The organism is Streptomyces sp. S465 (assembly GCF_026898115.1).
GTDB lineage: Bacteria > Actinomycetota > Actinomycetes > Streptomycetales > Streptomycetaceae > Streptomyces > Streptomyces luomodiensis.
Map to the genome: position 1 here is coordinate 4,822,747 of NZ_CP114036.1, position 230,686 is coordinate 5,053,432.

A 230,686-nucleotide genomic window follows, 5' to 3' on the forward strand; every position below is an offset into this window, starting at 1 on the left:
ATGCCACCAGGGCCGCCCGGCCCTTCCGTGGTCGGCGTCGTGGACGGATCGTCCGGCTGGTCGTCCCCGCCGCCGTTCTCGCCGCCGCCGTTGTCGTGGCAGTTGAAGTCCAGCGGGTCGCAGCTCGGGGTTTCCGTGGGCGTCTCCGTCGGAGTCTCCGTGGGCGTCTCCGTCGGAGTCTCCGTGGGCGTCTCCGTCGGAGTCTCCGTGGGCGACTTCGACGGCGGAGGCGGGGTGGGGCTCGCGTCCTCGCCGTAGATCTTCTCGCCGATCGGAGTGGCCGCGGGGAAGTCCTTGACCGGCTCGCCCTTCAGGGCGCCGCGCATGTAGTCGGCCCAGATCTCCGCCGGGAACGACGCACCGTGGATCGTCAGCTTGCCGCCCACGCCACGCATGGACAGGAACTTCTGGTTCTTGGCCTGGTCGTCGACCCGCCACATGCCGATCGCGGTGGACAGCTGCGGGGTGTAGCCGGAGAACCAGGCCGACTTGTTCTCGTCGGTGGTTCCGGTCTTGCCCGCGGCCGGACGGCCGATCTGCGCCGAGGATCCGGTGCCGTGCTCGACCACGTTCTTCAGAACGTCGGTGACGTTGTTCGCCACGTTCGAGTCGAACGCCCGGGTGAGCTTGGCGTCCTGCTCGTGGTCGTAGACAGTGCCGTCCTTGTCCTCGACCCGCTCGACCGAGTACGGCTCGGCCTGCTGGCCGCTGGCCGCAAAGGTCGCGTACGCCCCGGCGAGCCGGATGGCGCTGGGTGCGGAGGTGCCGAGCGAGAACGTCGGGGTGATCGAGGCCAGCTGCTCCTTGCTGAGGCCCGCGGCCAGGGCCGCGTCCCGCACCTTGTCGGTGCCGACGTCCATGCCCAGCTGGATGTACGGGGTGTTCACCGAGAACTGCATCGCGGTGCGCAGGCTGATCCGGCCCTTGTCCTCGTCACCGTCGTTCCGCTGGTGCCACTCACGGCCGTCCTTGTCGTGCCAGACGGTGCCGTCGTAGTCCCGCAGCGTCACCTTGTTGTCGCCGTTGTAGACACTGCTCGGCGAGACCAGGGTGCGCTCGGAGTCGGGTTGGTCCCGTGGGCCCTCCGGATCCCGGACGCCGTCGGTCATCGCGGCGGCCAGCACGAAGGGCTTGAAGGTCGAGCCCACCTGGACACCGGTGTAGTCCGCGTTGTTGCGATAGTGCTCCAGCGCGTCCTTACCGCCGTAGATGGCCACGATCTTGCCCGTCTTGGGCTCCACGGAGGCGCCGCCGAACTGGACGTATTTGTCGACCTCGCGCTCCTTCGGCTTGATGTTCTCCTTGGTGACCTTCTCGACCGCCCGGGTCAGCTCATTGATCTTGTTCCGGTCGAAGGTGGTGTGAATCTGATAGCCACCCTTGTCCAGCTGGTTCTTGCTGATGCCGGTATTGGCGACGATGTAGTTGTCGGCGAGGTCGGTCAGATAGCCGATCTGCCCCTGCTTGTTCGTGGCCACCTTCGGGTCCCGCGGCATCGGGAAACCCTTGCCGACCCACTTCTGGGCCTCGGTCTCGGACATCCGGTGCACGTCGACCTCGCGCTTGAGGATCCACGACCAGCGGGCCTTGGCGCGCTTGGTGTTGGCCTCCTTGGTGGCCGCGGCGCCGTAGCCGCCGTTGGGGTCGTAGAGGTTCGGGCCGTTGAGCGTCGAGGCCAGGAAGGCGCTCTGGCTCGGCGTCAGGTCCTCGCAGTCCCGGTCGTAGTAGGCGCGCGCCGCCGCCTGGCAGCCGTAGGCCCCGCGTCCGTAGTACGCGGTGTTGAGATACCCCGCGAGGATCTCGTCCTTGTCCATGTCCAGTCCGACCTTGACGGAAATGAACAGTTCCTTGACCTTGCGGGTGATGGTCTGCGACTGGTCCAGGTAGGTGTTCTTCACATACTGCTGGGTGATGGTCGAGCCACTCTGGGTCGCACCGCCCTTGGCCATGTTGAAGACCGCGCGGGCGATACCCATCGGGTCGACGCCGCTGTCGTCGTAGAAGCTGGCGTTCTCCGCGGAGATCACCGCGTTCTGCATGGACTTGGGAATCTTGCTGAGGGGGACGATCTGGCGGTTGAGGTCACCACCGCCGGAGACCACCATCTGCTTGCCGTCCGCCCAGTAGTAGACGTTCTTCTGGGTCTGGGACGCGGCCTGGGCGGTCGGTACCTGCACCAGCCACAGCCCTATGCCGACGGCGCCGAGAAGCACCGCGAAGAAGAAGAGGAAGGTGCCCGTCACCAGCTTCCAGGACGGGACCCAGCGCCGGAAACCCGACTTGCCCGCACGCGGGTAGTCGATGAAGCGCTTCTTGGCGGGACGCCCGTCGCCCCCCGCGCCGCGGCCGCGGCCACCGGCCGCCCGCCGACCGCCACCGCGGCCACCGCGGCCCGCGCCGCCCGCGCCCGGATCCGCTGCGCGTCTACGGCCGCCGCCACGTTGGGCGGCCCGCCGGGCCGCCGCCCGGCCGCCGTAAGGACGCTCCTCACCATGCGGGGTGGCGGCTGATCCGGCCGCGGCGTTGTGCGTCGGTGCTGCGCGACGGCCGGACGACTGCTGTCCGGCTCGCCGGGCCGCGGCTCGTCCGCCACCCTGGGGCTGCGGCGGCTTGCGACGGTGCTCGCTCATGGAACGACTTCTCCTCGGGCAGGCGCTATCGCCTGAAAGCGGCAGGTGGCTTCCGGTCCCCCCCATGTGCGATCCGGTCGCACCAGGCAACCGGACGCACTGCATCCCAGACGAGGACGCTTCGTGGCGTCACTTGGTTCCCATAGGTCTGCATGGCGAACAGAGTACGCACGGTCAAAACCAGCCCACCCGCCACCTTCGCTGCATAACCGTCAGATCGATTGCCACGAATTGGTGATGTGACGGCGTTCACCGTGGTCCCCCTTGTCCCGCCAAGAGCGCGGTTCTATCGTCTGGATGTATCGAGTCGATACATCAGCTCGGCATAGCGGATCCACAGGAGAGGGGAGGCAGGGGATGAGCAGACGCTCCGGCGTCCTGGAGTTCGCCATCCTCGGCCTGCTGCGTGAGTCTCCGATGCACGGATACGAGCTGCGGAAGCGGCTCAACACCTCACTCGGGGTGTTCCGTGCCTTCAGCTACGGCAGCCTCTATCCCTGCCTCAAGACGCTGGTCGCCAACGGCTGGTTGATCGAGGAGTCCGGCACCGCCGCACAGGACGCGCCCGCGGCGCCCCTCTCCGGCCGCCGGGCGAAGATCGTCTACAGGCTGACGGCGGCGGGGAAGGAGCGGTTCGAAGAGCTGCTCTCCCACACCGGGCCGGACGCCTGGGAGGACGAACACTTCGGCGTCCGTTTCGCCTTCTTCGGCCAGACGTCACGGGACGTGCGGATGCGGGTGCTCGAAGGACGGCGCAGCCGCCTGGAGGAGCGCCTGGACAAGATGCGCGCCGCCATGGCCCGCACCCGCGAGCGGCTGGACGACTACACCCTCGAGCTACAGCGACACGGTATGGAGTCGGTGGAGCGCGAGGTGCGCTGGCTGAACGAGCTGATCGAGAGCGAGCGGGCCGGGCGCGACCAGCGTGACGGCACCGCCGGGCAGGACGGGACGACCGATCGGGACGCGGACCGGTCTCCACAGCAGAACCAGTCAGGAGATGCGGGCGGCCCGCCCCGGTACCGGGGTGGTTCCCGGCCGGATCCGTCCGATGACACCGCCAAGTGAGGCCCGGCGTCCGCGGGGCCTCGTCCAGTACACACAGGGAGCAACCGGAATGGGTTCGGTTCGTGTAGCCATCGTCGGCGTGGGCAACTGCGCCGCCTCGCTGGTGCAGGGCGTCGAGTACTACAAGGACGCCGACCCGGACACCCGCGTGCCGGGTCTGATGCACGTGCAGTTCGGCGACTACCACGTGAACGACGTGGAGTTCGTGGCCGCCTTCGACGTGGACGCGAAGAAGGTGGGCCTGGACCTCGCGGACGCCATCGGCGCCAGCGAGAACAACACCATCAAGATCTGCGACGTGCCGACGACCGGTGTCACGGTCCAGCGCGGCCACACGCTCGACGGACTCGGCAAGTACTACCGCCAGACCATCGACGAGTCCGAAGAGGCCCCGGTCGACGTCGTCCAGGTGCTCAAGGACAAGCAGGTCGACGTTCTGGTCTGCTACCTCCCGGTCGGCTCCGAGGACGCCGCCAAGTACTACGCCCAGTGCGCCATCGACGCGAAGGTCGCCTTCGTCAACGCGCTCCCGGTCTTCATCGCCGGCACCAAGGAGTGGGCGGACAAGTTCACCGAGGCCGGGGTGCCGATCGTCGGCGACGACATCAAGTCGCAGGTCGGCGCGACCATCACGCACCGCGTGCTGGCCAAGCTGTTCGAGGACCGGGGCGTCATCCTGGACCGCACCATGCAGCTGAACGTCGGCGGCAACATGGACTTCAAGAACATGCTCGAGCGGGAGCGTCTGGAGTCCAAGAAGATCTCCAAGACCCAGGCCGTCACCTCCCAGATCCCCGACCGTGAGCTGGGCGCCGACAACGTCCACATCGGCCCGTCGGACTTCGTGGCCTGGCTGGACGACCGCAAGTGGGCGTATGTCCGCCTCGAGGGCCGCGCCTTCGGCGACGTCCCGCTGAACCTGGAGTACAAGCTCGAGGTGTGGGACTCCCCGAACTCCGCGGGTGTCATCATCGACGCGCTGCGCGCCGCGAAGATCGCCAAGGACCGCGGCATCGGGGGCCCGATCCTCTCCGCCTCCTCGTACTTCATGAAGTCGCCGCCGGTGCAGTACTTCGACAACGAGGCGCGGGAGAACGTGGAGAAGTTCATCAAGGGCGAGGTCGAGCGCTGACGCGCCAGTGCTGATTCCCGCCGCATGATCACGGGCCTCCGGGTAATCCCCCCGGAGGCCCGTGTGGTGTGTGAGGCTGACGTCATGCCTGTTGTGCGTGATCTCCGCGTACTGCTGCAACTCCATGACTTCCGCCGCCTTCTGGCCGTTCGCCTGCTGTCCCAGTCGGCCGACGGCGTCTATCAGGTCGCGCTCGCCACGTATGTGGTCTTCTCCCCGGAGAAGGAGACCTCCGCCACGGCCATCGCCTCCGCCATGGCCGTCCTGCTGCTTCCCTACTCCCTTCTCGGCCCCTTCGCCGGTGTGCTGCTGGACCGCTGGCGCCGACGGCAGGTGCTGCTCTACGGCAATCTGCTCCGCTCGGGGCTGGCTGCCGGAACCGCGGTGCTGATCCTCGGCCAGGTGCCGGAGTGGCTCTTCTACGCCTCGGCCCTGTCGGTGACGGCCGTCAACCGCTTTGTGCTGGCCGGCCTCTCGGCGGCCCTGCCGCGGGTCGTGGACAGCCAGGAGCGTCTGGTCATGGCCAACTCCCTCTCGCCCACCGCGGGAACGCTCGCCGCCACGGCCGGGGGCAGCCTCGCCTTCATCGTCCGGCTGTCGGGCCCAGGAGGCACCTCCTCGGACGCGCTGGTCGTCCTGCTGGGCGCCGCGCTCTATCTCATCGCCGGGCTCACGGCCCTACTCATGACACCGGGCCTGCTGGGGCCTGATCCCGCGGCCCTCCAGCCCCGTCTCTCCGCGGCCCTGATGAGCACCGCACGGGGCCTGGTCGCAGGCGTGCGCCATCTGCTGGAACGCCGGGATCCCACCGTGGCGCTGACCGCGATGACGCTGATGCGCTTCTGCTACGGCGCGCTCACGGTGACCGTGCTGATGCTCTGCCGATACGCATGGGCCGATACCGAGTCCGAAGGACTCGCACTTCTGGGACTGGCCCTTGGCATCTCGGGCGCGGGCTTCTTCGCGGCGGCGGTTGTCACGCCCTGGGCGGTCAGCCGGCTCAGGGACCGTACGTCATCCCGGCCGGACGGCCGACTCTCCTGGGTGATGGTGTGCGCGGGGAGTGCGGCCCTGCTGGAACCGGGTCTCGGACTGCCCTTCGAGCCCGCTCCCATGCTGATCGCCGCGTTCATCCTCGGGCTGGTCACCCAGGGCGCCAAAATCGCCACCGACACCGTGGTGCAGTCCGCCATCACCGATGACTTCCGCGGCCGGGTCTTCTCCCTCTACGACGTGCTGTTCAACATCGCCTTTGTGGGGGCCGCGGCGGTCGCCGCCGTGATACTGCCGCCGGACGGCGCCTCGGCCACGCTGCTGATCTGTGTGGCACTGCTTTACGCGGCCACCGCGCTCCTCGTGAGGTTTCACGTGAAACATGACCGGGAGAGCGCCCAGCGGGTCAATGTTTCACGTGAAACCTGAGGGATCTCAGCCCTCCGGCTGAGCCGCCCACCACTCCTGGAGCGCGGCGATCGCGGCGTCCCGCTCCATCGGGCCGTGCTCCAGCCGCAGCTCCAGCAGATGCTTGTACGCCTTGCCGACCTGCGGGCCCGGGGGGACGCCGAGGATCTTCATGATCTCGTTCCCGTCCAGATCCGGGCGGATGGCGTCCAGTTCCTCCTGCTCCTGTAGTCGGGCGATGCGCTCCTCGAGGCCGTCGTACGCACGAGAGAGCGCCATCGCCTTCCGCTTGTTGCGGGTAGTGCAGTCCGAGCGGGTGAGCTTGTGCAGCCGGTCCAGCAGCGGCCCGGCGTCACGGACATAGCGGCGGACGGCGGAGTCGGTCCATTCCCCCGTGCCATAGCCGTGAAAGCGCAGATGCAGCTCGACAAGGCGCGAAACGTCCTTGATCAGCTCATTGGAGTACTTGAGCTTCGTCATCCGGTACTTGGTCATCTTGGCCCCCACCACCTCGTGGTGGTGGAAGGAGACCCGGCCGTCCTTCTCGAAACGGCGCGTCTTGGGCTTACCGATGTCATGCAGCAGCGCGGCCAGCCGCAGCACCAGATCGGGCCCCTCGGCCTCCAGATCGATGGCCTGGTCCAGCACGGTCAGCGAATGTTCGTACACATCCTTGTGGCGGTGGTGCTCATCACGCTCCAGGCGCAGCGCCGGAAGCTCCGGCAGTACGCGGTCGGCGAGCCCGGTCTCGACGAGCAGCCGCAGCCCCTTGCGGGGGTGGTCGGCCAGGATGAGCTTGTTGAGCTCATCACGCACCCGCTCGGCCGAGACGATGTCGATCCGGTCGGCCATCGACGTCATCGCGGCGACCACCTCGGGGGCCACCTCGAAGTCCAGCTGCGCGGCGAAGCGCGCGGCGCGCATCATCCGCAGCGGATCGTCGGAGAAGGACTCCTCGGGCGTCCCCGGGGTGCGCAGCACCCGTGCTGCGAGATCCTCCAGACCGTTGTGCGGGTCGATGAACTCCTTCTGCGGCAGCGCCACCGCCATGGCGTTGACCGTGAAGTCCCGACGGACCAGGTCCTCCTCGATCGAGTCGCCGTACGACACCTCCGGCTTCCGAGATGTCCGGTCATAGGCCTCTGACCGATAAGTCGTGATTTCAATCTGGAAACTCTGGTCCGACCCGCTTCCAGGGGACATGCCCTTACGGCAGCCGACCGTGCCGAAGGCGATGCCGACCTCCCAGACCGCGTCCGCCCAGGGCCGGACGATCTTCAGTACCTCGTCCGGCCGGGCGTCCGTCGTGAAATCCAGATCGTTACCGAGCCGGCCGAGCAGCGCGTCCCGTACCGAGCCGCCGACCAGGGCCAGGCGGAAACCCGCCTGCTGGAAACGGCGAGCGAGATCGTCGGCAACGGGAGAGACCCGCAGGAGTTCGCCCACGGCGCGGCGCTGCACCTGGCTGAGCTCGTGGGGCGACTGCGGGGTTCGGCTGTCTTTGTTGGCGTTCGGCACAACAAAACAGAGTACGTGGCCGCGCGCACCAGAGACTCCACACCAAGAGGACCACCACTGCGTAACGATCTTGTGGAGCCGTCCACAGCACTTCGCCACAGCGGGCATCGTTACCATTTCGTGGACGCACATTGCGACGACCACTGACGATCTACTGACGACGAGGACGGGCGAGCGCGTGGCCGATGCGGCAGACCTCCGGGGGACAACTTCCGCTCGTGCCCGACGATGGTTGCGGCACACGGCGGCGCTGCTCGCCGCGGCGCCGGTGCTCGCGGGCCTGGTGCAGATTCCGGCGGCCTCCGCGGCCCACGCCGAGAGCAAGGCAAGCGGCTCCCGGTCGGTGGACGTCTCCATCACCTCGCTGACCCCCACCGCGCCGAAGAAGAGCGACACCCTCACGGTCAGCGGCACCGTCACCAACGACACCAAGTCCACGGTCTCCGACGCCCGCGTCGGTCTCCGCGTCGGCCCGACCATGAACGGCCGCAGCGCGATCGACACCGCCGCCCGGCGTACCGGCTACTCGGAGGGCCTCGACGGCACCGAGATCGGCGGCAAATACGCCAAGAAGATCGGAAAGCTGCCGGCCGGCGCCAGCCGTGACTTCTCTCTCTCCATACCGGTCGGGCAGCTGCACCTGGGGGAGAACGGCGTCTACCAGCTCGGCGTCTCGCTCACCGGTGACACCTCCAGCCAGCCCTGGCCGCAGGTGCTGGGCATCGAGCGGACCTTCCTGCCCTGGCAGTCGGGTGCGCCCGCGAAGAAGTCCCAGCTCACCTATCTGTGGCCGCTGATCTCCGCCACCCATGTGACCGCCCGCACGGACAACGACGAAGACCGCACCCCGATCTTCCGGGACGACCGCCTGGCCTCGGAGCTGGCTCCCGGCGGCCGGCTCCAGCAGATGGTCGCCCTGGGGAAGAACCTCCCCATCACCTGGGTGATCGACCCCGACCTGCTCGCCACGGTCGACGCGATGACGAAGAAGTACGAGGTCCAGGACGCCTCGGGCAACGGGACCAAGGCGGGTCACGGGCAGGCGGTCGCCAAGCAGTGGCTCGGCGCCCTGCAGAAGGCCGTGGAGGGCAAGCAGGTGGTCGCGCTCCCGTTCGCCGACCCGGACCTCGCCGCGCTCGCGCACCGCGGTAAGAACGTCACCGGCTCCCTCGGGCACCTCCAGGACGCCACCGAGCTCGCCTCGACGACCGTGGAGACCGTCCTCGGGGTGAAGCCGCGCACCGACTTCGCCTGGCCGGTGGACGGCGCGATCGACTCCTCGGTCGTGGATGTCGCCACCTCCGCGGGCGCGCACAACGTGATCGCCCGCAGCGACAGCCTGAGCGAGACCGGCGGGCTCTCCTACACCCCCACCGCGGCCCGCCAGATCGGCGGCGGCAACACGGCGGTGGTCGCCGACGCCCGGCTGTCGACCGCTTTCACCGGCGACATGTCCAAGGCGGAGAACTCCACTCTCGCCATCCAGAGGTTCCTGGCCCAGAGCCAGATGATCAACCTGCAGGCGCCGGACAAGCAGCGCAGCATCGTGGTCGCCCCCCAGCGGATGCCCACCACCAGCCAGGCGCAGGCGATGGCGGCGGCCCTGGAGGGCCTCACCGGGCAGTGGACGCAGCCGCTGAGCCTGGGACAGGCCGCGAAGGCGAAGCCCGACCCGAACGCCACCCAGAGGGTGCCCAGCTCCCGGTCGTACTCCCGGTCGCTGCGCGCGCGGGAGCTACCGGCCGAGGCGTTCCAGCAGATCCAGGAGACCCAGAGGACCCTGGACAATTTCGAGCCGATCCTCACCGCCAAGTACCGGGTGGTCACTCCCTTCGGGAACGCGATCAGGCGCGAGATGTCGACCTCGTGGCGCAGCGAGGCACAGAACGCGGCCGGCTTCCGCCATGACGTGCAGACGTATCTGTCCGGGCTCACCAAGAAGGTGCGCCTGGTCCCGAAGACGGACATGACCCTGTCCGGGCGGAGCGCGACCGTCCCGGTGACCGTCCAGAACAACCTGGTGCAGGGTGTCGAGCTGCGGCTCGTCCTCAAGTCCCACCAGGGCAACCGGCTGGCGGTCAGCGACCCTCAGCTGGTCAATGTCGAGGGCGGGCACAGCCAGTCCGTGAAGTTCGGGACCACGGCGAACGCGAACGGCCCGGTGTGGGTCTCGGCCCAGCTCTACACTCCGGACGGACAGCCGTACGGCGACGAGATGCCGTTCGAGGTGAATGTCACCGAAATCACGTCGACCGTGATCCTCGTGATCGCGGGCGGTGTGCTGCTGCTGGTCCTCGCCGGTGTCCGGATCTACGTCCAGCGCAAGCGCGCGGCCGCCAAGAGTGGTGAGGACAGCGGAGACGGGGAAGACGCCGAAAATATGCACGGGCAGGATGAGGGCGACAGTGAGGCCCCGGAGACGGACCGGCGCGCCCCCGCGCACGCCCTCGTGCCCGAGCAGCCGAGTGACCCGGCGTCGGACACCGGATCGCAAAGCGCTGGCCCATCCGGCTCGGGTGAGAAAGTGGACCATTGAGCAATGCCGGGGCCGGTCGGCCGCAGCGGACAATGAGGTGGGGTAGCGATGAACGCGCCGTATGACGGTGATGGCCGAGTGCCACCGCCGCCGCAGCCTTCGCCTCACGGCCCTCACGACCCTTACGGACAGGAACCGCACCAGCGTGATCCGTATCTGGGCGACGCACATCAGGTGCCCTCGGCCGATCCGCGCCAGTCGTACGGCCAGCAGTACTACCCGCAGGACCCGTACCTGGACGATTCGTACGCGACGGGCAGCTTCACGGCCTACCCGTATCCGACGCAGGATGCCTACGCCCATGATCCGCTGACGGATCCGCTGTACGACCGGCGCTCCCCTCACGCACCGCAGCACGGCGGCTACCAGCAGGAGTACTACCAGCAGCCCCCCACGCCGCAGGGCCCCGATCCCCGCGTATGGCCCTCCGAGGCCGGTCCCGGCCACCAGGGCGCGGCACAGCAGCCGTACACCGACGGACAGGCGTACACCGCCGGTCAGCCGGACCACGGCTATCAGGGGGCCGCCGACGGCTACGGCGCGGAAGAGCAGCCGCAGCGGGACGCGTTCGCGCATCTCTACCGCGATCAGCAGCCCTATGAGCCCCGGTCCGCCCAGGGCTATCCGCAGGGCTCACAGGACTACCCGCACGGGCAGACGCCCGCCCAGGGGCAGGCACCGGTCCCCGGACCGTCGAGGTCCGAGTCCGCCCAGGCCACGGCCGCCGCTCCCACGGTGGCCGCTCCGGTGGTGACCGCCCCCGCGGCCGAGCCCCGGCAGAAGAAGCCGTCGGGGGGCCGGGCGGGCGGTCTGCTCCAGTCCAGCGCGCTGATGGCCGCGGGCACCCTGGTCTCCCGTCTGACCGGTTTCGTCCGGCAGATGGTGATCGTCGCGGGTCTGGGCGCCGCCAGCCTCGGCCAGGCGTACCAGGTCGCCTATCAGCTGCCTGCGATGATCTACTTCCTCACCGTCGGCGGCGGTCTGAACTCGGTCTTCGTCCCGCAGCTCGTGCGCGCGATGAAGGAGGACGACGACGGCGGAGTCGCCTACGCCAACCGTCTGCTCACGCTGACGATGGTCGCGCTGGGCAGCCTCGTCGCGGTGTCGCTGTTCGCGGCCCCGGCACTGATCCGGATGCTCTCCGCGGACATCGCCAGCGATCCCCCGGCCAACGAGGTGGCGGTCACCTTCGCCCGCTACTGCCTGCCCACCATCTTCTTCATGGGCGTGCACGTCGTGGTCGGCCAGATCCTCAACGCCCGGGGCAAGTTCGGCGCGATGATGTGGACCCCGGTCCTCAACAACATCGTCGTCATCGCCACCTTCGGCCTCTTCATCTGGGTGTTCGGCACCTCCAGCAACTCCAACATGGGCGTCACGACCATCACGCCGGAAGGCATCCGGCTGCTGGGCATCGGCACGCTCCTCGGCCTCACCGTCCAGGCCCTGGCGATGTTCCCCTACCTCCGGGCAGCCGGTTTCCGCTTCCGGCCGCGCTTCGACTGGCGTGGCCACGGCCTCGGCAAGGCCGCCAAGCTGGCCAAGTGGACGGTGCTGTTCGTGCTCGCCAACCAGGCCGGCAACATCGTGGTGACCCAGCTCGCCACCGCGGCCGGTACGGAGGCCGACAACGGGGGCCACCCGGGAGCGAGCTACGTCGGCTACACGAGCGCCCAGCTCATCTGGAACATGCCCCAGGCCATCATCACCGTCTCGGTGATGGCCGCTCTGCTGCCCAGGCTCTCCCGGGCGGCCCACGACGGCGACCCCGGAGCGGTCCGCGACGACATCTCGCAGGGCCTGCGCACCTCCGCCGTCGCCATCGTCCCCCTCGCCTTCGGCTTCATCGCGCTCGGCATCCCCCTGTGCACCCTGCTCTTCGGGACCTCGGGCACCGCGACGGCCCAAGCCATGGGCTACATCCTCATGGCGTTCGGCCTCGGCCTCATCCCGTTCTCCGTGCAGTACGTCGTCCTGCGTGGTTTCTACGCCTACGAGGACACCCGCACCCCCTTCTACAACACGGTGATCGTCGCCGCCGTCAACGCCGCGGGCTCCGCCCTCGCCTATGCCGTGCTCCCCGCCCGCTGGGCCGTCGCCGGTATGGCCGCCGCCTACGGCCTGGCCTACGCCACCGGCGTGGGCGTGGCCTGGAAGCGGCTGCGCAAGCGGCTGGGCGGCGATCTGGACGGCCCCCGCGTCGTCCGCACCTACACCCGCCTCGCGGGCGCCAGCATCCCGGCCGCCCTGCTGAGCGGTGGCGCGGCCTACGCCATCATGCAGACCATCGGAATGGGCGTCGCCGGCTCGCTGGCGGCTCTGCTGGGCGGCGGCCTCGTTCTTGTCGCGGTCTTCTACATTGCTGCGAAACGGATGCGCGTTGAGGAGCTGACAGCCATGGTCGGTATGGTGCGCGGACGACTCGGACGCTGATCATTGAGCACAACCATCGTCCGCCACCGTGTGTCGTGCATAGCGGCGGACTGTGGGCACAATTGTCTTGGCTCGGAGCAGGTGCAACGGATGGGGAGGCAGGAACGACGGTGGCGGAACGGAGCACAGCTGCCGTCGACGTGGCCGACAGCGGTGGAGAGGAGCCGCTGACCGCCGAGGCGGGCAAGGCCACGGCCGACGGGGCGGGGACGAAGAAGAAGGCCGGCAAGGGGACAGAGGCCGCGGTCACCGACGATGCGGGTGCCGCGGCCGAAGCGAGCCCTCTGGAGCTGCACAGCGGTCACAAGCTGGCCAGACGCTACCGTCTGGAGGAGTGCGTCACCCGTCTGGACGGATTCAGCAGTTGGCGTGCCGTGGACGAGAAACTGCGGCGCGCCGTCGGAGTGCATGTGCTGCCCGCCGACCATCCGCGCACCAGGCCGGTGCTCGCCGCCGCCCGTTCGGCGGCCCTGCTGGGCGACCCCCGCTTCGTCCAGGTCCTCGACGCCGTCGAGGAGAACGATCTTGTCTACGTCGTCCATGAGTGGCTTCCCGACGCCACCGAACTCACCGCCGTGCTGGCCGCCGGGCCACTCGAGCCGCACGACGCGTACCAACTGGTCAGCCAGGTCTCCCAGGCCATGGCCGCCGCCCACCGTGAGGGCTTGGCCCATCTGCGACTCAACCCCGGCTCCGTACTGCGCACCGAATCCGGCCAGTACCGCATCCGCGGACTCGCCGTCATGGCCGCCTTGCGCGGGATCACCGCCGACCACCCCCAACGCACCGACACCGAGGCGATCGGCGCGCTGCTGTACGCGGCGCTCACCCAGCGCTGGCCCTACGAGACGGACGCCTACGGCCTCTCCGGGCTGCCCAAGGGTGTGGGCCTGATCGCCCCCGACCAGGTCCGCGCGGGAGTGCACCGCGGGCTGTCCGAGCTCGCGATGCGCGCGCTGGTCAACGACGGGGCCACCGCCTCCCGTCAGGACCAACCCTGCACCACCCCCGAGGAGCTGGCCAAGGCCGTCGCGGCCATGCCGCGCATCCGGCCCCCCGAGCCCGCCTTCACCCCCTCACCGGCGTATCAGCGCACGACGTACCAACAAGGCGTGTACGGTCAGACCCCGCCCCGGGGCGGCACCTCGCCCGCGGCCGCTCCCGTACCGCCTCCGCCGCCGCTGCAGAGCCGCACGGGCAAGGCCCTCAAATGGACCGTCTCGGCCCTTCTGATCGCCGCCCTGGGTCTCGGCAGCTGGCAGCTCGCGGACACCCTGCTGAAGGACGAGAACAACACCAGCCCGAGCAAGTCCACCGGTGAGAAGGACGACGGCAACGCCGGAAAGGTTGTCAGCAAACCGCTGAAGATTGAGGGCTCCGCCGAGTTCGCCCCCGATGGCTCGTTCCAGAACAGCGACCAGGCCCAGCTCACCCACGACAACGACCCGTCGACGTACTGGCGCACCAAGAGCTACGACGACGGCCCGGAGTTCGCCCCCAGCATCAAGAAGGGCGTCGGGATCGTCTATGACCTCGGCTCCGAGCAGGAGGTCAGCGGTGCCTCCGTGGGACTCCACTACGGGGGTTCCTACACACAGATCTCGCTGTACGCTACGGATTCCCTGAATCCGTCCGCGTCCGCGTCCGATCCGGTCGGCTCGTTCAAGAAGATCACCTCGCGCAAGACCACGAGCAAGACCGCCGAGCTGAAGGTCAAGAACTCGGTGAAGACCCGCTACGTCCTCGTCTGGATGACCGCCCTCCCGTCCTCTCCACCCGAGCAGTACTACACACACCCCTACAAGCAAGCCATCACCGAAGTGAAGTTCACCGGCTGAGCCGGCTGATCGGGGAGGGGGCTCGAACGGTGGACGACGCCACCATCGGCGAGGCGAGCGACAGCGAGCTCCTTGCCCGGCACGTCGACGGCGATCCGGACGCCTTCAGCGAAATAGTGCGGCGCCACCGCGACCGACTCTGGGCGGTGGCGCTGCGCACCCTCGGCGACCGGGAGGAAGCCGCCGACGCGGTCCAGGACGCACTCGTCTCCGCCTACCGCGCCGCGCACACCTTCCGGGGCCAGTCCGCGGTGACGACCTGGCTGCACCGCATCACGGTCAACGCCTGTCTGGACCGGGCCCGCAAGGCCGCCTCCCGTCGTACCTCTCCTGTCGACGACACCGAGCGGCTTGAGCACCTGCTGGAACCCCATGAATCCGCCGCCGCTCCCGCCGAGCGCGGCGATCTCCACCGCGAACTGCTGCGGGCGCTGCGCACCCTCCCGCCCGAGCAGCGGGCCGCCCTGGTCCTGGTCGACATGCAGGGCTATCCCGTCGCGGAGGCGGCGAAGGTACTGGACGTTCCCACCGGCACCGTGAAGAGCCGCTGTGCCCGGGGCCGCGCACGGCTGCTGCCGTTGCTCTCACATCTCCATCCCAGCGGGAGGGGTAGCTCACCTCCGGGCGGGGGAAGGAACCGGACGCAGGGGACGTCCGTCCCACCGGCGGCAGGACCGAACGACACAGATGCCGTGAAGGGCGGAGGTGGGCGAGCGTGACATCCTCGACGGACACGGACGAGCACCCTGAAGTCGCGGAGATCTCCGCACTCACCGAGGGTCTGCTCTCTCCGTCCCGCGCCGTCGATGTGCGCACTCACCTCGCCGGCTGTGTGCTGTGCGCGGATGTGTGGACATCCCTGGACGAGATCCGCTCCATGCTCGGGACCCTGCCCGGCCCGGTGCGGATGCCCGCCGATGTCGCGGGCCGTATCGACGCGGCGCTGGCCGCCGAAGCACTTCTCGACGCGACCGCCCCCGAGGGCGTCTCCGATGTTTCACGTGAAACCCCGGACCCGACCTCGGCGCCCACCCCTGTTTCACGTGAAACGGCCGACGGCGTCTCGGGCACTCCCGGCTCCGACTCCGTGGAACTCGCAGCCAAGCCGTCCACCGTGGCGGACCGGCCCGCTGGGCGCCCGCGTGGCGCCACCGGACCGGGACGAGGATCCACCGGGCCCAGCACTCGTCCCGGCCGCGCCCGCCGCTGGCGCAAGGCCGTCCTCGGTGGTGCCTGTGCCGCGGCGGTGATCGGCCTCGGATCCCTCTTCCTCCAGGACGGCTCCTCCGGCGATCACGACGACACCGGTCCCCAGGCTCACGCCAGCCAGAGCTCCGGGAAGTCCACCCTCTCCTCGGGCACGCTCAAGGACCGTGTGCACGAACTGCTCGCCGAGCGAAAGTCCACCACATCGGACGGTGTCACCGGGCAGGAGAACACGCCCGATGTGCCGCTGCGCGCCGACGACGACCCGCATGTGCCGTCCTGTGTACAGAGCGGCACCGGCCGCAAGGATCCGGCTCTCGCGGCACAGCAGGACACCTACGACGGCCAGACCGCCTATATCGTCGTCCTGCCCCATCCGTCCGACAGCTCGCTCGTCGACGCCTTCGTGATCGACGCATCCTGTGTCTCGGTATCCCCGTCTTCCCCCGGGAAGCTTCTGGTGAGCCGGACCTACCCGCGAGGCTGAGGCACACCGCACACCAGGCCCTGCCTGACAGCGCTCGGGAATGCCGGACCCGTAGGATCCGTTGGGTGGGGTGGCAGCGGAATTCCGGGGAAACCCGAACCCGCGCGTCCAGTCATCAGCAGTCCGGCAGTCGGCAAAGACAAGGAAGACATCCGTGAGCGACGTCCGCAACGTGATCATCATCGGTTCCGGGCCCGCGGGCTATACGGCCGCGCTCTACACCGCCCGCGCTTCCTTGAAGCCGCTGGTCTTCGAAGGCTCCGTAACCGCCGGTGGTGCCCTGATGAACACCACCGAGGTGGAGAACTTCCCTGGCTTCCGGGACGGGATCATGGGTCCCGATCTGATGGACGGCATGCGGGCCCAGGCCGAGCGCTTCGGCGCCGAGCTGGTCCCGGACGATGTGGTCGCGGTCGACCTCAGCGAGCAGATCAAGACCGTCACCGACTCCGCCGGCACCGTCCACCGCGCCAAGACCGTCATCGTGGCCACCGGCTCTCAGCACCGCAAGCTGGGGCTGGCGCGCGAGGACGAGCTCTCCGGCCGCGGTGTCTCCTGGTGCGCCACCTGTGACGGGTTCTTCTTCAAGGACCAGGACATCGCCGTCATCGGCGGCGGCGACACGGCCCTGGAAGAGGCGACCTTCCTGTCGCGGTTCGCCAAGTCGGTCACGGTGGTCCACCGCCGGGACACCCTGCGCGCCAGCAAGGCGATGCAGGATCGGGCCTTCGCCGACCCGAAGATCTCGTTCGTCTGGGACAGCGTGGTCGAGGAGATCCACGGCGACGGCAAGCTCTCCGGTCTCACCATTCGCGATGTGAAGAAGGACGAGACCTCCGAGCTGCCGGTGACCGGACTGTTCATCGCGATCGGCCACGACCCGCGCACCGAGCTGTTCAAGGGCCAGCTGAACCTGGACGACGAGGGCTACCTCAAGGTCGATGCGCCCTCCACGCGGACGAACCTGCCCGGTGTCTTCGCCGCGGGCGATGTCGTGGACCACACCTACCGTCAGGCGATCACCGCGGCCGGCACCGGTTGCTCGGCGGCGCTGGACGCCGAGCGCTACCTCGCCTCGCTGGGCCAGGGCGACGCCACCGTCTGACTCCGCTATCCACCCCTGCACCAACCCACTAAGGAGATTGCCATGGCCGGTGCCACGGTCACCGTGACGGACGCCGACTTCGAGGAGAAGGTCCTCAAGAGCGACAAGCCGGTACTCGTCGACTTCTGGGCCGCGTGGTGCGGTCCGTGCCGCCAGATCGCCCCCTCGCTGGAGGCCATCGCGGCCGAGCACGCCGACAAGATCGTCATCGCCAAGCTCAACATCGACGAGAACCCGGCGACCGCCGCCAAGTACGGCGTGATGTCCATCCCGACGCTCAATGTGTACCAGGGCGGCGAGGTCGCCAAGACCATCGTCGGTGCCAAGCCCAAGGCCGCCATCGAGCGCGACCTGGCCGACTTCATCGGCTGAGCGCACCACGCCTCACCCTCGTACACGAAGGGGCTGCCCTCACGGGCAGCCCCTTCGTGTTTCACGTGGAACGCGCTACAGCGGCCGCAGCGCCGGCTCCTTCTGGACCGCGCCGAGCAGCCGGTCCAGCGCCAGCTCGACATCCTCCTTCCAGGAGATCGTCGTCCTCAGCTCAAGCCTCAGCCGGGGGTAGCGCGGATGCGGCCGTACGGTCTTGAAGCCCACGGCCAGCAGATGGTCGGCGGGCAGCACACACGCCGGTTCCTTCCAGGTGGCGTCCCCGAACGCCTCGATGGCCTTGACGCCCCGGCGGATCAGATCCTTGGCGACGGTCTGCACCATCACCCGGCCCAGTCCCTGCCCCTGATATCCGGGCATCAGCCAGGCCGTCATCAGCTGCACGGCATCCGCCGCGACCGGACTGGTCGGGAAGGCCGTGGAGCGCGGCACATACGCCGGAGGCGCATACAGCACAAAGCCCACCGGGACCTCATCGACATAGACCACCCGGCCACACGATCCCCACTCCAGCAGGACGGCCGAGATCCAGGCTTCCTTCTCCAGCTCGGGCCGACCCGCCCTTACCGCTGCCTCACCGCTGACCGGATCGAGCTCCCAGAAGACACAGGCGCGACAGCGCTTGGGGATGTCCGGGAGGTTGTCCAACGTGAGCGGTACGAGCCGACGCCCCATGAAGCCAGTCCTTCACTTTCGTGGCCAGCCGCGGCACGGGCGGCTGACAGCGCACTACGCTCCCTGAGCAGACTCCCGACGAAACCGCCGACAGCTCCCAGGCCCAATCCTGTGGCCAACAGTCCGGTGCGGCTCACCGATCGCATGGCCCTGCCCTCCACATGCGGCGCCTCCACATGGATCCGCCCTACCTGATCGCATCGTATCCGTGCCGAGATTGCACCGATACCGCCCTTGGGCAAACAGCGGGTCGTGTTCCGACCATGTCGGAACACGACCCGCCCCGCACTGCTTCCGTACGGCCTTGGCCGTACGGACAGCGCCTCACTCGTCCTCGTCCGCCGCTTCGCCCTCAGGGGAGAGAGGCTGCTCCAGCACCGCCCCCTCACCAGGAGCCAGCGTGCCGAGGATCCGCTCGAGATCCTCTATCGAGGCGAACTCGACGACGATCTTTCCTTTCTTTTGACCGAGGTCGACCTTCACTCGTGTCTCGAACCGATCGGACAGACGCGACGCGAGATCCGTGAGCGCGGGGGATACCCTCGCCCCCGCCCTCGGCCCCTTGGTCTTCGTCGTCCCGCCCGACCGCGACCCCATCAGGGTGACGATCTCCTCCACCGCACGCACCGAGAGCCCCTCGGCGACGATGCGATGGGCCAGCCGGTCCTGCTCCTCCGCGTCCTCCACGGAGAGCAGCGCCCGAGCGTGGCCCGCGGAGAGAACCCCCGCCGCGACCCTGCGCTGAACGGAAGGGGAGAGCTTCAGCAACCGCAGCGTATTGGAGACCTGCGGACGTGAACGCCCGATGCGGTCGGCCAGTTCGTCATGCGTGCAGTTGAAGTCCTTCAGCAACTGGTCGTACGCCGCCGCCTCTTCCAGTGGATTCAGCTGAGCGCGGTGGAGGTTCTCCAGCAGGGCGTCGAGCAGAAGCTTCTCGTCATCGGTGGCCCGGACGATCGCGGGGATCTTCTCCAGTCCCGCCTCACGGCAGGCCCGCCAGCGACGCTCGCCCATGATGAGCTCATAGCGCTCCGGCGCCAACTGCCGCACGACGATGGGCTGGAGGAGACCGACCTCCTGGATCGAGGTGACCAGTTCGGCAAGCGCGTCCTCGTCGAAGACCTCACGGGGCTGACGAGGATTGGGGGTGATGAAGTCCAGCGGCAGCTCGGCGAAGTGCGCCCCGGCCACCTCCTCGGGAACCACCGCCGATCCGGCCTCGGGCTCCTTCTCCCTCGCCGCGGGCTCGGTTTCCTGTGGAACGGTGTGCGTGGACAGTGCGGCCACCTTGGCCGCCGCCACACCGCGCTCCTGGGTGAGCACCGGGACCGCGGTCGGTGAGGTGGTGGCCCCGGTCGCCGTGACCGTTCCCGCCCCCGCCGCGGGGCCGGCGTTGTCCGTCCCCTTCGGCGCGGGAGGAATCAGGGCACCGAGCCCACGGCCCAGTCCTCTGCGTCGCTCACTCACTGAATCCCCTCCTGCATGCTGTGCTGATCGTGCTGGCTGAGCTCGGGCAAGGCATGAGCGTGCTGGGCGTTGTAGTGCACGCTGAAGCCTCTGAGGGCGATCTCACGGGCCGCCTCGAGATAGGACAGCGCCCCGCTCGACCCCGGGTCATAGGTGAGGACGGTCTGCCCATAGCTGGGGGCCTCGGAGATGCGCACCGATCTGGGAATGCTCGTCCGGAGCACCTCACTGCCGAAGTGGCTGCGCACCTCGTCCGCCACCTGGGAGGCCAGCCGGGTGCGGCCGTCGTACATGGTGAGGAGGATCGTCGAGACATGGAGCTTGGGGTTGAGATGACCCCGCACCAGATCCACGTTCCGCAGCAGCTGCCCCAGTCCCTCCAGCGCGTAGTACTCACACTGGATCGGGATCAGTACTTCCGCACCGGCCACCAACGCATTGACCGTGAGCAACCCGAGCGAGGGCGGACAGTCGATCAGGATGTAGTCCAGCGGCTGCTCATATGCCTGGATGGCCCGCTGTAGCCGGCTTTCCCTCGCCACCAGGGAGACCAGCTCGATCTCGGCACCGGCGAGATCGATCGTGGCAGGAGCGCAGAAGAGTCCCTCCACGTCCGGGACCGGCTGCACCACATCGGACAGCGGCTTGCTGTCGACCAGCACGTCGTAGATCGATGGAACCTCGGCGTGGTGGTCGATCCCCAGCGCCGTCGACGCATTGCCCTGTGGGTCGAGGTCGATCACCAGCACTCGACCACCGTGCAGGGCGAGCGAGGCGGCCAGATTGACCGTGGTCGTGGTCTTCCCCACCCCGCCCTTCTGGTTGGCAACCACGATCACCCGGGTGTGCTCCGGCCTGGGCAACCCCTCCCCGGCACGGTCCAGGGCATCCACCGCCAGTTGAGCGGCACGACCCATAGGGGCGTCGTCCATCGGGGGCGGCGTTTCACGTGAAACATCCTCCCCCGCCGATTCGGTACGGGGGCCGGGGACCGGATCGGTCATCGGCCCCGCGATGTTGGCGTCGGACCGCAAGGATTCACTCTCCTCGACATCAGGCTCGCGATGAACAGAGCCTGCCATGCTTTGGGGGTTGTGAACCAGCGAGGCCCGTTCTCCTGTGGATGAATCCACGTTCATACGGGGTCGGCGGCCGCGGGGCAGAGCCGCCGCACGACCACGACTGATGATTCCATGCAGCAGGGAGCGACGTTTCACGTGAAACACGATGCACGGGAGGCCTCGTTGATTCGTCGCGACACTCCGGTATGCGTAGTTTTGCCAGCTTGTATGGAGCAACGCCCTGACTCAGGGCCGACGACGCGGTCCCCGACGGGCCGCCTTGGCCCGCTTCGCGGCGAAGCGCACACCTCCGGGACTCTCTCCGACCTCGACCCGCACCACCGTGGACGGCGGGTCCACCACGTCCTCGCCGACATGCAGCACCGAGGTCCCCACCACACCGAGCTTGCTCAGCGCGGCGCGGGCCTGCTTCAGCTCCTCCTCGGCGGTGTCACCCTTCAGCAGCAGCATCTCGCCGTACGGGCGGAGCAGCGGCACCCCCCAGCCGGCCAGCCGGTCCAGCGGAGCCACCGCCCGAGCCGTCACCACATGCATCGGAGGCAGCTTGCCGAGGACCTCCTCGGCACGGCCACGCACCACCGTCACATGGTCGAGCCCCAGCAGCTCCACCACTTCCCGCAGAAAGTTCGTCCGGCGCAGCAGCGGCTCCAGGAGCGTGATCTGGAGATCCGGGCGGGTCAGGGCCAGCGGGATACCGGGGAGCCCGGCCCCCGACCCCACATCGCAGACGGTGACCTTCTCGGGCACCACTTCGGAGAGCACGGCGCAGTTCAGCAGATGCCGCTCCCACAGCCGTGGCACCTCACGCGGACCGATCAGCCCGCGCGTCACTCCCACATCGGCCAGCAGCTCGCCGTAGCGGACGGCCTCCGGGAAGCGGTCACCGAACACATCCCTTGCCTCCGGGGGCGCCGGGGGGAGCTCCGCTGCTTCCGTCACGGGGACCGTCCTTCCGTACCGAACACTGTGCTGAACGATGATGTAAGGCTGACAAGATTCGGCCCCGTCTGCGCGCAGACGGGGCCGTGTGGATCACGATGCGGAACCGCTTCAGACCGGAAGCACGACCACGCAGCGCTGGGGCTCCTCGCCCTCGGACTCGCTGCGCAGCCCGGCGGCGGCCACAGCGTCGTGCACCACCTTCCGCTCGAAAGGCGTCATCGCCTTGAGCTTCACCGGCTCACCGGTGCCCTTCGCCTCCTCGGCGGCCTTGGTGCCCAGCTCGGTCAGCTCGGCACGCTTGCGAGCCCGGTATCCGGCGATGTCGAGCATCAGCCGGCTGCGGTCGCCGGTCTCCCGGTGAACCGCGAGCCGGGTCAGCTCCTGAAGAGCCTCCAGCACCTCGCCATCGCGGCCGACCAGCTTCTGCAGATCGCGGCTGGTCGAATCGCTGATGATCGACACCGCTGCGCGGTCGGCCTCGACGTCCATGTCGATGTCGCCGTCGAGGTCCGCGATGTCCAGCAGCCCCTCGAGGTAGTCGGCCGCGATCTCCCCCTCCTGCTCAAGGCGGGTCAGGGTGTCGACGCCCTCGGCGGCCGGGGTGGTGCCTTCCGTCACGGATGGACTCCTTCGTTACTTCTTGGACGGGTGCTTGGGGCGCTGCTGGCCCTTGCGCTGGCCGGATTTGGAGCCGCGGGAGGAGCCGGAGGCCGAGCCGCCGGCCGGCTTGCCGCCCTGCGCGCCCTTCTTCTGCCCCGCGCCCTGCCGCGGCTGCTCCCCGGCGGGCTTGTCCCCAGCGGGCTTCGTCGGGGAAGCGGACTTCGTCGTGGAGACCGAGGCGCCCGACTGCGAGTTGGCCCTGCTGTGACCGGTCGTGGCGCGCTGCGCCTTTGTCTGGCGCTTGGGCTGCTGACGGTTGGCACGCGCCACCTCGGCCGCCTGCTTCGCGGCGACCTCGGCCGGCTCCTCCTTCAGCTTGCCCTTGGCACGCAGCCGCTCCTGGCGGGCCTGGTAGGCGACACTGCCCGGAGTCGGGTTACGGCGAATGACGAACATCTGCTGACCCATGGTCCAGACGTTGGTGGTCAGCCAGTAGACGAGGACACCGACGGGGAAGTTGATACCGAAGACGGCGAACATGATCGGGAAGACGTACATCAGCATCTTCTGCTGCTGCATGAACGGCGTCTTCACCGTGAGGTCGACGTTCTTGGTCATCAGCTGGCGCTGGGTGAAGAACTGCGACGCCGACATCAGGACGATCATGGTGATCGTCACGATCCGCACGTCGGTCAGCGAGGCGCCGAGCGACTGGACCTTGTCGGCCGACGACATGAACTTCACCGACAGCGGAGCACCGAAGATGTGCGCGTTACGAGCGCTGTCCAGCAGCGACTGGTCGATGACACCGACCGTCTTGTTGTTCGCGATGTGGTTGAGGACCTGGTACAGCGAGATGAAGAACGGAGACTGCGCCAGGATCGGGAGACAGCTCGAGAGCGGGTTGGTCCCCGTCTCCTTGTAGAGCTTCATCATCTCTTCGGACTGGCGCTGCTTGTCGCTCTTGTAGCGCTCCTGGATCGCCTTCATCTTCGGCTGGAGCGCCTGCATGTTCCGCGTCGACTTGATCTGCTTCACAAAGAGCGGGATCAGGCAGATACGGATCAGCACCACCAGGGAAACGATGGACAGACCCCACGCCCAGCCACTGTCCCGATCGAAGATGAGGCTGTAGAACGAGTGGAACTGGACGATGATCCAGGAAACTACGTCATAAAGAGGACCGAGGATCGTGTCCACGAATCAGGCTCCTTGGGCGTTGGGCTGGGTCTCGGGCTGTGCGGCAGGCTCCACAGTCGGATGCCCGCCGAGGCGGTTCCGCAGCCGCTGGTGCCACACCGGACGCTTCCGGGGCGGAACGTGGTCGACGCCGCCGAGCGACCATGGGTTGCAGCGCAGGATGCGCCAGGCCGTCAGCGCCGTTCCTTTCACCGCGCCGTGCCGGTCGATGGCCGTGTAGCCATAGTGTGAGCACGACGGGTAGTACTTGCAGACCGGCCCCAGCATCGGGCTGATGGTCCACTGGTACAGCTTGATCAACCACAGCAGCGGGTACTTCATCGCGGCACCCCTCCCAGTAGCCGCTGCACTGCCGCATCGAGATCGCGGGCCAGCTGGTCGTGACCCGCCTCACCCGCACCGGGCAGCGCCCGTACGACCACAAGGCTACCTGCGGAAAAACGGTCGATGCGGTCCCGCATCAGATGCCGCAGTCTCCGCTTCACCAGATTACGGACGACGGCGCCGCCGACCGCCTTGCTCACGACGAAACCCGCACGCGCCGGGGGAGCACTCTCCCCTGGTGCGTGCGGGTCCGTATCACCGCTGGTGAGGCCGGTGCGAAGGTGCACGACAAGGAGCGGGCGACCGGCCCTGCGTCCTCGGCGTACCGCGGCCGCGAAGTCCTCGCGCCGCCTCAGCCGATGCTCGGTAGGCAGCACGTCATGGACCTTGGGTCAGGCTGCTCAGGCCGACAGGCGGGCGCGACCCTTGCTGCGGCGGGACGCGAGGATCGCGCGGCCGGCACGGGTGCGCATACGCAGCCGGAAGCCGTGGGTCTTCGCGCGGCGACGGTTGTTCGGCTGGAAGGTGCGCTTGCTCACTCGGGGGCTCCAGAAATGAATCGGATGGTGGCGGTCTATCGCTTGGCTGTCACCGTGCGCCCACGAGTAGCTCGCAATACGCCCGAGTGCACCGCTTCACGACCACGGATCATCGGTCCGCGATCCTTGCCCATCGGAGGCAGGCGGCAGCAGCCATCGACAACTCGACCTGTTTACGGTACGCGCGGTTACGCCATCCGGTCAAACCGGTGGCAGACACGCTGACGGTGCGCTTCCCCCTTAATCCTAGGGGCAGGGGAACGCCCGGCGGCATCACATGGCACAGTTGTGCACACCCTGTGGACAACGACTTGAACCGTGTACCCCGGCCTGACTACCGTGGCTGGGCTCCGATTCCTTCACGCCCGTCCCGAGAACCACGCATTCGTGGGCCCTGTCGGCGTCCCCACCCAGCGAGTGAGAGAGCGTGCCCCGTGGCTGACGTACCCGCCGATCTTGCCGCAGTGTGGCCACGTGTGCTCGATCGGCTTCTGGGAGAGGGCTCGGGACAGGGCGGACAAGGCGTCGAGGCCAAGGACGAGCACTGGATCAAGCGGTGCCAGCCCCTCGCGCTGGTCGCCGACACCGCGCTGCTCGCCGTCCCCAATGAATTCGCCAAGGGTGTGCTGGAGGGCCGGCTGGCCCCCGTCGTCAGCGAGACGCTGAGCCGGGAGTGCGGCCGCCCGATCCGCATCGCGATCACCGTCGACGAATCCGCCGGCGAACCGGTCGTCCCCCAGCAGCCCCAGCGCGAGCAACGCGAGTCCTACGAGAGCTACGAGGGCCGGGACGGCTACGGCCGCCAGGCGCCGGACGATCTGCCGTCGGCCCGCCCCGCGTACCCCGGCTATCAGCAGCCGCGCCCCGAACCCGGCGCCTGGCCTCGGCCCCGCGACGACTACGGCTGGCAGCAGCCCCGGCTCGGCGGCTTCCCCGAGAGCGATCCTTACGCCTCCCAGCACGCCTCGCCCGGCTATGACCAGCAGTCGTACGACCAGCAGTCGCCGTACGACCAGCAGCCGCGCGGCGACTACCGCGGTCCGGGCGCCGAGCGCCCCGGACCGGTCCCGGAGCGTCCGCCGTACGAGCAGCAGCGCCACGACCTGCCCGATCCGCTCGAGCGCGCCCGCGGCGGACCGCCCGTCCTGCCCTCGCAGACCGGCGCCCCCGGTCCGCTCGCCGCTCAGCCCGCGCCCGCGTCCGGCCCCGGTGAGCCGACCGCGCGGCTGAACCCCAAGTACCTCTTCGACACCTTCGTCATCGGCGCGTCCAACCGCTTCGCGCACGCCGCGGCGGTCGCGGTCGCCGAGGCTCCGGCCAAGGCGTACAACCCGCTGTTCATCTACGGCGAGTCCGGGCTCGGCAAGACCCACTTGCTGCACGCCATCGGGCACTACGCGCGCAGCCTCTATCCCGGCACCCGGGTGCGCTATGTGAGCTCCGAGGAGTTCACCAACGAGTTCATCAACTCCATCCGCGACGGCAAGGCGGACGCGTTCCGCAAGCGCTACCGCGACATGGACATCCTGCTGGTCGACGACATCCAGTTCCTGGCGAGCAAGGAGTCGACGCAGGAGGAGTTCTTCCACACCTTCAATACGCTCCACAACGCCAACAAGCAGATCGTGCTCTCCTCCGACCGGCCGCCCAAGCAGCTGGTCACCCTGGAGGACCGGCTCCGCAACCGCTTCGAGTGGGGCCTGATCACCGATGTGCAGCCGCCGGAGCTGGAGACGCGTATCGCGATCCTCCGTAAGAAGGCGGTGCAGGAGCAACTGAACGCGCCACCGGAGGTACTGGAGTTCATCGCTTCGCGGATCTCCCGCAACATCCGCGAGCTGGAGGGCGCGCTCATCCGCGTCACCGCCTTCGCGAGCCTGAACCGGCAGCCGGTGGACCTCGGCCTCACCGAGATCGTGCTGAAGGATCTGATCCCCGGCGGCGAGGACGCGGCCCCGGAGATCACCGCCACCGCGATCATGGCCGCGACCGCCGACTACTTCGGGCATACGGTCGACGATCTGTGCGGTGCCTCCCGCAGCAGGGTCCTGGTCACCGCGCGGCAGATCGCGATGTACCTCTGCCGGGAGCTGACCGATCTGTCGCTGCCCAAGATCGGCGCGCAGTTCGGCGGCCGCGACCATACGACGGTCATGCACGCCGACCGCAAGATCAGGGCGCTGATGGCCGAGCGGCGCTCCATCTACAACCAGGTGACCGAGCTGACCAACCGCATCAAGAACGGCTGAGAAGGGCCCGCACGGCCACCGCGAACCGCTGAAGGGCGCTCCGGGACGGACAACTCCCGGGGCGCCCTTCGTCGTTCACCGTTCCGAGCTGTTCGATTCTCTGCCCGGCCGGCCCGGTTCTCCACAGGTACACAGCCCATCCACCGTCCACACCCTGGGGATGTGCGGGTTGTCCCGATCCCATCCACAGCCTGTGTGGAAAGAGAGGCAACACCCGAGGTCAGGCGGGTGTGGAATTGTGACTACCGGGAGTCCACAGACTGTGGACGACCGCGATGCCCGCACCCCGCGCGTCAGCTTGTCCACCGGCAACCCACAGCCGGGAGCCGGTTGCCCACAGCTTCTCCACACCGCTGTCCACTGTTCGGCAACGAAACGGCAACGGCCACCGGGACGAGTGAAAGGCATCACACCAAGGAGGCCGGTTGGGCTGTGGGGAAGGTGGGTAAAACTGGGGACGACGCTGGGGAGAACCGGGCGATGTCTGTGCATCGCGTGTGCAGAACTCTTCGGCGTCCACAGAACGCCCTGGTTGTCCACCGCCTCCACCCACAGGCCCGGTGGACAAAAAACCGCCGCTGACCAGGGACGAGTCAGTTTTCCACGGTTTCCACAAGCCCTACTACTACGACCACAGAGAGATAGCGGGGAATTCGCTTCGAAGTGGGGCCTGTGCACAACCTCGGGCCGAGCCGCCCGACACCTCGCGCACCGACTTGACCCCGAGCCGCACCGACTGTCGGCGGCGTACGTCAGACTGGTCTCCGGCTACTCAGCCGACGACGAAGGCCAGCAGGGCGAGCCAGCAACAGCAGGAGGCGGCTTACGGTGAAGATCCGGGTGGAGCGCGATGTACTCGCGGAGGCGGTGGCCTGGACGGCCCGCAGCCTCCCGGCCCGACCGCCGGTGCCCGTCCTCGCGGGCATCCTGATGAAGGCGGAGGAGGGCGCGCTCAGCCTCTCCGGCTTCGATTACGAGGTCTCGGCCCGGGTGTCCGTGGAGGCCGACATCGAGGACGACGGCACGGTCCTCGTGTCCGGCCGGCTCCTCGCCGACATCTGCCGCGCCCTTCCCAACCGTCCTGTGGAGATCTCCAGCGACGGGGTGCGGGTGACCGTGGTCTGCGGCTCCTCGCGATTCACACTCCACACCCTGCCTGTGGAGGAGTACCCGGCGCTGCCGCAGATGCCGACCGCGACCGGCACCGTCCCCGGTGAGGTCTTCGCCGCCGCGGCCGCGCAGGTCGCCATCGCCGCCGGTCGTGACGACACCCTGCCGGTGCTCACGGGTGTGCGGATCGAGATCGAGGGCGACACCGTCACGCTGGCCTCCACGGACCGCTACCGCTTCGCGGTCCGCGAGTTCCTGTGGAAGCCCGAGGCCCCCGACGTCTCCGCCGTCGCGCTGGTGCCCGCCAAGACGCTTCTCGACACGGCCAAGTCGCTGACCAGCGGTGACACCGTCGCCCTGGCGCTCTCCGGCTCGGGTGCGGGCGAGGGCCTGATCGGCTTCGAGGGCGCCGGGCGCCGTACGACCACCCGGCTGCTCGAGGGCGACCTGCCCAAGTACCGCACGCTCTTCCCCACCGAGTTCAACTCGGTCGCGGTGATCGAGACCGCCCCGTTCGTCGAGGCCGTCAAGCGTGTGGCGCTGGTCGCCGAGCGCAACACCCCGGTGCGGCTCACCTTCGAGCAGGGCGTGCTGATCCTGGAGGCCGGGTCCAGCGACGACGCACAGGCTGTGGAGCGGCTGGACGCCCAGCTCGAGGGCGACGACATCTCCATCGCCTTCAACCCGACGTTCCTGCTGGACGGGCTCAGCGCGATCGACTCACCGGTCGCCCAGCTGTCCTTCACCACCTCGACCAAGCCCGCGCTGCTCAGCGGCAAGCCGGCCGTGGACGCCGAGGCGGACGAGGCGTACAAGTACCTGATCATGCCGGTCCGGCTGAGCGGCTGAGATACGAGCGAATGAGCAGGTGTAGCCCACATCTGTGCGGCTACCCGCGGGCGTAGGCTCGGACTCACCGCGAAACGCAACGGACTACGGCACAAAGGATCACTGATGGAGCTCGGTCTCATCGGCCTCGGCAAGATGGGCGGCAACATGCGCGAGCGCATTCGCCGCGCAGGCCACACCGTCATCGGATACGACCGCAACCCGGACGTCGCCGATGTCCACAGCATCGATGAGCTCGTCAGCAAGCTGAAGGGCCCACGGGTGGTGTGGGTCATGGTCCCGGCGGGCGTGCCCACCCAGATCACCATCGACGAGCTGGCCGAGCTGCTGTCGCCCGGCGACATCGTCGTGGACGGCGGAAACTCCCGCTGGACCGACGACGAGAAGCACGCCGAGCAGCTCAACGCCAAGGGCATCGGCTTCATCGACTGCGGTGTCTCCGGCGGCGTCTGGGGTCTGGAGAACGGCTACGCCCTGATGTACGGCGGTGCCGCCGAGCATGTGGCCAAGGTCCAGCCGATCTTCGACGCGCTCAAGCCCGAGGGCGAGGGCGGCGCCGTCCACGCCGGCAAGGTCGGTGCGGGCCACTTCGCCAAGATGGTCCACAACGGCATCGAGTACGCGATGATGCAGGCGTACGCCGAGGGCTGGGAGCTGCTGGAGAAGGTGGACTCGGTCACCGACGTCCGCGAGATCTTCCGCTCCTGGCAGGAAGGCACGGTCATCCGCTCCTGGCTGCTGGACCTGGCCGTCCGCGCGCTGGACGACGACGAGCACCTGACGAAGCTGCGTGGCTACGCGGAGGACTCCGGTGAGGGCCGGTGGACCGTGGAGGCGGCGATCGACCACGCCGTGCCGCTGCCCGCGATCACCGCGTCGCTCTTCGCCCGGTTCGCCTCACGTCAGGAGGACTCGCCGCAGATGAAGATGATCGCCGCGCTGCGCAATCAGTTCGGCGGTCACGCGGTCGAGAGCAGCGAGAAGTAACCACCCCCACGGGTGGAGCAAGCAGGTACTGCCGGGGGAGGTCGGCGCAGCCCACTATGCACGTCACGCATCTGTCGCTCGCCGACTTCCGCTCGTACACCCGGGCCGAGGTCGGACTGGGTCCGGGCGTCACGGCCTTCGTCGGGCCAAACGGCCAGGGGAAGACCAATCTCGTCGAGGCGGTCGGCTATCTCGCCACGCTCGGCAGCCACCGGGTCTCCTCCGACGCCCCGCTGGTGCGCATGGGGGCGGAGCGGGCCGTGGTCCGGGCCGCGGTCGTCCAGGGGGACCGGCAGCAGCTGGTCGAGCTCGAGCTCAACCCGGGCAAGGCCAATCGCGCCCGTATCAATCGGTCCTCGCAGGTCAGACCGCGTGATGTGCTGGGGATCGTGCGTACGGTGCTGTTCGCGCCCGAGGATCTGGCCCTGGTCAAGGGCGATCCGGGCGAGCGCCGTCGTTTCCTCGACGAGCTGATCACCGCGCGGGCGCCCCGGATGGCGGGGGTCCGCTCCGATTACGACCGGGTGCTGAAGCAGCGCAACACCCTGTTGAAGACCGCCGCCCTGGCCCGGCGCCACGGGGGGCGCAGCGGGAGCGGCGACGCGGCCCTGTCCACGCTCGATGTCTGGGACCAGCATCTGGCTCGCGCCGGTGCCGAGCTGCTGGCCCAGCGGCTCGATCTGATCTCCGTGCTCCAGCCGCTCGCCGACAAGGCGTACGAGCAGCTGGCCCCGGGCGGTGGTCCCGTGCTGCTGGAGTACCGGGGGTCGGCCGGTGAGGGGATGGCCGACGCGGGCAGCCGCGAGGAGCTGTACGAACTGCTGCTGGCCGCCCTGGCCCAGGCCCGTAAGCAGGAGATCGAGCGCGGGGTCACGTTGGTGGGCCCGCACCGCGACGATCTGGTCCTCAAGCTCGGCCGGCTCCCGGCGAAGGGTTACGCCAGCCATGGCGAGTCCTGGTCGTACGCCCTCGCCCTGCGGCTGGCCTCCTACGATCTGCTGCGCACCGAGGCGGGTGAGCCGGTGCTGGTGCTCGACGACGTCTTCGCGGAGCTGGACGAGCGGCGCCGGGAGCGGCTGGCCGAGCTGGTGGCCCCCGGGGAGCAGGTGCTGGTGACCGCGGCGGTGGAGGATGACGTTCCGCATGTACTGACGGGCACGCGCTACGCGGTGTCCGAGGGCGAGGTGCGGCGGGTATGACGGACCGGATGGACCAGCCCGCGCGGCCCTCGCCGGTGCCCGAGCCCTCGGGGGTCGATCTGGCGCGGGTCGCGCTGCGTGCCGCCAAGGAGCAGGCGCGGGCCCGGGGAGCCGCGGCCCAGCAGAAGAAGCAGGCGCGCAGAGGGGGCTTGCGCTCCGGCGCGCGCGCCGATGGCCGTGATCCGCTTCCGCTCGGTGCGGCGATCAACCGGCTGATCACCGAGCGTGGCTGGGAGACCCCGGCCGCGGTCGGCGGGGTGATGGGCCGCTGGCCCCAGATGGTGGGGCCCGAGGTGGCGCAGCACTGCGAGCCCCAGCGGTACGACGAGGACGCCCGGGTGCTGACGGTGCGCTGTGACTCCACGGCATGGGCGACCCAGCTGCGGCTGCTCGCCCCGCAGCTCGTCGCCCGGCTGAACGCGGATCTGGGCCAGGGCACCGTCAGGTTGATCAAGGTCTTGGGCCCCGGCGGGCCGGCCCGCCGCTACGGCCCGCTGCGCTCCCCGGGCTCCACAGGGCCGGGGGACACCTACGGCTGAGCGGGTCCTGTGTGCCGTCCGTGGACCATGGGTCACGGGGTGGTCGCTGAGACGCCGGTCACGGTAGCCGGTGGTTGACAGCTCGAAGCGCTGAGTGGCGGTGTGAGCCTCTTGGAGCCCGTCCCCGCATATGGGGAGTCGGTGGCGGCCGGTTCAGGGCGGCACATGCGGACTCAGGCGCCAGCAAGCCCCCATTCTTGTCGGCGCTACCGGTAGACTGGGGCCGTACACCGTCGCCGCTGGCGCACCGAGCGCTTGCGGACACATGTTGAACGACGCAGCCGCTCCCGCCTGCCCGGAGATGGCTTGTGCTGTGCCAGAAAGGGCGCTTCGTGGCCGATTCCGGCAACCCCATCGAAAACATTCCGTCCACCACCTCCGACGGCGAGGCTCTGGCTCCGCCGTCGTACGACGCCAGTGCGATCACCGTCCTGGAGGGGCTGGACGCGGTCCGCAAGCGACCCGGTATGTACATCGGTTCCACCGGTGAGCGCGGCCTGCACCACCTCGTCTACGAGGTCGTCGACAACTCCGTCGACGAGGCCCTGGCCGGTCACGCGGACACCATCGAGGTGACGATCCTGCCCGACGGCGGCGTCCGCGTCGTCGACAACGGCCGTGGCATCCCGGTGGACCTGCACCCCGTGGAGAAGAAGCCCGCCGTCGAGGTCGTGCTGACCGTGCTGCACGCGGGCGGCAAGTTCGGCGGCGGCGGCTACGCCGTCTCCGGTGGTCTGCACGGCGTCGGTGTCTCGGTCGTCAACGCGCTCTCGTCGAAGGTGGCGGTCGAGGTCAAGCGGGACGGCTTCCGCTGGACCCAGGACTACAAGCTGGGCACCCCCACCGCGCCGCTGGCCAAGAACGAGGCGATCACCGAGACCGGCACCACGGTCACCTTCTGGGCCGACCCGGACATCTTCGAGACCACCGAGTACTCCTTCGAGACGCTGGCCCGGCGGTTCCAGGAGATGGCGTTCCTCAACAAGGGACTGACCATCTCGCTGACCGACGAGCGCGAGGCCCACGTGGACGAGGAGGGCAAGCCGCTCTCCGTGAAGTACCACTACGAGGGCGGCATCGTCGACTTCGTCACCTACCTCAACTCCCGCAAGGGCGAGCTGGTCCACCCCACGGTGATCGGCTTCGAGGCCGAGGACAAGGAGCGGATGCTCTCCCTCGAGGTCGCGATGCAGTGGAACGCCCAGTACACCGAGGGTGTCTACAGCTTCGCGAACACCATCCACACCCATGAGGGCGGTACTCACGAGGAGGGCTTCCGCGCCGCGCTGACGTATCTGATCAACAAGTACGCGCGCGACAAGAAGCTGCTCCGGGAGCGCGACGACAACCTCACCGGTGAGGACATCCGCGAGGGCCTGACCGCGATCATCTCGGTGAAGCTCGGCGAGCCGCAGTTCGAGGGCCAGACCAAGACCAAGCTGGGCAACACGGAGGCCAAAACCTTCGTCCAGAAGATCGTCAACGAGCATCTCGCCGACTGGCTGGACCGCAACCCCAATGAGGCGGCGGACATCGTCCGCAAGGGGATCCAGGCGGCGACGGCCCGGGTCGCGGCCCGTAAGGCGCGCGATCTGACCCGCCGCAAGGGGCTGCTGGAGACGGCGTCGCTGCCGGGCAAGCTGAGCGACTGCCAGTCCAATGACCCGTCGAAGTGCGAGATCTTCATCGTCGAGGGTGACTCCGCCGGCGGCTCGGCCAAGTCCGGCCGTAACCCGCAGTACCAGGCGATCCTCCCGATCCGCGGCAAGATCCTCAACGTCGAGAAGGCCCGCGTCGACAAGATCCTCCAGAACAACGAGGTCCAGGCGCTGATCTCCGCCTTCGGTACCGGTGTGCACGAGGACTTCGACATCGCCAAACTCCGCTATCACAAGATCATTCTGATGGCGGACGCCGATGTCGACGGCCAGCACATCAATACCCTGCTGCTGACCTTCCTCTTCCGCTTCATGCGCCCGCTGGTCGAGGCGGGGCACGTCTTCCTGTCCCGTCCGCCGCTCTACAAGATCAAGTGGGGCCGGGACGACTTCGAGTACGCGTACTCGGACCGGGAGCGGGACGCGCTGATCCAGGCCGGCCGGGAACAGGGCAAGCGCATCAAGGACGACTCGGTCCAGCGCTTCAAGGGTCTGGGCGAGATGAACGCCGAAGAGCTCCGGGTGACCACCATGGACCCCGACCACCGCGTCCTGGGCCAGGTCACCCTGGACGACGCGGCGCAGGCCGACGACCTGTTCTCGGTCCTGATGGGCGAGGACGTCGAGGCACGGCGCTCGTTCATCCAGCGCAACGCCAAGGATGTCCGCTTCCTCGACATCTGAGTCGGCCCCCAGCCGCAGATCACGACAAGGACTTTGACCAGCAATGGCCGACGAGAACACCCCGAACACACCCGATGAACTGACCCCCGACGAGCTCGCCGAAGGCGCCGCCCTGCGCGTGGAGGCGGTCGGCCTCGAGACGGAGATGCAGCGCTCGTACCTCGATTACGCGATGAGCGTGATCGTGAGCCGTGCGCTGCCCGACGTCCGGGACGGCCTCAAGCCGGTGCACCGGCGGGTGCTGTACGCGATGTACGACGGCGGGTACCGCCCCGAGAAGGGCTTCTACAAGTGCGCCCGCGTCGTCGGCGACGTCATGGGCACCTACCACCCGCACGGCGACTCGTCGATCTACGACGCGCTGGTGCGGCTGGCCCAGCCGTGGTCCATGCGGATGCCGCTGGTCGACTCCAACGGCAACTTCGGCTCCCCGGGCAACGACCCCGCGGCGGCCATGCGGTACACCGAGTGCAAGATGGCCCCGCTGGCCATGGAGATGCTCCGGGACATCGACGAGGAGACCGTCGATTTCCAGGACAACTACGACGGCCGTAACCAGGAGCCGACGGTTCTGCCGTCGCGCATCCCGAACCTGCTGGTCAACGGCTCGGCGGGGATCGCGGTCGGTATGGCCACCAACATCCCGCCGCACAACCTGCGCGAGGTCGCCGAGGGCGCCCAGTGGTTCCTGGCCAACCCGCAGGCGACCCAGGAGGAGCTGCTCGACGCCCTGATCGACCGGATCAAGGGCCCCGACTTCCCGACCGGTGCGCTGGTCGTCGGCCGTAAGGGCATCGAGGAGGCGTACCGCACCGGGCGCGGCTCGATCACGATGCGCGCGGTGGTGGAGGTCGAGGAGATCCAGGGCCGGCAGTGCCTGGTGGTCACCGAGCTGCCGTACCAGGTGAACCCGGACAACCTCGCGCAGAAGATCGCCGACCTGGTGAAGGACGGCAAGATCGGCGGCATCGCGGACGTCCGCGACGAGACCTCCTCGCGCACCGGACAGCGCCTGGTCATCGTGCTCAAGCGGGACTCGGTCGCCAAGGTCGTCCTCAACAACCTCTACAAGCACACCGATCTGCAGACCAACTTCGGCGCCAACATGCTGGCGCTGGTCGACGGTGTGCCGCGCACCCTCTCGCTGGACGCGTTCATCCGCAACTGGGTCACGCACCAGATCGAGGTCATCGTCCGCCGGACCCGCTTCCGGCTGCGCAAGGCCGAGGAGCGGGCGCACATCCTGCGCGGTCTGCTCAAGGCACTGGACGCGATCGACGAGGTCATCGCGCTGATCCGGCGCAGCGACACGGTGGAGACCGCGCGCGAGGGCCTGATGGGCCTGCTGGAGATCGACGAGATCCAGGCGAACGCGATCCTCGAGATGCAGCTGCGGCGGCTGGCCGCCCTGGAGCGTCAGAAGATCGTCCAGGAGCACGACGAGCTGCAGGCCAAGATCGACGAGTACAACGCGATCCTGGCCTCGCCCGAGCGGCAGCGGCAGATCATCAGCGAGGAGCTGACCGCGATCGTCGAGAAGTACGGCGACGACCGGCGCACCAAGCTGGTCCCCTTCGACGGCGACATGTCCATCGAGGACCTGATCGCCGAGGAGGACATCGTCGTCACGATCACGCGTGGCGGCTATCTGAAGCGCACCAAGACCGAGGACTACCGCTCGCAGAAGCGCGGCGGCAAGGGCGTGCGCGGGACGAAGCTGAAGCAGGACGACATCGTCGAGCACTTCTTCGTCTCCACCACCCACCACTGGCTGCTGTTCTTCACCAACAAGGGCCGGGTCTACCGGGCGAAGGCGTACGAGCTGCCGGACGCGGGCCGGGAGGCGCGCGGCCAGCATGTCGCGAACCTGCTGGCGTTCCAGCCGGATGAGCGGATCGCGCGGATCCTGGCGATCCGGGACTACGAGGCGGTGCCGTATCTGGTGCTGGCCACCAAGTCCGGCCTGGTGAAGAAGACTCCGCTGAAGGACTACGACTCGCCCCGCTCGGGCGGTGTGATCGCGATCAACCTCCGGGAGATGGAGGACGGGCGCGAGGACGAACTCATCGGTGCCGAGCTGGTGTCCGCCGCCGACGATCTGCTGCTGATCAGCAAGAAGGCGCAGTCGATCCGGTTCACGGCGACGGACGAGTCGCTGCGGCCAATGGGGCGCGCGACCTCCGGTGTGAAGGGCATGAGCTTCCGCGAGGGCGACGAGCTCCTGTCGATGAACGTGGTCCGGCCCGGTACGTTCGTCTTCACCGCCACCGACGGCGGGTACGCGAAGCGGACCAATGTCGACGAGTACCGCGTGCAGGGACGCGGCGGCCTCGGAATCAAGGCCGCGAAGATCGTCGAAGACCGTGGTTCCCTGGTCGGGGCGCTGGTGGTCGAGGAGACCGATGAGATCCTCGCCATCACGCTCAGCGGTGGCGTGATTCGTACACGGGTCAATGAGGTCAGGGAGACGGGCCGTGACACCATGGGCGTCCAACTGATCAACCTGGGCAAGCGCGATGCCGTCGTCGGCATCGCCCGGAACGCCGAGGCCGGTCGTGAGGCTGAGGAGGTCGAGGAGGAATCCGAGACCGGAAGCGTGCCAGCCGAGGGGGCCGCGTCCGAGGCGGCCGAGGGCACACCGCCCCCGGCCGACGAGACCGAGGAGTAAGTCGTGAGTGGAGCCACGGGTGCCGCGGGCGGCGGTGCGGACGCCGGAGGGCGTCCCGGATCGGGAGCCCCGACTTCGGCGGGCGGTACCACCGCCGGGGAAGGCGCCCGTGGCCCGGCCGGGGAGTCCGCCGCGGTGACGGAGACCCGGAAGCTCCGGCCGCAGCGCGATCCGCAGCCCAAGCCCCAGTACTCCAGCCCGCTTCCCAGCGAGCGTCCCGCTCCCTCCCAGCCGGCGCAGCCGTACCACCCGCCGCAGGCCTACGCCCCACCGCCGGGCGGCGGGGCCGGGCGCGGCGGCTCCTCGGTGCCGGGGCAGTCGGCCCAGGGCGCCCAGACGGGGCAGCAGCAGGCCGCCACGGCCGTCCGCCGCCCCCGTACGCCCGCGGGGGCCCGTCCGGCGCCGCGCACCCGTAAGGCGCGGCTGCGGGTCGCCAAGGTCGATCCGTGGTCGGTCATGAAGGTCAGCTTCCTGCTCGCGATCGCGCTGGGGATCTGCACCCTGATCGCGGTGGCGGTGCTGTGGATGGTCATGGACGCCATGGGCGTCTTCAGCGCGGTGGGCGACACCATCAGCGATGCGACGGAGTCGCAGAACGGCTCCGGATTCGACCTCCAGTCCTTCCTGTCGCTGCCGCGTGTCCTGGGATTCACCGGGATCATCGCCGTGATCAATGTGGTGCTGGCGACCGCGTTGGCCACGCTCGGGGCCTTCATCTACAACCTGTCGGCGGGCTTCGTGGGCGGGGTAGAGCTGACCCTGGCCGAGGACGAGTAGCGGCCCGCCGTTACCGATTTTGGGACAGGGCAGGTGGTGCGCTAATCTTTCGGTGCAGCGCGGGGCTATAGCTCAGACGGTTAGAGCGCTTCCCTGATAAGGAAGAGGCCACAGGTTCAAGTCCTGTTAGCCCCACCGACGCGATCAGCCTGGACGGAGATCCTCTCCGGCCAGGCTGATGTCGTATGGGGGCCGGGAGTTGGCCCCCGGTTCCTGCCCGGTTTCTCGTCCGGTCAATGCCGGTCATAGGTCACCGATCGGTATCGGTCGGTGTGTATCATCGGGCGCCAGAGGTCCCCTACGTCAAGAAAGAGACGAGGTAGCGCGGTGAAGAAGCTTCTCCTGGTCGCACTGGCCGCCATCGGCGGGCTCCTCGTGTACCGCCAGATCCAGGCGGATCGCGCCGAGCAGGATCTGTGGACGGAGGCGACCGACTCCGTGCCCGCAGGTACGGGTGTGTGAGCCCCCACGACAGTCCCGGTACGGGGCCCCGACCGCTGGAGCGGTCGGGGCCCCGTCGGCTTTACTGGCGCCGTGGCGGGGGAAGAGACGGGGGCGTCGGGGGCGTCGGGGGCGGGCTGACCGGGGGCCTACGTGTTTCACTCTCGCAAACGGATGGCTTGCACAGGCAAAGTTGAACGGGCCGACCGGCCGGTACGACGAGGAGTGACGCGCGATGAAGGACCGCCGCACGGTCAGGGCCGGCCTCGCCGCGGTGGCGGCGCTGTGCGTGGTGGCCGCGGCACAGGGGACGTCCCTCGCTGAGGGCGCCGCCGGGGCCCAGGCGTACGAGACCCGCGGCACCCGGATACGCGGCGCCGACGGGGGCACGGACGCCCCGTCCCTGGCGGCCGGCCGCACCTACGTCGACAGCCTCGGGCCGGGCGAGAAGCGCTACTACGGTGTGACGCTCGACACGCAGTCCACCGCCTATGTCTCGGCGGTCGCGGCGCCCCGGCCGGGGGCGGGCGTGACCTCGTACCGGGACGGCGTGAAGGTGACGCTGGAGAGCCCCGACGGAGCCGTCTGCGGCACCGCCGCCCCGAAGATCGAGACAAGTGGCGTCGCCTATCCCCTGGCCGACTACGCCTCCCGCCAGATCGACTCCGGCCCGGCCTCCTGCCACCAGGCGGGGCGCTTTGTGGCGACGGTGGAGCGTCAGGCCGGCTCACAGGACCAGGAGCGCTGGCCCGTGGAGCTGCGGCTGATGGTGGAGCCGCCGGTGAAGGACGGGGCCACCGGGGCCACCGGGGCCACTCCGGAGGCTCCGGAGGGGAGTTCGGGCACGTCCTCGCCCGAGCCGCCGGACGGCACCGCCTGGCCGAAACGCGGCGGTCGCGGCTTCACCGACGCGCCGACCCTGGGGACGGGGGTGTGGAGGGACGAGATCGCGCCAGGGGAGACGCACTACTACCGGGTGCCCGTCGACTGGGGGCAGCGCCTCTCCGCCGTCGCCGAACTGTCCGCCGACGGCCAGGATCAGAGCACCCGTCTCCTCGACCGCGCGCTGGCGATGCACGCCTACAACCCGGCGCGCGGGCTGGCCGAGCGGGGCACTCCGGCCGCGCAGGACGGCGAACCGCCCCGCACCGAGGTGGTCACCGAGCCGGTGGCCTACGAAAACCGGTATGCGAACACCGGCTCCGCGGTGCGCGCGATGAGCTTCAGCGGTGGGTACTTCTTGGCGGTCACCCTCAATCCGCCGCAGGTGGCCCCGCATCTGAACAGCTCGGTGCAGGTCGTCCTGCGGGTGCGGATCGCGGGCGCCGCGCACGGCGGTCCCACCTATGACAAGGACCCTGTCGAGGCGGGGTTCGGCCTCACGGCGGCCGACCGGCGTGTGGCGAAACAGCATCAGGTCGTCGCGGAGGACGATCAGATGGGGGTGCCTGCCGACGATTCGGACAAGGCTCTGCTGCGGATGGTGGGATACGCGGGGATCGGCACCGGGACGGCCCTGGTGCTCGGGCTCGGCGCGTGGAAGCTGACCGCCCGGCGCCGGGCCTCGGCGCGGGGGTACGGGCCGCCGCCGGCCTGGTAGTCGGGTCTGGGGACGGAGCTCCTGGGGGCTTCCGGGGCATTCCGACGGCTCCGGGGCGTTCCAGGGCGTTCCGACGGCTTGCGGGGACGGTGGTTGGCCGACGTCAGTCGGCGGTCAGCCCGCGGCCACCAGCGCCCAGGCGCCGACGGCGAAGCACAGCGCCGCGACGATCAAGATCGCCACCGCGGTCTTCCGGGACGGTCCGGGGCGCCGCCGGGTCGCGGGGGGAACCTGCGACCGCTGGGCGGTGTATGGACGAGTAGAAGGAAAGTCACGCGGGGGCGGCGTCGGTGTCGGAGTCGGCGTGGGTGTCGGAGTCGGCGTGGGTGCCGCGGTCGGAGCGGAAGCGGGGGTGGGCGTATGCGGGTGCACGGGCTGCACCGGCTGTACGGAATGTGGGGGCTGTGGTGCGTGGTGCTGGTGGTGCACGGGCGGCTGTGGAGCCGATGGGAGCGGGGCCGCGGTCGAGGGGGTCGGCGGGTGCGGCAGCGAGGGCTGCTGGACCGGCGGGGGCGGCGTCGCGGGCCGGGCGGCCGGTGGCGGGGGTGTCGGTGTCGGCGGGCCCGTGGGCTGGGGCGGTGGGGTCCGGGGCGGTGTCTGTGCCGACCGCGTTTGGCCTGGTGGTGTCTGGCTCGGCGGTATCTGGCCCGGCGTCTGCGCTTGTGGGGGTTGGGCTTGTGGGGGTTGGGCGTGCGGGGTTTCAGCGGACGGAGTCCAGGCGTGTGGAGCCCAGGCGTGTGGAGCCGGGCCGGAGGGGGCCTCGGCGGGCGGTGTCCGCGGCTGGTCGTTCCGGGGAAGCGGCGGTGGGAGGGTGAAGCTCCCGGTGTCGGACATGGAGGGCTGCGGGGTGGCCGGCTGGGGAGGCGCCGCCTCGGCGGTGGGCTGGGACCGGTGCGGCGCCGCACCGCTCTCCTGGGGCGGGTCCGCCTTCGCATGGCGGCGGCCGGGCCGGGTCGGGCCGTTGGGGCCGAAACCGGCGGGCAGCGGTCCGAGCTGGTCGAAGACCTCGATGGCCTCGTCGTCCAGATCTCCCTCGGGCAGCAGTTCGACCGCCGTCGCCAGCGCCTTCCGCGCCCCGGTGGCGGTGCGGAACCGGTCCTCGGGGTCCGGTTGCAGCAGACCCGCGACCACCTGCCACAGCGGTTCGGGCACCCCGGTCGGCGCGTTCGGCACCCCCTGCTCGAAGAGCTTGACCAGTGCCTCCGCGTCCGGCTTGTGTCCGTTGAGCAGATAGAGCGCCACCAGCCCGACGGCGAACAGATCCGCCGGGAAGTCCGGATCGTCGCCCATCATCTGCTCGGGCGCGAAGTAACCGGGCGTGCCCATCACGTAGTTGGCCTCGGTGAGGCGCGGCTCGCCCTTGGTCAGCGCGATGCCGAAGTCGGACAGCCGGACATGGGGTCGCCCGGTTCCGGTGGCTTCCAGCAGGATGTTCGCGGGCTTGATGTCCCGGTGCACCACACCCTCGGCGTGCACCGCCGCCAGTCCGGAGAGCAGCTGATCGAGCAGTGTGCACACATAACGGGGCGGCAGCGGGCCGTAGTCGCCGATGAGATGGGCGAACGAACCGCCGCCCACCAGATCCATGGTGAACAGCACCTTGTCGTCGTCGGCCGCCCAGCTGGCCGGTGCCAGCACATGGGGATGATCGATCCGCAGGGCCTGTTCCCGGACGAAGCGCAGCAGCGTATGGGCGTCGCGTTGCTGGAGCACCTTCGCTGCCACGTATCGGCGGCGGCGGTGGTCCCAGACGCGCCATACGGCGCCCACGCCCCCGCGCCCGATCGGGTCCACCAGCTCGTACCGGCCCGCGAAGATCTCACCCATCGCGCCGTGCCCGCCCCGTCATCGACTCGTCAGCAGTTCAGCCCGTCAGCTCTGGTGCGCCTCGTAGTGGGCGACCGCCTCGGCGGTCCGCCCGGCGCCGTACACACGGAGAAACTCTGCCAGCTCGGGGTGGGTGGGGGCGAGGGAGTCGGCGGCATCGATGATGTCCCCGGCGGCGGCCACGGACCGCAGCAGCGACTGGATCTCGCGCACCACTCGCCGCACGGTCGGGGCGCCCGTGCTCGCCGTGGTCTGGGTGGAGTTGAGGACCGAGCCGCCCGCGGACTTCTTGATCTCCTCCATGCGCTCGGCGGCCTCGGCGGCGCTGACCCTGCCGTCCGCCGCCTGACTGGACAGCTCCTGCAACGCCTGCACCCGCTGGACGACGGCGGGGTTGCCGATCTTGGCGCGCTGGCCGCTCATGAGCTGCGAGAGCATCGGTGCGGACAGACCGAGGACGGCGGCGAGGCGGGCCTGGTTCAGGCCGAGATCATCGATGAGACGGCGAAAGAGCGCCCCCAGCGGTTCCCCGTACCAGCTGCGCTGAAGCTCCCGTGCACGCGCGGTGGCATCCTGCTGCGTTGCGTCCATCTCGCTCTCCCCTTCGCTTCGCTGCCGCGAATCTTGCGTGGCATCCTACGTAGAGCACTACGTGCGAGCGATACCCGGTCGGGAAAGGCGGTCGGTACCGGGTATCCTGATCGGCGACGGGGCCTTAGCTCAGTTGGTAGAGCGCCGTCTTTGCATGGCGGATGTCAGGAGTTCGACTCTCCTAGGCTCCACCTCCGTCACCAGCCAGGACATCATGATCGATGTCCTGGCTGGTTTGTTTCGCCCCTGACAGCGGTGTTGCCACTCCTGCCATTGCCCCGCGCAACACCCGCGGGATGCTCCAGGGTGTTCCCCACAACTCGGGCGGACCGCCCGGGAGTCGTCTGATCGGCGCGGGACGCCGTACAGGGGGACACGATGGGTGATCTGCATCCGCTGGGCGAGAACCTGCCCGAGGAGTGCCGGGCGTTCGCTGTGGAGCTGAGGAAGCTGTTCCTCGGGCTGAAGATCTCGGTGCGCAGATACGCGGTGCGCAGACACCGGGACCCGAGCACCATCTCGCGGTTTTTGAACGGCACCCGCATTCCGCCGTGGGAGTTCGTCTTCGATCTGTTCACCGATCTCGCGGCGCAGCGGGGCGTCGCCGCCACTCCCGCCGCCATCGAGCTGGTGCGGGAACTGCACCGGGCCGCGGTGCGCACCAGCCGCTCCCCCGGTCACGCCATGGAGATCCTTCAGATCCAGCTGGCCGACGCCGACCGGGACGCGCGGGTGTCCATGGCGCACCAGGACGCGCTGGGCGAGGCGCTGCTGGACCGCAAGCACCGCATCGCCGATCTCGAGGTCCGGCTGAACCAGGCCGAGGCGGCCTGGGCGACGGAGCGTGCCCGCGCGGACGCGTTGGAGCGGGATCTCCCGGACCGGGAAGAGCTGATCAAGGAGCGGGATCTGCTCCGGCAGGAGGTGCGGCGGCTCACCGATGAGCTGGAGGAGGTGCGGCTGCGGGGGCGGCTGGCCGAGGAGCGCTGCCTGGTCCTGGAGCGGCAGCTGGCCATGGTGGAGTCCCAGCGACCGGTCGAGGTGCCACAGCCGGATGAGGGGGCCGGGGATCCGGAGGGGCCCGCGGCGGCCAAGCGGTGCACCGGGCTGCGGCCGAAGATCCTCGTGGTGGACGACCAGCAGAACAATCTGCTGGCCATGGAGGCCGTGCTGGCCACCCTCGACCAGGAGCTGGTGACCGCGACCTCCGGACAGGAAGCCCTCAAGGCGCTGCTCGACCACGACGACTTCGCGGTGATCCTGCTGGATGTGCAGATGCCCGAGATGGACGGCTACGAGACGGCGGCCCATATCAAGCGGCGCCCCCGTAACCGCGACATCCCGATCATCTTCCTCACCGCGATGGGCGCCGATCCGGAGCACTCCTCGCGGGGGTACGCGGCCGGTGCGGTGGACTACATGGCCAAGCCCTTCGACCCCTGGGCGCTGCGGGCCAAGGTCTCGGTCTTCACCGAGATCTTCCTGGAGCGACGGCAGCGGCGTTACCGGGGGGAGGAGCCCACGGAATGAACGGGCCGGTGCCGGGGACGGGCGAGGGGCGGGAGATCACCGGATCTCCCGCCCCTCGGGGAGGGCCCGCGCCGACCGGACGGCGCCGGGGGCGCCGGGCGTCGGCGCGGCGCCGTGTGCTCCGGCGGCGCCGCCGTTCAGCGCTCGTCGTCCCTGCGGGCCTCGGCCTCCGCCTGCTTGGCCTGCACCTCGGGGTCGAGGGCACCCTGCTCGCTGCCGTCCACCGCCGAGAGCCGCTCGCGGTCGCCCACCTCGGTCGCCGCCGGGGGCTCGACCAGCCAGTCGGGGTTGGCCTGCTTGTCCCACCACTTCCACGCGGCGAAGACGCCCGCGCCGACCAGCCCGATGAAGGCCGTCCGTTTGGCGACACGCGCGGTGCGGGACCGGCGGCGGTGCTTCCTGGCCAGCTTCTCGATCTCCGCGGCTGTCACATGGGTGCGCAGCGCCGCGATGGCCGCGGACGTGCGGACGGCCGCCTCCTCGCGCGCCGGTCCGGCGGCGGCGCGCACCCCGGCCACCGCCTGCTCCACTCGCGGTCCGGTGTAGCGGGCAGCCTGGCGTGCCGCCTTACGGGTGCGCTTGGCGGCCCGAGTGGCGGCCGCGTCCACCTTCGGTGGCAGGGTGCCGCGGGCCTGGCTGAGCCGTGGCGCGATATGCGCGTGGTATTGCGCACCGGCCGTGCACCGGGCCTGGTGTGCCGCGTTCGAAACCTTCGGCGCCAGCAGTTCGCGGGCTTCGTGCGCATAATGCGCTGCGGTGTCCTTGGCCGTGCCGGCGTAGGGCGCCACCGCCTCCGCGGCGTGCAGGACGCCGCCCTTGGCGGTGCCGGTCGCGGCTCGCACGCTGTCAATGCGGGTCACGGGATCCTCCTCCTCGGTGGCGTGGTCAAGCTCCGGGGTTCAGAGTCGTGCGCTCTCGTTGTGCGGTCTATTTGCGCAGTTTCGTGTTTCCATCCCAAGAAAGATCATGCCTGTTCATGGAGATCATGCCCGATTTGCCCCACACCCAGCATGTGTGGTCGGGCATCCGGGTCATACGGAGAATTCTCGTTGAAACCGTGCGGATCGGCGCGCCCGGCGCCGCCTCCGCGGCTACTCGTCGCCCTTGGGTCCGTGCGAGGATCAGGAGACGGAAGTGAAAACGATGGAAGGTTGATCGTGGCCGAGCAGCTTTACGCCACCCTGAAGACGAACAATGGCGACATCGTGGTCCGGCTGCTGCCGAACCACGCCCCCAAGACGGTCAAGAACTTTGTGGAGCTGGCCGAAGGCAGCCGCGAGTGGACCCACCCGGCCACCGGCCAGAAGGCCAAGGAGAAGCTCTACGACGGCACCGTCTTCCACCGGGTGATCAGCGGTTTCATGATCCAGGGCGGCGACCCGCTGGGTAACGGAACCGGTGGCCCCGGCTATGAGTTCGGTGACGAGTTCCACCCGGACCTGGCCTTCAACAAGCCGTACCTGCTGGCGATGGCCAACGCTGGGCCGGGCACCAACGGCTCGCAGTTCTTCATCACGGTCGCCCCGACCGCGTGGCTGACCGGTAAGCACACCATCTTCGGTGAGGTCGCCGACGAGGCCAGCAAGAAGGTCGTCGACGCGATCGCGGGCACCGCGACCAACCCGCGCACCGACCGTCCGCTCCAGGACGTCGTCATCGAGTCGGTCGTCGTGGAGACCCGCGAGGGCTGAGCCCGCGCGGGGAACTTTCACGCCCCGCTTGTCCGTGTGAACAAGCGGGGCGGGGAACGCGCGATCGGAAGTGGACGAGGGGGCGAGGGGACACCATGGAGGACCAGGCGGTCTGCTGCTATCGGCATCCACAGCGGGAGACCGGCATCAGCTGTACTCGCTGTGAGCGCCCGATCTGCCCCGAGTGCATGATCAGTGCCTCTGTGGGGTTCCACTGCCCCGAGTGCGTGAGCGGACGGGTGTCCACCGGCTCCGGGGCCTCCGCCGCAGGGCCTCCGCCGCGCGCCGCCCGGCCGCGGACCGTGGCCGGCGGCACGATCACCTCGGACCCCCGGCTGATCACCAAGATCCTGCTCGCCGTCAACATCGCGATCTGGCTCGCGGCACTGTCCGCGGGTGACCGGCTGGTGAACGACCTCGACCTGGTCGGCCGGGCCTACGACCCCGGCGCGGGGCAGATCGTCGGTGTCGCCGAGGGCCAGTGGTGGCGGTTGGTGACCTCGGTCTTCCTCCACCAACAGCTGATGCACATCGCCTTCAACATGCTCTCGCTGTGGTGGATCGGCGGACCGCTGGAGGCCGCGCTCGGCCGCGCCCGCTTCATCGTGCTCTATCTGCTGTCGGGCCTGGGCGGCAGCGCGCTGTCGTATCTCCTCGCCGCGCAGAACCAGCCGTCGTTGGGCGCATCCGGTGCGATCTTCGGCCTGCTCGGCGCCACCGCCGTGCTGATGCGCCGGCTGAACTACGACATGCGGCCGGTCATCGCGCTGCTGGCGCTGAACCTGCTCTTCACCTTCACCTGGTCCGGAATCGCCTGGCAGGCCCATGTCGGCGGCCTGGTCGCGGGCACGGTGGTGGCGTACGGGATGGTGCACGCGCCCCGTGAGAAGCGGGCGCTGGTGCAGCGGGGGACCTGTGCCCTGGTGCTGATCGCCATCGTGGCGATGGTGTGGATCCGGACGCTTCAGCTCACCGGCTGAGCGAGGCGGTCGGCCGAGGCCGCGCCGCCGGTTGAGGCGGCCGCCCGATGGCCGGCAGACCGCCCCTGGCGGTTCCCCGAGGCCCACGGCGGTCTCCGGCGGTCCTGATCGAGTCGCGCTCGGTCAGTTGTCCACAGCATGTGGTGGATCTCGCGCAACCTGTGGAGAACCTGCGCAGGTGCCCCCGCTGACCTGCATTTTCGCAGGAAGACGGGGGTGTGAGCGATCGAACGGATAGCCGTCACCGGTCACACCGGCGTCAACGTGGCAGAGGTTATCCACAGATCTTCTGAGTTTTCCCCGGCTGTGGATAACCCTGTGGAAAGCCTGGGGACAGGGCCGGAGCGGGGCTGGGGGAAAGCCGGGTCACTTCCACTGGGTGGAGACGACGAACCCCGCGGCGATGAAGCCGAAGCCGACCACGATGTTCCAGTTGCCCAGGGACTCGACCGGCATGTCCCCCGTGGTCACGTAGAAGATGACGATCCACGCGAGGCCGATCAGGAACATGGCCAGCATCAGAGGCGCCACCCACCGGCGGCCGCTGCTCAGACTGATGCTGGCTGCCTGCTTCGCCGGCGGCGGCGTGAAGTCGTCCTTCTTGCGGATCCGTGACTTCGGCACGAGGAACTCTCCTGTCGATGCGCTGCGTGACCGCGCGGGATGTATACGGACGGCGCCGGGGCGGGACAGCGACGGGGACCACGTCCCTCCCCCACATGTCGGTTAGCGTAGTCCTTCCGCGGCGTCGTAAGGAGTAAGGGTACGTTGAGCAATTCCGCTGACTCCCCCACCCCGGCCTCCCGCCGCCTCCGGTTCCGCCCCATCCGGCTGCTGACCGCCGCCGTCTTCGCGCTGGCCGGAGTGATCTTCTGGACCAGTTTCAACACGGCCCAGGGCACCAACCTCCGCAGCGATGAATCGATGCTGCGGCTCTCCGATCTCATCCAGGAGCGCAGCCGTAAGAACGGCGCCCTGGACGACAGCACCGCGACAATACGGTCCGAGGTCGATGCCCTCGCCCGGCGGGACAACGGCAGCTCGCAGGCCGAGCGCCGCAAGCTCGCCGAGCTGGAGGAGACCGCCGGCACCAGGAAGCTCACCGGCCCCGGACTCACCGTCACCCTCACCGACGCCCCGCCGAACGCCACTCCGCTGATTCCCGGCGTCCCGGACCCCCAGCCCAACGACCTCGTCATCCACCAGCAGGATCTCCAGGCCGTGGTGAACGCGCTGTGGCAGGGCGGCGCCAAGGGGATCAAGGTCATGGACCAGCGGCTGATCTCCACCAGCGCGGTGCGCTGCGTCGGCAACACCCTGATCCTCCAGGGCCAGGTCTACTCCCCGCCGTACAAGGTGACCGCCGTCGGCGACCGGGGCAAGCTGCGCGCCGCCCTCGCCGCCTCGCCCGCGATCCAGAACTACCGCAGCTATGTCGACGCGTACGGCCTCGGCTGGAAAGTCGACCAGCACGACACGGTGACTCTTCCGGGTTACTCCGGCACAGTGGACCTGCACCAGGCAGAGCCCGTCGGATAGCACCGGCGGACACCGGTACGCGTCACCCGGGACGCGGCACCGGGGCGGCGGGGCGGACAGTGGGGGCCGATGAGTACGCGGCCGAGCACACGGCTGAGCACACGGCTGAGCACACGGCTGATCATCAGAACGCTCAGTGAGATCTGCGTCACCGTCGGCACCTTGATCATTCTTCTGGTGGTCTACGTCCTGTACTGGACCTCGGTGCGGGCCGACCGCGCCATGGACGGCGAGATCGACCACCTCCAGGACCGGTGGGCCACCGGCACGGTCACCGCCGGTGCCCAGCCCTCGGCACGGCCCCGCCGCTACGAGCCCGGCGCCTCCTTCGCGATCATGTACATCCCGCGCTTCGGCACCGACTGGGCCAAACCGGTCCTGGAGGGCACCGCCACCGGCACCCTGAAGAAGGGACTGGGCCACTACTCCCGCACCGCCCGCCTCGGCGACCTCGGCAACTTCGCCGTCGCCGGACACCGCCGCACCTACGGCGACCCCTTCAAGGACTTCCCCGAACTGCGCCCCGGTGACGCGGTGGTGCTGACCGACGGCACCACCTGGTTCACGTACCGCATCGACCGGCGGCCCTACCGCACCCTGCCGACCGACACCGAGGTGATCGATCCGGTGCCACGCGCGTCCGGTTTCCGCCGCTCCGGCCGCTATCTCACCCTGACCACCTGCGAGCCGGAGTGGGGTCACAGCCACCGTCTGATCGCCTGGGCGCACCTCGACGCGACCCAATCGGTTACCCAAGGCAAGCCCAAGGCTTTGTACAGCTGACCCTCCGGCCTCACCCCTCGCCCCTTACTCTGGTGCTGCACTCCGGTGCTGCAATCGGTTTCGTCATCGGTGAGTAGGGATGGCATGTACGGCTGGATCTGGCGGCATCTGCCGGGTAACGCATGGGTACGGGCGCTGATTTCGCTCGTGTTGGTGCTGGCGATCGTCTTCGTGCTCTTCCAGTACGTCTTCCCCTGGGCGGAGCCCCTGCTGCCGTTCAACGACGTGACGGTCGACGAGGGAATGGCGGGTCCCCGATGAGCGCGCGCGTCCTGGTCGTCGACAACTACGACAGCTTCGTCTTCAACCTCGTCCAGTACCTCTATCAGCTCGGCGCCGAGTGCGAGGTGGTGCGGAACGACGAGGTCTCCCTCGCCCACGCCCAGGACGGCTTCGACGGAGTCCTGCTGTCCCCCGGGCCCGGCACCCCGGAGGAGGCGGGGGTCTGCGTCGATATGGTGCGGCACTGCGCGAGCACCGGCGTACCGGTGTTCGGCGTCTGCCTGGGGATGCAGTCCATGGCCGTCGCGTACGGCGGAGTCGTCGGGCGGGCCCCGGAGCTGCTGCACGGCAAGACCTCGCTGGTGACCCATGAGGGGGCCGGCGTCTTCAGCGGTCTGCCCTCGCCCTTCACCGCCACCCGCTATCACTCCCTGGCCGTGGAACGGGACACGGTGCCCCCGGAGTTGGAGATCACCGCCTGGACGGAGACCGGCATCGCCATGGGGCTGCGCCACCGGGAACTGCGGGTCGAGGGTGTCCAGTTCCACCCCGAGTCGGTCCTCACCGAATGGGGCCATCGCATGCTCGCCAACTGGCTGGTGGAGTGCGGGGACACGGAGGCCGTGGGGCGGTCCGCGGGGCTCGCCCCGGTGGTCGGGGCGGTCGGCGGTAAGGCCGGCGAGTGACCGGACCGCGCCCTGAGCGCGAGGGCGCTGCCCATGGCGCCCGGGAGCCCGGCCCGTACGCGCCATACGGTCCTCACCAGCCGCCTGGCGCCCATGGCGGCCAGGGGAGACCGGACGCGTTCGGGGCGGCTGTGGAGGGCCTTCGCGCCCCGCTGGCCGACCCGCTGGCCGATCCCCTGCCGGACCCCGCCCCGGCCGGGCCCACGGGGCGGGGCGTCGGCACCGCGTCGCTCGCCGTGCCGCCGCCCACCGGGCGCAGACGGCGCGCCCGCCCGGCCTCCGCCGGGCCGGAGGAGGCCGTTGAGGCGGCCAGACCGCCCACAGGGCGCCGACGCGCCCGCGCGGCCCCCTCGGGGCCCCCACACGCCGCCGAGCCGCCCGTACGCGCCCCGGAGACGCCGCCGGGAGTACGCGACGGCCAGGAGATGCCGGTACGTGCCCAGGGGGCGTCCGTACGCGTCCCGGAGACGCCCGTAAGATCCGCTGCTCGGACGCCTGCACCCTTCGCCGAGCCGTCCGCACGGGCCCCGGAGGTCGCCGAGACGGCCGTCCTGCCCCCGGTGACGGTCCCGGCCCATGAGACCCGTAAGGCCGGTGAGACTGGTAGGACCGGTGAGGCCGGTGAGACGGTCGCCCTGCGCGCCGTGGAGGCGCGGCCCGCGCCCGCCGACCAGACCATGCCGCTCCGCAAGGTCGCGCCGGACCGGGACGGCGGCCCCAAGCCCCCGCCCGGCGGCCGGGCCGCCCGCCGTAAGGCCGCCAGGGGGGCCGGGAAGCGCGTCGGCAGACACGGCTCCCGGGCCAGGGGCGGTACGGCGGAGCCGGGTGCCGCGGGGACCGCCGGGGCCCCGCGGAGCGCCGGGGCCGACCGGCCCCGCACCCGTATGGAGGCCAAGCGCGCCGCGCGGGCGAGCAAGGACAGCCCCGGGGTGGTGGCGAGCCGGCTGATCGGCGAGCTGTTCATCACGTTCGGCGTGCTGATGCTGCTGTTCGTCACCTATCAGCTGTGGTGGACGAACATCCGTGCGCATCAGCAGGCGAACGGCGCCGCGAACAACCTCCAGAAGAAGTGGGACGAGAACGGCGGTGACGACCGCGACCCGGGTGTCTTCTCCCCCGGGCAGGGGTTCGCGATCATCTACATCCCCAAGCTGGACGTGAAGGCGCCGATCGCCGAGGGCATCGACAAGCACAGGGTCCTCGACCGCGGCATGGTCGGCCACTACGGCAAGAGCCCCCTGAAGACCGCGATGCCGTGGGACAAGAAGGGCAACTTCGCGCTCGCCGGGCACCGCAACACCCATGGCGAGCCGTTCCGCTACATCAACCGGCTCAAGCCCGGCGACAAGATCGTCGTCGAGACGCAGAACCGGTACTACACCTATGAGATGAGCAGCATCCTGCCGCAGACGCCGCCGTCCAACACGGGCGTCATCAAGCCGGTGCCGCCCGGCTCCGGCTTTACCAAACCGGGCCGCTACATCACGCTGACCACCTGCACCCCGGAGTTCACCAGCACCTACCGGATGATCGTCTGGGGCAAGATGGTCGAGGAGCGGCCGCGTAGCGAGGGAAAGCCGGACGCGCTGGTCGAGTGAGCGGGAACAGCCGGAACACCAGAAAAAGGGGTACCACGCGGTGGCACGGACCGACCACGACGAACGACAGGACCGGCACCCCGGCCCGCCCGCAACGCCCAGCTCCCGTCCCCGCCGCGGGCGGGTGGCCGCGGCCATAGGCATCTTCGGCGAGTTGCTGATCACCGCGGGGATCATCCTCGGCCTGTTCGTCGTCTACTCGCTGTGGTGGACCAACGTCCTGGCCGACCGTGAGGCGAAGAAGCAGGGCGACCGGGTGCGCAAGCACTGGTCGCAGCAGGGGCCGGGTTCGCTCGACACCAAGGACGGCATCGGGTTCCTGCACGTACCGGCCATGCACAACGGCGAGGTGCTGGTCAAGAAGGGCACCAGCACCGAGACCCTCAACGACGGCGTCGCCGGCTACTACACCAAGCCGGTCAAGTCCGCGATGCCGTGGGACGAGAAGGGCAACTTCAGCCTGGCCGCGCACCGGGACGGGCACGGCGCGAAGTTCCACAACATCGACAAGGTCCACGACGGCGACGCGGTGGTCTTCGAGACCCGCGACACCTGGTACGTCTACAAGGTCTACGCGACGCTGCCGGAGACCTCCAAGTACAACGTGGACGTGCTGAAGGCGGTCCCGAAGGAGTCCGGGAAGAAGAAGCCGGGCCGCTACATCACGCTCTCGACGTGCACCCCCGTCTACACCTCCCGCCACCGCTACATCGTCTGGGGCGAACTGGAGCGCACCGAGAAGGTCGACGCGGACCGCACGCTCCCCAAGGAGCTGCGTTAGCGGCGGCTCCCCCCCCCGGAGCGCCCAGCGGGCACGGATACGGGGAAGCCCCCGGCACCCATCTCCGAGTGCCGGGGGCTTCCCCGTGCTACAGGGCCCCTCCGGGGGCCGGTGGCGGATCAGCCGAGGGAGTCGAGGCCGCTTTGGCCGCCGAAGATGTTTCCGCCGTTCCCACCGCCACCGTTGCCGTTCCCGCCCTGCCCGGCGACCGTGATGAGGTTCACGGACTGACCCTTGGGCACCTGGGTGCCCGCACCGGGCTGGCTGGCCACCACGGTGGCGTTGTCGTCCTGCGGACCGGCGATGTTGCCCACGTTGAGGCCCGCGTCCTGGAGCGCCTTCTTGGCGTCCTTGAGGGACTGGCCGCCCAGGTTGGGCACCTGTGCGTTCTCCTGCTGCTCGGGGGCCTTGGCGACGGTCAGCGTGACCGTCGAACCGGGCAGGACCTCCTGGCCGCCCTTGGGCGTCTGGTCGGTGACCGTGCCGGCCTCGACATCGCCGTTCTCGACCTCCTGCGTCTGGACCTTGAGGCCCTTGCCCTGGAGGGACGAGGTGGCGTCCTCGACCTTCTGCGTGGTCACGTCCGGGACGACCACCTTCTCCTGCGCCTCGGCGACGGTCAGAGTGATCGTGGAGCCCTTCGCGACCTTCTTACCGCCCTTCGGGTCCTGGTCGATCACCTTGCCGGCGGTCTGGTCGGACTGCTGGGTCTTCTGCTCGACCTGGAAGCCCTTGGACTCCAGCTGCGACTTGGCCGTCTCGTACTGCACGTTCAGGACGTCGGGCACCTCGACCTTGGCCGCGGGCTTGGGGCCCTTGGACATGGTCAGCTCGACCGTGCCGTACCGCTCGATCTCGCCGCCGCCCTCGGGGTTCTGCTCGCAGACGGTGTTCTTCTCCGCGTCGGCGCAGAACTTGGAGCCGACGTTCTTGACCTTGAAGTCGCCGTTCTCCCCCTGGTTCTTGGCCTCGGCCAACGACTTGCCGACCAGGTTGGGCACCTGGACCGTGCCGTCGTTGTTCCCGCCCCCGAACAGCGACTTCCCGATGAAGATCGCACCGACCAGCACCAGTATCCCGGCGAGGATCAGCAGGATCGTCGAGAGATTGCCCTTCTTCCCGGAGCGTCCCCGTCCGCGGTCCGGCCGCTCGTCGTAGCCGAAGCCGCCGTCGTCCTCGCGCATCGGGGGGAGCATCGAGGTCTGCGCCCCGGCGCCGCCGTCCTGCGGGCGCAGCATCGTGGTGGGCTGGTCGTCGGCGCCGTAGCCGACCGCGCCCAGCGCGGCGGTGGCGGCGACCGGCTGGCCCTCCAGGGCCGCCTCGATGTCGGCGCGCATCTCATCGGCCGACTGATAGCGGTAGTCGGGGTCCTTGACCAGGGCCCGCAGGACGATGGCGTCCATCTCCGGGGTGATCTCGGGGTCGTACGTGCTCGGCGGCTGCGGTTCCTCCCGCACGTGCTGATAGGCGACGGCCACCGGGGAGTCGCCCACGAACGGCGGCCTTACGGTCAGCAGCTCGTAGAGCAGACAGCCGGTGGAGTACAGGTCGCTGCGCGCGTCGACGGTCTCGCCCTTGGCCTGCTCGGGGGAGAGGTACTGCGCGGTGCCGATGACGGCGGCCGTCTGCGTCATGGTCATACCGGCATCGCCCATGGCCCGCGCGATGCCGAAGTCCATCACCTTGACCTGGCCGCTGCGCGTGAGCATGACGTTGGCCGGTTTGATGTCCCGGTGGACGATGTTGTTGCGGTGTGAGTACTCGAGGGCCTGGAGGATGCCGGTGGTCATCTCCAGCGAGCGCTCCGGGAGCAGCTTTCTGCCCGAGTGAAGAAGCTCACGCAGGGTGGAGCCGTCGACGTACTCCATCACGATGTACGGAATCGAGACACCGTCGACGTAGTCCTCGCCGGTGTCGTAGACCGCGACGATCGCGGGATGGTTGAGCGAGGCGGCCGACTGGGCCTCTCGGCGGAACCGGGCCTGGAAGGACGGGTCACGGGCGAGGTCCGCCCGCAGCGTCTTCACAGCGACAGTACGGCCGAGGCGGGTGTCGTGCGCGAGGTAGACCTCCGCCATCCCGCCGCGGCCGAGCACCGAGCCCAGCTCATACCGCCCGCCGAGGCGACGCGGCTCTTCCATAGCTACTCCAGCCCTCTTCCGTGGTTCCCGGCCGCACCTGTGGGGGCCGGTGAAGTGCTGCTCGGGCATACCGTACCCGGCACGTCTTACGGGACCTGGCCTCAGCCGCTACTTGATACCGGACCGGTACGGCGACGTGCGGGATTGATATCCGGACGTGACGGGCCTCACTTGTCGCGCTCGGTGTCCAGGACGGCCTGCATCACGCTCTTGGCGATCGGCGCGGCCAGCTTGCCACCGGCGATGTCGCCGCGGAGGGTGTCGGACCCCTCGATGACGACCGCGACCGCGACCGGGGAGCCGTCGTCCCCCTTGGCGTAGGAGATGAACCACGCGTAGGGGTTCTTGCTGTTGGCGACGCCGTGCTGCGCGGTACCGGTCTTGCCGCCGACCGTGACGCCCGGGATCTGGGCGCTGGTGCCGGTGCCCTCCTTGACCACGGTCTCCATCATGTCCTGGAGCTTGTGGGCGTTCTCCGCGCTGACCGGCTGGCTCATCTCCTCCGGGCTGGTCTGCTCGATGGTGTTGAGGTTGGGGGCGCGCAGCGAGTCGACCATGTACGGCTTCATCAGCTTGCCGTCGTTGGCGACCGCGGCGGCGACCATCGCCATCTGGAGCGGGGTGGCCCGGGTGTCGAACTGGCCGATGGCCGACATCGCGTTGCCCGGCCGGTCCATGTCCTTGGGGTAGACGCTGGCGTAGGCGCGGACGGGGGTGTCGACCGTCTCGTTGAAGCCGAACTTCTCGGCCTGCTCCCGCATCTTGTCCTCGCCGAGGTCGTCACCGAGCTTGCCGAAGACCGTGTTGCAGGAGTAGCGGAGCGCCTGCCGCAGCGAAGCGTTCTCGCAGGGGATGTTCCCCTCGTTGGGCAGGGGCTTGACGGACAGCGGGAGCTTCCAGGGGTCCGGGGAGTCCGTCGGGGCGTCGATGTCGGTGTACTTGCCGTTCTCCAGCGCGGCCGCGGCGGTGACGACCTTGAAGGTCGAGCCGGGCGGGTAGGTCTGACGGAGCGCCCGGTTGAGCATCGGGTCGTCCTTGTCGTTCTTCGGCAGGAGCGCGTTCCACGCCTTCTCGTCCTTGGTGGACCCGCCCGCGAACGTGGAGGGGTCGTAGCTCGGGGTCGAGGCGAGGGCGAGGATCTTGCCGGTGCGCGGGTCGAGCGCGGCGACGGCGCCCTTCTTGTCGCCGAGGCCCTTGAACGCGGCCTCCTGGGCCTTGCCGTTCAGGGTGGTGATGACGTCGCCGCCCTTCTGCTTCTTGCCGGTGATCATGTCGATCGTCCGGTTGAAGAAGAGGCGGTCGTCGTTGCCCGTGAGGATGCCGTCTTCGATCTTCTCGATCTGGTTGGCGTCGAAGGCCTGCGAGGCGTACCCGGTGACCGGCGCCCACATGGGGCCGTTCTTGTAGGTGCGCTTGTACTTGAAGTCGGTGCCGTTGGTCTCGACGGATCCGGTGATCGGCTGGCCGTCGACGATGATGTTGCCGCGCGGCTGGCTGTAACGGGCGATCAGGACGCGGCGGTTCTTGTCGTGGTTCTTCAGCTCGTCGGCCTGGACGTACTGGATCCAGTTGTCCCGCAGCAGCAGGGCGAAGACGAGGAGCCCGCAGAAGATCGCGATTCGGCGCAGGGGCTTGTTCACGGTCGGACCACCTGGGTCATCTCGGCGTCTGTAGTGGGAGCGGGCGTCGGCGCCGGACGGCGCGCGGTGTCGCTGATCTTGATCAGGATGGCGACGAGTGCCCAGTTGGCGATGACGGACGAACCACCCGACGCGATGAACGGCATGGTCATACCGGTCAGCGGGATGAGGCCCATCACACCGCCCGCGACGACGAAGACCTGGATGGCGAAGGCCGCGGACAGGCCGATGGCCAGCAGCTTGCCGAACGGGTCACGGGCCGCGAGGGCGGTGCGCACACCGCGCTCCACGATCAGGCCGTAGAGCAGCAGGATGCCCATGGTTCCGGCGAGCCCGAGCTCCTCGCCGACCGTGGCCAGGATGAAGTCGGAGTTGGCGGCGAAGCCGATGAGGTCGGAGTTGCCCTGGCCGAGGCCGGTGCCGAAGACACCGCCGGAGCCGAAGGCCATCAAGGCCTGGGCGATCTGGTCACTGCCGCCGGTCTTGAAGGCCGCGAAGGGGTCGAGCCAGGCGTCCACACGCTGCTGGACGTGCGGTTCGAAGGTCGCGACGCCGACCGCGCCGGCCGCGGACATCAGCAGACCGAAGACGATCCAGCTGGTGCGCTCGGTGGCGACGTACAGCATCACGACGAAGAGGCCGAAGAACAGCAGCGAGGTGCCCAGGTCGGTCTCGAAGACCAGGATGAGGATGCTCATCCCCCAGACCACCAGGATCGGGCCGAGGTCGCGGCCGCGCGGCAGGTACAGCCCCATGAAGCGGCGGCTGGCCAGCGCGAGCGCGTCCCGCTTGACCATCAGATAGCCGGAGAAGAACACGGCAATGATGATCTTGGCGAACTCACCGGGCTGGATGGAGAAGCCGCCGATGGTGATCCAGATGCGCGCGCCGAACCGGGCCGGGAAGAACACCGGAAGGATCAGCAGGATCAGCGCCACCGCCATGGAGATGTAGGTGTAGCGCTGGAGCAGGCGGTGGTCCTTGAGCAGGATCAGGACGCCGACGAAGAGGGCGACACCCAGCGCCGAGTAGATCAGCTGGTTGGGGGCCGAGGGCGAGAAGACCTGGTTGATGCTCTCCGCCCGCTGGGCCAGCCGCTTGGACTGGTCCAGCCGCCAGATGAGCACCAGGCCCAGCCCGTTGAGGAGCGTGGCGATCGGCAGCAGCAGCGGATCCGCGTACGGCGCGAACTTCCGGACCACCAGATGGCCGACGCCGGCCAGCAGGCCGAGGCCGAGGCCGTAGCTGAGCATGCCGGAGGGCATCTCGTCGCTGAGCGCCAGGCCCGCGTTGGCGTAGGCGAAGACCGGAATGATCACCGCGAAGGCCAGCATGGCCAGCTCGGTGTTCCGCCTGCTCGGTGGCCCGGCCGTACTGATCGTCGTCGTGTTGGTCGTACTACTGCTCATGGGTGGACGGCCCCTTACGGCTTCACTGCTGGGTGCTGCTGCACTGCGGGACCAACTTCTTCTCCTCCTCCGAGAGGGTGGGGCCGGGATGCGGAGTGGGAGTGGTCGTCGGCGTGGGCTTGGTCGTGGCCTTGGCGGCGAGCGGCCCGGTCTGCGTCTGCATGCTCTGGTCCCCCGGCTGGGTGCCGCCGCTCTGGGACGGGGAGGCGCTGCTGGAGGCCTTGCCCCCGGCGCTGCCGCCCTTGTCCTTGTCGCCGGTGAGGTCCTTCTGATCGTCCTCGGCCTTCTCCTGGGCCTCGGCCTTCTTGCAGGCGCTGGCGAGGGTGGCGAGGTCCTTGGTCTTGTCCTGGGCCTGGCCGAGACCGCTGACCGCGATGGTGTCCTCCACGCGGCCGCGCTGGTCGGCCGGGAGGTACTTGAGTTCGATCTCGCGGTGGTCCTCATGGACCTTGTTCAGCTTGATCCAGGCGAGGTCCTGGCTGATGCCCTGGTAGATCGCGACATGGTCGCCGTTGGAGCCCACGTAGTACTGCGTCTGGGTCCAGCGATAGCCGCCGTAGAGCCCGCCGCCGATCACGGCGAGGCCCAGCACGATGAAGAGTGACCGCTTGGCCCACGTCTTACGGCCGCTCTTCTTGCTGAAGTCCCCGTCGGCGTACGCCCCGAAGCTGCCCTGCGGACCCCCGATGGCCGGATCGCCGCTGCCGGGCGGTCCGAAGCCGCCCTGCGCGTCGCCCTGCTGCGGGACGGACCGGCCGAGCTCGGCGGCGCGGCCCGCGGGGGTGTGCGCGGCGCCGCCGTCCCCGAGGGGGACCTGGTTCTCGGCGACCGCGCCCACGATCACGGGGGTGTCGTTGAGCTGGGCGGCGAGGGTGTCGCCGCCGTCGACGTCGAGGACGTCGGCGACGATGCAGGTGATGTTGTCGGGACCGCCGCCGCGCAGGGCGAGCTGGATCAGCTCCTGCACGGTCTCATGGGGGCCCTGGTAGCTGGCGAGGGTCTCCTCGAGGGTCTGGTGGCTCACGACGCCGGACAGGCCGTCGGAGCAGATCAGATAGCGGTCGCCGGCCCGGACCTCGCGGATGGACAGATCGGGCTCGACATGGTCGCCGCTGCCCAGCGCGCGCATCAGCAGGGAGCGCTGCGGGTGGGTGCCCGCCTCCTCCTCGGTGATCCGGCCCTCGTCGACCAGGCGCTGCACCCAGGTGTGGTCCTGGGTGATCTGGGTGAGCACACCGTCACGCAGCAGATACGCGCGCGAGTCGCCGACGTGCACCAGACCGAGCCGCTGGCCGGTCCACAGCAGGGCGGTGAGCGTGGTGCCCATGCCCTCCAGCTGCGGGTCCTCCTCGACCATGACGCGCAGCTGCTCATTGGCCCGCTGCACGGCGCTGCCCAGGGAGGTCAGGATGTCCGAGCCCGGCACATCGTCGTCGAGCTGGACGAGGGTGGAGATCACCTCGGAGCTGGCGACCTCGCCGGCGGCCTGTCCACCCATGCCGTCGGCGATGGCGAGCAGCCGGGGACCGGCGTAACCGGAGTCCTCGTTGCCCTCCCGGATCATGCCCTTGTGCGATCCGGCCGCGAAACGCAGTGACAGACTCATGCGCACCTCGCCCGTCGGCTCCGGGTACAGCCCCTTGCCAACCACGCTGCCCACCCTCCGGTCGTCATGGTCCTACTACTTCCGCAGCTCGATGACGGTCTTGCCGATGCGGATCGGCGCACCCAGCGGAATCGGTGTCGGTGTGGTGAGTCGGGTCCGGTCGAGATAGGTGCCGTTGGTGGACCCGAGGTCCTCGACGATCCACTGGCCGTCACGGTCCGGGTAGATCCTGGCATGCCGACTGGAGGCGTAGTCGTCGTCCAGAACGATTGTGGAATCGTGCGCACGGCCGAGGGTGATGGTCTGCCCCTGGAGGGCGACCGTGGTGCCGGTCAGAGTGCCCTCGGAGACCACCAGCTTGGTGGGGGCGCCCCGGCGGCCGCGGCCACCGGACTGCTGCCGCTGCTGCGGCGGCGCGCTCTGCCGCTGTTGCTGCTGCGGCCGGTCGGGGGCGCCGCGGCGCGCCGTACCGCGCTGGGTCACGCGGGTGCCGAACAGATCACTGCGGATGACCTGTACGGCCACGATGACGAACAGCCACAGTACGGCGAGGAAACCCAACCGCATGACCGTGAGGGTCAGCTCTGACATTGCCCCCGCTTCACCCTTCGGCTTGCCGGTAAACGATGGTGGTGCTGCCCACGACGATCCGCGAGCCGTCGCGGAGCGTAGCGCGCGTGGTGTGCTGTCCGTCCACCACGATGCCGTTGGTCGACCCGAGATCCTGGATGGTCGGTGGGGTTCCGACCCGGATCTCGCAGTGCCTGCGGGAGACACCGGGATCGTCGATCCGCACGTCAGCGTCGGTGGAGCGGCCCAGGACGAGTGTGGGCCGGGAGATCTGGTGGCGGGTGCCGTTGATCTCGATCCAGCGGCGGGTCTGGCCCTGTGGCTGAGGGCCGGCGCCGCCGGTGCGGGGCGCCGGACGGGCGCCGGGGGGCGTGGACGGCATCGGCGGGGCACCGGCGGGCTGAGCGGGGTAGCCGTAACCGCCGGGGCGCTGCTGCGGGGCGCCGGAGGCCGGGCGGTCCGGCGCCTGCTGCGGGTTCTGGGACTCGCTGGAGGCCAGCGTCCGGCTGCGCACCCGGTAGAGGCCGGTGTCGAGGTCGTCGGCCTTCTGCAGATGCACCTTGATGGCGCCCATGAAGGTGTAGCGCTGCTGCTTGGCGTAGTCGCGGACCATACCGGCCAGCTCGTCGCCGAGCTGCCCGGAATACGGGCTGAGCCGCTCGTAGTCGGGCGCGCTCAGCTCGACGATGAAGTCGTTGGGGACGACCGTCCGGTCGCGGTTCCAGATCGTGGCGTTGTTGTCGCACTCACGCTGGAGGGCGCCGGCGATCTCGACCGGCTGGACCTCGGACTTGAACACCTTGGCGAAGGTGCCGTTCACGAGGCCCTCGAGACGCTGCTCGAAGCGTTTCAGTACTCCCACGGGGCACCTCCTTCCTCAGTCGTGCTCTATGCCGTCCTGGTACTGCTTACTGATCGTATCCACGCGTCGGGAAATCGGGTGGTTCCCCTTCCTGGCCCTGTGGAGCAGTGTCACCCCTCACAGGGATCGTAGAGGTGTGCTGACGACAGTGTCCCGCAACCGTGACGCTCCGAGGACGGGTGGGGGCGGGGCAGCGGGAACGGGTGTGATTGCACCCCGCAGGCCGTGCTAATGTTCTGCATGTCGGAAGGCGCGCCACACGAACCGGGCGGATCGAAAAGATCGAACCGGGGAGCGGGGCCGAGTGACCGGACGACAGCACCCATGCGCGGGTGGCGGAATAGGCAGACGCGCTGGATTCAGGTTCCAGTGCCCGAAAGGGCGTGGGGGTTCAACTCCCCCCTCGCGCACGAGCCGGAGCGGGTCTCTCCGGAGTGACGAAAGTCGCTCGGAGGGGCCCGCTTCGCGTATGTCCCGGCTGTTTCGGCCCAGTTGTTCTCCGTCCCTTCTCTCCCGCTTGTTCCTCTGTTCCTCTTCGGCCGCTTTGTGGCGCGACGGCAGGGGCCTCCCGGGAAGAGGAGGCCCCTGGCCGGGCGTGGTGTCCGGGCGCGGGCGGATCAGGCGGCGAAGCGGGCGGCGAGCGCCTTGGCCTTGGCCGCGGCCTCCTCGTGGGCCTTCGCCATGGAGGCGTCCGCGACGTCGACGAGGTCGGCCATGGCCGGATTGCTGCGGGCCATCGTGAGCTCCGGCACAACGAACTCGACATCGAGGCCGAGGCCGTCGCCCAGCGCCTTCCCCAGGAAGTTGGTGACGAATTCGAAGCTCTCCCGCGGGGTGCCGGGGCCGTAACCGCCACCACGGCTGGCGACGACGACGGTGGGGGTGCCCGAGACGGTGGTCTGCTCGGCGCCCGCGGTGCGGCCCATGATGATCACGTGGTCCAGCCACGCCTTGAGGGTGGAGGGGATCGTGAAGTTGTACATCGGGGCCGCGATCAGGACCGCGTCGGCCTGCTCGAGCTCACCGGCCAGGGTGTCCCGCAGGGCGAAGGCGGCCCGCAGCTCAGGGGTGTGCTGATCGGGAGCGGTGAAACCGGCGGCGACGGCGAGGCCCTCCAGGTGCGGCACCGGATCGGCGGCCAGGTCGCGGTAGATCACCGTGCCGTTGGGGTGCTGGGCTTCCCATTCCTTGCGGAAGGTGGCGGTGACCGCACGGGAAGCGGAGGACTCGAGGGGGGAGACGGACGTGTCGATGTGCAGAAGGGTTGGCATGGAACGCCTCCGGTAACTGGGCTCCCACGGAGCCGGTAATAACTACGTACCTACAGATGGCACAGTAGCTTACTTTTTCGCAGTCCCGAACCGGAACGCAGTAGTCTGTATTCCATGGCGAAGGGTCGTGGGGAGCACAACGAGCAGGCCTGCAAGCAGGTCGACAGCGAGATGACGCGGTTCTTCGAGCTGTTCGGAAAGCGCTGGACGGGATTGATCGTGGCCGTGCTGACGGAGCAGGGGGCGTACTTCGCCGAGCTGCGGCGGGCGATCCCGGGGATCAGCGAGCGGATGCTGTCGGACCGGCTCACCGAGCTCGCGGCGGCGGGTCTGGTGGTGCGGGAGGTCGACGCCGGGCCGCCGCTGCGGGTGGCCTACCGGCTGACGGACGCGGGGAAGGCGCTGGGGCCCGCGCTGAAGGAGCTGTCGCGGTGGGCGGAGAACCATCTGCCCTCGGGGGGTGGCTGCCCGGAGCAGTTCCGGGGGTGAGTGCGAGCCGGGCCGGGCCGAGCCGGGGGTGAGTGGGGGCTTGGCCCGAGCCGAGTCCGGCTGAGGCGGGCGGGGCTTGAGCCGAATCGGGTTGAGGCGCGACTGAGCTGGGGTTTCGTCATGATCGCCGGAGTTATCCACAGGCTCTGACGGGCTGGGGTGACAGGGGGTACGGTCTGCTCAGTCGATGTCGTGTGCGAGGAAGGCGGGGGGCGCGATGACGGACGGCCGGGGCGGTCAGGGCGACGGAAGCGGCGAGAGCGGCCGGAGCGGAGACCGGGGCGCGAGCGGCGGGGATGTGGTGGGCGGGGCGGGCCGTCGGCTGCCTCCGGTTCCGGGCTTCGCCGTCTGGCACGGGGACGGGCCGACTCCCCGGCAGCGGGGCAAGGCGCTGCGCAAGCGGGTGCCGCGGTCGGCGCACGCCGAGCCGCCGAGGGCCGCCGGGCGGCCGGATCCGGTGGCGGAGGTCGAGCGGTCGAACGCCGGGCGGCTGCCGGAGCTGACCCCGATCCGGGTGGGGCGGATGGCCGCGACCCCCTTCTCCTTTCTGCGCGGGGCCGCCGGGCTGATGGCGTACGACCTCACGGCCACACCGGTCACCGGCATCGGGGCACAGCTGTGTGGCGATGCCCACGCCGCCAACTTCGGGATCTACGGCGATGCGCGCGGTGGCCTGATCATCGATCTCAACGATTTCGACGAGACCATCCACGGGCCGTGGGAGTGGGATGTGAAGCGGCTCGCGGTCTCGCTGGTGCTGGCCGGCCGGGAAGCGGGCGCCGACGAGGACGTCTGCCGGGCGGCGGCCCAGGACGCCGTGGGTGCCTACCGGCGCACGGTGCGGCTGCTGGCCAAGCTGCCCGCGGCGGACGCGTGGAACGCGATCGCGGACGAGGAGCTGGTCTCCCACACGGACGCCAGGGATCTGGCCGGGACCTTGGAGCGGGTGTCCGAAAAAGCCCGGCGGAACACCAGCGCGCGGTTCGCCGCGCGGGCCACCGAGCCCGTGCCGGGCGCGGAGGGCTCCTCCGGCCGGCCGGAGGCCCGGCGCTTCGTGGACGCGCCGCCGGTGCTGCGGAGGGTGCCGGACGCGGAGGCGGCGGCGGTGGCCTCGGCGCTCGCCGAGTATCTGGGCACGCTGCCGGAGGACCGGCTGCCGCTGCTCTCGCGGTACGAGGTGCACGATGTGGCGTTCCGGGTGGTCGGCACGGGAAGCGTGGGCACCCGCTCCTATGTGGTGCTCCTGCTCGACCACCGGGGCGAGCCGCTGGTGCTCCAGGTGAAGGAGGCGCGCCCCTCCGCGCTGCTGCCGCATGTGGTGACGGCCGGTTTCGAGGTGCCGGACGTCACACACGAGGGGCGGCGGGTGGTGCTCGGCCAGAAGCGGATGCAGGTGGTCAGCGACATCCTGCTGGGGTGGACCACGGTGCGGGGGCGGCACTACCAGGTGCGGCAGTTCCGTAACCGCAAGGGAAGCGTGGACCCGGCGGCGCTGGCCGCGGATCAGATGGACGACTACGGGCGGATGACCGGGGCCCTGCTGGCGCGGGCGCACACCCACAGCGCCGACCCTCGGCTGCTGGCGGGCTACTGCGGTAAGGGGGACGAGCTGGACGAGGCGGTGGCCGCCTTCGCGGTGGCGTACGCGGATCGCACGGAAGCCGATCACTCCGCGCTGGTCACGGCGGTGCGCAACGGGCGGATAGCGGCCGAGATGGGGGTGTGAGGCGTGGGTGATGAGACGCGGGCGGCGGTGTGAGCTCCATCGCCGATCAGCGGCCGGACGTAGGCTGAGCGGGTGACGAATCCGGAAGCGCAGCAGCAGGCACGGCAGTCGGTGTCGGACGCACAGCCCCAGGCGGAATCGCACGAGCGGTTCGAGGAGGCCTGGTCCGAGGAGGCCTGGTCCCAGGAGGAAGCCCAGGCCGCCGAGCGTCTGGAGCGGGCGGTGCGCGCGGCCGAGCAGGCGCTGATCGAGTTCGAGATAGCGGTGGAGACCTTCCGGGTGGAGGTGGATAACTTCTCCCGCCTGCACCACCAGCGGCTCGGGCCGATGTATTCGCGCCTCGACGAGCTGGACGCGCTGATCGCCGAGGCGGTCGCGGCGCGCACCGGCGATCCGGAGGACATCCGCAAGGCGAGCGAGGCGCGGGGGCTGGTGCAGCCGATGCCGGGTGTGGAGGAGCTGTTCCACGGCTGGATCGACTCGGAGGGGCTCTCGCCGGAGGCGGCCGCGATGCTCACCGAGCAGCCCGTGCAGCCGCCGCCGCGGGTGCGGCCGAGCGAGGGGGCCCGCCGGATCTACCGGGAGCTGGCCCGTAAGGCCCATCCGGATCTGGCCGAGGAGGAGGCCGAGCGGGAGCGGCGCGGTGCCTTCATCGTGCGGGTCAACGCGGCGTACGCGGCCGGGGACGAGGAGACGCTGCGGGCGCTGGCCGAGGAGTGGGAGGCCGGGCCGCCGCCGCCGGAGCGGCGGGCGAGCCGCAGCGAGGAGCTGTACGCCCGGCTGGAGTGGCTGGCCGAGCGCAAGGAGATGCTGGCCGCGGTCGCCGCGGAGCTGGAGTCGAGTGCGATCGGCGCGATGATCAAGATGGCGCCGGAGGATCCCGACCGGCTGCTGGACGAGATCGCCGAGCAGTTGCTGGCCCAGGCCGCGGAGAAGGAGGCCCGGCTCGCGGAGCTGGTGCGGTAGTAGGTTGGCCGCAGCTGCCGATGTCGTGTGAGAGGTGTGTCCGATGCATTTTGCCCAGCTTCCTCAGGTGGAGGCGACGGCGGTACCGGCCGATGGTTTTCTGTTGGACGTCCGGGAGGACGACGAGTGGGCGGCCGGGCATGTCGAGGGCGCGCTGCACATCCCGATGGGCCAGGTCGTCGCGCGGTTCGACGAGCTGACCGCGGCGGTGGGCGAGGGCCGACGGGTGCATGTGATGTGCCGGGTCGGCGGCCGCTCCGCCCAGGTGACGCAGTATCTGGTCGCGCAGGGCCTGGACGCGGTGAATGTGGACGGCGGGATGCTCGCCTGGGACGCGGCGGGCCGGCCGATGGTGAGCGGCCCCGACGGCACCGCCGAAGGGGCCTTCGTGCTCTAGGGGTTTCCTGCTCCAGGGGTCTCTTTCTCTAGAGGTTTCCTTACTGATCGGCGCTGATCGGTCCTGATCGGCGGTGATCGGCAGGTCTGCCGGTCAGCCGAGGGGGTGGGTGGCGAGGAGTTCGCCCAGCGCCTCCTCGTGGGCGGCGGCGGACCCCAGGGAGAGCTCCAGCTGTTTGCCCCAGGCGTGGTAGCGGTGCAGGGGATAGTCGGTGACCGCGCCGAAGCCGCCGTGCAGATGCTGTGCGGTCTGCACGACGCGGCGCACACCCTCGGCGGCCCAGATCTTGGCGACGGCGACGTCCCCCGCGATGGGCAGCGGCCCGCCCGCCGTCGGCCGCGCCTCGTCCAGGGACAGCCGCCAGGCCGCCTGCCACAGCGTGGCCTCCATGGCCCGCAGATCGATATAGCGGTCGGCGGTCTGCACGGCGACCGCCTGGAAGGTGGCGAGCGGGAAGCCGAACTGCTGACGCTCGCTCACATAGGAGCTGGTGAGGTCGAGCACCGCCGAGCCCAGTCCCAGTGCGAGCGCGCAGGTGCCGGTGGTGAGGAGATCGCGCAGCCACTCCCAGGCGCCGTCGGCGGCCAGCACCTCGTGATCGGCCGGCCGCACCGCGTCCAGCCGGATCTCGGCCTGCCGCTCACCGCTGGTGGAGATCTGCTCGTCGAGCGTGACGCCCTCATGGTCACGGGGCACCAGGGCCAGGACCGTATGGCCGTCACCGGTGTGGGCGGGGATCAGCAGCAGCTCGGCGCCGTGGGCCCAGGGGACTGCGGTCTGCATGCCGTCCAGCACCCAGCCGTCGCCCTTCCGCCGGGCCTGGACGGCGAGTTCGGCCGGGCCGTGGCCGGTGCGGCCGCCGGCGGCCACGGTGAGGACCAGCTCACCGCGGGCGGCCCGGGGCAGTACGGCCGCGCGCAGCTCGGCCCCGCCGTACCGCTGCACGGCCAGCGCGGCGGCGCTGGACTCCAGCAGCGGCACCCGGGCCAGCACCCGGCCGCATTCCCGCAGCACCAGGCACAGGGCGAGCGGGTCGAGGCCCGAACCGCCGTACCGGGGATCGAGAGTCAGGCCGAGCAGATCGCTTTCGGCGAGCTTCCGCCACAGCGGGCGATCGAAGTCCTCGGCGACGGCGCCGGCGGTCAGCGCGGGGCTGGGCACGCTGTCCGGCGTGACGGAGGAGAAGACGGCCTTCGCCGCCTCGACGGCCGCCTGCTGCTCCTCGGTGAAGGTGAAGTCCACTGTCCGTACCTCCCGCGCCGCGGCTTCATCTGACGGGCCGTCAAGATAGAACAGGTTCTACAAGAAGGGAACGCCGTCGGGAGGGCTGCCGGGAACGCCGTCGCTGCGCTCGGCGCCGTCGGGCGAACGTAGGGTGTCAACTCTGTGGATGACGCTGAGGGCGCTGTGCCGAGTGGTTCCGCATGGGTACGGTGCCGGGGCGTGGGGGCCACGGGGGCGCGCGGCCGACCGGTGTGCGCGAAGACCAGGACCACGGGGAGCGGGGCGGGGTATGGCGGAGACGGAGCCGGGGCCGGACGACGACGCGGCGGTGCGGCTCGACGACGCGGCGGGACGGCTCACCGCGCTCTCGCTGCCCGCACAGCTGATCGTCGCGGTGGGCGTCGCGGTCGCCGCGGTCGCCGCCACGATCCACCTCGCGACGGCCTTTCTGAACGTCTCACCGCCCAACACCATCACCAAGCGGCATGGCGCGGCGATAGACGACTACGTCTATCCGGAGTTCGAACGGGTCTGGAAGCTCTTCGCCCCCAACCCGCTCCAGCAGAACATCGCCGTCCAGGCCCGTGCCGAGATCAGCACTCCCGACGGCTCCACCGCGACCACGGGCTGGCGCGACCTCTCGGCCCAGGACGGGGCGGCCATCCGTCACAATCCGCTGCCCAGCCACACCCAGCAGAACGAGCTGCGCCGCGCCTGGGAGTTCTATGTCGGTTCGCATGACGCGCAGGAGCGGCCGCAGGGGGTGCGCGGCGACCTCTCCCAGCAGTACGTCCGCCGGATCGTGATGCTCCGCTTCGGCCGTGAGCAGGACGGCGGCACCGTGCGGCGCATACAGGTGCGCTCCGCGACCACTCCGGTGGCCCCGCCGCCCTGGAGCGACGAGAAGATCGACACCAAGACGGTGTACCGGGTGCTGCCGTGGTGGACGGTGACCACCGACGACCTCCCGGAGGGGAAGCGCCGGTGAACCTCTCCGCCCGCCTCCAGACCGCCGTCGCGCACGGCCACGCCCGCGTCACCGCATCGGCGCTCGGCCCCTGGCAGAGCGCCGTGGTGCGGATCGGCTTCGCCTTCACCTGGCTGCTCTTCCTGGTGCGCGAATGGCCCCACCGCCGGGAGCTGTACGGGCCGGACGGCCCGTGGAACTGGGACATGGCCGCGCGGCTGATCGACGGCAACCGCGCCTTCAGCGTGCTCATGTGGTCCGACAGCGTGGTGTGGTTCGAGGTCGTCTACGCCCTCGCCATCGCCTCCAGCGCGCTGCTGCTGCTGGGCTGGCGCACCCGCACCATGTCCGTGCTGTTCATGCTCGGGGTGCTGTCACTCCAGAACCGCAGCGTCTTCGTCGGGGACGGCGGCGACAATCTCGTCCATCTGATGGCGATGTACCTGGCGCTGACCCGATGCGGGCAGGTGTGGTCCCTGGACGCGCGCCGGGCGGCCCGGCAGGCGGACCGCGAGCGGCCGCCGCGCGATGTCACCGGAGTCGTGCTGTGGGCCGTCACCGGGGCCGCCCTGCTCTGGGCACAGCTGTGCACCGACGCCCGGCTCTTCCTGACCGCCGACGGCCCCCTGCCCGGAGTGGGCTGGGCCACCGTCCTGTGGGGGCTGTGGATCGCCCAGGCCGGCTGGTGGTTCGTCAAGCGTTACGCACCGGGGGAGCCGCGCACCGTCCTGGACGCGCTCGCCAACGTGGCGCACAACGGCGCCCTGCTGGTGATCATGGCCGAGGTGTGTCTGCTGTACGCCTCGGCCGGCTGGTACAAGGTCCAGGGCTCGCGCTGGCAGGACGGCACCGCCCTCTACTACCCGCTGCACCTGGACTACTTCTCGCCCTGGCCGGCGCTGGCCGACGTGTTCGCCTCCAGCGGCACCCTGGTGATGGTGCTGACCTACGGCACGGTCATCGCGCAGGTGGCCTTCCCCTTCACCCTGCTCAACCGGCGGGTCAAGAACGTGATGCTCGTCCTGCTGATGCTGGAGCACCTCGGCATCGCGGTTCTGCTGGGGCTGCCCTTCTTCTCGCTGGCCGCGATCGCGGCGGACGCGGTCTTCCTGCCGACGGGCGTCCTGCGCTGGGCCGGGGCACGGCTCGGCCGGGCCCGGGACCGGGTGGCGGCGCGCGCCGTGTGGCTGCCGGGACAACGGACGCGGGGGAGCGCCGAGGAATCCCCGGCCGACACCCTCGTACGCTGAGGGAATGATCGATGACCAGGCCGCGCAGGCCGTACGGCACTGGCGCGCGACGGCCCCCGAGACCGTGCTGCTCGACGGCTTCCACGCGCTGAAGCACGCGCTGCGGTTCGGCGCGGAGGTGCGTGCCGCGGTCACCAGTGACAAGGCGGCCGCCCTGGAACTCGCCGCGGACCTGGCCGACGATCTCACCGAGGTGATCGCGGACCTCCTGGTGGAGGTGGAGGCCGGGACCCTGCGCGATCTGGTGCCCAGGGTGCACCCCACCCGGGTCGCCGCCCTGGCGGTCCGGCGCGGCCGTCAGGAGAACCTGGACGAGCTGTGCGAACGGCCCCGTTCGGCCCCGGTGGTCGTGCTGGACAACCCCCGCAACCTCGGCAACGTCGGGGCCGTGGTCCGGCTCGCCGCCGGGTTCGGGGCCACGGGGGTGGTCACCACCGGCGATATCGACCCCTGGCATCCGAACGCCGTGCGCGCGGGCGCGGGGCTCCACTTCGCCACCGCGGTCGAGCGGCTGCCGGGCGACGCCCTTCCGGAGGGGCCGCTGTACGTGCTGGACCCGGAGGGGGCGGACATCCGGTCGGTGACCATTCCCGATGACGCGCTGCTCGCCTTCGGTTCCGAGCGGCACGGGATCTCTCCGGAGCTGCGGGAGCAGGCCACCAGGCTGGTGGCCCTCCCCATGCGGCCGCAGGTGTCCAGCTACAACCTGGCCACCAGCGTGGCCATGGCCCTCTTCCACTGGGGCGGCCCCGCCCGCCCCGCCTAGGGTCTGGTGGACGGACAACGCGGCGAGCGGACCCGCACGGGGCGGTCCGGGGCGGAGGGGGCGTGCGCGGTGGCACGCCCCGCGGACCGGACCCGGTTACTCCGCCGGGCGGCGGACCTCGACCATGCGGAACCGGCCGGCCACGAACGCGCCGTCGCACAGCGTGGCGTTGGCCGACGGGTTGCCGCCGGTGCCGTGGAAGTCGGAGAAGGCCGCAGTCTGGTTCACATACACCCCGCCGGTCAGATTGAGCGACAGCTGGGCGCACTCCTCCAGACACGCCTCCTCGATCAGCCGCTCCGCCTCCGGTGAGGTGGTGTACGCGCCGACCGTCATCGCGCCCTTGTCCCGGGTGGTCCGGCGCAGCAGCGCCACCGCTTCCTCCGTGGAGTCGACGGCGACGGCGAAGGAGACCGGGCCGAAGCACTCGGACAGATAGGGCGCGTCCGGCTCCGCTCCCTCCCAGAACTTCCGCGCGCCGTCGGCCTTGACCATCAGCGGCGTACGGACCGTGGCGTCCGGGAAGTCGGGGTGGGTGACCGCGCGGGAGGCCAGGGCGACGCCGCCCAGACCGGGAGCGGCCTCCAGCCGCTCCTGGACCCGCGGCCCCACGATCGCGCCCAGCAGGGCGCTCGCCCGTGCGTCGTCGGCCAGCAGCCCGTCCACCGCCGCCGCCAGGTCGGCCACCACCTCGTCGTATGTCTTGGGTCCGGCGTCGGTGGTGATGCCGGCGCGGGGGATCAGCAGATTCTGCGGGGTGGTGCACATCTGGCCGCTGTAGAGGGACAGGGAGAACGCCAGATTGGCCAGCATGCCCTGGTAGTCGTCGGTGGAGTCGATGACGACCGTGTTGACCCCCGCCTTCTCCGTGAAGACCTGGGCCTGGCGGGCGTGGGTCTCCAGCCAGTCGCCGAAGGCGGTCGAGCCCGTGTAGTCGATGATGCGGATCTCGGGGCGGACGGCGAGGACCTTGGCGATCCCCTCGTCCGGCCGCTCGGCCGCCAGCGCCACCAGATCGGGGCTGAACCCCGCCTCCCGCAGCACCTCGCGCGCCGTCCGGACGGTGAGCGCTAGCGGCAGCACGGCCTGGGGGTGCGGCTTGACCAGCACCGGATTGCCGGTGGCGAGCGAGGCGAAGAGCCCCGGATAGCCGTTCCACGTGGGGAAGGTGTTGCAGCCGATCAGCAGCGCGATGCCGCGCGGGACGGCCGTGAACGTCTTGCGCAGGCGCAGCGGGTCGCGCTTGCCCTGCGGCTTGGACCAGTCCGCCGCGCCCGGAGTGCGGGTCTGCTCGGCGAACGCGTACGCCACCGCCTCCAGACCGCGGTCCTGGGCGTGGGGACCGCCGGCCTGGAAGGCCATCATGTACGCCTGGCCGCTGGTGTGCATGACCGCCTGGGCGAACTCATGCGACCGGGCGCTGATGCGGGCCAGGATCTCCAGGCACACCAGGGCCCGCGTCTCGGGGCCGGCCTCCCGCCAGGCGGACATCCCCGCCCGCATCGCCGGGAGGAGCACATCGAGGTCCGGATGCGGATACTCCATGCCCATCTCCGCCCCGAACGGCGAGACCTCGGAGCCCGTCCAGCCGTCGGTGCCCGGCTGGTCCAGCTCGAGACGCTTGCCGCGCAGCGCCTCGAACGCCGCCTGGCCCTCGGCGACGCTCAGGCTCGGGCGCCCGCCTCGGCCCTCGCCGCCGTAAGCCTTCGGGTGCTCGGGGTGCGGGGACCAGTAGGCACGGGTACGGATCGCCTCCAGGGCCTGGTCGAGGGTGGGGCGGTGCTCTTGCGTCAACTGCGCGGTGGTGAGTGCGGCGGTCACGACTGACCAACTCCTCGTCGAGCTGGGGCTGGGCTGGGAAGGGCGACAGAGCTAGAGTAACCGAACGATCGGTCGGGACAAGGGGGCCTGGCGAACCTGTGGACAACTTCGTCGAAAAGGATCTGCGGTATGCCGCGGTATGACGGTGATCGAACGCTGCGAGATCCCCGCGAAGCCTGCCCGACCGGCCGCCGTGCCCCTTCCCCGGCGCTGATCCGGCGTGCGGCCGCCGAAGGGGAGCTGCTGTAATCATGACCATGGCCAAGCGCGACACCTACACGCCCGAATCGCTGCTCGCGGTTGCCGTGGAGGTGTTCAACGAACGCGGTTACGACGGCACCTCCATGGAGCACCTCTCCAAGGCCGCCGGCATCTCCAAGTCCTCCATCTACCACCATGTGAAGGGCAAGGAGGAGCTGCTGCGGCTCGCCATAAGCCGTGCCCTGGACGGACTGTTCGGCATCCTCCAGGAGCCCGCCGCGCGGGAGGGGCGGGCGATCGAACGGCTGGAGCACGTGGCCCGGCGGACCGCCGAGGTGCTGATGGCGGAGCTGCCCTACGTCACCCTGCTGCTGCGGGTCCGGGGCAACACGGACACCGAGCGGTGGGCCATGGAACGGCGCCGGGAGTTCGACCACCAGGTCGCCGAGCTGCTCAAACAGGCGGCGGCCGACGGCGATCTGCGGTCCGATGTGGACGTCCGGCTGGCGACCCGGCTGCTCTTCGGCATGATCAACTCCATTGTGGAGTGGTACCGGCCGGGCCGCGGCGGGGCCGCGACCTCCCACGAGGTGGCCGAGGCCGTGGTCCGTACGGCCTTCGCGGGCCTGCGCACCCAGCCCTAGGCGGGACCTGCGCACCCAGCCCTACGCTGCACCTAGCCCTGGACGGTCTGCGCATCCAGCCCTAAGCCCGGCCTAGGGCTCCGAGTCCAGATCCGTCTCCTCGAACACCAGCAGCGTCCGGGTGCTCAGCACCTCCGGCATGGCCTGGAGCCGGGTGAGGACCAGCTCGCGCAGCGAGCGGTTGTCCTCGGTGTGCACCAGCAGCAGGACATCGAAGTCCCCGCTGACCAGTGCGATGTGGGCCGCCCCGGGGAGCTCCCGGAGCTGTTCGCGCACGGTGCGCCAGGAGTTCTGGACGATCTTCAGGGTGATGTACGCGGACGCGCCCTGCCCGGCCCGCTCCTGGTCCACCCGGGCGCTGAAACCGCGGATCACCCCGTCGTCGATCAGGCGGTTGATCCGCGCGTAGGCGTTGGCGCGCGAGACGTGCACCTGCTCGGCCACGGAGCGTATGGAGGCGCGGCCGTCCGTCCGGAGCAGCCGCAGGATCTCGCGGTCGATGGAGTCCAGGGGGCGCGCCGGGGGTTTGCCGTCCGGATTGGCCATCTGTTCGCCCCGCATATCGCCCCGCCTCCCCTTCATGGACGTCCTGTCTTCATCACAGGCGTTGCAGAACCGTTTGTCCACAGGCTTGGGTCGCCTGTAGCCAAAATGCGTCGACGACCGAACAATCGGTAGGGGAGGGCGTTGCCGCACGGCACGCCCCGCCCTCCCGCCGTACGCCACGCCCAGGAGGTCGCGACATGACGGTCCTTGAGCAGCCCGGTGCCTACCGGCCCACTCCCCCGCCCGGCTGGCAGCCCCGCGTCGACGCAGCGCCGCTGCTGCCCGACACCGAGCCGTACCGCGTGCTGGGCACCGCCGCTGCCGCCGACGTCTCTCCCGATCTGCTGACCCGGCTCCACCGGGAGCTGGTGCGCGGCCGCCGCTACAACGCCCAGGCCACCGCCCTCACCCGGCAGGGCCGGCTGGCCGTCTATCCCTCCTCCACCGGCCAGGAAGCCTGCCAGGTGGCGGCCGGGCTGGTGCTGGAGGACCGCGACTGGCTCTTCCCCAGCTACCGCGACACCCTGGCCGCCGTGGTCCGCGGTCTCGACCCCGTCGACGCCCTGACCCTGCTGCGCGGCGACTGGCACTCCGGCTACGACCCGCACGCACACCGCGTCGCCCCGCTGTGCACCCCGCTGGCCACCCAGCTGCCGCACGCCGTGGGCCTGGCCCACGCCGCCCGCCTCAAGGGCGACGACGTCGTGGCGCTCGCCCTGGTCGGCGACGGCGGCACCAGCGAGGGCGACTTCCACGAGGCCCTCAACTTCGCGGCCGTCTGGCACGCCCCGGTCGTCTTCCTCGTCCAGAACAACGGCTTCGCCATCTCCGTCCCGCTCGCCAAGCAGACCGCCGCGCCCTCCCTCGCCCACAAGGCGGTCGGATACGGCATGCCCGGCCGCCTCGTCGACGGCAATGACGCGGCCGCCGTCCACCAGGTCCTGGCCGAGGCGGTGCACCGGGCCCGCGGCGGAGGCGGGCCCACCCTGGTCGAGGCGGTCACCTACCGCATCGACGCCCACACCAACGCCGACGACGCCACCCGCTACCGCCCCGACTCCGAGGTCGAGGCATGGCGCGCCCACGACCCGATAACGCTCCTGGAGGACGCCCTGCGGGACCGCTCGCTGCTCGACGACGAGGGCGTCCGGACCGCGCGGGAGTCCGCGGAGCGGTTCGCGGCCGATCTGCGGACGCGGATGCACCAGGACCCGGTCCTGGACCCCATGGAGCTCTTCGAGCACGTCTACGCCGTCCGGACCGGCCAGCTGCGCGAGCAGGCGGCCCAGCTGCGCGCGGAGCTGGACGCCGAGGCCGGCGAAGCAGGGAAGGGAGAGCGATGACCACCGCCGTCGGGGCCGACACCGCCCGTAAGCCCGCCACCATGGCCCAGGCCCTCGGCCGCGCGCTGCGCGACGCCATGGCCGCCGATCCGTCCGTCCACGTCCTCGGCGAGGACGTCGGCACCCTCGGCGGCGTCTTCCGGATCACCGACGGGCTGGCCGAGGAGTTCGGCGAGGACCGCTGCACGGATACGCCGCTCGCCGAGGCCGGCATCCTCGGCACCGCCGTCGGCATGGCCATGTACGGGCTGCGGCCGGTGGTCGAGATGCAGTTCGACGCCTTCGCGTACCCGTCCTTCGAGCAGCTCGTCAGCCATGTCGCGCGGATGCGCAACCGCACCCGGGGCGCCATGCCGATGCCGATCACCGTGCGGGTGCCCTACGGGGGCGGTATCGGCGGCGTCGAGCACCACAGCGACTCCTCCGAGATCTACTACATGGCCACCCCCGGCCTCCATGTCGTCGCCCCCGCGACCGTCGCCGACGCCTACGGGCTGCTGCGCGCCGCCATCGCCTCCGACGACCCCGTGATCTTCCTCGAGCCCAAGCGGCTGTACTGGTCCAAGGCCGACTGGTCGGCCGACGCCCCCGAGCGGGTGCCGCCGATCGGGCGCGCGGTGGTGCGCGGGCCCGGCACCGGCGGCCGCCGGGCCGCCACCTTGATCTCCTACGGCCCCTCCGTGCCGGTGTGCCTCGAAGCCGCCGAGGCGGCCCGGGACGAGGGCTGGGACCTCGAGGTCGTCGATCTGCGCTCGCTCGTCCCCTTCGACGACGAGACGGTCTGCGCCTCCGTACGGCGGACCGGGCGCGCCGTGGTGGTCCATGAGGCGGCCGGATTCGGCGGGCCCGGCGGGGAGATCGCCGCCCGGGTCACCGAGCGCTGCTTCCACCACCTGGAGGCGCCCGTGCTGCGCGTCGCCGGATTCGACATTCCCTACCCGCCGCCCATGCTGGAGCGGCACCATCTACCTGGTGTGGACCGGGTGTTGGACGCCGTCGCCCGGCTGCAGTGGGAGTCGGAGTGGACAGAGGGGAGCGCGGCCCGATGACTGTCGTACGGGAGTTCACCCTGCCCGATCTGGGCGAGGGGCTGACCGGCGCGGAGATCGTGCGCTGGCTGGTCCAGGTCGGTGATGTGGTCGCGGTCGACCAGCCGGTGGTGGAGGTCGAGACGGCCAAGGCGATGGTCGACGTGCCCTGTCCCTACGGCGGTGTGGTGACGGCCCGGTACGGCGATGAGGGCGCGGAGGTGCCGGTGGGGGCGCCACTGATCACGGTCGCCGTCCCGGAGGGCTCGGACGAGGCCGCGGGCCCGCCCGCCTCCGGTGGACCGGTCGCCGAGAGCGCGGCCGGATCGGGCAATGTGCTGGTCGGCTACGGCACCACCGCTCCCGCCGCGCGGCGCCGTCGCGTCCAGCGCTCCCCCGCCCCGCCGCGCGAGACGACGGCGGTGCGGAACGACGCGGAGCCCATTCCGGTGATCTCGCCCCTGGTGCGCCGGCTGGCCCGGGAGCACGGCGTCGATCTGCGGCGGCTCAAGGGCTCCGGGCCCGAGGGGCTGATCCTCCGGGCCGATGTCGAGCGGGCTCTCCGGGCCGATGTCGAGCCGGCGGTCGCGACGACGGCCCCCGCCCCCGTGACCGGTCCGGCGGAGGAGCGGATTCCGCTGCGCGGGGTGCGCGGCGCCGTGGCCGACAAACTCGCCCGCAGCCGGCGCGAGATCCCCGATGCCACCTGCTGGGTGGACGCCGACGCCACCGAACTCCTCGCCGCCCGCGCGGCGATGAACGCCGCGGGCGGCCCCAAGGTCTCCCTGCTCGCCCTCCTGGCCCGTATCTGCACGGCCGCCCTGGCACGCTTCCCCGAGCTCAACGCCACGGTGGACATGGACAGCCGGGACATCATCCGGCTCCCCGGCATCCATCTCGGCTTCGCGGCGCAGACGGACCGGGGCCTGGTGGTCCCGGTGGTGCGCGACGCCCAGGCCCGCACCGTCGAAGGACTGTCCGAGGAGATCGCCCGGCTCACCGAGGCCGCACGGACCGGCACGCTCGCCCCCGCGCAGCTGACCGGCGGCACCTTCACCCTCAACAACTACGGCGTCTTCGGGGTCGACGGCTCGACACCGATCATCAACCACCCCGAGGCGGCGATGCTCGGGGTCGGGCGGATCGCCGCGAAGCCGTGGGTCCACCAGGGCGAGCTGGCGGTGCGGCACGTGGTGCAGCTGTCGTTCACCTTCGACCACCGGGTGTGCGACGGGGGCACCGCCGGCGGGTTCCTGCGTTACGTGGCCGATTGCGTGGAGCAGCCCATGGTGTTGCTGCGGCGGCTGTAGCGCAGGCGCGGCGGCGCCATACTCATGGGGTGACTCCAGGTGCGTATGACGCAGTGATCCTGGCCGGGGGCGCCGCACGGCGGCTCGGTGGGGTGGACAAACCCGCGCTGCGGGTGGGCGGTCGGGCCCTGCTCGACCGGGTGCTGGACGCCTGCCGCGGCGCCGGGCGGACCGTCGTCGTCGGGCCGCGCAGGCCCACGGTACGGCCCGTGCGGTGGGCCCGGGAGCAGCCGCCCGGCGGCGGCCCGGTCGCGGCCGTCGACGCGGGCATCCGGCAGACCACCGCTCCGGTGGTCCTCGTGCTCTCCGCCGATCTGCCCTTCCTCACCCCCGAGACCGTGGAGGCCCTCCTCACCGGCATCGAGGACGCCGAGGGGGCCGTGCTCATCGACTCCGACGGCCGCGAACAGCCCCTCGTCGCCGCCTACCGCGCCGAGCCGCTGCGCCGCGAGATCGCCCTTCTCGCCACCGAACACGGCGGCCTCGGCGGGCTGCCCCTCCGCCTCCTCGTCTCCGAGCTGGCTCTGGCCCGCCTCCAGCACCCCACAGCGTCGTTCGACTGCGACACCTGGGAGGACATCACCACAGCTCGAGCGCGCATCAGGGAGCATGGAAACGTGTTGGACGAATGGATTGCCGCAGTCAAGGCCGAGCTCGGGATCGACCTGGATGTCGACACCGCCGCCCTGCTCGACCTGGCCCGCGACGCCGCACACGGCGTCGCCCGGCCCGCCGCCCCCCTGACCACCTTCCTCGTCGGCTACGCCGCGGCCCAGAAGGGCGGCGGCCCCGAAGCACTGGCCGCCGCGACCGAGAAGGCCGCGGCGCTCGCCGTGCGTTGGGCCGAGGAGCGGTGACACCTCGCCGCCCCCGGGACGGGGACCCGCTCGACCGCGAGCTCGACGAGGCGCTGGCACTGGCCAATGAATCGGTGCCCGCACCGGAGCGACCGGCGTCACCCGACGAGGAGGACTGGGCCGACGCCGCCCTGGACCTGGCCAACGGCCACGGCCACGGCCACGGTCACGGCCACGGCCGCACGCGCGGACCCGCCCGGGAGAGCGGCCGCGACGACGACTCCACCGGACCGGACTGGGTCGATACCGCGCTGGACCTGGCCCATGGCCGGACCGGGAAACAGCGGGAGAGCCGCGCTCCGACAGAAGGGGACGGGGGCGCAGGGGCGGCGGCCCCGGACGCCGACATGTGTGTATGGCGCCAACTCCTGGGCAACTCGACGTCAGAGGGCACCGGCGCCAGACATACGCGGTCCAGGGCCCCCGCCCCGCAGGCCCCGGCCCCGCGCCCGAAGCGCACCCCCGGCGCACCCACCTCCCCTCCGCGTCCGCCCTCTCACCAGCCCATGAACGAACCGCACCGCAGCTCCACCTCCTGGCCCGACGCCCGCGCCATCGCCGCCCGCGCGGCCGTCAAGGAGGCCGCCCACACGGCCCCGGTGATGCGGCCGCTGCCCGAGGCGCTCGGGCAGGTCCTGGCCGCGCCGCTGGCCGCACTCACCGACCTGCCCCCCTTCGACACCTCCGCGATGGACGGCTGGGCGCTCGCGGGTCCCGGCCCCTGGCGGCTGCCGACCGGCGGAACCGGTGACACCGAGGAGGACGACCGGGCTCACGGCATCCTCGCCGGACACGACGAGGCGGCCCCCCTGCCCGACGGCCATGCCGTCCGCATCGCCACCGGCGCCCGCGTCCCGCCCGGCGTCACCGCCGTGCTGCGCAGCGAGTACGGCACCGATGCGGGCGACGGCTGGCTCCACGCGTCCCCCGCCCACCCCGTCGTCCTCGGCCAGGACATCCGCACCCGCGGCCAGGAGTGCCGCAGCGGCGATCAGCTGCTCCCGGCCGGGACCCTGATCACCCCCGCCGTACTGGGCCTGGCGGCCGCGGCCGGGTACGACGAGCTGCCGACGGTGCGCAGACCGCGCGTCGAGGTGCTGGTCCTCGGCGACGAGCTGCTCACCGAGGGGCTGCCGCACGACGGCCGGATCCGGGACGCGCTGGGGCCGATGGTCGGGCCGTGGCTGCGGGCGCTCGGCGCCGAGGTGTCCGGCACCCGGCGGCTGACCGACGAGGCGGACGCGGTGTACGCGGCGGTGGCCGGGTCGTCCGCCGACGTCGTCGTGACGACCGGAGGCACGGCCGCGGGCCCCCTGGACCATGTCCACCCCACCCTGCGCCGCCTGAGCGCCGAGCTGCTGGTGGACGGGGTGGCGGTGCGCCCCGGCCATCCGATGCTGCTGGCGCGCCTCCCCGCGAGAAACCCTGAGAGTCCCGGCACCCCCGAAAGCGCCGAAGACCCAGGAAGTCCGGGAAGCCCGGGAAGTTCAGGAAGCCCAGGAAGTCCTGAGCGTCGCCCGGCCCGGCATCTCGTGGGGCTCCCCGGCAATCCGCTCGCCGCGGTGTCCGGTCTGCTGACCCTTGCCGAGCCGCTGCTGCGGACGCTGACGGGCCGCCCGGCCCCCGCCCCCGGGCCGGCCCCGCTGGCCGAGACCGTGCAGGGGCATCCGCGGGACACCCGGCTGGTGCCCGTGGCCTTCCGGCAGGACATGGCGGTGCCGCTGCGCTTCAACGGCCCGGCGATGCTGCGCGGAATCGCGGTGGCCGACGGCCTCGCCGTGATCCCGCCCGGCGGGGCGAAGCGGGGCACCGAGATCGAGGTGCTGGACCTCCCGTGGTCGGCGAACGCGACCGACCAAGCGGCAGACCGGGCGACACACAGAGCGACGGACCGAGCGACACACAGAGCGACGGACCGAATGACAGGCCATCAAGCCAAGGACGCCGGAGACGGCGACGAGGAGATATCCCCCGAGGAGGGTCCGGCGTGAAGCTGCCCAGCCATGACGCGGCCGCCCGCACCCCCGGGGACGGCGGCCACCGCGTCCATCTGCCGCACTTCCCCGCGGGCCCGCTGCGCCAGGTGGTCCGTCGGCTGCTGCTGGCGCTGCTGGTGATGGTGGTGACGGTGGCCATCGTGTACGTCGACCGCGCCGGCTACCACGACAACTCCGACGACGAGGTCGACTTCCTCGACGCCGTCTATTACTCGACCGTCACGCTGTCGACGACCGGCTACGGCGACATCGTGCCGTACAGCGACAGCGCGCGGCTTTGTAACATCCTGCTGGTCACACCGTTGCGCGTGCTGTTTCTGATCATCCTGGTCGGCACCACCCTGGAAGTCCTGGCCGAACGCACCCGCGAGCAGTACCGCTTGAACCGCTGGAGGTCAGCGTTGCGTGATCACACCGTCGTCGTCGGCTTCGGCACAAAGGGGCGGTCCGCGGTGCAGACCCTCTGTGCGACGGGGCTGCCCAAGAACCGCGTGGTCGTGGTCGACCCCAACCACAAGGTGATCGAGGCGGCGAACGCGGAGGGGTTCGCCGGGGTGGTGGGTGACGCGACCCGCAGCGATGTGCTGTTGCGGGCGGAGGCGCAGCGCGCCCGCCAGTTCGTGATCGCCACTCAGCGCGATGACACCGCCGTGCTGGTCACGCTGACGGCCCGACAGCTCAACCGGGGCGCCAACATCGTGGCGGCGGTGCGCGAGGAGGAGAACGCGCCGCTGCTGCGCCAGTCCGGGGCCGACGCGGTGATCACCAGCGCCAGCGCGGCGGGGCGGCTGCTGGGCATGAGCGTGCAGAGCCCGACGGCCGGGGCGGTGATCGAGGATCTGATCCAGCAGGGCACGGGGCTGGACCTGGTGGAGCGCACGGTGGTGAAGGCGGAGGTGGGCAAATCGGTGCGGGATACGGACGACCTCGTGGTGTCCGTGCTGCGCGGCCATCGCCTGCTCGCGTACGACGACCCCGACGCCAGTCCGCTGCGGGCGGCCGATCGGCTGATCACGATCGTTCGCGCGCCGATGGTCCAGGAGTAGCCTCGCGGCCATGCATGCGATCACGATTCCCGAACCCGGTGGCCCCGAAGCCCTGGTATGGGCCGAGGTCCCCGATCCCGTGCCCGGCGAGGGGGAGGTCCTGGTCGACGTCGCCGCCGGTGGCGTCAACCGCGCGGATGTGCTGCAACGTCAGGGCTTCTACCCGCCGCCGGCCGGCGCCCCGCCCTACCCCGGTCTGGAGTGCTCGGGCCGGATCTCGGCGCTGGGCCCCGGCGTCACCGGCTGGGCGGTGGGCGACGAGGTGTGCGCCCTGCTCGCGGGCGGCGGGTACGCCGAGAAGGTGGCGGTCCCGGCGGGGCAACTGCTGCCCGTCCCCGAGGGCGTGGACCTGGTCACGGCCGCCGCGCTGCCCGAAGTGACCGCGACCGTATGGTCCAACGTCTTCATGATCTCCCACCTCCGGCCGGGTGAGACGCTGTTGGTGCACGGCGGGTCGAGCGGTATCGGCACCATGGCGATCCAGCTCGCGAAGGCGGTCGGGGCGCGGGTCGCGGTGACCGCGGGCGGTCCGAAGAAGCTGGCGTCCTGCCGGGAGCTGGGGGCCGACATCCTCATCGACTACCGCGAGCAGGACTTCGTCGAGGAGATTCGCCAGGCCACCGATGGTGCGGGAGCGGACGTCATCCTGGACATCGTGGGCGCGAAGTACCTCGCCAAGAACGTGGAGACGCTCGCCGTCAACGGCCGGTTGGCGATCATCGGGATGCAGGGCGGCGCGAAGGCCGAGCTGAACCTGGGCACCCTGCTGTCCAAGAGCGCCGCCGTGACGGCCACCGGGCTGCGAGCCCGCTCGCTGGCACAGAAGGCGGCGATCATCGCGGCGGTCCGGGAACACGTCTGGCCGCTGATCGGCAGCGGCCGGGTCCGCCCGATCGTCTACCGCACCACCCCGATGCGGGAGGCCCCGGAGGCCCACCGGCTGATGGAGTCCAGCGAGCATGTGGGGAAGATCCTGCTGACGACGTGAGCGAGTCCGGTGGATCCGGTGTGGCCGGATATCGATCGGGCGTCGCCCCGGTGCGAGTCCGGTGGGCCCGGTGTGGCCGAGCCCGGTGCGAGGCCGGTGGGTCCAGCGGGCGGCCGGGTACCGTCAGGCGTCGCCAAGGTGCGGTCCGCAGGGGCGGACGGTGGGCTCGGTCGCTGGTCCGGGCGGCCGCCCGGTGCCGGTCCCGGTGTATCCGGGCGCGTTCGGGTGTGGCCCTGTGCCGGTCCGGGCGCGTTCGGGTGTGGCTGGGTGTGGCCTTGGCCACCCGATGGGGCCCGGCCCAGGCCGGTGGTCCGGCGGGGCGGGTTATGCCCCGGCGCCCAGCCGTCGCAGCCCGGCGCGGTCCCCGTGACCCCAGCGGGTCCGGTGCGTACGGAACCGTACGATTCCGTACGGTTCCGTGCGGATGCGTTAAAGATGCCCGAGCCATACCCTCATGTGACGCTGATCCCGTTACGCAATGGTTCGGCACGGGAGGGTGACCACCGTGAACCCTGCGACGCTTCGCACGCTCCCCGCGGCGGCCCTGCTGGCGGGTACCGCGCTGACCGCCGCCCCCGCTGCCCTCGCCGCCGCTCCCCGCGGCGACGACACCGGCAGCGGGCTGGCGGGCACTCGTGCGGGTGAGGGCCGTGCGCACCCCGGCCGCACCGGGACGCCCGCCACCTCGCCGTCGGACGACGGCCCCTCGACCGGGGCGCCGGACGGGGACCAGGGGGACGAGGGGAGAGACGAGGAGGGGGAGGACGAGAGCGCCGGGCGGTTTTCGCTGGTGCCCGAGTGGACGCCGTCCTCCGTGCCCGTCCCGGAGCGGCCGGACCGGCACCAGGCGCGCGAGTCGCTCCCGTCCGGGCAGCCTTACGGTGGCCGGCGGACCGCCTCCGAGCCCAGTGGACGGGCGATGCGGGTGCTGCCGCTGGGCACCGGTCTGGCGCTCACCGGTCTCGGCCTCGGCCTGGCGTTCTTCGGTCTGCGGCTGCGCCGCCGCTGACATCGGCGCCGGATTCCCCGACCCTCGCCCTCCGCGCCGGGTGCCGGTGCGGAACAATAGGGGTATGAACCAGCCGATGAACGAACGAGCGCAGGAGAGCCCGCACGTCCTGGTCGTCGGTCCGGACGGCATGGCACTCGGCGGCGTCGCTCCTGCTTCTGGCGAGGACAGTGGTGACGACGAGTCGCGCGAGGTTCCCGTGACGGACATGGTCGAACAGCCGGCGAAGGTCATGCGGATCGGCAGCATGATCAAGCAGCTGCTGGAGGAGGTCCGCGCCGCGCCTCTCGACGAGGCCAGCCGGGTCCGGCTCAAGGAGATCCACTCCAGCTCGGTGAAGGAGCTGGAGGACGGGCTGGCACCCGAGCTGATCGGGGAGCTGGAGCGGCTGTCGCTGCCCTTCACGGACGACGCGGTGCCCACCGAGGCGGAACTGCGCATCGCCCAGGCCCAGTTGGTCGGCTGGCTGGAGGGGCTGTTCCACGGTATCCAGACCACCCTGTTCGCCCAGCAGATGGCGGCGCGCGCTCAGCTGGAGCAGATGCGCCGGGCGCTGCCGCCGGGGCTCGGCGGGGGCGAGGAGGACGAGGTGGCGCCCAAGCAGGGCGGCGCCCGCTCGGGCCCGTATCTCTGAGCCGCTCACCAGGCCCTTGATGCGTGGGCCGCACGACGAAACGACGCCGCGGGCCTCATCCGGAGATGAGGCCCGCGGCGTCGGTGTGCCGGGCGCGGCCGGGCCGGGGAGCCGTGCCTACCCGGGGTTGCCGGTGGAGACGGTCAGCTCGATGGTGTCCGTCTTGGGGTTGTACGGCTCGTAGTTCCGGTACGTGTAATTGAGGACCGTGCCCTTGCCCCACAGATTCTCGTCCTGGGGCACCACGCGGTATTTCCAGCCGGCCGCGCGGATGCACTTCTTCACCGAGTCGATGTAGAGGTTCTGGAAGTCGGGCACCGTGTACGTGCCCTTCTCGTCGTCGTCCTCGTATGCGTCGGTGCACTTCTCCGGGTCGATCGTCTTCGTCTTGTCGCCCATGCGGAAGCCCGCGGAGGTCGCGGAGGCCGACGGGGACGTCGATGTGTCGCCGCCCTTGCTCTCGTCCTCGGAACCGCCGCCGCCGTTGAGCGCGACCACCAGGATCACGGCGATGACCGCGACCGCCGCGACGACGGCCGAACCTATGATCACGCGCTTGTTGCCGTTGCCGCCACCGCTGCCGGACGGCGTCGAGGCGGGCGAGATGTTGTACGGCGGCGGGGTGCTGGGGCCGCCCGGGTACGCCGGCGTCGGGGCCTGGTAGCCCTGCTGCCCCATCGGCTGGCCGGTGGACGGGGGCGGGGTGGACGGGCCGAAGGCGCCGTACTGCCCGGCGGAGGGCTGCGGCTGGTACGGCGTCTGGACGCTGCCGGGGCCCGGGGCGGGCGTCTGCTGGTCGATCGGCGGGAAGACCGCCGAGCCGACACCGGCGCCGCTGCGGGCCGGCGGACCGCCGCTGATGATGATCGGCGAGGCACCGGTCTGACCGGTACGGGTGACCCGGACGCATTCGTCGCGCATGGCCTCGGCGTTCGGGAAGCGCTCGTTCGGGTTCTTCTTCAGGGCGCGGGCGACCAGCGCGTCCACTGCCGGGGGTATGGACTGGTTGATCGTGGAGGGCGCGACCGGCTCCTCCTGTACGTGCGCGTACGCGATGGCCAGCGGCGAGTCCGCGTCGAAGGGCAGCCGGCCGGTCAGCAGCTCGAAGAGCATGATGCCGACCGAGTACAGATCGCTGCGGGCGTCGACGCCGCGGCCCAGCGCCTGCTCGGGGGAGAGGTACTGCGGGGTGCCGACCACCATGCCGGTCTGGGTCATGGAGGTGACCCCGGACTGCATGGCGCGGGCGATGCCGAAGTCCATGACTTTGACCACATCGCGCTTGGTCATCATCACGTTGCCCGGCTTGATGTCGCGGTGGACCAGCCCCATCTCATGGCTGATCTCCAGCGCCGCCAGCACATCGCCGGTGATCTTCAGTGCCTTTTCGGTCGGCATCGCACCGTATTGCCGGACATCGGTGTCCAGAACCGAACGCAGCGGATGCCCCTCGATGTACTCCATGACGATGTACGGCATCAGCGAGCCGCCGATGTCGTCCTCGCCGGTGTCGAAGACCGAAACGATGTTGGGGTGCGTGAGTTTCGCAACAGCCTGGGCCTCGCGGCGGAAACGCTCGCGGAAGGACTGCTCCCGCCCCAGCTCGGTGTGCAGCGTCTTGATCGCGACCTGGCGGGCCAGCACGGTGTCGTAGGCCAGGTGCACGGAGGCCATGCCGCCCTCGCCCAGCAGGTCACGCAGCTGATAGCGGCCGTTCGCCAGAGAGTGGCCTTGGTACCGCCCTGATGCGCCGTGCTGGCTCATGTCGTACTTCCCCCTCGGCGCACCCACTACTCCGACGCGCACGTTTCGACGCATTGATCTTGACGTTCTGGATATCGTGGCCAAGTCTGCCCCAGGCCACGGACACGTCAAGCCACGTGCCCGTTCCGTGACCGGATGCGTAAGAACCCGTCACGCGATTTGCATCGCTTCAGCGTCAACAGGTTTGATGACCGGTCCATCACCAACCGACGCGCGGCGCGAAGGCTGTAGCGTGCCTAGCGGGAACCGTACCGCCCGTGGGCGGGGCGATCTCTACCAGACCCCCACCGAGAACGAGACGGCGAGGACCGATGGCACAGACCCAGAGCGCCCAGGGGCCCTCCGAACCTGACGCCAGCGGGTCCGGAATGCCGGACACACCCGAGGCGTGGGGCAACGCGGGACTTGTCGGCGATGGCCGATACCGACTGACCAGCCGCCTCGGCCGCGGCGGTATGGCGGAGGTGTTCGCCGCCGAGGACCTGCGGCTCGGCCGGACGGTCGCGGTGAAGCTGCTCCGCGCCGACCTGGCCGAGGACCCCGTGTCCAAGGCCCGCTTCACCCGCGAGGCACAGTCCGTGGCCGGGCTGAACCACCACGCGGTGGTGGCGGTCTACGACTCCGGCGAGGACACCGTCGGCAAGAACACCGTGCCGTACATCGTCATGGAGCTGGTCGAGGGCCGGACCATCCGCGATCTGCTGCTCAACGCCGAGGCCCCGCCGCCGGACCAGGCGCTGATCATCGTCTCCGGGGTGCTGGAGGCGCTCGCCTACAGCCACCAGCACGGCATCGTGCACCGGGACATCAAGCCCGCCAACGTGATCATCACCAACAGCGGCGCGGTCAAGGTGATGGACTTCGGCATCGCCCGCGCCCTGCACGGCGCGCAGTCCACCATGACCCAGACCGGCATGGTCATGGGCACACCGCAGTACCTCTCGCCGGAGCAGGCCCTCGGCAAGGCCGTGGACCACCGCTCCGACCTGTACGCCACCGGATGTCTGCTCTACGAGCTGCTGGCGCTTCGCCCGCCGTTCACCGGGGAGACCCCGCTGTCGGTGGTCTACCAGCACGTCCAGGACACCCCGGTGCCGCCGTCGGAGATCTCCGGCACCGTGCCGCCGGAGCTGGACGGCCTGGTCATGCGCTCCCTCGCCAAGGACCCGGACGACCGGTTCCAGAGCGCCGAGGAGATGCGCGGACTGGTCCAGTACGCGCTCCAGATGCTCCACGAGGCGGGCGGCCACACCGGCGTCTGGAACACCGGCCCGGTCACCCAGCACCTGGGCGCCGCGACCCCCGCCATGGGCATGCACGGCGTCGGGGCCACCACCGCGCTCCCGCATCCGGGCCACGGCGACACCACCCAGCAGCCGGTCCTCACCGGCCCCGGCGGCGGTGACGGCGGCTACCACGGCGGTTCCGGGCGCCGTAAGGGCCGCAGCAGGGTGTGGCTGATCGCGGTGCTCGCGGTGATCGCCGTCGCGGCCGGGGTCGCCTTCGCGCTGAACGCCGGCCAGAAGGACGACGGGAACCAGCCGAGCAAGCACCAGACCTCGGTCACCCAGGACAAGAACACCGACGAGCCGAGCGATACGCCGAGCGACGACACGGGCGACGACACGGTCCCGGCCGACGAGGCCACCTCCGGTGGCACGGGCAGCGACTACCTCCCGAGCCAGGACCCGACGCCGACGTACTCCGACGGCGACCCCACCGACGAGCCCACGGACCAGCCGACGGATCCGGGCAACGACGACCAGCCGAGCGACGAGCAGACCACCCCCGGCGGCGGCGAGCAGACCACTGAGCCCACGAACGACCCGCCCTCGACGGGCGGCGGCCAGCCCACCGATCCGACGGGCGACACGGGCGACGTCGACGGCACACCCTGAGGACGGGGCGGGGGCGCCGGGAGCCTTCCTCAGAGGTCCTCGGCGCCCCCGCCAGCTCCCTCGGCGGCCCCGTCAGCCCCCTTGGTGCCCGCTCAGCCGCAGAAGGCGTCGCGGACCGCGTCGTACTCCCGGGTCCACCACACCACCAGCGCGGCGGCCGCCGGGAACTGCGGGTCGGCGCGCCCGTCCCCGCGCTGGTAGCGCCAGCGCAGCATCCAGAAGTCGTTGAGCCGTTCCCACCACACCCGGTGCACGGCCGCGGCCATCTCGGCGCCCCCGGCCCCCGCCGTGCGGCGGTACGCCCGTGCGTAGGACCGCACCTTGGTGAGCTCCAGGGTGCCGCCGGGCCGTACGAAGAAGATCGCGGCGGCCCGGACCGCCTCCTCGGCGCGCGGCTGCACCCCGAGCCGGTCCCAGTCGACGATGGCGGCCGGTTCCGTATCGCGGTAGAGCAGGTTCAGCGGATGGAAGTCGCCGTGCACCCAGCCGGTGACCGGGACGGCGTGTGCCTCCGGGCGGCGGTGCGCGTGCCGCTCCAGCAGCGCCCGCCGCTCGACCAGTCGGTGCTCGGCGAGCTCGTCGAAGGAGTCGCGCGCCCGGCGCCTCCGGACCAGCGTGAGCAGCTCGTCGATGACGGCGAAGGTGTCCACCGGGTCGGCCGCCTCCCCGGGCGGCTGCCGGTCGCCCGTACGGGCCCGCATGACCCGCTCCAGACAGGTGTGGACCAGCCCGAGCAGCCCGCCCAGCCGCCAGCACTGCGGGGCGGTCAGCTCACCGCCGTCGCGGTGCCGCCCGTCGACCCAGGGGTGTAAGGCGTAGCAGCGGCCGCCGATGACCACGACCGTACGGCCGTCGGCATCGGGGACCGGCGGGGCGACGGGCACCCCGAGCGCGCCCAGCCGCTGGGTGACCCGGTGCTGGCGGGCGATGGCGGTGCGGTCGCCGTCGAGGTGGTGTTTGAGGAAGAACCGGCCGCGGGTGGTGGCGAGGTGGTAGCCGCGGTTGAGCAGCCCCTGGGTGAGCGGTTCGCAGGAGACCGCCTCACCGGCGCTGTCGTAGCGGCGGAGCAGGGTGCTCAGGGTTTCCCCGTCGGGAGCGTCCTCGGCGGAGCGTACATGTGAGCGCGGCACCTGCCAGATGTTAGATCACCGGACATCACCGCCACGGCGCACACAAAGGGGACGACGCGCCTGCCGAACGCACCCGGTTGACCGAGACGGCACCACCCCGCCCCGGCCCGCACCGCCCCCGCCGGGCTCAGCGCGTCTGTCTCCGTGCCGCCCCCCGGGGCCCGCGCCGCCGCCCCGTTCGTCCGCCCCCGTCAGGGTCATCGCCTCTGGGTCTGTTTGGCCTGCATTCGGGCGACGTACGCCGCCGCCTGGGAGCGGCGTTCCATGCCGAGCTTGGAGAGCAGGCTGGAGACGTAGTTCTTGATCGTCTTCTCGGCCAGGTGCAGCCGTTCGCCGATCGCCCGGTTGGTGAGCCCCTCGCCGATCAGCAGCAGGATTCGGCGTTCCTGCTCGGTGAGGGAGGCGAGCCGGTCGTCCGCCGGTTTGACGGCCGCCTGGCCGCGCAGCCGCTCCAGTACGCGGGCGGTGGCCACCGGATCGAGCAGGGACCGGCCCGCGGCCACGTCCCGGACGGCGGCGAGCAGTTCGCCGCCGCGGATGTCCTTCAGGACATAGCCCGAGGCGCCCGCGATGATGGCGTCGAAGAGCGCCTCGTCGTCGGCGAAGGAGGTGAGCATCATGCAGCGGATGGACTCGTCGCGGGCGCGGATCTCACGGCAGACCTCGACCCCGCTGCGATCGGGCAGCCGGATGTCCAGGACGGCGACGTCGGGGCGGACGGCCGGGATCCGTGCCAGCGCGTCGGCCGCGGTGCCCGCCTCGCCGACCACCTCCATGTCCGGCTCGCTCGCGAGCAGGTCGCGCACGCCGCGTCGTACGACTTCATGGTCGTCGACCAGGAAAATCCTTATTTTTCCTTCTTCGCGCACGGCTCCAGTCTCACACACGAAGTCTTCCCGTGCCGTTGTCCAGCGGGATACCGTGCGCTTGTCCGGCGGCCTGCGGGGCTGTGACCAGTGGATGTTTCCCCGGCCACGCGATTTACTTGGAAATCCAAGCAAAATTGCAGGTCAGGTGGGGTTTCGCAGACACGCGACGCACTGGGTAACGTGCCTTGTGCAGGGCCAGCCGCCGGGTACCTGTCACGCCCGGTCATGCCTCGGCGCACCCACCCCGTGCGCCGTCGCCGAGCGGGCGAGCCGCAACTGGCCGCCGGCGGATCCCGGGGGCCGGACAGACGGAGGAGCACACGTGACCGTGGAGAGCACTGCCGCGCGCAAGCCGCGCCGCAGCGGAGCCAAGCGCAGCACCACCGCGCGGAACGCCAAGAAGCAGCAGCCTGCGGGCCAGACCGAACTCGTCCAGCTGCTGACCCCCGAGGGCGAACGGGTCGAGCACCCGGAGTACTCCATCGACCCGACCCCCGAGGAGCTGCGCGGTCTGTACCGGGACATGGTGCTGACGCGGCGGTTCGACGCCGAGGCGACCACCCTCCAGCGCCAGGGCGAACTGGGCCTGTGGGCGTCGCTGCTCGGCCAGGAGGCGGCGCAGATCGGCTCCGGCCGGGCGCTGAACGACGCCGACTACGTCTTCCCCACCTACCGCGAGCACGGTGTGGCCTGGTGCCGGGGCGTGGACCCGACCAATCTGCTGGGGATGTTCCGCGGGGTGAACCACGGCGGCTGGGACCCCAACAGCAACAACTTCCACCTGTACACCATCGTCATCGGTTCCCAGGCGCTGCACGCGACCGGTTACGCGATGGGCGTGGCCAAGGACGGCGGGGACTCCGCGGTGCTGGCCTACTTCGGGGACGGCGCCTCCAGCCAGGGCGATGTCGCCGAATCGTTCACCTTCTCCGCGGTCTACAACGCCCCGGTCGTCTTCTTCTGCCAGAACAACCAGTGGGCCATCTCCGAGCCCACCGAGAAGCAGACCCGGGTCCCGCTCTACCAGCGCGCCCAGGGCTTCGGCTTCCCCGGGGTGCGGGTGGACGGCAACGACGTGCTCGCCTGCCTGGCCGTCACCAAGGCCGCGCTGGAGCGTGCGCGCACCGGGCAGGGCCCGATGCTCATCGAGGCGTTCACCTACCGCATGGGCGCGCACACCACCTCCGACGACCCGACGCGCTACCGCTCCCCGGAGGAGCGGGAACTGTGGGAGACCAAGGACCCGATCCTGCGGCTGCGCACCCTGCTGACCCGCGAGGGCCTGGTCGACGACGCGTACTTCGCCGACCTCGAGCGGGAGAGCGACGCGCTGGCCAAGCGGGTACGGGACGCCGTACGGGCCATGCCCGACCCCGATGACATGGCGCTGTTCGAGCACGTCTACGCCGACGGGCACGCGCTCGTCGACGAGGAGCGGGCGCAGTTCGCCGAGTACCAGGCTTCGTTCGTCACCGCTGAGGAAGGCATCTGACATGGCCGCCGAGAAGATGTCGCTCTCCAAGGCGATCAACGCGTCGCTGCGCACGGCGCTCGAGGCCGACCCCAAGGTTCTGATCATGGGCGAGGACGTCGGCAAGCTCGGGGGCGTCTTCCGGGTCACCGACGGGCTGCAGAAGGACTTCGGCGAGGACCGGGTCATCGACACCCCGCTCGCCGAGTCCGGCATCGTGGGCACCGCGATCGGGCTCGCGCTGCGCGGCTACCGCCCGGTGGTGGAGATCCAGTTCGACGGTTTCGTCTTCCCCGCCTACGACCAGATCGTCACCCAGCTCGCCAAGATGCACGCGCGGTCGCTCGGCAAGGTCAAGCTGCCGGTCGTGGTCCGCATTCCGTACGGCGGCGGCATCGGCGCGGTGGAGCACCACAGCGAGTCGCCGGAGGCGCTGTTCGCGCATGTGGCGGGGTTGAAGGTGGTCTCGCCCGCCAATGCCTCCGACGCCTACTGGATGCTCCAGCAGGCCATCGGCAGCGACGACCCGGTCATCTACTTCGAGCCCAAGCGCCGCTACCACGACAAGTCCGAGGTCGACACCTCCGCGATCCCCGGTCCGCTGCACTCCGCCCGGGTGGTGCGGCCGGGAACGGACCTGACCCTGGCGGCCTACGGCCCGATGGTCAAGGTCTGTACGGACGCCGCCGCGGCGGCCGCCGAGGAGGGCACGTCGCTGGAGGTCGTGGACCTGCGCTCGGTCTCGCCGCTGGACTTCGACACGATCCAGGGGTCCGTGGAGCGGACGGGCCGGCTGGTCGTCGTCCACGAGGCACCGGTGTTCCTGGGCACCGGGGCGGAGATCGCCGCACGCATCACCGAGAGGTGCTTCTATCACCTCCAGGCCCCGGTGCTGCGGGTCGGCGGCTACCACTCGCCGTACCCGCCGTCACGGCTCGAGGACGAGTACCTTCCGGGGCTGGACCGGGTGCTCGACGCCGTAGACCGTGCGTTGGCGTACTGAAGGGCTTGAGGAGATCGTGACGATGACCGCAGTCGAACAGCGCTTCCGTGAGTTCAAGATGCCCGACGTGGGCGAGGGGCTGACCGAGGCCGAAATCCTCAAGTGGTTCGTGGCGCCGGGCGACACGGTGACCGACGGCCAGGTGGTGTGCGAGGTCGAGACCGCCAAGGCCGCCGTCGAGCTGCCCATCCCGTTCGACGGAGTGGTGCACGAGCTGCGCTTCGACGAGGGCACCACCGTGGACGTGGGCACGCCGATCATCTCGGTGGACACCGACCCCGGTGCGGGGGACGCGGCGCCGCAGGCGGCTCCCGCCGCCGAGGAGTCCGCCGCCGAGAAGTCCGCTGCTGAGAAGCCCGCCGCCGAGAAGGAGGGCCGCCAGGCCAATCTGGTCGGCTACGGGGCGGCGCCCGCCTCCACCAAGCGCCGTCCGCGCAAGCCGCTGCCGGGCCGGCAGCGGCCCGAGGTGGCGAAGCCCGCCCCGGCCCCGGCCGAGGTGGCACCGGCCGCCCCCGCGCCCGCCCGCCCCGAGGCCGCGCCCGAGCTGAACGGCAGCGCCCGGACCACCCGGCCGCTGGCCAAGCCGCCGGTCCGCAAGCTCGCCAAGGACCTGGGCATCGACCTGGAGACGGTCACCCCGAGCGGGCCGGACGGGATCATCACCCGCGAGGACGTCCACGCGGCCGCCGAGGCCGTCCGGGCGGTCCGGGAGGCGCCCGTGGCGGCCCCGTCCGCGGCCGCCGAGGGCCGGGAGCGGCGGGTGCCCGTGAAGGGCGTACGGAAGGCCACCGCGCAGGCGGTGGTCAACAGCGCCTTCACCGCCCCGCACGTGACCGAGTTCGTGACGGTCGACGTCACCCGCACCATGAAGCTCGTCGCCGACCTCAAGCAGGACCCGGAGATGGCCGGGCTGCGGGTCAGCCCGCTGCTGCTGGTCGCCAAGGCCTTGCTGGTGGCCATCAGGCGCAACCCGGACATCAACGCCACCTGGGACGAGGACAACCAGGAGATCGTCTACAAGGACTACGTCAATCTGGGCATCGCGGCGGCCACACCGCGCGGGCTGATCGTCCCCAACATCAAGGACGCGCACGCCAAGACCCTGCCCGAACTGGCGTCCGCCCTGGGCGAGCTGGTCACCACCGCCCGTGAGGGCAAGACCAGCCCGGCCGCGATGTCCGGCGGCACGGTCACCATCACCAACGTGGGCGTCTTCGGTGTCGACACCGGCACCCCGATCCTCAACCCCGGCGAGTCCGCGATCCTCGCCTTCGGTGCCGTCAAGCTCCAGCCGTGGGTCCACAAGGGCGAGGTCAAGCCGCGCCAGGTGACCACCCTCGCGCTCTCCTTCGACCACCGGCTGGTCGACGGTGAGCTGGGTTCCAAGGTGCTCGCGGACGTCGCGGCGATCCTGGAACGCCCCAAGCGCCTGCTCACCTGGGCCTAGTCGCGCCAGCCCCGATCACCTGGCCCTGATCACATCCGGGCCGTCCTCCGTCCCTCGTCCCCCGTCCGTATCGCGGACGGGGGACGAGTGCGCATGCATCTTGTATCTATGATGTGCTCATCATGAGTCCCGCTGATACGGCCACCAAGCCGCCGCCCGCCGCCGAACGCGTCTACCACCACGTCAAACAAGCCGTCCTCGACCGCCGCTACGAGGGCGGCACACTTCTGAGCGAAGGCGAACTCGCGGATGCCGTCGGGGTCTCCCGTACGCCCGTCCGGGAGGCCCTGCTGCGCCTGGAGGCCGAGGGGCTGCTCAAGCTCTATCCGAAGAAGGGCGCCCTGGTCCTGCCCGTCTCCGCGCAGGAGATCGCGGACGTGGTCGAGACCCGGCTGCTGGTGGAGCAGCACGCGGTCGCCAAGGTCGTACCGGCCGGGGAGAAGCTGCTGGGGCGGCTCGAAGAACTGCTGGAGGAGCAGAAGGGGCACGCCGCGGCCGGGGATCTGGCCGCGTTCGCGGTCGCCGACCGCTGCTTCCACGCGGCGATCGTCCGGGCGGCCGGCAACGGCATCCTGGCGCAGCTCTACGACCAGTTGCGGGACCGTCAGCTGCGGATGGGCGTGGCCACGATGAACGCCGAGCCCGACCGCATCGCCAAGAACATCACCGAGCACACCGAGATCCTCCAGGCCCTGCGCGCCGGGGACGCCGCTTTCGTGTCCGGGCTGGTGCAGCGTCACATCAGCTGGGTGAACAACCTCGCCCGGGGTGAGGTGCGATGACCTCGGCTCACCTGCCCGGGGACCCGCCCGGCGGCCGTCGTGCCGTCGCCGTATGGGGCCTGGGCGTCGCCGTCTATTTCGTCGCCATCACCTATCGCACCAGCCTCGGTGTCGCCGGTATCGACGCCGCCGAGCGCTTCCACATCAACGCCTCGGCGCTGTCGACCTTCTCCATCCTCCAGGTGCTGGTCTACGCCGGGATGCAGATACCGGTCGGGCTCATGGTCGACCGTCTCGGCACCCGTAAGGTGCTCATGCTCGGCGTGCTGCTCTTCACCGTGGGGCAGTCCGGCTTCGCGTTCTCCCACTCCTACGCCATGGCGCTGGCCTCCCGGGCGCTGCTCGGCTGCGGTGACGCCATGACCTTCATCAGCGTGCTGCGGCTCGGCTCGCGCTGGTTCCCGGCCCGCCGGGGCCCGCTCATCGCGCAGGTCGCCGCGCTCTTCGGCATGGCGGGCAACCTGGTCTCCACGCTGGTGATCGCCCGGACGCTGCACAGCGCCGGCTGGACCACGACCTTCGCGGGCAGCGCGGTCGGCGGTGTGGCCGTCTTCGTCCTGGTGCTGTTCTTCCTCAAGGACCACCCGGAGGGTTTCGAGCCCGGCCCCGGCCCCCGTATGGCGGGCGGTTTCGTCCGCCGGCAGATCGTGGCCACCTGGCGCGAGCCCGGCACCCGGCTGGGCATGTGGGTGCACTTCACCACCCAGTTCCCGGCGATGGTCTTCCTGCTGCTGTGGGGGATGCCGTTCCTGGTCGAGGCGGAGGGGCTGTCCCGCGCGACCGCGGGCCGGCTGCTGACCCTCGTGGTGCTGTCCAACATGGCGGTCGGCCTGATCTACGGGCAGGTCATCGCCCGGCACCACGCCGCCCGCGCCCCGCTGGCCCTCGGCACGGTCGGCGCCACCGCGCTGCTGTGGGGGGCCGTGCTGGCCTGGCCGTCCGACCACGCGCCGCTGTGGCTGCTGGTGGTCCTGTGCGTCGTGCTCGGTGCCTGCGGCCCCGCGTCGATGATCGGCTTCGACTTCGCCCGGCCGGCCAATCCGCCCGAGCGGAGCGGCACCGCCTCCGGGATCGTCAACATGGGCGGCTTCACGGCCACGATGACCACGCTGCTGGCCGTCGGCGTCCTGCTGGACCTGACCGGCGACGACTTCCGGATCGCGTTCGCCTCGGTGTTCGTGCTCCAGGCGCTCGGCGTCACCCAGATCCTGCGGCTGCGCGGCCGTGCGCACCGCCGGGAGCGCGAGCGCGTGGTCGCGAGCCGCGTCGAGGCGGTGCACGTACCGGCATGACCCGCCAACCGGTGTGACCCGCCAGGGGCCACGGCGCCCCCAGGGCGCTACGGCGTGACCGCGAAGTGCCCGAGGATCGTCTCGGCCAGCGGCAGATCGCCCTCGATCTTCAGCCGCTCCGAGACCGCCTCGGGCCGCACCCGCCCGCAGGCCAGCCGGACGTAGGTCTCCCAGTCCAGGGTGAGGGTGACCGTCGGCCCGAGCGAGACGCTGCCGTCGATGGTGCCCCTGCCGTGCGCGTCGACCCGGACCGTCCGCATGAACTCCAGCGGGCCGCTCACGTCGAAGACGACGGCGGAGTGGGGCGGCGCGCCCGCGTCCTTGGCGACCACCTTCGGCAGCGCCGCCAGCAGCAGGTCACGGGTGATGGAGGCACCGGGGGAGTCCAGATTGCCGGGCTTGTTCAGGGCCCGGCGCAGATCCTGTTCGTGCACCCAGATGTCGAAGGCCCGTCGCGTCAGGGCCTCCTCCAGGGTCAGCTCGGTGCCGCCGGGCCAGCGCACCATGGCGTCCGGGGCGCGCTTCTCGTTCCGCAGCTGACGGTTCCGCCGGATGACGGTGTACTCCAGTTCGGAGGTCATCTCGGGCGCGGTGTGGCAGCGCCGGACGTCGACCTGGACCTCCATGTACCGCGACAGCTCGCTGGTGACGTGGAACAGATCGCGCGGCAGGGAGTGGATGGGGCGGGGGTCGCCGAGCATCTCGCATTCGAGTCCGATCACATGCGAGACGACGTCCCGCACCGACCATCCCGGGCACTCGGTGGCGCGGTTCCACTCGCTCTCCGCGAGCGGATTGACCAACTCCGATATCGCGTCGATGGAGTGGGTCCAGGCGTCGATGGAGTTCTGAAGGCTGGGATGGACGGTCACGGGACCCCTCGGGCGGTTGGTACGCGGGCTGGGTGCTGGTGTGTGCGTTCAAGTTACGCTGCCCACGAGCGCACGGGCAGTGCTTTCGGGTCTGATCGTAGGCCCGGAACGGCGGCCGACGGCCTCCCGCGATGGTAGTGTGCCGCCCGCTCCGCCCTTATGTCCGGACAGAACCGGGCGCATCGGGCGAAAGCTCTTCAGGGGGCGGGGGGAATGACATGACCGGAACTGATGTTTGATGGGGGTATGGCTCCACGTGCACGCGTCCGCGCCCCCGAGCTGATCGGGCAGGGCGGCTGGCTCAATACCGGCGGTAACGACCTCTCCCTCGCCGATCTGCGAGGGCGCATCGTCATTCTCGACTTCTGGACGTTCTGCTGCGTGAACTGTCTGCACGTCCTGGACGAGCTGCGCGAGCTGGAGGAGAAGCACCGCGACACCGTGGTGATCGTCGGGGTGCACTCGCCGAAGTTCGTCCACGAGGCCGAGCACCAGGCGGTCGTGGACGCCGTCGAGCGCTACGAGGTGCACCACCCGGTCCTCGACGACCCCGAGCTGGCCACCTGGAAGCAGTACGCGGTACGGGCCTGGCCCACCCTGGTCGTCATCGACCCCGAGGGCTATGTGGTCGCCCAGCACGCGGGCGAGGGCCACGCACACGCCCTGGAGACCCTCGTGGGGCAGCTGGAGGCCGAGCACGGCGCCAAGGGCACCCTGCGGCGCGGTGACGGCCCGTACGTGCCCCCGGAGCCGGTCCCCACCGAGCTGCGCTTCCCCGGTAAGGCGCTGCTGCTGCCCGGCGGCACCTTCCTGGTCTCGGACACCACCCGCCACCAGCTGGTGGAGCTCGCGGCGGACGGCGAGCGCGTGGTGCGGCGGATCGGCACGGGTGAGCGCGGCCTTACCGACGGCACGAGCGAGTCGGCCCGCTTCAGCGAGCCCCAGGGGCTCGCCCCGCTTCCCGACGGCACCGTGGCCGTCGCCGACACCGTGAACCACGCGCTGCGCCGCTTCGACCCGGCCACCGGCGAGGTCACCACGCTCGCCGGGACCGGCCGCCAGTGGCGGCAGGGGTCCCCCACCGAGGGGCCCGCCCAGGACGTCGACCTGTCCTCCCCCTGGGACGTGGCCTGGTTCGCCGGCCGGCTGTGGATCGCCATGGCGGGCGTCCACCAGCTGTGGACCTACGACCCCGAGGCCGGGACCGTACGGGCCGCCGCCGGGACCACCAACGAGGGCCTGGTCGACGGCCCCGCCGAGACGGCCTGGTTCGCCCAGCCCTCCGGGCTCGCCGCGACCGCGGACCGGCTGTGGATCGCGGACTCCGAGACGTCCGCGCTGCGCTACGTCGAACGCGCGGCGGACGGTGCCGACGGCTTCGCCGTCCGTACCGTCGTCGGCACCGGGCTCTTCGACTTCGGCCACCGCGACGGCGCCGCCGGTCAGGCGCTGCTCCAGCATCCGCTGGGGGTCACCGCGCTGCCCGACGGCTCGGTGGCGGTCTCGGACACCTACAACCACGCGCTGCGCCGCTTCGACCCGGCCACCGGCGAGGTCACCACGCTCGCCACCGATCTGCGCGAGCCCTCCGACGCGGTCCTGGCCGACGAGGACATCGTCGTGGTGGAGTCCGCCCGGCACCGGCTGACCCGGCTGCGGCTGCCGGAGGAGGCCGTAAGGGTCGAGGCGATGACGCACCGCACCCAGCGGGCCGCGACCGACATCGCCCCGGGGACGCTCCGGCTGGACGTGGTCTTCCAGGCGCCCGCCGGGCAGAAGCTGGACACCCGCTACGGCCCCTCCACCCGGCTGCTGGTGAGTTCCACCCCGCCCGAGCTGCTGGCCGGCGGGGACGGCGCGGGGACGGACCTGAGCCGTGAGCTCGTCCTTACGGAGGGCATGACCGAGGGCGTGCTGCACGTCTCGGCGATGGCCGCCTCCTGTGACGACGACCCGGACAACGAGTACCCGGCCTGCCATGTGCACCAGCAGGACTGGGGCGTCCCGGTGCGGGTCACCGAGGGGGGCGCGGACCGGCTGCCGCTGGTGCTCGCCGGGATGGACGCGTAGGTCCCGACGGTCCCCTCCGCCTGCCGTCCCGCCCGACGCGGAACCACATCCGGCCGGGCGACATGACGAGACGGCCCCCGCCGAAGCGGGGGCCGTCCGGGGCAGGTAGCCGGGGGGAGACGGCTACCTGTCCGGCTGGGTGGCCCGGTGACGAGCGGTCAGCGGAGCGGAAGGGCGGTCGGTCGGTGTGTCCCGGGGCGAGCCGTCACCAGAGCAGCGCGTCCGACGCGTCGCTCTGCCAGTAGCCGATCTCCGCCCCGCCGTCGATCTCCACCGAGTCGCCGGGCAGGTCGACGGTGCGGCGGCTCTCGTCGCCGGGGAGGGCCACGGTCAGCCCGGTGACCAGCCGGGTGCCGCCGGCCGGGGCGTCCGCCGCGGAGGTGGTGGTGAGACCGGCGTAACCGCTCCCGCCGGGGGCCAGGGTGACGACCGTCTGCGGCCGGGTGTCCCCGGCCGCCGGTACGGCCGAGTCCGCGCCGTCGAACCGCACCACGGGGAAGCCGGTGAGCCGGCAGGGCGTCCCGGACTGGTTGGTGATCTCCATCAGCAGGTGGTTGGCCGGCCGGGGCACGGAGATGACGCCCACCGACATGGCGCCCGGGTCGCAGACGCCGGCCTCCTCCTCGACGCCGCCGTCGGCCCGCAGACCGCCCTGGGCCCCGGCGTCGGCGCCGCCGTCCGCCACCGCGCCCGGCCCGGCCTCCTGGGCACCGTCCTCATGGGCGGTGGGGACGGCCGCGGCCATGCTGTCCGCCCGGCCGGCCGTCTTCACGCCCGACGCGTCGGCGGTGCCGCACGCCGCGAGGGTGATGCCCGCGGCGACGACCGTCAGCCCGGCCGCGACCGAGCGCAGGGTGCCGACGCGGTGGGCGAGGCGAGCGGTGGTGAGCGGCATGGCGGTTCTCCCCCCAGCGGGCGTTCGGTCGTCTTCCGGTACGGCTCAAGCCTGTCCGGATCCGCTGCCGTTCGGCTGGTGTACGGCTGCCGCCCGCTAACGCACCGCTAACGCACCGCTGTTCACCCCTGGTCGGGCCCCTGCGGCGGGTCGCCGGACGGCAGGCGGGACGCCTCGCCGGGGCCGTCGCCGCGTCCGCTCCCGTCGCCCTGGGCGAAGAGTTTCACCAGGTCGCTCATGACGTAGCGGTTGGTGGCCTCCTCGTCCAGCAGATGCATCTCCGCCAGCCGGTCCAGGGAGTCCTGGATCAGCTCGGGGTCCGCCCCCGACAGGGCGGCCGCCTCGGCGGTGTTGACCTCCCGCGCGAAACCGGCGCCCAGGGCCCGCAGCAGCTCCGCGTCGTCCGCCGAGAGCCGGGCCACGGAGTTGCGCAGCGCGGCGGCCACCCCGGTGTCCTCCGCCGACAGCAGGGACAGCCGGCGGCGCTCGTCGCGCAGCGCGGTGGCCAGCCGGGCCAGCCGCCAGCGGGGCCGGGCCACCAGCTGGGCGGAGGCGGCGCGCAGCGCCAGCGGCAGCCCGTCGCACAGGGCCACCAGCTCCCGTGCGGCCTCCGGGTCCTCGGCGACCCGGGCGGGCCCCAGCAGCGTGCCCAGCAGGCCCACCCCGTCCTCGGGGCCGAGGGCGTGCAGCCGTACCGGGCGGGCGGCGTCGGTGGCGATCAGCCCGTCCAGCCGGCTGCGGCTGGTGACCAGCGTGGCGCAGTGGGGTCCGCCGGGCAGCAGCGGGCGCACCTGGGCGGAGCTGCCCGCGTTGTCCAGCACCACCAGCAGCCGGCGGGGCGCGGTCAGCGAGCGGTACAGCGCGGACGCGGCCTCGGGTGAGGTGGGGATCTGCTCGGCCGGGGTGCCCAGGGCGAGCAGGAACTCACGCAGCACGGCGGCGGGCAGCGCCGCCTCACCGCCGCTGAAGCCGCGCAGGTCGGCGAAGAGCCGTCCGTCGGGGAAGGCGGCGGCGTGGGCATGGCCCCAGTGGACCGCAAGGCCCGTCTTGCCGACCCCGGCGGGCCCGGTGAGCAGCGCGATCCCGCCTTCCTGGGGGTAGCCGCCGGAGCCGCCCCGGTCCGCTTCGGCGGCGCCCAGGGTCAGCCGGGACAGCTCGGCCAGCTCCGCGCTCCGGCCGTGGAAGCCCGCCGGGGGCCGGGGGAGCAGCTCGGGTACGGGCGCGGGGGCCGAGGCGGCCGCGGGCACGGACAGCGGCTGCGACGGCGTGGCGGGCACCTGCTGCCCGCCCGGCCGGCCCGCGGGGCCCGGCTGCCCGGCGGGCTCCGCGCCGCCGTGCTGCGGCCCGTCCGCCGTAGGGGCCGCCCGCAGGATCTCCTGGTAGGCGGCGCTGAGCCGCTGGCCCGGATCGACCCCCAGGTCGTCGTCGAGCAGCTGCCGGGTGCGGTGGAACCAGGCGATGGCGTCGGACTGCCGCCCGGAGCGGTAGAGCGCCAGCATCAGGGCGGCGATCAGCCCTTCGCGCAGCGGGTTGGCGACGGCGGCGGGGTGCAGGGCGCGCACCGCCTCCTCGTGCCGGCCCAGCGCCCCGTAGGCCCGTGCCAGGGCCTCCACGGCGCTCAGCCGCCGCTCCTCCAGGGCGTGCGCGGCCGCCGCGAACGGCGGGCTGGCCACGGTCCCGGTGAGCGCCGGGCCGCGCCACAGGCCGAGCGCCTGGTTCAGCAGCTGGACGGCCTCGCCGGGCGCGGACTCCGGGCTGGCCTGGGCGGTCAGCTGGTCGAAGCGCTGGGTGTCGATCAGCGCCTCGGGTACCCGCAGCAGATAGGCGGAGCTGTGGGTGGCCAGCTCCACGCCGTGGTCCTCGGCGCCACCCTCGGCCAGGACGGCGCGCAGCCGCGAGACATGGCCCTGGATGACGGTCCGGGCGTGGGCGGGCGGCTCGTCCTCCCACAGGCTGGAGATCAACTGCTCCACGGACACCGTCGCGTTGGGCCGCAGCAGCAGCATCGCGAGCACGCTGCGCCGTTTGGCGGGCCCCAGCGCGAGCTCGACGGGGGCCGTCGGCGGCCCCGCCATGACGGTCACCGGGCCCAGCAGGGAGAAGTCCAACTCAGCCCTCCAGAAACGCGTGCAGTGCCTTGGCCAGCAGCCGGGGGTCCTGTGCGCCGCACAGTTCCCGGGCCGAGTGCATGGACAGGATCGCGATGCCGATGTCGACGGTGGCGATGCCGTGCCGGGCGGCGGTGATCGGTCCGATCGTGGTGCCGCACGGCATGGAGTTGTGGGAGACGAAGCTCTGCCAGGGCACCCCGGCGCGCTCGCAGGCGGCGGCGAAGACGGCCCGCCCGGCGCCGTCCGTGGCGTACCGCTGGTTGACGTTGACCTTGAGGATCGGCCCGCCGTTGGGCCGGGGGTGGTGGCCCGGCTCATGGCGCTCGGCGTAGTTGGGGTGGACCGCGTGGCCGGTGTCGGAGGACAGGCAGACGGTGCCCGCGAAGGCGCGCGCCCGGTCCTCGTACGTACCGCCGCGGGCGAAGACCGAGCGCTCCAGCACCGTGCCGAGCAGCGGGCCGTCGGCGCCGGTGTCGGACTGGCTGCCGTTCTCCTCGTGGTCGAACGCGGCCAGCACGGGGATGTACGGCAGCTCGCCGCGGGCGGCGGCGGCGATCAGCGCGGCCGTACCGGCGTGCACGGACACCAGGTTGTCCATCCGGGGCCCGGCGACCAGCTCACGGTCCCGGCCGAGGTAGGCGGGCGGCTCGACGCTGTGCGTCATCAGGTCCCAGCCGGTGATCTCCTCGGCCGCGACGCCGGTCTCCTCGGCGACGAAGCGGATCAGGTCGCCCTCCTCGGCGCTGCCGAGCCCCCAGATGGGCGTCATATGGCGCTGCTTGTCGAGCTTGAGTCCCTCGGTGTTGACCGATCTGTCCAGATGGACCGCTAGTTGGGGGACTCTCAGCAAGGGACGGTCGACGGTGACCAGATGGTGCGAGCCGTCCCGGAGGCTGATCCGGCCGGAGAGCCCGAGGTCGCGGTCGAGCCAGGTGTTGAGCAGCGCCCCGCCGTAGATCTCGACGGCGATCTGCCGCCAGCCGTGCGCACCGGTGTCGGGGATCGGCTTGACCCGCAGATTGGGAGAGTCGGTGTGGGCGCCGACGATCCGGTACGGAGTGGCCGGGCTCGTCCCCTCCGGTACGTACCAGGCGATGATCGCGCCACCCCGCAGCACGAACTTCCCGCCGGCCTCGCCGTCCCAGGGCGCGGTCTCCTCGACCCGCCGGAACCCGGCCTTCTCCAGCCGCTCCGCGGCGCTCGCCACCGCGTGGTACGGCGAGGGGCTGGCGCGGAGGAAGGACATCAGGTCGTCGGTGTGGCCGCGGTCGATGCCGGGGTGTGCGCTCATGTACTCAGCATAGATTCGTACCGGGCCGGCTCGCCCTCGTGTGGGGAGTGGCATCCATCCGTGGGGCCACGTTGATCCAATCTGATGAAAGGTCGTCAGCTAAGGCGAGAAATCGGGAGAAACGGTCGATATTCCCCGTGACCGAGCAACGCGGCACTGAGCCGCAACTCGAGGGGATACCGGATGCGCGTTCTTCGACACCTGCTTGTCGTCCTGGGGTCGCTGCTGCTGCTGTGCGGCGGCGGGCCGGCCGTGGCGCAGCCCGTCACGGAGCTCGCCGCGGGGCTCGCCCCCGTGGCCGCCCCGGAGCCGACGGCCCCGCCCGCGCCCGCTCCGCGTCCGGAGAGCGGCGCGGACGGTGAGGGCAAGGGTCATCCTCCCTGTCCCATGACGGACCGCGTCGGGGGGACCAGCACCGCACCCAATCCTCCGCTCGAGCGCTACTACCAGGGCGACTGGCGGCTCGGCCCCGCACAGCTCCCCCGCCGTGGCGCGATCGGCCGGATGCTCGAAGGCTACGAACGGCTCGACCACTTCTCCTCCGCCTCCGCGTTCCTCGACTGTTACTGGAACGAGCAGACGAACGGCTGGTGGTTCCCGTACCCGGACGGCTGGGTGCTGCTCAACGGAGCGCCCCTGCACACCACGATCAGTCTGAAGGCCGGTCAGAAGGTCGATCTCTTCGGAAGCGGCTTCGGTCATTTCCTCGCCCCGGCGGGCACGCCCTACGAGGAGCGCGCGCTGCCACCCAGCAACCTCAACACCCTCGATCCGGCGTATCCCAACGGCTACCACCTCTACGAGGTCACCCGGCCCTTCCTGGTCGAGGCCGGTCCGATCCGGCCGTGGTTCGGCCAACCCGGCGGCGGGCTCCAGTATCTGACCGGCCCTTCGATCCCCCAGCTGGTCGCGGCCGGTAATCTGCGCCCGCTCAACTGAGGGCGGATGCTGGACCGGTGGACAGAGCGGAACTCGCCCGGACCCTCCGCGCCGAGCAGGTGCCGGACGCGCTGTACGACCTCCCGGGGGTGCGGGACATCCCGGTCCAGCCGGACGCGTACTACTTCCTGCGGCCCGCCCCGGGCGGCGGCTGGGAGACCGGGCTGCGGGAGCGCTCCCAGGACCGGGACATCAGCCGGTTCGCCACGGAGGACGAGGCGTGCCGGGACCTGCTGGCCAAGCTGAGGGCCCGCCCGCGCCCGCCGGAGGGCGGGGGCGAGACGGTCGAGGAGATCCTGGCCCGGGGCGAGGAGCTGCGGCGGTGGGCCCGGGAGGAGGTCGAACGGGCCCTGCGGGAGCGGCCGCCCGGTGCGGAGGAGCGGTGACGGCGGGCCGGACGGACCAGGGGGCCGGCCGCCCCGCTGGAGGATGGGACGGCCGGCCCCCTGGCCGGATGAGGGAGGAGCCTCGGGGCCCGCGGAGCCCGCGGAATCCTTGGAACCCTTAGAACGCAGACTCGTCGAGGTCCATCAGCCCCTTGTCGACCGACTCGGCCAGCGAGCGCTGCACCGAGACGCCCGGCAGCACCTCCTGAGCGAAGAACTTCGCGGCGGCGATCTTGCCCGCGTAGAAGGACCGGTCCTTCGCGGAGGCGGTGCCCAGCTTCTCGGCGGCGACGGCCGCGCCCTTGAGGAGCAGATAGCCGATGATCACATCGCCGGAGGCCAGCAGCAGCCGGGTGGAGTTGAGGCCGACCTTGTAGATCGAGCTGATGTCCTGCTCGGTGGCGGCCAGATCGGTGAGCATCGCGCCGACGATCGCCTCCAGGTCCACCGCGGCACGGGCCAGCTGGTCGCGGGCGGCCGCCAGCTCCTCGCCCCCGGCGGCCTCGGCCAGGAACTTCTTGATCTCCTCGGAGACCACGGTGAGCGCCTGGCCCTGGTCCCGGACGATCTTGCGGAAGAAGAAGTCCTGACCCTGGATGGCGGTGGTGCCCTCGTAGAGCGTGTCGATCTTGGCGTCCCGGATGTACTGCTCCAGCGGGTACTCCTGGAGGTAGCCGGAGCCGCCGATGGTCTGGAGGGACTGCGCCAGCTGCTCGTACGCCTTCTCCGAGCCGTAGCCCTTGACGATCGGCAGCAGCAGGTCGTTGAGGCGGCTCGCGGCGGAGGCGTCCTCGCCCGCGGCCTCCTTGACCATGACCTCGTCCTGGACGGAGGCGGTGTAGAGGACCAGGGCGCGCAGGCCCTCCGCGTACGCCTTCTGCGTCATCAGCGAGCGGCGCACATCCGGGTGGTGGGTGATGGTGACGCGCGGGGCGGTCTTGTCGGTGAAGGTCGCCAGGTCCGGGCCCTGCACCCGCTCCTTGGCGTACTCCAGCGCGTTGAGGTAGCCGGTGGAGAGGGTGGCCATGGCCTTGGTGCCGACCATCATCCGGGCGAACTCGATGATCTTGAACATCTGGCGGATGCCGTCGTGCTTCTCGCCCAGCAGCCAGCCCTTGGCCGGACGGTCGGCGCCGAAGGTCAGCTCGCAGGTGTTGGAGACCCGCAGACCCATCTTGTGCTCGACGTTGGTGGCGTACACGCCGTTGCGCGCCCCCAGCTCACCGGTCTCCCAGTCGAAGTCGTACTTGGGGACGATGAAGAGCGACAGCCCCTTGGTGCCGGGCCCCGCGCCCTCGGGCCGGGCCAGCACGAAGTGGATGATGTTGTCGGAGAGGTCGTGCTCACCGGAGGTGATGAACCGCTTCACCCCCTCGATGTGCCAGCTGCCGTCCTCCTGCCGGACCGCCTTGGTGCGGCCCGCGCCGACGTCGGAACCCGCGTCCGGCTCGGTCAGCACCATGGTGGAGCCCCACTGCTTGTCCACCATCAGCTGGGCGATCTTCAGCTGCTCCTCGGTGCCCTCGTCGTGCAGCACGCCCGCGAAGGACGGACCGGAGGCGTACATCCAGATCGGGGTGTTGGCGCCGAGGATCGTCTCGGCCGCGCCCCACAGCAGCGAGCGCGGGCAGACCGTGCCGCCGAGCTCCTCCGGAACGCCGAGCCGCCACCACTCGGCCTCCATGTAGGCCCGGTAGCTCTTCTTGAAGGACTCCGGGAGCGGCGCGGTGTGGGTGCTGGGGTCGAAGACGGGCGGGTTGCGGTCGGAGTCGGCGTAGCTCTCGGCCAGCTCGTGCTCGGAGAGCCGGGATATCTCGGCGAGCACGCTCTTGGCGGTGTCGACGTCCATCTCCGCGAACGGGCCGGTGCCGTACACCGTGTCGCGCCCGAGCACCTCGAAGAGGTTGAACTCGATGTCGCGGAGATTCGACTTGTAGTGCCCCATGGCGACGGCTCCGTAAGGATCGGGAGGCGGGACCTCTGCGTTGACGCGTATCGGATCAGCTGTCGCCATGATGCTACCCGTGGGTAATAAAGGGCAACCCTCAACCGGGCAACTGTGACTCAGTACGCTTCTGTGCATGTACGGCTACGACCAGAACGCGAGCGCAGGGCAGGGTTACGCCGCCCCGCCGCCTCCGCCGCAACAGCCGCCGCATGCGTCACATCACACGCAGGCGGGTGCGGCCTACGGCCAGCAGCCGCTCTACCCGGAACCCTCGCCGCCGTCGCTCGCCGACGCGGTGCGCGCCTTCACCACCGGCTCGATGTCGGCCGAGGACTTCCAGCAGATCTTCGCCGGCTCGAAGGTCTACTGCCCGCGCGGTGACAACCCCGGCTTCCTGGCGCTGCACAACACCCAGCAGCCGGTGATCCCCATGTTCACCTCGCTCAAGGAGCTGCGGCGGTACGCGGGCAAGGAGTCCAAGTACTTCGTGATCACCGGTGCCGAGGTGATCGACCTGCTGCCCAGCGGCTACGGCTTCGTCCTCGACATGGAGGGTGAGCACCGCATCGTCTTCGACGCGAAGGCGGTGGAGCAGATGGTGGACTTCGCCATGCGCCGCATGTACGGGTAGATCGGCACAGGTCGGCATAGGTCCGGGTGCTCGGGCGGAAATAAAGGCCCTCTTGCAGGTCGTTCACCATTCAATTAAGTTGAACGGTGAACGACCTAGGAGGCCGTCATGCCCGCAGTGACCGTAGAGAACCCGCTGACCCTGCCGCGCGTCGCGGCACCCGCCGAGGCACGACAGCGCCCCGTGCTCTCCGTCACCACCGCTCCCGGCGGCCTCGAGGGCGAGGGCTTCCCGGTGCGCCGGGCCTTCGCCGGAATCGACTACCGGCACCTGGACCCGTTCATCATGATGGACCAGATGGGCGAGGTGGAGTACGCACCGGGCGAGCCCAAGGGCACCCCCTGGCACCCCCACCGCGGCTTCGAGACCGTGACCTACCTGATCGACGGCACCTTCGTGCACCAGGACTCGCACGGCGGCGGCGGCACGATCAACGACGGCGACACCCAGTGGATGACCGCCGGCTCCGGGCTGCTGCACATAGAGGCCCCGCCGGAGTCCCTCGTCATGTCCGGCGGCCTCTTCCACGGGCTCCAGCTGTGGGTGAACCTGCCGCGTGAGCACAAGATGATGCCGCCGCGCTACCAGGACATCGGCGGTGCCAAGGTCAAGCTGCTCACCTCCGCCGACGGCGGGGCGCTGCTCCGCGTCATCGCCGGTGAGCTGGACGGTCACCAGGGTCCCGGCATCACGCACACGCCGATCACGATGATCCACGCGACGCTGGCGCCGGGCGCGGAGATCACGCTGCCGTGGCGGGAGGACTTCAACGGCCTGGCGTACGTGCTGGCGGGTCGCGGTGCGGTCGGTGCCGAGCGCCGGCCGATCCACCTCGGCCAGACCGCCGTCTTCGGCGCCGGCTCCTCGCTCACCGTCCGTGCGGACGAGAAGCAGGACGCGCACACGCCGGACCTGGAGGTCGTCCTCCTCGGCGGACAGCCCATCCGTGAGCCCATGGCCCACTACGGCCCGTTCGTCATGAACACCAAGGCAGAGCTCCAGCAGGCGTTCGAGGACTTCCAGAAGGGGCTGCTGGGCACGATCCCCACGGTGCACGGGATGTCCGAGGGCGGAATGTAAGGCTCGCCGGGACCATATCTCGCCGGGACCATATACGGATGAGCCCCGTCCGGATACGGACGGGGCTCATCCACGCCTGCGGGCGGGCAGGACCACCCGTCTTTCAGCGTTGTCCCGGCGTTACCCGGCGCGACGCTTCCGGGTCACGAACGCGAATGCCGCGCCCGCGCCGACCAGCAGGGCACTGAGGGCCGTGATCTTCAGCAGGCCGGTACCCGTGTTGGCCAGCGCACCGCCGCCTCCGCCGTCACCGCCGCCACCGCCGGTCTGGGGGCCCGGCTTGTTGGGCTGCTCAGACGCGGGCGGCTCCTGGGCCGGCGGCGTGGACGACGACGGCGGCGGAGTGGTCGGAGGGGTGGTCGGCGGTGTCTCCTGGGGGATGTAGACGCCGGCGTCGATCGTGTGGTCGACCTCTCCCGGCTTGTCCGGCGCCGTGACAGGTGCCTGCCCGTCGCACAGCCGCCCGGTCCTGGGCGGGGTCACATTGGAGTCATGGGCCCGGTTGTCACCGGCCCTCGGGAGCGTGAACCGCAGCTCGGTGGCCTCCGGCTGTTCCGGCACGTTGCTGGTGTCCGCCGTGCACACGTCGAACTCCACCGTGTACTTCGCACCCGGCTCGAGCTCGTAGGCGGCGCCTACCCCACCGAAGTAGTACTCGCCGGCGGCGTCGGTCGTGGTCGTGGCGACCTGCTTGCCGCTGGCGTCCAGCAGGTTGACCGTCGCGTCCGGCAGCGGCACCTCGTCGGGACCCTCGGGATCCTGGATCCCATTGTGGTCGCCGTCGAACCACACCCGGTTGCCGATCTGGATCGGCGCGTTCGCCGCCTCGTACGCGATGTCGCCGAGCCCGCCGGCCTTACCGAACCCGCTCTGTGCCTGACTGACGAACTGGTAGGCGTTGGTGGCCGGAGCGTTGCCCGGACCCTGACCGGTCGTGACGTCGTAGTAACCGGTCCCGGAGGTCGCGACGTTGACGGTCGGGTCGAATTCCGTGCTGGCGACCCACTGCTGCTGCGGAATGTAGGCCACCGACCCCAGCGCGGTCTCCGCGTGGACTCCGTTGCCGAAGAAGTCGCCCGGGAAGTACTCGACGACACTTGCGTCCTCGCCGCCATCGGTGGCGGGGGTGGCGTGGTTCGGGCAGTTTCCGGTGCCTTCCCACTCGTATTCACCGGTGGGAGTGGCACAGGCCATGTTGATGTCGCCGCCGGCCATGCCGTTTTCCGGGTCGTTGTTGTCCGGCCTCGGGTCCAGCCCACCCCAGCTCACGACGTCCATGAACCTGTCGCGGAAACCGAGGATCATCGAACCGTCGCGGGTGAAGGCGAGGGAGGCGAGCTCCGGCTGCGGATCGATGAAGACGTTGCCCACCTTCCGTTCGTCCCAGGTGGCCAGGCTGGTGTTCCACGGGTTCCAGTGGGTGGTCCGGTCGACGTCGTTGGAACCGAAGACGGAGCCGCGCTTCGCGGTGAGCGGCTGGGTCAGCACCGTGTCGAACCGCTCGCCGTCGTAGGTGGAGACGACGGCTTTCAGGTCCTCGCGCTTCTGTGTACTCTCCGCGTTGCACACGCCGCCGACGTAGAGCTTGTTGTCGTGGACCTGAAGACCGAACGGCCGCCAGTCGCCGGAGCTCGCGCAGCCCGGGTCGGGGATGCGCACCGTCGCCTTGGGCGCGGACGCGGTGGCCCCGGTCGCGTCGAAACTGACCAGCGAGCGGGTCCGCAAGTTCACCGCGTAGAGCGTCGAGCCGTCCTCGGACAGGGCCAGGCCGCCGATGCTCTCCTTGCCCGGCACATCGGTGAACCCGGCGTCCTTTTTCATGTTGGCCGCGTCGTGCGGCGTCACCGCGGCGTCCGGCACCTTCGCGAACAGGGTCGGCGTCCCACCGTCGGTCGGCGTGGTGTAGATCGCGTCACCGCCGTCCGGCCCGTACGGGGTGTACCGCCGGGCGAACGCGCCCTGGAACAGCCGCTTCCGGTACTTGTCGTAGGCCAGCGCGAACGTCGTGCCCACCTGGTCCCGCGTATTGAGCGTGGTCGGGCACGCCTCCTGGTCAGGGCACGTACCTCGGTTGCCCGTCCCGAACGCCACCAGCGCCCGGGTGTCCTGCCCGTCGGCGGTGTTCTGGATCGGCACGAAATACCGCGAGTCCGGCAGCGCGTAATCGGCCGGATTCCAGACCCCGGTAATGACCGAGTCGTCCTTGCCATCCGACACGTTCACGAACGTCGTGAAGCTATCGAAATGGTTTTCCGCCGTCGAGGCCGGCGCCGCCTGGAGATACTTGTCGTACGGCGCCGGGATGGTGACGTCGACGCGGTACTGGCCGCCGGTCAGTGCGGTCGACTGTGAGACCACCACCTTTCCGGCGGCGTCCGTGGTGCCGGTGACCCGATGGCCGGCAGGGTCGGTTACCGCGACCTTCATGCCCCGCTGGGGAACATCCATGGTCGTGTTGATCACGCCGGTGCCGAAGAAATCCCGCAGCACCTGAACTGTCAGGGTTCCATCGCCCGTCGAAGCGGTGGCCGTCCCGGCCGTCGCGCCCATGGCGCTGCCCACCACCAGGAAACCGCATAGGCCCGCTCGTGCCAGCGGGCCCGTATGCTTCCCGGCTGTCCGGCGTAATCTTCTGCACACTCTTCTCACAGCCATAACGCTCCCCTCGTCATGTGAACCGAACACCCGCTCGACAGTCGCGCATCCGCTTCCCGGCCGCGGGTGACACTCCGGCCATGAAAAAGCGCCCACCGCTGTTTCGGTGGGCCTGGTCGTTCTTGGTCGTTTTGGTCTTCTTGGTGGATGTGGCGAATTCAGGGAGAACAAGAGTCCGAATATTCATCCCGAACCGTTCCACCAGGGACGATACTGTACTGGGTGGGCGCCAAGATCGGGGGGCAGGTCATGAATGGGCGAAAAGTATTAGCAATGCTCCGCGTGCGGAGCACCGAGCGAGGTTTCCCACGGCGCGCGGCCGGCCGGCGCCGATGGCTGCGGCCTCGCTGGGTGGCGGCCGTCATGGGCGGTGTGGCCATCGCGGTGGCCACGTTCCTGGTCGTCGGCAGCGGCTCCGCCCCCACCGGTCCCAAGACCTTGACCTCGGATCAGGCCAACCGGCTGGCGGTCACGCGGTTCCGCAACTACCAGGCGGGCGGGCGCGCCGTGACGATCAACGTGCCGGGCACCGCGGGTGGGCTGACCGTCACCGGATCCATCGACTATCGCGGCAGGGCCGGTTACGGCGCGGTGCACGGCACCGGGCGCGATACCTCCAGCGACGGGCTGATCGAGTGGACGGCCACCACCGTGTCCGTCCACCCGATGGCGAACACCCCGGCGAAGGCGCCGGCCCGGCCACCGGAGTCGGGGTGGTACAGCCGTCCGCTGCAAAGGTACGGCAGCTCGCTGGACAGTTCGCTGGCCATCGCGCTGAAGCTCGGCAGCGACCGGCCGGACAACGCCGAACTGCTGCCACAGAACGGTGCCGCCTGGGTCGGAGAGGACCGGGTGGACGGTCATCGGGTGGACATCATGACCGGGCCCAGCGCCCGTGCCACGTCCGGTACGGCCCCGGATGACGTGCGCTACTGGATCGGCTCGGACGGCACCATGTACCGGGTTCGCGTCGGCGTGGCGTCCGCGTCGCAGCCGGTGGTCATCGATTTCGACACCCAGAAGTACGTTCCGGTCCGGCCGGTGCCCGGAGCCACCCCGACGCGGTAGCCGCCGCTCAGGACGTCCGCACCCGCGCGTCCGTGGCGAGCAGCGACGCCGGCGGCAGCGGGACGTCCGCCGTGTCCGGCAGCGCCGGGACGGCCGGAACGGCGGTGGCGCCCGCGGTGGTGGCGTGCGGGAACTGCGGCTGTCGCTTGGGCGCCGCCACATCGGTGAACGGGATACCGCCGGGTGCCGTCGGCTTCGACCAGGTCCCGGACGGCGAGGACGACCGGGCGGGGCGCGGGCAGGACGCGGTTGTCGCCAGCCGGGCGGGCACCGTCGTCCGCAGATCGTTGCCGCGCAGGCAGTTGCCCCGGCCCCGGGTCGCGGTGGGGAACGTCCAGCCCACGTCAACGCCGTTGGCGGTGAAGGTGTTGTCCAGGATGCGGTTGCCGTCCGGCGCCATGTCGGCGGTTGCCGTGATCATCAGCCCCGCGTTGCTGTTGTCGGCGACGCGGTTGCGGACGAACTGGTTGTCGGTGCCGCCGTCGACGCCGATGCCGATGCCCCACCCGCCGTCGGCCTGTTCGGGGGTGGCCGTCTGCTGGTTGGCCGCGATCAGGTTGCCCGCGATGACGGCATCCTGCTGCGGGAGCAGTTTCTCCTGGTGGTCGGAGTTGGTGGTGAGTCCGACCCGGTTACCGACAAGGCGGTTGCCGACGACGTACATGTCGCCACTGGCGTTGGTGCCTTCGTAACCGACCGCGTTGAGTTCGGCGATGTTGTCCCGCACCAGGATGTGGCAGGGCTTGCACTGTCCGACGTAGAACCCCGAGTCGGCCGCGCCCGACGCGTAGGAGTGCTCGATGACACCGTTCTGCGCGGAGAACGCGTAGATGCCGTACAGCCCGTTGCGGGTCGCGGTCACGTGGGAGACCAGGAACGATTTCAGGAAGGTGACGGGCTCGTCGCCGGTGTCGTAGCCGCCGGACTGTCCCGGCAATCCGGCGGCCGCCTTCGCCGAACCGGTGACCAGGACCCCGTTCTGCGTGTTGTTCCGCACGGTCAGGTTCTCCACGGCCACCCCGGGAGCGGAGACCACGATGCCGTTCGGCTGCTGTAAGCGCCCGTCGATGACGACCTTGTCCCGGGACGCGCCGCGAAGCGTGATGCGAGCCGTGGATATCTTCACCGACTCGTGGTAAACGCCCGGCGCGACCAGCACGAGATCACCGGACCGAGCCAGGGACACCGCGTCCGAGATCGTCGGGGCGTCGGCCGGCACGTTGATCGTCACATGCGCACCGGACGGTCGTCGGCCGTGGTTCGAACCGTCACTGTCATCGTCCGCGCCGCAGCCGACCAGTACGGGGGCCAGTGTTCCGAGCACCGCGGCCATCAGGCGAAGACGGAGACGAGGCATGGCCTCATCCTGGCACGGAGGCCGACGGAGTCGCAGGCGCCGGAACGGATATGGCACAGTTCACACTGTGCGCCAATCCGATTCCCGTCCGTCACGCCGCGCCTTCCTCGGCGCCACCGGTACCGTGACCGCCGTCGGCCTCTCCGCCGGGTGCCAATCGGATTCCGCCCGTCCGGACCGGTCCGATGCCCCCGCGCCGACCCCGCCGGTCTCCCCGACGGGCCGGTACCAGGCGGGCATCACGCTTCCCCAGCCAGCCCAGCGGAACCTGCTGGCCGTGGTGGCCGACGTCGCTGACGCCGGTTCCGTCCGCCCGCTGCTGGCCGAACTCGGCGAGGCCATCCGCACCCTCACCACGGGGACCGACGCACGGCTGATGGGCCTGGAGCCGGGCGATCTGACCGTGACGATCGGGGTGGGCCCCCGACTGGTGCGCACGGTCGATCCCGCCCTGCCCGGCGCGAAGGACCTGCCACGGTTCTCCCGTGAGCAGATCGACCCATCGGCACGCGGCGGCGACCTGCTGATACAGATCTGCGCCGGCGACGCCCTGGTGTTACCGGTGGTGGCCGCCGCGCTGCTGGAGCAGGCCGGTGACCGGATACGCGAACGCTGGCGGCAGTCCGCAGGCCGCGGCTCCAACGTGCGGGTGGGTCAGGGCCTCGCCGCGTCACGAAACCTGTTCGGTTTCGTCGACGGCATCGTGGGCCCCCACACGAAGGCCGAACAACGACGCGACCTGTGGCTGGCCGGGCCGGCTCCGGTCGCAGGCGGCACCCTCGCCGTCGTACGGCGCATGGAACTGGACCTGCCGCGGTTCGCCAAGCTGTCCGTCGCCGAACAGGAAGCGGTCTTCGGCCGGCGCCGAGCCAGCGGCGTGCCCCTCTCCGGCGGCACCATCGCCTCGGGCCCGGACCTCGGCGCCAAAACGCCGGACGGACGCTATCTCGTCCCGGCGGACGCCCACGCCCGCAGAGCGCACGCCACCGCGGTCGGCGTGGGCCTCATGCTCCGTCGCTCCTACAGCTTCGACGGACCCGCCCCCGGTCTGCTCTTCATGAGCTTCCAGAACGACCTGCGCACCTTCACCAGCACCCTCACCCGTATGGACGCTTCGGACGCCCTGCTGCCGTACACGACCACGACCGCCAGCGCGACCTTCCTGATCCTTCCGGGTTTCGACGCGGACCACCCGCTTGGTTCCCGGCTCTTCCGCTGACCGGGCCGGCCGCCGGATCAGCGCCCAGCGGGCGGGGGCGGGGGCGGGGCCGCGCCGTCCGGCGACGCCTCGTACAGCTCGTACCAGATGCACTTGCCGTCGCCGCGCGGATCGACCCCCCAGTTGTCGGCGAGCATCTCCATCAGCAGCAGTCCGCGTCCCGACGAGGCCAGCTCGCCCGGCCGCCGGCGGTGCGGCAGCTCATCGCTGCTGTCGGCGACGTCCAGCCGCAGCCGCCGGGCCCCGCGCACCCCGCTGACCTCGGCCACCAGCAGGGCGTCCCCGTCGGTGTGCACCAGGACGTTGGTGACCATCTCGGAGAGCATCAGCACCGCCGACTCCACCTGGTCCGGATCGGCCCAGTCGTGCAGCATCTCGCGCAGCTGCCGGCGGACGCCCGCTATGCGCTCCGGCTCGGCCTGCGCGACCGTGACCGCCGTCCGCCGCACCGGCGCCGTACCGGGCCCGACCAGGCACACCTCCGCGTCCCGGCGGATCAGCAGCAGCGCTATGTCGTCCTCGCGCCGGTCCGCCAGCGGGCCGGTGGAGTGGTGGGAGGGCGGCCCGTGCACCGCCTGCACCAGGGACTCGGCGAGCGCCTCCAGGTCGTCGGAGCCGTCGGAGCCGCCGGCGCGGTCGTACGGGGTGGCCCGCTCGAAGACCTCGCGGATCCGGGCCCAGCCGGTCTCCAGATCGTGCCCGCCGGTCTCGATCAGCCCGTCGGTGCACATCAGCAGCGTCTCACCGGGCTCCAGCACCACCCGGGTGGTCGGATAGTCGGTGTCCGGGACGATGCCCAGCGGCAGCCCGCCCGCCGTGGGCCTGATCATCATGGTGCCGTCGGCGAGCCGGACCGCCGGGTCGGGATGGCCCGCGCGGGCGATGTCCAGGGTGCCCGCGACCGGGTCCACCTCCATGTAGAGGCAGGTGGCGAACCTCGGGTCGTACCGGCCGTCCGGGCCGTCGGGCTCGGCCAGCCCGGCCAGGAAGCGGGAGGCGCGGGAGAGCACCGCGTCGGGGTGGTGTCCCTCGGAGGCGTACGCCCGGACCGCGATCCGCAGCTGCCCCATGATCCCCGCGGCGCGCACATCGTGGCCCTGGACATCGCCGATCACCAGCGCGGTACGCCCCGAGGGCAGCCCGATCACGTCGTACCAGTCGCCGCCGACCTGGAGCCCGCCGCCGGTCGGCACATAGCGCGCGGCCACCGTCAGCCCCGGGATGTCGGGCTTGCCGGCGGGCAGCATCGAGCGCTGGAGCCCGTCCGACAGCTCCCGCTCGGTCTCCTGGAGCGCGGCGCGGGACAGCGCCTGGGCCAGCATCCGCGCGATCGTGGTCAGCACCGAACGCTCATCGGGCGAGAACGACACCGGATGGGCGAATCCGGCCATCCACGCGCCGATGGTGCGGCCCGCGACGATCAGCGGCAGAAAGGCCCAGGACCGGCGCCTACGGGGCCGGCCGAGCGACCAGGCGGTCGGGAACCGGCCGCGGTAGTCATCCGGCGTGGGCAGATAGACCGCCCGGCCGGTGCGGATCACCTCCGCCGCCGGACAGTCGGTGTCCAGTGCCATGTCGTGAAACGGGTGATCGGTGCCCGCCCGCGGCCCGTGGTGGCCGATCACCGAGATCCGCTCGCCCCGGAGGCCGAAGACCGCGAGCCCCTCCGGCGAGAAGCCCGGCATGGACAGCCCCGCCGCGACCCGCAGCACCTCGGCGGTGGACATCGCCTCCGCCAGCGCCCGCCCCGCGTCCAGCAGGAACGCCTCCCGGTTGCGCCGCCAGTCGCCGGTGATCGGCGGGCCGGCGGCCGAGGTGCCCGGCAGCGGCTCGGGGACCTCCTGGAGGATGCCGAGCAGATAGTGGCCGTCCTCGCTGTCACCCCGCGCGATCGGCCGGGAGCGGGTGCGCACGGTCCGCAGTACGGTGCCCTTCTCGTCCACGACCCGCAGCCGGGCCTCGGCGAGGGTGCCCTCGGCCACCGCGAGCTGGACCATCCCCTTGATCTCCAGCCAGTCCACGGGGTGGAAGCAGGCGCGGGCGGCGGCCACGGGGAGGGTGACGGCCTCGGCGGGAAGGCCCACCAGCCGGGCGGCCTCCGCGTCGTAGCTGACGGCGCCCGAGACACTGTCCCAGCGCCATAGGCCGGTCGCTATGGCGGCCAGCAGGTCCTCGGTGCGCATTGCACTACCTTATGGGGATTTGCCAACCGCTTACCAGCGAGGGGCGCGGCGCCGGTAGGCTTGGCCGGAAGCTTCCCGAGGGTACGTACGCCTCCCGATCGACACGACTTGGATGAATGATGCATCGGTACCGGTCCCACACCTGTGGTCAGCTCCGCGCCGCTGACGTCGGCACCGACGTCCGGCTCTCCGGCTGGCTGCACAATCGACGGAACCTGGGCGGCATCCTCTTCATCGATCTCCGCGACCACTATGGCCTGGTCCAGCTGGTGGTGCGCCCCGGCACCCCCGCCAACGAGGCCCTCAGCTCCACGGCCAAGGAGACCGTCGTCCGCGTCGACGGCCGGGTCATCGCGCGCGGCGCGGAGAACGTCAACCCCGAGCTGCCGACCGGCGAGATCGAGGTCGAGGTCACCGATGTCGAGGTGCTCGGCGCCGCCGACCCGCTGCCCTTCACGGTCTTCCCCGAGGACGGGGTCGGCGAGGAGCGGCGTCTGGAGTACCGCTTCCTGGACCTGCGCCGCGAGCGCATGCACCGCAACATCATGCTGCGCTCCGCGGTGATCTCCGCGATCCGGCAGAAGATGACCGCGCAGGGGTTCAACGAGCTGGCGACCCCGATCCTGTCCGCCACCTCGCCCGAGGGCGCCCGGGACTTCCTGGTCCCCTCCCGGCTGCACGCGGGCAAGTTCTACGCGCTGCCGCAGGCCCCGCAGCAGTTCAAGCAGCTGCTGATGATCGCGGGCTTCGACCGCTACTTCCAGATCGCGCCCTGCTTCCGCGACGAGGACGCCCGCGCCGACCGCTCGCCGGGCGAGTTCTACCAGCTCGACGTCGAGATGAGCTTCGTGGAGCAGGAGGACGTCTTCGGCGTCATCGAGAAGGTCATGACCGAGCTCTTCGAGGAGTTCGGCGGCGGCCGCCACGTGACCTCGCCGTTCCCGCGCATCCCGTTCCGCGAGGCCATGCTGAAGTACGGCTCCGACAAGCCGGACCTGCGGGCCAAGCTGGAGCTCAAGGACGTCAGCCATGTCTTCGCGGGCTCCGGTTTCAAGGCGTTCGCGGACAAGCACGTCCGCGCGCTGGCCGTGCCGGACACCGCCGACCAGCCCCGGAAGTTCTTCGACCAGCTCGGCGAGTTCGCCGTGGAGCAGGGCGCCAAGGGGCTGGCCTGGGTCCGGATCGGCGAGGACGCCAAGCTGACCGGGCCGATCGCGAAGTTCCTCACCGACGAGGACGTCGAGAAGCTGATCGCCGAGGTCGAGGGCAAGCCCGGCACGTCGGTCTTCTTCGGCGCGGGGGAGTTCGACGAGGTCTCCAAGATCATGGGCGCGGTGCGCGTCGAGGCCGCCAAGCGGGCCGGCCACTTCGAGGAGAACGTCTTCCGCTTCTGCTGGATCGTGGACTTCCCGATGTTCGAGCGGAACGAGGACACCGGGCAGATCGAGTTCTCCCACAACCCCTTCTCCATGCCGCAGGGCGGCCTGGAGGCCCTGGAGACGAAGGACCCGCTGGACATCCTCGCCTGGCAGTACGACATCGTCTGCAACGGCGTGGAGCTGTCCTCCGGCGCCATCCGGAACCACGAGCCGGACGTCATGTACAAGGCGTTCGAGATCGCGGGCTACGCCCGGGAGGAGGTGGAGCGCGAGTTCGGCGGCATGCTGCGGGCGTTCCACTTCGGCGCCCCGCCGCACGGCGGTATCGCCCCCGGTGTCGACCGCATCGTGATGCTGCTCGCCGATGAGCCCAACATCCGCGAGACCATCGCCTTCCCGCTCAACGGCAACGCCCAGGACCTGCTGATGGGCGCGCCGAGTGAGGTGGACGAGGCCCGGCTGCGGGAGCTGCACCTGTCGCTGCGCAAGCCGCCGCAGGTCAAGAAGGCCGAGAAGGCCGAGCAGGCGGAGGGTGCGGCGGAGCAGCCCGCCGAGTAACGGGCCTGACGAGACCCACAGGGCGGGGGCGTGCCGGACGGCGCGCCCCCGCCCTGCTGCCGTACGGCCGCACTGGCCGAAAGGCGCTCATCACCAGGCTCTTCACAGCCCGCACCCATGTGGCTGCCAGGTTGTCTCCCTACCGTCCTCCGCCATGACCGAACAGCAGAGCAACGACCTCGACCCCCAGCCCCAGCGGGACATGACGAGACGGCGGGCCGTGATGACGGGCGGCGCGGCGGTCGCGGCGGTGGGCCTGGGAACGGCCGTCGCCACCACCGCCTCGGCGGGCGAGACCTCCGCCACCCCCTCGGCCTCCGCCACCGCCTCGTCCGGGGAGGTCTGTTACCGGCTCACCTCGGAGACCACCGAGGGGCCGTACTACATCGACGCCGACAAGATCAGGAAGGACATCACCGAGGACAAGGAGGGCATTCCGATGACCCTCCGCCTCAAAGTGATCGACTCCGAGAGCTGCAAGCCCCTGGCGAAGGTGGCCGTCGACATCTGGCACTGCGACGCGCTGGGGATCTACTCGGGCTATGAGGACTCGAGCGCGGGCGGCGGCACCCCGCCCACCGGGACCCCGCCCACCGGGACTCCCACCGGCACACCGACCGGGACGCCGCCCACCGACACCCCGACGGGCGCTCCCACCGGTGCCCCGCCCGGTGGCGGCCACCAGGAGCCGACCGACGACGAGCGGTATCTGCGCGGCACCCAGCTGACCGACCGGCACGGCGTCGTGGAGTTCACCACGATCTTCCCCGGCTGGTACCGGGGCCGCTGTGTGCACATCCACACCAAGGTGCACGTCGGCGGCACGATGACCGACGCCGGTTACGAGGGCGGCCACACCTGCCACACCGGTCAGCTCTTCTTCGCCGAGGAGGCGGTGCTGGCCTCGGCCGAGGTGGCTCCCTACAACACCAGCACCACCGAGCGCACCACCCTCGACGAGGACGGGATCTACCCCGGCAACGGTGCGCAGGGCGGTCTGCTGAACCTGAAGTACCGCAAGGGGAAGATCGAGAAGGGCGTCGTCGGAAGCCTCACCCTGGGGGTCGACCCCGACGCGACCCACGACGGCACGGACCTCTGAGGCCCCCGTGACTCTCTGAGGCCCCTGCGGTCACAGCTTCCGGTCCACCCCGCACGGTGCGCCGCGGTCCGCGCGGGCGGCCCGGTGCACGGCGCGCAGCAGCCGCTTCGGGGTGGTCCGGTGCTGCCATAAGACGGCCCGGACGCCGTACTCCATCACCGCCATCAGCTCCGTCTCACGGAGCTCGCCCGCGATCAGCACCACCCGCTGCCGGCCGCCCCGCACCAGACGGCGCAGCTCCGCCCCGGCGCGGTCGTCGAGGCGCTCGGCGAACATGACGGCGACGGCGCCGTGGGGTTCGGTGCCATGGGGTTCGGCGCCGTGGGGTTCGTCGCTGAGCGGGCGCGGCCGGTCGACCAGCTCGACGCTGGGCTGATGCTGTAGATGACGTACGACCCCGGCCCGGCTGAGCGGGTCGGGGCCGTGAACCGTCACCGTGACACGTGGGTCCGGCACTGCGTTCCTCGATTCCGGTGGACAGGGACTCCACAGGGTCACCGAGGGGGCTAAACGAACGGTTGCCGGGCGATCAACGACCGCTCGGGGCCCGGCCGCGTCCGCTGGCTACGCGGCGCCGTTCTGCTCCGCGCCGCCGAAGCGCTCCCGGAAGGACTCCAGGTCCTCCTCGGTGATCTTGGCGAAGAGCACCGGGGGAACGGTGAAGGCCGTGCCCGCCGGGACCGACGCCAGCGCCTTCGCCTCCTCCTGGCCGACCCAGGTCGCGGTGTCCTCGCCCAGCGCGAACGCCGTCCGCATGGCCCGCGCCGAGGACGGGATGAACGGCTCGGAGACGATCGCGTAGAGGTGGATGAGGTTCATCGCCGTACGGAGGGTGAGGGCCGCGGCCTCCTGGTCGGTCTTGATCTCCAGCCAGGGGGCCTTCTCCTCCAGGTAGGAGTTGCCCGCGCTCCACAGGGCGCGCAGCGCCGCCGCGGCCTTGCGGAACTGGAGCGCGTCCATGTGCTCCTCGTACTCCGCCAGCAGCCGCGCGATCTCCTCGCCCAGCCGCTCCTCCGCCTCCCCGGCGGCCTTCCCGGCCGGGACCGCGTCGCCGAACCGCTTGCGGGAGAAGGACAGCACGCGGTTGACGAAGTTGCCGAGGGTGTCCGCCAGGTCCTTGTTGACGGTGGCGGTGAAGTGCTCCCAGGTGAAGGAGGTGTCGTCGGACTCCGGGGCGTTCGCCATCAGGAAGTAGCGCCAGTAGTCGGCGGGCAGCACCTCGAGCGCGGCGTCGGTGAACACCCCGCGCTTCTGGGAGGTGGAGAACTTCCCGCCGTAGTACGTCAGCCAGTTGAACGCCTTGACGTAGTCGACCTTCTTCCAGACGTCCCGGGTGCCGAGGAGGGTGGCCGGGAACATCACGGTGTGGAACGGGACGTTGTCCTTGGCCATGAACTCGGTGTAGCGGACGGACTCGTCCACGTCGTACCACCACGACTTCCAGTCGCGGTGCTCCGGGTCCCGGTCCGCCCACTCCTTCGTCGCGCCCATGTACTCGATCGGGGCGTCGAACCAGACGTAGAAGACCTTGCCCTCCGCCGCCAGGTCCGGCCAGGTGTCGGCCGGCACCGGCACGCCCCAGTCCAGGTCACGGGTGATCGCCCGGTCCTGAAGCCCCTCGTTCAGCCACTTGCGGGCGATCGAGGAGGCCAGCGTCGGCCAGTCCTTGCCGCGCTCGTCGACCCAGGCGGCGACCTCCTCCGCGAGCTTGGACTGGAGGAGGAAGAGGTGCTTGGTCTCCCGGACCTCCAGATCGCTGCTGCCGCTGATCGCGGAGCGGGCGTCGATCAGGTCGGTCGGGTCCAGCACCCGGGTGCAGTTCTCGCACTGGTCGCCGCGCGCCCTGTCGTAGCCGCAGTGCGGGCAGGTGCCCTCGATATAGCGGTCGGGGAGGAAGCGGCCGTCCGCGTTGGAGTACACCTGGCGGATCGAGCGCTCCTCGATGAAGCCGTTCGCCTTGAGCTCACGCGCGATCGTCTGGGTGATCTGCACGTTCTGCGCGGAGGAACTGCGGCCGAAGTAGTCGAAGGCGAGGCCGAAGCCGTCGTAGATCGCCTTCTGCGCGTCGTGCTGCTGGGCGCAGAACTCGTCGACCGGCAGCCCGGCCTCCTTCGCGGCCAGCTCGGCGGGGGTGCCGTGCTCGTCGGTGGCACAGATGTAGAGGACGTCATGGCCGCGCTGGCGCATATAGCGGGAGTAGACGTCGGCCGGGAGCATGGACCCCACCATGTTGCCCAGGTGCTTGATCCCGTTGATGTAGGGAAGGGCGCTGGTGATGAGGTGTCGAGCCATTGCAGGCTGCTCCCGAGTCGGTACGGTAAGTGACGTTTCGCTCTACTGAGCCGCCCATATCGTATCCGAGTGACAGGGGCCACCCGCGCGGCGTTTTCCGCGCCGGATGGCCCCTGGTGTGCTGCGGGTCGCCGGTCAGCCCTGTGCGCGGGCGGCCAGCCACCCCGGGAACTTCTTCAGAAGCTCCCCGTACAGCTCGGCGTCGGCGACCGCACGCGGGTCGAGCCCGGCGTGGAAGAACCCGGTGTTGTCGACCGCCCGCTTCTCCGGGACGGCGAGGGCGGGCGAGGTGTCGAGCTTGCGGAGGAAGTCGAACCCCTTCGCCTCCGGGTCCCCGAACGCCACGAACTGCCAGAACAGCGGCAGCCCCGCCGCCTCGCACAGCGCCTTCTCGGCAGCGGTCTTGGCGGTGGGCGCGCCGTCCGTCTGGAAGATCACGAACGCGGGGTCGGTGGTGCCGGACGCCTTGTAGTGCTCGATGACGGCGTTGACGGCGGCGTGGTAGTTCGTCCGCCCCATGTGCCCGAGCGCACCGTGCAGCTCGGCGATGCGGCCGGCGTGGTGCGCCGGCTCCAGGTCGGCGGTGCCGTCGATGTCGGTGGAGAAGAACACGACGGGCACGGTGCCGGTGCTGTCGAAGTGCGCGGACAGGGCGAGCGCCTGGTCGGCCAGGTGCTGAACGGTGCCGTCCTTGAAGTACCCCCGCATCGACCCCGACCGGTCCAGCACGAGATACACCACGGCCCGCTGCCCGGCCAGCCCATGGGCCCGGATGGCCTCCCCCGCGGCGGTGTACGCCCCCACGAGGGCGGGAGCCCGCGCCTCGAGGTCATCGAGCGCGATGGCGGCGGGCGCGGTGGCGGCGGCGGGTGCTTCGGTCTGGGGTGCGGTGGCTGTGGCGGTGGCTGCGACCGGCTCGGCCTCGGTCTCGGGGGTGGGGTCGGCCTTGGCGTTGTTCTGGGGCTCGGCCTCGTTGGCGGCCTCGGGCTGTGCGTCGGTGTCCGCCTCGGCGACGGGGGCCGTTGTGGCTTCGGTCTGGGGTGCGGTGGTGGTTTCGGTGGCGGGTTCGGCCTCTGCCTCCGTGTCCGCGTTCGCCGTCGTCTGGCCAGGCTCGGGCGTGCTGTCGTCCTTGGTCTCGGGCGCCGGGCTGGTCTTCGGTTCTGCCTCGGCGGTGGCGTCCTCGTCGGCCGTGGGCTCCGGCTCGTGGGCCTCTTCGGTCTCGGCCTCGTCCTGGGGCTGGTCCTCGGAGGCGGTGTCGGCTGCTGCCTCGGGCGCGGTAGTGGTGTCCACCACCGGCTGGGCTGCCGCAACTGCCTCGGCGGGCTCCGGCGCGGGGGCGCTGCCGGTGTCGGTCACGGGCTCAGGCTCTGCCTCAGCCTCCGCCTTGGTCTCGTCGTCGGCCTTTGCCGTCGTCGCCGCCTCGGCTGTGGCGGTGGTGTCCGTTTCCGCCTTGGTGGGCTCGGGCTCGTGGGCCTCCTCGGCCTCGGGCTGTGCGTCGGTGCCCGCCTCGGCTGCCGGGGCTGTCTTGGCTTCGGCGTCGGGCGACGCGGTGGTGTCCGTCGCGGATGTGGTGGTGGTTTCGGTCTCCGGCGCGGGGGCGCTGCCGGTGTCGGGCTCCGTTACGGTCTCGGCGGGCTCGTCGTCGGCCTTGGCTGCCGTTTCGGTTTCGGGGGTGGCCTCGGCTGTGGGTTCGGGTGCGGCAGCGGTTTCCGGCTCCGGCTCGGCGGGCTGCGGTGTGCTGTCGTCCTCGGCCTTGGTGGCTGGGCTCGTCTCGGCTGCCGGGTTGGTCTTCGCCTCTGCCTCGGACGCGGTGGCGGTTTCCGTCTCCGGAGCGCTTCCGGCGTCCGTCTTGGCCTCGGTCTCGGCGGGCTCGTCGTCGGTGGTGGTCGCGAACGTGGTCTCGTCGTCGGCCTTTGCCGTCGTCGCCGCCTCGGCTGTGGCGGTGGTGTCCGTTGCCGCCTCGGTGGTGGCTTCGGCGGTGTGCGTCGCGGATGCGGTGGCGGTTTCGGTCTCCGGCGCGGCGGCGCTGTCGGGGCCGGCCTCCGCTACGGCCTCGGCGGGCTCCGGCGCGGTGTCGGTGTCGTTCAGGGGCTCAGGCTCTGCCGCTGCCTCCGCCACCGGCTTGGGCGTGGTCTTGGCCTCGGCCTGGGGGTCGGGCCGGTCTGCGTCCGCCTCTGGCGCCTGGGCCTTCGGGGTGGCGTCGGCGCTCGGTTCGGTGGCCGAGGCCGTCGTGGTCGCCGCCTCGGCGGTGGGCTCCGCGGTGGCCGTTTCCTTCCCGTCGGCCGTTGCCGCTGCCTCGGTGTCCTCGGACGCGGGGGATCGCAGGATCTCGTCGAGGGACTTCAGCGGGGTGGACAGGGCCGGATCGTGCGCGGTTTCGTCGTCGGAGGGGTCCGGGGACGGGGCGACGGTGTCCGCGGTGGGTTCAGACGTGGACTCGGGCGCCGGCTCGGGCGTCGGCTCCGGCTTCTGCTCGGGCTCCGATTCGGGCTTGGGCTCCGTCTTCCGTTCAGCCTTCCGCTCGGCCTTCTGCTCGGGCTTCGGCTTCGGCTCCGTCGACTCGGGGTCCGGGACAACCGCCGCCTCCGGCGCAGCAGAAGATTCGTCCACCCCCGTGGCTCGGGAGCGTCCGAATACTTTGCGCAGTAGGTCCCGTATGCCCATGGGAGATACCTCTCACGTGTCGAGTGCGGTGCATGGCGGTGCATAGCCGTGGTGCCGAAAGGCTAGCGGGCCGGTCCTCGGGGCTCTTCCGCCGATTCCGCTCGCGCTTCGTTCACCTTTGGTTCAGGCGTTCGTCGCCGCCGCGCGGTTCTACGCCCATAGCTTCGCCGCCGAAGGATTCCGACCTCATGTCGGCGCGTTCCGCGTCGGCGGACTGCTCACGCGGGGCCCTGCGAAGCCCATACGTGACACCCTTACGGAGGGGAAGACGTGCGCAACCTCCTGCCGCTCATCAGCTCGCACCCGGGCGGTCGTTCCGCGCTGACATGCCGGTACCGCTGCGGTGACGCCTGCTTCCACGAGACGCCGAACACCAGCGACAACGCCTATGTGGGCGATGTCATCGCCGGTGCCGCGTCGCGCCGTTCCCTGCTGCGGGCCGGTGCCGTGATGACCGTGGCGGCCGCGACCGGGGCCGTGGCGCTGGAGCGGGCGCCGCAGGCGTCCGCCGCGACGGGCACCGCCGCCGCGCGGCACACAGCCGCTGCCGCGAAGGACAAGGCGGCCCGCGGCCTCCGCTTCGCGCCGGTCGCCCCCAACACCGAGGACACCGTGGTCGTCGCCGAGGGCCACGACCAGAACGTGGTGCTCCGCTGGGGTGACCCGATCCTGCGCGGTGCGCCCGCGTTCGACCCGGACAACCAGAGCGCCAAGGCCCAGGCGGGCCAGTTCGGTTACAACAACGACTACATGGCGGTGCTCGACGTCCCGGGCGAGCGCGACCACCAGATGCTCGTGGTCAACCACGAGTACACCGACGAGGTGCTGATGTTCGCCGGGTACGACCCGGAGAACCCCACCCGCGAGCAGGCCGAGATCGGCTGGGCCGCGCACGGCATGTCGGTGGTCGTGACGGCCGAGGAGCGCGAGCTGGGCCGGCTCACCGCCGTGCCCCGCCACCGCCTCAACCGCCGTATCACCGCCACCACCCCGTTCGAGGTCACCGGGCCGGCGGCGGGCAGCGAGCTGCTGCGCACCTCCGCCGACCCGTCCGGCAAGCGCATCCTCGGCACGCTGAACAACTGCGGCGGCGGCATCACGCCGTGGGGCACGGTGCTCTCCGGTGAGGAGAACTTCAACCAGTACTTCGCCAACGCGGACGCGGTCACCGATCCGGAGACCGCGGCCCGCCTCAAGCGGTACGGCATCACCGGCGCCGCCTCCGAGCGCAAGTGGGAACGGTTCGACGACCGTTTCGACGTGGCCAAGGAGCCGAACGAGACCAACCGCTTCGGCTGGGTGATCGAGATCGACCCGTTCGACCCCGAGTCCACCCCGCGCAAGCTGACCGCGCTGGGCCGCTTCAAGCACGAGGCCGCCGAGCCCCGCCTGACCACCGACGGCCGCCCGGTCCTCTACATGGGCGACGACGAGAAGTTCGACTACTTCTACAAGTTCGTCTCCGCCAAGCGGATGATGAAGGGCAACAGCCGCACCGCCCGCGAGCACAACCGCACCCTCCTGGACGAGGGCACGCTGTACGTCGCCAAGTTCACCGGCGACAGCCCGTCCGCCGAGATCGACGGCTCCGGAAAGCTGCCGAAGGACGGCGAGTTCGACGGTGCCGGTGAGTGGATCCCGCTGGCCAGCGGCAATCGCTCGTTCGTGGCCGGGATGACGGCCGAGGAGGTGTACGTCTTCACGCGGATCGCCGCCGACAAGGCCGGTGCGACGAAGATGGACCGCCCCGAGGACGTCGAGCCGAGCCCGCGCACCGGCCGGGTCTACATCGCCCTGACCAACAACTCCGACCGCGGCAAGGCGGGCAGGGCCCCGGCCGACGAGGCCAACCCGCGCAACGCCAACAAGCACGGCCAGATCCTGGAGCTGACCGAGCGCTGGAACAACCCGGGCTCCACCCGCTTCAACTGGCGGCTGTTCCTGGTCTGCGGCGACCCCGAGGACCCCAGCACCTACTTCGGCGGCTTCCCCAAGGACCAGGTCAGCCCGATCTCCTGCCCGGACAACATCACCTTCGACGCGTACGGCAACCTGTGGATCTCCACCGACGGCAACGCGCTCGGCAACCACGACGGGCTGTTCGGCGTGGCGACCTCGGGCAGCCGCCGCGGTGAGGTCAAGCAGTTCCTGACCGTGCCGACCGGGGCCGAGACCTGCGGGCCGATCGTGCAGGACCGGCGGGTGCTGGTGGCCGTGCAGCACCCGGGCGAGATCGACGGCGCGAGTGTCGAGAAGCCCGCGTCCACCTGGCCCGACGGTCCGGGCAAGCTCACCCGCCCGTCCGTGATCAGCGTCTGGCGCCGCGACGGCGGTGCCATCGGGGCCTGAGCCGCGTTCACACGCCGAGCCTCTGAGCCCTGGCCCCGGCCCTGGTCCTGGCCCCGGCCCTCGTCCGCGTCCTAGCCCTGGCCCTCGTCCTCCGCGAGCCGTCGTAGCCGCTCGCGGGGGGCGCGCAGGGAACGGCCCCTGGTGTCCGTACGGGCCCAGGGGTCGTCGGCGAGGCGCTCGCCGACGGTCCGCAGGGTCCAGCGGTCGGATCGCAACGCCGGGTCGTCCAGCTCCCGTGCGTCGATGGGCGTGGCGACGGGGGCTCCGGGGCGGGCGCGGACCGCGTACGGGGTGACGGCGGTCTGGGCGTAGGCGTTGCGCTGGGTGTCGAGGTAGAGCCGGCCGCGCCGCTTGGCCTTGCGCGGCTCGGTGGTGAGCCGGTCGGGGTGGCGGGCGGCCAGCAGATCGGCGGCGTCGCGGGCGAAGGACCGCACGGTGTCGAAATCGGCGTGGCCGTCCAGCGGGACGACGACGTGCAAGCCGCGCGAGCCGGTGGTCATCAGCAGCCCCGGCAGCCCGAGCTCGCCGAGCAGCGCGCAGCAGCGGCGGGCCGCCCAGCGCACCTCTTCGAAGCCGCTTTCGGCGGATTCACCGGATGCGCCGGACGCGCCGGGTTCGTTGGGTTTCCTCGACTCGTCGGACGACGGCGGATCGAGGTCGAGGATCAACCGGTCGGGGTGGTCGGGCCGGTCGGCGCGGGAGAGCCAGCGGTGCGGGGTGACGCACGCCTGGTCGGCGAGGTAGAGCAGGGTCGCGGTGTCATCGCAGACCACATGCGTGACCTTGCCGCCCTCCTTGGGGAGGACGGCGCGCCGCACCCAGTCCGGAAAGTGGTCGGGTGCGTTCTTCTGCATGAGCGGCTTGCCGCCGATTCCGTCCGGATGGCGTTCCATCATCAATGGGCGGCCGCGCAACTGCGGAATGATGCGCCGCGAGACCGAGCGGTAGTACTCGACAAGATCCCACTTTGTGATCCCATCGTCGGGGAAGAGCACCTTTTCCGGCCGGCTGACCCGTACGGTGCGGCGCCCGGCCCTGACGTTCCGCGCATCGTTCCGCTTCTCGCTCATATGGGACGGGGGTTACCGCATGGTCGCTGACTAAACTCTGGAGCCGGGAAAAACGGAGGAAGTTGAAAAGCGGGGGAAATCATGGTGAGGCCCGGATCGCTCGGATCACCGGTGAGGGAGGGGCCCCGGCGCTGGACGCAGAGCCCGCTCGCTCTCATGGACACCACGATGGACCAGTTGCGCACCCTGATCATGGTCCATGAGGCCGGTACCGCGCTGGGCGCGGCACGGATTCTGGGCCGCGAACAGTCCAGCGTGCAAAAGCAGATCGACACGATGAACCGGAACTTTCGCGAGCTTTGCGGCGAACCGCTCGTGCTCAAGCAGGGGCGGGGCAAGGACGTGCTGTTCACCGGCACCGGAGAAGCCCTGGTCGAATTGGCGCGCGGAACTCTCGGCGACTGGCTGGACGGCATCCATGAGTCGCGCCGCCGACTGGGAAAAACCCTGATGGTGGGCACCACCCGATTTACTCTCAGCTATCTGGCGGGTGCCGGGGAACTGGTGGCCGAGGAGTTCCGGCAGCGGGAGATCGAACTCAAGGTCGGCCATGTGCGCACCCGGGACGTACTGGCCAAGCTGCGCGCCAAGGATGTCGACCTGGTGTGCGGCTCCGTGGTGACCAGGCCCGACAGCGCGGATGAGCTCACCGCCTTCGATGTGATGGAGTGGCGCCGCAGCGGGGTTTCGCTGCTGACCAATCTGCCCGAGGACGAGCTGCCCGGCCCGACCGCCCCGACCAGCGCGCTGCGCACGCTGCCGCTGGTGGTCTCGGCCAGCGGGCTGATGGCCGGGGTGCTGCACACCTGGTTCGGCGGTGACTACCGCGGCAAGCTGCGCATCGCCGCCGAGATCGACACCGTCAACTACGGTTTCGAGCTGCTGCGCTCCGGTCTGCTGCGCGGCTGCATGCTGGTCACCAAGGGGGTCGCGGACGCGGCGGGCGATCCGAGGGTGGCCTATGGACGCGGGTTGCGCGCCGTCGAGCTGGTAAACGACACCGGGCCCCGGCTGGAGGTGCTGCTGGGCGCCTTCACCCGGCGCGGGGAGCGCGCGTCCTACGACGCCGCCCATCCGCTCAATCTGCTCTGGGACGCGCTCGCGCGGGAGAACGCGCGCTGGCAGCGGGAGCAGCGCTGGCCCACACCGGGTCTGGAGCCCGATCCGTTCGAGCTGGCCAACTCCTACAACCCGAGCGAGAGCTGAAGCCCTCCTGGGCCGGGAGACCCTGACCCACGCGGACAACCCCGCCTGACCTGGCCCAGCCCAGCCGCCACTGCCCCGACCCAGCCCGGCCGTCCGGCCCCGTCCCCGCCCGGCCCCGACCGTACGACGGCCCCGGGGCCGGGCGGGGACGGGGCCCGTGGTCCGGGGCCGGGCGGTCCGGGGTCACTCGCCGCGCAGCGCCAGCACCGTCTCGACCGTGTCCGCCTGGTCCGCCGGCTTGTCCTCCCGGTAGCGCAGCACCCGCGCGAACCGCAGCGTGACGCCCGCCGGGTAGCGGGACGAGCGCTGAAGCCCGTCGAAGGCCACCTCCACCACCAGCTCCGGCCGCACCCGCACCACCCAGCCGTCGTCGCTGACCGCGAGCCCCAGCAGCGCCTCCGTCTGCCACTCCAGCATCGCGTCGGTGAGCCCCTTGAAGGTCTTGCCCAGCATCAGATACGTCCCGTCCGGCTGCCGCGCGCCCAGGTGCAGGTTGGACAGCTTCCCGGTGCGGCGGCCGTGCCCCCACTCCGCCGCCAGCACCACCAGATCCAGCGTGTGCACCGGTTTGACCTTCAGCCAGGACGCCCCGCGCCGGCCCGCGCCGTACGGCGCCTCCAGCGCCTTGACCAGCACCCCCTCATGGCCCCGGGCCAGTACGTCCGCGGCGAACTCGCGCGCCGCCCGGCGGGTCTCCGGGTCCGCCGGGTCCCCGGCCACCAGCCGCCGCACCCGGCGGGGGCCGGGGGCGATCCGGGCCAGTTCGGCGTGGCGTTCGCGGGCCGGGAGGTCGAGCAGATCGCGGTCGTCCACGGCGAGCAGGTCGAAGAAGACGGGGGACAGCGGCAGCGCGGCCGACGCCCCGGCCACATCGAGCCGGGAGCCGACCCGGCCGGAGATCTCCTGGAACGGACGCGGCCGCCCCTCCGCGTCCAGCGAGATCACCTCGCCGTCGAGGATCGCCCGGTCCACCGCCAGTTCGCGCGCCGCCGTGACGACCTCCGGCAGGCGCTCGGTGATCTCGTCGAGGGTGCGGGTGTAGATCCGCACGTCCGCGCCGTCCCGGTGCACCTGCACCCGGATGCCGTCCAGCTTCTCCTCGACCGCACACGACCCCAGCCGGTCCAGGGCCTCGTCGAGGTCCTTGGCGCTCTGCGCGAGCATCGGCAGCACCGGCCGTCCCACCCGGAGCCGGAAGTCGGCCAGCGCCTTCGGGCCGCGCGCCAGCAGCGCCTCGGCGACCGCGCCCAGCGAACCGCCGAGCATCACCGCCCGCCGTACCTCGGCGGCCGGTGCGCCCACCGCCTCGGCGAGCCCCTCCACGGCCAGCCCCTCCAGCGCCCCCTGCCGCAGCTCCCCGCCGATCAGGCCGAGCAGAAAGTGCTGCTCCTCCTTGGTCGCGGCCGACATCAGCCCGCCCACCAGCCGCTTGCGGGCCGCCGTCGCCCCGGTGCCGGAGACCGCCGCGACCTCGCTCAGGGTCTGGTCCACATCGAGCACCGCGAGACTCGGCTCGGCGGCGGGCTCCCGCCGCTGCCGCAGGGTGGACCAGCCCACTCCGGTGCGGCGCTGGGGCAGTTTGCCCGCGAGGTAGGTGATCACCACGGCCGCCTCGGCCGGTTCCGTACGCCGGAACAGCCGGGCCAGCGCGGCGATCTTCGCCGAGCGGGCGGAGGTGGCCGCGACCTGGCGGGAGGTCAGCGCGACATCGGCCAGCAGCATGGCTCCAGCCTGCCCCGCAGCCCGCCCGGCCGCCATACGGCACCGGGGCCCGGCCGCCCCGGCGGCATCTGTGGGCCCGAGCGGTGGGAGAGGAATACATTTGCACATAAGGGTCATAGGGGGCGGGCGGGTGTACACACAGGGAGCGTGCCACGGAACAGCACATCGACTACGAAACTCTGTTCGAGGCCACTCCGAGCCCGATGCTCGTCCTGGGTCCCGATCTGGTGATCGTCGCGGTCAATGACAGCTATCTGAAGGTCACCCGGCGCACCCGCGAGGACCTGATCGGCACGTATGTCTTCGACGCCTTCCCCGACAACCCGGCCGACCCGGAGTCCACCGCTACCCGCAATCTGGATGCCTCGCTGCACCGGGTGCTGTGCACGGGGGAGCGGGACGCGATGGCGCTCCAGAAGTACGACATCCCGATGGCCGACCGCGCGGGCGGATTCGAGGAGCGGTACTGGAGCCAGATCAACTCCCCCGTGCGCGGCCGGGACGGCAGCGTCGAGCTGATCATCCACCGGGTCGAGGACGTCACGGCCTTCATCCGGGGGAGCGAGGGCCGGGCCGTACACGAGGAGGGCCTGGGCCCGCGGACCGAGAACATGGACGCGGACCTCTACATCCGCGCACGGGAGCTGCAAGAGCTCAACGAGTGGCTGCGGCAGGCCCACGCCCGCGAGCGGGAGACCGCGCTGACCCTCCAGCAGTCGATGCTGCCCGCCTGCCCGCCGGAGGCGCATCCGAACGCGGCCGTGCGCTACCACCCGGCCGTGGGGTCGCTCAATGTGTGCGGCGACTGGTACGAGCTGACCGACCTTGCCGACGGCCGGATCGCCGTCGCGGTCGGGGACGTGGTGGGCCAGGGGCTGGAGGCCGCGTGTGTCATGGGGCAGCTGCGCAGCGCGCTGTCCGCCGCGACCCGCGTGGCGCAGGGGCCGGCACGGGCGATGGAGGTGCTCGGCCGCTATGCGCGCTTCGTCGACGGGGCGCTGGCCGCGACCGCCGTCCAGGTCGTCATCGACCCCGCCACGCACACCGTCGAGTACAGCTGCGCGGGCCACCCGCCGCCGCTGCTGCTCCAGGCCGGGGGCGCCGTGGACGTGCTGGACCAGGCGACGGATCCGCCGCTGGGGGCTCGGGCCGAGGAGGTCCCCCAGCCGCAGGCCAGCGTCGGCTACGCCGCGGGGGCCACGCTGGTGCTCTACACCGACGGGCTGATCGAGCGCCGCGAGGAGGACATCGACGTCGGGCTGAACCGGCTCAGCGAGAGCCTCACCCGGCACTGCGGGCTGAAGCCGGAGCCGATGGCCGACGCGCTCCTCGCCGACCTCGGTGTCACCGGCGGCGGCCCGGCCGCCGACGACACCGCGCTCGTGGTGATCGGACTCTGAAACGAAACGCGACGCCGGGCGTCAGGCGGCGCGCCCCGCCTCCGTGTGCCCCGCCTCGGCGCGTGCCGCGTCGCCACGGCTCGGCCCGGCGCACAGCGCCCAGATGACCAGGGCGTCGACGATGAGCAGCACCGTGGCCCAGACCGGGTAGTACGGCAGCCACAGGAAGTTGGCGACCAGCGCGAGACCGGCCAGCACCACTCCCGTGACCCGCGCCCACATCGCACCGGTGAAGACCGCGCAACCGGCGACCAGGAGGGCGACGCCGATGGCGAAGTGGACCCAGCCCCATCCGGAGAGGTCGAACTGGAAGATATAGCTCCGGGTGACCAGGAACACATTGTCGGTCCGGATGGCCGAAATGCCCTGGAGCAGGTTCATCGCGCCACCGAAGATCATCATGACGGCCGCGAAGACGACCCACCCGCTCACCGCCCGGTGCGCCCGGCCCGGGGCGGCCCCTGTCTGCACTCCACCGACGTGACTGGCCATGTCGGGCTCCTTCATCAGGCGGAATTACCCTTTTTACAGGTTTGCACAGCACCCCGCTTTCGGCACTTCGCCCGTCGGCGGCGCACTCCGTGCCGACCGTCCGGAGCGGTACGTCCGGAGCGGGGCAGGGATTCGCCTTCCGGGAATTCCCGGTGTAGATGTATGGGTATGGCCCGGTTCATGGGTCGATCGCGGGGTCGGTCCTGGCTGAGCGTGCGCAGCGTCGCCGGCCAGGTCTTCGTTCTCCAGCTTGTGATCGTGCTGCTGCTCGGCGTGGCGGCGACCGTCGCCCTGGTGCTCCAGGGGCGGCACGACGCCGTCGAGGAGGCCCGCGGCCGGTCCGTCGCGGTCGCCGAGACCTTCGCCAACTCACCGGGGGTCGCCCAGGCGCTGCACAGCCGCAATCCGACCAAGGTGCTCCAGCCCAGGGCCGAGGCGGCCCGGAAGCGGTCCGGGCTCGACTTCGTCGTGGTGGTGAACCCCAAGGGCATCCGGCTCACCCACCCCAATCCGCATCGCATCGGCAAGCAGTTCATCGGCACCATCGGCCCCTCGCTGCGGGGACACACCATCACCGAGAGCCGCCCCGGGACCCTCGGCCCGGCGATGCAGGCGGTCGCCCCGATCTTCGACAGCCGGCACAAGGTCGTCGGCGTGGTGGGTGCCGGTTTCACCATCCGCAGGGTGAGCGGGCTCGCCGAACGTCAGCTGCCGCTGCTCGTCGGCGCCCTCTCCGCCTCCCTGGCCCTGGCCACCGGCGGCACCGCGCTGGTGGGCAGGCGGCTGCGGCGCCAGACCCGCGGCCTGGACCCGGTCGAGCTGACCCGGATGTACGAACACCATGACGCGGTGCTGCACTCGGTACGCGAGGGCGTGCTGATCATCAGCGATGACGGCCGGCTGGTGCTCGCCAACGACGAGGCGTCCCGGCTGCTCGGTCTGCCCGAGCGGCCGGAGGGCCGGAAGGTCGCCGAGCTGGGCCTGGAGCCGCATGTCACCGACGTCCTGACCGCCGGCCGCGATGTCACCGACGAGGTGCTGGTGGCCGGCGACCGGCTGCTGGCCATCAACAACCGGCTGACCGACCGCGACGGCGGGCCGCCCGGCAGCGTCGCCACCCTGCGCGACTCCACCGAACTGCGCGCCCTCTCCGGCCGTGCCGAAGTGGCGCAGAAGCGGCTCAAGCTGCTGTACGACGCGAGCGTGGGGATCGGCACCACGCTCGATGTGGGCCGGACCGCCGAGGAGCTGGCACAGGTGGCGGTGGACCGCTTCGCCGACTTCGTCACCGTCGACCTGGCGGAGCCCGTCCTGCGCGGCGAGGAGCCGCTGGCGCTCGGCGGTACTGACATGTGCCGGACGGCGGTCCACGGCATCCGGCCGGACCACCCCTTCTATCCGGTCGGCCGACGGTTCTCGTTCGTCCCCGCCTCGCCCCAGGCTGCGGGACTGAACAGGGGCGAGCCGGCGGTGGAGACCGATCTGGCCGAGGCCACCGGCTGGCAGGCCCAGGACCCGCAGCAGACCGCCAAGGTCATCGCATACGGCGTGCGGTCGCTGGTGACCGTGCCGCTGCGGGCCCGGGGCGTGCTGCTGGGCGTGGTCAACTTCTGGCGGACGGCGCGGCGCGACCCCTTCGAAGCGGAAGAGGTGTCCCTCGCCGAGGAGCTGGCCTCGCACGCCGCGGTCTGCATCGACAACGCCCGCCGCTACACCCGCGAGCACACCATGGCGGTGACGCTCCAGCACAGTCTGCTGCCCCGCGCCCTGCCCGCCCAGAGCGCCCTCGATGTGGCCTTCCGGTATCTGCCGGCCGAGTCCGGCGTCGGGGGCGACTGGTTCGATGTGATCCCGTTGCCGGGGGCGCGGGTGGCGCTGGTGGTGGGCGACGTCGTCGGGCACGGTCTGCACGCGGCGGCGACGATGGGACGGCTGCGCACGGCGGTGCACAACTTCTCCACCCTGGACCTGGCGCCCGATGAGATCCTCTCCCACCTGGACGATCTGGTGGCCCGTATCGACCAGGACGAGCGCCCCGGGCAGCCGGGCGGTGACGGCGGTGAGGGGATCACCGGGGCCACCTGTCTGTACGGGATCTACGACCCGGTCACCCGGTGCTGCACCATGGCGCGGGCCGGTCATCCGCCGCCCGCGCTGGTCCGGCCGGACGGCTCGGTGGAGTTCCTCGAGCTGCCCGCCGGACCGCCGCTGGGCCTGGGCGGGCTGCCGTTCGAGACCGCCGAGGCGAAGCTGGCCGAGGGCAGCCATCTCGTCCTCTACACCGACGGGCTCGTCGAGGACCGCCGCCGGGAGATCGACACCGGTCTGGAGCTGCTGCGCGAGGCTCTGTCCCATCCCGGCCGGACGCCCGAGCAGATCTGCACTGAGGTGCTGGACGCGATGCTGCCCAGCGATCCGAGTGATGACATCGCCCTGATCGCCGCCCGTACCCGGGTCCTGGGCGCCGACCGCGTGGCCTCCTGGGACGTGCCGTACGATCCGGCCGCCGTGGCCGGGGTGCGCGCCGAGGTCATGCGGCGGCTGGCGGAGTGGGGGCTGGCGGAGGTCGCGTTCACCGCCGAGCTGGTGCTCAGCGAGCTGATCACCAACGCCATCCGCCATGCCACCGGCCCGATCCGGGTGCAGCTGATCCGCGAACGCGCCCTGATCTGCGAGGTCTCCGACACCAGCAGCACCTCCCCGCATCTGCGGTACGCGGCGACGACGGACGAGGGCGGCCGGGGGCTCTTCCTGGTCGCCCGGTTCGCCGAGCGCTGGGGCACCCGCTACACCTCGGGCGGCAAGGTCATCTGGGCCGAGCTGGCCATTCCGTGACGCCTGGGTCCACGGCCCGTCAGGGCGCGGCGTGGCGGGAAGATGAGCGTCGGCCGTGGCAGATACGTCCGGAACGCGGCGCTTTCGGCCAACTCGATTTGACGGTCCGTCATGATCCATGTGCTGAGAGGGGCCGGTCAAAATCACGTGACTCTACTAACATGTGGCGCCCACGGCTTGATGTCCGCGTGGTCCAGCCACAAACCCTCAACGCGCCCCATGAGGACCTGATAGATGTCAGCACATATATCCAGCCATCCGCACAAAGGGCCCTCGGTGACGTGGCGGGCCCTGACCGTCCCTGTGCTGGCAGCCGTCGCCGCCGGTGCCGCGGGGCTGTGGGTGACCACCGCCGTGCCGTCCGCTCAGCGCGTCTTCGTCGCCGTCTTCTGCGGGGCCGCCGCCGTCCTGCTCGGTGTGGCGCTCGCGGTGGCCACCTACCGTTCGCGGACCATCGGCCGGCTCCAGGAGCGTGTCACGGCGCTGGAGACGGCGGCCACCGCGCGGGAGATCGAGGCGGTCCGGATCGCCGAGGAAACGATTCCTTCCGCGGTTCGGCAGCTGCGTGCGGGTGGCTCGGTGGACACCGTGGTGCGCCGCCTGCCGCGGCCCACCAGCAGGGCCCATCAGCAGCTGCTGCGGACGCTGCTGCGCGAGATCGGCGACGGTGAGCGGATGCGCGCCTCGGCGATGGCCGCGTGCGCCAACGCCGCGGGCCGGGTCCAGGCGCTGGCCACCAGCATGCTGGCCGATCTGCGGGAGATGGAGAACCGGCACGACGAGAGCGTGCTCGGCGATCTGCTGAAGCTGGACCACACCACCGCCCAGGCGGGCCGCATCGCCGACAGCATCGCGGTGCTCACCGGTGCGCGCTCCGGGCGCCGCTGGACCAGGCCGATCGTCATGGAGTCCGTGCTGCGCGGCGCGGTCGGCCGGATCAGCGCCTACCAGCGGGTACGGGTCCACTCGGCCAGCAGCGCCGCGGTGGCCGGTTACGCGGCCGAGGGTGTCATGCACGCCCTCGCCGAGCTGATGGACAACGCCGCCAGCTTCTCGCCTCCCACCGAGGAGGTGCATGTGTACGTCGAGGAGACGCACGCGGGCGTCGTGGTGACCATCGAGGACGGCGGGCTGGTGATGGGCCCGGCCGCCCTGGATCGCGCGCAGAAGGCCGTCTCCTCCGAGACCCTGGACCTGATGAGCCTGTCCGGCACCCGGCTGGGCCTGGCGGTCGTCGGCTGTCTGGCCCGCAAGCACGGGCTCACCGTCTCCTTCCGGCCGTCCGCGCGGGGCGGCACCGGTGTCGTGGTCCTGATCCCGCAGCAGCTGATCACCCACGTCAACCAGGACGCCGTCGTCCTCGGCGCGCCGGGCTCCATCCGCTCCGGCATCCCCCGGCAGGCGTCCGCCCCGTCCGCCCCGTCTGGTTCAGCCGCCGCCGCGACCGCGATCGCGCCCGCCCCCGCCCCGTCCTCCGCTCCGCTGCCGCCCGCCACCGGACCCTCGTCCGCGCCGGAGCCCGCCGCGGAGCCCTCGCCGGCCGTCAACGGACTGCCCAAGCGGCGCCGTGGCGAGACGCTGGCCGCGGCCACCCGGGCCGCCGCCGGCGCCGCCGAGGGGGAACCCAAGGCGAAGACCAGCCGTCCCCGACCCGAGGACGCCGGAGCCCGCTTCGGCGCCTTCCGCCAGGCGGCCCGCGGTGGCTCCGCCGCTGGTGCCCCGCGTGATACCGAGCCCGCGTCCGCGGAGCCCGCCGAGGCCACCCAGTCCGCCGAGTCCGCCGAGTCCGTCGAGCCCGCCGAGAACGACAAGCCGTGACGATAGGAACGCCGATGAACACCACCGACCGCAGCTTGGACTGGCTGTTGGAGAACCTGCTGGAGAAGACCCCGGGGTCACGCCACGCCCTGGTGCTGTCGCGGGACGGGCTCAAGCTGTGCCTCTCCTCCGGGTTGTCCGTGGACCAGGCCGATCAGCTGGCGGCCATCGCGTCGGGCATCCAGAGCCTCGCCCATGGCGCGTCCATCGAGTTCGGCGACGGCAGCGGCGGCGTACGGCAGTCGATGACGGAGTTCCACGGGGGGATTCTGTTCATCGTCGAGGCCGGCGAAGGCGCCCACCTCGCCGTGGTGGCCCATGACGACGCCGATGTCGGCATCATCGGCCACAACATGAACGAGATGGTCGAGCAGATCGGCGACCACCTGCGGGCCGCCCCGCGGGTGGCCACGGACGGCAGCGGCGGGACGACGGCATGATCCGAGGGCCGCTGGACAAGGAGGGACCGGACCGGCTGTACACCGTCACCGGCGGCCGCAGTCGCGCGGACGAGAGCCGGTTCGACATGGTCACGCTGATCGTCAGCGAGAGCGACCCCACTCCCGGGATGCAGTCCGAGCACGTCAAGATCCTGCGGATGTGCCGTCGCCCCTTGTCGGTCGTGGAGATCTCCTCGTATCTGGAACTGCCCGTCAGCGTGGTCAAGATCCTGCTGTGCGATCTGCTGGACACCGGCCGGATCACCGCGCGCCATCCGCAGCCGGCCCGCCCCGGCGGGCGGTTGCCTGGGCCCGAAACCCTGAAGAAGGTGCTCGTTGCACTCCAGAATCTCTGACAGCACCGCCAGCGCCGCTCTCCCCGGCAGCACCGGACACGCCCCGCTGCGGGAGAGCGCGAGCAACGGCCTCAAGATCGTGATCGTCGGCGGGTTCGGTGTCGGCAAGACGACGATGGTGAAATCCGTCAGCGAGATCCGCCCCCTCAGCACCGAGGAGACGATGACGCAGGCGGGCGTCGGCATCGACGACGCCTCGTTCGTCCAGGACAAGACCACCACCACGGTGGCCTTCGACTTCGGCCGGATCAGCCTGGACGAGCAGATGGTGCTGTATCTGTTCGGCGCCCCGGGGCAGGAGCGGTTCTGGTTCCTGTGGGACCGGCTCTTCTCCGGAACCCTGGGGGCGGTCGTCCTGGTGGACACCAACCGGCTGGCCGACTCCTGGTACGCGCTGGACCGGCTGGAACACCACGGCACACCGTTCATCGTGGCCCGCAACAACTTCACCGAGCCGCAGCACTCGCTGGAGGACGTGCGGGAGGCGCTCGACCTCTCCCCCGATGTGCCGATGATCGACTGTGACGCCCGCAAGCGCGACTCCAGCAAGGCCGTACTGGTCGCGCTCGCCCGTCACCTCTACTCCCTGTCCACCGGCGCCGCCTGAGCGCCGCCGGCCCTCCGCCCCCGACCGGCCCGCCCGAACCCGTCCGGCCGCCCGCCCCCGCGCCCCCGAGGGGGCGGTGCCCGGCGCGACGATCCTGCCCTGTCGCCCTGGCGGCAGGCCATCGCCGTGGGTGATGGCGCATCGACGGGTTCTGGCCACATTCCCTCATGTTTCACCGAAGCTTGAGGAGGAGTCGGAGAGGAGCCGGAGATGACCGAGGGGTTCAAGCGCCGCACGCCGAGCCGGTGGGGCGAGGGCGGTGCGCTGAAGGAAGAGATCCTCGTGGCCGCCGCGCGGATGCTGATGGAGTCCGGCCGGGAGGGGGACCTGTCGCTGCGCGCGGTGGCGCGGGAGGTCGGGATCTCCGCGCCCAGCGTCTATCTGCACTTCAAGGATCGGGCGGAGCTGGTGGCCACCGTCACGCGGCGGGCCTACGAAAGGCTGGTGGCCCAGCTGCGCGAGGCCGGGGACCGCGGGGGTGAGGGCGGCCCGCGGGAGGCGCTGCGGGCGATGGCCCGGCGGTACGGCCACTTCGCGCTGGACAACCCCAAGCTGTACCGGCTGATGTTCGGCATCGAGCGGATCGAGGGCTCCCGCGATGAGCTGGCCGGCCATCCGCTGTGGACGGTGCAGGAGGTGTGGGTCGAGGCGGTGTCCGCCTGCCGGGACGACCGTACCGGGGCGGCGGATGACGAGCGGGTGGCCAAGCTGCTGTGGTTCTCCCTGCACGGGGTCGTGGCCATGGCCGTGTCGATGCCGTTCGCGGCCAGCCGGCAGGGGATGGAGGAGATGGCGGACGACCTGCTCGACCTGGCGTTGACCAAATAGCGGCGGTGCGGCTGGTCACTCTTGGTCATTTGGTTGCCCTGGGCTCCTAACGCTGTTAGGAAAGTCCGTGACGCGCTCCCTCTCCACGGAGGCACATATGACCGAGACACTGGCGGACACGGCGGCCGGGCCGCTGGAACACCCGATGCCCAGGGCGGCCGGGTGCCCTTTCGACCCGCCGCCGGCCCTGCAGGCCCTCCAGGCGGACCGCCCGATCTCCCGGGTGCGGATCTGGGACGGCACCAGTCCGTGGCTGATCACCCGCCACGACCATCTGCGGACCCTGCTCGGCGACCCGCGCGTCAGCGCGGACCCCACCCGGCCCGGCTATCCGCACCGCACCGCCGGGATGAAGGCGAGCGACCAGGCCCGCCAGACGTTCCTCACCATGGACGACCCGGAACACGCCCGGCTGCGCCGGATGGTGACGGCGCCCTTCGCGGTGAAGAAGGTGGAGGCCCTGCGGCCGTCGGTGCAGAAGATCGTCGATGACCTGATCGACGGGATGCTCGCCGGGCCGAAGCCGGTCGACCTGGTCGAGGCGTTCGCACTGCCGGTCCCCAGCCTGGTCATCTGCGAGCTGCTCGGCGTGCCCTACGAGGACCACGACCTCTTCCAGCGCAACACCAAGGTCGTCGTCCGCCGCACCTCGACCTCGGAGGAGGTGCTCGCGGCCCAGCGGGAGCTCGCCGACTACCTGGACGACCTGCTGACCGTCAAGCGCGCCCGGCCCGCGGACGACCTGCTCTCCGTGCTCGCCACGGAACGGGTGGCCACGGGCGAGATGACGCAGCGGCATGCCGCGGAGACCGGTGTCCTGCTGCTCGCCGCGGGCCACGAGACCACCGCGAACATGATCGCGCTCGGCACCCTCGCGCTGCTCCGCAACCCGGACCAACTCGCCCTGCTCCGCGACGCCGAGGACCCCAAGACGGTCGCCGGGGCCGTGGAGGAGCTGCTGCGCTACCTGAACATCACCCACTCCGGGCGCCGCCGGGTGGCGCTTGAGGACATCGAGGTCGGCGGCGAGGTCATCCGCGCGGGCGACGGCATCATCTTCGCCAACGACATCGCCAACCGGGACCCGGAAGCCTTCCCCGAGCCCGACCGGCTCGACATCACCCGCGACGCCCGCCGCCACGTCGCCTTCGGCTACGGCGTGCACCAGTGCCTCGGCCAGCCGCTGGCCCGCCTCGAACTCCAGGTCGTCTACAGCACCCTGTACTCCCGCATCCCCACCCTGGCCCTGGCCACCGGGTTCGACGAGGTGGAGTTCAAGCACGACGGCATCGTCTACGGCGTCTACGAACTCCCCGTCACCTGGTAGCAGCACCCCCGAGCAAGAGGAGAACCCCATGCGCGTGGAAGTCGACCAGCCCAAGTGCGTCGCGTCCGGACAGTGCGTCCTGATCGCTCCCGAGGTCTTCGACCAGGACGACGACGGCATCGTCGAGTTGCTGACCGACCGTCCCGAGCCCGGCCAGTACGACGGCGTCAAGGAGTCGGCGGTGGTGTGCCCGGCCGCGGCGATCCGGCTGGCGGAGGACTGACGGCCCACTCGCCGCCGACTCGCCGCAACGCTCGTCCAGGGGAGCGTGCTGGACCTTCCTTCCCCTCGTGAGGAAGGTCCGGCAAACTCTGCCCTTCCACCTAATGCGCTTTCACGCGCATTAGGTAACGGGTGTCACAGTAGCGAGGGGGTGTACGCGTCGCAATGGGTTACCGGGCGTAGGGTGACGGGGTGTTCGTGAAGATCTGGTGCTCACCAGAGCGGAGGGGACGTAGGGTCGGCGCGTCATGACAGAGCGACCACCGCATGGGTCGGCCCGCCCCGGAGGGCGTACGGCCCGGACCCGGGCCGCCGTGCTGGCGGCCGCGTACGAGGAGCTCGACCGCGACGCGTACGCCGCCCTCACCCTCGACCGGCTGGCGCGCCGGTCCGGGGTGCACGTGTCCACCATCCGGCGGCGCTGGCGCACGGTGGAGGGGGTCGTTGTCGACCTGCTGGCCGAGCGCAGCTCCACGCTGCCCACCCCGGACACCGGCGACTTCCGGCAGGACCTGGCAGAACTCGCCATGGCCATCGGGGACTTCAACAACGCGCTGCGCAACCGCAACGTCATCCAGGGGCTGCTCGTGGCCGCCGCGCACGACCCCCAGGTCGAGGAGATCGTCCGGGGCGCGTTCGTGGGGCGGATCGAGCAGGTGACCCGGATCGTGCGCCGGGCGATCGAGCGGGGGCAGATCCCGGAGCACACCGAGCCACGCGAGGTCATCGCCGCGCTCGCGGCGCCCATCTACTACCGGGTGCTCATCCTGCGCGGGTTCATCGACGAGCGGCTGGTGCGCACGGCCGTCGAGGTGACGTACCAGGCGGCCCGGTCGGGGACGTTCGTCCGTGAGGGATGAGCGGGTCTTCCCGGTTTCCGGCGATGGGCGCCCCTGCCGGGTGAGGGACGCCCATCGTCGCGGTGTCAGAAGGACGCGCCGCGTGCCGTGAGCATGTCGGCCATCAGCTGGATCTCCGACTGCTGGCCCTGGACCATCGTCTCGGCCAGATGTTTCTCGGTCGGGTCCTTGACCAGCTCGACCGCGCCCTTCGCCATCCCGATGCCGCCCTTGTGATGGGCGGTCATCAGCTTCAGGTAGAGCACCTCGGCCGCCTTGCCCTTGGCCTTGCGCAACGCGTCCAGCTGGGTGTTGGTGGCCATGCCCGGCATGAGCGAACCGTCGTGCGGCGTGTACGTGGAGCCGCCGTCCATGCCCTCCATCGAGCCGTGGTCCATGCCGTCCATGCCCTCCATGTGGTCCGTCGACGCGTTCTTCATCCACGTCATCGGCGGGTCGTCGGACGTCTTGTCCAGCCCCCACATGTCCAGCCAGCCCTGCAACATCCCCGCCTGGGTGGCCTGCGTGCTGGCGATGTCGAACGCCAGCCGCCGCACCTCCTCGTCGCTGGTGCGGTCGCGCACGATGAACGACATCTCCACCGCCTGCTGATGGTGGATGGACATGTCGCGGGCGAAACCGGCCTCGGCGGAGGTGTCCTTCGGCGTACCCGTGCCGGCCGTGCCCTCCGAGCGGTCGCTCATCAGCCACACCACCGCCACCGCCACCAGCGTCAGCACGGCGAGGGCGGCGGCGATCCCGGCCACCAGCGGCTGTCGTGACGCGCGGCCGACGGCGGCTCCGTCGGTCACATCGGTCACGAAGACTTCCCGTTGGTGCAGTAGGCGCCTGGCTCCGGGGTCTGCTTGCCCTGGACGAACTTCTTGAAGAACGCGGCCACCCTCGGGTCCGACGCCTCCTGGATGTCCAGCTGGTTGCCCCAGGCGTTGAGGACGATCGGCGCGTCCTGGTCCTGGTAGGGGCTCATCATCGAGTACGGCGTCTTCTCCACCCGCTCCTTGAGCGTGGCGATGTCCTCCTTCGACGCCTTGTCGGTGTAGGTCACCCACACCGCGCCGTGCTCCAGCGAGTGCACGGCGTTCTCCTTGGTCAGCGGCTTGGTGTAGACGTCGCCGTTGCAGTTCTGCCAGACCTGGTTGTGGTTTCCGCCGACCGGCGGCGACATCGCGTAGTCGACCGTGCCCTCGACATGCGTCCGGCCCAGGTTCTGCCAGGTCCGCATGGACTTGAACTCACCGGTCTTGACGACCGACGAGGTGACCTTGGCCTCCTTCTCGTCCTTCTTGTCGCCCTCGTCGATGAGGAAGTAGCCGCCGACGGCCAGTCCGGCGACGATCACCACACAGGAGGTGATGGTGATGATCCGGTAGCGGCGCTCGCGCGCCTTCTCCGCGCGGCGCAACTCCTCTATCTTCGCGCGGCGGTCGGCCGCGCCGGCCTTCGTCTTCGATCCCTTGGAGCCCATGGCTGTCCTTGTCCTCGCAGTTCTCTCGGTTCTCGCGGTTCTCCTGACTCGCGGTGAGCGGCGTCGGCCTAGGTCCGAAGCACTTGGAGCTGATGGAGGCCGAGGGCTCGGACAAGGTGATCGGGCGGCGCCCGGACGGAGTCCGGGTCCCGAGGGGTGCCGGGCGGCGGAACCTCGGCGAGGGAGGGCGGGGGCACGGGCGTGGGCACCAGGGCCTGGACCACCGCCCGGGGGCCCGCGACGCAGTTGTCGCTTCCGGTGCCGGTGCCGGTGCGGGAGACGTCGGCCGGGCAGCGGTGCGGTGCCGTAGCCGTGAGCGGGTCCTGGGCCGGAAGCGGCGGACGCGCCCCGGCGCCGGCCACGCGGGTACCCGCCGGGCGGTTGCCGGCCAGGCGGTCCGGACACCTCGTCGACAGGGTGCTGTGGTCACCGGCGGCGGGATGGACGCACGAGGGCGCCACCCATATCGCCGCGGCGAGCAGCAGTACGGCACGCCAGAAGGCGGAAGGTACGGTGCCGCGCACCGGAACCCTTCGTATGTGGCCCGCTCCGTCCCGCCCTCTGCCCATCGCGCCAGATCGTAACCACTGTGCCTGCCGCGACTGAATGGGTACATGACGAAACGCGGCAAACGCCTGGTGGGCGGCGGACGTTTCAACAGCTCAGGAGAGCGGGCACAGTAGACGCGGCGGACGTCTCAGTAGACGCCCTCGATCACGACCTCGTCGTCGAACATCGCCACCGGCCCCACATCGGCCACCGAGTCCCCGACCGCGCCCTCGGGCGGCGGGATGCGGATCGCCAGATCGCGTTCGAGGTTGTTGGGCAGCAGACAGGACTTGCTGACGTGGTTCATCACCACCTGGCCGCGCTCGCCGTACGGCACCGGCTCCCCGCTCACCGGGTCCACCACCGAGAAGGTGACGAACGGGGTGCGCGGATCGAAGACACACGGCTCGTCCGGGCCCAGCCCGAGCCGCTCCGTGGCGCCGCCGAGGATCATGGTGTTGCCGTAGGTGCCGTAGAGCTCACAGTCGGGGAAGACTTCGGTGCGCAGCAGATCGCGGGTGTCGGCGTCCATATGCGCACCGCCCCACATGATGCCCTTGACCTTCCGCCCGATCAGCTCGATGAGGTCGTCGTGCCGGGCCAGCCGCTCCAGCAGCGGCGGAGTGGTCATCAGCACACCGATGTCCTGGGTGCGCAGGACGTACGCCGCTTGCTCCACCAGATGGCTCACATACGCGTCGGTCTCCTCGGTCTTCCCGGCGGAGATCAGCTTCTTCACCCACCGCGGGTCCATGTCGACGCGGAACATCAGTCCACCGTGCCGGGCGGCCGCGCCCGCGACCATCTCACCGACCATGTGCGGGCCGCTGGGGGCGATGGCGAGCCAGTCCACCCCGCGCGGGATGCCGAGCCCGTCCAGGTCGGCGCTCAGCCCGTACGTGAGGCGGTCCAGCCAGTCGCGCAGACACACGATCCGCTTGGGCGCGCCGGTGGTGCCGCCGCTTTCGAAGACACCGAGGATCCGGGCGTCCGCGCCGTAGCCCTGGGGGATGAGGTCCCGCACCGGCACCTCGCGCAGTTCCCCGGTGACATTGGGGAAGAGCGCCAGATCGGCGACGCCCTTGACGTCCCGCCGCGGATCGAAGTCCAGCGACGCGGCCCGCCGCAGCCAGAAGGGGGAGCCGGTGTCCGGGCCGAAGTGCCACTCCATGGCGGCGCGTAGGTACTCGTCGGGGTCGGGGCGCTCGTCGAAGGGGACGTCGAGCACCGAAAGGGAGGCAGTGGTCGGCACGGAATGCTCCTCGCGGGTGGCGGCGGGCGGACGGCGGGGCGGCGCGGACAGTGGGTGGCAGGGGCCGGTCAGCCGCGGATGACGGCCTTCGTGCGCATCAGGAACTCGCCGAGATACGCGTCGTGCGGAATGCCCGGGGCGATCCAGTGGGTGGGATGGTCCCCGATGTAGAGGTTCTTGATCGACGGGTCGGCGAGCAGCGCGTCCAGCAGCGCCTCGTCCCCGGTGATCGCCGTGACGACCAGGCTGTCCCGGAGCGCGGCGACACCCGCCGTACGCGTCCAGGGGGCCACCCAGACGCAGGGGAACGACAGCTCCACACCCAGCCGTGTGTCCCGCGGGTCGTCGAGCTGGAAGACGGCGGGGCGCAAGGCGGCGCTGCCGTCGCCGAGGTCGTCCACCACCCCGTCGCCGCCCAGCCAGGCCCGCGCGCCCGCGGCCTTGGTGCGCAGATGGCGCTCGAAGCCGCGCGCGACCTCGAGCGGGTGGACCGGCAGCACCGCCTTCTCGTCGTGCGGCGGCAGGCTGGGCAGGTCGGCGAGCCGTTCCGCCAGCGCCTCCGCGACCGGCGCCGGATCGCCCTCGACGAGGACGGCGGTGGCGTTGACACACGCGGTGCCGCCGTGGCGGGCGACGGAGTCGACGACGACATCGAGGTGGTCGCGCCAGTCCCGGTCGGCGGTGATCAGGATCTTGGAGCGGCCCGGTCCGTTGGGCAGTACGGCCGGATCGGCGGCGTAGCGGTCGATGACCTCCTGTCCGCCGTAGACCATGCTCAGATCCGCACCCCGCAGAATCTCGCCCGCCGCGTCGTGGTCGGTGGGCAGCAGCACCACGTGGTCCGGGCCGAAACCCGCCTCCCGCAGGGCGCTGACCAGCCGGTACGGGGTGAGTGGCTCACGGCGGGAGGGGCGTACGGCCACCCGGTAGCCCAGCGCCAGCGCCTCCAGCCACAGGGCGTGCACGGCGGGGTGGTTCCCGGCGGCGTGCACGGCGAAGACATCGCCGCGCCGGATCCACACCGCGCTGCCGGTCCGGGCGTACGGATCGCGCCAGTCGCCCACCGCCCCCACCGGACGGGCCGCCTGCACACTGCGGAACGCCTCGGTGGCGCTGAGCCGTATCGCCTCCACCGCGATCCGCACATTGGCGAGCGGGGTGCCCGACATCCGGCACACCGCGCTCTCGTATCCGGCGGCCGTCATCCCGGCGACGGTGCCGGTGGCGAACAACTCCCCCGCCCGCTTCAGCGCGGCCAGCCGCTCCTCCAGCGGCGGCGTCCCGGCGGCGCGCAGCGCGGCCAGCGCCCGGGTGACGAACAGCCGCGGCACCAGGGAGAGTTCGGCCATGGGCGCGCCGGTGACATCGCTGACGGTGAGGCGGTGCCGGGAGCGGTAGGGCCCCTTGGGCCCCAGCGCGTCGAGCGTGTCCAGGGCGTCGAGGGCGGTGGCGGGCTGGGACACGCTGGCTCCTTGACGACGTTGCGCTGCTGAGGGGTGGCACAGGAAGGGATGGCAGGGAGGCATGACAGAGAGAGATGACGAGGAGGGATGACGGGGGATGAACCCGCCTCAATCCCACGGCGTGGACGGGGAGGTGTCAATTGGCCCAAAGGCCATGCCGGACCTCGTTCGCCGTACGAGAGGGCCCCTCGCCCGTCGGACGAGGGTGACCGGGGCGCCCGTCAGACGAGGCCGACCGGGGCGATCAGACCGGCGGTGGGGCCGGCCGGTACGGGACTGGCCTCGGCGCTGGCCAGGTCGCCGCTCTCCACGACCCCCGAGCCACTGATGTCCACATGGACCCGCAGTCCGTAAGTGGCGCCCGGGTCGAGCTCACCGGGGACGGTGACGCTGAACGGGACATGGCCCCCCGGGCTCAGCGGCACGTCGGTCAGCACCTGCGCCGCCACGATCGACTCGGGCGTATCGGAGCGGGACACATTGCGCACCTCCACCACCACCCGCGCCGCGCGCCCGGCGGGGGCGTCGGGGGGCAGGGTCACGATGCCGCTCAGGACACTGCTCATTCCGCCATGGATTCCCCTCGGGCCGGTGGTCCTGTTCCGCCGTTCGGGTGGGAGTCCGTTGGTACGCCGTTCGGGCCGGGGGGAGTGGTGTCGTCAGCCCGCGCAGGGGCGGCCCCGGCTGTGCCGCGTCTGCCGTCGGCGCCGTTGGCTCGTCTGCGCCGCCGTGCACCGATCCTGTCCCGGACCCGCTCCCGTAATCGCTCCCGCAGAGGTGCCCGGACCGGATGCGCGGAGGGCGCGGTGGGCGCTGCGGCGTGGGTGGCGGCCGGGGTACGGTCGGCGGCCACGCGGCGCCGCTCGAGGTAGAGATGGGCGCCCCAGCCGATGACCCCGCTCGCCAGCGAGCCGGGCAGCCCGCCGCCGTCCACGTACATGCAGGCGGCGGCGTCCCGGCAGGGCCCGCAGCGGGCCAGGTGCTGCCACAGGTCGGCGGGTGAGGGGGTGTCGGGCGAGCGGGTGGCGGCGTCCAGCAGCTTGGCGTAGCTGCGGCACTCCTCGTCGGTCAGGGTGTCCACATGGGCGCGCTGACAGCGCGCGCGGAAGGACTCGCGGACCCGGGTGATCTCCTCGGGGGCGTACTCCGGGTCGTAGCCCAGCTGACGGGCCACCGTCTCGGTGGACCGCCCCTCCACCTCGACCAGCCACAGCAGCTCCCCGTCCGCCTCCGGCAGGTCCCGCAGACCGCGCAGGGCGAGCGGCTGCTCGCGGGGCGCGGCGGCGAAGCGCGCGGCACGGTCGGACGTCAGCCAGGTCCGCAGATCCGGGGTGAGCCGGTCTCCGTGGCGGTGGGCGTGCCAGTCGGCGGCGGTCTTCCGTACGGAGGTCAGGAAGAGCGGAAGCCACGGGAGGCGCTTGCCGAAGCCTCGGCTGCGGCGGTTGCGGGTCTCCCGGATGCCCCGCCGGAACGCCTCGGTGGCGAGCCGCATACCGGCTTCGGGGCTGGTGGTGCACAGTTCCGCGTAGTCGGCGACCGCGTCCCAGTAGGCGCCCAGCAGGGCCGTCGCGGAGGCGGTGCCATCGGCTTCCTCGGCGGGCGCTTCGGCGGGGCCGGGGCGCCTCGGGGAGCCGTCCCTGGGAGACGCGTGGTCGGGCATGGAGGCGGTTCCTCCCTCACGAGCAGCGGCACGCACACGAACAGCGGTGCCCCCGCCGGGGGCAACCCTTCCACCACGGATCGCGGGGGAGGGCGGCCAACAGGGCGTCCCCGCCTCGGAGTTGGGGATTCCCCTTGCGGGGCGCGCCGAGCTTTTCACGCGGGCGAGCCGGCTGACAAGGGACGTCGGGGAGTCCCGGCCCGGGTTTGTGACCCACCTGATAACCCCCGCCCGAACGGTTCGCGACGTGAACTCCTGTGCGTTCGCGGGGACGTCAGGTGGGGCCGGGTGGCCGGTGGCTCGGAACCCTCGTGCCGGTCACGCAGATGCCAGCCTCCATGCCCTCATCGTTGGACGAATACCAGCATCCACCCCTGTACCACCTCGCAGACGCGGCGCTACCATCGGCGGATGCATACGTACCGGATCGGCGAGGCCGCGGCCCTGATGGGGGTCAGCGTCGACACTCTGCGGCGTTGGGTCGACAGCGGACGGCTGACCGCCGAACGGGACGAGCAGGGGCGCCGGATCATCCCTGGCCCGGCGCTCGCCGCGTTCGCCCGTGAGGTCAGCAGCGGCGCGGAGCGCGACCACCCGGGCTCATCGGCCCGCAACCGCTTCTCGGGCATCGTCACCGAGGTGATCCTGGGCGATGTGTCCGCGCAGGTGGAGATCCAGGCGGGGCCGTTCCGCGTGGTGTCCATGATCAGCCGCGAGTCGGCGGAGGAGCTGAAGCTGGAGCCCGGCGTTCCGGCCGTCGCCGTGATCAAGTCGACCAACGTGGTCGTGGAAACGCCGTGAACGCGCGCGCCGGGAACGGCAGCGGCAGAGCGGCAGTGGCAGAGAGGGAGAGACAGACCCCATGACGACCCCGACCCGTTCCGTATCCGACCCTCAGCACGACCGCCGGCACGACCCCCAGCCCGGACCCCAGCGCGGGCCCCGGCCGGAACCCCGCCCCCGGCTCCGGCCCCGCCCCCGCTCTCGCCAGGCGCTGTGCGCGGTGGGCGGTTTCGCGCTCGCCGCCGTGGCGCTCACCGCCTGCTCCTCCGGAGACTCCGACGGCTCCTCCGCGAAGTCCGGCTCCGGCTCCTCCTCGGAGAAGCTGTCCGGCACCGTGACCGTGTTCGCGGCGGCCTCGCTGAAGGAGAGCTTCACCTCGCTGGGCAAGACCTTCGAGAAGGAGCACCCCGGCACCAAGGTCTCCTTCAACTTCGGCGGCAGCGACTCCCTCGCGGCCAGCATCACCTCCGGTGCGCCCGCCGACGTCTTCGCCTCCGCCAGCCCGAAGACCATGAAGACCGTCACCGACGCCAAGGCCGCCAAGGGCACCCCGGCCACCTTCGTCCGCAACCAGCTCGAGATCGCGACCCTCCCGGGCAACCCGAAGAAGATCGCGACGCTGAAGGACCTCACCGGCTCCGGGCTGAAGGTCGCGCTGTGCGCCAAGGAGGTGCCCTGCGGGGCGGCGGCGCAGAAGGCGCTGGACGGGGCCGGACTGAAGCTCACCCCGGTCTCGTACGAGCAGGACGTCAAGGGCGCCCTGACCAAGGTGGAGCTGAAGGAGGTGGACGCCTCCGTCGTCTACAAGACCGATGTGAACGCGGCGGGCGGCAAGGTCGAGGGTGTGGAGTTCCCCGAGTCGAAGCAGGCCATCAACGACTATCCGATCGCCCTGCTGAAGAACGCCCCGAACGCCGAGGCGGCCACCGCCTTCATCGATCTGGTGAAGTCCGCGCAGGGCCAGAAGGTGCTCGGTCAGGCCGGTTTCCTCAAGCCGTGACCGAGCTGGAATCCGCAGCCGGCCCCACGGAGGTCCTGGAGGACACGCCGCGACGGCCCCGCACACCCCGCACCCGCCTCCGGGCGGGGGTGCCGCTGCCGCTGCTGCTGCCCGCCCTCGGCGGCCTGGTCTTCCTGGTGCTTCCGCTGGTGGCGCTGCTGGTCCGCGCGCCCTGGCGGAGCCTGCCCGACCAGCTGACCGGGGTCGCGGTGTGGCAGGCGCTGCGGCTTTCGCTGATCACCGCGACCGCCGCCACCGCCGTGGCCCTGGTGCTGGGCGTACCGCTGGCGTGGCTGCTGGCCCGCACCCGGTTCCCCGGCCGCCGGCTGGTGCGCGCCCTGGTGACCCTGCCGCTGGTGCTGCCGCCGGTGGTGGGCGGCGTGGCGCTGCTGCTCGCGCTGGGCCGCAACGGGATCGTCGGCCGCTGGCTGGACTCCGCGTTCGGGATCACCCTGCCGTTCACCACCGCGGGGGTGGTCGTCGCGGAGGCGTTCGTGGCGATGCCGTTCCTCGTGATCAGCGTCGAGGGCACGCTACGGGCCGCCGATCCGCGGTACGAGGAGGCCGCCACCACCCTCGGCGCCTCGCGTTTCACCGCGTTCCGGCGCGTCACCCTGCCGATGGTGGCGCCGGGCGTGGCCGCGGGCGCGGTGCTGGCCTGGGCGCGGGCGCTGGGCGAGTTCGGCGCCACCATCACCTTCGCGGGCAACTTCCCGGGCCGTACGCAGACGATGCCGCTGTCGGTCTATCTCGCGCTCCAGAGCGACCCGGCCGCCGCCATCGCGCTCAGCCTCGTGCTGCTCGCCGTCTCCATCGCGGTCCTGGCCGGGCTGCGCGACCGCTGGATGGCCGCCTCATGACCACGGACACCTCCCCCGAGCCCACCGAGCCCACCGAGCCCACCGAGCCCACCGAGCCCACCGAGCCCCCCGAGGATGCCGCGCCGCACACCGACGGCCGCGACGGCCGCGACCGCGACGGCCTCGACGCCCGTCTCGTCGTCGACCGCGGCACCTTCCGGCTCGACCTGCGGCTGTCCGCCGCGCCCGGCGAGGTGCTCGCCCTGCTCGGGCCCAACGGCGCGGGCAAGACCACCGCGCTGCGCGCCCTGGCCGGGCTCACCCCGCTCACCGCGGGGGCGCTGCGGCTGGACGGCACGGCCCTGGAGGAGCCGGAGCGCCGGCTGCGGGTCCCGCCCGAGGACCGCCCGGTCGGCGTCGTCTTCCAGGACTATCTGCTCTTCCCGCACCTCTCCGCGCTCGACAACGTGGCCTTCGGCCCGCGCTGCCAGGGGGTCCCGAAGGCGGCGGCCCGCGCCCAGGCGGCCGACTGGCTGGACCGGATGGGCCTGGCCGACCGGGCGGGCGCCAAACCCCGCGCGTTGTCGGGCGGACAGGCCCAGCGCGTCGCCCTCGCCCGCGCCCTGGCCACCCGGCCCCGGCTGCTGCTGCTGGACGAACCGCTGGCCGCGCTGGACGCCCGCACCCGCCTCGAGGTGCGTGCCGGGCTCCGCCGCCATCTGGCCGACTTCCCGGCGGTGGCCGTCCTGGTCACCCACGATCCGCTGGACGCGATGGTGCTCGCCGACCGGCTCGTGGTCGTCGAGGAGGGCCGTATCGTCCAGGAGGGCGCCCCGGCGGACATCTCCCGCCGCCCCCGCACCGACTACATCGCCAGCCTCGTCGGACTCAACCTCTACCAGGGCCGCGCCGACGGCCACACGGTACGGCTCGACGGCGGCGCCACCATCACCATCACCGAGGACCTCACCGGCCCGGTCTTCGTCGCCTTCCCGCCCGCCGCGGTCACCCTCCACCCCGACCGCCCCGACTCCAGCGCGCGCAACCTCTGGCGGCTGGAGGTGGCCGGCATGGAGTCGCACGGTGACCAGATCCGCGTCGACCTCACCGGTGAACTCCCCCTGCTGGCCGACCTGACCACCGCCGCGGTGGCCGAACTCGCCCTGCACCCGGGCCGCACCGTCTGGGCCACCCTCAAGGCGACCCAGACCCACGCGTATCCGGCCTGAGCCCGGACGCCGGCCCATCGGGCACGGGATCGTCGGGCGGACGCGGTCCGCGCTGCACACGACGGCCTTTCGTCCCCTCACGGAGCCGCGGGCCCGGTCGGCGCGGGGGTGCCGACCGGGCCCGCGGTGCTCGGGGCCGGGGTCATACCTCCTTGCCGGCCCGGTTCAGGCGGAGGGCGGAGACGAGGAAGAAGACGCCGCCGAGGAAGGCGTAGCCGGCGAGACTGCCCAGGGAGGCGTCGTCCTTGCCGGCCTGCGCGAAGAATGATGCTCCGGCGAGGGTGGAGATGGCGCCGCTGGCGATCATCGGCCACTGGCCGCCCAGATGGCGCCGGACGGCGCCGACGACGAGCTGGATGATGCCCGCGGTGATGGCCCAGACGCCCCAGACGCGCAGGACGGCCGGGATACCGGAGGTGGCGGCGATGACCAGGCCGATGCCGGTGAGTGTGCTGAGCGCGATGTTCGCGTACAGGCCCTGGACCGGGCCGTCGTTCGCCTGGGCGGACCTGACGTCGACGACCGCGCACGCCACGTCGAACAGGGGGTAGATCACCAGCAGCGTCGCGCTCAGCGGCCCCAGTGTGTCGGCGGTCGCGAACAGCAGGGCGGCCCACACGGCGGCGAACGCGAAGCGCACGAGGTACAGCTTGCGCAGGGCCGCGGGAACGCTGGTGGGGGTGGTGCCGACGAGGGTGTCCAAGGGGGTGCCTTTCGGTGGCGGCGTAGTGGTGTGCGACGGCTGAGTCATCGGGTGCCTGCGTCCGCTTCTCCGATCAGGCGGGTGACCGTGCGACGGAGGGCCATGAGGCGCCATGAGGCACCGCCAATCGTGAGGGAGAACGATCTGTCTCATCGGATCCAACGGGATCGGTGCGGCCGCTGTCAAGACCGAACGTTCTCCCTCGACGGCTTGATAGTGTGAGCACATGAGCCCCAGCCCAGGAAGCCGCAGCACATCCGAAGCGCGATCGCGGCTGCTCAGTACGGCGATCAGGATTTTCTACGCGGAGGGCATCCACTCCGTCGGCATCGACCGGATCATCGCGGAGGCGCGGGTGCCCCGGGCCACGCTGTACCGGCACTTCTCGGGCAAGGAAGAACTCGTCCTCGCGTACCTCGACCAGGCCGACCAGGGCATCCGGGCGCAGGTCGAGGCCGCCCAGGCGGGCGAGGGGTCGGCGGCCGACAAGGTCCGGGCCGTCAGCCGGTCCATCGCCGAAGGCATCCGGTCACCCGGCTTCCGCGGCTGCGCCTTCCTCAACGCGGTGGCCGAATACCCCGACCCCGCCCACCCGATCCACCAAGCCGTCCTGGCCCACCGGCAATGGTTCCTGGACGCCATCACGGACCTGCTGGCGCAAACCGACGACGCGCCCGCCGACACGGCCGGCCGGCACCTCGTCATGCTCCGGGACGGCGCCATGGCGGCCGGCTGCCTCTTCGACCCGGAACTGGTCACCGAGACCTTCCTGCACGGCGTCGAGGGCATCCTGCGGGCGCGCGCCGCCTCATGGAGGCCGTAGCCAGGAGCCGGATCGGGTTCCCTCGACGCGGCCGCTCCCGGTGTGACGCCCCAGCCCCTTCCCGGTGGACGGACCCGGACCGCCGCGGCGGGCTCAGGCGTGGTGTGCCGGAGTGGCGGCGGACCCGGCGTCCCACAACTCGGTGACCAGGGACCTCGCGTAGTCCTCGTCCGTCCCCGGGATCGAGAACACCACCCGGAAGTAGAGGGGGGCGACCACGCGGTCCAGCACCCGCTCCAGTGAGGGCGTCCGCTCGCCCCGCCGGGCCGCGGCCTCCAAGGGGGCCTGGAAGCGGGCGCTGACCCGCTCCAGGCACTCGCGCAGCCCGGCCCGGCGGGCGTCCACGTCCGGCGCCACTTCGGCGCGGAAGAACGCCACGCCTCCGGGCCGGGACAGATCGGTGAGCGTCCACACCGCCACCTGCTCGAGATCCTTCCGCAGATCGCCGAGCAGCTCCGGCGTCTCCTCGTCCTGACGCCGGGCGGCCACGTCCGCCAGGAGGGCGGAGGTGGTCCCCCAACGGCGGTAGACCGAACTGGGGTTGACGCCGGCGCGGCGCGCCACCGCGGGGATGGTCACCTTGTCGGCGCCGACTTCGTGCACCAGCTCGACCGTCGCCCGGTGCACGGCGGCGCGTACGCGGGCGCTCCGGCCGCCGGGGCGGCTGTCTTTGCTTTTGTCGGTCATCCTCCCATCTTAAAGCAATGAGTTGCGCTTTAGTGTGTGGTCTGTCTAGGCTGCTAAAGCAGAGATCGACGCTTTAAGCACTTCCCATGGAGGACCCATGTCCCAGTACGAGGCCGCCCACCAGCTCGGCGAGCAGTTCCACGCCTTCCTCGCCGCCGGTGACTGGGACGGCATCCGGACCCTGCTCACCGACGACGCCACCTGGACGCTCCCCGGTGACAACACCATCTCCGGTACGGCGGAGGGCGCCGACGCGGTCGTGGCGCGGGCGAAGAAGATCGCCTCCTACGGTCTGAACTTCGAGCTGCTGCACATCCTGGTCAGCCGCGAGAACATGGCCCTGTCCCTGCACAACACCGCCCGCCGGGGCGAGGTCCGGCTGGACGAGTACCTGTCCACCGTCTGCCGCCTGCGCGACGGCAGGATCGCGAGCATCGAGACCTACCTGTCCGACGTCCCCGGCATGAACGCGTTCTTCGTCTGAGCCTGTTCCGCACGCTCTGGCCCGGCGCCACGTTCGGTGACGGGCCGCCGGGGTGTCCTGGGTGCCCTTGAGTGTCCTGGGTGTCCTGGGGTGCCCTGGGTGTCCTGGCGCCGGTCCGTCATTCCCCGGCGCGCAGCGGGGACGCGGCGCGCAGCAGCCGCAGCTGGCCGATCTCCGAGACGTTCTTCATGAGTTCCGCGTTCACCCACGCCACCGTGTGAGCGACGGTCCGCTCGGGGTCGCGCTCCCACGGGAATGTCGCGGCGCGGTCGAGATCGGCGTCGGTGAGGTGATCCAGCCCGCTCAGCCAGTCGTCCCGAAGGCCACGCAGCCAAACGATCGCCGCGTCTCCCGGCCCAGGCCATGCCATGTCCGCCCGCTCACGGGGCGTGCGGCCACATACGTGATCAGTGGTTACGCCCAGCCACCATCCCAGGTGCCAACTCACCCAGCCGATCGTGGGAACGGGCACCGGATCCGGCTCCGTATCCGCCCAGTCCGGGACCCAGCCGCCCCGGGCGTCCCGGCGAACGGTCCAGCACTCGGCGGCCGGCTCCCACAGGAAGTCCTCAGGCGCCAGACGCTCCAGGTGGTACTCGAACAACGACCAGGTCAAGCCGAACTGCCAGCGCAGCAGATCGCATCGGGGAGAATCCACCGGGCGACCCTGGCACGGAGGGTGAAGCCTCCGCAAAGCAATATCCCAGCCCCGACACACCGCCCGTCCCGCGCGCCGTCTGCTGCGCTGTTCCGCCTCGGCCGCCGCCTGGCTGCTACGCGGAGGCGTCCTTGGAGCCGCTGCCCTCGGTGTCGGTATCGGTGTCGGCGTCGGTGTCAGCCTTGGTGTCGCTGGGGGCGTCCCCCTCAGCCTTGCCCTTGGCCTCGGCCTTGCCCTCGGCCTTGTCCCCGGGCCTGTCCTCGGCCTCGTCCTCGCTGGAGTCCTCGAAATACTCATCGAGCACCGCGTCGAGCTCCGCCGTCCATTCCTTGAGGAGCTTCCGGGCCGGTGCCTCGACATCGGCCGTGTACCAACGCCGGTTGGTCGTATAGACCGTGATCCCGAACCGCTTCCCGAACCGCGGGGTGTCGACCTCCACCGCGCCGATCTCGTCCCACTCGAACTCGGCCTTCTCGCCGTCGAGTTCGAACGCGACGCCACGGCGTCCGGCCCGGATCGCACCGCGCCGGTCGGACACCTCGAAGGCGACCCCGCCGTCCTCCTCCTCACCGTCGTCGTCCGCTTCCCCGTCGGACGACGCGAGAGCGGACGTGACGTCGGCCTCGGTGCCGGAGGGCGCCTCGGCGCCGGACTCCTCCTCGGCGTCGACGCCCTCTTCCCGGTCGGCCTCCTCCTCGGCGGCGACTTCGTCCTGCGGCCGCTCGGCTGCCTTGTCCGGGGCGTCCTCCTCCACATCGGCAGGGCGCGGGGGCGTCAGGCCGGGGACAAACCCCGGGTCCGTCCCGGCTGTGTGCATGGGCGGGATGATCGGTCCAGTGCTCTGCTCCACGGCCGGAAGTATTGCCGATAAACCTGTGCCGACGACAGGCAACCCCGCCCCCCAATCCAGCCGCCCGGCAAAGCCGCAGGTGACGCGCGAGGGATCGCCGGTGATCCCCACCACCCCGCCCCTTTTACCGTCCCTTTACCATGGATGTGGGGACACTGCTTCCCCGGACACCCGGAAAGCCGAGCGATGAAGGAGCACCAGACCCGCAATGGGTGAACCTCCCAGTACCACCCGTGCCAGACCCCGCGCGCCTCTCACCAGGGCGCTCCTGCCCAGGGCAACCAGGAACACCAGGAACACCTGGGAAACCAGGAACACCAGGGCAACCAGGGAGACGGGGATGGCACGGTGACCGAGATCCTGCTGCTTCTGCTCGCCCTGGCCCTCACGCTCGCGTGTGCGGTGTTCGTGGCCGCCGAGTTCTCCCTCACCACCGTCGAACGCGGTGACCTGGAGCGGGCCGCCGAGGCCGGTGAGCGCGGGGCCGACAGCGCGCTCGCGGCGGTGCGCCGGCTGACGGTCCAGCTCTCCGGGGCCCAACTGGGCATCACCGTCTCCTCGTTGGTGATCGGCATGCTCGCCGAACCCTCGCTGGCCGCCCTGCTCGAACACCCGCTCACGGCGACCGGCCTGCCCGCGGGCGCGGCGTCGACGTCCGCGGTGGTGCTGGGCGTGGCCGTCTCCACGGTGGTGCTGATGGTCGCCGGGGAGCTGGTGCCCAAGAACTGGGCGATCTCCCGTCCCGTGCACGTGGCCAAGGCGGTCGCCGCCCCGCAGCGCGCCTTCACCGCCGCCTTCGCCCCGCTGATCCACCACCTCAACAACACCGCGAACCGCCTGGTCCGCCGTCTCGGCCTGGAGCCCGCCGAGGAGCTGGCCTCCGCCCGTACCCCGGACGAACTGGTCGCGCTGGCCCGCCACTCGGCCGCCGAGGGCGCGCTGGCACAGGACTCGGCCGAGTTGTTCGTCCGTACGCTCCACCTGAGCGAGCTGACCGCGGAGAACGTGATGACCCCGCGCGTGGACGTCCAGGCGCTGGAGGCCCACGCCACCGCCGCCGACGCGGCCAACCTCACCCTGGCCACCGGCCGGTCCCGCTTCCCCGTCTACCGCGACACCCTGGACGAGGTGGTCGGCACCGTGCACATCCGCGACGTCCTCGCCCTGACCGCCGCCCACCGCGCCACCACCCCGGTCACCGACCTGGCCACGCCCCCGCTCCTGGTCCCCGACAGCCTCCCGGTGGACCGGCTGCTGGACCGGCTGCGCGGTGCGCACACCATGGCCGTCGTCATCGACGAGTACGGGGGCACCGCCGGTGTCGCCACCCTGGAGGATGTCGTGGAGGAGGTCGTCGGCGACGTCCGCGACGAACACGACCCCGACGAGACCCCCGGCCTGGTGCCCCTCGGCCCCGGCACCTGGGAGGCGGACGGCGGCGTACGGCTGGACGAGCTGACCGGCATCGGCCTGACCGCTCCCGAGGGCCCGTACGAAACCGTCGCGGGCCTCCTGGCCACCGCCCTGGAACGCATCCCGGCGGCCGGGGACGCCATCGAGGCCGACGGCTGGCAGCTCACGGTCCTGAAGGTGGACCACCACCGCGCCGACCGCGTACGGATCACGGCTCCGGCGGCGGCTCCCTCAACCGGCACCCAGACCCCTGCCGAGAACGACGCCACCCAGGACGCCCGATGACCCTCCTCCAACTCGCCGTCGGCGCCCTCACCCTGCTGACCAACGCCTTCTTCGTCGGCGCCGAATTCGCCCTGATCTCCGTGCGCCGCAGCCAGATCGAACCGCGCGCGCAGGCGGGCGAGAAGCGGGCGCGCGGTGTGCTGTGGGCGCTGGAGCACCTGTCCGCGCAGTTGGCCACGGCCCAGCTCGGCATCACCATCTCCTCCCTCGTCCTCGGCGCGGTCGCCGAACCGGCCATCGCCCATCTGCTGGAGCCGGGCTTCGCCACCGTCCACGTCCCGGCCGCCCTGGTGCACCCGATCGCGTTCGTCCTCGCCCTCACGGCGGCCACGTATCTCCACATGCTCATCGGCGAGATGGTCCCCAAGAACATCGCCCTCGCCGCCCCCGAGCGCACCGCGCTCCTCCTCGGCCCGCCGCTGGTGGCCCTCACCCGCCTCCTGCGCCCCGTCGTCTTCGGCGTCAACGCCTTCGCCAACGCCGTGCTGCGGCTGCTGAAGGTCGAACCCAAGGACGAGGTCGAGTCGGTCTTCACCGACGCCGAACTCATCCGGCTGGTACGGGACTCCAGCGACGCCGGGCTGCTCGACAAGTCCGGCAGCGACCGGCTGCGCGACGCCCTGGAACTGGGCACCCGGCGGGTCGGCGACATCCTGGTCCCCCTCGACGAGATGGTCACCGTGGACCACCGCGTCACCCCCGACCAGCTCGAACGCACCGCGGCCGGCTCCGGCTACTCCCGCCTCCCGGTCACCGGCCCCGACGGCGCCGTCCTGGGCTACCTCCACATCAAGGACACCCTCGGCGCCACCGACCGGCACCGCCCGTTCCCCCGCACCGCCGTGCACACCATCCCCCGTGTCCGCGCCGACACCCCCCTGGACGACACCCTCACCACCATGCGCGCCACCGGTACCCACCTGGCCGCCGTGACGGCCGACACCGGCACGGTCCTCGGCTTCGTCACGATGACGGACGTCCTGGAAGAGCTCGTGGGCCCGGTCACGGAATGAAGGCCGACGGCATGAGCGGCGACGGCTTGAACGGCGACCGCGTGAACGGCGAGAGCATGAACGCCCACGGCCTCACGGGGCGCCGCGGTCCGGGCGTACGGAGAACGCGGTGTCCCCGGCCGTCGCCACGATCGCGTCCTTGACCAGCATCACCTTCGGTTCGGTCCCCTGCGCCGACGTCCCGGGGTTGTCCAGCGCGGCCGTGTGCCACGCCTCCGTGCCGTCGTCCGCGTTCAGCGCCAGCAGGCGGCCGAAGCGGTTGGAGAAGTACAGCCGCCCGTACCGCCGGGACAACACCGGCGCGGACAGGCTCTCCGTGTCCGTCGCCCGCCGCCACAGCTCCCGGCCGCTGTCCGCCGACACCGCGGTGACCGTGCCGCTGGCCCGGACGAAGTAGACGACCCCGTTCAGCAGGGTGGGCGTGCCGCGCACCGCACGCCGCAGCGCGATCCGCGTCGTCTCGCCGGTGCCCGGATCGACCCGGACCAGGGCCGTGTACGGGCGCTCGTACCCCGAGTCGTACACGTCCTTCGCGGTCTCCGGCACCAGGAACAGCGGTGTGCCCTGGACGGTGCCGAGGGTCAGCGTCTTCCGCGGCAGGGTGGTGTGTGCGCGCTGGGTGCCGTCGGAGGGGTCGAGCCGCAGCAGGTCGTACGGGCCCTCGGCGGCCAGGCCATGGGCGTTCAGGGGCGAGCACATGACGTACGGCGCGTCGGCCGGCACCGTCGGCTCGCAGAACTTCCCGTAGCGCCCCGGCGACTGCCACAGCCGCGTACCGGACGTCCCGTAGGCGATGATCTGCCCGCCATCCGGCGACACCGTCAGCACCCCGCCGCGGAACAGGCGTACCGACGCCGAGCCGCTGACCCTGCGCTCCCACCGCCGGCGCTTGGTGCCGGCGTCCAAGGCCACCACCCACCGCGAACCGTCCATCGACACGCGGTAGGCGTAGACGGTCCCGTCCCGCACCCCGATCGGCCGTGCCGACTGGGGACGGGTGCCCCACCGCCACTGGACGCGACCGGTGGCGGCGTCGACCTTGGCCACCGTGAAACCGTGCCCGGCGCAGTACAGGGCCCGGCCGCCGTCCGAAACGCATCCGGATTCGTTGTAGTCGAGGGGCGGCCCCTCGGTCCCGACCCGCAGATTCGTCCGCCACGGCCGCCAGTCCGCGGGGAGTGACGCGGTCGGCAGGGAGGAGGCGGTGGACGCGTCGCCCGACGACTTCGTCGTGATGTCCGGGGCGAAGACCGCCGCCGCCACCATCAGCCCGGTGACGGTCAGGGCCACACCGGCGGTGGTGACGACGAGCCGCCGCCGGGCTCCCCGCCCCGGCAGGGTCCGCTTCGGGGCGACGTCGGGTGCGGGGGAGGCGGCAGGGCGTTCATCGGCAGCCGCTCCGGGAGCGCCGGTTGCGCGGGGGCCCGTGGCCGTTCCGGCGTCCGTGGCGGATGCGCCCGTGCCCGTGCCCGTACCCGTTGCGGCGCCCTTGGCCGTTCCGGCGTCCGGCTCCGCCACGCCGTGGCCGTCGCTCACCGGCTCCGCCGCCGGGAAATCGGGCAGCGCGCGCAGCATGCGGTGCAGCTCGTCCAGATCCGGCCGGGCGTCCGGCTCCTTGGCCAGACAGCGTTCGGCGATGTCCCGCAGCGGTTCCGGGACCCCCTCCAGCGTCGGATGCTCGTACATCACCTGGTAGCCCGACAGATAAGGGCTGTCGGACTCGAACGGACTGCTCCCCCTCGCCGCGTACACCAGCAGCGACCCCAGCGAGAACACGTCCGATGCCGCCGTGACGCCACGCGGACTGCGCAGTTGCTCCGGCGACATGAAGGGCGGGGTGCCGAGCACGCGCCCGATGGTGACGGTGAGCGTCTGGCTGTCGACGGCGCGGGAGATGCCGAAGTCGATGACGCGCGGCCCGTCCTCGGCCATCAGGATGTTGGCCGGCTTCAGGTCCCGGTGCACCACTCCGGCCCGGTGGATGTCGCGCAGCGCCTCGGCCAGTCCGAGCCCGAGCGTCCGCAGCTCCCGCCCGTTCAAGGGGCCGTTCTTCCGTACGACCTCGGACAGCGTGCGGCCCGGCACGTACAGCGTGGCCATCCACGGGCGGTCGGCCTCCGGATCGGCGTCCACCACGGGGGCGGTGAACGCCCCGCTCACCCGGCGCGCCGCCGCGACCTCCTGGCGGAAGCGGGTCCGGAACTCCTCGTCCTGCGCGTACTGCTCGTGGACCAGCTTGAGCGCGACCTGCCGCCCCGAGGCCGAACGCCCCAGATAGACGACGCCCATGCCGCCCGCCCCGAGCCGGTCGACCAGGGCGTAGCCGCCTATGGATTCCGGATCTCCGCTGGCCAGCGGCATTGCCGATCCCCTCTCCCACGCCGTTGCCGCGTCTGGAACGGCCGTACCGGAGCCTAGATTAGGTCGGCGGGGGAGCCGGCGGACCATGCGGCCCGCGCCGTGGCGGAACGGTGACGTATGCCGTGGCGTTAGTGCCGTGTTAGCGGAACGGTGCCGGGGCGGCAGTATCACGCCAGCGGATCACGGCAGGCTCATAGCCGTACCGAGAGTCCGGTGAGCACACCGGCCGACCGCCGACCGAGGGAATCCCGCCATGCACGTCACCGCTTACCGCCGCGGGCGCACCGTCCGTACGATCGCCGCCTCGATGCTGGCCGTCGCCGCGCTGAGCCTGACCGCGGCGTGCGGCGGGGACGGGGGCTCCGGCACCGCGGGCAGCGCGGGCAAGGCGGAAACGTCGGCGTCGGCCAAGGCCGCGTCCTCGGGCGGCCAGGACGCGGGCACCGAGCGGGGCACGGACACCAAGGACGGCCGGAGCACCGAGCAGGGCACGGACCTGGGCGCCAACAAGGGCACTGGCGGGGCCGGGGGCGAGGAGGACACCACGGGCGTCAAGGACGCCGAGACGCGGGACCAGAACCCCACCGGTGGCTCTCGGACCGACCCGATCGGCGACTGCGACATCACCAAGACGCCCCTCTCCCTCCAGGAGGTCAAGAGCCCCGTCAACCACCTGCTGCTCAAGGCGACCAACGGGGCCGGTGCGGCCTGCAAGCTCGTCGGCTACCCCAGCCTGAAGTTCGGCGCCGACGCGCAGGCCGCCACCCCGGCGTACGAGGACAGCAAGCCGCAGTCGGTCGTCGTCCTCGCCCCGGGCGAGAGCGCGTACGCGGGCCTCACCACCTCCGCGGCGGACGGCTCGGGCGCGGAGGGCGGCAAGGCCGACTCGCTCGATGTGTTCATCGACGGGAACGAGAACCCCACCAACGTCGAACTGCCCGGCGGCTCGGTCTTCGTCGACAGCGACGCTCAGGTCACGTACTGGCAGGCGGATGTGCAGGACGCCCTGTCCTGGTGAGGCGTCCCTGTATATGAACACTGTCTTGCATACGGGACAGCCCCCCTGGAGGATGAAGCGGCGCCGCCGACGCGGCGCACAGTGGCGCACACCAGCGCGCACCCGCACACAGAGCACAGGCACAGGGGTGGGGAACGGATGGGGATCGGCTCCGCGGCGCTGCTGGTGTCGGCCGGAGTGGCCTCCGGGCTCGCCGGTTCGATCGCCGGGCTGGCCTCGTTGTTCAGCTATCCGGCGCTGCTCGCGGTCGGCCTGTCGCCGGTGGCGGCCAATGTGACCAACACGGTGGCGCTGTTCTCCAACACCGTCGGCACCGCGGCCGGGTCCCGCGCCGAGCTCCGCGGTCAGCGCGACCGGCTCCTCCGGCTGGGCGTCATCGCGGCGCTGGGCGGCGCGGTCGGGGCCGCCCTGCTGCTGGGAACCCCGTCCTCGGCCTTCGAAGCCGTCGTACCGTGGCTGATCGCCCTCGGCTCGGTGCTGATCCTGGTCCGCGATCCGCTCCGCCGGCTCATGGCCTCCCGCTCACACCCCGTCACCGACACCGCCCGGCCCACCGTCCCGCTGGCCTGCGCGGTCCTGCTGGTCGGCCTGTACGGCGGCTACTTCGGCGCGGCCTCGGGCGTCCTGATGCTGGCGGTGCTCTCGCTGTCCGCCGCCGAACCCCTCCCGGTCACCAACGCCGTCAAGAACATCGCCACCGGCGCGGCCAATCTGACGGCATCGGTCGCCTATGTCGTCGTCGCGCCGGTGAACTGGGCCGCCGCCGTCTCCCTCGGCCTCGGCGCCCTCCTCGGCAGCCGGCTCGGCCCCCTGATCGTCCGCCGCCTGCCCGAAACCCCGCTGCGGATCGCCATCGCCCTCGGCGGCTTCGGCCTGGCCATCTCCCTCTGGCTCTAGATGTGCTCCGGCCCGCTCGGTTGGAGGACAATCACTGCGCATGGCCATCGACTACCGCAAGCGCCCCGCGACCCCTCGGATCGACTACCGCAAGCCGGCCAAGGCGCCCGCCCCCGCGATCAGCCTGGAGAAGGTCAGCACCACGGCTCCCGCGCTGGTCAGCCTCTACAAGACGGCCGCCGTCTCCTTGGCCAAGCACCAGGTCGGCGGGCAACGAGCCGCCGTGTACCTGGTCCTGGACCGCTCCGGGAGTATGCGCCGGTACTACCGTGACGGCACCGTGCAGCACCTGGCCGAGCAGACTCTCGCCCTCGCCGCCCACTTCGACGACGACGGGGTGGTGCCGGTCGTCTTCTTCTCCACCGACATCGACGGAACCGCCGAGCTCGGCCTCGACGCCTACCGGGACCGGATCGGCCCCTTGCACGACTCGATGGGACACATGGGCCGCACCAACTACCACGTGGCCATGCAGGCCGTCATCGACCACTACGCGTCCTGCGGCTCGCAGGACCCGGCGTTCGTGGTCTTCCAGACCGACGGTTCCCCCACCTCCAAGGCGGCTGCGGAACATGTGCTGTGCACGGCCGCGAAGTTGCCCATCTTCTGGCAGTTCGTCGGGTTCGGCGACGATGAGTTCCGCTTTCTGCGCAGGCTCGACGACCTGCCGGTGCCGGACCGACGCCTGATCGACAACGCCGGGTTCTTCGCCGCCGGGCGGTCACCGAAGACCCTGTCCGACGCGGACCTCTACGACCAGCTGCTCCACGAATTCCCCCAGTGGCTGACCGCCGCTCGCGCCGCGGGCATCGTGAAGAGCTGAGCCCGGGACATTACCTGCCACGTCATCGCGCTGAGCCGCCACCTCGGACAGCATGGTGATCGCTTCGCTGTGCTGCCCGTAAGCGCGAGGCTTCCTGCTTCCGATCGGAGGGATCACCATGTCCTTGGCCGCACCCGCGACGACCCGCACCTTGGTGGCGGAGCTGCTGCGCCGCATCGGTGAGGGCGACCCCGAGCGCATCGCCGAGCGGTACGCGGAGCGCGTCGCCTGGAAGCTGGACTGGCCGAAGGCCGAGCACGGCCGCGCCGCCACCCCGTGGATCCGCCACCGGTCCACCCGCGCGGACGTGGCCGCCCACTTCCGGGAGCTGGCCCGCCACCATGTGCCCGAGCAGGCGGCCACCGAGGTCGAGCGCGTCCTGGTCGACGGCGACGACGCGGTCGTGCTGGGCGAGATCCGCCAGACCGCCCGGTCCACCGGACGCGCCTATCGTGCGCGGTTCGCCCTGCACCTGACGTTCGCGAACGGTCTCGTCACCCGGCACCACGTGTACGAGGACAGCCTCGCCGTCGCCCAGGCATGCGCCCCGGAGGCATGACCCGGGACCACCCAGGGCCACCTGGGACCACCTGGGACCATCCAGGCCCCGGGATCACCCGGGACCAGGACTGCCGAGGGTCAGCGCACGAGCAGGGGCTCCACCCGGGACAGGGTGTCCAGGATGTTGGCCTCGGTGATCGCCATCCGCGCCTCGTCGGGCGTCAGCCAGCGCAGCGGCGCGTCCGGGTTCTCCGGCCGTACCGCCTCGGGGACGCTGGTGGCCAGCACGAAACGGATGTCGGCGTGTTCATGCGCCGGCTCCCGGCTGTTCGCGGGGACCGGCACGATCACCAGGTGCCGTACCTCCGCGTCCGGCCACGGCGCCAGGTCGGGCAGCCCCGTCTCCTCCCGCCCCTCCCGCAGGGCGATGGCCAGCGGATCGTGCTCTCCCGGGTCGGCATGTCCGCCGACCAGCAGCCACGCCTGATGACGCTGGTGCCAACGCAACAGCACACGGCCGCTGTCGGGGTGCACGATCAGTGCGGAGGCGGTGATGTGGAGGGGGCTCGACCGGTGCCAGGGGGTACCGGGCTCACCCTCCATGAGGGCGCGCACCCGCTTCACAGCGACGCATTCCGCGGTGGTCTTCGGCCGGTAGCCCGTAAGGACATTGACGGCTGCATGATCGGCTGTGGCCATGCGCCGGATCCTAACGACGCGGCCGCCACCGCGGCGCGGGGTTTTCGGCAACGGCAAGGCCCAGGTCGGTGACCTGGGCCTGATGCTCGTGGCGGATCAGCGATCCTGGTCCGCTGGGGCGGACGCCCGTCAGGTAGCGGGTGCGGCGGCTTGGGTGCCGCCTCCGGCGCCAGAATTCCCTGACGGGATGTACAAGGTCGGCATGCAGGCGAAGGCGACGAAAGCGCCTACAAGAAACGTTCCTGCCACGAGCAAGCCGATACGGCGCTTAATGCTGTGCACTGGTCCTCGCGAATGTGCTGGTGGTGGCGCAAGTGAAGATCGAACAGCGCTGAGGCTAGCGTTCTTGATGACCACAGGCAAACGCGAAATCGATAGACAGATGTGCGAGTCACTTGATGTGTACAGGCCGCCAAGCGATTCGATAATAAGTTACTCGGCGGTCGCTTGGCCTGTGCCTTCTCGATCGATTCTGCTCAGGAGTATGTGCAGTCTGCTCGTTTCCTGTTCGTCCCATGCACATAGCGCGGAGAGTGCTCTCCTCAGCAGGTCCCTGGCAGCCGCCGTATCCCCCGTCGCCAGTCGTACCTCGGCGAGGATCGCTTCCGCCCTCGCCTTCTCGTCGAGGGCGTTGACCCTCGCCGCGGTCGCTACGGCCGCCGCCAAGTGCTCGGCCGCGTCATCGAGCCGGCCACCGGCGAGTTCGGCCTTTCCGAGGCCGCGGAGCGCACGCGTGATCTCCTGGGTCGTTCCGATGTCGCGGGCGATGTCGAGCGCCTTCAGATGGTTCTCCACGGATGCCTCGACGGAGTGCTCCTTCAAGTGCGCTTCCCCGAGCCCGTTGTATGCTGTCGCCTGACTCTTTCTATCGCCCAGCAGGCGAAAGTCCACCAAGGCCTGCTGGTGCAATGCCAGGGCGCGGCTGCTTTCGCCGGTTTCGGCGAGATTCGCGGCCAAGTTGGTGCGCACCATCGCCTGGGCGTAGAGATTTCCCGTGGACTCGGTCAGGGGGAGCAATTCCTCGAAGGTCTTCCGGGCTTGTGCGTAGTCTCCTTTGCGCGCATACAGGTCGCCCAAATTGTTGAGCGTCCTGATAAGGCCCGACTGGTCACCTGCGGACCGGAAACCGGATATCGCGTTCTGGAAGTGGTCGCGCGCGCGATCCAGTTCTCCGAGAGCGAGCAGGGAGATGGCAATGTTGTTGCGGCACTTGGCCTGGTCCCAGACGCTCCCCGTCGTCATCGCGATCGCGAGCGCTTTCCGGTGCAGTGCCACGGCCGTCTCGTTCTCGCCCAGGTGCCAGCGCAGCACTCCCAGAATCCGATAGCCCTCCGCCTCCGCCTCGTGATGGCCCGTGGCCCGTGCGATCTCCAGAGCCCGTTCGCCCGCCTCCACGGCTTGTGCGTAGCGGCCCGTATTGGCGTGGTTGGAGCTGAGGCAGAGCAGCGCGTGGCTCAGAGCCTGTTGGTCGCCGGTGCGTGCCCAGTGTCCGGCGGCGTGCTCGAGGATGTCGGCGGCGTCCCGCCAGTGACACTCGGCGTCCAGGAAACCGGCCAGGGCGTGGGCGAGAAGGGCCGCGGAGCGCGGGGAGCCGTGCATGCGGGCGTGGCGCTCGGCGGCCAGGAGGTTGCCGCGTTCGGCGGTGAACCAGGCGCGGGCCTCGTCGGCGTTCCGAGGGGCGGAGGGGGCCGGGGGCCGGTCGGTGTCGTCTCCGGGGAGGCGGATCCTGCGCGGATACGCCAGGCGATTGGCCTGCTCCGCGCCCAGCAGGTAGAAGGCGACGAGTCGCTCCAGGGCCGCTGCGCGCTCCTGCTCGCTGTCTTCCGCAAGGGAGAGCATCCGGGCGTATTCGCCCAAAAGGTCGTGGTAGCGGTAGCGTTCCGGGGTCGGTTCCCGAAGGAGATGGCACTCCAATAATGACTCGATCAGACGTTCGGTGTCCTTCGGGGGAAGATCGAGCAGCGCGGCGGCCGACTCAGCGGTGAAGTCGGGCCCCGGGTGCAGTCCCAGGCGGCGGAACGTCGTGCGTTGCGCGGTGTCGAGGGCCCGATAGCTCAGGGCGAAGGCGCGCACCATCTCCCCGTCGGCGTTGCGGATCTCCCCCAGGGGACCGGGGCCGCGCGCCAGCCGCTCGCCCAGGGTGGTCAGGCTCCAGGAGGGGCGGGACCGGAACCGATTGGCCACGAGTTCGATGGCGAGCGGTAAATGCCCGCACAGCCGCACGATGCGGGTGGTCTCCGTGATGTCCTGGGTCCGTGCCGCACCCGCGAAACTACGGAAGAGGCTGATCGCGTCATCGGTCGGCAGGACGTCCAGGGGAAGCGGAACCGCATGGGGGAGCCCGGTCAGATGGCGGCGGCTGGTGACGATGGTCAGGGACGGCGAGTTGCCGGGCAGGAGCGGTGACACCTGATCGGGGCCGGCCGCGTCGTCCAGCACGATCACGGCTCGGCGGTCGGCGATGGTGGTCCGCCACTGGGCGATCAACTCGTCCCTCCGGACGGGTATGGTGCCGGCGGGCGCGCCGAACATCCGCAGGAGCGTCGCGAGGGCCGCGCTCGGATCCAGCGGTTCCTGGGCCGGTGAGTGGCCCCTCAGATCGAGGAACACCTGCCCGTCCGGGTACCTGGGCGCGAGCGTACGGGCCGTGTGGACGGCGACCGCCGTCTTACCGACACCCGCCATGCCGCTGACCGTCTCCAGCGTCAGGACCGGCCCCTCGTGCGACTCGGCGCTGATGGCGGCCATCAGGACGTCGAGCTCGGAGCGCCTGCCGACGAGCGGGGGCTGGTACGGCAGGTTCCGTGGCGGAGGGGGCTGGGCGGCGGGGTGGGGCCCGGGAGGGGGCGCGGAAGACGCTCCCTCTCCGGTGGCCGCCTCCTCTCCGGTGGCCGCCTCCTCTCCGGTGGCCGCCTCCTCTCCGGCGGCCGCCCGCTCTCCCGTGGTCGCCCCGTCAGCGGCCCGATCCTTGCCAGCGGCCCGATCCCCGTCAGCAGCGCGATCCCTGCCGGCAGCGCGATCCCCGGCGGTTCCGACGAGTCCGGCCACCGGTGCCCTGTCGAGGACACCGCGGTGTATCCGGTCCAGTTCGGCGCCCGGGTGCGAGCCGAACTCCGACATCAGCAGCCGCCGGGCTTGCTGGTACACCCGCAGCGCGTCGGTGTACCTCCCGCTGCCGTAGTACGCCAGCATCAGCAGTCCCGCCAGCGTCTCGTCCTCGGGGCGGTGGCGGACCAGGGCCGACAGCTCACCGACCGAGTCCGCGAAACGGCCGAGCCGGTGCAGGGCGGCGATGCGGGAGACGGTGGCGTGGAGACGACGCTCGGCGAGCGTCTCGCGCACGGTCCCGGCCCAGGTGCCGGGAAGTCCGGCGAGGGCCTCCCCTTGCCAGAGGCGCTCGGCGCGGGTGAGAAGGTCCACGATGCTCTCGTCGTCGCCGTCTGTCGTCACCGCTCCCGCCAGATCGGTCAGGTGCTGGAAGCGGTTCAGGTCGATCGACTCGGGGTCGGCCTCCAGCGCATAGGTGTGGGCCCGGCTGGTGATGCGCGGGGCGCCCGGACCCGTACCGGCGAGGCGCAGGTGTTTCCGTACCCGCGAGATGTACGTGTGCGTGTTCTCCCGGGCGCGCGGTGGGGCCTTGCCGTCCCAGAGCCGGTCCGTGAGCGTGTCCATGGAGACGGGGCGGCCCGCCTCCAGCGCCAGAGCGGCGAGGACGGCCCGTTCTTTGTCCGATCCGAGCGTCAGCCGCCGGTCTGCCAGCCGAAGCTCCACCGGCCCCAGTAAGTGGATGTCCACCAGCGCCCTCCCGCTGGTCGGTCCCTTCTCAGCGAGCATGGCACGGGGCGGTGGAGAGTCGCTATACGCCGCGTCCGACGCACTGGCCGAATCACGTCCTCGGGTCTTTCCGGGTGCATCGCCGGAGCCCGGTTCAGGGTAGGACCGGACTGATCCACTCAAGCGGCGACCGACTGACCGGGGGGCGGACGGATGGGCCAGGCACCGGAGGACGCCCATAACAACACGGTCGGCGGCCAGGCCCGGATTCATGGCGCAGCCGTGCAGGCGCGCGATGTGCACGGCGGCATCCATGTACACACCGAGGCGGCCACCGCGATGCCACCGCCCCGGCAGCTCCTGCCGGTGCCCGCCCACTTCACCGGCCGTCGCCAGGATCTCGCGGCGTTGGACGCGCTGTTCACCGGACGGGAGCGGGACCGGCCGTCCCGCACCCTGATCGTGGTCAGCGGCCCGGCCGGCGTCGGCAAGACGACGTTGGCGGGCAAGTGGCTGCACTCGCTCGCGTCCGAGTTCCCCGACGGGCAGCTCTACGCCGACCTGCGGGGGCACTCGGCCGGCGGCCCGGCGAGCCCCGGCGAGATTCTGAGCCAGTTCCTGCGGGCGCTCGGTGCCGGTTCGGTACCCGCCGATATGGCCGAAAAGGCATCGTTGTGGCGGTCTTGGACCGCTGAGGCCCGGATCGCGGTGATGTTGGACAACGCGTTCACGGCCGCGCAGGTCCGTCCGCTGCTGCACGCGGGCCCGGGTGGCCTCACGGTGGTGACCAGCCGCCGCAGGCTGACCGGCCTCCGCATGGACGGAGCGGCGATGCACCACCTGGACGCGCTGGCACCGGCCGCCGGGGCCGAGCTGCTCAGCCGTGCGATCGGTGACGACCGCGTCGCGAAGGAGCCCCACGCCGCGCGCCAGGTCGTCGCGCTGTGCGCGGGACTGCCGCTCGCCGTCTGCGTCGCCTCCGCGCGCCTGGCGTCCAGGCCACGACAGTCCGTCAAGACGCTGGCGGACGCTCTGACCCGGGACACGGAGCGTCTGACCGCGCTGGAAGTGGAGGGGGAGGCCACGGTGCGGAACGCGCTGGACGCGTCGTACACGGTATTGAGCGAGGGCGCCGCCCTCCTCTACCGCAGACTCGGACCACTGCCCTTGCGGACCTTCGACGCGCGAGTCGCCGCCGCGGCCTGCGCCGAATCCCTGACGTGGGCCGAAGCCCGGCTGGACGAGCTCGTCGAGGCCAGCCTGATGGAGGACATCGGTCCGGACACCTGCCGGTTCCACGACCTGGTCCAGATCCACGCCCGGGGCGCGGCCGCCGCGGAGGACAGCCCCGAGGCCCGTGAGGAGGCCCTGCGGCGGGTCTGCGACTGGTATCTGGAGACCGCCACCGAAGCCGAGAAACGGCTCACGCCCGCACAGTTCGTCCTCCCCAGGGATGTGGTCCACCCGTCCGGGCTGCCCGTGCCGTTCACCGACGACCCGAGCGCGCTCGACTGGCTCGATGCCCACCGGACGAACCTGATGGCGGTGGTCCGTGCCGCCGCCGCCCGCGCATGGCACGCCATGGCCTGGCAGTTGGTGGACGCCATGTGGCCGCTCTTCCTCCGGCTGCGCTACTACGACCTGTGGATCGAGGCCCATGAGCTCGGCCTGGAGGCGGCGCGCGAAGACGGGAACACCGAGGCCGAGCGCCAGATGCTCAATTCCGGTGCCATCGGGCTGAGCGCCGCCGACCGCGTCGACGAGGCGGCCGAGTGGTACGCGCGGTCCCTCCGGGCGGCGCGCGAGGCGGGCGATGTACGGGACGAGGGGCAGGCGCTCCTGGGCCTGGGGACCTGCCACCGCACGGCCGGGCGGACGGCCCAGGCCGTCCCGTACCTCCATCAGGCCATCGACCTGTGGGACTCGTGCGGATATCCGCGCGGTGTGGCCCTCACCAGGATCGTCCTCGGCGAGATCGCACTCGCCCAGGACGATCCCGGCCTGGCCGTCGAGTACTTCACACAGGCTCGGGCCGGCCTCCTGGCCGTACGGGACCCCCATGACGCCGCCCGCGCCCTGGTCTTCCTGGGCCGTGCCCGTGCGCGCGCCGGCGAGCACACGGCGGGGGTGGCGGCGATGGAGGAGGCGCTCGCGGTGTTCACCTCCTCCGGCGCCGCTCACTGGCGGGCCCGTGCCCTCGAAATGCTCTCGGACAGCGCGCGGGAACGCGGGGACGACGCGGCGGCACGCGACTTCCGCGCTCGGGCGCTCGCGCTGTTCGAGGTCACCAGCCCCTCCGACGCACGGCGGCTCAGGGACGCGCCGGCCGGAACCTGACCCACGGGCGCGCGGCCGGACCCTTCAGGGACGCCGGTTCCGCGAGCGCTTCCGCCTCCAGCGCCGTCGGTCCCTTCAGCGCCGTCGGTCCCTCCAGCGCCGCCGGGCCCTTCAGCGCTTCCGGGCCCTTCAGCGCTTCCGGGCCCTTCAGTGCTGCTGGTTCCGCCAGTGCGTCCGGGCCCTTCAGCGCTGCTGGTTCCGCCAGTGCGTCCGGGCCCTTCAGCGCTGTTGATTCCGCCAGCGTGTCCGGACCCATCAGCGCGTCCGGGCTCTTCAGCGCCGCCGGTCCCTCCAGTGCGTCCGGGCTCTTCAGCGACGCCGGGCCCTCCAGCGCCTCCGGCCCATCCAGTCCCTCCAGCCCATCCAGCAGCCCGCTCAGCGGGAGCCCCGCCACCAGCCAGGCGTGCAGGCAGGACACGAAAAGCCATTGCTCCGCAGGCACCCCGCACGGCAGAACGACGACGCCCGGCTCCGTACCGGCGGCCGCCGCCCAGCCGCCCTCGGCCAGTGGCACGGCGGCCAGCCGGCAGCCTGGTCGGGACGACCTGACGTCCGCCAGCCATCGCACCGCCTCGGCGGCCGGACGCGGGCGGCTTCCGCGCAGGACGTCGGCGCAGTCCAGCCAGCGGGTGCCGGGGCGGGCGTCGGCGTCCACCGTCAGATGCTCGTCGAGGACGGGCGCCCGCGGGGCGGCCGCGCGTCCGGGGCGGGCCAGCAGGACGCCTCCGCCGGTCGCCCGGCCCGTCCCCAGGCACAGGGACGGAGCCGGTGTGGGCTCCGGCGGGGCCTCCTCCCGCCACTCCACGGTGACGAAACACCAGGCCGGGCAGGTCATGCCGACGCCTCGCCACGGTCGGACGCGCCACGTCCGGACGCGCATGCCCACGGCGACGGATCGGACGTCCACGTCCGCAGCGACGGCGGATCCGGCAGCGGCAGCGCCCGCGGCTCGTGGGCGGGCTGGCCCAGCCCCATCAGGCGGTACATCAGCCGCCGCATGTTGCGGTGGAAACGGCCGGGCTCGGAGGTGATGCGCGCGGCGATCGCGGCGTACTCCTCCGGGCGGTATTCCGCGGCGGCGTAGGCGAGTTGCTCGGGGAGCGGATGGGCCGGCGACAGCGCGGGCGCGGTGACGGCGAGCGTGGCGGCCGGAGAGTCCGGGTTGATCTCCGGCTCCGGCGACCCGGTGAGCAGGATCGGCACTCCGGTGAGTGTTCCGTAGAGGGTGACCGAGCCGTGGTCGCCGACGATGTAGTCGGCGGCGATCAGCATGGTGCGCCAGTCCGCCTCCGGCGGCACCACGCTGACCCCCAGCTGACCGCACCACGCCAACCACGCCTTGACCTGCCACGGTCCATGGCCCGACCACACGTTGGGGTGGACGAGGACGGCCGTACGGTAACGGCCGGACGGCAGCTCCCCGATCATGCGGGGCAGCATCGTCTCGAACCGGCCGAAGAACGAGTGCGGCCCCCAGGTCGAGACGGCGAGCACCAGCCGTTCCCCGTCCGCGAGGCCCAGCGCACGGCGGTACGCGGCGCGCCGCGACAGGCTCGCGGCGATCCGGTCGTGCGCGGGGTCGCCCACCACATGCGCCAGCTGGAGCGCCTCGGGGCAGTGACGGCCCAGCTCCCGCAGATCGGCGTGGTGCGGCACCACCACGGCGGCCGGCGGCTTGCCGCCGGGCATGAGGTCGCGCCTGCGCAGCCCCGCCACGCCCGCGTCCGGCGCTCCGGGCAGGCGTTTGAGGTAGTTGGCGCCGTGCGGCATGGTGATCAGCGGTGCCCGCACCTGCTCCACCCCACGCGGCCCGGCCGCCACGGCGAGGTCGAAGGTCATGCGGGTGGCCTCCGCCCAGGGCAGCACGGGGCTGCCCAACTCCTGGAGGAAACGCGGCACTTCGTCCCCGAAGACATGGGGCGGTGCGGTGAACGCCACCTGGAGCCGGAAGTCGGCTGCCAGGAGCGACAGGACATCGAGAAGTCGCTTCGCGTAGGTGATGGTGTGGACGACGGCCAGCACTTTCTTGCGCCCCACCAGTGTGAGCCACTGACGGGGCTCGTCCAGCGGAGCCTCTGTGATCGTGTTCAACGCCGACATGGCGCCCCCCGGTTCGATCTCATGCGGATTCCGGATGATTTCCGATGTGGACTTGTCTGGGTCTCGCGTCGGTCCTCTGCCCGGCCCGGCGGACAGAAGGCTTGCCGGACCCTTGCGGAAACCTTGCGCGGGGGGGGGTCTGTGTGCGGGGGGCGCCCGGCCCGCGCGGCAAGAAGCCCCGGGCTGTCGGCCCGGGGCTTCAATGGCGGTGGGACGGGAGGGGCGGGATGTTCATCCACTCACTGTGAGGCTGGAGTTCCCACTGCTCTGGTATCCCTCGGTGGCGAGGATCATGTAGTACACGAAACTGCCCAGGTTCATTCCGGAGCGGGCCCAAGCGTCGAAGTGATTGCCCGTGGTGATGGTTCCGCCCGTTTTCTTCGACTGCCGGACACTCCAGTACTGGTTGAACGTTCGCGTGCCTTCGACCGAGGGGGCGTTGTAGCGCGTGGTCTGGTAGATGTCGTACGTACCGCCGTCACTGCTGACCGCGCCCTTGTACGTGCCGGTGGGCCGGTATGTGCCCCAGTTGTCGACGATGTAGTACTCCACCAGTGGATTTGAGGTCCACCCATAGAGGGCGAGATATCCGTTGCCGGACGGGTTGAAGCTGCCCGAGTACTGCACGCTCCTGCGGCCGCCGTTGCTCCAGCCCTTGCCGCAGACGAAGTTCCCGCAGTTGGTCCACGAGGTCCGGTAGCTGCCACCGGACGCCAGGGTCATGGAGACCGATCCACCGCCGTCGGTCCAGAACGAGTAGTAGAAGCCGTTGTTGGTGCCGGTCTGATTCGTGGTGATCGTGGTGTCGGCGTTGGCGGCTCCGATGCCGGGCAGCGTCATCCCGGCGGTGACCAGCGTCAAGGCGCCGGCCCGGCCGAGTAAGCCTCGGCGGCTGATCGGGTGTGCGGGGGTGTTGTCCCGGTGCATGCTTCCTCCTCGTGAAGGACCGGTGATGCCGACAGTGTTGGACCGCCCCTGTGGAGTGTCAACGGTTTCCGCAAGGATTACGGAAAGTCTGTCGTGGTCACTGATCACTTGAGGATGAATAACCGCTGTTCATGCGCCTTTCTTGCTGATCGAATTCGGCGCTGATCGCTGAAATCCCGACTACGAAGATCAATCTTCAATCCGTCGCAGCGAAAGTTTTCGGAGCACTTCCGGACCGTTCGGGCGTCGCGGTGGGCGGTTACAGACAGTCCCGGGGCAGCGTCTCGTTCCAGCTGCGGGAGAACACCCGCCGGTCGCCCTCGTAGCCGTCCAGCGTGGCGTCGATGAAGAACTCGGTCTCGCTGGACCGCAGCACCGTGCTCGTCACCACCCGCGTCTCCCAGTCGTCGCGGTGGAAGCGCATGGTCCAGGTGGACTCGCCGCCCACCGAGGTGAAGTCGTCCGCGACGGCGGTGTAGCGCTCGTAGGCCCGGCGGCCGACGTCCAGCCCGATGTCCTCGAAGCGCTGGGTGCCCGCGTCCTTGACGATCTCCAGCTCGGACCGGTAGCCGACCAGGTCGCGCTTGACGTCCCAGCGTTCCTCGGGAGGCGTGAGCCGGGTGGTGGCGATGGGGGCCGCGCCCTCGGGTTCGCCGAACGGACGCTGGGGCCCGTCCTCGCCCGACGGCGCCCGGCGCAGCGGCAGGGTGAGGGTGCTGGCGCCCTCGTACACGCTCAGCAGGACCGGCCTGGGCGGGGGCCAGGCGAGCGGCCAGTACGACGTGGACAGCGACAGCCGGATGCGGTGGCCGGGCGGGAACGCCTGCGCCACGCCGTTGAGGTGCACGCGGGCGCGGTAGCGCCGGCCGGGCTCCAGGGGTTCGGGGGTGCCGATGGACTCGCGGTGGGTGAGGTTGAGCAGCCCGTAGGTGACGCGGGTGGCGCGGCCGTCCGGAGCCACGTCGGACAGCCGGGCGGCGACCATGGCCACCGGTTCGCTGACCGACAGTTCCAGTTCGACGGAGGGGGAACCGAGGATCTCCACCCGCTCGGTGAGCGGTTCGGTGTCGAACACCAGTGAGCCGCCGTCCTCCTCCCGCTGGTCGTACGGCAGGTCCGGAGGCGCGTTGTAGGAGGCCCACTTGCCGGCGAACTGGCCCACGGACAGCGGGGACTGAACGGTCAGCGCCGTGCCGTCCGGGTCCTGTTGCCGTTCCTGTTGCTGTTTCTGTTCCCGTTCCCGTTCGTCAGGTGTGGCACCGGCGGCTCCGATGCGGTGGCGCGTGAGCGGGTGCGCGACCGGCTCGACGTTCGGGGAGGGCCACTGGGGCTCGTCCACCCAGCGGCCGGGCCGTTCCTCGTAGGCGGTGGAGGGCGGCACGCTGTCCTGCATCCAGGTCCGCAACATGGGCCCGTCCATGACGCCGTTGTCCACGCCCTTCAGCCAGTGGTCCCACCAGCGCACCACCTCCTGGAGATAGCCGATGGCGGGGCCGGGCTCGCCCAGGTGCGGGTACTTGTGCGACCAGGGGCCGATCAGGCCCTTGCGCGGCACGTCCAGATGGCTGAGCAGCCGGGTCACGGCGTTGGAATAGCCGTCCGCCCAGCCGCTGGAGGCCAGCACCGGGCACCGTACGGCCTGGTAGTCCTCGCACACCGAGGCGTGCCGCCAGTAGTCGTCGCGGCGCTGGTGGCGCAGCCACTCCAGCACCCAGGGGCGGGCGTTCTCCAGCCGTTCCCGCCACATCTCGCGCCAGCGCTCACCGACCACCGCCGGGTCCGGCGGGCAGGTGGCGTACGCGAACATCGTGCCCGCCTCGGCGAGGTTGTCCGACAGCAGCGCACCGCCCATGTAGTGCATGTCATCGGCGTACCGGTCGTCGGTGAACGAGGCGATCACGATGGCCCGCAGGGACGGCGGCCGCCGGGCCGCCACCTGGAGGGCGGCGAAGGCGCCCCAGGAGATGCCCATCATGCCGGTGGTGCCGTCACACCACGGCTGCTCGGCGAGCCACGCCAGGATCTCCTCGGCGTCGCTCTGCTCCCCCTCCAGGTATTCGTCCGTCAGCACGCCCTCCGACTCGCCGGTACCGCGCAGATCGACGCGGACGCAGGCGTAGCCGTGGCCGGCGATGTACGGGTGGTGGATGGAGTCGCGTACGGCGGTCAGATCGCGTTTGCGGTACGGGATGTACTCCAGCACCGCCGGCACCGGCTCCTCGTCCGAGGACGTGGGACGCCAGATGCGGGCCGACAGGCGAACGCCGTCGGACATGGTGATCGTGACGTTTTCCTCTTCCTTCGTCGCACATGGCAGATTGCTCACGAGGCGCATAGGGCCGACATGCTCCTTCCTGGCGTCCTGGCGTCCTGGCGTCCTGGCGTCCTGGCGTCCTGGCGTCCTGGCGTCCTGGCGTCCTGGCGTCCTGGCGTCCTGGCGTCCTGGCGTCCTGGCGTCCTGGCGACTTTTCTTGCGAGACGGGTGGCACGGGTGCCCCCGGACGCCACTGGCACACCACCCGCGCCCGGGGCGACCGAGGCTCAGCCGACCTGCCTCTCCGTCTCCTCCAGGCCGCCGTCGGGGGCGGTGGCGTCGAAGAGGCGGTTCAGGGCGGCGACACAGCGGTCGTACTTCTCGCGCAGGTCCGCCTCGCTGTCCCCGCCGGTGAAGATGTGGGCCAGTTCGAAGCTGTAGCTGTCCTGCTGCGCCATCTGCGACAGCCGCTGTCCCTCCTCGGGCACCACCTCGATCCGTACGCCCGGGATCTCCCGCTCGATGCGCTCGATCTCCTCCTCGACGGGGGTGTCGTGGACCACTCCGTCGGCGAACCACCGGTAGTACCACTTGGCGGCCATGTCGTAGGGGCCGGCGCGGTGCGGCAGGGCCGGGTCCTCGCCGAAAGCCAGGCTGAGCATGCAGTGGTGGTTGGGCACCCCGTCCACGTAGGCGAAGAGTTCGGCGTGCGACTGGGAGTGCCGGGGGTTGATCTCCAGCAGATTGATCTCGTCCGTGCCCGGGTCGTAGAAGTACTCGATGCTGAACGTCGCCCCGTCCATGCCGATCTGCCGCATGACCCGCCGGGAGACGTCGTGCAGCCGCCGGATCACCGGCTCGGGCAGCGTGGAGGGGTACTGGTGGCGCAGAAAGCACGGGCTGTCGGGGTAGTCGATGGAGTCCAGCACGCCGTAGACGGTGACCTCGCCGTGGTGGACGTATCCCTCCACGGCGACCTGCACTCCGCTCAGCGCCTCCTCCGCGAGACACACCTGCCCGCCCACGCCCTCCATCTCGGGCGGGAGGTCCAGCCGTTCGAGGATGGCGTCGAACGGCCTGCCCACGCGGCCGATACCGTTGCGGATCTCGGCGACCGCCGCCCGGAACTCCTCCTCGTCCTTGACGGAGAAGGCCAGCTCCGAGGAGTACGCCAGGGCCGGCTTGAGCCACATCGGAAACCGGACGCCCTCCGGCGGCCGCGGGTCCCGCGCCTCCAGATCGACCCGGCCGAACCGCGGATGCTCATCGATCACCTTCCGCTGCTCCAGCCGACTCCAGTACTTGTGCTCGCACTTGACCACCGACTCCAGGCTCGTGCTGCGCGTGCCGTAGCGCTCGCTCAGAATCGGCACGAGCGTGCTCACCGGGAAGTCCCAGTAGCCGACGATGGCGTCGACGCTGCCCTCGAAGGCATCCAGAACACCCTCCGCCTTCGCGATGAGATCCGCCACGGAGACCTCGCCGCCCTGTAGATCCTCGACCGTGAGCAGGCGATGGAACCGGTACCGGTGGGCACCGGGGCCGCTCTCCAGGATGGGCACATTGGCCTCGTCCAGACCGATCACAAAGATGTTCTGCTCGTCCACGGAGTCCCTCCCTGCGCTGACACTTTCCGGCGCTCTGGGTACCCCTCAGCGGGCCGTCAATCCCCGGTGCGACCTCGAGTTCAAACTGTTCAAACCGCTTGGGGCGGTGCCCTGTTTAAGTCCGGGATCTCGGGTACCCGCTGCCCCGGACAGCATGAAACTCCGCGAATGAGGAGGAATCAGTGATGGCTGACAATCCCGGCAACTTCGCCAACGACCCGCAGCGCGCTTCGGAGGCCGGCCAGCGGGGTGGCCACGAGAGTGGTGGCAACTTCGCGAATGACCGGCAGCGGGCTTCGGAGGCCGGTCAGCGGGGCGGTCACGAGAGTGGTGGCAACTTCGCGAATGACCCGCAGCGGGCTTCGGAGGCCGGCCAGCGGGGCGGTCACGAGAGTGGTGGCAACTTCGCGAACGACCCGCAGCGGGCTTCGGAAGCTGGCCAGAAGGGCGGCCACGAAAGCGGTGGCAACTTCGCCAACGACCCGCAGCGCGCCTCGGAGGCCGGCCAGAAGGGCGGCCGTGAGAGCGGACGCGGCCAGGGCGGTGGCTGAACCAGCCGTTGCTGGGCGCAGTGGGCAGGAGCCATAACCCCTGCCCACTCGCTCCGGGAGACCGGTGGGCCGGACGCCACGGCGAACGGCCCACCGGTCTTTCTCTCGCCCACCGATCCTTCTCTCAGGCGGAGGCCAGTCTCAAGTGGAGGCGTCTCAGACGGAGACCGTCTCGGATGGAGACCGTCTACGACTACGCCGAACCGGAACGGTGGCGGCGGAACGCGGCCGCCATGGCCTTCTCCACCTCCGGCGCCAGGCGGCGGCGCTCGGTCGTGGCCACGAGCTGGGTCGCGACGTCACGCAGCTTGGTGTTGGTGTGCTGTGAGGTTTCCACCAGCACCTCCCACGCCGTCTCGGCCGGGCACGGCACCATGGCCATCACCATGCCCCGGGCCTGGTCGATCACAGGGCGGCTCGCCATCGCCTCCCTGAGCTGAGCGGTTTCCTCAGCCAGCTGAGCGACCTCGGCCGCCAGCCGCGTCTCACGCCTCGACGCGTCGCGCCCCCTCCGTCTCTTCCCCCTGTGCGCGGTGGCCGGGCCGACCGCGCCGACGGTGCGGGCATGACCAGGGACGGTGCTCATCAGCTCGTACTCCTGCCTGTGGTGACCCCTTCCAGGGCTTCATGGGCAACGCCACCAACGCCACCAACGCACTTTCGAGCACGTAGGGCGTATGTAGATGCAAAAGCGGCACCGGAGGCTGTTTCGCCAACCTGCCGGTGCCTACGCGAGCGACGTCGCATGCGCGCATCGAGCAGGTTGCCACTGACGCCATCGGTTAAACCACTCCCGAGTCCCGCGTCAGCGGCCGTCCAAGAGGTGACGACGGCAGGCCCGTCACGAGCCTCCCAACAGCATTGGGGAAGCGAGCCTCCTGCATACCCGTCAGGCAAAGAGGAAAGACGCGCGGTACGACGCTGAGTAACTCACCTACGCACGCCAACAGTTGGAACCACCCGTGCCGCCCCGGCCCTGAGCGCGGCCCAGCGGCGATGCCCCCGGTGCACCCACCTGTAGCTCCCCCTTCCCCCCGATTCACTCAATTCGCGAGGTCAGGGCGCTGCCAGCCCATTAGAGACGCGTTAGTAGGGTGGCAGCAGATCGTCAGCGCGGCCGGACAGTCTTGTTGTCACGGCCCCAGGACGGGGACAAACGCCCACGACAACAGGGGAACACATGTCACGTCGCATCACACTCCGTCACCTGCGCAAGGTCGCCGCCGGCGCGGTGGTCGCCGTCGCCGCGTTCGGGCTGACCGCGTGCCAGGACAACGCGGACGCCGGCGAGGGCACGAGTTCCTCCGCCTCGGCCAGCGCCTCGGACTCGGGATCCTCCGACTCGGGCACCTCGGGCACCTCGGGTTCCTCGGACTCGGATTCCGCCGGCTCCTCGGACTCCAGCGGCGGCAGCGACACCTCCGGCGGTTCGGGCTCCTGCAAGACCTCCCAGCTCGCGTTCAGCAGCTCCCATGGGATGGGCGAGGGCGATCTGATCGTCAACCTCAAGAACACCGGCTCCGCCGCCTGCACCCTCCAGGGCTTCCCCGGCGTCGACCTCAAGAGCAAGAACGGCACCGTCAGCGCCACCCGCAGCACCCTCGACGCGCCGAAGGTCAGCGTGGCGCCCAACGAGGAGACCCGCTTCACCCTCCACTACCCGCCGAACGACTCCGGCGGCAGTGGCGAGACCTTCACCACCCTCGTGGTCACCCCGCCCAACGAGACCCACTCCACGTCCCTGTCCGTCAGCATCAACGTCCCCGTCACCGACGAGACCACGTCCTCCATCAAGGTCGACCCCGTCGGCACCGGCAAGTAGGCACGCGCGGCGCGCTGACGTGATGACGCGCTGACGCAGAGAAGGCATCGCACCGCAGCGGCGCTTCCGGAACCATCCGGAAGCGCCGCGGGCGTTTGCCGGAGTCGCCGCGGGGAGGTTCGATCACACGTTTGATTTCTCGCCTTACGGCGTGCGCCGGCACCGATGTCGGCCGACCCTGGACGCAGGGCCTGCCGAGCAGCGTCCGCTCACACTCCTGGCCCAGCGCATGAGCTGGGACCGCATTGGAAGGTGAACGTCGCCATGAAGACACCCCCGATCGTCTCGCCGCAAGAGTGGGAGGCCGCGCGCGAGCGGCTGCTGGTGGAGGAGAAGCGGCTGACCCGCGCCCGCGACGCACTGGCCGCCAAACGCCGGCGGATGCCATGGGTGGCGGTGGAGAAGGCGTACGAGTTCGACGGGCCCGAGGGCAAGGCGAGTCTGCTCGACCTGTTCGCGGGCCGTCGCCAGCTGATCGTCTACCGCGCCTTCTTCGAGCCCGCCGTATTCGGCTGGCCCGACCACGCGTGCCGCGGTTGTTCCATGGTCGCCGACCACGTGGGCGACCTCGCTCACCTGCACGCCCGCGACACCACCCTCGTCTTCGCCTCGCGCGCGCCGCAGCCGGAGATCGAGCGGGTGAAGGCCCGGATGGGCTGGACCATGCCCTGGTACACGATCACCGACGACTTCGACGCCGACTTCGACGTGGACGAATGGCACGGCACGAACGCGTTCATCCGCGACGGCGACAGGGTGTTCCGCACCTATTTCATCAACGCCCGCGGCGACGAGGCGCTGGGGAACACCTGGAGCTACCTCGACATGACCGCGCTCGGGCGGCAGGAGACCTGGGAGGACTCGCCCGAGGGCTATCCCCAGACGGCACCGTACGAATGGTGGAACTGGCACGACGCGTACGGCGACCCCGAGCCGGCGCCCGAGTGGCTGGCCCAAACCCGCCGAGGCCCCCGCCACCAGCCCGACTGAACCCGTCCGACACCCGGGCCGGAGCGGGTGGGCGCCGCCACGCACATCACCTGCACACGCACACGCACACGCTTCAGGCGACCAGCCCGGCGGCACCGCTTCCTTTCTTCTTCCGGCTCCTCACCTACCGCTGGTGGCGCAGAGCTCCCGGTCGACGAGGGCGTTCTTGGCCTTCTCGGTGGACTGATCGGGCGCGGAGTCGCCGGTCGTCGCCACCACGACGACCCGGCGGCCGTCGGCGCTGATGCCGTCCCGGGTGGAGAATCCGGGGATGTCCCCGCCGTGGGTGTAGTAGGACCCGCCGCAGGACAGCGGGACCTCCTGGAGCCCGAGCCCATAGCGCGCACCGGGCCACACCGCGTCCAGCCCCTCGGCCCGCACGGTGGTCTTCATCTCGGCCAGCTGGGCCGGGCGCAGCAGCCGGCCGCCCAGGAGTGCCGAGTAGAAGCGGGACAGGTCGGCGGTGGTACTGATCATGGCTCCGGCCGAGCCGGCCGCCGTGGGGTTGAGGGCGGTGACGTCCATCGTCGTACCGGTGCCGTAGAAGCTCGAGTAACCGTGCAGGTGAGTGCCGGCGATCCACGACTCGGTGTCCGGGGCGGAGGTCTGCCGCAGGCCGAGCGGGTGGATGATCCGCCGGGTCACCTCCTGCTGCCAGCTGCGTCCGGTCGCCTTCTCGATGATCATTCCGGCCAGGACGTAATTGGTGTTGGAGTATCCCCAGCCGGCGCCGGGCGCGAAGTTCGGCTTGTGCCGCATGGCGATCGCCACGAGCTGCTCGGGGGTCCAGGTGGTGTACCGGTCGGCCTGGAAGCCGTCCGCGGTGGTCATCTCCGGGAAGTCCGCGGTGAAGTCGTAGAGTCCGCTGGTGTGTTGCAGCAGCTGCCGCACGGTGATGTCGTGGCCGTCGTTGCCGTTGCCGGACACCGCTCCCGGCAGCCAGTGGTCCACGGTGTCGTCCAGCGAGATCCGGCCCTCGCCGACGAGCTGGAGTATCACCGTGGAGACGAACGTCTTGGTGGCGCTGCCGATCCGGAAACGGTCCCCGGCCCGCGCGGGCTGCCGCGTGGCGGTGTCGGCCACCCCGGCGGTGGCCGAGTGCTGACCGCGGGGCCCGGTCGACCGGGCGACCACGCCGACCGAGCCGGTTCCGAGGATCGCGTCCACATCCTTCTGCAACGCGGCCCGGCCCGAGGCGGACGCCGCACCGGGGGATGCGGCCGAAGCCGCGGGCACCGCGACGGCGAGACCGGCCAACCCGGTCACGAGCGCCGTCGCCACGAGGCGGGAGGCGATCCGGGTCTTCGTGCGGGACGAACGCTGAGCCGATGTCATCAGGGGACGCTCCTTGCGGTGAGTACTGGTGGCGCGATGGACAGTGAACGCTGTTGAGCGCCGGTGCTCGCTGCACGAGGAAGAAGCGCCGCCACCCGGACATGGCGGCCACCCGCCAAGCCCGATTGCTCTCAACAACGAGAACGTTATCAGGTATGAGATCGGTAAGCCATCGCATCGGACGGCAGGCATCGGACGTCATGCGCCGGGGGTCAGGCATGGGGGTGGGGGGCAGACGTCGGGTCGGCGGAAGCCCGAGGCAGTGCCGGGACCGGGCCGCGCGCGGCGGGCGTGAGCGAGTCGACCCGGGAAGCCGTGATGGCCGGGGGCGTTGGGGAAGACGACCGAGCGGAGTTGTCGACCCGTGCTGGGCCGGTGCGCCCACCCGGGCGGAGAGACGAGGGATTCCGGCGCGGACCTGGCACGGCGGTAACTCCGGTCACTCGTACACGACTGCCGCGCTCAGCGCACGAGCGAAGAGTTTCCAGTCACCGTCCGCCGGCGGCTCGTGACCGAAGCCTCGTGGCTCGGTGCTGCTGGTGACGGCCCGGGTGCGTAACAAGCGTGGCCGATTGACCATCGTGCTGGCGATGACCGTTCAGAGCAGTTGCTGCTGCCAGTCCGCGAGGGTGTCGCGAATCGCCGCGGCTTCCTCAGGGGTGACGTCGTAGGCGGCGAACTGCTTGTCGGTATACCGCTGGATACGACCGAGGGAATCGGCGAACATGCGACGGTCGAAGCCGGCGTCGTTCTGGGCGGCAAGTTCCATGAGCTGTTCGCGGGTGTAGCCGACCTTCAACAGCCCCGCGACGTCGATGGCGTCGCGGACCTCGGCTCGGGTGAACAGTGCGCTGGTCTTGCCTGCGGCGACGTCGTCGCGGTGGAGTACCGGGCCGAGGTCGGATTCGACTGGTGCGCGATGGAGGAACTCGGCGACAAGCTCCACCTTGCTCTGTGTGCCCGAGGCTGGGTCAGTGACGTTCAACCTGGTGTATGTGGATGTCAGATGGACCTGCTCGACGGTATACCCGGCGCTTCGTAGGCAGCAGTAATCCGCTCCGCGGCCTGGCTCATCTCGTGGCTCGCCCTCTCGAAGGGTGCGAAGAGGTCCACGTCGTCGCTGACTCGGTTGACGATGTGGTGAGCCTGGACGGCGTAGCCGCCCGCGAGTGCGTATCCGTAGTCCTTGGCGAGCGCGTCCAGCCCGATGCGGATCAGCTCGCGGTGCAGCTCATCCACTAGGCAGCGGCTGTCGTCGTGCCGGACTCGCGGAGTTCAGGGAAGCGCGCTTCCCAAGCGGCCCTGACCGGGAGGGGCAGGAACAGGTCGTGCCATACCTGGCGCAGCGATGTCGCGTGCAGGTATGCATTGAGGTCGTCGCGCGTCTGGGCCTCGCGGATGACGCGCTCGTACATCAGCCGGAAGTCCGCCTCGTCGGCCAGGTCGTAGATGTAGTGCGGTCCCCAGTCGATGTGGCGCGGCAGCGTGACGCCATCGGTGGTGGGCCCGGCCAGCTCGGCGAGCGACTCCGGCAGTACGTACGGCTTCGCCGCTGCATACCTGCTCATGGCTCCAGCATGCCTGATGGTGCCTGCCAGCGGCGCTGGTATGGCAAACGAGTGCACTACAGAGTTGAACGTCGGCTGCGAGGAGACTGGCCGGCCTCCCCCGCACCTGATCGGGCGCGCAACGGGCACGGGAGGCGTAGAGAGGTTCAGACAACAAACAAGGCCCAGGTCGCTGACCTGGGCCTTCGCTATGGAGCGGGTGACGGGAATCGAACCCGCGCTCTGAGCTTGGGAAGCTCATGTTCTACCATTAAACTACACCCGCGAGGGGCGCCCTGATCTCTGGCGCCGTATCGTCGGACACTTTACCCCATCGCTGACCCCCGGCGCATTCGTCGTGGGGTCTTTGTGTTGTGCGGGGTGGGATGGGGGTGGAGTCGGGGGTGGTTTGGGGTGGTTTCTGGGTGGTTTTTGGTGGGGCGGGTGGGGGAGAAGCGGCTGTTGGGGTGCGGGAGTTGGGCGTACGGTGGGGGTGCGGTGAGAGGCCGGAGTGCCGCGTGGAGTGGGGTGTGGTTGATCCCCTAATGTGGCTTTTGTCGTCCACGTCGTCCACGTTCTTGGGGAAGGGACTCATGGAGCGCACCGTCGTCCGCTGTGCTGAAGGGCACGTGTTCAGCACTGCCTCGTTCCCGATGCAGCACCTCACCGTCGACCGTATCGGCCCCGGCCGGCTGCTGCGGTGCCCGCGTTGTGCCCGGCTCCGGCACGCGGTGCCGGTGGCCGCCGAGAAGCGGTGAGCGGTAGCCGATGAAGTCGCAGGGTGCGGGCCCGGTCCGGTGGGACCGGGCCTGTGCCGTGGGGGCGGGTCCGGTGTGCGTATCCTCGTTGGGTGCTTCTCTCAGACAAGGACATCCGGGCCGAGATCGACGCCGGACGGGTGCGGATTGATCCGTACGATTCGGCGATGGTGCAGCCGTCGAGCATCGACGTGCGGCTGGACCGGTTCTTCCGGGTGTTCGAGAACCACCGCTACCCGCATATCGACCCGGCGGTGGAGCAGCCCGATCTGACGCGGCTGGTGGAGCCCGAGGGCGAGGACGCGTTCATCCTGCACCCCGGGGAGTTCGTGCTGGCCTCGACGTACGAGGTCGTGTCGCTGCCGGACGACATCGCCTCGCGGCTCGAGGGGAAGTCGAGTCTGGGGCGGCTGGGGCTGCTGACGCACTCCACGGCGGGATTCATCGACCCGGGGTTCTCCGGGCATGTCACGCTCGAGCTGTCGAATGTCGCGACGCTGCCGATCAAGCTGTGGCCGGGGATGAAGATCGGGCAGCTGTGCATGTTCCGGCTGACCTCGCCCGCCGAGCATCCTTACGGCTCCGCCCGTTACGGGTCCCGATACCAGGGGCAGCGCGGGCCGACGCCCTCGCGGTCGTTCCAGAACTTCCACCGGACGAAGGTGTGAGCGGCGTGGCTGAGCAGCGCGAGAACCTTACGTACGAGCGGTTCGGGGCCGCGGTCCGCGAGCTGGCGCAGAAGATCGCCGACGATGGGTACGAGCCCGACATCGTGCTCTCCATAGCCCGCGGTGGGGTCTTCGTCGCCGGCGGGCTGGCGTACGCGCTGGACTGCAAGAACATCCACTTGGTGAACGTCGAGTTCTACACGGGCGTGGGGACCACCCTCGACATGCCCGTGATGCTCGCGCCCGTGCCCAACGCGATCGACTTCTCCGACAAGAAGGTGCTGATCGCCGATGACGTGGCGGACACCGGCAAGACGCTGAAGCTCGTCCGTGACTTCTGCCTCGGGACGGTCGCCGAGGTGCGCAGCGCGGTGATCTACGAGAAGCCGCAGTCGCTGGTGAAGTGCGAGTACGTCTGGCAGCGCACCGATCGGTGGATCAACTTCCCGTGGAGTGTCGAACAGCCCGTCGTGCGCAGGGAGGGGCAGGTGCGGGACGCTTGAGGCGGCTTGGTCGATGCCGCGCTTGAGACGCCGCGCTTGAGATGCCGCGTTTGAGGTGGTGCGTTGGAGATGGGGCCCGCTGGTGCGGGCCCCTTGGTCGTTCGGCCTGCGGTGGTGGTGGCCTTACAGCGTGCCCAGCTTCAGCAGGCTCAGCAGTGCGATCAGCTGGATCGCCGAGGCGCCCAGCGCCTTCGGCCACGGCAGGTCGTGCGACTTGCTCACCATCGAGGTGAAGAGCGCGCCCGCCGCCAGCCAGGTCGCCCAGCCCAGCACCTTCACCAGCGAGCTGTCCCCGCCCAGGAAGAGCGCGAACACCAGCCGCGGCGTGTCCGAGATCGACATGATCAGCATCGACAGGCCGATGGTCGGTGCCCAGGTGCCGTTGCCGCCCAGCTGGCGGGCGAGGGTGTGGGTGACGGCGCCCAGGATCAGCCCGCTGATCAGCACGGCGACGCCCGCGGTGAGGACCCACGGGATGCTGTTGGACATGGGGGCGTTGAGGACGTCCTCACGGGCGTCGTCGAAGCCGAAGACCGCCAGCAGACCGTAGATGAAGGTCACGATCAGCGCCGGGCCCCACACCGCGTAGTCCCGCATCGCCCAGAAGGTGTCCGACGGGCGCAGCACGATGCCGCTCAGCAGCTGCTTCCAGGGCAGCCGGGGGCCGGCGGGCGGGGCGGTGGAGGAGCCGGTGCGGTAGGTCTGCCCGGCGTAGCCGCCGTCGTACGAACCGGGGTCCTGGCCGTACGGGTCGTACGCGTCGGGCGCCTCGCCGATGCTGAACTGCTGCGTATGGCCCGCGTTGTTGTCGGCGTACGCGCCGCCCTGTCCGTACGGTCTCTGCCCCTGGCCGTAGCCTCCCGGGCCGGGGCCGGGACCCTGCCCGGCCCCGGGCCCGGGGCCGTAGTGCGGGTCCTGGCCGCCGAAGTACTCCGGCTCTCCCTGTGAGGCGGGCTGCTGCCACTGCGGCTGCGGCTGACCGCCGTACGGCTCGTGCTGCCCGTACGGCGGCTGCGGCGGTCGCTGCTGCTGCCCCTGTTGCGCGGAGTGGGAGTCCCGTCCGCGTCCGATCCTGAATCCAGCCACCATGTGAACGTACCCGGTCGTAGCGGGCCGGGTGCGGGAGCTGCGTGGCGGGGCCAGGCATTGCGGCCGAGCTGTGACATCCCCTAGGGGGTTCCGGTCGGGTTTTCCCCCGGTGGTTGGTGGGGGTGGCCGGTGTCTCGCCTCTCTCCGCCGCCGCCTCCTAGTCCGCGTCCGTGTCCGTGTCCGCGTCTGTGTCCGTGTCCGGGTGCGCGTTCGCGTCCGTCGCGAAGGGCTTGCTGCTGAAGGCCGTCTTGTCCGCGGTGCCGTCCGTGATCCACCACCGTTCGGGGCGTTCGCCGTACCGCGAGAAGGCCAGACCACGGCCCCAGGCCAGTACGATCTCGTCCTTACCGTCATGATCGAAGTCCGCGACGCCGTAGAGCCGGGCCGCCCGCTCGTCCTTACGGACCGCCTTGCCGTCCACGACGGCGGGTGTCGTGCGGGTCAGCAGGTGGCGCTCGGCGACGCGGATCGGGCCGCCGTGGGAGCCCTGCCGGAGGGTGAGCAGCTCGACGCCGCCCCGGCCGAGCGAGACGGCCAGCTCATCGGTGCCGTTCCCGTCGGTGTCGGCGGCGGCCAGTGCGCCCGACATTCCGGGGATCTTGAGGGGACGCGGAGGGGAACCCGCCGTCTCCGCCGCCTCCTTGGGGTAGACGCTCACCGTCTTGCCGATGTCCGGCCGCTCCGTCTCACCGCCCGGTTCGTCGTCGCGGGTGCCGCTGTCGCCGACCGCGACGTCGCGGCGGCCGTCGCCGTCGAAGTCGCCGAAGGTGATCGAGTTGCCCTCGCGCAGCGTGCGGGCCTTATGGCTGAGACCGTGGGAGCCGGCGACGAGGAGGGCGGAGCCGGACTGTTCGTTGGAGTTGAGCGCGTGCACCACCAGATCGGTGGCGCGGTGGCCGTCGATGGTGTCGGCGATGAGATCGCCGATCTCTCCGTGGCCGTCCAGTGGACTCGGGTACGGAACGGCCCTGGCGGCCTTGCCCGCCCGGTTGAACGGTCCGTACAGCACCAGTAGCGAGCGGCGGTCCGCGCGGATCAGGGCGAGGTCGTGGTGGCCGTCGCCGTTGAAGTCGCCGACGGTCGGGCGCTGGGCGTCCACCCCGTCGTCCGGGCCGGTCAGCTCGACACGGGCGGCGGCGCGGCCCCGGCGGGGGCCGCCGGGGCCGCCCCAGGAGACGTAGGGGACGGTCCGGACGGTGGCCTGGGTGCGCTCGGTCTCGCGTGCGCCGAGCGCCTCGCCCGCCGTGGTGGTCACATCGGCGTAGCCGTCGCCGTCGAGGTCGGCCGTGGCCACCTCGGTCGCGCCCGCGACGGTGACGTCCTGGGACGGCAGGCCGAGGTCCCGGTGGCGGAGCACGGTGCGGGTGGCGGGATCCAGACCGTGCGACGAGCCGTGGACGAAGGCGATCCGGCTGGGCAGACCGCCCTTGCCGGACGGGACGGGGAGGCGCAGATCGGGATAGCCGTCGCCGTTGACGTCATCCGGCAGCCGGCTGCCCTTGCCGTGGGGGACGGGCGCGGTCGCGGTGGGGGTGATGACGGACCCGGCGGAGGGGGAGTCGGTGCGCCCGCCGCGTTCCGCCCGCGCGCCGTCGTCGGGGCCGCAGCCGGCGAGCAGCAGCGCCAGGCCGGCCGTACCGGCGGTGACGAGGAACGACGTGGGGAGACGGGAGGCGGGGAAGCGGGCGGTGCGGGTGCCGCGGAGGGAGCGGTGTCGGGGGCCCGGGACGCGGCCGGGTGGTGCGATGGGGGGAGGTGCGGGCGTCATCGGCCCACCTCAACCCATCACCGGCGGCTGAGGCCATGGGGCCAGGCACTTCGTTACGAGGGTGATGCCTGGACGAGGGTGATGTCCGGCGCCGCGCTCCCGCCGGTGGTCGTTCCGGATGACGCCTCGGGTGATACGGGACTGATCAGTCCGCTTGGCTGTAAAGATGACCTTTGGAGCACAAGGGCCGTCCAGGACATTTACTGGCGAGTCGTTGGGCATGATCCTGTAGGGGATACGCAACGTCGTTGTGAGAAGGGATACTTCACGGCCAGTATCGGTAATCGTTCGAAGCGGACAAGCGGGGGCAGCCATGTGCTTAACGCACGGTGTGAGGGTGACGGGTGAGGCGGCGAAACCGGTGGAAGAGGGTGCGGGCGGGGCGTAGTCGCGATGTCGGACGGGAGTGGCCGGCCGGCGGCGGCGGATGCCGCTCGCTCGCCGCTGAACAAGGGTGCTAGAAATAACGACATGGCCGGACTTTTCGGTCGACCTTGGGTTCCGCCGGCCCGCACGATGACCGATGGGCGCCCAGGCGGTCGGCGTGAGGGGCCCCGCTCGGCGTGGGAACGACGCGGGCGGCGCGTACAGCAGGACGAGCGAGACCAGCGAGATCAGCTGGACCCACGAGACCGGCTGGACCCGCGAGATCAACCCGATCAAGGTGGGCAAGCCGATCAGCTCGGCCCACCCGATCAGTTCGGTCCAGCTGGTCTGCCTGATCAGTCCGGCCCGTGGGACCCGCATGAGCGGTCCTCCACGCACACCGGCCGGACCGGCTACACCCACGGCCCCGGCCCCGCCCACGACTCCGGCTACGCCCACCGCCCCGCCCACGGCCGTGGTGGCTACGGGCGGGGCTGGCGCCGCCGGGGCCGCCAGGGGCGGCGGGGCCAGGCGCGCTGGGTGCGCACCGTGGCCGGCCAGGTCTTCGTCCTCCAGGTCGGGGTGGTGCTGCTGTTGGTCGTCGCCGCTGTGGCGGCGCTCGTCCTCCAGTCCCGCTACGACAGCGAGCGGGAGGCCCGTAACCGCTCCATGGCCGTCGCCGAGAGCTTCGCGAACGCGCCCGGCATGGTGAGCGCGATGCGCGGCCCCCAGCCGACCGCCGCGCTCCAGCCACTCGCCGAGCGGGCCCGCGAGGGTTCCGGGGTCGACTTCGTCGTGGCCATGTCGCCGCGGGGGATCCGCTACACCCACCCCAACCCCGACCGGATCGGCAAGCACTTCATGGGCACCATCCGCCCGGCGGCGGAGGGCCGGACGTTCACCGAGACGTTCACCGGCACGCTCGGCCTGTCGGTGCGGGCCGTGGTGCCCGTCAAGGACGGCCAGGGGAAGGTCGTCGGCCTGGTCGCGGCCGGTGTCACGATCAAGAAGGTGAGCGGTGCGGCCGACCGTCAGCTGCCGCTGTTGTTCGGCGCCGCCGCGCTCGCGCTCGCGCTCGCGACGGCGGGTACGGCGCTGGTCAGCAGGCGGCTGCGGCGCCAGACCCACGGGCTGGACCCGGCCGAGATGACGCGGATGTACGAGCACCATGACGCGGTGCTGCACTCGGTGCGCGAGGGCGTGCTGATCGTCGGCGGCGACGGCCGGCTGGTGCTCGCCAACGACGAGGCGCGCCGGCTCTTCGACCTGCCGCCGGACGCCGAGGGGCGGCTGGTGTCCGAGCTGGGCTTCGATCCGCACACCGCCGCGCTGCTGGCGTCCGGGCGCCCCGCCACCGACGAGGTCCACACGGCGGGCGAGCGGCTGCTGTCGGTCAGCCACCGCCCCACCGACCGCGACGGCGGGCCGCCCGGCAGCGTCGCCACGCTGCGCGACACCACCGAGCTGCGGGCGCTGTCCGGCAAGGTCGACCTCGCCCGCAACCGGCTCAAGCTGCTGTACGACGCGGGTGTCTCCATCGGCACCACCCTGGACGTGGTGCGCACCGCCCAGGAGCTGGCGGAGTACGCGGTGGCCCGGTTCGCCGACTACGTCTCGGTGGACCTCGCGGACTCGGTGCTGCGCGGCGGGGAGCCCCCGGACGGCGTGGCGGGTCCGGATGGCGTGGCCGGCCCCGGTGCCCCCGGCGCGGGCCCGCCGGGCGCCGTGCCGACCGCCGACGGCCGCCGCACCGTGCTGCGCCGTACGGCCCTCAGCGGTATCCGCGACGACGGCCCGCTCTACCCCCTCGGCATGCTGATCGAGTTCGGCCCGAGCGCGCCTCAGGCCCGGGGTTTCCGCAGTGGGGCGGTGACGGTCGAGCCGGTCCTGAGCGACTTCGGCGGCTGGCAGGAGCAGGACCCCGAGCACGCCCGGCGGATCGTCGACTACGGCATCCACTCGATGATCACGGTCCCGCTGCGGGCTCGTGGCGTCGTGCTGGGCGTGGCCAGTTTCATGCGGGCGGAGAAGCCGGAGCCCTTCGAGGAGGACGACATCTCCCTGGCCGAGGAGCTGGTCACCCGCGCCGCCGTCAGCATCGACAACGCCCGCCGCTACACCCGCGAGCACACCATGGCGGTGACGCTCCAGCGCAGCCTGCTGCCCCGGGTGCTGCCCGAGCAGAACGCGCTGGATGTGGCGTACCGCTATCTGCCGGCCGAGTCCGGCGTCGGGGGCGACTGGTTCGATGTGATCCCGTTGCCGGGGGCGCGGGTGGCGCTGGTGGTGGGCGACGTCGTCGGGCACGGTCTGCACGCGGCGGCGACGATGGGACGGCTGCGCACGGCGGTGCACAACTTCTCGACCCTCGATCTCCCGCCGGACGAGATCCTCTCCCACCTCGACGATCTGATCGCCCGCATCGACCAGGACGAGAGCCCCGGCGGACTCGACGGCGACGGCGGCGGCGTCGGTGAGGGGATCACCGGGGCCACCTGTCTGTACGCGATCTACGACCCCGTCACCCGGTGCTGCACCATGGCGCGGGCCGGTCATCCGCCACCCGCGCTGGTCCGGCCGGACGGCACCGTGGAGTTCCTCGAGCTGCCCGCCGGACCGCCGCTGGGCCTGGGCGGGCTGCCGTTCGAGACGGCGGAGCTGGAGCTGCCCGAGGGCAGCCAGGTGGTGCTCTACACGGACGGGCTGATCGAGAAGCGCGACCGGGACATCGAGACCGGTCTGGAGCTGCTGCGCGATGCCCTGTCCCACCCCGGGTCCCACCCCGGCCGGACGCCCGAGGACGCCTGTACGGCGGTGCTGGACGCGCTGCTGCCCGACCGCCCGAGTGACGACATCGCGCTGATCGTGGCCCGTACGAGGGTGCTGGAGCCCGGTCTGACCGCCGACTGGGAGGTGCCGTCCGATCCGAAGCAGGTCGCCGGGGTGCGCGCCGCGGTGGCCCGGAAGCTGGCGGAGTGGGATCTGGGCGATGTCGCGTTCACGACCGAGCTCATCCTCAGCGAGCTGATCACCAACGCCATCCGCTACGCGACCGGCCCGATCCGGGTCCGGCTGCTCTGCGACCGCAGCCTGATCTGCGAGGTCTTCGACACCAGCAGCACCTCCCCGCATCTGCGGTACGCGGGGACGACGGACGAGGGCGGCCGGGGGCTCTTCCTGGTCTCGCAGTTCGCCGACCGCTGGGGCACCCGCTACACCTCGGACGGCAAGGTGATCTGGACTGAGCAGGCGCTGCCGCTGACGAGGAACGGCAAGCCGCGGACGTGAGGGACGGCCTGCGGGAGAGCGGGCCGTCGACAAGCGTGCGGTTCCGGGCCGCCGACAAGCGTGAAGCCCGCCCACGGACGTCCCGTGGGCGGGCTTCGGCGTGTGGCGCGTGGCGCGCCGCGTCAGGCGACTACTTCACCGGGGCCGGCTCCGGCTCCTCGGCGGTCTGGCCGCCGTCCTCCGGTTCGGCCGGGGTCTTCACCGAGTCGAGGAGCAGCTGTGCCACGTCCACGACCTGGAGCTCTTCCTTCGCCTTCCCGTCGTTCTTCTTGCCGTTGACGGAGTCGGTGAGCATGACCAGGCAGAACGGGCAGGCGGTGGAGACGATGTCCGGGTTGAGGGAGAGGGCCTCGTCGACGCGCTCGTCGTTGATGCGCTTGCCGATCCGCTCCTCCATCCACATCCGGGCGCCGCCCGCGCCGCAGCAGAAGCCGCGCTCCTTGTGGCGGTGCATCTCCTCGTTCCGCAGTCCCGGCACCTTGGCGATGATCTCGCGCGGGGGTGTGTAGACCTTGTTGTGGCGGCCCAGGTAGCAGGGGTCGTGGTAGGTGATCAGGCCCTCGACCGGGGTGACCGGGATCAGCTTGCCCTCGTCGATGAGGTGCTGGAGCAGCTGGGTGTGGTGGATGACCTCGTACTCGCCGCCCAGCTGCGGGTACTCGTTGGCGATCGTGTTGAAGCAGTGCGGGCAGGTCGCGACGATCTTCTTCTTGGCCTTCTCGACGACGACGCCCTCGTCAGCATCCTCACCGAAGGCCATGTTCAGCATCTCGACGTTCTGCTGGCCGAGCTGCTGGAAGAGGAACTCGTTGCCCAGGCGGCGGGCGGAGTCACCGGTGCACGCCTCGTCGCCGCCCATGATCGCGAACTTGACGCCGGCGATGTGCAGCAGCTCCGCGAAGGCCTTGGTGGTCTTCTTGGCCCGGTCCTCCAGGGCGCCCGCGCAGCCGACCCAGTACAGGTAGTCGACCTCGGTGAGGTCCTCGATGTCCTTGCCGACGACCGGCACCTCGAAGTCGACTTCCTTGGTCCATGCCAGCCGCTGCTTCTTGGCCAGGCCCCAGGGGTTGCCCTTCTTCTCCAGGTTCTTCAGCATCGTGCCCGCTTCCGAGGGGAAGCTGGACTCGATCATCACCTGGTAGCGGCGCATGTCCACGATGTGGTCGACGTGCTCGATGTCCACCGGGCACTGCTCCACGCAGGCGCCGCAGGTGGTGCAGGACCACAGCACGTCCGGGTCGATGACGCCGCCCGCGGCGAAGCCGCTGTCAGACGCGGCCTCGAGGGTGCCGATCAGCGGCCGCTCGGCCTCGGCCAGCGCCGCCGCGGGCACCTGGGCCAGCTGCTCCTCGCTCGCCTTCTCCTCGCCCTCCATCGTCTTGCCGCCGCCGGCCAGCAGGTAGGGGGCCTTGGCGTGGCTGTGGTCGCGCAGCGCCATGATCAGCAGCTTCGGGGAGAGCGGCTTGCCGGTGTTCCAGGCGGGGCACTGCGACTGGCAGCGGCCGCATTCGGTGCAGGTGGAGAAGTCGAGGATGCCCTTCCAGGAGAAGTGCTCGATCTGCGAGACGCCGAACTGGTCGTCCTCGCCCGGGTCCTCGAAGTCGATCGGCTTGCCGTCGCTCACCATCGGCTGGAGGGCGCCGAGCGCGACCTCGCCGTCCGCGTTGCGCTTGAACCAGATGTTGGGGAAGGCGAGGAAGCGGTGCCAGGCGATGCTCATGTCGAGGTTGGTGCTGACCGTGATCATCCAGATCATGGTCGTGCCGAGCTTGACCATCGCGAACAGGTAGGTCAGGTTCTGCACGGTGTCGACGCCGAGCCCGCTGAAGAGCTGGACCAGCGGGTACGAGGCGAAGTACGCGGGCTCGTAGGAGTCGACGTGGTGCAGCGCGCCCTCCGTGCCGCGCAGCGCCATGATCGCGATGCCGATGATGAGGATGACGTACTCGACGAAGTACGCCTGCCAGGCGGTGGAGCCCGCGAACCGCGACTTGCGGCCGGCCCGGCTGGGCAGGTTCAGCAGCCGGATCACCATCAGCGTCAGGATGCCGAGGGTGGTCATCGTGCCGATGAACTCGATGTACAGCTCGTAGGGGAGGAAGCCGCCGAGGATGGGCAGCGTCCAGTCGGCCTGGAAGAGCTGGCCGTAGGCGTTGATGATGGTCGGTGGCAGGGTCAGGAAGCCGATCGCCACGAACCAGTGGGCGACGCCGATGACGCCCCACTTGTTCATGCGGGTGTGCGCGAGGAATTCCCGCACCAGGGTCACGCTGCGCTGCCAGGGGTTGTCGGTCCTGGCCCCCGCCGGGACCGGCGCGCCCAGTTTGAAGAAGCGCACGAACTGCGCGACGGCCCGGCCGAGCAGGGCAACGCCGACCGCGGTGAGGACCAGCGACACGATGATCGCGGCGAGTTGCATAGGGGGCTCCTCGAACCTGCGAGCTGGATTGCTGAGCAGAACTATTACTAAGCAGTAACTTAATGTGGCTTGACCGAGATTACCCGCCCGGACGGTCACCCATGTAGTCGACGAGCCGGTGATCTGTGTCGCTCACATGGCCCCTCCTCCACCTCTTCCACCTCCTCTTGGGTATAAGTCTCATATAAAAGTTGAGCCGCTGCGACTCAGGTCTGTTGACAGCGGCGAGCCGGTCATGCACCCTTGAGCCTGTTCCACTCAATGCTGTAGCTGGAGGATTGCGAAATGGCACGTGCGGTCGGCATCGACCTGGGTACGACGAACTCCGTCGTCAGTGTTCTCGAAGGCGGTGAGCCCACCGTCATCACCAACGCCGAGGGCGCCAGGACCACGCCGTCCGTTGTGGCGTTCGCGAAGAACGGCGAGGTGCTGGTCGGCGAGGTCGCCAAGCGCCAGGCGGTCACGAACGTGGACCGCACCATCCGGTCGGTCAAGCGCCACATGGGCACCGACTGGAAGATCAACCTCGACGGCAAGGACTTCAACCCCCAGCAGATCAGCGCCTTCATCCTGCAGAAGCTGAAGCGCGACGCCGAGTCGTACCTGGGTGAGAAGGTCACGGACGCGGTCATCACCGTCCCGGCGTACTTCAACGACTCCGAGCGCCAGGCGACCAAGGAGGCCGGTGAGATCGCGGGCCTCAACGTCCTGCGCATCGTCAACGAGCCTACTGCCGCCGCGCTCGCCTACGGGCTGGAGAAGGACGACCAGACCATCCTGGTCTTCGACCTCGGTGGTGGCACCTTCGACGTCTCGCTCCTCGAGATCGGCGACGGCGTGGTGGAGGTCAAGGCCACCAACGGTGACAACCACCTCGGTGGTGACGACTGGGACCAGCGCGTCGTCGACTACCTGGTCAAGCAGTTCAACAGCGGCCACGGCGTCGACCTGTCCAAGGACAAGATGGCCCTCCAGCGGCTGCGCGAGGCCGCTGAGAAGGCGAAGATCGAGCTCTCCAGCTCGTCCGAGACCAGCATCAACCTGCCCTACATCACGGCGTCCGCCGAGGGCCCGCTGCACCTGGACGAGAAGCTCACCCGCGCCCAGTTCCAGCAGCTCACCTCCGACCTGCTGGAGCGCTGCAAGACCCCGTTCCACAACGTCATCAAGGACGCGGGCATCTCGCTGTCCGAGATCGACCACGTGGTCCTGGTCGGTGGCTCCACCCGCATGCCCGCCGTCGCCGAGCTCGTCAAGGAGCTGACCGGCGGCAAGGAGGCCAACAAGGGCGTCAACCCGGACGAGGTCGTCGCCATCGGCGCCTCCCTCCAGGCCGGTGTCCTCAAGGGTGAGGTCAAGGACGTCCTGCTGCTGGACGTCACCCCGCTGTCCCTGGGCATCGAGACCAAGGGCGGCATCATGACCAAGCTGATCGAGCGCAACACGACCATTCCGACCAAGCGCTCGGAGATCTTCACCACGGCCGAGGACAACCAGCCGTCCGTGCAGATCCAGGTCTACCAGGGCGAGCGCGAGATCGCGGCGTACAACAAGAAGCTCGGCATGTTCGAGCTGACCGGCCTGCCCCCGGCCCCGCGCGGCGTGCCGCAGATCGAGGTCACCTTCGACATCGACGCCAACGGCATCATGCACGTCGGCGCGAAGGACCTCGGCACCGGCAAGGAGCAGAAGATGACCGTCACCGGCGGCTCCGCGCTGCCGAAGGACGACATCGACCGCATGATGCGGGAGGCCGAGCAGTACGCGGAGGAGGACCACAAGCGCCGCGAGGCCGCCGAGGCCCGCAACCAGGCCGAGCAGCTGGTCTACCAGACGGAGAAGTTCCTCAAGGACAACGAGGACAAGGTCCCGGGCGAGGTCAAGACCGAGGTCGAGGAGGCCCTCACCGAGCTGAAGGAGAAGCTCAAGGGCGAGGACACCGCCGAGATCCGCACCGCGACCGAGAAGGTCGCCGCGGTCAGCCAGAAGCTGGGCCAGGCCATGTACGCCAACAGCCAGGACGGCGCGGCCGCGGCCGGTGCCGCCGCCGGTGACGCCGGCGCCGCGGGCCAGGCCAAGGCCGATGACGATGTGGTGGACGCCGAGATCGTCGACGACGACAAGGCCGACAAGGGTAAGGGTGGTGCCGCGTGACGGAGGAGACCCCGGGCTTCGAGGAGCAGCCCGACGTCCCCTCCGAGGCCGCGCAGACCCCCGACGACGCGGCGAAGGGCGCCGGGTCCGCCGACAAGGCGGGCCCGGCGGCCCCGGCCGGGGACAACGAGCAGGTAGCCCTTCAGGCACAGCTGGACCAGGCACGGAGCGCGCTCAACGAGCGGACGGCCGACCTCCAGCGGCTCCAGGCGGAGTACCAGAACTATCGGCGCCGGGTCGAGCGGGACCGGGTGACGGTCAAGGAGATCGCGCTGGCGAGCCTCCTGTCCGAGCTGCTGCCCGTGCTCGACGACATCGGCCGCGCCCGGGACCACGGCGAGCTCGTCGGCGGCTTCAAGTCCGTCGGCGAATCGGTGGAGACGGTGGTGGCGAAGCTGGGCCTCCAGCAGTTCGGCAAGGAGGGCGAGCCCTTCGACCCGCTGGTGCACGAGGCCCTGATGCACAGTTACGCGCCGGACGTCACCGAAACCACGTGCGTGCAGATTCTGCAGCCGGGGTATCGAATCGGCGAGCGCACGATCCGCCCGGCGCGGGTCGCCGTCGCCGAGCCCCAGCCGGGTGCCACCCCCGCCAAGGGCGGCGAAGGCGAGGCCGCGGCGCCGGACGAGGAGAGCGGTGGCCCGGAAGAGGGCTGACGTGACGGTGACCGCGGGAGCAGTGAGAGAGGAGGGACGTCGCGGATGAGCACCAAGGACTTCGTGGAGAAGGACTACTACAAAGTCCTCGGCGTCCCCAAGGACGCCACCGAGGCGGAGATCAAGAAGGCGTACCGGAAGCTCGCCCGCGAGTACCACCCGGACGCCAACAAGGGCGACGCCAAGGCGGAGGAGCGGTTCAAGGAGATCTCCGAGGCCAATGACATCCTCGGGGACCCCAAGCGGCGCAAGGAGTACGACGAGGCCCGCGCCCTCTTCGGCAACGGGGGATTCCGCCCCGGGCCGGGCGGGCCGGGCGGCACCGGCAGCTTCAACTTCGACCTGGGCGACCTCTTCGGCGGCGGTGCCCAGGGCGGGAGCGGGGGCGCCGGCGGTTTCGGCGGCGGGCTCGGGGATGTCTTCGGCGGGCTGTTCGGCCGCGGCGGCGCCACCCGCGCCCAGCCGCGCCGGGGCCAGGACATCGAGTCCGAGGTGACGCTCAGCTTCACCGAGGCCGTCGAGGGGGCCACGGTCCCGCTGCGGATGTCCAGCCAGGCCCCGTGCAAGGTGTGCTCGGGCACCGGCGACCAGAACGGCAACCCGCGCGTCTGCCCCACCTGTGTCGGCACCGGTCAGGTCACCCGGGGCGGCGGGGGCGGCTTCTCGCTCACCGACCCGTGTGTGGAGTGCCGGGGCCGCGGGCTGATCGCGCAGAACCCGTGCGAGACCTGCAAGGGCAGCGGACGGGCCCGTTCCGCCCGCACCATGCAGGTCCGGATTCCCGCGGGCGTCAGTGATGGCCAGCGGATCCGGCTGCGCGGCAAGGGCGCTCCGGGCGAGACCGGCGGTCCGGCCGGCGATCTGTACGTGGTCGTGCACGTGGACCCGCATCCGGTCTTCGGCCGCAAGGGCGACAACCTGACCGTCACCGTGCCCGTCACCCTTCCGGAGGCGGCGCTCGGCGGCGAGATCAAGGTCCCCACCCTGGGCGGTCCGCCGGTCACCCTGAAGCTGCCCGCCGGCACGCCCAACGGCAGGACCATGCGCGCCCGGGGCAAGGGCGCGGTGCGCAAGGACGGCACCCGCGGCGACCTGCTGGTCACCGTCGAGGTCACGGTGCCGCACGAGCTGAGCGACCCGGCGCGGGAAGCGCTGGAGTCGTATCGCGAGGCGACCGCGGGAGAGGACCCGCGGGAGGAGCTGTTCAAGGCCGCGAAGGGAGCTTGAGATGGACGGCCGAGGAGGAATCGGAGGCAGGGGCGCTGGCCGGCCCCGCAACCCGTATGAGCTGACCGAGGATTCGCCGGTGTACGTCATCTCGGTGGCCGCCCAGCTCTCCGGACTGCATCCGCAGACTCTGCGTCAGTACGACCGCCTCGGCCTGGTTTCCCCCGACCGCACCGCCGGCCGCGGCCGGCGGTACTCCGCGCGCGACATCCAGCTGCTCCGCCAGGTCCAGCAGCTCTCCCAGGACGAGGGCATCAACCTCGCCGGGATCAAGCGGATCATCGAACTGGAGAACCAGGTCGCGGCCCTCCAGGCCCGCGTCGCCGAGCTCCAGTCCGCGGTCGAGGGCGCCGCCACGGCCATGCAGCAGCGCGAGGCCCAGGTCCACGCCTCCTACCGCCGCGACCTGGTCCGCTACCAGGACGTCCAGCAGAGCAGCGCCCTGGTGGTGTGGCGCCCGAAGCCCAGGCGCGGCGAATAACCGCCGCACCGCGTGCCCGAGCGGCCCGGCGACCGGTTTTCCGGCCGCCGGGCCTGCTGTGTGTCTGGGCGGGTTTTGTGTCGGGGCGGGTTCTTCGCCGGGGCGGGCTTTATCGGGGCGGCGCGGGTCACGACCCGTTCGGGCAGCTCCATTTCGAGATCTTCATGACCCGGAGGTCGAATTCGATGTCGATCGCTTCGGGTCCACCGTCGCGGACGACCCGCACGCGGGCGGTGTCCGTCCCCGTACGGTGAGGGTCGCCGACGGTGAACGTGGTGTGCGCCGTCACCCGCCCACAGGTGGCCGCCGGACCGTCCGTCCCCGTAGGCGTGCGGGCCGCCGCCTCCTCCTGCCGCAGCGCGCCGGACGTGAAGTGCGTGGCCAGCAGCTGCGACAGCTTCGTGGCCGAGGCGGTCTCGCCCTGAGCGGCGACGGTTCCCGGCAGGGCGGAATAGTACGAGCGCAGCTCTTCCCGCACTCTCGTCATGCCGGCGCTCTCCGCGGGGCGGGCGGGCCGCACCGCCGTCCGTTCCGCGCTCAGGACGTGCCAGCAGACCACTCCCGCACAGGTCGCCGCGCTCAGCGCGGCGGCGGTGGCGGACAGCACGCGCCGCCTGCGCCGCCTGGCGCCGCGCAGCCGCACTTCCCGGCCGGGCATGGGCCGTTCGACCCGGACCTCGTCGAGCCTGGCCCGGCTCTCGGCGAGCCAACCCTGGACCCGGAGTTCATCCGACATGGTCCACCTCCTTGTCCGGCACGGAGGAAAGGCAGCGCGCGAGCGACAGCCGCCCACGAACCAGCCATGCCCTGACACTGCCCGCCGGCCAGCCCGTCTCGGTACTGATCTGTTCCACGCTCAGATCGCACAAATGGTAGAGAACGATCACGTTTCGCTGTTTCCTCGGCAGCGTTTTGAGCGCCTCCACGAGGACGATGTGCTCCGGGGACGGGCCTTCGACGTCCCGGTGTTCATGATGGCGCTGCAGCAGGTGCAGACCGCGCCGCATACGGCGGAACCGGGATACGGCGAGCCGCCAGGCCGTGGTCCGGATCCATGCTTCCTGGGAAGGGGCACCCGCGAATCTCCCCCGCCGGTCCCAGGCCCTGATGAACGCCTCCTGGACGACGTCCTGAGCCTCGGGGAGATCTCCGGTCAGCGCGTAGAGCTGCCGGACGAGCCGGGGATAGGCCCGTGCATAGAATTCGTCGAATTCCTCTTCCGCCGAACCCATCGCCCCTCTTCCGCCGATTTCCCGCACGAGGGAGACGCACCGGCGCCCGCGCCGCGCTACGGCGGGCGGCTGTGATCTGTATCACCGGATTCGAGTGTCGCCGCGGGGTCCCCGTGCTGCGTATTCACCGTGTTCCAGTCCAACAGGCCGACAGCAGAGGAAAACCCATGCGCCATGCCGGACCCCGTAAGACGAGCAAGACGGCCCTCAAGCTCAAGACCGCCACGGTGAGCGCTCTGACCTTCGGCAGCCTGTTCCTGGCAGCGGAGTCGCAGGTCCACGCCGCGACATCGGCTTCGCACTCCGCCCAGGACGCCGACAAGGCGGAGCAGGCGGCTGACCGTGTGCCGGGCAAGGCCGAGGATGCGGCTCACCCGGTGTCGGGTGGGTCGGAGGATGCGGCTCAGTCCGTGCCGGGCAAGGCGGAGCAGGCGGCTCACCCGGTGTCGGGTGGGTCGGAGGATGCGGCTGACCGTGTGCCGGGCAAGGCCGAGGATGCGGCTCACCCGGTGTCGGGTGGGTCGGAGGATGCGGCTCAGTCCGTGCCGGGCAAGGCGGAGCAGGCGGCTCACCCCGTGTCGGGTGGGGCGGCGGAGGACGCGGCCCATGCCCTGAAGGCCGAGGCGGCGGCGCGGTACCACTCCTCGCACCGCTGATCGACGGCTGTCGACCCGAGGAGGCTGACCGTGTCCGCGGTCAGCCTCCGGGAACCTCCGGGCCGGGCGGCGCGCCGTCGGGGCGTCCCGGGCGCACCATGGAGGTATGGGAGGAGGTATCGCCATGGTGGAGGTCAAGACGATCGAGAAGCCGGATGAGCGGCGTGACTTTCCCGGGGGCCATATCGAAGCCCTGCATCTGACCGGGCTGGATTTCGCCGTGGGCACCTTCGAGCCCGGATGGCGCTGGCGGGAGTCGGTGCGGCCGATCGTGGGGACCGAGCTGTGCGAGGTCCACCACAGCGGGATCGTGGTCCAGGGACGGATGCGGCTGCGCACGACCGAGGGCGCGGAGACCGAGGTGGGGCCCGGCGATGTGTATGTGGTGTCGCCCGGCCATGACGCGTGGGTCGTCGGCGATGAGCCGGTCGTGGTGTACGACGTCGCCGGGCAGATGGCGCAGACGTACGCGAAGTCGAGTCGGGCCGGGGCCTGAGGCGGGGGAGGCAGCGGCACCCGGGCGTCAGGAGCCCAAGCATGATCCGTACGACGCTCCTCAGCGGTACGTAGCCGTCGGCAGGGGACGAGATGAGTTCCGGCCGGACACCGCCGCGCGGGCCCTACCACGGGGGCCGGCCGCGCGGCAGTGCCCGCACCGACCGGATGCTCCGGACGCTGCTGCGCCGCCGTAAGGAGCCGCTGTCCATCGAGGACGTCACCGTCGTCGACAAGCCGAGGATGCGCCGCGCGGTCGCGGCGACGGCGGTCGGCAACATGATGGAGTGGTTCGACTTCGGCGTCTACGCGTATGTAGCGGTCACCCTCGGCAAGGTCTTCTTCCCGTCCGACAACCCCGCCACCCAGGTGGTCTCCACCTTCGCCACCTTCGCGGTGGCGTTCCTGGTGCGGCCCCTCGGCGGGCTGGTCTTCGGGCCGCTGGGCGACCGGATCGGGCGCCGGCGGGTGCTGTCCACCACCATGATCATGATGGCGATCGGCACCTTCGCGGTGGGCGTGCTGCCCGGTTACGACGCCGTCGGGTTCGCCGCGCCGCTGCTGCTGCTGGCGTGCCGGGTGGTCCAGGGCTTCTCCACCGGCGGTGAGTACGCCGGGGCGACCACGTACATCGCGGAGTTCGCGCCCGATCAGCGCCGTGGCTTCCTCGGCAGCTGGCTGGATTTCGGCACCTTCGTCGGCTACTCGATGGGCTCCGGTGTGGTCACGGTGCTCACCGCGATCCTCGGCGGGGACGGGATGGTGGCCTGGGGCTGGCGGGTGCCGTTCCTGGTGGCGGGGCCGCTGGGGTTGATCGGCCTGTACATGCGGCTGCGTCTGGAGGAGACCCCGGCCTTCCAGCTGGAGGCCGAGCGGGCGGCCGAGGCGGCGGAGGAGGCGGCCGCCCGGGGTGGCACCGAGCCGATCGAGGAGGCGCGCCAGTCCGGCAAGGGGCGGTTGAAGGAGATCTTCACCCGGCACTGGCAGGCGGTGCTGATCTGCATGGGCCTGGTGCTGCTCTACAACGTCACCAACTACATGGTCACGTCGTATCTGCCGACGTACATGACCTCCACGCTCGGCCAGCGGGCAACGGTCGCCCAGACGCTGGTCCTGGGCACCATGATCGTCGTCGCGCTGACCATCACCGTGGTCGGGCGCAGCTCCGACCGCTGGGGGCGCAGGCCGATGTTCATGGTCGGAAGCGTGGGGTTGGTCGTGCTGGCGGTTCCGGCGATCCTGCTCATCCAGGCGGGCGGCATCCTGCTGCCCGCCATCGGCTGTCTGGTGCTCGGTCTGCTGCTGGTCATCTTCGCGGGGACCAGCGCCGCCACGCTTCCGGCGCTGTTCCCGACCCGGCTGCGCTATGGTGCGCTGTCGATCTCGTTCAACATCTCGGTGTCGCTGTTCGGCGGTACGACACCGCTGCTGGCCTCATGGCTGGTGGCCAGCACGCACAACGCGCTGGTGCCCGCGTACTACCTGATGGTGGCGGGTCTGGTCGGCCTGGTCGCCACCATCTTCCTGTACGAGACGGCGGGGAAGCCGCTGCGCGGTTCGGGGCCGATGGTGGAGACCGAGGAGGAGGCCCGTACGGCGGTGGCCGAGAGCCGTACCGAGGCCGGGCGCCGCGCCCGCGACGTGTGGCTGCGGGTACGGCACCCCTGGACGCATGTGCACCAGGACGACGAGGAGTGTGACTAGGCCCCAGCCGCTCACCGGACCCAGCCGCTCACGCCCGGCCCATGGCCCGGGTGAGGGTGATCTCGATGAGGACGCGGTCGGGGTTGGGGCGTGGGGTGCGCTGGTAGCGCTCGGCGTAGCGGCGTTCGGCGTCCGCGATCAGCTCGGGGTCCTCGCGTACCACCGCGAGCCCCTCCAGGGTGGCCCACCGCTTGCCCGCCAGCTGGCAGACCGCGACCCGCGCACCGCCCTCGCCCGCCGCCCGGACATGGGCGACCTTACGGCTGTGGCCGCCGGCGATGACGCGGGCGAGTCCCGCCTCGGGGTCGTAGGTGACGCCGACCGGGACGACGTGCGGGGTGCCGTCGGGGCGTGGGGTGGTCAGGGTGCACAGGTGGCGTTCGCGCCAGAAGGCGAGGTACTCGGGGTCGGGGTTGCGGGGGTCGATGGGCATGGCCCAGAACCTAAGGCCAGGGGAGTGGCGTGAGCGAGGTTGAGTGGAATAGACTCAACTTTACGGATGTTGGGTAGGGCAGGATGCAGTCCGGAGCGAGGAGGAGCACAGGGACGTGGATGCCGAGCTGACCAACAAGAGCCGGGCGGCGCTGAGCGCCGCCAACGACCGGGCGGTGTCCTCCGGGCACGCGGACATGACGCCCGCGCATCTCCTGCTCGCCCTGCTGGAGGGCCAGGACAACGAGAACGTCATGGATCTGCTGGCCGCCGTCGAGGCCGACGCGGCCTTCGTGCGCGGCGGCACCGAGCGGCTGCTCGCCGCCCTGCCCAGCGTGCAGGGCTCGACCGTGGCCCCGCCGCAGGCCAGCCGGGATCTGCTGGCCGTCGTCGCGGACGCTACCCAGCGGGCCAGGGAACTCGGGGACGACTACGTCTCCACCGAGCACCTCCTCATCGGCGTCGCTGCCAAGGGCGGCCAGGCCGGGGAGCTGCTCGTCCAGCAGGGGGCGAGCGCCAAGAAGCTGCTCGCCGCGTTCGAGAAGGTCAGGGGTGGACAGCGGGTGACGACGCCCGATCCGGAGGGCACGTACAAGGCCCTGGAGAAGTTCGGCACGGACTTCACCGCCGCCGCGCGCGAGGGCAAGCTCGACCCGGTCATCGGCCGGGACCAGGAGATCCGCCGGGTGGTGCAGGTGCTCTCCCGGCGCACCAAGAACAACCCGGTGCTGATCGGCGACCCGGGCGTCGGCAAGACGGCCGTCGTCGAGGGGCTCGCCCAGCGGATCGTCAAGGGCGACGTCCCCGAGAGCCTGCGCGACAAGCGCCTGGTCGCGCTCGACCTCGGCGCGATGGTCGCGGGCGCGAAGTACCGCGGTGAGTTCGAGGAGCGGCTGAAGACCGTCCTGGCCGAGATCAAGTCCAGCGACGGCCAGATCATCACCTTCATCGACGAGCTGCACACGGTGGTCGGCGCGGGCGCCGGCGGCGACTCCGCGATGGACGCGGGCAACATGCTCAAGCCGATGCTGGCCCGCGGTGAGCTGCGCATGGTCGGCGCCACCACGCTCGACGAGTACCGCGAGCGGATCGAGAAGGACGCCGCGCTCGAGCGCCGCTTCCAGCAGGTGCTGGTCGCCGAGCCGACCGTCGAGGACACCGTCGCCATCCTGCGCGGGCTCAAGGGCCGCTACGAGGCCCACCACAAGGTGCAGATCGCCGACGGCGCGCTGGTGGCCGCCGCGGCCCTCTCCGACCGCTACATCACCTCCCGCTTCCTGCCCGACAAGGCCATCGACCTGGTCGACGAGGCGGCCTCCCGGCTCCGGATGGAGATCGACTCCTCCCCCGTGGAGATCGACGAGCTCCAGCGGTCGGTGGACCGGATGCGGATGGAGGAGATGGCCCTCGCCCGGGAGACCGACGAGGCCAGCAAGCAGCGGCTGGAGAAGCTGCGCCGCGACCTCGCCGACAAGGAGGAGGAGCTGCGCGGGCTCACCGCCCGCTGGGAGAAGGAGAAGCAGGGCCTCAACCGCGTCGGTGAGCTGAAGGAGAAGCTGGACGAGCTGCGCGGCCAGGCCGAGCGCGCCCAGCGCGACGGCGACTTCGACACCGCCTCCAAGCTGCTGTACGGGGAGATCCCGGCCGTCGAGCGGGAGCTCGCCGCGGCATCGGAGGCCGAGGCGGAGGCGGAGAGCCGGCCGGACCGCCCCACGATGGTCAAGGAGGAGGTCGGCCCGGACGACGTGGCCGATGTGGTCGCCTCCTGGACCGGTATCCCCGCGGGCCGGCTGCTGGAGGGCGAAACCCAGAAGCTACTGCGCATGGAGGAGGAGCTGGGCAAGCGGCTGATCGGCCAGACCGAGGCGGTACGGGCCGTGTCGGACGCCGTGCGCCGGACCCGGGCGGGCATCGCCGACCCGGACCGGCCCACCGGCTCGTTCCTCTTCCTCGGCCCCACCGGCGTCGGCAAGACCGAGCTGGCCAAGGCGCTCGCCGACTTCCTCTTCGACGACGAGCGGGCCATGGTCCGCATCGACATGAGCGAGTACGGCGAGAAGCACAGCGTGGCCCGGCTGGTCGGCGCCCCGCCCGGCTATGTCGGCTACGAGGAGGGCGGCCAGCTGACCGAGGCGGTGCGCCGCCGCCCGTACAGCGTGGTGCTGCTGGACGAGGTGGAGAAGGCCCACCCCGAGGTCTTCGACATCCTGCTCCAGGTCCTCGACGACGGACGGCTCACCGACGGCCAGGGCCGGACGGTGGACTTCCGCAACACCATCCTGGTGCTCACCTCCAACCTGGGCAGCCAGTACCTGATGGACCCGCTGCTCGGCGAGGAGGAGAAGAAGCAGAGCGTGCTGGAGACCGTGCGGACCTCCTTCAAGCCGGAGTTCCTCAACCGCCTGGACGACCTCGTGGTCTTCTCCGCGCTCAGCGGGCCGGAGCTGGCCCGGATCGCCGAGCTCCAGGTGGCCCGGCTGGCCGGCCGCCTCGCCGACCGCAGGCTGACCCTCGACGTCACCCCGGCCGCGCTGGAATGGCTCGCCCAGGAGGGCAACGACCCGGCGTACGGGGCGCGCCCGCTGCGCCGGCTGATCCAGACCGCGATCGGCGACCGGCTGGCCAAGGAGATCCTCGCCGGGGAGATCCGGGACGGCGACAAGGTCCGGGTGGACCGGGCCGGCGACGGCCTTCTGGTCGGCCCGGCGCAGTAGCGCTCCGGGATCGGTTTCCGCCGGATCGGGCAATGTACGGCGGGGGTTGCACGGCGGGGGCGGGTGTGAGGGAGGATGGCGGTATTCCATACGAAGGGAAATCCACGGTGAGCATCGACCCGTCCTCGATTCCGAATTTCGGGGGTCAGCCCGAGCCCGAACCGACGGGTCCGAGCGGCCCCGTGCTGCCCGACCAGGATCTGGTCAAGCAGCTGCTGGAGCAGATGGAGCTGAAGTACGTCGTCGACGAGGAGGGGGACCTCGCCGCGCCGTGGGAGCAGTTCCGTACCTACTTCATGTTCCGCGGGGAGGACGAGCAGCAGGTCTTCTCCGTCCGCACGTTCTACGACCGGCCGCACGGCATCGACGAGAAGCCGCGGCTGCTCGAGGCGATCGACGACTGGAACCGCCGCACGCTGTGGCCGAAGGTCTACAGCCACACCAATGACGACGGCACGGTCCGGTTGATCGGTGAGGCGCAGATGCTGATCGGCACCGGCGTCAGCCTGGAGCACTTCGTGTCCAGCACGGTCAGCTGGGTGCGGGCTTCGATCGAGTTCGACCGGTGGCTCGTCGAACAGCTCGGTCTGGAGGCCGATATCGAGTCCGACGGCGACGGCAAGCCGGACGACGACGGGGCCTGAGCCGCGGCGGCCCGGCGCCGTCAGGGCGCCACATGGGCCACGGCCAGCAGATACGTCCCGTAGAGACAGGAGAGCCCGGCCAGCGCACCGCCCATCAGGACGACGGTGCGGGGCCGGGCTCTTGCCATCGCCAGCGCCGCCGGGAGCAGCAGCGGGAAGGCGGGCAGCAGGAAGCGCGGCTTGGAGGCGAAATAGTTCGTGCCGCCGATGGCGATGACCACCAGGGTGAGGGTGTAGACGACCAGCGCGAGCGGCGGCGGGCACACGGCGAACCGGACGAGGGAGATCAGCGCGGCGCCGAGCACCGCCAGCACCATGGAGCGCATCAGCTGGTCGTCGCCGGTGAGCAGCTGGCGGACGAAGCGGAGACTGCCCGGTCCGAGGCGGAATCGCGAACCCCAGTCGTCCTGGACGTCCACATACCCGCGCCAGGTGCCGCGCCGGACCGCCACCCAGCCGAGATGGCCGAACCAGCCCAGCGGTGCGAGCCCCGCCCCCGCCCACACCCGCCAGGACACCCGCCCCCGGTGCCGCCGGATCCCGGCGGCGGCGCAGCAGCAGACGGCGGCGGCGACCGCGATCCCGTTGGGCCGGCAGGCCCCGGCGAGCAGGGCGAGCGCCCCGGCCCACAGCCACCGGCCGGTCAGCACGGCATACAGCGACCAGGCCGCCAGCGCCGTCAGCAGCGACTCGGTGTACGCCATGGACTCGATGACCGCGTGCGGCAGCAGTCCCCACAGCGCGACCAGCAGCGTCCCCACCCGCCGCCCGTGCAGCCGCTCCCCGATCGCGTAGATCCCCCACGCCGCCAGCCCCGACGCGACCCAGGCGATCAGGAGCGCGGCGGTCACCGCGGTGAGGGGCAGGGCGGTGGTGACGGCGCGGATCAGGGCCGGGTAGAGCGGGAAGAAGGCGAGATCGCTGAAGACCCGGCCGGGGTAGTGGACGGAGGGGTGGACGGTGCCGTACCCGTGCCGGGCGATGCTCACGTACCACAGGCTGTCCCACTGATGGCCGAGCAGCGTGCGCGGATCGCGGCCGGTCCGCCAGGCCCAGAGCGCCAGGCAGCCGGCCCCGGCAAGCCGTACGGCCGCGTACACCGCGAGCGCGAGCCAGGCCCGCCCCAGCGACGCCCGCATCCGCCTCAGCGATGCCCACGCCCGGCCCCGCCGCCACCGCCCGGCCGGTCCGCCGGGCGGCTCCGGTGCCCAGGTGGACGCGGCGGTGTCGGCGGACACGGGAACCTCCGGTGCGGGCACACGACGGACGCGCGCCGAGCCCCCGGGAGGGGACGGTCCAGGGGGCTCGGCGGATACCCCGACCATCCGCCGGATCGCGGCCGCCCGCGACCCGGGAGGCCCATCCGGCGGAACGGGGCGTCCTGCTCGGAGGAAGGAACGGGGGCGTCAGCCCGCGGCGAGCCCCTTGAGCCGCCCGACCGCCTCCGTCAGGACGTTCTCGCGCTTGCAGAAGGCGAACCGGACGAAGGGCGAGCCCTGGTCCCGGTGGTCGTAGAAGACCGCGTTCGGGACGGCGACCACTCCGCAGCGCTCGGGGAGGGAGCGGCAGAAGGCGAAGCCGTCGGTTTCGCCGAGGGGACGGATGTCGGTGGTGATGAAGTACGTGCCCGAGGGGCGGAAGACGTGGAAGCCCGCGTCGGTCAGGCCGTCGGCCAGCAGATCGCGCTTGGCCAGCAGATCGTCGCGGATGCCGTGGAAATAGGCGTCGGGGAGGCGCAGCGCCTCGGCGACCGCGTACTGGAAGGGGCCCGCCGAGACGTAGGTGAGGTACTGCTTGGCCGAGCGCACCGCCGTGACCAGCTCGGGAGCGCCGGTCACCCACCCGACCTTCCACCCCGTGAAGGAGAAGGTCTTGCCCGCGCTGCTGATGGTGACGGTCCGCTCGCGCATCCCGGGGAAGGAGACGAGCGGGGTGTGCGTGGTACCGAAGACGAGGTGTTCGTAGACCTCGTCGGTGACCACCAGCAGATCGCGCTCGACGGCGAGCTCGGCGACGGCGGCCAGCTCCTCGTGGGTGAGCACGGTGCCGGTGGGGTTGTGCGGGGTGTTGAGCAGGATCAGCCGGGTGCGGTCGGTGACGGCGGCGCGCAGCTCGTCCAGGTCCAGGCGGAAGGTGTCGCCGTCCGGGCGAAGGGTGACGGGGACGCGGACGCCGCCCGCCATGGCGACACAGGCCGCGTACGAGTCGTAGTACGGCTCGAGCGCGATCACCTCGTCGCCCGGCTCCACCAGCCCCAGCAGCGACGCCGCGATGGCCTCGGTGGCGCCCGCGGTGATCAGCACCTCGGTGTCGGGGTCGAAGTCCAGGCCGTACCAGCGCCGCTGGTGCTCGGTGACGGCCGTGCGCAGCTCGGGCACGCCGGGGCCGGGCGGGTACTGGTTGCCCCGGCCGTCCCGCAGCGCGCGGACCGCGGCCTCGCGCACCTCCTCGGGGCCGTCGGTGTCCGGGAAGCCCTGGCCCAGGTTGATGGCGCCGGTGCGCACGGCGAGGGCGGACATCTCGGCGAAGATCGTGGTGCCGAAGGCGGCCAGTCGGCGGTTGAGCGGCGGTCGTCCCATGGCGCCCATCCTCCGCCGAACCGGCGGCCTTCCTCAACTCCGCCCCTGGTCCGGACGCGGTCGATGGCTTCACCGGCGGGGTTTTCACCGGCGGGGTTTTCAGCGAGCGGCGTTTTCACCGGCCGGGCGCACGGGTACCCGGCCGGGCCGGAAACCGTCGCCTGCGCGTTGCCGGAGCGGCGAAGACCGCGCGAGGCGAGCGGGAGGCGAGATGGCAGAGCAGAACACACAGCGGACCGGCGGCTGGCCACGGCTCCGGGTGGCGGACTGGGTCGAGACCCGGGACACCCTGCACATGTGGACCCAGATCGTCGGCAAGATCCGGCTGGCCCACGCACCACTGGCCAACCACTGGTGGCAGGTCACCCTGTACGTCAGCCCGCGCGGGCTGAGCACCTCCGCCATCCCGTACCGGACCGGGGCGTTCGATATCGAGTTCGATTTCGTGGACCACCGGCTGCGCATCCGGGTCAGCGACGGGAGCCGGCGCGAGCTGGCGCTGGAGTCCAAGCCGGTGTCCCGGTTCTACGCCGAGATCATGGACGCGCTGGGCGAGCTGGGCATCCACACCCGGATATACCCCCGGCCGAACGAGGTGGACCCGGCGATCCCGTTCGCCGAGGACCACCGGCACGCCGCCTACGATCCGCACGCCGCGTACCTGTTCTGGTGCCAGCTGCTGCGGGCACACCAGGCGTTCGCGGAATTCCGGTCCTCTTTCATCGGCAAGGCCAGCCCCGTGCACTTCTTCTGGGGGGCGATGGACCTGGCCGTCACCCGCTTCTCCGGGCGGCCCGCGCCGACGCATCCCTCCGGCGGGGTGCCCAACCTGCCGGACCGGGTGACGCGAGAGGCGTACTCCCTCGAGCTGTCCAGCTGCGGGTTCTGGCCCGGCGGCGGTGAGGAGGGCGGCTTCTACGCCTACGCCTATCCCGAGCCGGCCGGCTTCGCCGACTACCCGGTCCGCCCCGCGGCGGCGTCGTACCAGCGGCAGATGGGTGAGTTCCTGCTGCCCTACGAGGCGGTCGCCGGCGCCGCCGATCCGGACCGGACGCTCAGCGAATTCCTGCACAGCACCTATGAGGCGACCGCCGACCTGGGCCGCTGGGACCGGGTGGCGCTGGAAGCCGACCTGCGCCACGTGGAACACCACTAGCGGCGCGGCTGAAGCAGACGAGGGGGACCGCTCAGGGCCAGACGTTGGCCTGGGTCCGGAAGGTCTCCGCGTCGCTCTCCACCGGCAGCACGCACACCAGGTGGCCACCGGGCACGCGGAGCGTCCGGCACTCCTGCCACTGCGAGACCTGCTCAGCCCCCAGGGCGACCAAGCGCGCGGTTTCCGCGTCGATGTCGTCGGTCTCGATGTCCAGGTGGATACGAGGTGCGTCGTCGACCGCCTGGACGGCGGTGTTCACCCCGGGCAGGGCCTGATGGAGCCTGGTGTATTGCGGAGCCGCCGGAAGCGGCCGGGCGGTGACGCCGAGCGCCGCCGACCAGAAGGCGACGGCCCGCGCGGCCTCGTCCCGCGGCGCGTCGATCAGAACGGCGTATACCCGGCTCCTGTGCATGCCCGTGCACTACCCCGGTGAGCCGACGGTCAGTCCTGCCTCGACGGTCTGCGCAGCAGCACGGTTGTCCGCTGGTGGTGCTGCCATGTCACTGTCACAATCGTCCTGATTGCGACGGCACGCGCTAAGGGGGGCGGGTGGCTCAGTCGGAGATCCCTGTGGCGTTGATCGGCCTGGGAGGTGCGGTTGCCGGGGCGGTGGCCACCGTCGCGGTGGGTCGCTTCACGGGACGCGCCAGTGTCAAGGCGGCCACCGTCGCCAAGGTGGACACCTTGCAGGACGAGCTGACCAAGTTCTGCGCCCCGTTCGTCGAGGCCAGGATCCAGCTGGAGCCGGCCCTCGCCGGACGGACTCCCACCGATCCCTGGCCGGCGCTGGCCCCGCAGATGTCCAGAGCGGCGCCACGCTGGACGTCCATGGCCGCGGACCCGCTGGCGCTGTGGGAGTTACCCGGAGTGGTGCGCCGTAAGGCCGCCTATGTCGACGGCGAGATCCGGTCCCATCAGTCGCGCAATGATCAGGTGCTCCGCAACGAGGTGCACCTGGCGGCCCGCGAGCTCTACCACGGGGCCAAAGAGCTCATCGATACGTACACCCGGGAGTTCCGGCGGCTCGCCAAGCGCGGCATGGGCGTGATCTGACGCCCGGTCGGCCGGCTCGCCCATGCTCCCCTCCAACCTCTGGACTTCCTCAACTCCGCTTTCGACCCCGGTGCGGTCGGGCAGGGGACCCGACAGGTACGAAGCGGTACCTCGCTACGGGGGTTGGAAGGAGAGTGAGGACCATGGGTCCTGTTGTCATCTTCGTGGTGCTGGCGTTCACGTTCGCGGCGGTCGCCGCGCTGACCGCCGGCCGGTCGAAGGGGTACAGCGGACGGCGCAGGCGGTCCTGGAGCGCGGGATCCGGTGGCGCGGCAGGCGGCAGCTGGTGGGCCGGTGACGGCGGTGGTGGCCATCACGGGGGTGGCCACCACGGCGGCGGGCACCACGGCGGCGGTGGCTGCGGCGGCGGGAGCGGCTGCGGTGGCGGGGGCGGCTGTGGTGGTGGCGGTGGTGGGGGTGGTGGCTGCGGTGGAGGCGGCTGATCCGCCCTCACCACGCGTCCTCACGGCCGTGATGCGACAAGCCCGCGCCCGGCGCGCCAACGTGCGCCGGGCGCGGGCTTGTTGAACACTTGACCTAGAGAGCGCCCTAGAGGGTGGAAACCCGGTGAAGATGGGTAAAAACGATGTGGCGCCGAGCATTTCATGATTCTGTGTACCACCATCGACCTTACGGACCCCACGTGGGCACGAGCCGGCGTATGCGCATGCCCCTGGTCCACCGCGGGGCGAGCCGGCCCATCTTTCCACTGCGTGCTTGCGGAGCCGACCCATGCTCACGACCCTCAAGACTGCCTACACCGATACCCGCGCCGCCGATCTCGCCTGGAGCCTGGGACGGGAACCGCTTCCCGCCCTCGCCGTACTCGATCTGCGACTCCATGGCTTCGCCGTCCAGTTGAGGCTGCTGGGAGCTTCGCACCAGGTCCTCCTCGAAGGGGAGGACGGCCGTTGTTCGGAGACCGTGGCCTGTATGTCCGGCAACAGCACCCCGCTGCCGCTGGGGGTCTCCACGCTCGTCGACGGCCGTGAATACGAGTTCGCGGCGCGCGTCGAAGAGTTGTCGCAAGGAGCCTTCGCCGGGCGCGCGCAGGAGTTGCTCGCCCTGGTGTCCGACCATCCGCACGGTCTGGCCGGCACCTTTCCCGGCAGCCCGCACGCGTTCACGGCGCTGCTCGCGCAGTGGCACGAGGGCACGGTGGGATGGCGGACCTGGCATGCCTATCCCCAGGAGGGCCGGCTGGTCACCACCCGCACCTGCGTGGGGGCCAGGGTGCCGGCCGCGCTCCGGCCGCCGGGAGCCGGTGGGCTCGACATGGGCGGACTGCCGAGTGGATTGCCCGGCGGACTGCCTGATGGGCTGTCGGGCGGAGTGCCGGGTGGGGTGTCCTCTCACGTTCCGTGCGGGTGAGGTGCCTCGACGCGTATCAAGGCCAGACGTACGAACGGCAATGCACTCGTACGGGGGACGAGACGTAGGCCAAATGTGACGTAACGTTCCCTTTGTGATCGATTCGCCGATGTCCGCCGTCTCGGATGCGCCGCCGTCGCCGGAGTCCCCGCCTCCGGTGCGGTTGCCCGTGCGGGCGGGGCTCGGCCGCTTTCTCGTGCTCGGCACGGTCTTCGTCTGCGCCGCCTGCGGGCTGGTCTACGAACTCGAACTCGTCGCCCTGGCCTCGTACCTGGTGGGTGACTCGGTCACCCAGGCGTCCGTGGTGCTGTCCGTGATGGTCTTCGCCATGGGGGTCGGCTCGCTGCTGGCCAAGCGGCTGCGCTGCCGGGCCGCCGTCGGCTTCGGCGCGGTCGAGGCGGTGCTCGCGCTCGTCGGCGGCTGTTCGGCGATGGCGCTGTACGCGTGCTTCGCCTGGTGCGGTCACTCGCGCACCGCGCTCGTCGGCTTCTCGTTCGCCATCGGTGTGCTGATCGGCGCCGAGGTGCCGCTGCTGATGACCCTGATCCAGCGGGTGCGCCGGCAGGACGCGGGCGGCGCGGTGGCCGATCTGTTCGCGGCGGACTACGTGGGCGCGCTGGTCGGCGGGCTCGCCTTCCCCTTCCTGCTGCTGCCCGGGTTCGGGCAGCTGACCGGCGCGCTGGTCACCGGCGCGGTCAACGCGGTCGCGGGCGGGGCGCTGGTGCTCTGGCTGTTCCGCCGCGATCTGAGCGTACGGGCGCGGTGGACGCTGATCGTCGCCAACGGGCTGGTGCTCGCCGTGCTGGCCGCCGGCGCCGCACTGACCCCCGCCTTCGAGCGGGCCGCCCGGCAGGCCGTCTACGGACCGGGGGTGCGGGTCGCGCTGCGCTCCGGCGAGCAGGAGATCGTGCTGACGGGCGGGGGAGCGAGCGGGCGTCCGGTGTCCCTCTTCCTGGGCGGGCGGCTGCGGGTCAGCGGGCGCGACGAGTTCCGCTTCCACGAGGCGCTGATCCACCCGGCGATGGCCGCCGGACCGCACCGCCGGGTCCTGGTGCTCGGCGGGGGCGACGGGCTCGCGGTGCGCGAGGTCCTGCGGTACGCGGGGGTCCGGTCGGTGACCGTCGTGGAGCGCGACGCGCAGGTGGTCCGGCTGGCCCGGCACGACCCGGACCTGTCGGCGCTCAACCACGGCGCCTACCGCGATCCTCGGGTGCGGGCGGTGACGGCGGACGCCTTCGACTGGCTGCGCCGGCCCGTGGCGTACGACGTGGTGGTCTGCGATCTGCCCGGCCCCGAGCTCACCGGGAGCACCAAGTACTACTCCCAGGAGTTCTACGGCCTGGCCGAGCGGGTGCTGACCCCCGGCGGCCGGCTGGTGGTCCACGCGGGGCCGCTGAGTCCCGCGCCGAGGGCGTTCTGGACGGTGGACGCGACGATGCGGTCGGTCGGCCTGCGGACCGCGCCCTATGTGATCGACACCCCGCGCCCCGGCCGCGGCCACCCGCACGACTGGGGCTTTGTACTGGCGGCGCGCTCCCCGGTGGGGCTGCGGCTGGCCCCGCACGGCCCGCGGCCACGCTCCCTGACACCGGCGGGGCTGCGGGCGGCCCGCCGCGGGGCCGAGCGCGTCCGCGAGGCGGGTCTGCCCCCTTCCACGCTGATGCGTCCGCGCTATGCGGAGTGAGGCGTGCGCGGGTGACCGTGTGGCCCGGCCCCGCCGGGCCGGGGGCGGCGCGCCCGGTGGGGAAAGTTGCGTGGGAACGGGTCTCAGTGAACGTGCGATGGGTACTGTCTTGAGCTATGGAGCATGAGGTGTTCGTTCCGTTTCCCGTCGACACCGTCCGGCTGGCGCTCGCGGAGCCCGACCGCGTCGCCCGTTGCGTTCCCGGGCTCCAGCAGGACGCCGATGAGGCCGCCGGTCCGCTCGCCGGCCGGCTGCGGCTGCGCATCGGCGGGTCCACCATCACCTACCGCGGCGCCCTGCGCGTCGGCCGGCGCGCGGATGTCTTCGAGATCGAGGGCGAGGGCACCGAGGTGCGCGGCGGCGGCTCGGTGAAGCTCGCGCTGACCGTGACGCCGAAGCCCGTCGAGGGCGGCACGGAGCTGCTCTGCTCCGGGACGGTCCGCAGCGAGGGGCGGCTGGCCGAGTTCGACGAGGAGGCGGCCACCACCGTGGCCCGCCGCCTGCTGGACCGGTTCGCCTCGGCGCTCGCGGCCGGGCTGGAGACGTCCCCGATCACCGCGGCCACCGAGGGCGAGGCCACCGGCGCGGCAGCCGAGGACGCGGCCGCCGAGGACGAGGGCGAGGGCGCGGCCGCCACCGGGGACGAGACCGGGCTGCCGACCGAGGCCGAGCTTCCGCTGTCGGCCGACGACATGGACATCGAGGACGTCGGCGATCTCGACGAGGCGGACGCCGTCGAGGAGCCCGTCGGCTTGGGCGACCTGGGCGACCTCGGCGATCTCGATGACCTGGACGAGGAGCCCCCGGCCGAGGCCGCCCACGCCCGCCGCACGATGATCGGCCGCTCCACCGAGGAGGTCGACCACGCCCCGCCGCGCGGCCGCTACGCCCCCGTCCCCGCGCCCGAGACCGTCTCCACCAGCGCCACACTGCGCTGGGCCGCGCCCGCCGCGGCCGTGGTGCTCGCCTCGGTCGTCGTGGTGGGACGTCGGGTACTTCGCCGCCGCCGGTGAGCGTGTGCGCATAGGGTCGGTAGCTGTGACCACCGAAGAGACAACGGAGACCAAGGGCGTACGGCTGACCGCCGGGGACGCCGAGCTGACCGTCTCACCCGAGCACGGCTGCCGTATCGGCTCACTGCGCATCGGCGGTACGGAGCTGCTGCGGCAGGGCCCGCGGTTCGGGTCGTTCCCGATGGTGCCGTGGTGCGGCCGCACCGGGCTGGGCCGGTTCCGCAACGGCGGACGGACCCACCAGCTGCCCGTCAACTCCCCGCCGCACGCGATCCACGGAACCGGCCGGAACGTCGCCTGGACCCCGGTCAGCACCGGGCGGTCCAGCGCGGCCTTCACCTACGACCTCGCCGACCCCTGGCCGTACGAGGGCCGGGTCACCCAGACCTTCGAGCTCGCCCCGGACAGCCTGACCGTCACCATGAGCGTGGAGACCGAGGGCGATTCCTTCCCGGCGCAGGCGGGCTGGCACCCCTGGTTTCTGCGGAACCTGGGCGAGGGCGGTGCCGATGTCCAGCTCGCCTTCGACGCGGCGTGGCAGGAGGAGCGCGGGGAGGACCACCTGCCCACCGGCCACCGCATCGCGCCGAAGCCCGGCCCCTGGGACGACTGCTTCGGCATGCCGCAGGGCGTGGACGTCACGCTCACCTGGCCCGGCCGGCTCGAACTGAAGGTCACCAGCCGGACGGAGTGGGTGGTCGTCTACGACGAGCAGGCGGAGGCGGTGTGCGTGGAACCGCAGTCCGGGCCGCCCAACGGCCTCAACAGCCTGCCGCGCCTGGTCACCCCCATCGATCCGCTGGAGATCTCCATGACCTGGAGCTGGCGGGCACTGGCGTAGCGGAGCGGCTTGGAGGGGGCCGAGGGCCACGGCTTAAGCTCATGCGCATGAGCGATGCGCGTGAGGCCCTGCTTCAGCAGATCAAGGACAAGGCCGTGGTCCACGGCAAGGTGACCCTCTCCTCCGGGCGTGAGGCCGACTACTACATCGACCTGCGCCGGGTCACCCTGGACGCCGAGGCCGCGCCGCTGGTCGGGCAGGTCATGCTCGCCACCACGGCCGATCTGGAGTACGACGCGGTGGGCGGGCTGACGCTCGGCGCCGACCCGGTGGCCACGTCCATGCTGCACGCGGCCGCCGCGCGCGGCCGTCGGCTCGACGCCTTCGTGGTCCGCAAGGCCCAGAAGACCCACGGGATGCAGCGGCGGATCGAGGGCCCGGACATCGCGGGCCGCCGGGTGCTGGTCGTCGAGGACACCTCCACCACCGGCGGCTCGCCGCTGACCGCGGTGGAGGCGGCGCGGGAGGCGGGTGCGGAGGTCGTCGCGGTGGCGACGATCGTCGAGCGCGGCGCCGCACCGGCGATCGCGGACGCCGGGCTGCCGTACCTCCCGGCGTACTCACTCGCCGACCTCGGGCTGAGCTGAACCCCGGCCGACCTCGGGCTGAGCCGGTGTGGGTGGGGTTTCACGTGAAACCACCCCACCCCCGTCCGTGTGGTCCCCGCGTGCGCCGAGTGGAGCAATCGGCGGAGTCTGGGATTATGGCCCCGACGATGACGTCGCCCCTAGGTCAGGGCCAAGAACGACTAACCCGCACACACAAGGAGCGGACAGATGCCCATCGCATCCCCTGAGATCTACAACGAGATGCTCGACCGGGCGAAGGCGGGCAAGTTCGCCTACCCGGCGATCAACGTGACGTCGACGCAGACTCTGCACGCCGCCCTGCGCGGCTTCGCCGAGGCGGAGAGCGACGGCATCGTCCAAATCTCCACCGGTGGTGCCGAGTTCCTGGGTGGCCAGTACCAGAAGGACATGGTGACCGGTGCGGTCGGCCTCGCCGAGTTCGCGCATGTCGTCGCCGAGAAGTACCCGGTGAACATCGCCCTCCACACCGACCACTGCCCCAAGGACAAGCTGGACGGCTATGTCCGCCCGCTGCTCAAGGTCTCCCAGGAGCGCGTCGCCAAGGGCCAGAACCCGCTGTTCCAGTCCCACATGTGGGACGGCTCCGCCGAGACGCTCGACGACAACCTCCGCATCGCGCAGGAGCTGCTCGCCGAGGCCGTCAAGGCGAAGATCATCCTCGAGGTCGAGATCACCCCGACCGGTGGTGAGGAGGACGGCATCTCGCATGAGATCAACGACGAGCTCTACACGACGGTCGACGACACGCTGCGCACCGCCGAGGCCCTCGGCCTGGGCGACAAGGGCCGCTACCTGCTGGCCGCCTCCTTCGGCAACGTCCACGGTGTCTACAAGCCGGGCAACGTCGTCCTCCGTCCGGAGCTGCTGCGTCAGCTCCAGGACGGTGTCGCCGCGAAGTACGGCAAGCAGGACCCGTTCTTCTTCGTCTTCCACGGCGGCTCCGGCTCCACGGAGGAGGAGATCCGCACCGCGCTGGAGAACGGCGTGGTGAAGATGAACCTCGACACGGACACCCAGTACGCCTTCACCCGCCCGATCGCGGACCACATGTTCCGCAACTACGACGGGGTGCTGAAGGTCGACGGCGAGGTCGGCAACAAGAAGACCTACGACCCGCGCAGCTGGGGCAAGCTCGCCGAGAAGGGGATGGCCGAGCGGGTCACCAAGGCGTGTGAGAACCTCCGGTCCACCGGGACGAAGCTGAAGTAATTCCGCGGCTCGAGCAGTTCTGCTGCTCGAGTGGTTCTCCGGTTCGAGTGGGTTCTGCTGCTCGCGCCTTCCGGGCCCGGCGCTCGCCTTCGCGGCGAGCCGCCGGGCCCGTTCACGTGGTGGGTTGGCCCCGTGGGGGCCGTACGCGGGATGATTCCAGGTATGGCAGGTGTGCGGCTCTCCGCGCCGGCGGGGCGGTGGCTGGTGTTCACCACCGTGCTGGGCTCCGCCATGGCCTTGCTCGACAGCACCGTCGTCAATGTGGCCCTGCCGCGCATCGGGCTCGATCTGGGCGCCGACCTGGCCGTACTCCAGTGGACCGTCAACGCCTACATGCTCACCCTCGCCGGACTGATCCTGCTCGGCGGGGCGCTCGGGGACCGGTTCGGGCGGCGGCGGGTGTTCGTCACCGGGGTGGTGTGGTTCGCGCTGGCCTCGCTGGCGTGCGGGCTGGCGCCGAACGCCGCGGTGCTCATCGCCGCGCGGGCGTTTCAGGGCATCGGCGGGGCGCTGCTCACCCCCGGATCGCTCGCGCTGATCCAGTCGGTGATCCACGCCGATGACCGGGCGCGGGCGATCGGGCTGTGGTCCGGCTTCGGCGGGGTCGGGGCCGCGATCGGGCCGTTCCTCGGCGGCTGGCTGGTGGACGGGCCCGGCTGGCGCTGGGTGTTCTTCCTCAATGTGCCGCTGGCTGCGGTGTGCGCGCCGGTCGCTTTGCGCCATGTGCCGGAGACCAGCGATCCACAGGCGCGCGGCCGGTTCGACGTCCTCGGCGCCGTGCTGGGCGCGGCCGCGCTCGGCCTGGTCACGTACGCGCTGATCGCCGCGCCGCAAAAGGGCGTCTCGCCCGCGGTGGTGGTCCCGGCCGTCGCCGGACTGGCGCTGGGGGCGGCCTTCGTCGCCGTGGAGCGCAGGCGTCCCGAGCCGATGCTGCCGCTCTCCATCTTCTCGTCCCGCCAGTTCAGCGCCGTCAACGCGGTGACCCTGTGCGTCTACGCGGCCTTCAGCGGCTTCTTCTTCCTCTCGGTGCTCGACCTCCAGGTGGTCGTGGGCTACTCCGCGCTGGCCGCCGGTACCGCGCTGCTGCCCACGACGGCGCTGATGCTGGTGTTGTCGGCCCGCTCGGGAGAGCTGGGCGCGCGCATCGGCCCGCGCATCCCGCTGACCGTCGGCCCGCTGCTGTGCGCGGCGGGGATGCTGCTGATGACCCGGGCCGGGGCGGGGGCGGTCTACTGGCGGGACATCCTGCCCGCGCTGGTGGTGCTGGGCATGGGCATGGTGGTGCTGGTCGCCCCGCTCACCGCGACCGTCCTGGCTTCGGTGGACGTCGGCCGCGCGGGTCTGGCCAGCGGTATCAACAACGCGGCGGCGCGTGCGGCGGGACTGGTCTCGGTGGCGGCGCTGCCACTGCTCGCGGGGATGGGCCCGGAGGCGTACCGGTCGCCGGACGCGTTCGCCGACACCTTCCGGCGGGCGATGCCGATCTGTGCCGGGGTGCTGGTGCTGGGCGCGATCCTCGCCTGGCGCACGGTGCGCTCGGACGCCCTGGAGCGGGCGGGGGCGGACGTGGGTGCGGAGGCGGTCGCCGAAGCGGGTGCGGAAGCGGGTGCCGAGGCGGTCGCGGGGCCGGAGGGGGCCGAGGCCGTCGCGCCCGGAGAACGGGCGAAGGGCGCCGAGCGCGCCGAGCGGCCCCCGTGCCGTCCCGAGTGCGCCTACCACTGCGGTGTGTCCGCCCCGCCCCTGGACCCGGGCGAGCAGCGCCCCCACACCTGACCCGCGCCCTCGTCCGCCCCCTGGACCGAGGCCCGAGGATCGAGGACCGAAGCTCCCAGGACCGACTCGGCGGGCCGGTTGGCTTGAGCGTGTCGGGTGGGGCTCCGGACCAGGCAGACTGGAACCCATGGCCATTCACGAGAACCTGCTCGGGGGACCGCCCCCGACCCATCTGCCCGACGACCCCGAGCCGCGGGAGCTGCTCGCCTCCGGCGCGGCCCCGGCCGAGGTCGCCGCGAAGTACCCGGCCTCCTCGCTCGCCTGGGCGCAGCTCGCCGACGAGGCGTTCGAGGGCGGCCGGGTGGTCGAGTCCTACGCGTACGCCCGCACCGGCTACCACCGCGGACTCGATGCCCTGCGCCGCAACGGCTGGAAGGGCCACGGTCCGGTGCCCTTCGAGCACGAGCCCAACCGTGGCTTCCTGCGCGCCCTGCACGCGCTCGCACGCGCCGCGCAGGCCATCGGTGAGCAGGAGGAGTACGAGCGCTGCTCCACCTTCCTCCGCGAGAGCTCCCCGACCGCGGCGGACACGCTTTCCTGAGCTGCCGCTACCTTTCTCCACCTGCCTCGTCTCAGTCGTCTCCGCTGAACTGAGGCGTAACCAGACGCACCGGGCCTGTGGGGCGGCATACGCCCCACGGGCCCCTTCCGTACTTGCCGTTCCTCCGCGCGACACGGATGATGCGGAGCGGGGCCCCTTCGGCTGTGGGCCCCGAGGGGACCGGGGCTCCGAGACCGAGAGGAAGGGGCGGACCGCTACCCGGTAGCGAGCAGTACACAGGAGACGCGATGTCGCAGCAGCCTGTCCCTGACCACCCCGACGCTCCCCACCTGGAATTCGACGGCACCACGCCGTACGAGGACTACGTCCGGGCGTCCGTGCTCACCCACCTCCAGCGCCCGCTCTCCGACGATCCCGGCGAGATGGTCTTCCTGGTCACCACCCAGGTCATGGAGCTGTGGTTCACCGTCCTCGTCCATGAGTGGCAGACCGCCGCGCAGGCGCTGCGCGAGGACGATCTGCCCACTGCGATGGCCGCGCTCCAGCGCTCGGCCTACGAGCTGGAGTCGCTCAACGCGTCCTGGACGCCGCTGGCCCATCTCACCCCCGGCCAGTTCAACGCGTACCGTTCCGCGCTCGGCGAGGGCTCGGGCTTCCAGTCGGCGATGTACCGGCGGCTGGAGTTCCTGCTCGGCGAGAAGTCCGCGGCCATGCTCGTCCCGCACCGGGGCGCGCCGCAGGTCCACGCCGAGCTGGAGAAGGCGCTGACCGAGCCCAGCCTCTACGACGAGGTGCTGCGCTATCTCGCCCGCCGCGGCCTCGCCGTCCCGGCCTCCGTACTGGACCGCGATCCCACCCTGCGCTACGAGCCGGACGCGGGCGTGGAGCGGGTCTGGGAGGAGATCTACTCCGGCCCGCGCGACAGTGAGCTGATCCGGCTCGGTGAGGCACTCACCGAGGTCGCCGAGCTGGTGTGGCGCTGGCGCAACGACCACTTGGTGGCGACCCGGCGGGCGATGGGCGCCAAGACCGGCACCGGCGGTTCGGCCGGGGTGGCCTGGCTGGAGAAGCGCGCGGCGAAGACCGTCTTCCCCGAGCTGTGGACGGCGCGCAGCCATGTCTGACGCGACGATCCCTCCGGAGCCGCGCGGCGCCGAGCCGGCCGGCGCCGAGCCGTCGGCCGGCGCCGAGTCGTCCGTGTCCGGACTGCCCGGCGCCGGGCAGTCCGAGGCCGAGCTGACCGGCGTCGAGCCGACCGGCGTCGAGCCGACCGGCGTCGCGTCGGTCGGTGTCGAGTCCGCCGAGGTCGGTCTGGTCGGCGAAGCCGCCAGGCTCGACGCAGCCGACGGGCTGCGTGCCAAGCGTGACGCCTTCACCCTCGACGACGCGATCTACCTCGACGGCAACTCGCTGGGCGCGCTGCCGCGTGCCGTTCCGCCCCGGCTGGCCGATGTCGTCGCCCGCGAATGGGGGCGGCTGCGCATCCGCTCCTGGGAGGAGAGCGGCTGGTGGACCGCGCCGGAGCGGATCGGCGACCGCGTCGGCCGACTCCTCGGCGCCGCCCCCGGCCAGGTGGTGGTGGGCGACTCGACGAGCGTGAACGTCTTCAAGGCGGTCGTCGCGGCCGTACGGATCGCACAGGAGCGCGGCGCCCACCGCGATCAGATCCTGGTCGACGAGGCCACCTTCCCCACCGACGGCTATATCGCCGAGTCCGCCGCCCGGATGACCGGCTGCACCCTGCGGCCGGTGGCCGCGCGCGACGTCCCCACCGCCGTCGGCCCGCGCACCGCCGTCGCGCTCGTCAACCACGTGGACTACCGCACCGGCCGCCTCCACGACCTGCCCGCGACCACGGCCGCCGTGCAGGCGGCGGGCGCGCTCATCGTGTGGGACCTGTGCCACAGCGCAGGCGCCCTGCCGGTCGGACTGGACGCCCACGGGGTCGACCTCGCGGTCGGCTGTACGTACAAGTACCTCAACGGCGGGCCCGGCGCGCCCGCGTACCTGTACGTCGCCCGAGCGCATCAGCCCCGGTTCGACTCGCCGCTCCCCGGCTGGAACTCGCATGCCGACCCCTTCGGCATGGACTCCGCCTACACCCCGGCCGACGGTGCGGCCCGCGGCCGCGTCGGCACCCCGGACATCCTCTCGATGCTGGCGCTGGAGGCCGCGCTGGAGGTGTGGGACGACGTGGCGATCGAGGACGTCAGGGCCAAGAGCCTGGCCCTGACGGACTTCTTCCTCCGCTGCGTCGAGGACTACGTCCCGGCGGGCCGCGTCCGGTCCCTCACCCCCGCCGCACACGCCGAGCGCGGCAGCCAGGTGGCGCTGCGGTGCGCGGACGCGGGGGAGGTGATGGCGGGGCTGGTGCGGCGCGGTGTCATCGGCGACTTCCGCCGCCCCGATGTGCTGCGCTTCGGCTTCACCCCGCTGTATACGGGCTTCGCCGAGGTGGAGCGGGCGGCGCGGGTGCTGGCCGCCGTGCTGAGGGAGGGCTGACCGATGGGCGGCCAGGCGGCCGAGGAGGCGTCGGTCTTCGCGCTCGCACCCGTGGCCCCGGACCGGACCGCCGCGTACGGCGAACACCCGGACCAGGTGGTGGACTTCTACCTTCCGCCCGAGGCGTCCCGTCCCGCCCCGCTGGTCCTCCTCTTCCACGGCGGCGCCTGGCGCGCACCTTACGATCGCCGCCATGTGTCCCCCTTCGCCGCGTTCCTGGCGGGGCGGGGTCTCGCGGTGGCGTCGGTGGAGTACCGCCGGGGCGGGGCCGGCTCGTCCCCGCCCGGCCCGGCCGCCCGCGACGGACAGGGCCCGCGGACCGAGGACCGCGACGTGCCGGGCGGTGGGCCGGGCACCGGCCCGCGCTCCGGGCGGGACGGCCCCGGCGGGGCGCCGCGGGCGGGGCGGTGGCCGGAGACGTTCGACGACATCGCCGCCGCCGTGGATCTCGTACCGGGGCTCGTCCGGGAGCTCGGACTGCCCGGGGTCGACACGGACCGCACCGTGCTCACCGGGCACTCCGCGGGCGGACACGCCGTGCTGTGGGCGGCGGCCCGGCACCGGCTGCCGTCCGGCACTCCTTGGCATCTGCCCTCGCCCTCCCCGCTCCGTGGTGTCGTCGCCCTCGCCCCGATCGCGGACCTCGCCACGGCTCGCGCACTGGACGTCTGCTCCGGCGCCGTGGGTGAACTCCTCGGCGAAGGCGAAGGCGAAGGCGAAGACGACGGCGACGGTGACGGCGTCGGCGTCGGCGACGGTGGCGAACTCGCGGTCCGGCTGGCCCTCGCCGACCCCGCCGCGCTGCTGCCCACCGCGATCCCCACCACCATCGTGCAGGGCGGCACCGATATCGATGTGCCGCCGGCGGTCGCGGCCGCCTTCGCGGCGGCCGCGGCCCGCGCCGGGCAGCGGGTGCGGCTCGTCACGACCGAGGGCGGCCACTTCCCGCCGATCGACCCCACCACGCCCGCCGCACACACCACCGCCGAGGAGATCGCCCGGCTGGCCACGTAGCAGCCGGGGCGCATCCCGCCACGTACGAACCAGGGCGCATCCGGCTCGTAGTACTGGAGACGGGCCCCGGACCATCAGCCAATCCGGGGACGACGGCGCCGCGTCCGGTCCCCACCGTGAGACGCGTGGCTGGGGAGACGGTCCCGCGGACCGAACTCCATACGCATCGCCGAGCGTTGTCCGATCTGCGGAAGGACGTGATCAGCACGTTCTCCCGGATCGGCGAGGCCACCGGGTTCGCCGCCCGGTGCGTCTCCACGCGGCAGCGGGTGACCGAGCTGATGAGCTGACCGAAGCGGGAGAACGACGTGCTGATGCCGGTCGCCCAGGGCTGCTCCAAAGCCGAGATCGCCGAACGGCTGATCGTCGCCGAGCCGACGGCGAAGCCGCATGTCAGCCGGAGTCTGCCGAAGTCGGGGCCGCGCGGCCGCGCCCAGGCGGTGGTGTGCGCGTACGAGGTCCGCCTGGTGACCTCTGGAGGCCGAGCGGGCCCGGCGGTACCGTCCGGGGATGAGCACGAGTGCGAGCAGTGCAGAAGCCCCTGCTTTCGACCCGTGGCGGCCGTCGTTCGTCGCGGACCCGTATCCGGCGTACGCCGCGCTGCGCGAGCGCGGCCGCGCGCACTGGTTCGAGCCCACCCGCCAGTGGCTGATCCCGCGTCACGCGGACGTCAGCGCCCTGCTGCGGGACCGCAGGCTCGGCCGCACCTATCTGCACCGGTTCAGCCATGAGGAGTTCGGCCGCACCGCGCCGCCGCCCGAGCACGAGCCGTTCCACACGCTCAACGACCACGGCATGCTCGATCTCGAACCGCCGGACCACACCCGGCTGCGCCGCCTGGTCTCCAAGGCGTTCACCCCGCGGACGGTCGAGGCACTGGTGCCGACGATCCAGCGGCTCGCGGAGGAGCTCGTCGACTCCCTCGTCGCCTCGGGCGGCGGCGATCTCATCGCGACGGTCGCCGAACCGCTGCCGGTCGCCGTGATCGCCGAGATGCTCGGCATTCCGCGGGCCGACCGCTCCGCCCTGCGACCCTGGTCGGCGGAGATCTGCGGGATGTACGAACTCAATCCGAGCGAGGAGACGGCCCGTCGGGCGGTGCGCGCGTCCCTCGACTTCTCCGCCTATCTGCGCGGACTGATCGGCGCGCGCCGCAAGACCCCGGGGGACGATCTGATCAGCGCGCTCATCGCCGCCCACGACGAGGGCGACCGGCTCACCGAGCAGGAGATGATCTCCACCTGTGTGCTGTTGCTCAACGCGGGCCACGAGGCCACCGTCAACACCACCGGCAACGGCTGGTGGGCGCTCTTCCGCCACCCCGAGCAGCTCGCCCTGCTCCGCGCCGACCCCGACGCGCTGCTGCCCACCGCCGTGGACGAACTCCTGCGGTTCGACACCCCGCTCCAGCTCTTCGAGCGCTGGGTGCTGGAGGACATCGAGGTCGGCGGTACGGTCATTCCGCGCGGCAGCGAGGTCGCCCTGCTCTTCGGCTCGGCCAACCGCGATCCGGACCGCTTCGACCGCCCCGACACCCTCGACCTCGCCCGCGCCGACAACCCGCATGTCAGCTTCGGCGCCGGTATCCACTACTGCCTCGGCGCCCCGTTGGCCCGTCTGGAGCTCATCGCCTCCTTCGGTGCCCTGCTCCGCAAGGCGCCCGGGTTGCGGCTGGTCAGGGAGCCGGAGCGGCGGGCGAACTTCGTCATCCGAGGGCTGCGGGAGCTGATGGTCGAGCTCTGAGCGGAGACGGATACGCACGGAGACGGAACCCGCGGAGACGAATACGCCCCCTGTTGTCCACAGGCTGTGGACAACAGGGGGCGGGTGCCGGGATGTGGTGGGCCGACGGGGGTCAGCCGCCGATGTCACGACGGCGCAGACCCACCAGTCCTCCGGCGGCCAGAACGACCGAGAGGAGCAGCAGCCACAGGAAGGGTGCGGCCGTTACGTCGTCGCCCGGCAGCTTCGGCAGATGGCTGAAGGGCGAGGTGTCCATGACGGGCTGGGAGAACTCGAGCGCCGGGCCCATCCAGCCCACGGCCACCACCCAGCCGACCGCTCCCCAGGCCACGGCCGCGTACTTCGGCAGCACGCCCACCAGGAAGAGCGTCAGGCTGGTGACCACCCACAGCGCCGGGAGCTGGGCGAGGGTGGCGCCCAGGGTGCGGGGGAGCTGGTCGGCCAGATCGTCCGCGGCGAGGCCGTAGCCCAGGCCCAGCGCCAGACCGCCGATGGCGAGCACGGCGACCGGGCCGAGGTAGGCGATGACCAGATGGCTCCCGGCCCAGCGCAGCCGGCTGACCGCGTTGGACAGCAGGGGTTCGGCGCGCTGGTCGGTCTCCTCGCTGCGCAGCCGCAGCACGGAGCTGGCGGTGTAGACGGTGAGGATGGTGCCGAGGACGCCGACCATGGCGGCCAGGAAGGCGTCGCTGAGCCCCTGCGCGCCGCCCATCCGCTGGATGATGTCGCGGGTCTGGTCGCTGTCGCCGAGGAAATCGTCGGCGCCGTCGGAGATGCTGCCGAAAATGGCGCCCGCGAAGACGAAGCCCGCGGCCCAGCCGAACAGGGCACCGCGCTGAAGCCGCCAGCCCAGACCGTAGACGCCGGCCAGCAGCGGGCCGGCGGCCGCGGGGCCGGGACGGCTGGCGTAGAAGCTGGCGCCCACGTCGCGCCGGCCCGCCAGGGAGTACGCGAGGGAGATGGAGGCGGCGGCGAGGACGGCGACCAGCAGCAGCGGCCACCAGCGCTCGTCCGCGTACGGCCGGGCGTACTCGGCCCAGCCCAGGGGCGAGAGCCAGACCAGGACGTGGCCGGAGCCCTCGCTGCCGTCCTCGGCGGCGTCACCCGCCATGCGCAGCACGAAGGCGACGCCGACCAGGGCGGAGCTCAGGCCCCGGGCCAGCCGGGTGTTCTCGGTGAGCTGGGCCGCGACGGCGGCCAGCCCGCCGAACGCCATCCCGGACAGGCCGACGGCGAGGCCGAAGGCGAGCGCACCGGTGCCGCCCTGGCCCGCGAGGCTGCCCGCGATGAGCAGGGTCACCGCGCCGTTGGCGATGGCCACGGTGAGCAGGGCCGAGGTGAGACCGGCGCGGCGGCCCACCATGCCGGCGGAGAGCGCCTCCTGGCGGCCGGTCTCCTCCTCCTCGCGGGTGTGCCGGAGCACGATGAGCAGGCTCATGATCGCGGCGAACACGGCCAGGAAGGCGCCCACGCGCCAGACGGTGAGCGCGCCGAGCGAATCGTCGAAGGCGGCGCCGAACAGGGCGCGCGTCGAGCCGTTCCCGTTCATGTCGCGGACGAGGTCGGCGCGCTGCTCAGGGGTCTCGTACGCGCTCTTCAGACGGCCGACGGTGCTGCTGGCCGTCAGCCCCAGGCACAGCACCCACACCGGCATCATGATCCGGTCCCGCCGCAGGGCGAGCCGCAGCAGGGTGCCGGTGCCGGCCAGGTCGTGGGCCGATCCGCGGGCGCGGGGGGAGACCCGGGTGTCGGCTACGGCGGTCATCGGGTGATCGCCTCGGCTTCCGTGCGCGTGACGTCGTCCTGGTAGTGGCGGAGGAAGAGCTCCTCCAGGGTGGGCGGCGTGGAGATGAGGCTGCGCACCCCCACCTGGGTGAGCTGCCGCAGCACGGCGTCCATCTTGTCGGAGTCGACCTGGAGCTTGACCTGGTGGCCCTGGACGTCCACGTTGTGCACACCGGGGAGGCCGGACAGGCCGTTCGGCTCGCCGGCCAGCTCGGCGGTCACCGACGTACGGGTCAGGTGGCGCAGCTCGGCGAGCGTGCCGGACTCCACCCGCCTGCCCTTGCGGATGATGCTGACCCGCCGGCACAGCGCCTCGACCTCGCTGAGGATGTGGCTGGAGAGCAGCACCGTACGACCGCGGTCGCGCTCCTCGGCGACGCACTCGCGGAAGACCTCCTCCATGAGCGGGTCGAGCCCGGAGGTCGGCTCGTCGAGGATCAGCAGCTCCACTTCGGAGGCGAACGCGGCGACCAGGGCGACCTTCTGGCGGTTGCCCTTGGAGTAGGTACGGCCCTTCTTGGTGGGGTCGAGCTCGAACCGCTCCAGGAGCTCGGCACGGCGTGCGGTATCCAGCCCCCCGCGCAGCCGCCCGTACAGGTCGATGACCTCCCCACCGCTCAGGTTGCGCCACAGGGTGACGTCTCCGGGGACGTACGCGATGTGGCGATGGAGGTCGACCGCGTCGTGCCAGGGGTCCTTGCCGAGCATCTGCACCGCTCCGGAATCGGCGCGCAGCAGGCCCAGGAGAACCCGGATGGTGGTGGACTTCCCGGCGCCGTTGGGCCCGAGGAAGCCATGGACCTCGCCTGCCTCGACTTCGAGGTCGAGGCCGTCCAACGCGTGGGTCCGGCCGAAGGACTTATGCAGACCGGACACGGAGATTGCCGTTTTCATGATACCGAAGCTACGCTACTTTCAGAAAATTGTGAAGTTAAGGAACCATATAAACTTATGATGATGTGACAAAGAGAGGAGATGATGAAGCGGTGAGGGAGACGACCGAACCGGAGAGCGCGCCCGGTGGTGAGCGTGACGAGGCGGCGGTGTCCAGGTTCGTCGAGCGGTTCGCGGCCGACCTGGCCGAGTCCGGGATGCAGCGCATGGCGGCGCGGGTCTTCGCGGCGCTTCTCGTCTCCGACTCCGGGGCCCTCTCCTCCGCCGAGCTGGCCGAGCGGCTGCGGATCAGCCCGGCCGCGGTCTCGGGCGCGATCCGCTATCTGTCCCAGGTGGAGATGGTGGTGCGGGAGCGCGAACCGGGCTCCCGCCGCGATCGCTACCGGCTCTTCAACGAGGTCTGGTACGAGACCCTGACCCGCCGCGACCAGATGATCTCCCGCTGGGAGAGCACCATGCGGGACGGCGCGAAGGTGCTGGGCCCCGGCACCCCGGCGGGGCGGCGGATCACCGAGACCGCCGACTTCTTCGAGTTCGTCCAGCAGGAGCTGCCCAAGATGCTGGAGCGCTGGCGCCACCAGCAGGCCGAGCGGCGCGCGGCCGAGGCGGGGTAACGGGCCGGGACGCGGCACACCTCCGCCCGACCCGGTGCCGCACCGGGTTGCGCCCGGCGGCGGTGTGCTTCTGCCCGTCCCGGCCGGACGGCGCTCCCGTCCGGCCCCTCGCGGGCCGTCCGCGTGGTGGCGGCAGTCTCGTCGTGCCGTCCGGCCGGACGGCGTGGCGGTGCGTGTCTCGCCCCGTGGCGGCCCGAGCGGCGCTCAAGGTCCGTGCGGCAGCATGAGGCTCCACGCCTCGGCCAGGACCGTCCAGGTGCGGCTGCGGACCGGGCCCCGGACCAGCGCGTCCGCGTGATAGTGGAAGTCCTGGCCGGAGACGGTGACGGCCCGCGCCCGGGTGCGCAGCGGACCGTCCGCGGCGTGCGGATGGACCACGACCTCGGCCAGTCCGCCGCCCGGTGCCGCCGTCGAGACCGAGACCCGTTCCACCGGCCGGTCCAGATCGGTCAGCAGCACCCCGTCCGCCTCGATCCGCAGCCGCTGTGGCGGCGGATGCGCCGGCCGCCGGGCGCCGCCGGCCAGCCCGATCATGGGGAGCGAGAGCAATGTCAGGGCGGTGCGGGCGGTACGGGCCGCCGGGGTCCACCACGGCCGGTGGCCGTCGCCCTCCGGAGCGCCGCCCCGCGGACCGTGGCCGGGCGGGTCCCCGCTGTCCTTGCCGTCACGATCCGGGTGGTCGTGGCGGTCGTGCCGGCCGTCGTGGTCATGGTCATGGTCGTGGTCGCAGGGGGCGCAGGGGTCGCAGTGGCAGTCCCGGCCCCTGGCCGCGCCGCCGTGCGGGCCCTGACCGTGCCCGCCCGTTCCGCCTGGTCCGCCCGGCCCGGCCGTTCCATCCGGTCCGGCCGGTCCGGCCGTCGTGCCGCATCCGTCGGCCGGGGTCCCGTGCGCACCGTAAGGAGTGAGTCCGGAGGGGATGCGCAGCCCGCCGAGGACCACCCCGCCGCTCTCGTCCACCAGCAGATCCCGCGGGCGCGCGACCCCGTCGAGGACCGTACGGGCCGCGGTGACCGTGTCCGTCGGCACCCCGAGCGAATGGGCCAGGGCGATCGTCGCGGAGCCCCCGACCGGGACCACCGACAGCGTCGCGTCCGCGAGCTCCCGGCGCCGGTGCAGCAGTTCCACGATCCGCAGCAGGGCGCGGTCGTCGCCCACCACCACCGGGCGGCGGGTGCCCCGGCGGGCCAGTGCCCGCTCGACTTCCTCAGGGCCGTCCGGCAGGCAGATTTTCGTCGGCGCGCCCGCGCACAGCACATCTTTCGCGATCCGCACCGACTCCCCGTCTGTTCGCCGGGCATGGGGGTCGATGACGATGAGCAGCGGGCGCTGCCGGACGGTGTCCGGTGCGGGGGGCCGGGGATCTGGAGCCGACACCTCGGTCCTTCCTCAGGTAATCTCTCGGTGCAAGAGCCCCTGTCGCTGTTGCGCCAGGGGCTTCGTCTATCCGGGGCACCGGTTCGACGGCTCTTGTGGTGGCGTACGTCACCACGCACGTTGGACATGCCCCGCCCGGAAGGGGTGTACGCCTGTGCCCGCACTTGTGCTGCTCGGTGCTCAGTGGGGTGATGAGGGCAAGGGAAAGGCCACCGATCTGCTCGGCGGCTCGGTGGACTATGTAGTGCGTTACCAGGGCGGTAACAACGCGGGCCACACCGTGGTCGTCGGCGACCAGAAGTACGCGCTGCACCTCCTCCCGTCCGGAATCCTCTCGCCCGGGTGTACCCCGGTCATCGGCAACGGCGTCGTCGTGGACCCGGCGGTCCTGCTCTCCGAGCTGAGCGGACTGAACGAGCGCGGCGTCGACACGTCCAAGCTGCTGATCAGCGGTAACGCCCATCTGATCACGCCGTATCACACGACCCTCGACAAGGTGTCGGAACGATTCCTCGGCAAGCGGAAGATCGGCACCACCGGTCGCGGTATCGGCCCGGCCTACGCGGACAAGATCAACCGTGTGGGCATCCGGGTCCAGGACCTCTTCGACGAGTCGATCCTGCGGCAGAAGGTCGAGGCGGCCCTGGACTCCAAGAACCAGGTGCTCGCCAAGCTCTACAACCGCCGCGCCATCGCGGCCGAGCAGGTCGTCGAGGAGCTGCTGGGCTACGCGGACCAGCTCAGTGGCTATGTCACCGACACCACCCTGGTGCTCAACAACGCCATCGACCAGGGCCAGGTCGTCCTCTTCGAGGGCGGTCAGGGCACGCTGCTCGACGTCGACCACGGCACGTACCCCTTCGTCACCTCCTCCAACCCGACCGCGGGCGGCGCCTGCACCGGCACCGGAGTGGGCC

Annotated in this window: 198 protein-coding genes, 4 tRNA genes and 1 pseudogene (2 of these 203 running past the window's edge); 124 read left to right on the forward strand and 79 right to left on the reverse strand. The window is 71.0% G+C overall.

Annotated features, from left to right (window positions below; translation table 11 throughout):
* On the reverse strand, positions 1–2,630 hold the 5' portion of the coding sequence (locus tag N6H00_RS20340) for a transglycosylase domain-containing protein (RefSeq protein WP_268973223.1). Its footprint begins 37 nt before the window's first position; 2,630 of the gene's 2,667 nt are visible here — the first part of the coding sequence; it begins with the start codon at positions 2,628–2,630; the stop codon falls past the left edge of the window.
* 357 nt (positions 2,631–2,987) lie between these two features.
* Between N6H00_RS20340 and N6H00_RS20345 the strand changes: the two genes are divergently transcribed.
* The 3 genes from N6H00_RS20345 (at position 2,988) to N6H00_RS20355 (ending at position 6,252) form a co-directional block, all read left to right on the forward strand.
* Positions 2,988–3,698, forward strand: a complete 711-nt coding sequence (locus N6H00_RS20345) for a PadR family transcriptional regulator (RefSeq protein ID WP_268973224.1) — start codon at positions 2,988–2,990, stop codon at positions 3,696–3,698.
* A gap of 49 nt (positions 3,699–3,747) precedes the next feature.
* Positions 3,748–4,830 carry an inositol-3-phosphate synthase gene (locus N6H00_RS20350; RefSeq protein WP_268973225.1) on the forward strand — a complete coding sequence of 361 codons (1,083 nt, stop codon included), beginning with the start codon at positions 3,748–3,750 and terminating at the stop codon, positions 4,828–4,830.
* Between the two features lie 84 nt (positions 4,831–4,914).
* Positions 4,915–6,252, forward strand: a complete 1,338-nt coding sequence (locus N6H00_RS20355) for an MFS transporter (protein ID WP_268973226.1) — start codon at positions 4,915–4,917, stop codon at positions 6,250–6,252.
* A 6-nt stretch (positions 6,253–6,258) separates the two neighbouring features.
* Here N6H00_RS20355 and N6H00_RS20360 read toward each other — a convergent pair whose 3' ends face one another.
* Positions 6,259–7,749, reverse strand: a complete 1,491-nt coding sequence (locus N6H00_RS20360; RefSeq protein WP_268973227.1) for a CCA tRNA nucleotidyltransferase — start codon at positions 7,747–7,749, stop codon at positions 6,259–6,261.
* Between the two features lie 178 nt (positions 7,750–7,927).
* On the opposite strand from N6H00_RS20360, the gene N6H00_RS20365 reads away from it, so the two are divergent.
* From N6H00_RS20365 to trxA, 7 genes are all read left to right on the forward strand, one after another.
* Positions 7,928–10,285: a DUF6049 family protein gene (locus N6H00_RS20365; RefSeq protein ID WP_268973228.1), complete on the forward strand. Its 2,358-nt coding sequence runs from the start codon at positions 7,928–7,930 to the stop codon at positions 10,283–10,285.
* A gap of 48 nt (positions 10,286–10,333) precedes the next feature.
* Complete coding sequence (murJ, locus tag N6H00_RS20370; RefSeq protein WP_268973229.1) at positions 10,334–12,718, forward strand: murein biosynthesis integral membrane protein MurJ; 2,385 nt, start codon at positions 10,334–10,336, stop codon at positions 12,716–12,718.
* Positions 12,719–12,828: 110 nt separating this feature from the next.
* Positions 12,829–14,556 (forward strand): protein kinase family protein, encoded by a 1,728-nt coding sequence (locus tag N6H00_RS20375; protein WP_268973230.1) that lies wholly within the window; start codon positions 12,829–12,831, stop codon positions 14,554–14,556.
* 29 nt (positions 14,557–14,585) lie between these two features.
* On the forward strand, positions 14,586–15,275 hold the full coding sequence (gene sigM / locus N6H00_RS20380) for an RNA polymerase sigma factor SigM (protein ID WP_268973231.1): 690 nt from the start codon (positions 14,586–14,588) through the stop codon (positions 15,273–15,275).
* Positions 15,272–16,249 (forward strand): hypothetical protein, encoded by a 978-nt coding sequence (locus N6H00_RS20385; RefSeq protein WP_268973232.1) that lies wholly within the window; start codon positions 15,272–15,274, stop codon positions 16,247–16,249. The genes sigM and N6H00_RS20385 overlap by 4 nt, the downstream gene beginning before the upstream one ends.
* 154 nt (positions 16,250–16,403) lie before the next feature.
* Positions 16,404–17,354, forward strand: a complete 951-nt coding sequence (gene trxB / locus N6H00_RS20390) for a thioredoxin-disulfide reductase (RefSeq protein ID WP_268973233.1) — start codon at positions 16,404–16,406, stop codon at positions 17,352–17,354.
* Between the two features lie 42 nt (positions 17,355–17,396).
* A complete protein-coding gene (gene trxA, locus N6H00_RS20395; RefSeq protein ID WP_268973234.1) occupies positions 17,397–17,726 on the forward strand; it encodes a thioredoxin in 330 nt (109 codons plus the stop codon).
* A gap of 75 nt (positions 17,727–17,801) precedes the next feature.
* Here trxA and N6H00_RS20400 read toward each other — a convergent pair whose 3' ends face one another.
* From N6H00_RS20400 to rpmH, 9 genes are all read right to left on the reverse strand, one after another.
* The gene (locus tag N6H00_RS20400) at positions 17,802–18,419 is read right to left on the reverse strand and encodes a GNAT family N-acetyltransferase (protein ID WP_268973236.1); all 618 of its coding nucleotides are present in this window, start codon (positions 18,417–18,419) and stop codon (positions 17,802–17,804) included.
* 324 nt (positions 18,420–18,743) lie between these two features.
* Positions 18,744–19,886, reverse strand: coding sequence for a ParB/RepB/Spo0J family partition protein (locus N6H00_RS20405; RefSeq protein WP_268973237.1), 1,143 nt, complete (start codon positions 19,884–19,886; stop codon positions 18,744–18,746).
* Positions 19,883–20,968 carry a ParA family protein gene (locus N6H00_RS20410; protein WP_329618545.1) on the reverse strand — a complete coding sequence of 362 codons (1,086 nt, stop codon included), beginning with the start codon at positions 20,966–20,968 and terminating at the stop codon, positions 19,883–19,885. The genes N6H00_RS20405 and N6H00_RS20410 overlap by 4 nt, the downstream gene beginning before the upstream one ends.
* Positions 20,969–21,193: 225 nt before the next feature.
* A complete protein-coding gene (rsmG, locus tag N6H00_RS20415) occupies positions 21,194–21,907 on the reverse strand; it encodes a 16S rRNA (guanine(527)-N(7))-methyltransferase RsmG (RefSeq protein ID WP_268973238.1) in 714 nt (237 codons plus the stop codon).
* A gap of 111 nt (positions 21,908–22,018) precedes the next feature.
* Positions 22,019–22,528 (reverse strand): Jag family protein, encoded by a 510-nt coding sequence (locus N6H00_RS20420; RefSeq protein WP_030827774.1) that lies wholly within the window; start codon positions 22,526–22,528, stop codon positions 22,019–22,021.
* Positions 22,529–22,543: 15 nt separating this feature from the next.
* Entirely contained in the window at positions 22,544–23,710 is a 1,167-nt protein-coding gene (gene yidC / locus N6H00_RS20425) for a membrane protein insertase YidC (RefSeq protein ID WP_268973239.1), read from the reverse strand.
* A 3-nt stretch (positions 23,711–23,713) separates the two neighbouring features.
* Positions 23,714–24,031, reverse strand: coding sequence for a membrane protein insertion efficiency factor YidD (yidD, locus tag N6H00_RS20430; RefSeq protein WP_014061973.1), 318 nt, complete (start codon positions 24,029–24,031; stop codon positions 23,714–23,716).
* Positions 24,028–24,411 (reverse strand): ribonuclease P protein component, encoded by a 384-nt coding sequence (gene rnpA, locus N6H00_RS20435; RefSeq protein WP_268973240.1) that lies wholly within the window; start codon positions 24,409–24,411, stop codon positions 24,028–24,030. The genes yidD and rnpA overlap by 4 nt, the downstream gene beginning before the upstream one ends.
* A gap of 24 nt (positions 24,412–24,435) precedes the next feature.
* The gene (gene rpmH / locus N6H00_RS20440; RefSeq protein ID WP_003956500.1) at positions 24,436–24,573 is read right to left on the reverse strand and encodes a 50S ribosomal protein L34; all 138 of its coding nucleotides are present in this window, start codon (positions 24,571–24,573) and stop codon (positions 24,436–24,438) included.
* Positions 24,574–25,007: 434 nt separating this feature from the next.
* Between rpmH and dnaA the strand changes: the two genes are divergently transcribed.
* The 11 genes from dnaA to N6H00_RS20495 all read left to right on the forward strand — a co-directional run bounded on the left by dnaA (position 25,008) and on the right by N6H00_RS20495 (position 39,334).
* Entirely contained in the window at positions 25,008–26,822 is a 1,815-nt protein-coding gene (gene dnaA, locus N6H00_RS20445; RefSeq protein ID WP_268973241.1) for a chromosomal replication initiator protein DnaA, read from the forward strand.
* A gap of 828 nt (positions 26,823–27,650) precedes the next feature.
* Positions 27,651–28,781 carry a DNA polymerase III subunit beta gene (dnaN, locus tag N6H00_RS20450; protein ID WP_268973242.1) on the forward strand — a complete coding sequence of 377 codons (1,131 nt, stop codon included), beginning with the start codon at positions 27,651–27,653 and terminating at the stop codon, positions 28,779–28,781.
* Positions 28,782–28,886: 105 nt separating this feature from the next.
* A complete protein-coding gene (gene gnd, locus N6H00_RS20455; protein WP_268973243.1) occupies positions 28,887–29,768 on the forward strand; it encodes a phosphogluconate dehydrogenase (NAD(+)-dependent, decarboxylating) in 882 nt (293 codons plus the stop codon).
* Positions 29,769–29,824: 56 nt separating this feature from the next.
* Positions 29,825–30,967 carry a DNA replication/repair protein RecF gene (gene recF, locus N6H00_RS20460; protein WP_268973244.1) on the forward strand — a complete coding sequence of 381 codons (1,143 nt, stop codon included), beginning with the start codon at positions 29,825–29,827 and terminating at the stop codon, positions 30,965–30,967.
* Positions 30,964–31,506 carry a DUF721 domain-containing protein gene (locus tag N6H00_RS20465; RefSeq protein ID WP_268973245.1) on the forward strand — a complete coding sequence of 181 codons (543 nt, stop codon included), beginning with the start codon at positions 30,964–30,966 and terminating at the stop codon, positions 31,504–31,506. Before recF ends, N6H00_RS20465 begins: the two co-directional genes overlap by 4 nt.
* Before the next feature lie 308 nt (positions 31,507–31,814).
* Entirely contained in the window at positions 31,815–33,848 is a 2,034-nt protein-coding gene (gyrB, locus tag N6H00_RS20470; RefSeq protein WP_311036611.1) for a DNA topoisomerase (ATP-hydrolyzing) subunit B, read from the forward strand.
* Positions 33,849–33,891: 43 nt separating this feature from the next.
* Positions 33,892–36,516, forward strand: a complete 2,625-nt coding sequence (gene gyrA / locus N6H00_RS20475; RefSeq protein ID WP_268973247.1) for a DNA gyrase subunit A — start codon at positions 33,892–33,894, stop codon at positions 36,514–36,516.
* Between the two features lie 3 nt (positions 36,517–36,519).
* Positions 36,520–37,293 (forward strand): DUF3566 domain-containing protein, encoded by a 774-nt coding sequence (locus tag N6H00_RS20480; RefSeq protein WP_268973248.1) that lies wholly within the window; start codon positions 36,520–36,522, stop codon positions 37,291–37,293.
* A gap of 61 nt (positions 37,294–37,354) precedes the next feature.
* Positions 37,355–37,428: transfer RNA gene (locus tag N6H00_RS20485), tRNA-Ile, on the forward strand.
* Between the two features lie 192 nt (positions 37,429–37,620).
* Positions 37,621–37,755 (forward strand): DLW-39 family protein, encoded by a 135-nt coding sequence (locus N6H00_RS20490; protein WP_219852833.1) that lies wholly within the window; start codon positions 37,621–37,623, stop codon positions 37,753–37,755.
* A 214-nt stretch (positions 37,756–37,969) separates the two neighbouring features.
* Complete coding sequence (locus N6H00_RS20495) at positions 37,970–39,334, forward strand: hypothetical protein (protein WP_268973249.1); 1,365 nt, start codon at positions 37,970–37,972, stop codon at positions 39,332–39,334.
* A gap of 114 nt (positions 39,335–39,448) precedes the next feature.
* On the opposite strand, the gene N6H00_RS20500 is transcribed toward N6H00_RS20495, so the two are convergent.
* Together N6H00_RS20500 and N6H00_RS20505 are read right to left on the reverse strand one after the other, a co-directional pair.
* Positions 39,449–41,161, reverse strand: a complete 1,713-nt coding sequence (locus tag N6H00_RS20500; RefSeq protein WP_268973250.1) for a serine/threonine-protein kinase — start codon at positions 41,159–41,161, stop codon at positions 39,449–39,451.
* 45 nt (positions 41,162–41,206) lie between these two features.
* Entirely contained in the window at positions 41,207–41,752 is a 546-nt protein-coding gene (locus tag N6H00_RS20505) for a helix-turn-helix domain-containing protein (protein WP_037954566.1), read from the reverse strand.
* A 118-nt stretch (positions 41,753–41,870) separates the two neighbouring features.
* Between N6H00_RS20505 and N6H00_RS20510 the strand changes: the two genes are divergently transcribed.
* A tRNA-Ala gene (locus N6H00_RS20510) sits at positions 41,871–41,943 on the forward strand.
* 187 nt (positions 41,944–42,130) lie between these two features.
* On the forward strand, positions 42,131–43,282 hold the full coding sequence (locus tag N6H00_RS20515; protein ID WP_268973251.1) for a response regulator: 1,152 nt from the start codon (positions 42,131–42,133) through the stop codon (positions 43,280–43,282).
* A 137-nt stretch (positions 43,283–43,419) separates the two neighbouring features.
* On the opposite strand, the gene N6H00_RS20520 is transcribed toward N6H00_RS20515, so the two are convergent.
* Complete coding sequence (locus N6H00_RS20520; protein ID WP_268973252.1) at positions 43,420–44,142, reverse strand: DUF5324 family protein; 723 nt, start codon at positions 44,140–44,142, stop codon at positions 43,420–43,422.
* A gap of 297 nt (positions 44,143–44,439) precedes the next feature.
* Between N6H00_RS20520 and N6H00_RS20525 the strand changes: the two genes are divergently transcribed.
* Together N6H00_RS20525 and N6H00_RS20530 are read left to right on the forward strand one after the other, a co-directional pair.
* A complete protein-coding gene (locus N6H00_RS20525) occupies positions 44,440–44,973 on the forward strand; it encodes a peptidylprolyl isomerase (protein WP_268973253.1) in 534 nt (177 codons plus the stop codon).
* Positions 44,974–45,068: 95 nt separating this feature from the next.
* On the forward strand, positions 45,069–45,953 hold the full coding sequence (locus N6H00_RS20530) for a rhomboid family intramembrane serine protease (RefSeq protein ID WP_268973254.1): 885 nt from the start codon (positions 45,069–45,071) through the stop codon (positions 45,951–45,953).
* A 366-nt stretch (positions 45,954–46,319) separates the two neighbouring features.
* Here the strand turns inward: N6H00_RS20530 and crgA are convergent, their stop codons facing one another.
* On the reverse strand, positions 46,320–46,577 hold the full coding sequence (crgA, locus tag N6H00_RS20535) for a cell division protein CrgA (RefSeq protein ID WP_268973255.1): 258 nt from the start codon (positions 46,575–46,577) through the stop codon (positions 46,320–46,322).
* Between the two features lie 144 nt (positions 46,578–46,721).
* Here crgA and N6H00_RS20540 point away from each other — a divergent pair, with 144 nt between their 5' ends.
* From N6H00_RS20540 to N6H00_RS20565, 6 genes are all read left to right on the forward strand, one after another.
* Positions 46,722–47,492: a DUF881 domain-containing protein gene (locus N6H00_RS20540; RefSeq protein WP_268973256.1), complete on the forward strand. Its 771-nt coding sequence runs from the start codon at positions 46,722–46,724 to the stop codon at positions 47,490–47,492.
* A gap of 69 nt (positions 47,493–47,561) precedes the next feature.
* Complete coding sequence (locus N6H00_RS20545; protein ID WP_268973257.1) at positions 47,562–48,275, forward strand: class E sortase; 714 nt, start codon at positions 47,562–47,564, stop codon at positions 48,273–48,275.
* Positions 48,276–48,359: 84 nt separating this feature from the next.
* On the forward strand, positions 48,360–48,536 hold the full coding sequence (locus N6H00_RS20550) for a hypothetical protein (RefSeq protein WP_044572551.1): 177 nt from the start codon (positions 48,360–48,362) through the stop codon (positions 48,534–48,536).
* Positions 48,533–49,183 carry an aminodeoxychorismate/anthranilate synthase component II gene (locus N6H00_RS20555; protein WP_268973259.1) on the forward strand — a complete coding sequence of 217 codons (651 nt, stop codon included), beginning with the start codon at positions 48,533–48,535 and terminating at the stop codon, positions 49,181–49,183. The genes N6H00_RS20550 and N6H00_RS20555 overlap by 4 nt, the downstream gene beginning before the upstream one ends.
* Complete coding sequence (locus N6H00_RS20560) at positions 49,180–50,781, forward strand: class E sortase (RefSeq protein ID WP_268973260.1); 1,602 nt, start codon at positions 49,180–49,182, stop codon at positions 50,779–50,781. The genes N6H00_RS20555 and N6H00_RS20560 overlap by 4 nt, the downstream gene beginning before the upstream one ends.
* 40 nt (positions 50,782–50,821) lie before the next feature.
* Entirely contained in the window at positions 50,822–51,562 is a 741-nt protein-coding gene (locus N6H00_RS20565; RefSeq protein WP_268973261.1) for a class E sortase, read from the forward strand.
* 119 nt (positions 51,563–51,681) lie between these two features.
* Here N6H00_RS20565 and pknB read toward each other — a convergent pair whose 3' ends face one another.
* The 6 genes from pknB to N6H00_RS20595 form a co-directional block, all read right to left on the reverse strand.
* Positions 51,682–53,703 (reverse strand): Stk1 family PASTA domain-containing Ser/Thr kinase, encoded by a 2,022-nt coding sequence (gene pknB, locus N6H00_RS20570; RefSeq protein WP_268973262.1) that lies wholly within the window; start codon positions 53,701–53,703, stop codon positions 51,682–51,684.
* Positions 53,704–53,870: 167 nt separating this feature from the next.
* The gene (locus tag N6H00_RS20575) at positions 53,871–55,343 is read right to left on the reverse strand and encodes a peptidoglycan D,D-transpeptidase FtsI family protein (protein ID WP_268973263.1); all 1,473 of its coding nucleotides are present in this window, start codon (positions 55,341–55,343) and stop codon (positions 53,871–53,873) included.
* Positions 55,340–56,752 carry an FtsW/RodA/SpoVE family cell cycle protein gene (locus N6H00_RS20580; RefSeq protein WP_268973264.1) on the reverse strand — a complete coding sequence of 471 codons (1,413 nt, stop codon included), beginning with the start codon at positions 56,750–56,752 and terminating at the stop codon, positions 55,340–55,342. Before N6H00_RS20580 ends, N6H00_RS20575 begins: the two co-directional genes overlap by 4 nt.
* A gap of 22 nt (positions 56,753–56,774) precedes the next feature.
* Positions 56,775–58,358: a PP2C family protein-serine/threonine phosphatase gene (locus tag N6H00_RS20585; RefSeq protein ID WP_268973265.1), complete on the reverse strand. Its 1,584-nt coding sequence runs from the start codon at positions 58,356–58,358 to the stop codon at positions 56,775–56,777.
* A 75-nt stretch (positions 58,359–58,433) separates the two neighbouring features.
* Positions 58,434–58,949 carry an FHA domain-containing protein FhaB/FipA gene (locus N6H00_RS20590; RefSeq protein WP_030827859.1) on the reverse strand — a complete coding sequence of 172 codons (516 nt, stop codon included), beginning with the start codon at positions 58,947–58,949 and terminating at the stop codon, positions 58,434–58,436.
* 10 nt (positions 58,950–58,959) lie between these two features.
* Positions 58,960–59,790, reverse strand: coding sequence for an FhaA domain-containing protein (locus N6H00_RS20595; protein ID WP_268973266.1), 831 nt, complete (start codon positions 59,788–59,790; stop codon positions 58,960–58,962).
* 326 nt (positions 59,791–60,116) lie between these two features.
* Between N6H00_RS20595 and N6H00_RS20600 the strand changes: the two genes are divergently transcribed.
* Positions 60,117–60,200: transfer RNA gene (locus N6H00_RS20600), tRNA-Leu, on the forward strand.
* Between the two features lie 207 nt (positions 60,201–60,407).
* Here N6H00_RS20600 and N6H00_RS20605 read toward each other — a convergent pair.
* Positions 60,408–61,061 carry an FMN-dependent NADH-azoreductase gene (locus N6H00_RS20605; RefSeq protein WP_268973267.1) on the reverse strand — a complete coding sequence of 218 codons (654 nt, stop codon included), beginning with the start codon at positions 61,059–61,061 and terminating at the stop codon, positions 60,408–60,410.
* A 114-nt stretch (positions 61,062–61,175) separates the two neighbouring features.
* Here N6H00_RS20605 and N6H00_RS20610 point away from each other — a divergent pair, with 114 nt between their 5' ends.
* From N6H00_RS20610 to N6H00_RS20625, 4 genes are all read left to right on the forward strand, one after another.
* Positions 61,176–61,550 (forward strand): winged helix-turn-helix transcriptional regulator, encoded by a 375-nt coding sequence (locus N6H00_RS20610; RefSeq protein WP_268973268.1) that lies wholly within the window; start codon positions 61,176–61,178, stop codon positions 61,548–61,550.
* Positions 61,551–61,767: 217 nt separating this feature from the next.
* Positions 61,768–63,276, forward strand: coding sequence for a DUF2252 domain-containing protein (locus N6H00_RS20615; RefSeq protein ID WP_268973269.1), 1,509 nt, complete (start codon positions 61,768–61,770; stop codon positions 63,274–63,276).
* Positions 63,277–63,348: 72 nt separating this feature from the next.
* A complete protein-coding gene (locus tag N6H00_RS20620; protein WP_268973270.1) occupies positions 63,349–64,242 on the forward strand; it encodes a hypothetical protein in 894 nt (297 codons plus the stop codon).
* 43 nt (positions 64,243–64,285) lie between these two features.
* Complete coding sequence (locus N6H00_RS20625; protein WP_268973271.1) at positions 64,286–64,639, forward strand: rhodanese-like domain-containing protein; 354 nt, start codon at positions 64,286–64,288, stop codon at positions 64,637–64,639.
* 93 nt (positions 64,640–64,732) lie between these two features.
* On the opposite strand, the gene N6H00_RS20630 is transcribed toward N6H00_RS20625, so the two are convergent.
* On the reverse strand, positions 64,733–65,881 hold the full coding sequence (locus N6H00_RS20630; RefSeq protein WP_268973273.1) for an acyl-CoA dehydrogenase family protein: 1,149 nt from the start codon (positions 65,879–65,881) through the stop codon (positions 64,733–64,735).
* Between the two features lie 271 nt (positions 65,882–66,152).
* Between N6H00_RS20630 and N6H00_RS20635 the strand changes: the two genes are divergently transcribed.
* Genes N6H00_RS20635 through N6H00_RS20645 form a run of 3 tightly spaced genes read left to right on the forward strand, consistent with a single transcriptional unit; the run spans position 66,153 to position 68,846 of the window.
* On the forward strand, positions 66,153–66,851 hold the full coding sequence (locus N6H00_RS20635) for a DUF5819 family protein (RefSeq protein WP_268973275.1): 699 nt from the start codon (positions 66,153–66,155) through the stop codon (positions 66,849–66,851).
* A complete protein-coding gene (locus N6H00_RS20640) occupies positions 66,848–68,080 on the forward strand; it encodes an HTTM domain-containing protein (protein ID WP_268973277.1) in 1,233 nt (410 codons plus the stop codon). Before N6H00_RS20635 ends, N6H00_RS20640 begins: the two co-directional genes overlap by 4 nt.
* A gap of 4 nt (positions 68,081–68,084) precedes the next feature.
* Positions 68,085–68,846 (forward strand): TrmH family RNA methyltransferase, encoded by a 762-nt coding sequence (locus N6H00_RS20645; protein ID WP_268973278.1) that lies wholly within the window; start codon positions 68,085–68,087, stop codon positions 68,844–68,846.
* A gap of 96 nt (positions 68,847–68,942) precedes the next feature.
* On the opposite strand, the gene paaN is transcribed toward N6H00_RS20645, so the two are convergent.
* Positions 68,943–70,667: a phenylacetic acid degradation protein PaaN gene (gene paaN, locus N6H00_RS20650; RefSeq protein WP_268973279.1), complete on the reverse strand. Its 1,725-nt coding sequence runs from the start codon at positions 70,665–70,667 to the stop codon at positions 68,943–68,945.
* A 251-nt stretch (positions 70,668–70,918) separates the two neighbouring features.
* Here paaN and N6H00_RS20655 point away from each other — a divergent pair, with 251 nt between their 5' ends.
* The gene (locus N6H00_RS20655; protein WP_268973280.1) at positions 70,919–71,512 is read left to right on the forward strand and encodes a TetR/AcrR family transcriptional regulator; all 594 of its coding nucleotides are present in this window, start codon (positions 70,919–70,921) and stop codon (positions 71,510–71,512) included.
* Positions 71,513–71,584: 72 nt separating this feature from the next.
* On the opposite strand, the gene N6H00_RS20660 is transcribed toward N6H00_RS20655, so the two are convergent.
* Positions 71,585–72,073 carry an Lrp/AsnC family transcriptional regulator gene (locus tag N6H00_RS20660; RefSeq protein ID WP_268973281.1) on the reverse strand — a complete coding sequence of 163 codons (489 nt, stop codon included), beginning with the start codon at positions 72,071–72,073 and terminating at the stop codon, positions 71,585–71,587.
* 182 nt (positions 72,074–72,255) lie between these two features.
* Between N6H00_RS20660 and pdhA (N6H00_RS20665) the strand changes: the two genes are divergently transcribed.
* The 9 genes from pdhA (N6H00_RS20665) to N6H00_RS20705 all read left to right on the forward strand — a co-directional run bounded on the left by pdhA (N6H00_RS20665) (position 72,256) and on the right by N6H00_RS20705 (position 82,270).
* The gene (gene pdhA / locus N6H00_RS20665) at positions 72,256–73,401 is read left to right on the forward strand and encodes a pyruvate dehydrogenase (acetyl-transferring) E1 component subunit alpha (protein WP_268973282.1); all 1,146 of its coding nucleotides are present in this window, start codon (positions 72,256–72,258) and stop codon (positions 73,399–73,401) included.
* Positions 73,398–74,450 carry an alpha-ketoacid dehydrogenase subunit beta gene (locus N6H00_RS20670; RefSeq protein WP_268973283.1) on the forward strand — a complete coding sequence of 351 codons (1,053 nt, stop codon included), beginning with the start codon at positions 73,398–73,400 and terminating at the stop codon, positions 74,448–74,450. Before pdhA (N6H00_RS20665) ends, N6H00_RS20670 begins: the two co-directional genes overlap by 4 nt.
* On the forward strand, positions 74,447–75,739 hold the full coding sequence (locus N6H00_RS20675) for a dihydrolipoamide acetyltransferase family protein (protein WP_268973284.1): 1,293 nt from the start codon (positions 74,447–74,449) through the stop codon (positions 75,737–75,739). The genes N6H00_RS20670 and N6H00_RS20675 overlap by 4 nt, the downstream gene beginning before the upstream one ends.
* A gap of 29 nt (positions 75,740–75,768) precedes the next feature.
* Positions 75,769–76,596 carry an NTP transferase domain-containing protein gene (locus N6H00_RS20680; RefSeq protein ID WP_268973285.1) on the forward strand — a complete coding sequence of 276 codons (828 nt, stop codon included), beginning with the start codon at positions 75,769–75,771 and terminating at the stop codon, positions 76,594–76,596.
* A 347-nt stretch (positions 76,597–76,943) separates the two neighbouring features.
* Positions 76,944–78,587: a molybdopterin molybdotransferase MoeA gene (locus N6H00_RS20685; RefSeq protein ID WP_268977052.1), complete on the forward strand. Its 1,644-nt coding sequence runs from the start codon at positions 76,944–76,946 to the stop codon at positions 78,585–78,587.
* The gene (locus N6H00_RS20690; protein ID WP_268973286.1) at positions 78,584–79,639 is read left to right on the forward strand and encodes a potassium channel family protein; all 1,056 of its coding nucleotides are present in this window, start codon (positions 78,584–78,586) and stop codon (positions 79,637–79,639) included. The genes N6H00_RS20685 and N6H00_RS20690 overlap by 4 nt, the downstream gene beginning before the upstream one ends.
* Before the next feature lie 10 nt (positions 79,640–79,649).
* Positions 79,650–80,627, forward strand: coding sequence for an NAD(P)H-quinone oxidoreductase (locus tag N6H00_RS20695; protein ID WP_268973287.1), 978 nt, complete (start codon positions 79,650–79,652; stop codon positions 80,625–80,627).
* A gap of 505 nt (positions 80,628–81,132) precedes the next feature.
* Entirely contained in the window at positions 81,133–81,636 is a 504-nt protein-coding gene (locus N6H00_RS20700; RefSeq protein ID WP_268973288.1) for a hypothetical protein, read from the forward strand.
* Positions 81,637–81,700: 64 nt separating this feature from the next.
* Entirely contained in the window at positions 81,701–82,270 is a 570-nt protein-coding gene (locus N6H00_RS20705) for a bacterial proteasome activator family protein (RefSeq protein ID WP_268973289.1), read from the forward strand.
* A gap of 117 nt (positions 82,271–82,387) precedes the next feature.
* Here the strand turns inward: N6H00_RS20705 and N6H00_RS20710 are convergent, their stop codons facing one another.
* Complete coding sequence (locus N6H00_RS20710; RefSeq protein ID WP_268973290.1) at positions 82,388–84,034, reverse strand: protein kinase domain-containing protein; 1,647 nt, start codon at positions 84,032–84,034, stop codon at positions 82,388–82,390.
* 311 nt (positions 84,035–84,345) lie between these two features.
* Here N6H00_RS20710 and N6H00_RS20715 point away from each other — a divergent pair, with 311 nt between their 5' ends.
* Entirely contained in the window at positions 84,346–85,932 is a 1,587-nt protein-coding gene (locus tag N6H00_RS20715; protein WP_268973291.1) for a protein kinase domain-containing protein, read from the forward strand.
* A 92-nt stretch (positions 85,933–86,024) separates the two neighbouring features.
* Here N6H00_RS20715 and N6H00_RS20720 read toward each other — a convergent pair whose 3' ends face one another.
* Entirely contained in the window at positions 86,025–87,062 is a 1,038-nt protein-coding gene (locus N6H00_RS20720) for a phosphotransferase (protein WP_268973292.1), read from the reverse strand.
* Between the two features lie 197 nt (positions 87,063–87,259).
* A complete protein-coding gene (locus N6H00_RS20725) occupies positions 87,260–87,931 on the reverse strand; it encodes a response regulator (RefSeq protein WP_268973293.1) in 672 nt (223 codons plus the stop codon).
* Positions 87,932–88,253: 322 nt separating this feature from the next.
* On the opposite strand from N6H00_RS20725, the gene pdhA (N6H00_RS20730) reads away from it, so the two are divergent.
* The 5 genes from pdhA (N6H00_RS20730) to N6H00_RS20750 all read left to right on the forward strand — a co-directional run bounded on the left by pdhA (N6H00_RS20730) (position 88,254) and on the right by N6H00_RS20750 (position 93,926).
* Complete coding sequence (pdhA, locus tag N6H00_RS20730; protein ID WP_268973294.1) at positions 88,254–89,423, forward strand: pyruvate dehydrogenase (acetyl-transferring) E1 component subunit alpha; 1,170 nt, start codon at positions 88,254–88,256, stop codon at positions 89,421–89,423.
* Position 89,424: 1 nt separating this feature from the next.
* Entirely contained in the window at positions 89,425–90,405 is a 981-nt protein-coding gene (locus N6H00_RS20735) for an alpha-ketoacid dehydrogenase subunit beta (protein WP_268973295.1), read from the forward strand.
* A gap of 22 nt (positions 90,406–90,427) precedes the next feature.
* Complete coding sequence (locus tag N6H00_RS20740; protein WP_268973296.1) at positions 90,428–91,852, forward strand: dihydrolipoamide acetyltransferase family protein; 1,425 nt, start codon at positions 90,428–90,430, stop codon at positions 91,850–91,852.
* A 122-nt stretch (positions 91,853–91,974) separates the two neighbouring features.
* Positions 91,975–92,634, forward strand: a complete 660-nt coding sequence (locus N6H00_RS20745; protein ID WP_268973297.1) for a GntR family transcriptional regulator — start codon at positions 91,975–91,977, stop codon at positions 92,632–92,634.
* On the forward strand, positions 92,631–93,926 hold the full coding sequence (locus tag N6H00_RS20750; RefSeq protein ID WP_268973299.1) for an MFS transporter: 1,296 nt from the start codon (positions 92,631–92,633) through the stop codon (positions 93,924–93,926). Before N6H00_RS20745 ends, N6H00_RS20750 begins: the two co-directional genes overlap by 4 nt.
* Positions 93,927–93,973: 47 nt before the next feature.
* Here N6H00_RS20750 and N6H00_RS20755 read toward each other — a convergent pair whose 3' ends face one another.
* Complete coding sequence (locus tag N6H00_RS20755; protein ID WP_268973301.1) at positions 93,974–94,798, reverse strand: maleylpyruvate isomerase family mycothiol-dependent enzyme; 825 nt, start codon at positions 94,796–94,798, stop codon at positions 93,974–93,976.
* A 246-nt stretch (positions 94,799–95,044) separates the two neighbouring features.
* Here N6H00_RS20755 and N6H00_RS20760 point away from each other — a divergent pair, with 246 nt between their 5' ends.
* The gene (locus N6H00_RS20760; RefSeq protein WP_268973302.1) at positions 95,045–96,868 is read left to right on the forward strand and encodes an NHL domain-containing thioredoxin family protein; all 1,824 of its coding nucleotides are present in this window, start codon (positions 95,045–95,047) and stop codon (positions 96,866–96,868) included.
* A gap of 205 nt (positions 96,869–97,073) precedes the next feature.
* Here N6H00_RS20760 and N6H00_RS20765 read toward each other — a convergent pair whose 3' ends face one another.
* From N6H00_RS20765 to N6H00_RS20775, 3 genes are all read right to left on the reverse strand, one after another.
* Positions 97,074–97,763 (reverse strand): DUF4232 domain-containing protein, encoded by a 690-nt coding sequence (locus N6H00_RS20765; RefSeq protein WP_268973303.1) that lies wholly within the window; start codon positions 97,761–97,763, stop codon positions 97,074–97,076.
* Between the two features lie 122 nt (positions 97,764–97,885).
* Positions 97,886–99,871 carry an AfsR/SARP family transcriptional regulator gene (locus N6H00_RS20770; protein ID WP_268973304.1) on the reverse strand — a complete coding sequence of 662 codons (1,986 nt, stop codon included), beginning with the start codon at positions 99,869–99,871 and terminating at the stop codon, positions 97,886–97,888.
* Position 99,872: 1 nt separating this feature from the next.
* A complete protein-coding gene (locus tag N6H00_RS20775; protein ID WP_268973305.1) occupies positions 99,873–101,165 on the reverse strand; it encodes a M18 family aminopeptidase in 1,293 nt (430 codons plus the stop codon).
* Between the two features lie 183 nt (positions 101,166–101,348).
* On the opposite strand from N6H00_RS20775, the gene N6H00_RS20780 reads away from it, so the two are divergent.
* Both N6H00_RS20780 and N6H00_RS20785 read left to right on the forward strand, forming a co-directional pair.
* Positions 101,349–102,104, forward strand: coding sequence for a TNT domain-containing protein (locus N6H00_RS20780; protein ID WP_268973306.1), 756 nt, complete (start codon positions 101,349–101,351; stop codon positions 102,102–102,104).
* A gap of 17 nt (positions 102,105–102,121) precedes the next feature.
* Entirely contained in the window at positions 102,122–102,490 is a 369-nt protein-coding gene (locus N6H00_RS20785) for a hypothetical protein (RefSeq protein ID WP_268973307.1), read from the forward strand.
* A gap of 118 nt (positions 102,491–102,608) precedes the next feature.
* On the opposite strand, the gene N6H00_RS20790 is transcribed toward N6H00_RS20785, so the two are convergent.
* Positions 102,609–104,435: an acyl-CoA dehydrogenase gene (locus tag N6H00_RS20790; RefSeq protein ID WP_268973308.1), complete on the reverse strand. Its 1,827-nt coding sequence runs from the start codon at positions 104,433–104,435 to the stop codon at positions 102,609–102,611.
* A 136-nt stretch (positions 104,436–104,571) separates the two neighbouring features.
* Here N6H00_RS20790 and N6H00_RS20795 point away from each other — a divergent pair, with 136 nt between their 5' ends.
* Both N6H00_RS20795 and N6H00_RS20800 read left to right on the forward strand, forming a co-directional pair.
* Positions 104,572–105,069 (forward strand): SseB family protein, encoded by a 498-nt coding sequence (locus tag N6H00_RS20795; protein ID WP_268973309.1) that lies wholly within the window; start codon positions 104,572–104,574, stop codon positions 105,067–105,069.
* A 108-nt stretch (positions 105,070–105,177) separates the two neighbouring features.
* Positions 105,178–106,149 carry a pirin family protein gene (locus N6H00_RS20800; protein ID WP_268973310.1) on the forward strand — a complete coding sequence of 324 codons (972 nt, stop codon included), beginning with the start codon at positions 105,178–105,180 and terminating at the stop codon, positions 106,147–106,149.
* A 120-nt stretch (positions 106,150–106,269) separates the two neighbouring features.
* Here N6H00_RS20800 and N6H00_RS20805 read toward each other — a convergent pair whose 3' ends face one another.
* Complete coding sequence (locus N6H00_RS20805; protein ID WP_268977053.1) at positions 106,270–108,699, reverse strand: SdrD B-like domain-containing protein; 2,430 nt, start codon at positions 108,697–108,699, stop codon at positions 106,270–106,272.
* A 468-nt stretch (positions 108,700–109,167) separates the two neighbouring features.
* Between N6H00_RS20805 and N6H00_RS20810 the strand changes: the two genes are divergently transcribed.
* Complete coding sequence (locus N6H00_RS20810) at positions 109,168–109,872, forward strand: hypothetical protein (RefSeq protein WP_268977054.1); 705 nt, start codon at positions 109,168–109,170, stop codon at positions 109,870–109,872.
* Positions 109,873–109,879: 7 nt separating this feature from the next.
* On the opposite strand, the gene N6H00_RS20815 is transcribed toward N6H00_RS20810, so the two are convergent.
* A complete protein-coding gene (locus N6H00_RS20815) occupies positions 109,880–111,229 on the reverse strand; it encodes a NosD domain-containing protein (protein WP_268973311.1) in 1,350 nt (449 codons plus the stop codon).
* 67 nt (positions 111,230–111,296) lie between these two features.
* On the opposite strand from N6H00_RS20815, the gene N6H00_RS20820 reads away from it, so the two are divergent.
* Positions 111,297–112,448, forward strand: a complete 1,152-nt coding sequence (locus tag N6H00_RS20820) for a Dyp-type peroxidase (protein ID WP_268973313.1) — start codon at positions 111,297–111,299, stop codon at positions 112,446–112,448.
* Positions 112,449–112,465: 17 nt separating this feature from the next.
* On the opposite strand, the gene N6H00_RS20825 is transcribed toward N6H00_RS20820, so the two are convergent.
* Positions 112,466–114,631, reverse strand: coding sequence for an ATP-binding SpoIIE family protein phosphatase (locus N6H00_RS20825; RefSeq protein WP_268973314.1), 2,166 nt, complete (start codon positions 114,629–114,631; stop codon positions 112,466–112,468).
* A 119-nt stretch (positions 114,632–114,750) separates the two neighbouring features.
* Here N6H00_RS20825 and aspS point away from each other — a divergent pair, with 119 nt between their 5' ends.
* The gene (gene aspS, locus N6H00_RS20830) at positions 114,751–116,568 is read left to right on the forward strand and encodes an aspartate--tRNA ligase (protein WP_268973315.1); all 1,818 of its coding nucleotides are present in this window, start codon (positions 114,751–114,753) and stop codon (positions 116,566–116,568) included.
* Positions 116,569–116,722: 154 nt separating this feature from the next.
* Positions 116,723–117,670 carry an intradiol ring-cleavage dioxygenase gene (locus N6H00_RS20835; protein ID WP_268973316.1) on the forward strand — a complete coding sequence of 316 codons (948 nt, stop codon included), beginning with the start codon at positions 116,723–116,725 and terminating at the stop codon, positions 117,668–117,670.
* Positions 117,671–117,700: 30 nt separating this feature from the next.
* Here the strand turns inward: N6H00_RS20835 and N6H00_RS20840 are convergent, their stop codons facing one another.
* From N6H00_RS20840 to N6H00_RS20850, 3 genes are all read right to left on the reverse strand, one after another.
* Positions 117,701–118,126, reverse strand: a complete 426-nt coding sequence (locus N6H00_RS20840; protein WP_268973317.1) for a DNA-binding response regulator — start codon at positions 118,124–118,126, stop codon at positions 117,701–117,703.
* 108 nt (positions 118,127–118,234) lie between these two features.
* The gene (gene metG, locus N6H00_RS20845; RefSeq protein ID WP_268973318.1) at positions 118,235–119,962 is read right to left on the reverse strand and encodes a methionine--tRNA ligase; all 1,728 of its coding nucleotides are present in this window, start codon (positions 119,960–119,962) and stop codon (positions 118,235–118,237) included.
* 135 nt (positions 119,963–120,097) lie between these two features.
* The gene (locus tag N6H00_RS20850; protein WP_268973319.1) at positions 120,098–122,572 is read right to left on the reverse strand and encodes a VWA domain-containing protein; all 2,475 of its coding nucleotides are present in this window, start codon (positions 122,570–122,572) and stop codon (positions 120,098–120,100) included.
* 324 nt (positions 122,573–122,896) lie between these two features.
* On the opposite strand from N6H00_RS20850, the gene N6H00_RS20855 reads away from it, so the two are divergent.
* Complete coding sequence (locus N6H00_RS20855; protein ID WP_268973320.1) at positions 122,897–124,975, forward strand: PhoX family protein; 2,079 nt, start codon at positions 122,897–122,899, stop codon at positions 124,973–124,975.
* Positions 124,976–125,046: 71 nt separating this feature from the next.
* Here N6H00_RS20855 and N6H00_RS20860 read toward each other — a convergent pair whose 3' ends face one another.
* The gene (locus N6H00_RS20860) at positions 125,047–126,045 is read right to left on the reverse strand and encodes a DNA polymerase domain-containing protein (RefSeq protein WP_268973322.1); all 999 of its coding nucleotides are present in this window, start codon (positions 126,043–126,045) and stop codon (positions 125,047–125,049) included.
* A 156-nt stretch (positions 126,046–126,201) separates the two neighbouring features.
* Between N6H00_RS20860 and N6H00_RS20865 the strand changes: the two genes are divergently transcribed.
* Positions 126,202–127,251 (forward strand): LysR family transcriptional regulator, encoded by a 1,050-nt coding sequence (locus tag N6H00_RS20865; protein ID WP_268973323.1) that lies wholly within the window; start codon positions 126,202–126,204, stop codon positions 127,249–127,251.
* A 183-nt stretch (positions 127,252–127,434) separates the two neighbouring features.
* Here N6H00_RS20865 and N6H00_RS20870 read toward each other — a convergent pair whose 3' ends face one another.
* Positions 127,435–128,973: an ATP-dependent DNA ligase gene (locus N6H00_RS20870; protein WP_268973324.1), complete on the reverse strand. Its 1,539-nt coding sequence runs from the start codon at positions 128,971–128,973 to the stop codon at positions 127,435–127,437.
* A 203-nt stretch (positions 128,974–129,176) separates the two neighbouring features.
* On the opposite strand from N6H00_RS20870, the gene N6H00_RS20875 reads away from it, so the two are divergent.
* Positions 129,177–130,373 carry a PP2C family protein-serine/threonine phosphatase gene (locus N6H00_RS20875; protein ID WP_443072992.1) on the forward strand — a complete coding sequence of 399 codons (1,197 nt, stop codon included), beginning with the start codon at positions 129,177–129,179 and terminating at the stop codon, positions 130,371–130,373.
* A gap of 21 nt (positions 130,374–130,394) precedes the next feature.
* Here N6H00_RS20875 and N6H00_RS20880 read toward each other — a convergent pair whose 3' ends face one another.
* Positions 130,395–130,865: a DUF7144 family membrane protein gene (locus N6H00_RS20880; protein WP_268973325.1), complete on the reverse strand. Its 471-nt coding sequence runs from the start codon at positions 130,863–130,865 to the stop codon at positions 130,395–130,397.
* Positions 130,866–131,045: 180 nt separating this feature from the next.
* Between N6H00_RS20880 and N6H00_RS20885 the strand changes: the two genes are divergently transcribed.
* The 9 genes from N6H00_RS20885 (at position 131,046) to N6H00_RS20925 (ending at position 140,158) form a co-directional block, all read left to right on the forward strand.
* On the forward strand, positions 131,046–133,700 hold the full coding sequence (locus N6H00_RS20885; protein ID WP_268973326.1) for a SpoIIE family protein phosphatase/ATP-binding protein: 2,655 nt from the start codon (positions 131,046–131,048) through the stop codon (positions 133,698–133,700).
* Between the two features lie 234 nt (positions 133,701–133,934).
* On the forward strand, positions 133,935–135,518 hold the full coding sequence (locus N6H00_RS20890) for a sensor histidine kinase (protein WP_268973327.1): 1,584 nt from the start codon (positions 133,935–133,937) through the stop codon (positions 135,516–135,518).
* 14 nt (positions 135,519–135,532) lie between these two features.
* Complete coding sequence (locus N6H00_RS20895; RefSeq protein ID WP_268973328.1) at positions 135,533–135,958, forward strand: roadblock/LC7 domain-containing protein; 426 nt, start codon at positions 135,533–135,535, stop codon at positions 135,956–135,958.
* A complete protein-coding gene (locus tag N6H00_RS20900; protein ID WP_268973329.1) occupies positions 135,955–136,314 on the forward strand; it encodes a DUF742 domain-containing protein in 360 nt (119 codons plus the stop codon). The genes N6H00_RS20895 and N6H00_RS20900 overlap by 4 nt, the downstream gene beginning before the upstream one ends.
* Entirely contained in the window at positions 136,295–136,921 is a 627-nt protein-coding gene (locus N6H00_RS20905) for a GTP-binding protein (RefSeq protein WP_443072993.1), read from the forward strand. Before N6H00_RS20900 ends, N6H00_RS20905 begins: the two co-directional genes overlap by 20 nt.
* 210 nt (positions 136,922–137,131) lie before the next feature.
* Complete coding sequence (locus N6H00_RS20910) at positions 137,132–137,749, forward strand: TetR/AcrR family transcriptional regulator (protein ID WP_268973330.1); 618 nt, start codon at positions 137,132–137,134, stop codon at positions 137,747–137,749.
* A 97-nt stretch (positions 137,750–137,846) separates the two neighbouring features.
* Positions 137,847–139,076: a cytochrome P450 gene (locus N6H00_RS20915; RefSeq protein ID WP_268973331.1), complete on the forward strand. Its 1,230-nt coding sequence runs from the start codon at positions 137,847–137,849 to the stop codon at positions 139,074–139,076.
* Positions 139,077–139,104: 28 nt separating this feature from the next.
* Entirely contained in the window at positions 139,105–139,299 is a 195-nt protein-coding gene (locus tag N6H00_RS20920) for a ferredoxin (protein WP_268973332.1), read from the forward strand.
* A 247-nt stretch (positions 139,300–139,546) separates the two neighbouring features.
* Positions 139,547–140,158 carry a TetR-like C-terminal domain-containing protein gene (locus tag N6H00_RS20925; RefSeq protein ID WP_268973333.1) on the forward strand — a complete coding sequence of 204 codons (612 nt, stop codon included), beginning with the start codon at positions 139,547–139,549 and terminating at the stop codon, positions 140,156–140,158.
* 65 nt (positions 140,159–140,223) lie between these two features.
* On the opposite strand, the gene N6H00_RS20930 is transcribed toward N6H00_RS20925, so the two are convergent.
* The 7 genes from N6H00_RS20930 to N6H00_RS20960 all read right to left on the reverse strand — a co-directional run bounded on the left by N6H00_RS20930 (position 140,224) and on the right by N6H00_RS20960 (position 146,547).
* The gene (locus tag N6H00_RS20930; RefSeq protein ID WP_268977057.1) at positions 140,224–140,949 is read right to left on the reverse strand and encodes a DUF305 domain-containing protein; all 726 of its coding nucleotides are present in this window, start codon (positions 140,947–140,949) and stop codon (positions 140,224–140,226) included.
* 5 nt (positions 140,950–140,954) lie between these two features.
* Positions 140,955–141,623 (reverse strand): DUF3105 domain-containing protein, encoded by a 669-nt coding sequence (locus N6H00_RS20935; RefSeq protein ID WP_268973334.1) that lies wholly within the window; start codon positions 141,621–141,623, stop codon positions 140,955–140,957.
* A gap of 68 nt (positions 141,624–141,691) precedes the next feature.
* Positions 141,692–142,147, reverse strand: a complete 456-nt coding sequence (locus tag N6H00_RS20940) for a hypothetical protein (protein WP_268973335.1) — start codon at positions 142,145–142,147, stop codon at positions 141,692–141,694.
* Between the two features lie 173 nt (positions 142,148–142,320).
* On the reverse strand, positions 142,321–143,424 hold the full coding sequence (locus N6H00_RS20945) for an AMP-binding protein (protein WP_268973336.1): 1,104 nt from the start codon (positions 143,422–143,424) through the stop codon (positions 142,321–142,323).
* 68 nt (positions 143,425–143,492) lie between these two features.
* A complete protein-coding gene (locus N6H00_RS20950; protein WP_268973338.1) occupies positions 143,493–144,887 on the reverse strand; it encodes an aldehyde dehydrogenase family protein in 1,395 nt (464 codons plus the stop codon).
* 221 nt (positions 144,888–145,108) lie between these two features.
* A complete protein-coding gene (locus N6H00_RS20955) occupies positions 145,109–145,453 on the reverse strand; it encodes a YbaY family lipoprotein (protein WP_268973339.1) in 345 nt (114 codons plus the stop codon).
* Positions 145,450–146,547, reverse strand: a complete 1,098-nt coding sequence (locus tag N6H00_RS20960) for a hypothetical protein (RefSeq protein ID WP_268973340.1) — start codon at positions 146,545–146,547, stop codon at positions 145,450–145,452. The genes N6H00_RS20955 and N6H00_RS20960 overlap by 4 nt, the downstream gene beginning before the upstream one ends.
* Before the next feature lie 411 nt (positions 146,548–146,958).
* Between N6H00_RS20960 and N6H00_RS20965 the strand changes: the two genes are divergently transcribed.
* The 4 genes from N6H00_RS20965 to N6H00_RS20980 all read left to right on the forward strand — a co-directional run bounded on the left by N6H00_RS20965 (position 146,959) and on the right by N6H00_RS20980 (position 150,359).
* Complete coding sequence (locus tag N6H00_RS20965) at positions 146,959–147,348, forward strand: TOBE domain-containing protein (protein ID WP_268973341.1); 390 nt, start codon at positions 146,959–146,961, stop codon at positions 147,346–147,348.
* Between the two features lie 61 nt (positions 147,349–147,409).
* Positions 147,410–148,330, forward strand: a complete 921-nt coding sequence (gene modA, locus N6H00_RS20970) for a molybdate ABC transporter substrate-binding protein (RefSeq protein WP_268973342.1) — start codon at positions 147,410–147,412, stop codon at positions 148,328–148,330.
* 35 nt (positions 148,331–148,365) lie between these two features.
* On the forward strand, positions 148,366–149,190 hold the full coding sequence (locus tag N6H00_RS20975; protein ID WP_268977058.1) for an ABC transporter permease: 825 nt from the start codon (positions 148,366–148,368) through the stop codon (positions 149,188–149,190).
* Positions 149,187–150,359, forward strand: coding sequence for an ABC transporter ATP-binding protein (locus tag N6H00_RS20980; RefSeq protein WP_268973343.1), 1,173 nt, complete (start codon positions 149,187–149,189; stop codon positions 150,357–150,359). Before N6H00_RS20975 ends, N6H00_RS20980 begins: the two co-directional genes overlap by 4 nt.
* A 142-nt stretch (positions 150,360–150,501) precedes the next feature.
* Here N6H00_RS20980 and N6H00_RS20985 read toward each other — a convergent pair whose 3' ends face one another.
* Positions 150,502–151,062 (reverse strand): hypothetical protein, encoded by a 561-nt coding sequence (locus tag N6H00_RS20985; RefSeq protein WP_268973344.1) that lies wholly within the window; start codon positions 151,060–151,062, stop codon positions 150,502–150,504.
* 226 nt (positions 151,063–151,288) lie between these two features.
* On the opposite strand from N6H00_RS20985, the gene N6H00_RS20990 reads away from it, so the two are divergent.
* Entirely contained in the window at positions 151,289–151,885 is a 597-nt protein-coding gene (locus tag N6H00_RS20990) for a TetR/AcrR family transcriptional regulator (protein ID WP_268973345.1), read from the forward strand.
* Between the two features lie 93 nt (positions 151,886–151,978).
* Here N6H00_RS20990 and N6H00_RS20995 read toward each other — a convergent pair whose 3' ends face one another.
* Positions 151,979–152,572, reverse strand: coding sequence for a TetR/AcrR family transcriptional regulator (locus N6H00_RS20995; protein ID WP_268973346.1), 594 nt, complete (start codon positions 152,570–152,572; stop codon positions 151,979–151,981).
* A gap of 97 nt (positions 152,573–152,669) precedes the next feature.
* Between N6H00_RS20995 and N6H00_RS21000 the strand changes: the two genes are divergently transcribed.
* Positions 152,670–153,056, forward strand: coding sequence for a nuclear transport factor 2 family protein (locus N6H00_RS21000; protein WP_268973347.1), 387 nt, complete (start codon positions 152,670–152,672; stop codon positions 153,054–153,056).
* 118 nt (positions 153,057–153,174) lie between these two features.
* Here the strand turns inward: N6H00_RS21000 and N6H00_RS21005 are convergent, their stop codons facing one another.
* Positions 153,175–153,714 (reverse strand): DinB family protein, encoded by a 540-nt coding sequence (locus N6H00_RS21005; RefSeq protein ID WP_268973348.1) that lies wholly within the window; start codon positions 153,712–153,714, stop codon positions 153,175–153,177.
* A gap of 115 nt (positions 153,715–153,829) precedes the next feature.
* Positions 153,830–154,531, reverse strand: a complete 702-nt coding sequence (locus N6H00_RS21010) for a hypothetical protein (protein WP_268973349.1) — start codon at positions 154,529–154,531, stop codon at positions 153,830–153,832.
* Positions 154,532–154,912: 381 nt separating this feature from the next.
* Between N6H00_RS21010 and N6H00_RS21015 the strand changes: the two genes are divergently transcribed.
* Both N6H00_RS21015 and N6H00_RS21020 read left to right on the forward strand, forming a co-directional pair.
* Positions 154,913–156,262 (forward strand): hemolysin family protein, encoded by a 1,350-nt coding sequence (locus N6H00_RS21015; RefSeq protein WP_268973350.1) that lies wholly within the window; start codon positions 154,913–154,915, stop codon positions 156,260–156,262.
* Entirely contained in the window at positions 156,259–157,275 is a 1,017-nt protein-coding gene (locus N6H00_RS21020; protein ID WP_268973351.1) for a hemolysin family protein, read from the forward strand. The genes N6H00_RS21015 and N6H00_RS21020 overlap by 4 nt, the downstream gene beginning before the upstream one ends.
* Before the next feature lie 72 nt (positions 157,276–157,347).
* Here N6H00_RS21020 and N6H00_RS21025 read toward each other — a convergent pair whose 3' ends face one another.
* A complete protein-coding gene (locus N6H00_RS21025; RefSeq protein ID WP_268973352.1) occupies positions 157,348–159,636 on the reverse strand; it encodes a serine/threonine-protein kinase in 2,289 nt (762 codons plus the stop codon).
* A gap of 253 nt (positions 159,637–159,889) precedes the next feature.
* Here N6H00_RS21025 and N6H00_RS21030 point away from each other — a divergent pair, with 253 nt between their 5' ends.
* The 4 genes from N6H00_RS21030 (at position 159,890) to N6H00_RS21045 (ending at position 162,933) form a co-directional block, all read left to right on the forward strand.
* Entirely contained in the window at positions 159,890–160,654 is a 765-nt protein-coding gene (locus tag N6H00_RS21030) for a DUF4232 domain-containing protein (RefSeq protein WP_268973353.1), read from the forward strand.
* 138 nt (positions 160,655–160,792) lie between these two features.
* Positions 160,793–161,551: a sulfite exporter TauE/SafE family protein gene (locus tag N6H00_RS21035; RefSeq protein ID WP_268973354.1), complete on the forward strand. Its 759-nt coding sequence runs from the start codon at positions 160,793–160,795 to the stop codon at positions 161,549–161,551.
* Positions 161,552–161,591: 40 nt separating this feature from the next.
* Complete coding sequence (locus tag N6H00_RS21040) at positions 161,592–162,374, forward strand: vWA domain-containing protein (protein WP_268973355.1); 783 nt, start codon at positions 161,592–161,594, stop codon at positions 162,372–162,374.
* 118 nt (positions 162,375–162,492) lie between these two features.
* Complete coding sequence (locus N6H00_RS21045; RefSeq protein ID WP_268973356.1) at positions 162,493–162,933, forward strand: nuclear transport factor 2 family protein; 441 nt, start codon at positions 162,493–162,495, stop codon at positions 162,931–162,933.
* Positions 162,934–163,013: 80 nt separating this feature from the next.
* Here N6H00_RS21045 and N6H00_RS21050 read toward each other — a convergent pair whose 3' ends face one another.
* On the reverse strand, positions 163,014–163,574 hold the full coding sequence (locus tag N6H00_RS21050) for an NUDIX hydrolase (protein ID WP_268973357.1): 561 nt from the start codon (positions 163,572–163,574) through the stop codon (positions 163,014–163,016).
* Between the two features lie 432 nt (positions 163,575–164,006).
* On the reverse strand, positions 164,007–167,408 hold the full coding sequence (locus tag N6H00_RS21055) for an AfsR/SARP family transcriptional regulator (protein WP_268973358.1): 3,402 nt from the start codon (positions 167,406–167,408) through the stop codon (positions 164,007–164,009).
* 153 nt (positions 167,409–167,561) lie between these two features.
* Between N6H00_RS21055 and N6H00_RS21060 the strand changes: the two genes are divergently transcribed.
* Complete coding sequence (locus tag N6H00_RS21060; protein ID WP_268973359.1) at positions 167,562–169,685, forward strand: tetratricopeptide repeat protein; 2,124 nt, start codon at positions 167,562–167,564, stop codon at positions 169,683–169,685.
* On the opposite strand, the gene N6H00_RS21065 is transcribed toward N6H00_RS21060, so the two are convergent.
* From N6H00_RS21065 to N6H00_RS21085, 5 genes are all read right to left on the reverse strand, one after another.
* Positions 169,660–170,520, reverse strand: coding sequence for a hypothetical protein (locus N6H00_RS21065; protein WP_268973360.1), 861 nt, complete (start codon positions 170,518–170,520; stop codon positions 169,660–169,662). The genes N6H00_RS21060 and N6H00_RS21065 overlap by 26 nt on opposite strands.
* Positions 170,517–171,785, reverse strand: a complete 1,269-nt coding sequence (locus N6H00_RS21070) for a hypothetical protein (protein ID WP_268973361.1) — start codon at positions 171,783–171,785, stop codon at positions 170,517–170,519. The genes N6H00_RS21065 and N6H00_RS21070 overlap by 4 nt, the downstream gene beginning before the upstream one ends.
* A 231-nt stretch (positions 171,786–172,016) precedes the next feature.
* Positions 172,017–172,712, reverse strand: coding sequence for a glycoside hydrolase family 11 protein (locus N6H00_RS21075; protein WP_268973362.1), 696 nt, complete (start codon positions 172,710–172,712; stop codon positions 172,017–172,019).
* 259 nt (positions 172,713–172,971) lie between these two features.
* Positions 172,972–175,047, reverse strand: a complete 2,076-nt coding sequence (locus tag N6H00_RS21080; RefSeq protein WP_268973363.1) for a CocE/NonD family hydrolase — start codon at positions 175,045–175,047, stop codon at positions 172,972–172,974.
* Positions 175,048–175,253: 206 nt separating this feature from the next.
* Positions 175,254–176,573 (reverse strand): ATP-grasp domain-containing protein, encoded by a 1,320-nt coding sequence (locus N6H00_RS21085; protein ID WP_268973364.1) that lies wholly within the window; start codon positions 176,571–176,573, stop codon positions 175,254–175,256.
* Between the two features lie 185 nt (positions 176,574–176,758).
* Between N6H00_RS21085 and N6H00_RS40565 the strand changes: the two genes are divergently transcribed.
* The gene (locus N6H00_RS40565) at positions 176,759–177,124 is read left to right on the forward strand and encodes a general stress protein (protein ID WP_443072996.1); all 366 of its coding nucleotides are present in this window, start codon (positions 176,759–176,761) and stop codon (positions 177,122–177,124) included.
* 193 nt (positions 177,125–177,317) lie between these two features.
* On the opposite strand, the gene N6H00_RS21100 is transcribed toward N6H00_RS40565, so the two are convergent.
* Entirely contained in the window at positions 177,318–177,710 is a 393-nt protein-coding gene (locus N6H00_RS21100) for an ANTAR domain-containing protein (protein ID WP_268973365.1), read from the reverse strand.
* A gap of 594 nt (positions 177,711–178,304) precedes the next feature.
* Between N6H00_RS21100 and N6H00_RS21105 the strand changes: the two genes are divergently transcribed.
* Together N6H00_RS21105 and N6H00_RS21110 are read left to right on the forward strand one after the other, a co-directional pair.
* On the forward strand, positions 178,305–178,946 hold the full coding sequence (locus N6H00_RS21105; RefSeq protein WP_268973366.1) for a DUF4232 domain-containing protein: 642 nt from the start codon (positions 178,305–178,307) through the stop codon (positions 178,944–178,946).
* A 264-nt stretch (positions 178,947–179,210) separates the two neighbouring features.
* Positions 179,211–179,936, forward strand: a complete 726-nt coding sequence (locus N6H00_RS21110; RefSeq protein WP_268973367.1) for a DUF899 domain-containing protein — start codon at positions 179,211–179,213, stop codon at positions 179,934–179,936.
* A gap of 120 nt (positions 179,937–180,056) precedes the next feature.
* On the opposite strand, the gene N6H00_RS21115 is transcribed toward N6H00_RS21110, so the two are convergent.
* From N6H00_RS21115 to N6H00_RS21135, 5 genes are all read right to left on the reverse strand, one after another.
* Entirely contained in the window at positions 180,057–181,271 is a 1,215-nt protein-coding gene (locus N6H00_RS21115; RefSeq protein WP_268973368.1) for a serine hydrolase domain-containing protein, read from the reverse strand.
* Positions 181,272–181,869: 598 nt separating this feature from the next.
* Complete coding sequence (locus tag N6H00_RS21120; protein ID WP_268973369.1) at positions 181,870–182,217, reverse strand: nucleotidyl transferase AbiEii/AbiGii toxin family protein; 348 nt, start codon at positions 182,215–182,217, stop codon at positions 181,870–181,872.
* Between the two features lie 56 nt (positions 182,218–182,273).
* Positions 182,274–182,510, reverse strand: a complete 237-nt coding sequence (locus tag N6H00_RS21125; RefSeq protein ID WP_268973370.1) for a hypothetical protein — start codon at positions 182,508–182,510, stop codon at positions 182,274–182,276.
* On the reverse strand, positions 182,510–182,839 hold the full coding sequence (locus tag N6H00_RS21130; RefSeq protein ID WP_268973371.1) for a hypothetical protein: 330 nt from the start codon (positions 182,837–182,839) through the stop codon (positions 182,510–182,512). Before N6H00_RS21130 ends, N6H00_RS21125 begins: the two co-directional genes overlap by 1 nt.
* Positions 182,840–183,030: 191 nt before the next feature.
* Positions 183,031–183,104 (reverse strand) — tRNA-Gly (locus N6H00_RS21135).
* Between the two features lie 307 nt (positions 183,105–183,411).
* Between N6H00_RS21135 and N6H00_RS21140 the strand changes: the two genes are divergently transcribed.
* From N6H00_RS21140 to N6H00_RS21150, 3 genes are all read left to right on the forward strand, one after another.
* The gene (locus N6H00_RS21140; protein WP_173669861.1) at positions 183,412–183,576 is read left to right on the forward strand and encodes a hypothetical protein; all 165 of its coding nucleotides are present in this window, start codon (positions 183,412–183,414) and stop codon (positions 183,574–183,576) included.
* 92 nt (positions 183,577–183,668) lie between these two features.
* A complete protein-coding gene (dcd, locus tag N6H00_RS21145) occupies positions 183,669–184,244 on the forward strand; it encodes a dCTP deaminase (RefSeq protein WP_268973373.1) in 576 nt (191 codons plus the stop codon).
* A 5-nt stretch (positions 184,245–184,249) separates the two neighbouring features.
* Positions 184,250–184,747, forward strand: a complete 498-nt coding sequence (locus N6H00_RS21150) for a phosphoribosyltransferase (RefSeq protein WP_268973374.1) — start codon at positions 184,250–184,252, stop codon at positions 184,745–184,747.
* Positions 184,748–184,870: 123 nt separating this feature from the next.
* On the opposite strand, the gene N6H00_RS21155 is transcribed toward N6H00_RS21150, so the two are convergent.
* Positions 184,871–185,836: a Yip1 family protein gene (locus N6H00_RS21155; protein WP_268973375.1), complete on the reverse strand. Its 966-nt coding sequence runs from the start codon at positions 185,834–185,836 to the stop codon at positions 184,871–184,873.
* Between the two features lie 157 nt (positions 185,837–185,993).
* Positions 185,994–187,604, reverse strand: coding sequence for a VCBS repeat-containing protein (locus N6H00_RS21160; RefSeq protein ID WP_268973376.1), 1,611 nt, complete (start codon positions 187,602–187,604; stop codon positions 185,994–185,996).
* A 906-nt stretch (positions 187,605–188,510) separates the two neighbouring features.
* On the opposite strand from N6H00_RS21160, the gene N6H00_RS21165 reads away from it, so the two are divergent.
* The gene (locus tag N6H00_RS21165) at positions 188,511–191,258 is read left to right on the forward strand and encodes a SpoIIE family protein phosphatase (RefSeq protein WP_443072999.1); all 2,748 of its coding nucleotides are present in this window, start codon (positions 188,511–188,513) and stop codon (positions 191,256–191,258) included.
* A gap of 130 nt (positions 191,259–191,388) precedes the next feature.
* Here N6H00_RS21165 and N6H00_RS21170 read toward each other — a convergent pair whose 3' ends face one another.
* Positions 191,389–193,677, reverse strand: coding sequence for a (Fe-S)-binding protein (locus N6H00_RS21170; RefSeq protein WP_268973378.1), 2,289 nt, complete (start codon positions 193,675–193,677; stop codon positions 191,389–191,391).
* A 285-nt stretch (positions 193,678–193,962) separates the two neighbouring features.
* Here N6H00_RS21170 and dnaK point away from each other — a divergent pair, with 285 nt between their 5' ends.
* From dnaK to N6H00_RS21190, 4 genes are read left to right on the forward strand one after another with little or no spacing between them, the layout of a single operon-like run.
* A complete protein-coding gene (dnaK, locus tag N6H00_RS21175) occupies positions 193,963–195,831 on the forward strand; it encodes a molecular chaperone DnaK (protein WP_268973379.1) in 1,869 nt (622 codons plus the stop codon).
* Positions 195,828–196,487, forward strand: a complete 660-nt coding sequence (gene grpE, locus N6H00_RS21180) for a nucleotide exchange factor GrpE (RefSeq protein ID WP_268973380.1) — start codon at positions 195,828–195,830, stop codon at positions 196,485–196,487. The genes dnaK and grpE overlap by 4 nt, the downstream gene beginning before the upstream one ends.
* 45 nt (positions 196,488–196,532) lie before the next feature.
* Positions 196,533–197,714, forward strand: coding sequence for a molecular chaperone DnaJ (gene dnaJ / locus N6H00_RS21185; RefSeq protein WP_268973381.1), 1,182 nt, complete (start codon positions 196,533–196,535; stop codon positions 197,712–197,714).
* Position 197,715: 1 nt separating this feature from the next.
* Entirely contained in the window at positions 197,716–198,195 is a 480-nt protein-coding gene (locus tag N6H00_RS21190; RefSeq protein ID WP_268973382.1) for a heat shock protein transcriptional repressor HspR, read from the forward strand.
* Between the two features lie 127 nt (positions 198,196–198,322).
* Here the strand turns inward: N6H00_RS21190 and N6H00_RS21195 are convergent, their stop codons facing one another.
* Together N6H00_RS21195 and N6H00_RS21200 are read right to left on the reverse strand one after the other, a co-directional pair.
* Complete coding sequence (locus N6H00_RS21195) at positions 198,323–198,931, reverse strand: hypothetical protein (protein WP_268973383.1); 609 nt, start codon at positions 198,929–198,931, stop codon at positions 198,323–198,325.
* Positions 198,921–199,427, reverse strand: coding sequence for a SigE family RNA polymerase sigma factor (locus N6H00_RS21200; protein ID WP_268973385.1), 507 nt, complete (start codon positions 199,425–199,427; stop codon positions 198,921–198,923). The genes N6H00_RS21195 and N6H00_RS21200 overlap by 11 nt, the downstream gene beginning before the upstream one ends.
* Before the next feature lie 167 nt (positions 199,428–199,594).
* On the opposite strand from N6H00_RS21200, the gene N6H00_RS21205 reads away from it, so the two are divergent.
* The 3 genes from N6H00_RS21205 (at position 199,595) to proP (ending at position 202,282) form a co-directional block, all read left to right on the forward strand.
* The gene (locus tag N6H00_RS21205) at positions 199,595–200,083 is read left to right on the forward strand and encodes a hypothetical protein (RefSeq protein ID WP_268973387.1); all 489 of its coding nucleotides are present in this window, start codon (positions 199,595–199,597) and stop codon (positions 200,081–200,083) included.
* Between the two features lie 124 nt (positions 200,084–200,207).
* Positions 200,208–200,579, forward strand: coding sequence for a cupin domain-containing protein (locus tag N6H00_RS21210; RefSeq protein WP_268977059.1), 372 nt, complete (start codon positions 200,208–200,210; stop codon positions 200,577–200,579).
* 167 nt (positions 200,580–200,746) lie between these two features.
* The gene (gene proP, locus N6H00_RS21215; protein WP_268977060.1) at positions 200,747–202,282 is read left to right on the forward strand and encodes a glycine betaine/L-proline transporter ProP; all 1,536 of its coding nucleotides are present in this window, start codon (positions 200,747–200,749) and stop codon (positions 202,280–202,282) included.
* Positions 202,283–202,310: 28 nt separating this feature from the next.
* Here proP and N6H00_RS21220 read toward each other — a convergent pair whose 3' ends face one another.
* A complete protein-coding gene (locus N6H00_RS21220; protein ID WP_268973389.1) occupies positions 202,311–202,715 on the reverse strand; it encodes a pyridoxamine 5'-phosphate oxidase family protein in 405 nt (134 codons plus the stop codon).
* Positions 202,716–202,830: 115 nt separating this feature from the next.
* Between N6H00_RS21220 and clpB the strand changes: the two genes are divergently transcribed.
* Positions 202,831–205,428 (forward strand): ATP-dependent chaperone ClpB, encoded by a 2,598-nt coding sequence (gene clpB / locus N6H00_RS21225; RefSeq protein WP_268973390.1) that lies wholly within the window; start codon positions 202,831–202,833, stop codon positions 205,426–205,428.
* Between the two features lie 107 nt (positions 205,429–205,535).
* Entirely contained in the window at positions 205,536–206,072 is a 537-nt protein-coding gene (locus tag N6H00_RS21230) for a YbjN domain-containing protein (protein WP_268973391.1), read from the forward strand.
* 20 nt (positions 206,073–206,092) lie between these two features.
* On the opposite strand, the gene N6H00_RS21235 is transcribed toward N6H00_RS21230, so the two are convergent.
* Together N6H00_RS21235 and N6H00_RS21240 are read right to left on the reverse strand one after the other, a co-directional pair.
* On the reverse strand, positions 206,093–207,310 hold the full coding sequence (locus N6H00_RS21235) for a hypothetical protein (RefSeq protein ID WP_268973392.1): 1,218 nt from the start codon (positions 207,308–207,310) through the stop codon (positions 206,093–206,095).
* 168 nt (positions 207,311–207,478) lie between these two features.
* Positions 207,479–208,660 carry a pyridoxal phosphate-dependent aminotransferase gene (locus N6H00_RS21240; RefSeq protein WP_268973393.1) on the reverse strand — a complete coding sequence of 394 codons (1,182 nt, stop codon included), beginning with the start codon at positions 208,658–208,660 and terminating at the stop codon, positions 207,479–207,481.
* A gap of 202 nt (positions 208,661–208,862) precedes the next feature.
* Here N6H00_RS21240 and N6H00_RS21245 point away from each other — a divergent pair, with 202 nt between their 5' ends.
* Positions 208,863–209,807 (forward strand): DUF5996 family protein, encoded by a 945-nt coding sequence (locus N6H00_RS21245; RefSeq protein ID WP_268973394.1) that lies wholly within the window; start codon positions 208,863–208,865, stop codon positions 209,805–209,807.
* 31 nt (positions 209,808–209,838) lie between these two features.
* On the opposite strand, the gene N6H00_RS21250 is transcribed toward N6H00_RS21245, so the two are convergent.
* Positions 209,839–210,219 carry a VOC family protein gene (locus tag N6H00_RS21250; RefSeq protein ID WP_268973395.1) on the reverse strand — a complete coding sequence of 127 codons (381 nt, stop codon included), beginning with the start codon at positions 210,217–210,219 and terminating at the stop codon, positions 209,839–209,841.
* A gap of 137 nt (positions 210,220–210,356) precedes the next feature.
* On the opposite strand from N6H00_RS21250, the gene N6H00_RS21255 reads away from it, so the two are divergent.
* The 16 genes and pseudogenes from N6H00_RS21255 to N6H00_RS21330 all read left to right on the forward strand — a co-directional run bounded on the left by N6H00_RS21255 (position 210,357) and on the right by N6H00_RS21330 (position 225,102).
* A complete protein-coding gene (locus N6H00_RS21255) occupies positions 210,357–210,860 on the forward strand; it encodes a hypothetical protein (RefSeq protein WP_268973396.1) in 504 nt (167 codons plus the stop codon).
* Between the two features lie 143 nt (positions 210,861–211,003).
* Positions 211,004–211,303: a hypothetical protein gene (locus N6H00_RS21260; protein ID WP_268973397.1), complete on the forward strand. Its 300-nt coding sequence runs from the start codon at positions 211,004–211,006 to the stop codon at positions 211,301–211,303.
* 289 nt (positions 211,304–211,592) lie between these two features.
* The gene (locus N6H00_RS21265) at positions 211,593–212,231 is read left to right on the forward strand and encodes a DUF2617 family protein (RefSeq protein ID WP_268973398.1); all 639 of its coding nucleotides are present in this window, start codon (positions 211,593–211,595) and stop codon (positions 212,229–212,231) included.
* 109 nt (positions 212,232–212,340) lie between these two features.
* The gene (locus tag N6H00_RS21270; RefSeq protein WP_268977061.1) at positions 212,341–213,915 is read left to right on the forward strand and encodes a polyamine aminopropyltransferase; all 1,575 of its coding nucleotides are present in this window, start codon (positions 212,341–212,343) and stop codon (positions 213,913–213,915) included.
* Between the two features lie 116 nt (positions 213,916–214,031).
* On the forward strand, positions 214,032–214,928 hold the full coding sequence (locus N6H00_RS21275; RefSeq protein ID WP_268973399.1) for an SRPBCC domain-containing protein: 897 nt from the start codon (positions 214,032–214,034) through the stop codon (positions 214,926–214,928).
* A gap of 25 nt (positions 214,929–214,953) precedes the next feature.
* Positions 214,954–215,769, forward strand: a complete 816-nt coding sequence (locus N6H00_RS21280; RefSeq protein ID WP_268973400.1) for an aldose epimerase family protein — start codon at positions 214,954–214,956, stop codon at positions 215,767–215,769.
* A gap of 41 nt (positions 215,770–215,810) precedes the next feature.
* Entirely contained in the window at positions 215,811–216,356 is a 546-nt protein-coding gene (gene pyrE / locus N6H00_RS21285; RefSeq protein WP_268973401.1) for an orotate phosphoribosyltransferase, read from the forward strand.
* 189 nt (positions 216,357–216,545) lie between these two features.
* The gene (gene fbaA / locus N6H00_RS21290; protein ID WP_268973402.1) at positions 216,546–217,568 is read left to right on the forward strand and encodes a class II fructose-bisphosphate aldolase; all 1,023 of its coding nucleotides are present in this window, start codon (positions 216,546–216,548) and stop codon (positions 217,566–217,568) included.
* Between the two features lie 162 nt (positions 217,569–217,730).
* Positions 217,731–219,341 (forward strand): MFS transporter, encoded by a 1,611-nt coding sequence (locus N6H00_RS21295; RefSeq protein ID WP_268973403.1) that lies wholly within the window; start codon positions 217,731–217,733, stop codon positions 219,339–219,341.
* Positions 219,342–219,468: 127 nt separating this feature from the next.
* Complete coding sequence (locus N6H00_RS21300; protein WP_268973404.1) at positions 219,469–219,882, forward strand: DUF3151 domain-containing protein; 414 nt, start codon at positions 219,469–219,471, stop codon at positions 219,880–219,882.
* Between the two features lie 248 nt (positions 219,883–220,130).
* The gene (locus tag N6H00_RS21305) at positions 220,131–220,967 is read left to right on the forward strand and encodes a tryptophan 2,3-dioxygenase family protein (protein WP_268973405.1); all 837 of its coding nucleotides are present in this window, start codon (positions 220,131–220,133) and stop codon (positions 220,965–220,967) included.
* Positions 220,960–222,345 carry a kynureninase gene (gene kynU / locus N6H00_RS21310; protein ID WP_268973406.1) on the forward strand — a complete coding sequence of 462 codons (1,386 nt, stop codon included), beginning with the start codon at positions 220,960–220,962 and terminating at the stop codon, positions 222,343–222,345. Before N6H00_RS21305 ends, kynU begins: the two co-directional genes overlap by 8 nt.
* 3 nt (positions 222,346–222,348) lie before the next feature.
* The gene (locus N6H00_RS21315) at positions 222,349–223,359 is read left to right on the forward strand and encodes an alpha/beta hydrolase (protein ID WP_268973407.1); all 1,011 of its coding nucleotides are present in this window, start codon (positions 222,349–222,351) and stop codon (positions 223,357–223,359) included.
* A gap of 125 nt (positions 223,360–223,484) precedes the next feature.
* On the forward strand, positions 223,485–223,649 hold the full coding sequence (locus N6H00_RS21320; protein WP_268973408.1) for a hypothetical protein: 165 nt from the start codon (positions 223,485–223,487) through the stop codon (positions 223,647–223,649).
* A gap of 6 nt (positions 223,650–223,655) precedes the next feature.
* Positions 223,656–223,838 (forward strand): annotated as a pseudogene (locus tag N6H00_RS21325) (LuxR C-terminal-related transcriptional regulator); the annotation flags it as partial.
* A 31-nt stretch (positions 223,839–223,869) separates the two neighbouring features.
* Positions 223,870–225,102, forward strand: coding sequence for a cytochrome P450 (locus N6H00_RS21330; protein ID WP_268973409.1), 1,233 nt, complete (start codon positions 223,870–223,872; stop codon positions 225,100–225,102).
* 112 nt (positions 225,103–225,214) lie between these two features.
* On the opposite strand, the gene N6H00_RS21335 is transcribed toward N6H00_RS21330, so the two are convergent.
* Positions 225,215–226,867, reverse strand: coding sequence for an ABC transporter permease (locus N6H00_RS21335; protein ID WP_268973410.1), 1,653 nt, complete (start codon positions 226,865–226,867; stop codon positions 225,215–225,217).
* Positions 226,864–227,781, reverse strand: coding sequence for an ABC transporter ATP-binding protein (locus N6H00_RS21340; protein WP_268973411.1), 918 nt, complete (start codon positions 227,779–227,781; stop codon positions 226,864–226,866). Before N6H00_RS21340 ends, N6H00_RS21335 begins: the two co-directional genes overlap by 4 nt.
* A 92-nt stretch (positions 227,782–227,873) precedes the next feature.
* Here N6H00_RS21340 and N6H00_RS21345 point away from each other — a divergent pair, with 92 nt between their 5' ends.
* Positions 227,874–228,395: a GbsR/MarR family transcriptional regulator gene (locus N6H00_RS21345; protein ID WP_268973412.1), complete on the forward strand. Its 522-nt coding sequence runs from the start codon at positions 227,874–227,876 to the stop codon at positions 228,393–228,395.
* A 204-nt stretch (positions 228,396–228,599) separates the two neighbouring features.
* Here N6H00_RS21345 and N6H00_RS21350 read toward each other — a convergent pair whose 3' ends face one another.
* Positions 228,600–229,769 carry a hypothetical protein gene (locus N6H00_RS21350; protein WP_443073001.1) on the reverse strand — a complete coding sequence of 390 codons (1,170 nt, stop codon included), beginning with the start codon at positions 229,767–229,769 and terminating at the stop codon, positions 228,600–228,602.
* A gap of 154 nt (positions 229,770–229,923) precedes the next feature.
* Between N6H00_RS21350 and N6H00_RS21355 the strand changes: the two genes are divergently transcribed.
* Positions 229,924–230,686 carry the 5' portion of an adenylosuccinate synthase gene (locus N6H00_RS21355; RefSeq protein ID WP_268973413.1) on the forward strand. 521 nt of this gene lie beyond the right edge of the window, so only the first 763 of its 1,284 coding nucleotides appear in the window; its start codon is at positions 229,924–229,926; its stop codon lies off the right edge, out of view.

Excerpts from the sequence above, each read along its gene's own strand:
- N6H00_RS20345 (WP_268973224.1), top strand. The coding sequence starts at position 2,988 with ATGAGCAGACGCTCCGGCGTCCTGGAGTTCGCCATCCTCGGCCTGCTG.
- N6H00_RS20350 (WP_268973225.1), top strand. The coding sequence starts at position 3,748 with ATGGGTTCGGTTCGTGTAGCCATCGTCGGCGTGGGCAACTGCGCCGCC.
- N6H00_RS20355 (WP_268973226.1), top strand. The coding sequence starts at position 4,915 with ATGCCTGTTGTGCGTGATCTCCGCGTACTGCTGCAACTCCATGACTTC.
- murJ (WP_268973229.1), top strand. The coding sequence starts at position 10,334 with ATGAACGCGCCGTATGACGGTGATGGCCGAGTGCCACCGCCGCCGCAG.
- trxA (WP_268973234.1), top strand. The coding sequence starts at position 17,397 with ATGGCCGGTGCCACGGTCACCGTGACGGACGCCGACTTCGAGGAGAAG.
- N6H00_RS20400 (WP_268973236.1), bottom strand. The coding sequence starts at position 18,419 with ATGGGGCGTCGGCTCGTACCGCTCACGTTGGACAACCTCCCGGACATC.
- N6H00_RS20410 (WP_329618545.1), bottom strand. The coding sequence starts at position 20,968 with ATGGCAGGCTCTGTTCATCGCGAGCCTGATGTCGAGGAGAGTGAATCC.
- yidD (WP_014061973.1), bottom strand. The coding sequence starts at position 24,031 with ATGAAGTACCCGCTGCTGTGGTTGATCAAGCTGTACCAGTGGACCATC.
- gnd (WP_268973243.1), top strand. The coding sequence starts at position 28,887 with ATGGAGCTCGGTCTCATCGGCCTCGGCAAGATGGGCGGCAACATGCGC.
- recF (WP_268973244.1), top strand. The coding sequence starts at position 29,825 with ATGCACGTCACGCATCTGTCGCTCGCCGACTTCCGCTCGTACACCCGG.
- N6H00_RS20465 (WP_268973245.1), top strand. The coding sequence starts at position 30,964 with ATGACGGACCGGATGGACCAGCCCGCGCGGCCCTCGCCGGTGCCCGAG.
- gyrA (WP_268973247.1), top strand. The coding sequence starts at position 33,892 with ATGGCCGACGAGAACACCCCGAACACACCCGATGAACTGACCCCCGAC.
- N6H00_RS20495 (WP_268973249.1), top strand. The coding sequence starts at position 37,970 with ATGAAGGACCGCCGCACGGTCAGGGCCGGCCTCGCCGCGGTGGCGGCG.
- N6H00_RS20500 (WP_268973250.1), bottom strand. The coding sequence starts at position 41,161 with ATGGGTGAGATCTTCGCGGGCCGGTACGAGCTGGTGGACCCGATCGGG.
- N6H00_RS20505 (WP_037954566.1), bottom strand. The coding sequence starts at position 41,752 with ATGGACGCAACGCAGCAGGATGCCACCGCGCGTGCACGGGAGCTTCAG.
- N6H00_RS20515 (WP_268973251.1), top strand. The coding sequence starts at position 42,131 with ATGGGTGATCTGCATCCGCTGGGCGAGAACCTGCCCGAGGAGTGCCGG.
- N6H00_RS20530 (WP_268973254.1), top strand. The coding sequence starts at position 45,069 with ATGGAGGACCAGGCGGTCTGCTGCTATCGGCATCCACAGCGGGAGACC.
- N6H00_RS20545 (WP_268973257.1), top strand. The coding sequence starts at position 47,562 with ATGAGTACGCGGCCGAGCACACGGCTGAGCACACGGCTGAGCACACGG.
- N6H00_RS20550 (WP_044572551.1), top strand. The coding sequence starts at position 48,360 with ATGTACGGCTGGATCTGGCGGCATCTGCCGGGTAACGCATGGGTACGG.
- N6H00_RS20555 (WP_268973259.1), top strand. The coding sequence starts at position 48,533 with ATGAGCGCGCGCGTCCTGGTCGTCGACAACTACGACAGCTTCGTCTTC.
- pknB (WP_268973262.1), bottom strand. The coding sequence starts at position 53,703 with ATGGAAGAGCCGCGTCGCCTCGGCGGGCGGTATGAGCTGGGCTCGGTG.
- N6H00_RS20580 (WP_268973264.1), bottom strand. The coding sequence starts at position 56,752 with ATGAGCAGTAGTACGACCAACACGACGACGATCAGTACGGCCGGGCCA.
- N6H00_RS20585 (WP_268973265.1), bottom strand. The coding sequence starts at position 58,358 with ATGAGTCTGTCACTGCGTTTCGCGGCCGGATCGCACAAGGGCATGATC.
- N6H00_RS20590 (WP_030827859.1), bottom strand. The coding sequence starts at position 58,949 with ATGTCAGAGCTGACCCTCACGGTCATGCGGTTGGGTTTCCTCGCCGTA.
- N6H00_RS20605 (WP_268973267.1), bottom strand. The coding sequence starts at position 61,061 with ATGCCAACCCTTCTGCACATCGACACGTCCGTCTCCCCCCTCGAGTCC.
- N6H00_RS20610 (WP_268973268.1), top strand. The coding sequence starts at position 61,176 with ATGGCGAAGGGTCGTGGGGAGCACAACGAGCAGGCCTGCAAGCAGGTC.
- N6H00_RS20615 (WP_268973269.1), top strand. The coding sequence starts at position 61,768 with ATGACGGACGGCCGGGGCGGTCAGGGCGACGGAAGCGGCGAGAGCGGC.
- N6H00_RS20625 (WP_268973271.1), top strand. The coding sequence starts at position 64,286 with ATGCATTTTGCCCAGCTTCCTCAGGTGGAGGCGACGGCGGTACCGGCC.
- N6H00_RS20635 (WP_268973275.1), top strand. The coding sequence starts at position 66,153 with ATGGCGGAGACGGAGCCGGGGCCGGACGACGACGCGGCGGTGCGGCTC.
- N6H00_RS20645 (WP_268973278.1), top strand. The coding sequence starts at position 68,085 with ATGATCGATGACCAGGCCGCGCAGGCCGTACGGCACTGGCGCGCGACG.
- N6H00_RS20655 (WP_268973280.1), top strand. The coding sequence starts at position 70,919 with ATGACCATGGCCAAGCGCGACACCTACACGCCCGAATCGCTGCTCGCG.
- N6H00_RS20660 (WP_268973281.1), bottom strand. The coding sequence starts at position 72,073 with ATGCGGGGCGAACAGATGGCCAATCCGGACGGCAAACCCCCGGCGCGC.
- pdhA (WP_268973282.1), top strand. The coding sequence starts at position 72,256 with ATGACGGTCCTTGAGCAGCCCGGTGCCTACCGGCCCACTCCCCCGCCC.
- N6H00_RS20670 (WP_268973283.1), top strand. The coding sequence starts at position 73,398 with ATGACCACCGCCGTCGGGGCCGACACCGCCCGTAAGCCCGCCACCATG.
- N6H00_RS20675 (WP_268973284.1), top strand. The coding sequence starts at position 74,447 with ATGACTGTCGTACGGGAGTTCACCCTGCCCGATCTGGGCGAGGGGCTG.
- N6H00_RS20685 (WP_268977052.1), top strand. The coding sequence starts at position 76,944 with ATGTGTGTATGGCGCCAACTCCTGGGCAACTCGACGTCAGAGGGCACC.
- N6H00_RS20695 (WP_268973287.1), top strand. The coding sequence starts at position 79,650 with ATGCATGCGATCACGATTCCCGAACCCGGTGGCCCCGAAGCCCTGGTA.
- N6H00_RS20705 (WP_268973289.1), top strand. The coding sequence starts at position 81,701 with ATGAACCAGCCGATGAACGAACGAGCGCAGGAGAGCCCGCACGTCCTG.
- N6H00_RS20710 (WP_268973290.1), bottom strand. The coding sequence starts at position 84,034 with ATGAGCCAGCACGGCGCATCAGGGCGGTACCAAGGCCACTCTCTGGCG.
- N6H00_RS20715 (WP_268973291.1), top strand. The coding sequence starts at position 84,346 with ATGGCACAGACCCAGAGCGCCCAGGGGCCCTCCGAACCTGACGCCAGC.
- N6H00_RS20735 (WP_268973295.1), top strand. The coding sequence starts at position 89,425 with ATGGCCGCCGAGAAGATGTCGCTCTCCAAGGCGATCAACGCGTCGCTG.
- N6H00_RS20740 (WP_268973296.1), top strand. The coding sequence starts at position 90,428 with ATGACCGCAGTCGAACAGCGCTTCCGTGAGTTCAAGATGCCCGACGTG.
- N6H00_RS20745 (WP_268973297.1), top strand. The coding sequence starts at position 91,975 with ATGAGTCCCGCTGATACGGCCACCAAGCCGCCGCCCGCCGCCGAACGC.
- N6H00_RS20750 (WP_268973299.1), top strand. The coding sequence starts at position 92,631 with ATGACCTCGGCTCACCTGCCCGGGGACCCGCCCGGCGGCCGTCGTGCC.
- N6H00_RS20760 (WP_268973302.1), top strand. The coding sequence starts at position 95,045 with ATGGCTCCACGTGCACGCGTCCGCGCCCCCGAGCTGATCGGGCAGGGC.
- N6H00_RS20765 (WP_268973303.1), bottom strand. The coding sequence starts at position 97,763 with ATGCCGCTCACCACCGCTCGCCTCGCCCACCGCGTCGGCACCCTGCGC.
- N6H00_RS20775 (WP_268973305.1), bottom strand. The coding sequence starts at position 101,165 with ATGAGCGCACACCCCGGCATCGACCGCGGCCACACCGACGACCTGATG.
- N6H00_RS20780 (WP_268973306.1), top strand. The coding sequence starts at position 101,349 with ATGCGCGTTCTTCGACACCTGCTTGTCGTCCTGGGGTCGCTGCTGCTG.
- N6H00_RS20790 (WP_268973308.1), bottom strand. The coding sequence starts at position 104,435 with ATGGGGCACTACAAGTCGAATCTCCGCGACATCGAGTTCAACCTCTTC.
- N6H00_RS20795 (WP_268973309.1), top strand. The coding sequence starts at position 104,572 with ATGTACGGCTACGACCAGAACGCGAGCGCAGGGCAGGGTTACGCCGCC.
- N6H00_RS20800 (WP_268973310.1), top strand. The coding sequence starts at position 105,178 with ATGCCCGCAGTGACCGTAGAGAACCCGCTGACCCTGCCGCGCGTCGCG.
- N6H00_RS20805 (WP_268977053.1), bottom strand. The coding sequence starts at position 108,699 with ATGGGCGCGACGGCCGGGACGGCCACCGCTTCGACGGGCGATGGAACC.
- N6H00_RS20810 (WP_268977054.1), top strand. The coding sequence starts at position 109,168 with ATGGGCGGTGTGGCCATCGCGGTGGCCACGTTCCTGGTCGTCGGCAGC.
- N6H00_RS20815 (WP_268973311.1), bottom strand. The coding sequence starts at position 111,229 with ATGCCTCGTCTCCGTCTTCGCCTGATGGCCGCGGTGCTCGGAACACTG.
- N6H00_RS20825 (WP_268973314.1), bottom strand. The coding sequence starts at position 114,631 with ATGCGCACCGAGGACCTGCTGGCCGCCATAGCGACCGGCCTATGGCGC.
- aspS (WP_268973315.1), top strand. The coding sequence starts at position 114,751 with ATGCATCGGTACCGGTCCCACACCTGTGGTCAGCTCCGCGCCGCTGAC.
- N6H00_RS20835 (WP_268973316.1), top strand. The coding sequence starts at position 116,723 with ATGACCGAACAGCAGAGCAACGACCTCGACCCCCAGCCCCAGCGGGAC.
- metG (WP_268973318.1), bottom strand. The coding sequence starts at position 119,962 with ATGGCTCGACACCTCATCACCAGCGCCCTTCCCTACATCAACGGGATC.
- N6H00_RS20860 (WP_268973322.1), bottom strand. The coding sequence starts at position 126,045 with ATGAGCGAGAAGCGGAACGATGCGCGGAACGTCAGGGCCGGGCGCCGC.
- N6H00_RS20865 (WP_268973323.1), top strand. The coding sequence starts at position 126,202 with ATGGACACCACGATGGACCAGTTGCGCACCCTGATCATGGTCCATGAG.
- N6H00_RS20870 (WP_268973324.1), bottom strand. The coding sequence starts at position 128,973 with ATGCTGCTGGCCGATGTCGCGCTGACCTCCCGCCAGGTCGCGGCCACC.
- N6H00_RS20875 (WP_443072992.1), top strand. The coding sequence starts at position 129,177 with ATGCTCGTCCTGGGTCCCGATCTGGTGATCGTCGCGGTCAATGACAGC.
- N6H00_RS20880 (WP_268973325.1), bottom strand. The coding sequence starts at position 130,865 with ATGGCCAGTCACGTCGGTGGAGTGCAGACAGGGGCCGCCCCGGGCCGG.
- N6H00_RS20885 (WP_268973326.1), top strand. The coding sequence starts at position 131,046 with ATGGGTCGATCGCGGGGTCGGTCCTGGCTGAGCGTGCGCAGCGTCGCC.
- N6H00_RS20890 (WP_268973327.1), top strand. The coding sequence starts at position 133,935 with ATGTCAGCACATATATCCAGCCATCCGCACAAAGGGCCCTCGGTGACG.
- N6H00_RS20895 (WP_268973328.1), top strand. The coding sequence starts at position 135,533 with ATGAACACCACCGACCGCAGCTTGGACTGGCTGTTGGAGAACCTGCTG.
- N6H00_RS20900 (WP_268973329.1), top strand. The coding sequence starts at position 135,955 with ATGATCCGAGGGCCGCTGGACAAGGAGGGACCGGACCGGCTGTACACC.
- N6H00_RS20910 (WP_268973330.1), top strand. The coding sequence starts at position 137,132 with ATGACCGAGGGGTTCAAGCGCCGCACGCCGAGCCGGTGGGGCGAGGGC.
- N6H00_RS20915 (WP_268973331.1), top strand. The coding sequence starts at position 137,847 with ATGACCGAGACACTGGCGGACACGGCGGCCGGGCCGCTGGAACACCCG.
- N6H00_RS20920 (WP_268973332.1), top strand. The coding sequence starts at position 139,105 with ATGCGCGTGGAAGTCGACCAGCCCAAGTGCGTCGCGTCCGGACAGTGC.
- N6H00_RS20925 (WP_268973333.1), top strand. The coding sequence starts at position 139,547 with ATGACAGAGCGACCACCGCATGGGTCGGCCCGCCCCGGAGGGCGTACG.
- N6H00_RS20935 (WP_268973334.1), bottom strand. The coding sequence starts at position 141,623 with ATGGGCTCCAAGGGATCGAAGACGAAGGCCGGCGCGGCCGACCGCCGC.
- N6H00_RS20955 (WP_268973339.1), bottom strand. The coding sequence starts at position 145,453 with ATGAGCAGTGTCCTGAGCGGCATCGTGACCCTGCCCCCCGACGCCCCC.
- N6H00_RS20960 (WP_268973340.1), bottom strand. The coding sequence starts at position 146,547 with ATGCCCGACCACGCGTCTCCCAGGGACGGCTCCCCGAGGCGCCCCGGC.
- N6H00_RS20965 (WP_268973341.1), top strand. The coding sequence starts at position 146,959 with ATGCATACGTACCGGATCGGCGAGGCCGCGGCCCTGATGGGGGTCAGC.
- modA (WP_268973342.1), top strand. The coding sequence starts at position 147,410 with ATGACGACCCCGACCCGTTCCGTATCCGACCCTCAGCACGACCGCCGG.
- N6H00_RS20980 (WP_268973343.1), top strand. The coding sequence starts at position 149,187 with ATGACCACGGACACCTCCCCCGAGCCCACCGAGCCCACCGAGCCCACC.
- N6H00_RS20990 (WP_268973345.1), top strand. The coding sequence starts at position 151,289 with ATGAGCCCCAGCCCAGGAAGCCGCAGCACATCCGAAGCGCGATCGCGG.
- N6H00_RS20995 (WP_268973346.1), bottom strand. The coding sequence starts at position 152,572 with ATGACCGACAAAAGCAAAGACAGCCGCCCCGGCGGCCGGAGCGCCCGC.
- N6H00_RS21000 (WP_268973347.1), top strand. The coding sequence starts at position 152,670 with ATGTCCCAGTACGAGGCCGCCCACCAGCTCGGCGAGCAGTTCCACGCC.
- N6H00_RS21010 (WP_268973349.1), bottom strand. The coding sequence starts at position 154,531 with ATGCACACAGCCGGGACGGACCCGGGGTTTGTCCCCGGCCTGACGCCC.
- N6H00_RS21020 (WP_268973351.1), top strand. The coding sequence starts at position 156,259 with ATGACCCTCCTCCAACTCGCCGTCGGCGCCCTCACCCTGCTGACCAAC.
- N6H00_RS21025 (WP_268973352.1), bottom strand. The coding sequence starts at position 159,636 with ATGCCGCTGGCCAGCGGAGATCCGGAATCCATAGGCGGCTACGCCCTG.
- N6H00_RS21030 (WP_268973353.1), top strand. The coding sequence starts at position 159,890 with ATGCACGTCACCGCTTACCGCCGCGGGCGCACCGTCCGTACGATCGCC.
- N6H00_RS21035 (WP_268973354.1), top strand. The coding sequence starts at position 160,793 with ATGGGGATCGGCTCCGCGGCGCTGCTGGTGTCGGCCGGAGTGGCCTCC.
- N6H00_RS21040 (WP_268973355.1), top strand. The coding sequence starts at position 161,592 with ATGGCCATCGACTACCGCAAGCGCCCCGCGACCCCTCGGATCGACTAC.
- N6H00_RS21045 (WP_268973356.1), top strand. The coding sequence starts at position 162,493 with ATGTCCTTGGCCGCACCCGCGACGACCCGCACCTTGGTGGCGGAGCTG.
- N6H00_RS21050 (WP_268973357.1), bottom strand. The coding sequence starts at position 163,574 with ATGGCCACAGCCGATCATGCAGCCGTCAATGTCCTTACGGGCTACCGG.
- N6H00_RS21055 (WP_268973358.1), bottom strand. The coding sequence starts at position 167,408 with ATGCTCGCTGAGAAGGGACCGACCAGCGGGAGGGCGCTGGTGGACATC.
- N6H00_RS21060 (WP_268973359.1), top strand. The coding sequence starts at position 167,562 with ATGGGCCAGGCACCGGAGGACGCCCATAACAACACGGTCGGCGGCCAG.
- N6H00_RS21065 (WP_268973360.1), bottom strand. The coding sequence starts at position 170,520 with ATGACCTGCCCGGCCTGGTGTTTCGTCACCGTGGAGTGGCGGGAGGAG.
- N6H00_RS21070 (WP_268973361.1), bottom strand. The coding sequence starts at position 171,785 with ATGTCGGCGTTGAACACGATCACAGAGGCTCCGCTGGACGAGCCCCGT.
- N6H00_RS21075 (WP_268973362.1), bottom strand. The coding sequence starts at position 172,712 with ATGCACCGGGACAACACCCCCGCACACCCGATCAGCCGCCGAGGCTTA.
- N6H00_RS21080 (WP_268973363.1), bottom strand. The coding sequence starts at position 175,047 with ATGCGCCTCGTGAGCAATCTGCCATGTGCGACGAAGGAAGAGGAAAAC.
- N6H00_RS40565 (WP_443072996.1), top strand. The coding sequence starts at position 176,759 with ATGGCTGACAATCCCGGCAACTTCGCCAACGACCCGCAGCGCGCTTCG.
- N6H00_RS21100 (WP_268973365.1), bottom strand. The coding sequence starts at position 177,710 with ATGAGCACCGTCCCTGGTCATGCCCGCACCGTCGGCGCGGTCGGCCCG.
- N6H00_RS21105 (WP_268973366.1), top strand. The coding sequence starts at position 178,305 with ATGTCACGTCGCATCACACTCCGTCACCTGCGCAAGGTCGCCGCCGGC.
- N6H00_RS21110 (WP_268973367.1), top strand. The coding sequence starts at position 179,211 with ATGAAGACACCCCCGATCGTCTCGCCGCAAGAGTGGGAGGCCGCGCGC.
- N6H00_RS21115 (WP_268973368.1), bottom strand. The coding sequence starts at position 181,271 with ATGACATCGGCTCAGCGTTCGTCCCGCACGAAGACCCGGATCGCCTCC.
- N6H00_RS21130 (WP_268973371.1), bottom strand. The coding sequence starts at position 182,839 with ATGAGCAGGTATGCAGCGGCGAAGCCGTACGTACTGCCGGAGTCGCTC.
- N6H00_RS21140 (WP_173669861.1), top strand. The coding sequence starts at position 183,412 with ATGGAGCGCACCGTCGTCCGCTGTGCTGAAGGGCACGTGTTCAGCACT.
- N6H00_RS21155 (WP_268973375.1), bottom strand. The coding sequence starts at position 185,836 with ATGGTGGCTGGATTCAGGATCGGACGCGGACGGGACTCCCACTCCGCG.
- N6H00_RS21160 (WP_268973376.1), bottom strand. The coding sequence starts at position 187,604 with ATGACGCCCGCACCTCCCCCCATCGCACCACCCGGCCGCGTCCCGGGC.
- N6H00_RS21170 (WP_268973378.1), bottom strand. The coding sequence starts at position 193,677 with ATGCAACTCGCCGCGATCATCGTGTCGCTGGTCCTCACCGCGGTCGGC.
- dnaK (WP_268973379.1), top strand. The coding sequence starts at position 193,963 with ATGGCACGTGCGGTCGGCATCGACCTGGGTACGACGAACTCCGTCGTC.
- dnaJ (WP_268973381.1), top strand. The coding sequence starts at position 196,533 with ATGAGCACCAAGGACTTCGTGGAGAAGGACTACTACAAAGTCCTCGGC.
- N6H00_RS21190 (WP_268973382.1), top strand. The coding sequence starts at position 197,716 with ATGGACGGCCGAGGAGGAATCGGAGGCAGGGGCGCTGGCCGGCCCCGC.
- N6H00_RS21195 (WP_268973383.1), bottom strand. The coding sequence starts at position 198,931 with ATGTCGGATGAACTCCGGGTCCAGGGTTGGCTCGCCGAGAGCCGGGCC.
- N6H00_RS21200 (WP_268973385.1), bottom strand. The coding sequence starts at position 199,427 with ATGGGTTCGGCGGAAGAGGAATTCGACGAATTCTATGCACGGGCCTAT.
- N6H00_RS21205 (WP_268973387.1), top strand. The coding sequence starts at position 199,595 with ATGCGCCATGCCGGACCCCGTAAGACGAGCAAGACGGCCCTCAAGCTC.
- N6H00_RS21210 (WP_268977059.1), top strand. The coding sequence starts at position 200,208 with ATGGTGGAGGTCAAGACGATCGAGAAGCCGGATGAGCGGCGTGACTTT.
- proP (WP_268977060.1), top strand. The coding sequence starts at position 200,747 with ATGCTCCGGACGCTGCTGCGCCGCCGTAAGGAGCCGCTGTCCATCGAG.
- N6H00_RS21220 (WP_268973389.1), bottom strand. The coding sequence starts at position 202,715 with ATGCCCATCGACCCCCGCAACCCCGACCCCGAGTACCTCGCCTTCTGG.
- N6H00_RS21240 (WP_268973393.1), bottom strand. The coding sequence starts at position 208,660 with ATGGGCGCCATGGGACGACCGCCGCTCAACCGCCGACTGGCCGCCTTC.
- N6H00_RS21245 (WP_268973394.1), top strand. The coding sequence starts at position 208,863 with ATGGCAGAGCAGAACACACAGCGGACCGGCGGCTGGCCACGGCTCCGG.
- N6H00_RS21250 (WP_268973395.1), bottom strand. The coding sequence starts at position 210,219 with ATGCACAGGAGCCGGGTATACGCCGTTCTGATCGACGCGCCGCGGGAC.
- N6H00_RS21260 (WP_268973397.1), top strand. The coding sequence starts at position 211,004 with ATGGGTCCTGTTGTCATCTTCGTGGTGCTGGCGTTCACGTTCGCGGCG.
- N6H00_RS21265 (WP_268973398.1), top strand. The coding sequence starts at position 211,593 with ATGCTCACGACCCTCAAGACTGCCTACACCGATACCCGCGCCGCCGAT.
- N6H00_RS21270 (WP_268977061.1), top strand. The coding sequence starts at position 212,341 with ATGTCCGCCGTCTCGGATGCGCCGCCGTCGCCGGAGTCCCCGCCTCCG.
- N6H00_RS21275 (WP_268973399.1), top strand. The coding sequence starts at position 214,032 with ATGGAGCATGAGGTGTTCGTTCCGTTTCCCGTCGACACCGTCCGGCTG.
- pyrE (WP_268973401.1), top strand. The coding sequence starts at position 215,811 with ATGCGCATGAGCGATGCGCGTGAGGCCCTGCTTCAGCAGATCAAGGAC.
- fbaA (WP_268973402.1), top strand. The coding sequence starts at position 216,546 with ATGCCCATCGCATCCCCTGAGATCTACAACGAGATGCTCGACCGGGCG.
- N6H00_RS21295 (WP_268973403.1), top strand. The coding sequence starts at position 217,731 with ATGGCAGGTGTGCGGCTCTCCGCGCCGGCGGGGCGGTGGCTGGTGTTC.
- N6H00_RS21300 (WP_268973404.1), top strand. The coding sequence starts at position 219,469 with ATGGCCATTCACGAGAACCTGCTCGGGGGACCGCCCCCGACCCATCTG.
- N6H00_RS21305 (WP_268973405.1), top strand. The coding sequence starts at position 220,131 with ATGTCGCAGCAGCCTGTCCCTGACCACCCCGACGCTCCCCACCTGGAA.
- kynU (WP_268973406.1), top strand. The coding sequence starts at position 220,960 with ATGTCTGACGCGACGATCCCTCCGGAGCCGCGCGGCGCCGAGCCGGCC.
- N6H00_RS21315 (WP_268973407.1), top strand. The coding sequence starts at position 222,349 with ATGGGCGGCCAGGCGGCCGAGGAGGCGTCGGTCTTCGCGCTCGCACCC.
- N6H00_RS21330 (WP_268973409.1), top strand. The coding sequence starts at position 223,870 with ATGAGCACGAGTGCGAGCAGTGCAGAAGCCCCTGCTTTCGACCCGTGG.
- N6H00_RS21335 (WP_268973410.1), bottom strand. The coding sequence starts at position 226,867 with ATGACCGCCGTAGCCGACACCCGGGTCTCCCCCCGCGCCCGCGGATCG.
- N6H00_RS21340 (WP_268973411.1), bottom strand. The coding sequence starts at position 227,781 with ATGAAAACGGCAATCTCCGTGTCCGGTCTGCATAAGTCCTTCGGCCGG.